Origin of the sequence: Pseudonocardia endophytica, assembly GCF_004339565.1 — a bacterium.
Classification (GTDB): domain Bacteria; phylum Actinomycetota; class Actinomycetes; order Mycobacteriales; family Pseudonocardiaceae; genus Pseudonocardia; species Pseudonocardia endophytica.
Genome location: NZ_SMFZ01000002.1, coordinates 2,404,555 through 2,635,240, shown reverse-complemented (window position 1 = coordinate 2,635,240; position 230,686 = coordinate 2,404,555). Strand labels below are relative to the sequence as shown.

The 230,686-nt window shown below is 73.2% G+C and carries 206 protein-coding genes, 2 pseudogenes and 1 riboswitch (2 of these 209 running past the window's edge); of the genes and pseudogenes, 95 read left to right on the top strand and 113 right to left on the bottom strand.

Translation table 11 applies throughout. The annotated features are described in order from the left end of the window. A protein-coding gene (locus tag EV378_RS31130; protein ID WP_132431027.1) for a type I polyketide synthase crosses the window boundary here: on the bottom strand, positions 1-4,381 show its 5' portion. 383 nt of this gene lie to the left of the window's left edge; only the first 4,381 of its 4,764 coding nucleotides appear in the window; its start codon is at positions 4,379-4,381; its stop codon lies beyond the left edge, outside the window. A 176-nt stretch (positions 4,382-4,557) separates the two neighbouring features. On the opposite strand from EV378_RS31130, the gene EV378_RS31125 reads away from it, so the two are divergent. Further along, positions 4,558-5,916: a condensation domain-containing protein gene (locus EV378_RS31125; protein WP_132431025.1), complete on the top strand. Its 1,359-nt coding sequence runs from the start codon at positions 4,558-4,560 to the stop codon at positions 5,914-5,916. Between the two features lie 40 nt (positions 5,917-5,956). Here the strand turns inward: EV378_RS31125 and EV378_RS31120 are convergent, their stop codons facing one another. After that, the gene (locus EV378_RS31120; RefSeq protein WP_132431023.1) at positions 5,957-9,112 is read right to left on the bottom strand and encodes an AfsR/SARP family transcriptional regulator; all 3,156 of its coding nucleotides are present in this window, start codon (positions 9,110-9,112) and stop codon (positions 5,957-5,959) included. A 90-nt stretch (positions 9,113-9,202) separates the two neighbouring features. Beyond that, the gene (locus EV378_RS31115) at positions 9,203-10,615 is read right to left on the bottom strand and encodes an acyl-CoA carboxylase subunit beta (RefSeq protein ID WP_243653848.1); all 1,413 of its coding nucleotides are present in this window, start codon (positions 10,613-10,615) and stop codon (positions 9,203-9,205) included. A gap of 297 nt (positions 10,616-10,912) precedes the next feature. Between EV378_RS31115 and EV378_RS31110 the strand changes: the two genes are divergently transcribed. From EV378_RS31110 to EV378_RS31075, 8 genes are all read left to right on the top strand, one after another. Continuing rightward, on the top strand, positions 10,913-11,140 hold the full coding sequence (locus EV378_RS31110) for a biotin/lipoyl-binding carrier protein (protein WP_132431019.1): 228 nt from the start codon (positions 10,913-10,915) through the stop codon (positions 11,138-11,140). Between the two features lie 46 nt (positions 11,141-11,186). After that, complete coding sequence (locus EV378_RS31105) at positions 11,187-12,014, top strand: PIG-L deacetylase family protein (RefSeq protein ID WP_132431017.1); 828 nt, start codon at positions 11,187-11,189, stop codon at positions 12,012-12,014. Positions 12,015-12,782: 768 nt separating this feature from the next. Further along, positions 12,783-13,316, top strand: coding sequence for a hypothetical protein (locus tag EV378_RS31100; RefSeq protein ID WP_132431015.1), 534 nt, complete (start codon positions 12,783-12,785; stop codon positions 13,314-13,316). Between the two features lie 43 nt (positions 13,317-13,359). Continuing rightward, entirely contained in the window at positions 13,360-13,815 is a 456-nt protein-coding gene (locus EV378_RS31095) for a hypothetical protein (protein ID WP_132431013.1), read from the top strand. Between the two features lie 3 nt (positions 13,816-13,818). Continuing rightward, on the top strand, positions 13,819-15,558 hold the full coding sequence (locus EV378_RS31090; protein WP_132431011.1) for a hypothetical protein: 1,740 nt from the start codon (positions 13,819-13,821) through the stop codon (positions 15,556-15,558). Then, the gene (locus tag EV378_RS31085) at positions 15,558-15,875 is read left to right on the top strand and encodes a hypothetical protein (RefSeq protein WP_132431009.1); all 318 of its coding nucleotides are present in this window, start codon (positions 15,558-15,560) and stop codon (positions 15,873-15,875) included. The genes EV378_RS31090 and EV378_RS31085 overlap by 1 nt, the downstream gene beginning before the upstream one ends. A gap of 1 nt (position 15,876) precedes the next feature. Next, the gene (locus tag EV378_RS31080; protein WP_132431007.1) at positions 15,877-16,395 is read left to right on the top strand and encodes a hypothetical protein; all 519 of its coding nucleotides are present in this window, start codon (positions 15,877-15,879) and stop codon (positions 16,393-16,395) included. A gap of 16 nt (positions 16,396-16,411) precedes the next feature. Then, the gene (locus EV378_RS31075; RefSeq protein WP_132431005.1) at positions 16,412-17,959 is read left to right on the top strand and encodes an AAA family ATPase; all 1,548 of its coding nucleotides are present in this window, start codon (positions 16,412-16,414) and stop codon (positions 17,957-17,959) included. A gap of 6 nt (positions 17,960-17,965) precedes the next feature. Here the strand turns inward: EV378_RS31075 and EV378_RS31070 are convergent, their stop codons facing one another. Both EV378_RS31070 and EV378_RS31065 read right to left on the bottom strand, forming a co-directional pair. Next, entirely contained in the window at positions 17,966-19,159 is a 1,194-nt protein-coding gene (locus EV378_RS31070; RefSeq protein ID WP_132431003.1) for a hypothetical protein, read from the bottom strand. 65 nt (positions 19,160-19,224) lie between these two features. Then, entirely contained in the window at positions 19,225-21,375 is a 2,151-nt protein-coding gene (locus EV378_RS31065) for a hypothetical protein (protein ID WP_132431001.1), read from the bottom strand. 130 nt (positions 21,376-21,505) lie between these two features. On the opposite strand from EV378_RS31065, the gene EV378_RS31060 reads away from it, so the two are divergent. Next, complete coding sequence (locus tag EV378_RS31060) at positions 21,506-25,216, top strand: CHAT domain-containing protein (RefSeq protein ID WP_132430999.1); 3,711 nt, start codon at positions 21,506-21,508, stop codon at positions 25,214-25,216. 25 nt (positions 25,217-25,241) lie between these two features. Here EV378_RS31060 and EV378_RS31055 read toward each other — a convergent pair whose 3' ends face one another. Next, positions 25,242-26,735 (bottom strand): CATRA conflict system CASPASE/TPR repeat-associated protein, encoded by a 1,494-nt coding sequence (locus tag EV378_RS31055; protein ID WP_132430997.1) that lies wholly within the window; start codon positions 26,733-26,735, stop codon positions 25,242-25,244. Positions 26,736-26,738: 3 nt separating this feature from the next. Then, the gene (locus EV378_RS31050) at positions 26,739-27,053 is read right to left on the bottom strand and encodes a CATRA system-associated protein (protein ID WP_132430995.1); all 315 of its coding nucleotides are present in this window, start codon (positions 27,051-27,053) and stop codon (positions 26,739-26,741) included. A gap of 125 nt (positions 27,054-27,178) precedes the next feature. On the opposite strand from EV378_RS31050, the gene EV378_RS31045 reads away from it, so the two are divergent. The 5 genes from EV378_RS31045 (at position 27,179) to EV378_RS31025 (ending at position 35,530) form a co-directional block, all read left to right on the top strand. After that, positions 27,179-28,009: a hypothetical protein gene (locus tag EV378_RS31045; RefSeq protein ID WP_132430993.1), complete on the top strand. Its 831-nt coding sequence runs from the start codon at positions 27,179-27,181 to the stop codon at positions 28,007-28,009. A gap of 90 nt (positions 28,010-28,099) precedes the next feature. Next, on the top strand, positions 28,100-31,135 hold the full coding sequence (locus EV378_RS31040; RefSeq protein ID WP_132430991.1) for a CHAT domain-containing protein: 3,036 nt from the start codon (positions 28,100-28,102) through the stop codon (positions 31,133-31,135). 54 nt (positions 31,136-31,189) lie between these two features. Continuing rightward, positions 31,190-32,752 carry an acyl-CoA synthetase gene (locus EV378_RS31035; RefSeq protein ID WP_132430989.1) on the top strand — a complete coding sequence of 521 codons (1,563 nt, stop codon included), beginning with the start codon at positions 31,190-31,192 and terminating at the stop codon, positions 32,750-32,752. Between the two features lie 16 nt (positions 32,753-32,768). Then, positions 32,769-33,941, top strand: coding sequence for an acyl-CoA dehydrogenase family protein (locus EV378_RS31030; RefSeq protein ID WP_132430987.1), 1,173 nt, complete (start codon positions 32,769-32,771; stop codon positions 33,939-33,941). Then, positions 33,938-35,530 (top strand): flavin-containing monooxygenase, encoded by a 1,593-nt coding sequence (locus EV378_RS31025; protein ID WP_132430985.1) that lies wholly within the window; start codon positions 33,938-33,940, stop codon positions 35,528-35,530. Before EV378_RS31030 ends, EV378_RS31025 begins: the two co-directional genes overlap by 4 nt. Here EV378_RS31025 and EV378_RS31020 read toward each other — a convergent pair. Continuing rightward, positions 35,503-36,228 (bottom strand): TetR/AcrR family transcriptional regulator, encoded by a 726-nt coding sequence (locus tag EV378_RS31020; protein WP_207908914.1) that lies wholly within the window; start codon positions 36,226-36,228, stop codon positions 35,503-35,505. The genes EV378_RS31025 and EV378_RS31020 overlap by 28 nt on opposite strands. Positions 36,229-36,462: 234 nt before the next feature. On the opposite strand from EV378_RS31020, the gene EV378_RS31015 reads away from it, so the two are divergent. Further along, positions 36,463-37,374: an alpha/beta hydrolase gene (locus EV378_RS31015; RefSeq protein WP_132430983.1), complete on the top strand. Its 912-nt coding sequence runs from the start codon at positions 36,463-36,465 to the stop codon at positions 37,372-37,374. 61 nt (positions 37,375-37,435) lie between these two features. Here EV378_RS31015 and EV378_RS31010 read toward each other — a convergent pair whose 3' ends face one another. From EV378_RS31010 to EV378_RS30995, 4 genes are all read right to left on the bottom strand, one after another. Beyond that, on the bottom strand, positions 37,436-39,109 hold the full coding sequence (locus tag EV378_RS31010) for a flavin-containing monooxygenase (protein ID WP_207908913.1): 1,674 nt from the start codon (positions 39,107-39,109) through the stop codon (positions 37,436-37,438). A gap of 16 nt (positions 39,110-39,125) precedes the next feature. Further along, on the bottom strand, positions 39,126-40,730 hold the full coding sequence (locus EV378_RS31005) for a class I adenylate-forming enzyme family protein (protein ID WP_207908912.1): 1,605 nt from the start codon (positions 40,728-40,730) through the stop codon (positions 39,126-39,128). Between the two features lie 218 nt (positions 40,731-40,948). After that, positions 40,949-42,952, bottom strand: coding sequence for an ATP-binding protein (locus EV378_RS31000; RefSeq protein WP_207908911.1), 2,004 nt, complete (start codon positions 42,950-42,952; stop codon positions 40,949-40,951). 9 nt (positions 42,953-42,961) lie between these two features. Then, positions 42,962-44,560, bottom strand: coding sequence for an acyl-CoA carboxylase subunit beta (locus EV378_RS30995; protein ID WP_132430981.1), 1,599 nt, complete (start codon positions 44,558-44,560; stop codon positions 42,962-42,964). 192 nt (positions 44,561-44,752) lie between these two features. Here EV378_RS30995 and EV378_RS30990 point away from each other — a divergent pair, with 192 nt between their 5' ends. After that, positions 44,753-45,370, top strand: coding sequence for an MSMEG_1061 family FMN-dependent PPOX-type flavoprotein (locus tag EV378_RS30990; RefSeq protein WP_132430979.1), 618 nt, complete (start codon positions 44,753-44,755; stop codon positions 45,368-45,370). Positions 45,371-45,646: 276 nt separating this feature from the next. Here the strand turns inward: EV378_RS30990 and EV378_RS30985 are convergent, their stop codons facing one another. Beyond that, positions 45,647-45,940 (bottom strand): hypothetical protein, encoded by a 294-nt coding sequence (locus EV378_RS30985; protein WP_132430977.1) that lies wholly within the window; start codon positions 45,938-45,940, stop codon positions 45,647-45,649. Positions 45,941-46,171: 231 nt separating this feature from the next. Next, positions 46,172-46,552 carry a DUF5997 family protein gene (locus tag EV378_RS30980; protein ID WP_132430975.1) on the bottom strand — a complete coding sequence of 127 codons (381 nt, stop codon included), beginning with the start codon at positions 46,550-46,552 and terminating at the stop codon, positions 46,172-46,174. Between the two features lie 38 nt (positions 46,553-46,590). Between EV378_RS30980 and EV378_RS30975 the strand changes: the two genes are divergently transcribed. Then, positions 46,591-47,283: a LysR substrate-binding domain-containing protein gene (locus EV378_RS30975; protein ID WP_165922568.1), complete on the top strand. Its 693-nt coding sequence runs from the start codon at positions 46,591-46,593 to the stop codon at positions 47,281-47,283. Between the two features lie 2 nt (positions 47,284-47,285). On the opposite strand, the gene EV378_RS35635 is transcribed toward EV378_RS30975, so the two are convergent. Beyond that, a complete protein-coding gene (locus EV378_RS35635; protein ID WP_165922567.1) occupies positions 47,286-48,440 on the bottom strand; it encodes an MFS transporter in 1,155 nt (384 codons plus the stop codon). A gap of 362 nt (positions 48,441-48,802) precedes the next feature. Between EV378_RS35635 and EV378_RS30970 the strand changes: the two genes are divergently transcribed. Next, positions 48,803-49,918, top strand: coding sequence for a polysaccharide deacetylase family protein (locus EV378_RS30970; RefSeq protein ID WP_132430973.1), 1,116 nt, complete (start codon positions 48,803-48,805; stop codon positions 49,916-49,918). Positions 49,919-49,936: 18 nt separating this feature from the next. On the opposite strand, the gene EV378_RS30965 is transcribed toward EV378_RS30970, so the two are convergent. Continuing rightward, a complete protein-coding gene (locus EV378_RS30965; RefSeq protein WP_132430971.1) occupies positions 49,937-50,875 on the bottom strand; it encodes a YihY/virulence factor BrkB family protein in 939 nt (312 codons plus the stop codon). 100 nt (positions 50,876-50,975) lie between these two features. Between EV378_RS30965 and EV378_RS30960 the strand changes: the two genes are divergently transcribed. Next, positions 50,976-51,695, top strand: a complete 720-nt coding sequence (locus EV378_RS30960) for a class I SAM-dependent methyltransferase (protein ID WP_132430969.1) — start codon at positions 50,976-50,978, stop codon at positions 51,693-51,695. Between the two features lie 82 nt (positions 51,696-51,777). Here the strand turns inward: EV378_RS30960 and add are convergent, their stop codons facing one another. The 17 genes from add to EV378_RS30875 form a co-directional block, all read right to left on the bottom strand. Next, positions 51,778-52,824: an adenosine deaminase gene (add, locus tag EV378_RS30955; protein ID WP_132430967.1), complete on the bottom strand. Its 1,047-nt coding sequence runs from the start codon at positions 52,822-52,824 to the stop codon at positions 51,778-51,780. Continuing rightward, a complete protein-coding gene (locus EV378_RS30950; RefSeq protein ID WP_132430965.1) occupies positions 52,821-53,663 on the bottom strand; it encodes a class III extradiol dioxygenase subunit beta in 843 nt (280 codons plus the stop codon). The genes add and EV378_RS30950 overlap by 4 nt, the downstream gene beginning before the upstream one ends. Beyond that, positions 53,656-55,389 carry an MFS transporter gene (locus tag EV378_RS30945; RefSeq protein WP_132430963.1) on the bottom strand — a complete coding sequence of 578 codons (1,734 nt, stop codon included), beginning with the start codon at positions 55,387-55,389 and terminating at the stop codon, positions 53,656-53,658. Before EV378_RS30945 ends, EV378_RS30950 begins: the two co-directional genes overlap by 8 nt. Continuing rightward, positions 55,386-56,993, bottom strand: a complete 1,608-nt coding sequence (locus EV378_RS30940; protein WP_165922566.1) for an AMP-binding protein — start codon at positions 56,991-56,993, stop codon at positions 55,386-55,388. Before EV378_RS30940 ends, EV378_RS30945 begins: the two co-directional genes overlap by 4 nt. Continuing rightward, positions 56,990-57,913 (bottom strand): amidohydrolase family protein, encoded by a 924-nt coding sequence (locus EV378_RS30935; RefSeq protein ID WP_132430959.1) that lies wholly within the window; start codon positions 57,911-57,913, stop codon positions 56,990-56,992. The genes EV378_RS30940 and EV378_RS30935 overlap by 4 nt, the downstream gene beginning before the upstream one ends. After that, a complete protein-coding gene (locus EV378_RS30930; RefSeq protein ID WP_132430957.1) occupies positions 57,910-58,803 on the bottom strand; it encodes an SDR family NAD(P)-dependent oxidoreductase in 894 nt (297 codons plus the stop codon). Before EV378_RS30930 ends, EV378_RS30935 begins: the two co-directional genes overlap by 4 nt. 14 nt (positions 58,804-58,817) lie before the next feature. Further along, the gene (locus EV378_RS30925) at positions 58,818-59,972 is read right to left on the bottom strand and encodes an acyl-CoA dehydrogenase family protein (RefSeq protein ID WP_165922656.1); all 1,155 of its coding nucleotides are present in this window, start codon (positions 59,970-59,972) and stop codon (positions 58,818-58,820) included. Then, positions 59,972-60,829 (bottom strand): MaoC/PaaZ C-terminal domain-containing protein, encoded by an 858-nt coding sequence (locus tag EV378_RS30920; RefSeq protein ID WP_132430953.1) that lies wholly within the window; start codon positions 60,827-60,829, stop codon positions 59,972-59,974. Before EV378_RS30920 ends, EV378_RS30925 begins: the two co-directional genes overlap by 1 nt. Next, positions 60,829-61,854 carry an ABC transporter ATP-binding protein gene (locus EV378_RS30915; RefSeq protein WP_243653847.1) on the bottom strand — a complete coding sequence of 342 codons (1,026 nt, stop codon included), beginning with the start codon at positions 61,852-61,854 and terminating at the stop codon, positions 60,829-60,831. Before EV378_RS30915 ends, EV378_RS30920 begins: the two co-directional genes overlap by 1 nt. Beyond that, entirely contained in the window at positions 61,851-63,479 is a 1,629-nt protein-coding gene (locus EV378_RS30910; RefSeq protein ID WP_132430951.1) for an ABC transporter substrate-binding protein, read from the bottom strand. The genes EV378_RS30915 and EV378_RS30910 overlap by 4 nt, the downstream gene beginning before the upstream one ends. Further along, a complete protein-coding gene (locus EV378_RS30905) occupies positions 63,476-64,558 on the bottom strand; it encodes an ABC transporter ATP-binding protein (RefSeq protein WP_132430949.1) in 1,083 nt (360 codons plus the stop codon). The genes EV378_RS30910 and EV378_RS30905 overlap by 4 nt, the downstream gene beginning before the upstream one ends. Continuing rightward, positions 64,555-65,475, bottom strand: a complete 921-nt coding sequence (locus EV378_RS36585; RefSeq protein ID WP_132430947.1) for an ABC transporter permease — start codon at positions 65,473-65,475, stop codon at positions 64,555-64,557. Before EV378_RS36585 ends, EV378_RS30905 begins: the two co-directional genes overlap by 4 nt. Continuing rightward, positions 65,468-66,520 (bottom strand): ABC transporter permease, encoded by a 1,053-nt coding sequence (locus EV378_RS30895; RefSeq protein WP_132430945.1) that lies wholly within the window; start codon positions 66,518-66,520, stop codon positions 65,468-65,470. The genes EV378_RS36585 and EV378_RS30895 overlap by 8 nt, the downstream gene beginning before the upstream one ends. A gap of 5 nt (positions 66,521-66,525) precedes the next feature. Continuing rightward, a complete protein-coding gene (gene fdxA, locus EV378_RS30890; protein WP_132430943.1) occupies positions 66,526-66,870 on the bottom strand; it encodes a ferredoxin in 345 nt (114 codons plus the stop codon). A gap of 24 nt (positions 66,871-66,894) precedes the next feature. Continuing rightward, on the bottom strand, positions 66,895-68,184 hold the full coding sequence (locus EV378_RS30885) for a Rieske 2Fe-2S domain-containing protein (RefSeq protein WP_243653846.1): 1,290 nt from the start codon (positions 68,182-68,184) through the stop codon (positions 66,895-66,897). Positions 68,185-68,274: 90 nt separating this feature from the next. Beyond that, the gene (locus EV378_RS30880) at positions 68,275-69,003 is read right to left on the bottom strand and encodes a 4-carboxy-4-hydroxy-2-oxoadipate aldolase/oxaloacetate decarboxylase (RefSeq protein ID WP_132430939.1); all 729 of its coding nucleotides are present in this window, start codon (positions 69,001-69,003) and stop codon (positions 68,275-68,277) included. Then, on the bottom strand, positions 69,000-69,728 hold the full coding sequence (locus EV378_RS30875) for a PIG-L deacetylase family protein (RefSeq protein ID WP_132430937.1): 729 nt from the start codon (positions 69,726-69,728) through the stop codon (positions 69,000-69,002). The genes EV378_RS30880 and EV378_RS30875 overlap by 4 nt, the downstream gene beginning before the upstream one ends. 149 nt (positions 69,729-69,877) lie before the next feature. Between EV378_RS30875 and EV378_RS30870 the strand changes: the two genes are divergently transcribed. The 4 genes from EV378_RS30870 to EV378_RS30855 are packed head-to-tail and all read left to right on the top strand — an operon-like array spanning position 69,878 to position 72,820. Continuing rightward, the gene (locus EV378_RS30870) at positions 69,878-70,573 is read left to right on the top strand and encodes a GntR family transcriptional regulator (RefSeq protein WP_132430935.1); all 696 of its coding nucleotides are present in this window, start codon (positions 69,878-69,880) and stop codon (positions 70,571-70,573) included. Between the two features lie 52 nt (positions 70,574-70,625). Beyond that, positions 70,626-71,756, top strand: coding sequence for a cobalamin-independent methionine synthase II family protein (locus tag EV378_RS30865; RefSeq protein ID WP_132430933.1), 1,131 nt, complete (start codon positions 70,626-70,628; stop codon positions 71,754-71,756). A gap of 4 nt (positions 71,757-71,760) precedes the next feature. Then, positions 71,761-72,036: a muconolactone Delta-isomerase gene (locus EV378_RS30860; protein WP_132430931.1), complete on the top strand. Its 276-nt coding sequence runs from the start codon at positions 71,761-71,763 to the stop codon at positions 72,034-72,036. Positions 72,037-72,043: 7 nt separating this feature from the next. Next, on the top strand, positions 72,044-72,820 hold the full coding sequence (locus EV378_RS30855; protein ID WP_132430929.1) for an alpha/beta fold hydrolase: 777 nt from the start codon (positions 72,044-72,046) through the stop codon (positions 72,818-72,820). Here the strand turns inward: EV378_RS30855 and EV378_RS30850 are convergent. Next, positions 72,752-73,924, bottom strand: a complete 1,173-nt coding sequence (locus tag EV378_RS30850; RefSeq protein ID WP_132430927.1) for an aromatic ring-hydroxylating oxygenase subunit alpha — start codon at positions 73,922-73,924, stop codon at positions 72,752-72,754. The two genes, EV378_RS30855 and EV378_RS30850, sit on opposite strands and share 69 nt — an antisense overlap. 854 nt (positions 73,925-74,778) lie before the next feature. On the opposite strand from EV378_RS30850, the gene EV378_RS30845 reads away from it, so the two are divergent. Continuing rightward, complete coding sequence (locus EV378_RS30845; RefSeq protein WP_132430925.1) at positions 74,779-75,537, top strand: ABC transporter permease; 759 nt, start codon at positions 74,779-74,781, stop codon at positions 75,535-75,537. Between the two features lie 64 nt (positions 75,538-75,601). Here EV378_RS30845 and EV378_RS30840 read toward each other — a convergent pair whose 3' ends face one another. Beyond that, complete coding sequence (locus EV378_RS30840; protein ID WP_132430923.1) at positions 75,602-76,555, bottom strand: alpha/beta hydrolase; 954 nt, start codon at positions 76,553-76,555, stop codon at positions 75,602-75,604. 168 nt (positions 76,556-76,723) lie between these two features. Between EV378_RS30840 and EV378_RS30835 the strand changes: the two genes are divergently transcribed. The 11 genes from EV378_RS30835 (at position 76,724) to EV378_RS30785 (ending at position 88,221) form a co-directional block, all read left to right on the top strand. Continuing rightward, positions 76,724-76,918 carry a hypothetical protein gene (locus EV378_RS30835; protein ID WP_132430921.1) on the top strand — a complete coding sequence of 65 codons (195 nt, stop codon included), beginning with the start codon at positions 76,724-76,726 and terminating at the stop codon, positions 76,916-76,918. 13 nt (positions 76,919-76,931) lie between these two features. Then, complete coding sequence (locus EV378_RS30830) at positions 76,932-78,014, top strand: winged helix DNA-binding domain-containing protein (RefSeq protein WP_132430919.1); 1,083 nt, start codon at positions 76,932-76,934, stop codon at positions 78,012-78,014. Positions 78,015-78,108: 94 nt separating this feature from the next. After that, positions 78,109-78,954 (top strand): LLM class flavin-dependent oxidoreductase, encoded by an 846-nt coding sequence (locus tag EV378_RS30825; RefSeq protein ID WP_132430917.1) that lies wholly within the window; start codon positions 78,109-78,111, stop codon positions 78,952-78,954. Beyond that, positions 78,951-80,210: a beta-ketoacyl-[acyl-carrier-protein] synthase family protein gene (locus EV378_RS30820; RefSeq protein ID WP_132430915.1), complete on the top strand. Its 1,260-nt coding sequence runs from the start codon at positions 78,951-78,953 to the stop codon at positions 80,208-80,210. The genes EV378_RS30825 and EV378_RS30820 overlap by 4 nt, the downstream gene beginning before the upstream one ends. 5 nt (positions 80,211-80,215) lie before the next feature. After that, positions 80,216-81,481 carry a ketosynthase chain-length factor gene (locus EV378_RS30815; protein WP_132430913.1) on the top strand — a complete coding sequence of 422 codons (1,266 nt, stop codon included), beginning with the start codon at positions 80,216-80,218 and terminating at the stop codon, positions 81,479-81,481. Positions 81,482-81,491: 10 nt separating this feature from the next. Continuing rightward, on the top strand, positions 81,492-82,484 hold the full coding sequence (locus EV378_RS30810; protein WP_132430911.1) for an MBL fold metallo-hydrolase: 993 nt from the start codon (positions 81,492-81,494) through the stop codon (positions 82,482-82,484). A gap of 9 nt (positions 82,485-82,493) precedes the next feature. Next, a complete protein-coding gene (locus EV378_RS30805) occupies positions 82,494-83,651 on the top strand; it encodes an acyl-CoA dehydrogenase family protein (RefSeq protein ID WP_132430909.1) in 1,158 nt (385 codons plus the stop codon). Positions 83,652-83,753: 102 nt separating this feature from the next. Next, the gene (locus EV378_RS30800) at positions 83,754-85,232 is read left to right on the top strand and encodes an MFS transporter (protein ID WP_132430907.1); all 1,479 of its coding nucleotides are present in this window, start codon (positions 83,754-83,756) and stop codon (positions 85,230-85,232) included. A gap of 121 nt (positions 85,233-85,353) precedes the next feature. Beyond that, positions 85,354-85,881 carry an SRPBCC family protein gene (locus EV378_RS30795; protein WP_132430905.1) on the top strand — a complete coding sequence of 176 codons (528 nt, stop codon included), beginning with the start codon at positions 85,354-85,356 and terminating at the stop codon, positions 85,879-85,881. Further along, complete coding sequence (locus tag EV378_RS30790; protein WP_132430903.1) at positions 85,878-87,059, top strand: cytochrome P450; 1,182 nt, start codon at positions 85,878-85,880, stop codon at positions 87,057-87,059. The genes EV378_RS30795 and EV378_RS30790 overlap by 4 nt, the downstream gene beginning before the upstream one ends. 34 nt (positions 87,060-87,093) lie before the next feature. Continuing rightward, entirely contained in the window at positions 87,094-88,221 is a 1,128-nt protein-coding gene (locus EV378_RS30785) for an acyl-CoA dehydrogenase family protein (protein WP_132430901.1), read from the top strand. 64 nt (positions 88,222-88,285) lie between these two features. Here the strand turns inward: EV378_RS30785 and EV378_RS30780 are convergent, their stop codons facing one another. Beyond that, positions 88,286-89,302, bottom strand: coding sequence for a ketoacyl-ACP synthase III family protein (locus EV378_RS30780; RefSeq protein WP_132430899.1), 1,017 nt, complete (start codon positions 89,300-89,302; stop codon positions 88,286-88,288). 199 nt (positions 89,303-89,501) lie between these two features. Between EV378_RS30780 and EV378_RS30775 the strand changes: the two genes are divergently transcribed. The 7 genes from EV378_RS30775 (at position 89,502) to EV378_RS30745 (ending at position 103,993) form a co-directional block, all read left to right on the top strand. Next, complete coding sequence (locus EV378_RS30775; RefSeq protein ID WP_132430897.1) at positions 89,502-90,500, top strand: acyltransferase domain-containing protein; 999 nt, start codon at positions 89,502-89,504, stop codon at positions 90,498-90,500. A gap of 49 nt (positions 90,501-90,549) precedes the next feature. After that, positions 90,550-99,966: a type I polyketide synthase gene (locus EV378_RS30770; RefSeq protein ID WP_132430895.1), complete on the top strand. Its 9,417-nt coding sequence runs from the start codon at positions 90,550-90,552 to the stop codon at positions 99,964-99,966. 53 nt (positions 99,967-100,019) lie between these two features. Beyond that, positions 100,020-100,799, top strand: coding sequence for an SDR family NAD(P)-dependent oxidoreductase (locus EV378_RS30765; RefSeq protein ID WP_132430893.1), 780 nt, complete (start codon positions 100,020-100,022; stop codon positions 100,797-100,799). 12 nt (positions 100,800-100,811) lie between these two features. After that, on the top strand, positions 100,812-101,756 hold the full coding sequence (locus EV378_RS30760; protein WP_132430891.1) for an aromatase/cyclase: 945 nt from the start codon (positions 100,812-100,814) through the stop codon (positions 101,754-101,756). A gap of 32 nt (positions 101,757-101,788) precedes the next feature. Beyond that, positions 101,789-102,046, top strand: a complete 258-nt coding sequence (locus EV378_RS30755; RefSeq protein ID WP_132430889.1) for an acyl carrier protein — start codon at positions 101,789-101,791, stop codon at positions 102,044-102,046. Between the two features lie 103 nt (positions 102,047-102,149). Continuing rightward, positions 102,150-103,139 carry a helix-turn-helix transcriptional regulator gene (locus EV378_RS30750; RefSeq protein WP_132430887.1) on the top strand — a complete coding sequence of 330 codons (990 nt, stop codon included), beginning with the start codon at positions 102,150-102,152 and terminating at the stop codon, positions 103,137-103,139. Further along, entirely contained in the window at positions 103,136-103,993 is an 858-nt protein-coding gene (locus EV378_RS30745) for an alpha/beta fold hydrolase (RefSeq protein ID WP_132430885.1), read from the top strand. Before EV378_RS30750 ends, EV378_RS30745 begins: the two co-directional genes overlap by 4 nt. Positions 103,994-104,007: 14 nt before the next feature. On the opposite strand, the gene EV378_RS30740 is transcribed toward EV378_RS30745, so the two are convergent. From EV378_RS30740 to EV378_RS30730, 3 genes are read right to left on the bottom strand one after another with little or no spacing between them, the layout of a single operon-like run. Then, on the bottom strand, positions 104,008-104,199 hold the full coding sequence (locus tag EV378_RS30740) for an acyl-CoA carboxylase epsilon subunit (RefSeq protein ID WP_165922564.1): 192 nt from the start codon (positions 104,197-104,199) through the stop codon (positions 104,008-104,010). Between the two features lie 10 nt (positions 104,200-104,209). After that, positions 104,210-105,820 carry an acyl-CoA carboxylase subunit beta gene (locus tag EV378_RS30735; RefSeq protein ID WP_132430881.1) on the bottom strand — a complete coding sequence of 537 codons (1,611 nt, stop codon included), beginning with the start codon at positions 105,818-105,820 and terminating at the stop codon, positions 104,210-104,212. Positions 105,821-105,836: 16 nt separating this feature from the next. Beyond that, the gene (locus EV378_RS30730) at positions 105,837-106,646 is read right to left on the bottom strand and encodes an AfsR/SARP family transcriptional regulator (RefSeq protein WP_132430879.1); all 810 of its coding nucleotides are present in this window, start codon (positions 106,644-106,646) and stop codon (positions 105,837-105,839) included. Between the two features lie 373 nt (positions 106,647-107,019). Between EV378_RS30730 and EV378_RS30725 the strand changes: the two genes are divergently transcribed. The 3 genes from EV378_RS30725 to EV378_RS30715 all read left to right on the top strand — a co-directional run bounded on the left by EV378_RS30725 (position 107,020) and on the right by EV378_RS30715 (position 111,216). Then, complete coding sequence (locus EV378_RS30725; protein WP_165922563.1) at positions 107,020-109,272, top strand: TOMM precursor leader peptide-binding protein; 2,253 nt, start codon at positions 107,020-107,022, stop codon at positions 109,270-109,272. Positions 109,273-109,320: 48 nt separating this feature from the next. Continuing rightward, the gene (locus EV378_RS30720; RefSeq protein WP_132430875.1) at positions 109,321-109,944 is read left to right on the top strand and encodes a hypothetical protein; all 624 of its coding nucleotides are present in this window, start codon (positions 109,321-109,323) and stop codon (positions 109,942-109,944) included. A 105-nt stretch (positions 109,945-110,049) separates the two neighbouring features. Next, positions 110,050-111,216 carry a sensor histidine kinase gene (locus EV378_RS30715; protein ID WP_132430873.1) on the top strand — a complete coding sequence of 389 codons (1,167 nt, stop codon included), beginning with the start codon at positions 110,050-110,052 and terminating at the stop codon, positions 111,214-111,216. Between the two features lie 55 nt (positions 111,217-111,271). Here the strand turns inward: EV378_RS30715 and EV378_RS30710 are convergent, their stop codons facing one another. Further along, positions 111,272-111,877 carry a response regulator transcription factor gene (locus tag EV378_RS30710; RefSeq protein ID WP_132432961.1) on the bottom strand — a complete coding sequence of 202 codons (606 nt, stop codon included), beginning with the start codon at positions 111,875-111,877 and terminating at the stop codon, positions 111,272-111,274. Between the two features lie 124 nt (positions 111,878-112,001). Here EV378_RS30710 and EV378_RS30705 point away from each other — a divergent pair, with 124 nt between their 5' ends. Continuing rightward, the gene (locus tag EV378_RS30705; protein WP_132430871.1) at positions 112,002-112,433 is read left to right on the top strand and encodes a nuclear transport factor 2 family protein; all 432 of its coding nucleotides are present in this window, start codon (positions 112,002-112,004) and stop codon (positions 112,431-112,433) included. 48 nt (positions 112,434-112,481) lie between these two features. On the opposite strand, the gene EV378_RS30700 is transcribed toward EV378_RS30705, so the two are convergent. Beyond that, positions 112,482-113,681, bottom strand: a complete 1,200-nt coding sequence (locus EV378_RS30700) for an acyl-CoA dehydrogenase family protein (RefSeq protein WP_132430869.1) — start codon at positions 113,679-113,681, stop codon at positions 112,482-112,484. 83 nt (positions 113,682-113,764) lie between these two features. Continuing rightward, positions 113,765-114,721: a VOC family protein gene (locus tag EV378_RS30695; protein WP_132430867.1), complete on the bottom strand. Its 957-nt coding sequence runs from the start codon at positions 114,719-114,721 to the stop codon at positions 113,765-113,767. Between the two features lie 141 nt (positions 114,722-114,862). On the opposite strand from EV378_RS30695, the gene EV378_RS30690 reads away from it, so the two are divergent. Then, positions 114,863-115,846 carry an AraC-like ligand-binding domain-containing protein gene (locus EV378_RS30690; protein WP_165922562.1) on the top strand — a complete coding sequence of 328 codons (984 nt, stop codon included), beginning with the start codon at positions 114,863-114,865 and terminating at the stop codon, positions 115,844-115,846. Between the two features lie 16 nt (positions 115,847-115,862). Here the strand turns inward: EV378_RS30690 and EV378_RS30685 are convergent, their stop codons facing one another. Beyond that, entirely contained in the window at positions 115,863-117,170 is a 1,308-nt protein-coding gene (locus tag EV378_RS30685) for an acyl-CoA dehydrogenase family protein (RefSeq protein WP_132430863.1), read from the bottom strand. Positions 117,171-117,263: 93 nt separating this feature from the next. After that, complete coding sequence (locus EV378_RS30680) at positions 117,264-117,713, bottom strand: RrF2 family transcriptional regulator (protein ID WP_132430861.1); 450 nt, start codon at positions 117,711-117,713, stop codon at positions 117,264-117,266. Between the two features lie 314 nt (positions 117,714-118,027). Here EV378_RS30680 and EV378_RS30675 point away from each other — a divergent pair, with 314 nt between their 5' ends. Next, entirely contained in the window at positions 118,028-119,338 is a 1,311-nt protein-coding gene (locus tag EV378_RS30675; RefSeq protein ID WP_132430859.1) for an acyl-CoA dehydrogenase family protein, read from the top strand. 123 nt (positions 119,339-119,461) lie between these two features. On the opposite strand, the gene EV378_RS30670 is transcribed toward EV378_RS30675, so the two are convergent. Further along, positions 119,462-120,040, bottom strand: a complete 579-nt coding sequence (locus tag EV378_RS30670; protein WP_243653845.1) for a TetR/AcrR family transcriptional regulator — start codon at positions 120,038-120,040, stop codon at positions 119,462-119,464. A 157-nt stretch (positions 120,041-120,197) separates the two neighbouring features. Here EV378_RS30670 and EV378_RS30665 point away from each other — a divergent pair, with 157 nt between their 5' ends. Together EV378_RS30665 and EV378_RS30660 are read left to right on the top strand one after the other, a co-directional pair. Next, the gene (locus EV378_RS30665) at positions 120,198-120,884 is read left to right on the top strand and encodes an O-methyltransferase (protein WP_207908910.1); all 687 of its coding nucleotides are present in this window, start codon (positions 120,198-120,200) and stop codon (positions 120,882-120,884) included. Between the two features lie 17 nt (positions 120,885-120,901). Continuing rightward, positions 120,902-121,615 (top strand): siderophore-interacting protein, encoded by a 714-nt coding sequence (locus EV378_RS30660; RefSeq protein WP_132430855.1) that lies wholly within the window; start codon positions 120,902-120,904, stop codon positions 121,613-121,615. Positions 121,616-121,706: 91 nt separating this feature from the next. On the opposite strand, the gene EV378_RS30655 is transcribed toward EV378_RS30660, so the two are convergent. The 18 genes from EV378_RS30655 to EV378_RS30570 form a co-directional block, all read right to left on the bottom strand. Next, entirely contained in the window at positions 121,707-121,922 is a 216-nt protein-coding gene (locus tag EV378_RS30655; protein ID WP_243653844.1) for a hypothetical protein, read from the bottom strand. 134 nt (positions 121,923-122,056) lie between these two features. Then, positions 122,057-122,290: a helix-turn-helix domain-containing protein gene (locus EV378_RS30650; RefSeq protein ID WP_132430851.1), complete on the bottom strand. Its 234-nt coding sequence runs from the start codon at positions 122,288-122,290 to the stop codon at positions 122,057-122,059. A 2-nt stretch (positions 122,291-122,292) separates the two neighbouring features. After that, positions 122,293-122,901, bottom strand: a complete 609-nt coding sequence (locus EV378_RS30645; protein ID WP_132430849.1) for a DUF2975 domain-containing protein — start codon at positions 122,899-122,901, stop codon at positions 122,293-122,295. 163 nt (positions 122,902-123,064) lie between these two features. Next, positions 123,065-123,871 carry an MBL fold metallo-hydrolase gene (locus tag EV378_RS30640; protein WP_132430847.1) on the bottom strand — a complete coding sequence of 269 codons (807 nt, stop codon included), beginning with the start codon at positions 123,869-123,871 and terminating at the stop codon, positions 123,065-123,067. Then, a complete protein-coding gene (locus EV378_RS30635) occupies positions 123,868-124,836 on the bottom strand; it encodes an NADPH:quinone reductase (protein WP_165922561.1) in 969 nt (322 codons plus the stop codon). Before EV378_RS30635 ends, EV378_RS30640 begins: the two co-directional genes overlap by 4 nt. Then, entirely contained in the window at positions 124,833-125,801 is a 969-nt protein-coding gene (locus EV378_RS30630) for an NAD-dependent epimerase/dehydratase family protein (RefSeq protein WP_132430845.1), read from the bottom strand. The genes EV378_RS30635 and EV378_RS30630 overlap by 4 nt, the downstream gene beginning before the upstream one ends. A gap of 4 nt (positions 125,802-125,805) precedes the next feature. Next, entirely contained in the window at positions 125,806-126,615 is an 810-nt protein-coding gene (locus tag EV378_RS30625; protein WP_132430843.1) for an SDR family NAD(P)-dependent oxidoreductase, read from the bottom strand. After that, a complete protein-coding gene (locus EV378_RS30620) occupies positions 126,612-127,931 on the bottom strand; it encodes an MFS transporter (RefSeq protein WP_132430841.1) in 1,320 nt (439 codons plus the stop codon). The genes EV378_RS30625 and EV378_RS30620 overlap by 4 nt, the downstream gene beginning before the upstream one ends. Before the next feature lie 22 nt (positions 127,932-127,953). Then, positions 127,954-129,144 carry an LLM class flavin-dependent oxidoreductase gene (locus EV378_RS30615; protein ID WP_132430839.1) on the bottom strand — a complete coding sequence of 397 codons (1,191 nt, stop codon included), beginning with the start codon at positions 129,142-129,144 and terminating at the stop codon, positions 127,954-127,956. A 20-nt stretch (positions 129,145-129,164) separates the two neighbouring features. Further along, entirely contained in the window at positions 129,165-129,965 is an 801-nt protein-coding gene (locus EV378_RS30610) for an alpha/beta fold hydrolase (protein ID WP_132430837.1), read from the bottom strand. A gap of 132 nt (positions 129,966-130,097) precedes the next feature. After that, the gene (locus EV378_RS30605; protein ID WP_132430835.1) at positions 130,098-130,892 is read right to left on the bottom strand and encodes an SDR family NAD(P)-dependent oxidoreductase; all 795 of its coding nucleotides are present in this window, start codon (positions 130,890-130,892) and stop codon (positions 130,098-130,100) included. A gap of 10 nt (positions 130,893-130,902) precedes the next feature. Next, positions 130,903-131,691, bottom strand: a complete 789-nt coding sequence (locus EV378_RS30600; protein WP_132430833.1) for an SDR family NAD(P)-dependent oxidoreductase — start codon at positions 131,689-131,691, stop codon at positions 130,903-130,905. Between the two features lie 3 nt (positions 131,692-131,694). Beyond that, positions 131,695-132,330 (bottom strand): enoyl-CoA hydratase/isomerase family protein, encoded by a 636-nt coding sequence (locus EV378_RS30595; RefSeq protein ID WP_132430832.1) that lies wholly within the window; start codon positions 132,328-132,330, stop codon positions 131,695-131,697. Continuing rightward, complete coding sequence (locus EV378_RS30590; RefSeq protein ID WP_132430830.1) at positions 132,327-133,517, bottom strand: CaiB/BaiF CoA transferase family protein; 1,191 nt, start codon at positions 133,515-133,517, stop codon at positions 132,327-132,329. The genes EV378_RS30595 and EV378_RS30590 overlap by 4 nt, the downstream gene beginning before the upstream one ends. Next, positions 133,518-134,447: an alpha/beta hydrolase gene (locus EV378_RS30585; RefSeq protein WP_243653843.1), complete on the bottom strand. Its 930-nt coding sequence runs from the start codon at positions 134,445-134,447 to the stop codon at positions 133,518-133,520. It lies immediately after the preceding gene. Then, on the bottom strand, positions 134,444-135,142 hold the full coding sequence (locus EV378_RS30580) for a Crp/Fnr family transcriptional regulator (protein ID WP_132430828.1): 699 nt from the start codon (positions 135,140-135,142) through the stop codon (positions 134,444-134,446). The genes EV378_RS30585 and EV378_RS30580 overlap by 4 nt, the downstream gene beginning before the upstream one ends. 46 nt (positions 135,143-135,188) lie before the next feature. Then, positions 135,189-136,109 carry an alpha/beta fold hydrolase gene (locus EV378_RS30575; protein ID WP_243653842.1) on the bottom strand — a complete coding sequence of 307 codons (921 nt, stop codon included), beginning with the start codon at positions 136,107-136,109 and terminating at the stop codon, positions 135,189-135,191. 71 nt (positions 136,110-136,180) lie between these two features. Next, a complete protein-coding gene (locus tag EV378_RS30570) occupies positions 136,181-137,047 on the bottom strand; it encodes an LLM class F420-dependent oxidoreductase (protein WP_132430826.1) in 867 nt (288 codons plus the stop codon). A 646-nt stretch (positions 137,048-137,693) separates the two neighbouring features. Between EV378_RS30570 and EV378_RS30565 the strand changes: the two genes are divergently transcribed. From EV378_RS30565 to EV378_RS30540, 6 genes are all read left to right on the top strand, one after another. After that, on the top strand, positions 137,694-138,944 hold the full coding sequence (locus EV378_RS30565; protein WP_132430825.1) for an ROK family transcriptional regulator: 1,251 nt from the start codon (positions 137,694-137,696) through the stop codon (positions 138,942-138,944). Positions 138,945-139,196: 252 nt separating this feature from the next. Then, positions 139,197-140,159: a TauD/TfdA dioxygenase family protein gene (locus tag EV378_RS30560; protein WP_132430824.1), complete on the top strand. Its 963-nt coding sequence runs from the start codon at positions 139,197-139,199 to the stop codon at positions 140,157-140,159. Between the two features lie 29 nt (positions 140,160-140,188). Then, positions 140,189-141,247, top strand: a complete 1,059-nt coding sequence (locus tag EV378_RS30555) for a PhnD/SsuA/transferrin family substrate-binding protein (protein ID WP_207908909.1) — start codon at positions 140,189-140,191, stop codon at positions 141,245-141,247. Beyond that, positions 141,244-142,104, top strand: a complete 861-nt coding sequence (locus EV378_RS30550) for an ABC transporter permease (protein WP_132430823.1) — start codon at positions 141,244-141,246, stop codon at positions 142,102-142,104. Before EV378_RS30555 ends, EV378_RS30550 begins: the two co-directional genes overlap by 4 nt. Further along, the gene (locus EV378_RS30545; protein WP_132430822.1) at positions 142,080-142,808 is read left to right on the top strand and encodes an ABC transporter ATP-binding protein; all 729 of its coding nucleotides are present in this window, start codon (positions 142,080-142,082) and stop codon (positions 142,806-142,808) included. Before EV378_RS30550 ends, EV378_RS30545 begins: the two co-directional genes overlap by 25 nt. Then, complete coding sequence (locus tag EV378_RS30540; RefSeq protein ID WP_132430821.1) at positions 142,805-144,154, top strand: LLM class flavin-dependent oxidoreductase; 1,350 nt, start codon at positions 142,805-142,807, stop codon at positions 144,152-144,154. Before EV378_RS30545 ends, EV378_RS30540 begins: the two co-directional genes overlap by 4 nt. Positions 144,155-144,269: 115 nt before the next feature. On the opposite strand, the gene EV378_RS30535 is transcribed toward EV378_RS30540, so the two are convergent. Together EV378_RS30535 and EV378_RS30530 are read right to left on the bottom strand one after the other, a co-directional pair. Continuing rightward, entirely contained in the window at positions 144,270-145,577 is a 1,308-nt protein-coding gene (locus tag EV378_RS30535) for an NtaA/DmoA family FMN-dependent monooxygenase (RefSeq protein WP_243653841.1), read from the bottom strand. Positions 145,578-145,704: 127 nt separating this feature from the next. Then, a complete protein-coding gene (locus tag EV378_RS30530) occupies positions 145,705-146,466 on the bottom strand; it encodes an SDR family oxidoreductase (RefSeq protein WP_132430820.1) in 762 nt (253 codons plus the stop codon). A 130-nt stretch (positions 146,467-146,596) separates the two neighbouring features. Between EV378_RS30530 and EV378_RS30525 the strand changes: the two genes are divergently transcribed. Genes EV378_RS30525 through EV378_RS30505 form a run of 5 tightly spaced genes read left to right on the top strand, consistent with a single transcriptional unit; the run spans position 146,597 to position 149,393 of the window. Beyond that, positions 146,597-146,980: a winged helix-turn-helix transcriptional regulator gene (locus EV378_RS30525; protein ID WP_132430819.1), complete on the top strand. Its 384-nt coding sequence runs from the start codon at positions 146,597-146,599 to the stop codon at positions 146,978-146,980. Beyond that, positions 146,977-147,345 carry a nuclear transport factor 2 family protein gene (locus EV378_RS30520; RefSeq protein ID WP_132430818.1) on the top strand — a complete coding sequence of 123 codons (369 nt, stop codon included), beginning with the start codon at positions 146,977-146,979 and terminating at the stop codon, positions 147,343-147,345. The genes EV378_RS30525 and EV378_RS30520 overlap by 4 nt, the downstream gene beginning before the upstream one ends. Before the next feature lie 35 nt (positions 147,346-147,380). After that, on the top strand, positions 147,381-148,424 hold the full coding sequence (locus EV378_RS36840) for an MDR family NADP-dependent oxidoreductase (protein ID WP_207908907.1): 1,044 nt from the start codon (positions 147,381-147,383) through the stop codon (positions 148,422-148,424). Continuing rightward, on the top strand, positions 148,411-148,785 hold the full coding sequence (locus EV378_RS30510) for a MerR family transcriptional regulator (RefSeq protein ID WP_132430816.1): 375 nt from the start codon (positions 148,411-148,413) through the stop codon (positions 148,783-148,785). The genes EV378_RS36840 and EV378_RS30510 overlap by 14 nt, the downstream gene beginning before the upstream one ends. Positions 148,786-148,832: 47 nt before the next feature. Beyond that, positions 148,833-149,393: an NUDIX hydrolase gene (locus EV378_RS30505; RefSeq protein ID WP_132430815.1), complete on the top strand. Its 561-nt coding sequence runs from the start codon at positions 148,833-148,835 to the stop codon at positions 149,391-149,393. Between the two features lie 338 nt (positions 149,394-149,731). On the opposite strand, the gene EV378_RS30500 is transcribed toward EV378_RS30505, so the two are convergent. The 5 genes from EV378_RS30500 to EV378_RS30480 form a co-directional block, all read right to left on the bottom strand. Further along, positions 149,732-152,011, bottom strand: coding sequence for an LLM class flavin-dependent oxidoreductase (locus EV378_RS30500; protein ID WP_132430814.1), 2,280 nt, complete (start codon positions 152,009-152,011; stop codon positions 149,732-149,734). Beyond that, complete coding sequence (locus EV378_RS30495) at positions 151,993-153,138, bottom strand: LLM class flavin-dependent oxidoreductase (protein ID WP_132430813.1); 1,146 nt, start codon at positions 153,136-153,138, stop codon at positions 151,993-151,995. Before EV378_RS30495 ends, EV378_RS30500 begins: the two co-directional genes overlap by 19 nt. Continuing rightward, positions 153,135-154,571 carry an NtaA/DmoA family FMN-dependent monooxygenase gene (locus EV378_RS30490; protein ID WP_132430812.1) on the bottom strand — a complete coding sequence of 479 codons (1,437 nt, stop codon included), beginning with the start codon at positions 154,569-154,571 and terminating at the stop codon, positions 153,135-153,137. The genes EV378_RS30495 and EV378_RS30490 overlap by 4 nt, the downstream gene beginning before the upstream one ends. After that, on the bottom strand, positions 154,568-155,665 hold the full coding sequence (locus tag EV378_RS30485) for an LLM class flavin-dependent oxidoreductase (protein WP_132430811.1): 1,098 nt from the start codon (positions 155,663-155,665) through the stop codon (positions 154,568-154,570). The genes EV378_RS30490 and EV378_RS30485 overlap by 4 nt, the downstream gene beginning before the upstream one ends. 266 nt (positions 155,666-155,931) lie before the next feature. After that, positions 155,932-156,028: riboswitch (SAM riboswitch) on the bottom strand. Positions 156,029-156,218: 190 nt separating this feature from the next. Further along, positions 156,219-157,172: a LysR family transcriptional regulator gene (locus EV378_RS30480; protein ID WP_132430810.1), complete on the bottom strand. Its 954-nt coding sequence runs from the start codon at positions 157,170-157,172 to the stop codon at positions 156,219-156,221. 98 nt (positions 157,173-157,270) lie between these two features. On the opposite strand from EV378_RS30480, the gene EV378_RS30475 reads away from it, so the two are divergent. Beyond that, positions 157,271-157,909: a nitroreductase family protein gene (locus EV378_RS30475; protein ID WP_132430809.1), complete on the top strand. Its 639-nt coding sequence runs from the start codon at positions 157,271-157,273 to the stop codon at positions 157,907-157,909. 302 nt (positions 157,910-158,211) lie between these two features. Then, entirely contained in the window at positions 158,212-158,703 is a 492-nt protein-coding gene (locus EV378_RS30470) for an OsmC family protein (RefSeq protein WP_132430808.1), read from the top strand. 27 nt (positions 158,704-158,730) lie between these two features. On the opposite strand, the gene EV378_RS30465 is transcribed toward EV378_RS30470, so the two are convergent. After that, complete coding sequence (locus tag EV378_RS30465; protein ID WP_132430807.1) at positions 158,731-159,666, bottom strand: NADP-dependent oxidoreductase; 936 nt, start codon at positions 159,664-159,666, stop codon at positions 158,731-158,733. Between the two features lie 62 nt (positions 159,667-159,728). Between EV378_RS30465 and EV378_RS30460 the strand changes: the two genes are divergently transcribed. Beyond that, positions 159,729-160,400, top strand: a complete 672-nt coding sequence (locus EV378_RS30460) for a TetR/AcrR family transcriptional regulator (RefSeq protein WP_132430806.1) — start codon at positions 159,729-159,731, stop codon at positions 160,398-160,400. Here EV378_RS30460 and EV378_RS30455 read toward each other — a convergent pair. Then, complete coding sequence (locus EV378_RS30455) at positions 160,337-161,155, bottom strand: alpha/beta fold hydrolase (protein WP_207908906.1); 819 nt, start codon at positions 161,153-161,155, stop codon at positions 160,337-160,339. The two genes, EV378_RS30460 and EV378_RS30455, sit on opposite strands and share 64 nt — an antisense overlap. 57 nt (positions 161,156-161,212) lie before the next feature. Between EV378_RS30455 and EV378_RS30450 the strand changes: the two genes are divergently transcribed. Further along, positions 161,213-161,626 carry a winged helix-turn-helix transcriptional regulator gene (locus EV378_RS30450; protein ID WP_132430804.1) on the top strand — a complete coding sequence of 138 codons (414 nt, stop codon included), beginning with the start codon at positions 161,213-161,215 and terminating at the stop codon, positions 161,624-161,626. Positions 161,627-161,696: 70 nt separating this feature from the next. Here EV378_RS30450 and EV378_RS30445 read toward each other — a convergent pair whose 3' ends face one another. Beyond that, positions 161,697-162,434, bottom strand: coding sequence for a helix-turn-helix domain-containing protein (locus EV378_RS30445; protein WP_165922560.1), 738 nt, complete (start codon positions 162,432-162,434; stop codon positions 161,697-161,699). Between the two features lie 10 nt (positions 162,435-162,444). Here EV378_RS30445 and EV378_RS30440 point away from each other — a divergent pair, with 10 nt between their 5' ends. Further along, positions 162,445-163,413 carry a TIGR03564 family F420-dependent LLM class oxidoreductase gene (locus tag EV378_RS30440; RefSeq protein WP_279389689.1) on the top strand — a complete coding sequence of 323 codons (969 nt, stop codon included), beginning with the start codon at positions 162,445-162,447 and terminating at the stop codon, positions 163,411-163,413. On the opposite strand, the gene EV378_RS36835 is transcribed toward EV378_RS30440, so the two are convergent. Both EV378_RS36835 and EV378_RS30435 read right to left on the bottom strand, forming a co-directional pair. Continuing rightward, the gene (locus EV378_RS36835) at positions 163,386-163,511 is read right to left on the bottom strand and encodes a hypothetical protein (protein ID WP_279389671.1); all 126 of its coding nucleotides are present in this window, start codon (positions 163,509-163,511) and stop codon (positions 163,386-163,388) included. The two genes, EV378_RS30440 and EV378_RS36835, sit on opposite strands and share 28 nt — an antisense overlap. Positions 163,512-163,635: 124 nt before the next feature. Further along, on the bottom strand, positions 163,636-164,580 hold the full coding sequence (locus EV378_RS30435; RefSeq protein WP_132430801.1) for a TIGR03564 family F420-dependent LLM class oxidoreductase: 945 nt from the start codon (positions 164,578-164,580) through the stop codon (positions 163,636-163,638). Positions 164,581-164,678: 98 nt separating this feature from the next. Between EV378_RS30435 and EV378_RS30430 the strand changes: the two genes are divergently transcribed. The 3 genes from EV378_RS30430 to EV378_RS30420 all read left to right on the top strand — a co-directional run bounded on the left by EV378_RS30430 (position 164,679) and on the right by EV378_RS30420 (position 166,817). Further along, a complete protein-coding gene (locus tag EV378_RS30430; protein WP_132430800.1) occupies positions 164,679-165,545 on the top strand; it encodes a LysR family transcriptional regulator in 867 nt (288 codons plus the stop codon). Positions 165,546-165,783: 238 nt separating this feature from the next. Beyond that, positions 165,784-166,350, top strand: coding sequence for a DoxX family membrane protein (locus EV378_RS30425; RefSeq protein WP_132430799.1), 567 nt, complete (start codon positions 165,784-165,786; stop codon positions 166,348-166,350). Then, positions 166,347-166,817: a CBS domain-containing protein gene (locus EV378_RS30420; protein WP_132430798.1), complete on the top strand. Its 471-nt coding sequence runs from the start codon at positions 166,347-166,349 to the stop codon at positions 166,815-166,817. The genes EV378_RS30425 and EV378_RS30420 overlap by 4 nt, the downstream gene beginning before the upstream one ends. A 65-nt stretch (positions 166,818-166,882) precedes the next feature. Here EV378_RS30420 and EV378_RS30415 read toward each other — a convergent pair whose 3' ends face one another. Then, positions 166,883-167,758, bottom strand: coding sequence for an NmrA family NAD(P)-binding protein (locus tag EV378_RS30415; RefSeq protein WP_207908905.1), 876 nt, complete (start codon positions 167,756-167,758; stop codon positions 166,883-166,885). Positions 167,759-167,814: 56 nt separating this feature from the next. Between EV378_RS30415 and EV378_RS30410 the strand changes: the two genes are divergently transcribed. After that, complete coding sequence (locus tag EV378_RS30410) at positions 167,815-168,426, top strand: TetR/AcrR family transcriptional regulator (protein ID WP_132430797.1); 612 nt, start codon at positions 167,815-167,817, stop codon at positions 168,424-168,426. Here the strand turns inward: EV378_RS30410 and EV378_RS30405 are convergent. Further along, positions 168,335-169,756: an MFS transporter gene (locus EV378_RS30405; RefSeq protein WP_132430796.1), complete on the bottom strand. Its 1,422-nt coding sequence runs from the start codon at positions 169,754-169,756 to the stop codon at positions 168,335-168,337. The two genes, EV378_RS30410 and EV378_RS30405, sit on opposite strands and share 92 nt — an antisense overlap. Positions 169,757-170,313: 557 nt before the next feature. Between EV378_RS30405 and EV378_RS30400 the strand changes: the two genes are divergently transcribed. The 3 genes from EV378_RS30400 to EV378_RS30390 are packed head-to-tail and all read left to right on the top strand — an operon-like array spanning position 170,314 to position 172,911. Beyond that, positions 170,314-171,207 carry a MetQ/NlpA family ABC transporter substrate-binding protein gene (locus EV378_RS30400; RefSeq protein WP_132430795.1) on the top strand — a complete coding sequence of 298 codons (894 nt, stop codon included), beginning with the start codon at positions 170,314-170,316 and terminating at the stop codon, positions 171,205-171,207. Between the two features lie 4 nt (positions 171,208-171,211). After that, positions 171,212-172,255, top strand: a complete 1,044-nt coding sequence (locus EV378_RS30395) for a methionine ABC transporter ATP-binding protein (RefSeq protein WP_132430794.1) — start codon at positions 171,212-171,214, stop codon at positions 172,253-172,255. Between the two features lie 56 nt (positions 172,256-172,311). Beyond that, entirely contained in the window at positions 172,312-172,911 is a 600-nt protein-coding gene (locus EV378_RS30390; RefSeq protein ID WP_132432947.1) for an ABC transporter permease subunit, read from the top strand. 37 nt (positions 172,912-172,948) lie between these two features. On the opposite strand, the gene EV378_RS30385 is transcribed toward EV378_RS30390, so the two are convergent. Beyond that, on the bottom strand, positions 172,949-173,608 hold the full coding sequence (locus EV378_RS30385) for a GntR family transcriptional regulator (RefSeq protein WP_165922559.1): 660 nt from the start codon (positions 173,606-173,608) through the stop codon (positions 172,949-172,951). A 338-nt stretch (positions 173,609-173,946) separates the two neighbouring features. On the opposite strand from EV378_RS30385, the gene EV378_RS30380 reads away from it, so the two are divergent. From EV378_RS30380 to EV378_RS30355, 7 genes are all read left to right on the top strand, one after another. After that, positions 173,947-174,408 carry an OsmC family protein gene (locus EV378_RS30380; protein ID WP_132430792.1) on the top strand — a complete coding sequence of 154 codons (462 nt, stop codon included), beginning with the start codon at positions 173,947-173,949 and terminating at the stop codon, positions 174,406-174,408. 56 nt (positions 174,409-174,464) lie between these two features. Next, complete coding sequence (locus tag EV378_RS30375) at positions 174,465-175,433, top strand: ABC transporter substrate-binding protein (protein WP_132430791.1); 969 nt, start codon at positions 174,465-174,467, stop codon at positions 175,431-175,433. 5 nt (positions 175,434-175,438) lie between these two features. Continuing rightward, a complete protein-coding gene (locus EV378_RS30370) occupies positions 175,439-176,266 on the top strand; it encodes an ABC transporter permease (RefSeq protein WP_165922558.1) in 828 nt (275 codons plus the stop codon). Beyond that, a complete protein-coding gene (locus tag EV378_RS30365) occupies positions 176,257-176,991 on the top strand; it encodes an ABC transporter ATP-binding protein (RefSeq protein WP_243653839.1) in 735 nt (244 codons plus the stop codon). Before EV378_RS30370 ends, EV378_RS30365 begins: the two co-directional genes overlap by 10 nt. Continuing rightward, on the top strand, positions 176,988-178,352 hold the full coding sequence (locus tag EV378_RS30360) for an NtaA/DmoA family FMN-dependent monooxygenase (RefSeq protein ID WP_132430789.1): 1,365 nt from the start codon (positions 176,988-176,990) through the stop codon (positions 178,350-178,352). The genes EV378_RS30365 and EV378_RS30360 overlap by 4 nt, the downstream gene beginning before the upstream one ends. 14 nt (positions 178,353-178,366) lie before the next feature. Further along, complete coding sequence (locus tag EV378_RS36960) at positions 178,367-178,459, top strand: putative leader peptide (RefSeq protein ID WP_341540456.1); 93 nt, start codon at positions 178,367-178,369, stop codon at positions 178,457-178,459. A 93-nt stretch (positions 178,460-178,552) separates the two neighbouring features. Further along, a complete protein-coding gene (locus EV378_RS30355; protein ID WP_132430788.1) occupies positions 178,553-179,908 on the top strand; it encodes an MFS transporter in 1,356 nt (451 codons plus the stop codon). Between the two features lie 98 nt (positions 179,909-180,006). On the opposite strand, the gene EV378_RS30350 is transcribed toward EV378_RS30355, so the two are convergent. Genes EV378_RS30350 through EV378_RS30340 form a run of 3 tightly spaced genes read right to left on the bottom strand, consistent with a single transcriptional unit; the run spans position 180,007 to position 183,246 of the window. After that, positions 180,007-180,813: a TauD/TfdA dioxygenase family protein gene (locus EV378_RS30350; RefSeq protein WP_132430787.1), complete on the bottom strand. Its 807-nt coding sequence runs from the start codon at positions 180,811-180,813 to the stop codon at positions 180,007-180,009. Next, positions 180,810-182,192: an NtaA/DmoA family FMN-dependent monooxygenase gene (locus EV378_RS30345; protein WP_132430786.1), complete on the bottom strand. Its 1,383-nt coding sequence runs from the start codon at positions 182,190-182,192 to the stop codon at positions 180,810-180,812. The genes EV378_RS30350 and EV378_RS30345 overlap by 4 nt, the downstream gene beginning before the upstream one ends. Before the next feature lie 13 nt (positions 182,193-182,205). Further along, positions 182,206-183,246: an LLM class flavin-dependent oxidoreductase gene (locus EV378_RS30340; protein ID WP_132430785.1), complete on the bottom strand. Its 1,041-nt coding sequence runs from the start codon at positions 183,244-183,246 to the stop codon at positions 182,206-182,208. 106 nt (positions 183,247-183,352) lie between these two features. On the opposite strand from EV378_RS30340, the gene EV378_RS30335 reads away from it, so the two are divergent. Continuing rightward, positions 183,353-184,030: a nitroreductase family protein gene (locus EV378_RS30335; protein ID WP_243653838.1), complete on the top strand. Its 678-nt coding sequence runs from the start codon at positions 183,353-183,355 to the stop codon at positions 184,028-184,030. Positions 184,031-184,035: 5 nt separating this feature from the next. Here the strand turns inward: EV378_RS30335 and EV378_RS30330 are convergent, their stop codons facing one another. From EV378_RS30330 to EV378_RS37170, 7 genes are all read right to left on the bottom strand, one after another. After that, positions 184,036-184,590 carry a GNAT family N-acetyltransferase gene (locus tag EV378_RS30330; protein ID WP_243653837.1) on the bottom strand — a complete coding sequence of 185 codons (555 nt, stop codon included), beginning with the start codon at positions 184,588-184,590 and terminating at the stop codon, positions 184,036-184,038. Positions 184,591-184,948: 358 nt separating this feature from the next. Further along, complete coding sequence (locus EV378_RS30325; protein WP_132430783.1) at positions 184,949-185,734, bottom strand: alpha/beta fold hydrolase; 786 nt, start codon at positions 185,732-185,734, stop codon at positions 184,949-184,951. A 15-nt stretch (positions 185,735-185,749) separates the two neighbouring features. Next, entirely contained in the window at positions 185,750-186,442 is a 693-nt protein-coding gene (locus tag EV378_RS30320; protein WP_132430782.1) for a GNAT family N-acetyltransferase, read from the bottom strand. A 7-nt stretch (positions 186,443-186,449) separates the two neighbouring features. After that, positions 186,450-187,451, bottom strand: coding sequence for a transporter substrate-binding domain-containing protein (locus EV378_RS30315; protein ID WP_132430781.1), 1,002 nt, complete (start codon positions 187,449-187,451; stop codon positions 186,450-186,452). A gap of 14 nt (positions 187,452-187,465) precedes the next feature. Next, positions 187,466-188,260, bottom strand: coding sequence for an amino acid ABC transporter ATP-binding protein (locus EV378_RS30310; protein WP_132430780.1), 795 nt, complete (start codon positions 188,258-188,260; stop codon positions 187,466-187,468). Beyond that, positions 188,257-189,201, bottom strand: a complete 945-nt coding sequence (locus EV378_RS30305) for an amino acid ABC transporter permease (protein WP_243653836.1) — start codon at positions 189,199-189,201, stop codon at positions 188,257-188,259. The genes EV378_RS30310 and EV378_RS30305 overlap by 4 nt, the downstream gene beginning before the upstream one ends. Before the next feature lie 131 nt (positions 189,202-189,332). Continuing rightward, positions 189,333-189,440 (bottom strand): putative leader peptide, encoded by a 108-nt coding sequence (locus tag EV378_RS37170; protein WP_424511261.1) that lies wholly within the window; start codon positions 189,438-189,440, stop codon positions 189,333-189,335. 226 nt (positions 189,441-189,666) lie between these two features. Between EV378_RS37170 and EV378_RS30300 the strand changes: the two genes are divergently transcribed. After that, entirely contained in the window at positions 189,667-190,140 is a 474-nt protein-coding gene (locus EV378_RS30300) for a pyridoxamine 5'-phosphate oxidase family protein (RefSeq protein ID WP_132430778.1), read from the top strand. A gap of 137 nt (positions 190,141-190,277) precedes the next feature. Beyond that, on the top strand, positions 190,278-191,093 hold the full coding sequence (locus EV378_RS30295; protein ID WP_132430777.1) for a class I SAM-dependent methyltransferase: 816 nt from the start codon (positions 190,278-190,280) through the stop codon (positions 191,091-191,093). Between the two features lie 120 nt (positions 191,094-191,213). Here the strand turns inward: EV378_RS30295 and EV378_RS30290 are convergent, their stop codons facing one another. Further along, positions 191,214-191,753 carry an NAD(P)-binding domain-containing protein gene (locus EV378_RS30290; protein ID WP_132430776.1) on the bottom strand — a complete coding sequence of 180 codons (540 nt, stop codon included), beginning with the start codon at positions 191,751-191,753 and terminating at the stop codon, positions 191,214-191,216. A gap of 412 nt (positions 191,754-192,165) precedes the next feature. On the opposite strand from EV378_RS30290, the gene EV378_RS30285 reads away from it, so the two are divergent. The 3 genes from EV378_RS30285 to EV378_RS30275 all read left to right on the top strand — a co-directional run bounded on the left by EV378_RS30285 (position 192,166) and on the right by EV378_RS30275 (position 196,353). After that, positions 192,166-194,106, top strand: coding sequence for a thiamine pyrophosphate-binding protein (locus tag EV378_RS30285; RefSeq protein ID WP_132430775.1), 1,941 nt, complete (start codon positions 192,166-192,168; stop codon positions 194,104-194,106). Between the two features lie 287 nt (positions 194,107-194,393). After that, on the top strand, positions 194,394-195,575 hold the full coding sequence (locus EV378_RS30280; protein WP_207908904.1) for a phenylacetate--CoA ligase family protein: 1,182 nt from the start codon (positions 194,394-194,396) through the stop codon (positions 195,573-195,575). 175 nt (positions 195,576-195,750) lie between these two features. Further along, positions 195,751-196,353 (top strand): TetR/AcrR family transcriptional regulator, encoded by a 603-nt coding sequence (locus EV378_RS30275; protein ID WP_132430774.1) that lies wholly within the window; start codon positions 195,751-195,753, stop codon positions 196,351-196,353. Between the two features lie 88 nt (positions 196,354-196,441). Here the strand turns inward: EV378_RS30275 and EV378_RS30270 are convergent. Together EV378_RS30270 and EV378_RS30265 are read right to left on the bottom strand one after the other, a co-directional pair. Continuing rightward, positions 196,442-197,119, bottom strand: a pseudogene (locus EV378_RS30270) (enoyl-CoA hydratase/isomerase family protein); the annotation flags it as partial. Positions 197,120-197,167: 48 nt separating this feature from the next. Continuing rightward, a complete protein-coding gene (locus EV378_RS30265; protein ID WP_243653835.1) occupies positions 197,168-199,321 on the bottom strand; it encodes a flavin-containing monooxygenase in 2,154 nt (717 codons plus the stop codon). Positions 199,322-199,417: 96 nt separating this feature from the next. On the opposite strand from EV378_RS30265, the gene EV378_RS30260 reads away from it, so the two are divergent. The 5 genes from EV378_RS30260 to EV378_RS30240 all read left to right on the top strand — a co-directional run bounded on the left by EV378_RS30260 (position 199,418) and on the right by EV378_RS30240 (position 204,353). Beyond that, positions 199,418-200,596 carry an aromatic ring-hydroxylating oxygenase subunit alpha gene (locus tag EV378_RS30260; protein WP_132430772.1) on the top strand — a complete coding sequence of 393 codons (1,179 nt, stop codon included), beginning with the start codon at positions 199,418-199,420 and terminating at the stop codon, positions 200,594-200,596. Then, positions 200,593-201,495, top strand: a complete 903-nt coding sequence (locus EV378_RS30255; RefSeq protein WP_132430771.1) for an SDR family NAD(P)-dependent oxidoreductase — start codon at positions 200,593-200,595, stop codon at positions 201,493-201,495. Before EV378_RS30260 ends, EV378_RS30255 begins: the two co-directional genes overlap by 4 nt. A 50-nt stretch (positions 201,496-201,545) precedes the next feature. Next, complete coding sequence (locus tag EV378_RS30250) at positions 201,546-202,163, top strand: TetR/AcrR family transcriptional regulator (protein WP_165922557.1); 618 nt, start codon at positions 201,546-201,548, stop codon at positions 202,161-202,163. 106 nt (positions 202,164-202,269) lie between these two features. Beyond that, a complete protein-coding gene (locus tag EV378_RS30245) occupies positions 202,270-202,662 on the top strand; it encodes a hypothetical protein (RefSeq protein WP_132430769.1) in 393 nt (130 codons plus the stop codon). Between the two features lie 101 nt (positions 202,663-202,763). Beyond that, positions 202,764-204,353: an AMP-binding protein gene (locus EV378_RS30240; protein WP_165922556.1), complete on the top strand. Its 1,590-nt coding sequence runs from the start codon at positions 202,764-202,766 to the stop codon at positions 204,351-204,353. Between the two features lie 88 nt (positions 204,354-204,441). On the opposite strand, the gene EV378_RS30235 is transcribed toward EV378_RS30240, so the two are convergent. Further along, positions 204,442-205,392, bottom strand: a complete 951-nt coding sequence (locus EV378_RS30235; RefSeq protein ID WP_132430767.1) for an AraC-like ligand-binding domain-containing protein — start codon at positions 205,390-205,392, stop codon at positions 204,442-204,444. A gap of 353 nt (positions 205,393-205,745) precedes the next feature. On the opposite strand from EV378_RS30235, the gene EV378_RS30230 reads away from it, so the two are divergent. Next, a complete protein-coding gene (locus EV378_RS30230; protein WP_132430766.1) occupies positions 205,746-206,588 on the top strand; it encodes a cupin domain-containing protein in 843 nt (280 codons plus the stop codon). A gap of 11 nt (positions 206,589-206,599) precedes the next feature. Here EV378_RS30230 and EV378_RS30225 read toward each other — a convergent pair whose 3' ends face one another. Together EV378_RS30225 and EV378_RS30220 are read right to left on the bottom strand one after the other, a co-directional pair. Next, complete coding sequence (locus EV378_RS30225; RefSeq protein ID WP_132430765.1) at positions 206,600-208,018, bottom strand: amidase; 1,419 nt, start codon at positions 208,016-208,018, stop codon at positions 206,600-206,602. A 132-nt stretch (positions 208,019-208,150) separates the two neighbouring features. Beyond that, positions 208,151-208,717: an antibiotic biosynthesis monooxygenase family protein gene (locus EV378_RS30220; protein WP_207908903.1), complete on the bottom strand. Its 567-nt coding sequence runs from the start codon at positions 208,715-208,717 to the stop codon at positions 208,151-208,153. 183 nt (positions 208,718-208,900) lie between these two features. On the opposite strand from EV378_RS30220, the gene pdxR reads away from it, so the two are divergent. Next, entirely contained in the window at positions 208,901-210,391 is a 1,491-nt protein-coding gene (gene pdxR, locus EV378_RS30215; RefSeq protein WP_207908902.1) for a MocR-like pyridoxine biosynthesis transcription factor PdxR, read from the top strand. Positions 210,392-210,428: 37 nt separating this feature from the next. Here pdxR and EV378_RS30210 read toward each other — a convergent pair whose 3' ends face one another. From EV378_RS30210 to EV378_RS30200, 3 genes are read right to left on the bottom strand one after another with little or no spacing between them, the layout of a single operon-like run. Next, positions 210,429-211,877, bottom strand: coding sequence for an FAD-dependent oxidoreductase (locus tag EV378_RS30210; protein WP_132430764.1), 1,449 nt, complete (start codon positions 211,875-211,877; stop codon positions 210,429-210,431). Continuing rightward, a complete protein-coding gene (locus tag EV378_RS30205; protein ID WP_132430763.1) occupies positions 211,874-212,959 on the bottom strand; it encodes an NAD(P)/FAD-dependent oxidoreductase in 1,086 nt (361 codons plus the stop codon). The genes EV378_RS30210 and EV378_RS30205 overlap by 4 nt, the downstream gene beginning before the upstream one ends. Positions 212,960-212,962: 3 nt before the next feature. Further along, the gene (locus EV378_RS30200) at positions 212,963-214,402 is read right to left on the bottom strand and encodes an MFS transporter (protein WP_132430762.1); all 1,440 of its coding nucleotides are present in this window, start codon (positions 214,400-214,402) and stop codon (positions 212,963-212,965) included. A 188-nt stretch (positions 214,403-214,590) separates the two neighbouring features. Here EV378_RS30200 and EV378_RS30195 point away from each other — a divergent pair, with 188 nt between their 5' ends. Further along, positions 214,591-215,238: a TetR/AcrR family transcriptional regulator gene (locus EV378_RS30195; RefSeq protein ID WP_165922555.1), complete on the top strand. Its 648-nt coding sequence runs from the start codon at positions 214,591-214,593 to the stop codon at positions 215,236-215,238. A 12-nt stretch (positions 215,239-215,250) separates the two neighbouring features. On the opposite strand, the gene EV378_RS30190 is transcribed toward EV378_RS30195, so the two are convergent. The 16 genes and pseudogenes from EV378_RS30190 to EV378_RS30115 form a co-directional block, all read right to left on the bottom strand. Beyond that, entirely contained in the window at positions 215,251-216,264 is a 1,014-nt protein-coding gene (locus EV378_RS30190; protein WP_132430760.1) for a methyltransferase, read from the bottom strand. Next, positions 216,261-217,772: pseudogene (locus EV378_RS30185) on the bottom strand (FAD-dependent monooxygenase); the annotation flags it as partial. The pseudogene EV378_RS30185 and the gene EV378_RS30190, both read right to left, overlap by 4 nt. After that, on the bottom strand, positions 217,763-218,719 hold the full coding sequence (locus tag EV378_RS30180) for an aromatase/cyclase (protein ID WP_132430758.1): 957 nt from the start codon (positions 218,717-218,719) through the stop codon (positions 217,763-217,765). The gene EV378_RS30180 and the pseudogene EV378_RS30185, both read right to left, overlap by 10 nt. 31 nt (positions 218,720-218,750) lie before the next feature. Further along, positions 218,751-219,527 (bottom strand): SDR family NAD(P)-dependent oxidoreductase, encoded by a 777-nt coding sequence (locus EV378_RS30175; RefSeq protein WP_132430757.1) that lies wholly within the window; start codon positions 219,525-219,527, stop codon positions 218,751-218,753. A gap of 29 nt (positions 219,528-219,556) precedes the next feature. Next, on the bottom strand, positions 219,557-220,924 hold the full coding sequence (locus tag EV378_RS30170; protein WP_132430756.1) for an acetyl-CoA carboxylase biotin carboxylase subunit: 1,368 nt from the start codon (positions 220,922-220,924) through the stop codon (positions 219,557-219,559). A gap of 4 nt (positions 220,925-220,928) precedes the next feature. Then, positions 220,929-221,444 (bottom strand): acetyl-CoA carboxylase biotin carboxyl carrier protein, encoded by a 516-nt coding sequence (locus EV378_RS30165; RefSeq protein ID WP_132430755.1) that lies wholly within the window; start codon positions 221,442-221,444, stop codon positions 220,929-220,931. Next, a complete protein-coding gene (gene accD / locus EV378_RS30160) occupies positions 221,441-223,141 on the bottom strand; it encodes an acetyl-CoA carboxylase, carboxyltransferase subunit beta (protein ID WP_132430754.1) in 1,701 nt (566 codons plus the stop codon). Before accD ends, EV378_RS30165 begins: the two co-directional genes overlap by 4 nt. Positions 223,142-223,185: 44 nt before the next feature. Then, positions 223,186-223,428 carry an acyl carrier protein gene (locus tag EV378_RS30155; protein ID WP_132430753.1) on the bottom strand — a complete coding sequence of 81 codons (243 nt, stop codon included), beginning with the start codon at positions 223,426-223,428 and terminating at the stop codon, positions 223,186-223,188. Then, positions 223,425-224,666: a ketosynthase chain-length factor gene (locus EV378_RS30150; RefSeq protein ID WP_132430752.1), complete on the bottom strand. Its 1,242-nt coding sequence runs from the start codon at positions 224,664-224,666 to the stop codon at positions 223,425-223,427. The genes EV378_RS30155 and EV378_RS30150 overlap by 4 nt, the downstream gene beginning before the upstream one ends. Then, entirely contained in the window at positions 224,663-225,928 is a 1,266-nt protein-coding gene (locus tag EV378_RS30145) for a beta-ketoacyl-[acyl-carrier-protein] synthase family protein (protein ID WP_132430751.1), read from the bottom strand. Before EV378_RS30145 ends, EV378_RS30150 begins: the two co-directional genes overlap by 4 nt. 17 nt (positions 225,929-225,945) lie before the next feature. Beyond that, complete coding sequence (locus EV378_RS30140) at positions 225,946-226,272, bottom strand: TcmI family type II polyketide cyclase (protein ID WP_132430750.1); 327 nt, start codon at positions 226,270-226,272, stop codon at positions 225,946-225,948. Then, positions 226,187-227,779, bottom strand: coding sequence for an FAD-dependent monooxygenase (locus EV378_RS30135; protein WP_132430749.1), 1,593 nt, complete (start codon positions 227,777-227,779; stop codon positions 226,187-226,189). Before EV378_RS30135 ends, EV378_RS30140 begins: the two co-directional genes overlap by 86 nt. Continuing rightward, positions 227,776-228,456, bottom strand: coding sequence for an antibiotic biosynthesis monooxygenase family protein (locus EV378_RS30130; RefSeq protein WP_132430748.1), 681 nt, complete (start codon positions 228,454-228,456; stop codon positions 227,776-227,778). The genes EV378_RS30135 and EV378_RS30130 overlap by 4 nt, the downstream gene beginning before the upstream one ends. Before the next feature lie 30 nt (positions 228,457-228,486). After that, entirely contained in the window at positions 228,487-229,218 is a 732-nt protein-coding gene (locus EV378_RS30125) for a response regulator transcription factor (protein ID WP_132430747.1), read from the bottom strand. Positions 229,219-229,375: 157 nt separating this feature from the next. Next, positions 229,376-230,173 carry an SDR family NAD(P)-dependent oxidoreductase gene (locus tag EV378_RS30120; protein ID WP_132430746.1) on the bottom strand — a complete coding sequence of 266 codons (798 nt, stop codon included), beginning with the start codon at positions 230,171-230,173 and terminating at the stop codon, positions 229,376-229,378. 193 nt (positions 230,174-230,366) lie between these two features. Beyond that, positions 230,367-230,686 carry the final stretch of a response regulator transcription factor gene (locus EV378_RS30115; RefSeq protein ID WP_132430745.1) on the bottom strand. 451 nt of this gene lie beyond the right edge of the window, so the window shows 320 of its 771 coding nt (coding positions 452-771); the start codon falls outside the window, past its right edge; it ends in the stop codon at positions 230,367-230,369.

Sequence of the window (230,686 nt, the reverse complement as noted above, 5' to 3'; positions counted from 1 at the left end):
CGGTCGCCGCGGCGTCGACCAGCGAGTCGAGGTCGAGCACGGCCGTCCACTCGCGGGCGATCTCGGCCAGCGGCTGGCGGAACGCCGCCGTGCTGCCCGCGCCGGTCCGGATCAGGTGGTCGAGGAACGCGCAGCCGCCCTCCTCGGTGAAGCCGTACCGCGCCCGGTACTCGTCGGCGCGGGTGGCCAGCTCGCTGCCCTGCTCGGCGGCCGTGCGCTGCCAGGCGTCGTGCTGCCAGTGCGCCCAGGACACGCTCAGCACCGTCGTCGACGGTGCGGTGTCGGCCAGCGCGTCGGCGTAGGCCGCCAGCGCGGTGTTCGCGGCGCAGTAGTCGCTCTCCCCGATGCCGCCGAACGCGACGATCGCCGAGGAGTAGAGCACCAGCAGCTCCGGGCGGAGCTCCGGCGGGCTGTCCGGGCCGACGAGCTCCGCCAGCGGCTCCATCGCGGCCACCTTGGGCGCCAGCACCGCGGTGCTCGACGCGGCCGTCTGCCGGGCCAGCACGCCGCTCGCGGGCGCCCCGGCCGCGTGCACGATCCCGTCGAGCGCCCCGAAGTGCTCACGGCAGGTGCGCAACGCGGCGCGCAGCACCTCCGGGTCGCCGGTGTCCGCGGTGAGCGTCAGCACCTCGGCGCCCGCGGACTCCAGGTCCGCGACGTCGGCGGCGCTCGCCGCCGCGGCGCTTCCCGGCTCGCCGTCCGCGAGCGAGGTCCGGCCGACGAGGGTCAGCTTCCGCACGCCGGCCCGGACCAGGTGCCGTGCCAGGCCCATGCCCAGCCCGCGGGTGCCGCCGGTGATCAGGTAGACCCCGTCCGCGCGCCAGGGCGACGCGACCTCGTCCGCCGAGGTGTCCGGCGCGGGCAGCTCGGTCCAGTCCTCGGTCCAGCGACGGCCGCGACGCACGCCCGCGAGGACGCCGCGCGGGTCCGTCCGGTCCCGGCGCAGCTCGTCCGCCAGTGCCGCGGCGGCGGCCGACGCGTCGGTGCCGTCCGGGTCCAGGTCGACGCCCGACCAGGTCAGGCCGGGGTACTCGTGGCGCACCGAGCGGCCGAGGCCGTGCACGGCGGCCCGGTGCGGTGCGGGCGCGTCCCCTCCGATGATCGTCGCCGCGCCCCGGCTGACCGTGAGCAGCCGGACGTCCGGCTGCTCGCCGAACGTCTGTACCGCGTGCATCAGACTGTGGTAGCCGCAGCGCAGCCGGTGGGACAGGTCACCGCTCCCCTCGTCGAGCAGGCTCCACAGGTGGACCAGGTGCACCGGCCCGTCACCGGCCGCGCCCGCCACGGCGGTGGCCACGTCGGTCATGTGCTCCGGCACGGCCGGGTCGACGACCATCCGCGCGCCGTCGTCCTCCCGCCGGTCGCCCGCGACGACCTCGACCACCCGGGTGCCGTCCGCGGCGGCCCGTGCGGCGAGCGCCGAGCCGATGCCGTCCGCGTCGGAGAACACGACGAGCGTGCCCGGCAGCGCGGTCCCGGCGGGCGGCTCGGTGACGTCCCGGTTCCAGGTGGACCGGTAGCCCACCTCCCTCGGCTCGTCGGCGACGGGCGCGGCGGGTCGCGCGGCGGCCCTCCGGCCGACCTCCGGCCAGTAGCGGGACCGCTGGAACGCGTAGGTGGGCAGGCTGACGATCCGGCCCGCGCCGTGCCGGGTGCGTGACCACTCGACGTCCACACCGGACTCCCAGAGCCGGGCGCAGCTGCCGAGCAGCTCGCCGCGGACGTCGGGCCGCTCACCGGACGTCCACAGTGGTGGAAGCGTGCCCAGGGTACGCGCGCCGGTGGACGGGGTCAGGTTCTGCCGGACCAGGCCGCCGAGCAGCTGCCCGGGGCCGAGCTCGAGGAACACCGTCACACCCTCGTCCAGGCAGGTCCGCACGCTGTCGGCGAACCGGATCGGGTTGACCATGTGCGCGGTCCAGTAGTCGCTGCCGACGGCCTGGTCGTCGCGCAGCAGCCGACCGGTGCTGTTGGAGACGATCGGGATCCGCGGCGCCGTGCGCCCGACCTCGGCGAGCAGCTCGCCGAGCTTGTCCCGCGCCGGCTCCAGCAGCGACGAGTGGAACGCGTGCTCGGTGCGCAGCAGCTGGCAGGCGACGTCGCCGTCCTGCAGCTGCGCCATGGCCGCGTGCACCTCGCCGGCCTCGCCGGACAGCACCGTCATGTAGGGGCCGTTGAACGCCGCGAGGTCCACCCCCGCGTCCGCGCCGACGTGCGCGCGCACCGTGGCCTCGTCCGCGGCGACCGCGAGCATCAGCCCCGGCGGCGCGGCCTCGATCAGCCGGGCGCGCTCCACCACCAGGTGCATCGCGTCCTCGAGCGTGAACACACCGGACAGGCACGCCGCGACGTACTCGCCGAGGCTGTACCCGACCAGGACGTCCGGCTCGATCCCCCAGTGCCGCAGCAGCTCCGCGGTCGCGTACTGCACGGTGAACAGGAACGGGTGCGCCGTCTCCGCGTGCCGCAGCGGGTCCTCGCCCGCCCCGTCCGCGCCGGGGCCGCGGCCGAGCAGCGCGGCCAGGTCACCGGCCCCTGCGGCCGGCTCGGAGAACAGCGACGGCCGCAGGTCGATCCCGCAGCGCTCGTGGGCGATCCGGACGCACTCGTCGACAGCCGCGGCGTAGACCGGCTCGGTGTCGTAGAGCGCGCGGCCCATGCCCGCGTACTGGTCGCCGGTGCCGGGCAGCAGGAACGCGACCCGTGTGGCTCCGGCCGGGGCGGTGCCCTCCGGACCGGACGCCGCGGCGGCGAGCGCGGCGGCCGCACCGGCGGCGTCCGCGGCGACGACGGCACGCCGCTCGGCGTGCCGGGCGCGGCCGTCCTGCAGCGTGCGGGCGACGTCGACGAGCGCCGGACCGCCGTCCGCCAGATGGTTCCCGAGGCGGGTGAGCTGGTCGCGCAGTGCTTCCGGGGACCGCGCGGAGACCGGCAGCACCTGCGCGGGCCCGTCGCCGGCGTCCACACCGGACTCGTGATGCTGCCCCGATGCCTCCGGCGCCGTCTCGACGACGACGTGCGCGTTCGTCCCGGACCATCCGAACGAGGAGACCCCGGCCCGCACCTCACGGTCGTCCGGGAGGGACCACTCGCCGGTGACCGGGCGGACCGTGCCGTCCGACGGGACGGCGTCCGACGGCTCGCTCTGGTGCACGTTCGGCGGCACGACCCGGTTCTCCAGCACCAGCACGGTCTTGATCAACCCGGCGACGCCCGCAGCGGACATCGTGTGCCCGAGGTTCGTCTTGACGGCGCCGACCCGCAGCGGGTGCCCGGCCCGGCCGGTCCCGCCGAACACGTCGTGCAGCGCGGACAGCTCGATGGCGTCACCGAGGCCGGTGCCGGAGCCGTGCGCCTCGATGTAGTCGACCTCGCCCGGTGCGACGCCCGCGTCGTCGAGTGCGCGGCGGATCACCTCGACCTGGGCCGTGCGGTTCGGCGCGGTGAGGCCGTTGCTGCGGCCGTCCTGGTTGACCGCGGAGCCGCGCAGCACGGCGCGGACGCGGTAGCCCTTCTCCAACGCGGTGGACAGCCGGGTCAGCACGACGAGGCCCGCGCCCTCACCGACCAGGTAGCCGTCGGCGGCCGCGTCGAACGTCTTGCACCGGCCGTCCGGCGCGAACATCGACGTGACGCAGCCCTGCACGAACATGTCCGGGTGCATGGTCAGCGCGACGCCGGCGGCCAGCGCGGTGTCGCACTCGCCGCGCCGCAGCGCCTCGATCGCGAGGTGTACCGCGACCAGCGACGACGAGCACGCCGAGTCCACGGTGAGCGTCGGTCCGCGCAGGTCGTAGTGGTAGGCGAGCCGCCCGGCCGCCACGCTGGACGAGGTGCCCTGCGCGAAGTACGGGTCGGCGCCCACGTCGGCACCGAGGCTCGACAGCTGCATGCGCCCGTACTGGGTCGAGTCCATCAGCCCGACCAGCACACCGGTGCGGCTGCCCGCGAGGCCGCCGGGGTCGAGCCCGGCGTCCTCCATGCCCTCCCAGGCCAGCTCCATCAGCAGGCGCTGCTGCGGGTCCATCCGCAGCGCCTCCTGCGGCGAGCAGCCGAAGAAGCCCGCGTCCCAGCCCGCGATGTCGTCGAGCAGCGCACCGCGCTTGCTGTAGATCGACTGCGCGGCGGGGCCCTCGGGAGGCAGGAAGTCCTCGAAGTTCCAGCGGGACTCCGGCACCTCCACGGCGGCGTCCCGGCCGTCGCGCAGCAGGCGCCACAGCTCGTCCGGGGTGTCCGCGCCACCCGGGTACCGGCAGGAAAGCCCGACGACGGCGACCGGCTCGGTCCCCGTCTGCTCCAGTTCGGCCAGGCGCCTGCGGGCCTCCGTGAGCTCCACGGTGGCCCGCTTGAGGTAGTCGCGCAGCCTGTTCTCGGTCTCCATCGCGATCCTTTCCCCCGCTGAGGAATCTCATCGTCGGCAGCGCATTCGCGGCCCGACAAGTAAGGAGCGGTGACAGCAACGGGACGCAGAAAGGTGCCGTCGCGCATTCCTTGTCGGACTGCGCGCGGAATACCGACGATGGCTTCGTCGGGAGAATCTCTTCAGGAGGAGCCACGGTGTCTGTGGAAGCGGCCCTGAGTCACGGTCAGCTCTACAGCTGGCGCGAGATCGAGACGTATCCGCCCAGCTGCATGAAAGAGGCGAACGTGCCGGCGACGCTGGATCTGCGGGGCATCCCCACGGACCGGGTCGAGCACGCGCTGTCCCGGCTCGTGGCGTGGCACGAGATCCTGCGCACGACGTACCACACCGAGTCCGGCGCCCCGGTGCAGCGGATCCACGACGACGTCGAGATCCCGGTCGAGCGGATCGACCGCCGGATCGGCCCCGCCGAGGTCGGCGAGCTGACCGAGGACTTCCTCGCCGTCGCGATCCCGATGACCGGGGGCCTGCTCTGGCGGGCGCTGCTGGTCAGCACGGACGGGGAGCCGATGCTGCTGGTGTTCTCGTTCTCGCACCTGATCAGCGACGTGTGGACCTCCCTGGAGGTCGTGCGCCAGTTCGGCAGGCTCGTCGAGGACCCGGACGCACCGGACCCCGGCACGCCGAGCCAGCGCGAGGTCGGGGCCGCCCAGCACGACCCGGCGTTCGCCCGCAGGCAGGAGGCGGCCGAGCGCTACTGGGCCGAGCACTGGGCGGGAGTGGACGGGCTGCCGGGCCTGCTGCGGCTGCCGACACTGCCGTACGACACCACCAAGGAGCGGATCCAGGCGACGTTGCGGTCCGGCCTGCTCGGGTCACTCGCGGCCGAGGCCGCACAGCGCCATCGGACGACCGTGCCCGCGGCGCTGCTGGCGATGCTCACGGCGGCGCTGGCCCGGCACACCGGAGCGCACCGGATCCCGGTCGGCGTGATGTCCTCCAACCGGTTCCCGCCGTCCTACCGGCAGGCGCTCGGCACGTTCAACCAGCTCATGCCCGTCGTCGTCGAGGTCGACGGCGCGGGCTCGCTCGGTGACCACCTCACGGCGGTGCACTGGACGGTGACGAAGGCCTACCGGCACTCCTGCTACGACATCGACCGGGTGGCCCGGCAGGCGGCCGAACGCGGCGCGCAGGGCGACCACGACTGCTGGTTCAACCACCAGTTCCCGTTCTGGTTCAACTACGTCCAGCTCGACGACGAGCCGCCCGCCGGGCACGACGAGCCCGCCGAGGTGACGTGGACGCCGGCCCCGCGCGCCTGCGGTCAGCCGATCGACGTCCGCGTGAACCTGCTGCGGGGGACGACCGAGATCCGGCTGCGCACCGATCCCGACGTCGTGGACGCCGACGGGCTGGCCGGGATCCTCCGTACCGTCGCCGCGGGCACCGCACGGGCCGCCACCGGTCTCCCGAGCCGGGTCGACGACCTGTGGGAGGCGGTGGACGACGTGCCGGACGCGCTGTTCCCGTCGCCGGTATCGGTCGTCTGACGAGCGACCGGGACCGGGCCCGACGGCAGTGGCCCGGTCGTCAGGCCGGGGTACCGGCGTCCGGGACCGCGGGGTCCGACTGCGCCGGCAGCGCCCCGTCCTCCCGGTACGCCTCGGGAAGCGACGCCCTCAGGTCGACGGCCTCCCGGGAGTCGATGTCCGACAGGAGGGCGTTCGCCCGAGCGGCGGCCTCCGCGGCCTGGTCGATCTCCCCCAGGCTGTCGCGGACCTCCGCCAGCAACGCCAGTGACCTGGCCTGCAGCAGGTGCCCCTCGAGATCCCGGAACAGTGCCGTCGCCGCGACGAGGTGCCCCTCGGCCGCCGACTCCTCGCCCCGGATCATCCCGATCTCGCCGAGCAGGTGCCGGGTCTCGCCGACCACCAGGGGATCACCGGCCTCCTCCGCCATGACCAGGGCACCGGCCGCCGTCGTCTCGGCGCTGTCCAGCCTGCCCTCCTTGTGGCGGACGGCGGCCAGTCCGTAGAGGGCCCGCGCCTCGCCGATCCGGTCCCCGACCGCCCGCACCTCCCGCAGCACCCGGTGGATCGCCGTCCGGGCAGCGGAGATCCGGCCGGTCGCCAGGTACAGCGTCACGAACCCGGTGATCACGTCGATCTCGCCGCGGAGGTGGCCCGCCTCCCGGCTGAGGCGCAACGCGTCGGTGAGCAGGGTCTCGGCGGTCTCGTGATCCCGCTCGCCGACGTGGTGCGCGGCCAGCCCGGACAGGACACGCGCCTCGCCTGCCGGGTCACCGACCTGCCGCATCCTGACGAGCGCGTCCCCGTACCGCTCGAGCATCGCCGGGACGTCGCCGCGGATCCGGTCGACCGCCGCCCACCCGGTGAGCACCAGCGCCTGTCCGTGCTCGTTCCCGTCGGCCCGGAACAGGTCGAGGGCGCCCGAGTAGTAGCGGGGGGCGTCTCCCAGCCCCTTCTGCTGCATCGCCCGCAGCGTGCCCATCGCGTAGAGCATCGCCGCGCGGCCGGTGCGGTTGTCGGTCCGCTCGCACAGCCGGTGGGTCATGTCGACCGTCTCCAGCCACTCGTCGAGCAGCCCCCGCACCGCGAACAGGTTCACGGACGTGAGCACGAGGTCCCAGCAGAGCTCGTCCATCTCCAGCGCCGCTGCCTGCCGGATCACGGCTGTGATCGTCTCCGGCTCGGTCTCGAGCCTGCCGGCCGGCATCGCGGAGAGCTCCTCGGAGACGAGGTGCGGCGGGACGGTCCAGCGGGGCGCCGTGCCGTGCAGGACCAGATGGTCACCGCCGTACTCGTGGCGGTGCGCCTGCTGGGCGATCGTCATCCACGCGCCGAGCATGCGATGCAGTGCCGCGCGGCGCTCGCCGTCGGACTCGACCTGCTCGGAGAGCTCCCTGGCGTAGAAGCGGACGAGCTCGTGGAAGCCGTACCGGATCTGGCTGCCCTCGTGCTGGCGGTACTCCACCATCCGGGCGTCGACCAACGTCTCCAGCAGGTGCTCCGCCTCGTCGACGCCGGTGTCCAGCAGCGAGGCCGCCGTCCACACCGAGAACTCCGGCACCTCGGGGACGGCCAACAGCCGGAACAGCCGCTTGGCCTGCTCCGGCAGGGTGCCGTAGGTCAGCGCCATGCTGGGACGCAGGTCCATGCCGCGGTAGCTGAACTCGTCGAGCCGCCGGGCCTCGTCGGCCAGCCTGCGGGTCAGCTCGGCGACCTTCCAGTGCGGCCGGGACGCCAGGCGGGTACCGGCGATGCGCAGCGCGAGCGGGAGCCGGCCGCAGTAGCGCACGAGATCCGCGGTGGGACCGGGTTCGTCGACGGTCCGCCCGTCGACGACGATCTCCGCGAGCATCTCGGTCGACGTGGCGTCGTCGAAGAGGTCCAGGTCGATCCAGTGCGCTCCGGGCAACCCGCACAGGCGCATCCGGCTGGTCACGATGACCGCGCAGAGCGGGTTGCCCGGGAGCAGCGGCATCACCTGGTCCTCGGTGGACGCGTTGTCGAGGACCAGCAGCTGGCGCTGTCCGGCGAGCCGGGTGCGGAACGTGGCGGCGCGCTCCTGCGGGTCCTCCGGGATGGTCGACTCGCCGTACCCGAGCGCGTGGAGGAAGCGCGCCAGCTGGGCGTGGGTGTTCTCCATCCGCGGGTCGCCGTGCAGGTCGGCGTACAGGTGGCCGTCCGGGTACCTGTCGGCGATCTCGTGCGCGACGCGCAGGGCCAGTGCGGACTTGCCGACCCCGCCCGCCCCGGAGATCGCGATCACCGGCACGGCGAACCGCGACGCATCGTCGTGCTCCGCGGCGTCCAGCACCTCGAGGATCTCGGCGACCCGGTCCTGCCTGCCGACGAAGTCGGCCGCACACATGGGCAGCTGGCGGGGGCTGCCCGGTCGCGCCGGGCCGCCGTCGGCCGGGCCGGCCTGCGGCGTGGTGGGCGGGTCGAGCTCGGCGTGCCGGTTCAGGATCGCGTGTTCCAGCTCCTGCAGCTCGGTTCCCGGTTCGACGCCCGCCTCCGTGAGCAGCGTCCGGCGCGCCTCGCGGTAGACCTCGAGCGACTCGACCTGGCGGCCGGAGCGGTAGAGGGCGAGCATCAGGAGCCCGCGCAGCCGTTCGCGCAGCGGGTTCTCCGCGCAGAGCGTCCGCAGCTCACCCACGACCGACTCGTGCCTGCCCAGCTCCAGCAGCAGCCGTACGCGCTCCTCGACGGCCGCCAGCCGGTCGTCCTGCAGCGCGACGGCCCCCTGCCGGACCAGGTCGCTGTCCACGCCGTGGAACGCCGGTCCGGTCCAGAGCGCCAGCGCCTCGTCCAGCACCGCGACGGCGCCCTCGATGTCGCCCGCCTCGGTCAGCGGTCCGACGTCGCCGACAAGACCGGCGAACCGCTCGCTGTCCAGCACCCCGTCGGCGATGTGGAGCCGGTACCCGGACGGTTGTGTCTCGATCGCCTGGCCCGTCCCGCCCAGATGTTTGCGGAGCCGGTGGACGGAGCTCTGGATCTGGGCGCGCGCGGTGGTCGGGGGTTCCTCCCCCCACACCGCGTCGACCAGCGTCTCCACCGGCACGACCCGGTTCGGACGCTGGGCGAGCGCGGCCAGCACCACGCACTCGCGACGGCCACCGATACGGACCCGTTCACCCTGGATCCGGAGCTCCAACGAGCCCAGAACGCTCAGCTGCATCCTGCCCCCCAGCAGCAGCGGCGTGATCCCCCCGGACACCCGCGGCCCAGATCATGCCTGCACGAGCCGGGGAGGTCTACCCGGTTGGTCCGGATCGGCCCGCCGAACCGATCTTCGACGGGCCGGGCGTCAGAGCGGGATGTTGGCGTGCCGGCCGCGCCGCGCCGGTGCCGTCGCGAGCGCGTGCACGATCCGCCGCCGGGTCTGCGAGGGCTCGACGACCTCGTCGACCGCACCGATCGTGCACGCCTCCTCCAGCCCGCCGGTCCGCATCCGCAGCTCCGCCGCGAGACGCCGGGTCACGGCCTCCCGGTCCGGTTCGGGGGCGGCCGCGATCTCGCGCCGGTTCAGCACGCGCACGGCCGCCACCGGGCCCATCACGGAGATCTCCGCGTCCGGCCACGCCAGCACGCTCGTCGCGCCGAGCGCGCGGGAGTTCATCGCGATGTACGCGCCGCCGTAGGACTTGCGCAGGACCACCGTCACCCGCGGCACGACCGCCTCGGCGAACGCGTGCAGCAGCTTCGCACCGCGGCGCACCACCCCCTCCCACTCCTGGGTCACGCCGGGCAGATATCCCGGCACGTCGACGAGCACGACGAGCGGTACCGCGAACGCGTCGCAGAAGCGGACGAACCGGGCGGCCTTCTCCGCAGCGGGCGAGTCGAGGCACCCGCCCAGCCGCAACGGGTTGTTCGCCACCACGCCGACCGTGTGGCCGCCGAGGCGGCCGAGCCCGGTGACGACGTTCCGCGCGTACCCGGCCTGCAGCTCCTCCCATGTCGCGCCGCCGTCGAGGACGGCCGCCACCAGCGGCCGGACGTCGTAGGCCCGCTGCGGGCGCTCCGGCAGCAGCGAGCCGGGGTCGACCGGACCGGGGCCGGTCGACAGGTCGAACAGGCCGGGCCTGGTCAGCAGCGCCGTCAGTCGACGGGCGCGGACCAGCGCGTCGTCCTCGGAGTCGGCGACGACGTGCACCACCCCCGACCGGCGGCCGTGCGCCTCGGGGCCGCCCAGCGACTCCTGGTCGATCCGCTCGCCGGTGACGCTGTGCACGACGTCCGGACCGGTGACCAGGACCCGGCCCGCCGGGGCCATCACGACCACGTCCGTCAGGGCTGGCCCGTAGGCCGCGCCGCCCGCGGCGGGCCCGAGCACCACCGAGATCTGCGGCACCCGCCCCGAGGCGCGCACCTGGGCGGCGAACAGGTGCCCGACGCCGTCGAGACCCGCCGCCCCGTCCGTCAGCCGGGCACCTCCGGAGTGCCACAGGCCGATCACCGGGCTCCCCTCGGCCACCGCGGTGTCGATCGCCGCGACGAGGTGGCGGCATCCGGCGGCCCCCAGCGCGCCGCCCATGCGGCCCGGGTCGGTGGCGTAGACGATCGTCGGGACGCCGTCGACGCGCCCGCGCGCCGTCTGGACGCCGGAGTCGTCGGGCTCGTGGAGGAGCGCCGTGCTCCCCCGGTCGAGGAGCCGGGCGATGCGAGCCGTCGGCGCTGCGGTGTCGACGGGCGGTCCGGCGTGTTCTGCGGCAGTCACAATCGATCTCCTCGGGCAGGGGTGCCGGCCGACCCGGACGGTCGGAATCGATGCGTCGATATCGTTCGGATCCGGATTCCCGGATTCCTCCGACGCGGTTGTCGTGATGTCCGACCGCAGGATGACGGTGCCCGGTCGCCGAATCCAGGGCGTCGCCGGTGACCGTTTCCGTCCGACCGGAAGTGGTCACCGCTGTCGCGGACGGACTCGTCGTGACAGGGGCCGACTCGCTGTCCGGCGGCGCTATCGTCCGATCGGGAAATACGTCCGGAAGAGAACGACCATGGGGGAACCGTCGTGAGCACCGAGATTCGCGCGGAAATGGTGGGGACAGTGCTGAGCGTGGCCGCGGCGGAGGGGAGCCGCGTCGCCGACGACGACACGATCGTCCTGCTCGAGTCGATGAAGATGGAGATCCCGGTCCTCGCCGAGGACAGCGGTGTCGTCGTCCGTGTCGCCGTCGCCGAGGGCGACGTCGTCACCAGCGGCGACCTCGTCGCGGTCGTCGCGCCGGCCGCCGCCTGACATTCCGGCCGGCGCGGCCCTGGCCCTGGACCGGAAGGACTCCGGCATGACCATCGAGCTCTCCACGCTCGTCCGCCGCGGCGGGACCGCCGCCACGGCCGACGGACGGCCGCGTGACCGCCGCACCGGTGCGGTCTCCCTCGATCGCCGTACCCGTGCGGAGGTCGCACCGCCCCGCACCCTGCTGGGTGTGTGGGCGCACCCGGACGACGAGGCGTTCCTGTCCTCCGGCCTGATCCTGGACGCGCGGGATCGCGGCGACCGCGTCGTCGTGGTCACCGCCACCCGCGGCGAGCTGGGTACCGACGATCCGGCGGCGTGGCCCCCCGACCGGCTCGGTGCGCACCGGGCGCGCGAGCTCGCGGCCTCACTCGCCGTGCTCGGGGTGACCGAGCACCGCTGGCTCGGCTACACCGACGGCGACTGCCCGAACGTGCCGGAGGGCGCGGCCGTCGACGCCGTCAGCGCCATCATCGACGAGACGCGGCCGGACACCATCGTGACGTTCGGGTCCGACGGCGTGACAGGCCACCTCGACCACCGGGCCGTCGGCGCCTGGACCCGGCGGGCCCGCCGCGACGCACGACCGGGCTCCACCCTGCTGCAGGCCGTGCTGCCACCGCGGTTCACCAGCCGGTTCGCCGAGATCAACGACTCGTTCGGGATCTTCATGAACAGCCCGGCGGCGCACGTGCGACCGGACGTCCACCTCCGCCTCCGTGGCGAGCGGCTGGACCGCAAGGTGGCCGCCCTGCGCGCACAGGACAGCCAGGCCCAGAGGCTTGTCGACGGCGTCGGGCTGCGGACGTTCCGCCGGTGGTGGGCGGACGAGGCATTCGTGGTCGAACCCGGTTCGGACGCCCTGGCCGCGTGATCGTGCGCTACGGCCGCGGCGTCTGAGACCCCGGCGCCGCGCACGACCGTCACGACGCTCTCGGTATCGCGGCCGCACCGCACGGCAGGGCTCGGCCCGATCTGCCGGTGCGGGGGATCGCGTCGTCGACGCTCGGGTCCTGCGCCTTCGCGTAGTGGCCCTTGATCCGATAACCGTGTCGCCGCCTCAGGGGCAGGTCCCGCCTGTCGAGAAGATAGACGCCGCTCCTCGTCGGCTCGTCATCATCGGCCACTGTCTCAGCGTTGTTCAAGGATGCAGTCGACATGGCAACCTCTGGACGGGGATCGCTCCTCGGAACCTCGTCACGAAGCGTGGCCCTCTCCATGAGAGAGGACATCGCCAACATTGACGAGCGGTGCGGGCACCCAGTCCCGAGTCGGTCACCGGTGTTGCCGGCGACCTCGTGGCCGCGCCTGCGCGATACCCCGTCGTCAAATCTGTGGACGGTGGTAACACCCTGCTCCCATCTGCCGACCCGGGAGGAGGAACGCGGAGGTCGAGGCGAGGGATGACATGACCGCACAGTGCTCCCGGTGTCATGCCCCTGGCTCGTCGACCGATCTCGACTGCCCGCGGTGCGGTGCGGCCCTCCCCCGTCCCGCTGCGGCACCCGTCGGCCGTGCGGTGATCCTCGGCCCAGCCGTCCCTGCATCGCCCGCGACCGTCGCGACGGCCAGCACCGCACCCGTCCGCCCGCCATCGGCACGGCGCCCACGTCGTCGGTCTCCCCGGACGGCCGGCCCCCTGGTGACCGGGACCGTCACCGGCCGGATCGAGGAGTCCCGTCACGTCGCCGTCCGGCATCGCATGGCGGCCGTGGTCATCACGGTCGCGGCGGTCCTCGGCGTGCTCGGGGTCGCCGTGGTCGGAGGGCCCGCGTCGCAGACCGTCGTCCTGCTGCTGGCTCTCGGCGGCGTGCTGGTCGTCGCCCGCGTCGCCTCGATCGCGCTCCGCGTCTCGGGTGGCGACGGCCCCGTCGGGGCGTACGCGTGGCGACGCCGCACGGTCGAGCTGACCGAGACGTCCGGGGCCCGGCACACATGCCACCTCGACGGCGAGCCGGTCGGAGACCCACCGCGGCGCGGGGACGTCGTCGAGGTGTACGGCCGAGCCGGTCACGACGGCACCGTCCGGGTCCGCGAAGCCGTCCGGCTCGAGGACGGCGCCGTGATCGGTGCCCGTCCGGCACCGACGGTCGTCGCCGCGCGGATCGCGGACGCGACCGCGGCGCTCATCGTCCTGACCTGCGTGGTCGTCCTGGTCGTCGACGGTCTGTCGTGACCGGATCCGTTCCCCCGTTCCTCCCCACCGAAGGCGAGTCCTGATGCCCCGACCGATCGTCCGTTCCGAGGGGCGGCTGGTGACACCGGACGCGCTGCGGAACACCCGACCGTCCACCCACACCGGTGGACGGGTTCTCACCACACCGCGCTCCGCCCGCTACCTGACCGCGATCGGGCGGCTGGACGTGTCGGCGACGCTCGGCCCGCTGGATCTCGCGGAGGTCGCCGACGCGATCGCCCGCGAGTTCGCCGACCAGTGGGCGTCGGTGCCACTCGGCTTCGTCGGGCACTGCTACCTCGGCCCGCCCTACGAGGCGCACACGCTGACGATCGACGGCCAGATCATCGAGCACTACGTGCGGGGCCAGGCACTCCCCGGCCGGCTGGAGTCGGCCCGCTCGCTGGCCCGCACCGAGCACTACCTCGTGATCGAGGTCTACCCCGACCGGCTGGTGTGCGTGCGCGCCGACGGTTCCGTCGTCTCGATGGAGGACTGAGACATGTCTGATCCTGGTGTCGCCCACGCCATCAACAGACTCTCCGGCAACATCAACGGCCTCAGCCGTGACCTCGACCAGCTGCAGCGGCTCCAGCTGGCCCTCCACCAGACCGTCGAGCAGGTCTCGGACAACCAGGACGTCACCCGCGCCGAGCTCAACGACCTCCGGCGCCTGTTCGACGAGTTCCTGCTCCGCGACGAGCTGGCGAACAACCTGCAGCTCGCGCAGTCGCAGGTGATCGCCGTCGTACAGGAGCTCGACGGCAAGTACGGGCACTTCGCCGAGGTCCGGCGCCTGGCCACCGGCACGTTGCAGGGCATGGACTCGGGCATCGTCACCCAGGAGACGATGCAGGGCACCGCCGAGGAACTGATGATCACCACGCCTCGGTACTGGCTGGCACCGGCGCTCGTCGCGCTCGCCGCCTGGATCCGCGACGACCAGCTGCTCGCCGAGCGCGCGCTCGGCGAGGCGCTGAGCCGGGACAACGACAAGACGGCGCTGTTCTTCGCGCTCGTGCTCCGCCGTCACCGGCGCGACGCGGCCACCGCGCGCTGGCTGCGGCAGTACATGGCCCGGCAGGACCCGGCCCTGCTGTCCCAGGAGTTCACGGTCGTGCTCGACGCGTCCGCCACCGGCGCGCTCGGAGCCGACGCGAAGCCGATGGTGATGAGCCACCTGCACGAGTGGTACGAGCGACTCGGAGCCGACCCGGCGATCGTCGCCGCCCAGGTCACGCGGTGGCGGCAGCTCGTCGACGGCCTGCGAGCACCCGCACCGACCGGGTACACGGTGCTGCCGGCGATCAGCCCGACGTGGCCGCTGCTGGCCGACCTCTACGCCGGGGCCACCGTGCACGGCCGCGCGGAAGCCCACTTCCGCGGGATCTTCGACCGGCCGCTGCACCGGGACCCGAACCTGGAGCGCCGGGTCGACGACATCCTGGACACGCTCGTCACGTCCTACGACGAGGAGGAGGCGCCGCTGCGCCGCCGACACGCCGAGCTGGACGCGATCATCGCGCACGACGGCGACAAGAAGGCCGCCGCGGCCACCGTTGCCGCAGCCGCACCGGTCCACGACGGGACGGTCGACTTCCTGACGTTGATCACCAACGCCGGCTTCTACCCGGACCAGGTCGGGGCCTCCGACGGCACCCAGCGCCTGGCCGTCGCGCTCGCCAAGGACTGGATCATCGAGGCGGACGGGCAGCTGGAGGCGGCCAACCTGCAGGCGATGCCGGCCGGGGTCGATCTGGCCACCGAGGGCTGGACCGGCCGGATCGACGAGCGAGCGTCCGAACAGGACCTGGTCGCCTCCCTGTCACGGCACATCGACGCCGAGACCGAGGCGCAGATCGCCGCGGTCCGGTTCGACGCCGGGCCGTTCGCGATCGCCGGGGCCGTGCTCGCGGCGATCCTGGCGGTGGTCACCGCCGCGAACGCCGGTGCGGGCGGCGCCGTGTTCTTCGTGATCGTCATGCTCGCCCTCGGTGTGTGGGCCGGCTACGGCTACTACCGGCTGCAGCCCCGCAAGGACCACATCCGGGTGCTCGGCGACCGGCGACGCGACCAGGCCTGCGCGCAGGTCAGGGGCGCGATCGCCGAGGTCGTGGACTGGCGGTCGGCCTGGGAGCAGGAGATCGCACGGGCCCACGGGTTCCGCACCTACATGTCCGCGCTGAGCCGGGACGCGTTCGTCACCGGCCACCACGACCACGCACGCGAGGGAGTCGCCTGATGTCGCAGCCCGTGCCGCCGCCTCCCGCGGGAGAGCCCGTTCTCCACCACCGTCCGTCACCACGCCCGGCGCCGGACCGGCCCGCCGACGACGGCTGGGGCGGCGGGTGGGCGTCACTGCCGGCCGAGCCCGCCGAGCCCGCCGAGGAGTCCTCGCCGCCGACGCTCCGGATCCCGGTGCAGGCACCGGCCGCTGCCCCACGGCACGAGACCCGCTCACCGGACGAGGACTCGTCCGGGCGGCCGCTCGGCATGCGGTTCCCGTCGTGGGACCTGCTGCCGCCCACCGAGTTCGTCCAGCGCCACCGGGGGCGGTGAGGTGCGGACCGCGCACGGCCCCTACGCGGAGTGGGTGAGCTGGCTCGACGCGTTCGCCCGCGGCGAGGATCTCCCGTCCCGTCACCTGACGGTCGTCGACGAGCAGCTCGGACCGCACATGGTCGGCAGGCTCCTGGACCGGCTCGCGGCCGCGTTCCGGGCCAGGGCCGACCGGTGGACCGACACGCTGCGACGGCACCTCGACGTCGGCCCGCTCGGCACCCCGACCGAGCTCGCCGCGATCCTCGTCGCCGCACGCGGCAGGCTCCGGCCACTGACGGCGCTCGCCGCCGATCCCCGGCTTCCCGAGGAGGTCCGCACGGCCCTGTCGACGGCGCTGCGGGACCTGACCGGTCAGGCGCAGGACAGCCTCGAACAGGCCGTGCGGCGCAGGCCAGGCGCCGACCGGCTGATCGCGACGGTGCGGGAGAACCGGCTGACGGCCGTCCCTCCGCCCGCACCACCCATGGCGTCGCCAGGCGCTCCGCCCCCACCCGTCGGACGACGGGTCATCCTGTAGACAGGAGTTCCTCGCAGTGCCCAACGGCGCCGAGACCGCACACAAGATCGAGTCCTTCCTGCTGGCCCGCATCCCGTTCGTCTCGGTGCGCACCGTCGAGCAGGCCCGTGTCCGCGACATGCTCGCCGCCGTCGCGGGGGCGAAGCAGCTGCAGGTCCTGGTGCACAGCCACAGCCAGGGCCTGTGCGACCTGCGCACCGGCGCCGAGGTGATCGACGACCGGTCGCTGTTCGGTGCACTGGAGTTCACCGGTCAGCAGTTCCAGGCCCGGCAGAACGTCACCGTGGTGTTCACCGACGTGCAGAACCTCGGCGACGACAACGACATGAGCCGTCGCTTCGCCGATCTCGCCGCCCTCGGGGAGCAGCGCGGCGGAACGATCGTCGTGCTCACCGCTGATCCGATCTGGCCCCGGCTGCAGCGGCTGGGCATGTCGATCACCCTGGACGTCCCCGACCTGGACGAGATGCGCGCCGAGATCCGGGGGTTTCTCGACGGCTACCGGAGCCAGATCCCGATCGAGTGGACCGAACAGGACTTCGGACTCGCCGCGTCGATCCTCAGTGGAATCACGAAGATCGAGGCGCTGAACATCCTGTCCACACTGGTCGTCCGCGGCGGGATCAGCCGGGGAGACCTCGCCGAGCTGAGCCGCGCCAAGGACTCGATCTTCAGTGATCTCAACGGGATCGAGCGGGTCACGCTGCGCGAGGGCGAGAACCAGGTCGGTGGGCTGGACGGCCTGCGCGAATGGCTGCGCAAGAAGCGCCCCCTGCTGACCATGGACCTGCGCGACCGGGGCATGCGCCCGCCTCGCGGAGTGCTGCTCATCGGCGTCCCGGGCTGCGGCAAGTCGTTGTCGGCCAAGGCGATCGCCGCCAACTGGCAGCTCCCCCTGTACCGGCTGGACATGGCGTCCATCTTCGGTCAGTACGTCGGCCAGTCGGAGGGCCGCCTGAAGGAGGCGCTGAGCACGGCCGACACCGTCTCCCCCTGTGTGCTGTGGATCGACGAGATCGAGAAGGGCCTGGCCGGCTCCGGCAGCGACTCCACCGGCGTGACGACGCGGCTGGTCGGCCAGTTCCTCTACTGGCTGCAGGAGTCCGAGGCGCGGGTCTTCGTCGTCGCCACCGCGAACGACGTCCGGTCACTGCCGCAGGAGCTGCTGCGCAGCGGCCGGTTCGACGACATGTTCTTCGTCGACCTGCCCGACGCCGTGGAACGACGCGACATCATCGGCATGTACCTGCGCCGCTACCTGCGCGTCCCCGTGCCACCGGACGTCGTCGAGCAGCTCGTCGAGATGAGCGAGGGCTTCGCGGGGTCGGACCTGGAGTCCGCGGTCAAGGAGATCGGCCACGAGGCGATGCGGATCGGCGACCCGCACGTCACCGACGAGTTCATGCGCGACGCGTTCCGCAACGTCGTCCCGCTGTCCGTCTCGGCGCCCGAACGGATCGCCGAGATCCGCGCGTTCGGCGACCGGGCCATCCCGGCGTCCGGTCGGCCGGTGGCCGTGCCGGAGCACGGACGCCCCCGGCCGCGACGGGTCGTGCTGGGCTGAGGGAGGTCAGCAGGCCTGCTTGGTCGTCGTGCCCTTGGGTGCGGTGCCGATCGTCCCGGCCGACGGCAGCCCGGTGATCGGCCACCGGCTCGACCAGCAGATCTTCCCGACCGAGAGGTCGGACGGCGCGTCCGCGACGTCCTGCTGGCTGGTGAACCGCAGCCCGACGGTCGCGGCGCCGCTGCCGTCGTCGGAGATCGAGGTGACGTGGACGTCGCCGTCGCGGGTGCTCCGGTAGTCCGACCGCCACCGGTCCGCCGTCTGGTCGGCGGCACGCCGTGACGACACCGTGCTGGTCCACGTCGGGTAGTCCAGCGTGTTGATCGAGGTGAAGTGCCGGTCCAGGAGGTCGGCGACCGGCTGGGCCAGCGGGTTCGAGGCGGCTGCCGCGTCGACCTGGACCAGTCCCGAGCCGGACCGCACGGTCGGGTCGGGGGCGGCCTGGGTGGATGCCGGGGCGGGCGCGACCGACGCCGGGCTGACCGGGTCCTGTCCGACGGACGCCGCGTCCGCGGCCGGTCCCGGGACGCGGTTCATCGCCCACACCACACCGGATCCGGCGACGAGGAGCGCGACCGCGCACGTGATGCCGACGGCGATCAGCCTCGTCCGGCTCCACTCACCTGCGGCAGCAGGGGTCGCCGGAGCAGGCGGGACCGTGGGCGGCGGAGTCGCGTGGGTCCGGTCCGGTCCGGTCCACTGAGGAGGGACGGTGGGCCGTTGACGGGTCTCGGTGAAGGGGGACGACAGGGGGTGGGACGGGGTCGCCGGCCCGTAGAGGTCGCCCCCGAGCGTGCCTGCGTACGGGTTGCCGGTTGCCGGTCCGCCGAACATGGCGGGACCGTCGGGTGCCCCGGGGGCGGGAGCCCATCCGGGGGCGGCCGCGGTGTCCGGGGCAGGCAGCGCCGCCACGCCGGCCGCGACCGTCCCCGGCGACGCACCCGGCACCTCCGGGCTCGACCACGGCGCGCCCTGCGCCTGCTGGCCTGACCACGGCGAGGCGGCGGGCCCCTCCGGGCCGGACCACGGCGACGCACCCGGCATGTCAGGGCCGGTCGACGGCGGCCCGGCCGGCGTCGCCGCGTCGGGCTCCGCGGTGGGCGCGTCGAGCGGACCGGGTGGAGTCACCTCGCCCGGACGCCGCACGGGCCCCCAGAGCGGCCGGTCGGGTCGTGCGGCCCGTGTGGGGTGGTCGCTCACGTCGTCGTCCTCTCCCGCCGGCTGTCGGCGGCTCTTCCGCGATCTCGGGACCCGGAACGCGCTCGTTACGACGAACGCGACACCGGGTCGCCGAACGGTGGACCGGGCGGGGCCGAGCGCCTCTCGAGCCAGGCGACACCGGACGCCGTCACCTCCCGCAGGGCCGACCGCTCGTCGAGGAAACCGCCGACCGCACCGAGACCCGGCACCTTCCCGAGCCGGCTGCGCCGGGCCGGTTCCGGGCGGTCCGTCAGCTCCGTGCGAAGGGTGAGCAGGGAGCGTCCGAGCCTCCACGCGATCTCGGTGAACGCCGTGACCCGGGCAGCGCCCGTGCCGTCGAGCCGGCGTGCGACGTCGGCGAGGGTCCCCGGATCGGGCTCCGTCGCGGAGGCGGGCGGTGTCCGTCCGAACAGGACGTCGGCCAGGAGGGCGACCAGCTCGTCACGGTCGGCCACACCGAACTCGGCGGCGACCGCGCAGAGCACGAACGCCTGCCCGGCCATCGACACGGCGGGCCGGAGGCTGGCGTGCTCCGCGACGGGGCCGCTCGAGGAGGCCGCCGCCACCGCGGCCGCCACCACCGCACCCATCCGCTCCGACCACCACGCGGCCCGGTGGTGCGGGCCGGCCGCGGCCCAGTCGGGAGTGCCCGGTCCGGACGAGCCGACGAGCTTGCCCGCACCGCGGCGGACCCGCCCGAGGGCAGCACCACCGATCGTCGCTGGACCGTCGGCGGGCGCCGGGTCCTCGACCGCCGACGAGCCGTCCGGGACCCAGGCGCGCACGGCGTCGAGGACCGGCGCGCTGCCGACGACCACACCGCCGAGCACGGCCGCCAACACGCGGTCCGGGTCCTCGGACCGCGCTTCGGCCCGGGTCGTCGGTCGCGCGGCCACGGGACGGGCCACCGGCGGCGGGAATGACCCGGAGTCCGGCGGCACGGCCTGCGCCGCCCGGGAACCGGTCGTGGGCTGCACGACGGTCGACCGTGCTGGCCTGCTCTCCGGCCACGGCGGGGCGGCCGCAGGCGCGGGGTCGACGGCGGTCGCGGCGGATGCCTGCGCTGTCCGTGGCGCCGGGACCGCGACCGGGAACGGCGCGCCGTCCAGTACCCGCGCCGCCCGCTCGTCGACGCCGGCGGCCAGAAGATCCCCCACGGCTGACCGGAGGAGCAGGGCGGAGCGACGGATCTCGGGGGCGAACCGGTGCCCGGCACCGGCAGCGCTCTCCAGGAAGTCGAGCGAACCGTCCATCAGGGTGCGGCAGTCCGCGCGTCGTCCGGAGTCGGCGGCGGCGCCTGCCGTGCGGACGCGGGCCGACCAGTACAGGAGCTCGTCCGCGGCGGAGTCGGCGAGGCCGTGGGCCAGGCATCCGTTCACGATCCCGGCCTGCAGCGACCCGGCGGTGGCCTCGGAGACCTGGCCGAGCACGTCGCGGGCCCGGAGCCGGGCGCGCTCCGCCGCGGCGGCGTCGGCTCTGCGCAACGCATCGGCGTGTTCCCAGCCGGCCAGAGCGCCGACCCACACCTCCCGGACGGCCGGGGCGGACCCGGCGACGGCAGCCCGCAGGAACGGGCCGCGAGCGTCGTGCGCCCACGGCTCGGCGAACGTCGGGTCGGTCGCGGTTCCGCACCCCGGGCACGGGTGCGGCCACCGCTGCGGGACGTCGGGGCCGCCGCGCCCGCAGTCGCGGTTCGGGCAGCCCCACCCGTCGACGACGGCGTCGGGCGGAGCGGTGTAGCCGAAGCTGGTGGTCGGGACGGTGGTCGTGGCCGGGGCGATCCGGGCGACCGGGTTCACGGGCGGAACCACCGCCGCTCCGGCCCGCGCGATCGGACTCGCCGGCGGGACCGACCCGGCCCGCGCGGTCTGGCTCGCCACCGCCGGTCGCGGGGGTGCCGGCTGGGCGGCCGCGGCGGCCGCGGTCTCCCGACGACTGCGCTCCTCCGCCTTCTCGTTGAACACCACCCGCGGCTCGGGGCGGCCCCTGGCGAGCCATACGGCCAGCGTGACGGGCCAGGCCATCGAGCAGGCCGTCGCCGTCGCGATCCACACCGGACCGAACCCGTCGGGACCGAAGACCTTCAGCCGTAGCCAGACGCCGGTCCCGGCGCGGGCCCGGATCACCGTGCCCGAGACCAGGATCCCGATGAGGTACACGCCGACCAGGACGGGGCCGAGGGCGTCCACGGGCACGACCTTTCGCGAGAGGGGCACGTCCCGGACCTCGTCGGCTCGTCGGTGATCGGCGTTACACGACGCATCGATCGTTCGGGTGGGGGTAACGCCGCGAGCTGCGACTCCGACTCACCGGCGCACGGCAGAAACGCAGGGAGGCCGCACGGGGATGGATCGGACCCTGGACCCGACCGCGGGTCCGTCCGCCGACGAGCTGGCCCGGCTGGGCTCGCGGTTGATCGAGCGGGCGATCGAGGCGTACGTCGCGCCGACGGACGCCCGCGACATGCTCGACGAGGCGGTCGACGCCCTGCGAGCCGCCGTGGCCGCGACGCTTCCCGACGATCCCGCGATCGTTCCCCGGCACCGTGATCTCGGCTGCGCGCTGGACCTGCGCGCCGAGCTGACCGGGAACACGGACGATCTCACCGAGGCGGTCGGGTGGACCCGCCGGGCATGGCGGGGCGCGCCCCATCCGGACGTCGACCGCGGCGGCCTCGCGATCGACCTCGGGATGGTGCTGCTCCGCGACGCCGAGGCGCGGGACGTGTCCCCGGTACCCGCGCTGGAGGCCGAGGCGGCGCGCGCCTCGGACCCGCGGGCGTACGCGGTCCTGTCCATGTTCGCCGGGACCGCCCGCCTCCTGGAGACCGATCCGGAGGAAACCGCCCTGTTCACCGGTCACCTGACCGAGCTGGCGAACGGGCTGACGGACGTCCCCGACATGGTTCCGCTACTCGGCGACGCACTGACGACCGTCTGCCGGGCGGCCACGATGACCGGGCACCTGGACCTGGCGGCCGACGCGCTCGACCGGCTCCGGGCGCTGCCGGATCCCGGTGTCGAACCGGCCGACATGGATCTGCTGGAGGCCGGGCTCGTCGAAGCCCGCATGTGGCGCGACGAGGACCCCGCGGCCGCGGCCCGGGTGATCGGACTGCTGCGGCGCGTCCGCGCCGAGCGGCCCGACGACCTCGACGTCTCCGACGAGCTCGCCGAATGGCTCGTGATGCAGGCCGAGCTGACCGACGATCCGTCCGGGATCGCCGAGGCCCTCGCGCTTCTCGGCGACCCGCTCGCGCGGCCCGGCGACGAACGCGTCGAGATGTGGCACAAGACGGGGAACGCGCACCTGCTCCGCTGGCGGCTGGCCGGCTCGGACGACGACCGCGACCGCGCCGACGGGTGCTTCGCCGCGATGCTGTCGGCCGGCCCGGTCGATCCCGGGACGGCGCTGGCCGGCCTCGCCTACCGGCTCGAGCTCGTCGAGGACCGGGCCCGGCGCACACGGGACTCGGCACTGCGGCCGATGGCAGCCACCCTGCTCGACGACGCGAACGCCGCCCTGGAGCGGGCCGTCGCGTCCGGCGAACCCGACGCGGCAGCCGTCGCCCTGACGGCGATGCCCGCGGTCGCGCTCGATCTCTGGTTCGCGGGTGAGGGCTCGATCCACATCGACCGCATCCGCAGGCTCATCGCGCTGGCCGCCGCACACCCCGAGCCGCCGCCGGAGTGGCACACCCGGCTCGGGATCGCCCGTGTCGCCGTCGCCGACCACGACGCCGTCGTCAGCGGCCGGCCCGCCGACGGGAACGCGGTGCTGACAGCGATCCGGGACAGCGATCATTCCGACGAGGTCGGGCCGCTGATGGCTCCGCTCTTCGCGGTGCACGCCATGACGGACGCGTTCCGGACCGCTGATCTGGCTCAGCTGAACTCGGCCATCACGGTGGTGGAGCAGCATGGTCCCGACGGGCGGGCCTTCGCCCGGCTGGCCCGGTTGTTCGCCGCCGTGATCGAGGGAACCGACCTCGAGACGTTGCGCACCGCCGTCGCCGAGGCGCAGGAGGAGATCGACGGGAGCGGCTCGGGCAACGATCCGCTCCGGGCGATGCTGGACTGGCTCGGCGAGATGCTCGCGGGCCGCGCCCCGGCCGGCCCGCCCGCGGTCGCCGGTGACAGCGACGTGCCGGGACCGTTCCAGGAGGCGATGGGGTCGATCGCCCGGATCATGGACCTGACCGCCCGCATGCGGACCGCCCCCGACCACGACGCCCGGCGCCTCCTGGCCGAGATGGCCGCCATGGTCGAGGCGGACGCGAACGGACCACTGCGGCACAACGGCCTACGTCCCGCGTGCACGACCCAGCTGAGTCTGATGTGGACCGATCGGGCGCGGGCGGTACCGACCGACCGCGAGGCCGTCGAGAATGCCGTGCTGTGGTCGGACCGGACGCTCGCCGAGCTGCCGGGCCCGGAGCACCCTCGGTGGGGCCCGAGCAGCAGTACCGCCGCGGAGGCCCGCCGACTACGTGACGCACCGGGTGACCGGGCGGCGTCGCGGCGACTCGGCGCGGACGCGCTGCGCGGACGGACGCGGCTCGTGCTCGGTCAGTCCGGGAGCGACGAGGCGGTACGCGTCGCGCGGTCGGCGGCGGCGGACGCGATGGCCCTCGCACGGCAGTGCGCCGGAGACGGTGCAGCGGATGATCTCGTCGCCGCCCTGGAGGCCGGACGTGGTCTCGTCCTGCACGCCGCACTGACCACGCGCGACGTCGCCACCCGGCTACGGGCACAGGGCCGGACGGAGCTCGCCGACGAGTGGGAGCGCAGCGGAGGCCGCGACCTGCTGGACGCCGAGGTGCCCGCTCTGGCCGGCTCGGGGCTGAGCGGGGACCTCTGGCGGCGGGTCCTGGACGCGCTCGCCGACGACCCGGCAGGCCTCCTCGACCCCCCGTCGCTCCCGGAGATCCGGTCGGCGTTGCGCGTCCAGGGGTCGGACGCACTGGTCTACCTGCTCCCCGGCGATGGGGACGAGCCCGGTCTGGCGGTCGTCGTGCCTGCCGGGGCCGAGGTCGAGGTGCTGGCACTGCCCGGGCTGCGGGACGAGCCGAACGGCGCGATCGACCGCTACGCAGAGGCCTACCAGCGCGCCCATCGAGAGGGCGGCGACCGGGCGATCTGGAGCTCCGAGCTCGGCGACCTGACCGGTTGGGCGTGGGAGACCGTTGTCGCGGCACTGCTCCCGGCCGTCCGGGCACACGCCGTCGACCCCGGACTCCCCCGGATCGTCCTCGTGCCGGTCGGCCGTGCCGCGCTCGTCCCCTGGCACGCGGCACGCCCACGCGGCGGGGATCCGGTCGAGACGCTGGCGGTGCGAGCAGTCGTGTCCCACACGCCGTCGGGCCGGCTGCTCTGCCGCTCCGTGGGTCGATCCCGTGCGGTGGACGGACGGGCCCTCGTTCTCGGCGCTCCGGCCGGCAGCGGTCTGAGCAAGGCCCTCGAGGAGGCGCACGCACTCCACCGTCGGTACTACCCGGACGGCGACTACCTCGGCCCCGGTTCACCGGGGATACACGCGGCCGGGCCGGGCGACCGTGACGACGTACTCGACCGTCTCGCCGGAGACCGATCACATTCGGTCGTCCACCTCGCGTGCCACGGGAATGCCGAACCCGACGATCCCGCCCGCTCGGCCCTCGAGCTGGCCGACGGTGCGTTGACCGTCGCCGACCTGCTGGAACGACGTCCGACCGCGCCGCTGACGCTGGACACCGTGGTGCTCGCGGCGTGCTCGACGAACGTCGGCGGCGCCGACTACGACGAGGCGTTCAGCCTCGCCACGGCGTTCCTCGCGGCCGGGGCACGATCCGCCGTCGGGTCGCTGTGGGCCGTACCGGACAGCTTCACCTCGGGCCTGATGATCCGCCTGCACCACTACCTGAGGGTCGAGGGACTCCCACCGGCCGAGGCGTTGCACCGGGCCAGGGCATGGGCGGTCGATCCGGCCGCGCGGACGACCGCACCCGAACTGGAGCTGCAGCGTTCGCCCAGGGACGACCCGCTGGCGTGGGCGGGCTTCGTCCACCTCGGCGCCTGAGTGATCGCGGAACCGTCGTGGCGGATCAGGGGCGGCGGAACAGCGTCACACACACTCCCACGACCGCACCGACCCCGGCCGCGGCCCAGGTCACGCCCACCGGGCCTTCCTGGGCCCACGACTGGACGAGCCATCCCGCCGTCGCGCCGACAAGTCCCGCTGCCACGATCAGCGCCCAGCCCACAGCCCGCGACGTGGTCGAGATCCGCACCACGATCATGGACATGAGCAGGGCGAACGCGCCGAGCAGGGCGATCATGGCCGGAACCGCCGCCGGTGGGAGCGGGGGTGTGTAGCCGAACGCCTGGATCGCGGCCAGCGCCATCAGGATCGCACCGACCAGCCCGGTGAGCGTCAGGTTGAACCGTTCCTGGCGACGCTGCTGGAGCTCGCGACGCCTCTGCAGTCGCTCCTGGGCCCGCTGCAGTCCACGCTCCACGAACCGCTCACCGAGACCGGCCACGCTCCGCAGCCGTTCGAGCGCTGTGTCCACATAGGTCAGGTCGTTGTCGAGTTGCCGCTCGAGCCACTCGGCGAGGCGGCGGTCGTCGTCGAAGGGACCGGCCACGGCCGGGCCGAGGTGGAGGACCATGTTGCGACGGGCGATCGTCACGTTCCGAGCGCCCTCCCGCAGCCGGGTGGCTCGGGTGACGAGCTCCGGCCCGGTGGACGTCAGCTCCGTCAGCGCGGTCAGGGCAGGATCGACGTCGGCGGTGATCGGACCCCGGACGAGGGCCAGTACGCGCTCACAGCGCCGGTCGGCCTCGTCGAGCGACGTCCCACCGTCGCGACGGCCTCGGAGCCGGTACTCGTGACGCAGTGTCGCCGCCTGGAGGAGGTAACGCCCGAGCGGCGTCGGGTACGGACCGCGGGTCCAGGTCCAGGCACTCAGCTGAGGATCGCGGTCGTGCGCGGCGACGACGACGAGCCGGCGGTGTGTCCGGCCGTCCGGATCGTGCGGCGGCGGGCCGGCAGGCGGCGCCTCCCACACCGCGAACGAGCCGAGCTGGGCATCCGTCCAGGCGATGCCGGTGTCGGCCCAGGCTCCGTCGATCCCGGTGGCGGCCCGAACGGCGTCGGAGAGCTCGACCGGGTCGGGCGCGACACCCGGACGGTCCGTCCGCGCCTGGAGGATCCGGACGGAACCGATCACGGCGTCGCCCCGCGGCCCGTCGAAGCGATCCCAGTCGGATTCGAGGTCGGGCCAGGTGCCCGGCTCCCCCGGCGCGACGGCGCGGACGGTCGCGAGCCAGATCATGTCGTTCTCGCGCCGGAGCAGTGCCTGGTGGACGGCCGGACCCGACGCCTTGGCCGCGGCCAGGACTCCGTCGGGGCCCGGGCGCGCGCCTTCGAGAACCTCGGTCGGATGGTGGCCGATCGCCGTCCTGCGGTCCAGCGTCCCGTCCAGGCCCGCCCACAGCCGCGTCGCACGATCCTGATCCGCCGCCGCGTCCCCGGTCGCTGCCACGAAGACGTGGGTGACCAGCTCGAAGCCCTCCAACGCGGGCGACGTCGGCACCGGCTAGCCCTCGTCCGTCTCGGCGCTCTCCACGATGCCGGACAGCCGGCCGATCTCCACCCGGACGGTCTCGGGGGCCGTGACGACCGGCTGCTCGTCGGCGCCGACCGCCCGCACCGGGCCCGCCAGTTCGAGCGCGTACACGGCCCTGCGGAACGCGTCGACGTCCCCGGCCCGCGCGGCGTCGCCCATCGTCGACAGGGCACCCGCCACGGCTCCCCACCGTGGCCCGCCGAGAGACCAGCTCGCCGCGTCCTTCAGCACGTCGATCGCGTCGGCGCGCAGGTCCTCGTCGAGCACCAGCCGATGATCGGGCATGCGCGGCACAGTAGCGGGCCGTCACCCGTTCCCGACCACGGCCCGCATTCGACGGCTCGTGCGGGGACCCTCCCCGACCTCCCGTGACATCGTCCTGTCCGACCCCGGCTCACGGAGAGGACCGCATGCCTGGATTCGATCTGCGGATGGCGGTCCTGCACGTCGACAGGACCACCGACCTCCCGCTGGAGTACACCTACGAGACCGAGGAGAACGTGTTCCGCACGGTGGGGTTCGTTCGGCTCGGTGGCCACATGGTCGCGTTCGTGGAGCACGCCGGCCGGGACACACCCGACGAGCGGGACCGGTTCCTGCTGAAGGTCCTGCGCTCCGTCCTCATCCCGGCGGACGCGGCCCGTCGGATCGTGCTCGATGCCGACCATCTCCCGGACACCGGGCCCGCGACCGCCGCGTCGCGCAGGCGCCACGAGGAGCGGGACGGAACCCACCTGGCCCCGTGGGGGCTCCTCGCCGGCCTGGTCGTCGGGCTCGCCGTCGGTGGGCTGCTCGCCGGCTGGAACGGTGCCGTGATCGGGGCGTTCGTCGGCGCGTCCACGTTCCCCGACCTCCTGGTGGCCGCCTGGCAGGTGGCGCACCGGAACAGCACGGGCTACGTCGAGGTCCACGACTCGTGGGCGATCGTCATGGTCGCGGCCGGATCCGTCGTGGGCGGCGTCGTCGGGTACCTGCTCGGGCCGCCCGGTTTCGGTCAGGCGTGTGGGGTGTTCCTCGGCATGACGGCTGCCGCGTTCGTGCTCGGCCTGATCGCGACGACGTTCAGCATGGCGCCGTTCCGGCTGCGCTCGATGATGTGGCTCGGACCGCTGATCGTCGGGGCCGCCGTCTGGCTCGCCGCCCTCGTATGGAGCCATCCGGTCTCCCTCGTGCTCGGAGTCGTCGTGGGGAGCCTGGTGGCTCGCATCCCGGCACGTCGGATCGCGGAGTCCGTACCGTGACGCGTCCGCACGTCACCCGGGGCCGGAGGGATCCGCATCGTTGACGATCTCCTGAAGCACAACCAGCGCGCGCGCCGCGCGCTCTGGCTGATGGAGCGTGCCGGGCGCCGTCGCGGCACACGCCCGCTGAGGAAGGCGATCCGGGCGTTCGACGAGGTCCTCGACGTCATGTCACCCGACCATCCCGACCGGCCGTCCTGCCTGGCGAACCTCGCAGTAGGCCACGTGCTCCTGTTCCGGCGGACCGGCGACGCCGACGTCGTCGACGACCTGGTGCGGGTCCAGGGATCACTCGTCGACGCCGTGACGGAGCAGCACCCCGAGCGAGCGCGGTACCGGGGCAACCTGCGGACGTTCCTGGTCGACCTGGCACGGAACAGCCCTGGGCCCGGGCTTCTCGCACGTGCGACCCCGCTGGCCCGCGAAGCCGTCGTCGATCCGTCGCCGGCGGCCGTCACCGCCTTCCGTGAGGTGCTCTCCCTGTGCCTGGGTGAGCTGTCCAGGAGCACGGGTGATCCGGACGTCCTGGCCGAGCTCGTCGCGCTGGATCGCCGCCGGGTGGCCGAGACGGCGGTCGACGATCCGGACCTCGGCGCTCTGCTCTCCGACCTCGGCGCGGGCCTGCGCGACCTCGCCCTGGCCACGAACCGGCCCGAGCTGCTGGACGAGGCCGTCGCGACCGGACGCCGCGCGGTCGCGGTCTGTCCGCCCGGTCACGATCACGAGGCGGCCTGCCTGCGGAGTCTCGGCAACTCGGTGCACGCACGGTACGGCGTACTGGACCGGTCGATCGCGGCACTGGAGGAGTCGGCCGCACTCGGACGCCGGGCCGTCGCCGTGGCCGACAGGTCCCAACGGTCCTCCTGCCTGACCGCTCTCGGGCTGGCCCTGCGCTCGCAGTACCAGGCGACCGCCGACCTCGAACTGCTCCGCGAGGCGGTGCACGTCTGCCGTGACGCGGTGTCGGCGTCCGGGCCGGATCCGGTCGACCGGGCGCCGTGCCTGGTGAATCTGAGCGTCGCCGAGATGGAGCTGTTCAAGCGGACCGGTCGTCCCGGGTCGATCGACGCGGCGGTCCGTGCCTGCGACGAGGCCGTCCGCCTGAGCGTCCCGGGCAGCGCCCATCACGCGGCCCGGCTGGGCAACCTCGCCAACGCGCTGCAGATCGCGTCACTGAGCGGGCCGGTGCCTGCCGACGCCGAGCAGGCTCCGCCGGACCCGGCCCCGTTCCGGGAGGCGGTCCGGGTGGCCAGGACGGCGGCGGAGGCCACCGCCCCGGGGAGCGGACCCGTCGGCGGCCGGCTGAGCAATCTCAGCCTGATCGCGCGAACCCTGTACGAGGTCACCGGCGACGAGACCGCGTTGGAGGAGGCCGTGCGGGCCGGGCGCCGGGCCGTCGCCGTCGCACCGGTCGGATCCGAGGTGCGTGAACTGGCCGTGCTGTCGCTGATCCGCGCACTCGCGCCGGTCCGCGACCCGGGCATCGTGGACGAGATCCGGGCGCACTGCACCGAGCTGGACGACGACGGCGTCGCGCCCCGGACCCGTGTCGTCGCGCACCTCTTCCTGGGCAGGGCGGCCATGGCGGCGGAGAAGCGGCGGCCGGACGTCGCACTGGCCGCGTACGAGTACGCCGTCACCCGGCTTCCCGGGATCGCGCCCCGCCGCCTCCGGCGCGCGGACCGTGAACACGGACTCGGCGAGCTCGCCGGACTCCCGGCGGAGGCGGCGTCGGTCGCGCTGGAGGCCGGCCGCCCCGAGCACGCGGTCCAGCTCCTGGAGCACTCACGCGGTGTGCTGCTCCGCGAGGCCCTCGACGGCCGACGTGAGCTCGACCTGCTCCGGGAGGCCGACCCCGCACTGGCGGAGGAGTTCGAGCTCCTGCGGGACCTGCTCGGCGCGTCCGACCTGGCCGGCCTCGATCTCTACGAGAGCGGGCAGGGTGCCGCTCCCCCGCACGACGGCAGGAGGGACCGTCACCTGGAGGTCGTCGCGCGGTGGGAGGCACTGATCGACCGGATCCGGACCCGGGCCGGGCTGGAGGAGTTCCTCCGTCCGGCGGAGATCGGCCCGTGGACGTCCTCGCCCGTCGACGAGCCGATCGTGGTCGTCACCGCCGGCCCGCACCGGTGCGACGCCCTCCTCGTGGTCGGCGACGAGCCGGTCCGGACCGTCCGGCTCGACTGCACCTACGACGAGCTCCGCATTCGCGCCGACGCCTTCCGCCTGCCGGCTGGCACGGACGTCGAACGACGCATGCTCGACGACCTGGCCTGGCTGTGGGACCACGTCACCGGTCCGGTCCTCGCGGAGCTGGACCTGAGCCCGCCGGTCCGTCCCGGACGGTCCGATCTTCCGGCGATCCGGTGGTGCCCGGTCGGGATCGCGTCCTTCCTCCCGCTCCATGCCGCCGGGCACCACCGCCGCCCGGGTACCGGACCGTCCGTCATGGATCACGTCGTCTCCTCCTACACGCCGACGATCGACGCGCTCCGGTCCGGACGAGCGGCGGGGACCGGCCACCGGGCCTCCACGGGCGAGGACGTCCTGGCGGTCGAGATGAGCACGACCCCGGGGGCGACCGCCCTCCCCGGCGCGCGCGCCGAGATCGAGCGGATCACCGACATCCTCCCGGCGGCGACCGTCCTCTCCGGACCGGACGCCACCCGCGAGGCCGTCCTCGACGCGCTGGCCACCCACCGGTTCGCGCACTTCGCCTGTCACGCGACATACGACCCGGTCACCCCCGCCCTCAGCCGGCTGGTACTCCACGACCACCGGACGGCACCGCTGACCGTCGCCGACCTCGCCGCGCTGTCCCTCCCGGACGCCGGGCTGGCGTTCCTGTCGGCGTGCTCCACCGCCACGTCGAGCGACCGCCTCGCGGACGAGGCGGTGCACATCGCGACGGCGTTCCGGATCGCCGGGTTCCACCAGGTCGTCGGGACGCTCTGGCCGGTCGCCGACACGGCGGCACGGCGGATCGCGCAGGGCTTCTACGCCGAGCTGGCGTCGACGACCGACGCCGACCCCGCCGCGCGGGCCCTCCACCGCGCCGTGCTCGCGCTGCGCTCGGACCAGCCGACCGCCCCGTCCCGGTGGGCGGCGCACGTCCTCGTCGGCTGACTTGACTGACGAGTCGACTCCTGATTCGCTCGCGGGGGTTCGAGGAGGAACAGCGTGCAGGGTGGCATCGGGGACTGGATCGTGCGCCGGGCACGGCGCAAGCCGACCGCGACGGCCCTCGTCGACGGGGACACCGGCAGGCGGATGTCCTACGACGAGCTCGAGCGCTCCTCAGCGGCCACGGCCCACGCGCTGCACGACCTCGGGATCCGGCGCGGTGACCGGGTCGTCGTCCTGATGGAGAACTCGATCGGCTTCATGCAGGTCGTGTTCGCGGTGGCGAACCTCGGTGCGGTGTCCGTCCCGGTCAACGTCCGGCTGGGCGCGTCCGAGATCGGCTACATCCTGTCCGACTCGGGCGCGACGGCGATCGCCGTCTCGGAGCGCTTCCGCACGCTCGCCGACGCCGCACTCGGCACCGGAGGCCACGGCGTGCGGCACGTCCTCGTCGACGGGCCGCCCGAGCCGACCGGGGGCGTCCCGACGACCGAGCTGACGGCCTCGGCCGCCGGTCCGTCGCTGCGGCCGCCCGACGGCGCGATCCGCGACGACGACCTCTGCATGATCATGTACACGTCCGGGACCACCGGACGCCCGAAGGGCGCGATGCTGACCCACGGGAACATGCTGTGGAACGCGATCAACTGCACGACGATCGGCACCGGCCTGTCCGGGGCGTCGGTCACCCTCGCCGTCGCCCCGATGTTCCACATCGGAGCGCTCGGCAACTCCGTCCTGCCGTTCCTCTACGCCGGGGCCACGGTCGTCACCGTGCGCGCGTTCGAGCCGCGCCGGACGCTCGAGCTGCTCGCCGAGCACCGGGTGACGTCGCAGTTCATGGTGCCCGCGATGTGGGCGGCCCTGTCCCAGGTACCGGACTTCGACTCCGTCGACGTCTCGAGCATGCAGTTCGTGCTGTGCGGCGGCGCTCCGTGCCCGCTCCCGGTGATCGACTTCTACCGGTCCCGCGGCTGGCGCTTCCTCGAGGGCTTCGGCATGACCGAGACCGCGCCGTGCGCGCTGCTGCTGGACGCGGACTTCGTCGTCTCGCACGCGGGATCCGTCGGGCGGCCGTTCATGCACGTCGACGTCCGGCTCGTCGACGACGAGGACCACGACGTGCCCGTCGGCGAGGTCGGCGAGCTCGTCCTGCGCGGCCCGAACGTGTTCGCCGGCTACTGGGGAAGGCCCGCCGACACCGCGGAGGCCATGCGCGGCGGCTGGTTCCACAGCGGGGACCTGGGCCGGTCGGACGCGGACGGGTTCGTCACGCTCGTCGACCGTAAGAAGGACATGGTCATCTCCGGCGGGGAGAACATCTATCCGATCGAGGTGGAGCAGGTCCTGTTCGGACACCCGGCCGTGCTGGACGTGGCCGTGATCGGTACACCCGACGAGCGATGGGGCGAGTCCGTCCTCGCCGTCGTCGTGCTGCGGCCGGGCACGGACGCAGCACCCGCGGACCTGATCGACCACGCCCGTGGCCGGATCGCGCACTACAAGTGCCCGCGACGCGTGGAGTTCGTCGACGAGCTCCCGCGCACCGCCACCGGCAAGGTGCTCAAGCGCGACCTGCGCGAGCGGTACGCGGGCGCCGCGGAGAGCGTGCACCGCTGAGCCGGAAGGGGCCCACATGACGTCAGCCCACGAGCTGTGGAACACCGACGAGCGGAAGGCACTGCGGGACACCGTCGCCGCGTTCACCACCCGCGAGATCGTCCCGAACCTCGCGGCCTGGGAGGACGCCGGCGAGCTGCCGCGCGACCTGCACGTGAAGGCGGCCGAGCTGGGGCTGCTGGAGCTCGGCTTCCCGGAGAAGGCGGGCGGGGCGGGCGACTTCGTGGACGTCGCGGTCGTGCACGAACAGATCGTGCTGTCCGGCGGCAGCACCGGCGTCACGTCGGCGCTGTTCACACACAGCATCGGGGTGCCGCACATCGCGGCGGCCGGCGACCCGTGGCAGATCGACGAGTTCGTCCGGCCCGTGCTCGCCGGCCGCCGGATCGCCTCCCTCGGGGTGACCGAGCCGGAGGCGGGCTCCGACGTCGGCGCGATCACCACACGGGCCGTGCGCGACGGCGACGAGTACGTCGTCGACGGGGCGAAGACGTACATCACCTCCGGCACCCGTGCCGATCTCGTCACCACCGCCGTGCGCACCGGCGGCGACGGTCACCGCGGCATCTCGCTGCTGGTGGTCGAGACCGACCGGCCGGGCTTCGCGGTCACCTCACGGCTGCGCAAGATGGGCTGGCTCTGCTCGGACACCGCAGAGCTGTCGTTCGCCGGCGTCCGGGTCCCGGCGCGCAACCTCGTCGGGTTCGAGGGGACCGGGTTCGCCCAGATCATGCAGCGGTTCGAGTCGGAACGCCTGATCATGTCGGTGCAGGCCGTCGCCACCGCGGAACGCAGCCTCGCCCTCACCCGCCGGTGGGCGCTGGACCGGCGGACGTTCGGCGCCCCGCTGGCGGACCGGCAGGTGGTCCGGCACAAGCTCGCCGAGATGGCCCGGCAGGTGGCGGTCGCGAAGACCTACGTGCGCGACGTGACCGCGCGCTGGTCGGCCGGCGAGGACGTCGGGCCGGAGATCGCGATGGCCAAGAACACGGCGGTGGCCGCCTGCGACACCGTCGTGAACGAGGCGGTGCAGATCCACGGGGGAATGGGGTACATGCGCGAGTCCGAAGTGGAACGTCACTACCGGGACTCCCGGATCCTCGGGATCGGCGGCGGCACGACCGAGATCATGAACGAGCTCGTCGCCAGGGACCTGCTCGACCGCCCGGAGCGGGGGGTGCGGTCGTGAGCGTGGTGGACGCCGTCGTCGTCGGAGCCGGGTTCTCCGGCCTCTACACGATCCACCGGCTGCGCGACGACCTCGGCCTGGACGTGCGGGCCTTCGAGGCGGGCGACGGGGTCGGCGGCACCTGGTACTGGAACCGGTACCCCGGCGCCAAGTGCGACTCGGACGCGTTCGTCTACTGCTACTCGTTCGACCCGGACCTCCTGCAGGAGTGGCGGTGGAGCGGCAAGTACCCGGAGCAGGACGAGCTGCGGCGCTACCTCGAGCACGTCGCGGACCGGTTCGACCTGCGCCGCAGCATCGACTTCGGGACGCGCGTCGTCTCGGGTGAGTACGACGAGGCGACGTCCACGTGGTCGGTGACCACCGATGCGGGCGAGACCGTGCGGACCCGGTTCCTGATCGCCGCGATCGGCCACCTGTCGATCTCGAAGTACGTGCCGTCGATCCCGGGGCTGGAGACGTTCGACGGGCAGTGGTTCCACACCGGATCCTGGCCCCACGACGGCGTCGACCTCGGCGGCAAGCGGGTCGGCGTGATCGGCACCGGGTCCTCCGGCGTGCAGTCCATCCCGGTGATCGCCGAGCAGGCCCGGCATCTCACGGTGTTCCAGCGGACGCCGCAGTACTCGATCCCGGCCCGGCACGAGACCGTCGACGACGCGTTCTGGCGCGAGGTCAAGGCGGACTACGGCGCGATCTTCGAGCGCTCCCGGACCTCGGCGGGCGGCTTCCCGTGGCAGCACAACGGGCTCAGGGCACTCGACGTCCCCGACGACGAGCGGCTGGCCACGTACGAGAAGGCGTGGGCCGAGGGCGGCTTCAAGTTCGCGCTGGGCACCTACCGCGACGTCGCCTACGACCTCGACGCCAACCGGACGATGTCCGACTTCATGCGCGCGAAGATCCGCGAGGTCGTCGAGGACCCCGAGACCCGGGAGAAGCTGATCCCGGAGCACCCGTTCCTGTCCCGGCGCCCGATCGTCGACACCGGGTACTTCGAGACCTACAACCGCGACGACGTCGACCTCGTCGACGTGCGGGCCGCCCCGATCGAGGAGATCACGCCGCGCGGGATCCGGACCACCGCGGCCGAGCACGAGCTCGACGTGATCGTGTTCGCCACCGGGTTCGACGCGATCACCGGCCCGTACTTCGGCATCGACCTGCGCGGCCGGGGCGGTGCGACCCTCACCGAGAACTGGCGGAACGGCCCCCGTGCCTACCTCGGGCTGCAGACCGTCGACTTCCCGAACATGTTCATGGTCACCGGCCCCGGCGCGACCCTGGGCAACCTCCCGCTGAGCATCGAGACCCACGTCGACTGGATCACCGACTGCATCGCGACGATGCGCCACGACGGACACACCACGATCGAGCCGACGCCCGAGGCGCAGGAGGAGTGGTCAGCGCACGTCGACTCGGTGGCGAGCGGCTCGATGATCTCCCGGGCCGACTCCTGGTACAACGGCTCGAACATCCCGGGCAAGGCACGGGCGTACGTCTTCTACTTCGGACACTTCGGCCGGTACCGGCAGCGGCTCCTGCAGGTGGCCGACGACGGCTACACGGGGTTCGCGCTGTCGAGCTGACCGGACGCGTCGAGCCGGAGACCGAGCGACTGGGCCCAGAGCCGGGTCAGCGTCTCCACGGCGACGGCCTCGTCGTACTCGACGCCGTGGAAGAACCAGAGCAGCGTGAAGTGCTCGATCATCCCGCCGAGCATCGACGCCGCCGTCCCCGCGTCGAGGTGCGGGTCGGCGAGGCCCTGCTCCTGGAGCCTGCGGATGCCGGCCTCGTTGCGCCGCAGGAACGGCTCGCGGATGCGCAGCTTCAGCTCCCGGAACTGGGGGTCCCGGTACGCGAGCTCCTCGATCATCGCGATCAGGCGTGCGTTGCGCGCCGCGACCGTCAGGTACTGCCGGTTGCTCGCCCGGATCCGGTCGACGACGGTCCCACCGGAGCCCGCCTTCGCCTGCGAGGCGTTGTACATCTCGCCCGTGACGGACGTGAACAGCTCGTCGAGCACCGACTCCTTGGAGTCGAAGTAGTGGTAGAAGACGCCGTAGGACGTGCCGGCACGCGCGGAGATGTCGGAGATGCGGGCGTCCCGGAACCCGAGCTCCTCGAACACCTCCCGGGCGGCGGTGATCAGGGCCGCGCGGGTCCGCCGCCCCCTCGTCGTGGACGGGACCGTCGCGACGCCGGACAGGATCGGCTCCTCGGCGGGCCGCACCGACGGGGGGTCGCTGCGTCGGCGACGCGGCGCGCTGCCGGTCGATCGGGCCATTGCGAGGTCCCCTTCCCGGGTACTGGAGATCCGATGATAGCCGCTCGCCCGGGCGACCACCGTTCCCACCTCTGCGAAAGAGTTGACGCACGAGTCGAAATCCGGTTCGCTGGACTTTCGCAGGCAGAGAGCACCGTAGATCGCTTCGGACCTCCGCCGCGAGCTCACGGAGTCGAGCCGGTTGTCATCCGACGACGCCCGGCAGGCTTCGCGTCGACCGTCGAGGAGGACGGCATGCCGAGCAAGGAGTCCGACGCACTGCGCGCGCAGTTCCAGAACATGAGCGACCGCTTCACGGCCGATCCGGACATGAGCCTGACGACCCTGCGGTCGATGATGGAGGAGCTCGGCGACCTCGCCTCCGAGCCCGAGAACGTCACCTACGGCGAGGTGGACACCGACGGCGTCCGGGGCATCTGGTGCAACCCGCTCGACGCGTCGCCCGACCACCTCGTGTTCTACTGCCACGGTGGCGGGTTCGTCGGGAACAGCGCGGCCAGCCACCGCAAGATGGCCGCGCATCTCGCGAAGGCCGTCGGCGCCCGCTCGTTCGTCCTGGAGTACCGGCGCGCGCCCGAGAACCCCTACCCGGCCCAGCTCGAGGACGCGCTCGCCGCGTTCGCGTGGCTGCGGGGCCAGGGCTTCGAGGCGGGCAACATCGTCACCGCGGGCGACTCGGCGGGCGGCAACCTGGCCGTCACGCTCGTGCTGGCGCTGCGCGACCGCGGGGAGCAGCTGCCCGCCGCGATCATCGGGTTCTCCCCGTGGGTGGACATGGAGCACCTGGGCAAGACCCTGGACTCGAACGCCGAGACCGACGCGTTCGTGAACCGCGGGGTCGCGGAGTCGATGGCGTCGATGTTCCTCGGCGAGAGTGGCTCCCCCACCGACCCGCTCGCCAACCCCCTGCACGCCGACCTGACCGGCCTCCCGCCGCTGATCGTCACCGCGGGGAGCGCGGAGACGCTGCAGGACAACGCCGAGCGGCTGGCCGAGCGGGCGTCCGCGGCCGGCGTCGAGGTCGACGTCACGGTCGCCCCGGACCAGCAGCACGTCTACCCGTTCATGGCCGGCCGCGCCCCGGAGGCCGACGAGGCGCTCGCTGCGGCGGCCGGATGGGCCCGCAGGCACCTCGGGCTCGCCTGAACCCGACGCACGTGAGCGCCGGCCCGCGATCGCGGGCCGGCGCTCACATCGCTCTCCGGCCCTACCCGGACACGTTCGCCGTGGCGGACTCCATCACGACCTTGCCGTAGCCGCCGTCCACCTCGGCCTCGGCGACCTCGCGGAAGGCGCCGACTCCACCGAGCCACATGACCGCGGCCGCCGGCTTGCCAGGGATGTTGGTCCCGAGGAACCAGGAGCGCTTGCCGCCCTGGCGCAGCACGGTCGCGTCGAGCACGGCCTCGACGAGCTGGCTGAACTCCTGCACCGCCTCGGTCGTCGGCTCTGCCGTGTCGGCGCCGCGCTCGTGCATGACCCTCAGCAGGCGGCTGAGCCATCCGACGCAGTACTCGGCCACGACCGGGATGTTCGCGAACGGCGTCTGCGGGCCGGCGACCATGAAGAGGTTCGGGAAGCCGTCCACCATCATGCCGAGGTGCGTCTTCGGGCCCTCGGCCCAGCGCTCGCGCAGGACCCGGCCGTCGCGGCCACGGATGTCGATCTGGTCGAGCGTCCCGGTGATGGCGTCGTACCCGGTGGCGAAGATGATCGCGTCGACCTCGTGGAACTCGTCGCCCGCCCTGATCCCCTTCGGCTCGATCCGGATCGGCGTCTCACCGATGTCGACGAGTGTGACGTTGGGCCGGTTGAACGTCTCGTAGTAGTAGTGCCCGAGCGGTGGCCGCTTCCCGCCGAGCGGGTAGTCCTTGGGGCACAGCTTCTCCGCCGTCTCCGGATCGCGCACGATCGACCGGATCTTCTTGCGGATGAACTCGGCGGCGAGATCGTTCGTGGACTGCTCGACGAGTAGGTCGTCGAACGTCTCGAACAGGTAGCGGAAGCCGCCCGCCTCCCAGCCGCGGTCCAGCACCTGCTGCTGCTGTTCGGGCGTGCAGTCGGCCGCGATCCGGCCGGCGGCGGGCGGGATGTCCATGCCGAACGGCTGCGAGAACGCGCGATCGAAGATCTCGTCGAAGTTCGTGCGGATGACGTCCACGTCGTGCTCGGACAGCTTGTCGTTGCGCGCGGGCAGGACGTAGTTCGGCGTGCGCTGGAAGACCGAGAGGTGCGCGGCGTCCTCGGCGACGATCGGGATGACCTGCACGGCCGTCGCACCGGTCCCGACGATCGCCACCCGCTTGCCACGGAAGTCCACGCCGTCGTCCGGCCAGTTCTGGGTCTGGTACCAGTCGCCCTCGAAGTCGGACAGTCCGTCGAACGACGGGTAGTAGGGCAGCGACAGCTGGCCGGTCGCGGTGATCACGGCCTTCGACGAGATCGTCTCGCCGCCGTCGGTCGTCACCGTCCAGGTGCGCGCGTCGTCGTCGAAGACCGCGGACCCGACACGGGTGTCGAGCGTGATGTCGGACCAGAGGTCGAACGTGTCGGTGACGTGCCGGATGTAGGCGTGTGTCTGGGGCTGGGTGGCGAACCGTTCCTCCCACCGCCAGTCGTTGCGCACCTCGTCCAGCGGGAAACCGTAGACCCAGGCCTGGCTGTCGGTGCGGGCTCCGGGGTACTTGTTCCAGTACCAGGTGCCGCCCACGTCGCTGCCGGCCTCGATGAGGCGGGCGGTCAGGCCGAGGCGCCGTGTCTCGATCAGCATCCGGATCCCGCTGAAGCCCGCGCCGATGATCACGACGTCCACGTCGACGTCGCCACCACCGCCCGTGCCCAGGGTGATCGTGGACGTGTCCTTGCCGGTCGTTGCTGTCACCGTGGATCCCTCTCAGTCACCGCGCGATCGCTTTCAGGGCCACTTTCTTGATCTTTCCGGAGGGGGTCAGCGGCAGGGAGTCGACGACCTCGACCTCGGCCGGGACCTTGTAGCGGGCGAGCCGGGCGCGGCAGCGCTCGAGCACGGCGTCGACGTCCACCCGCGCGCCCGCGACGGGCACCACGTACGCACGGCCGACCTCGCCGTAGATCTCGTGCGGCACACCGATCACCGCGCTCATCGCCACCGCGGGATCCCCGGCGATGACGTTCTCGACCTCGGCCGGGTAGACGTTGTATCCACCCCGCACGTACATGTCCTTGGTCCGGCCGCGGAGCACCACCCGCCCGTCGGCCCGGATCGCGGCCATGTCCCCGGTCGCGAGCCAGCCGTCCCGCCGGAACGCCGCGCGGGACTCCTCGGCCATGCCCCAGTAGCCGCCCGCCACGCACGCGCCGGCGACCTGCAGCTCGCCCTCCGCGTCCGGCGGGAGCGGCTCCCCCGACGCGTCGACCACCCGGACCCGGAAGTCGCCGATCGGCACGCCGATCGTCTCGACGAGGGTGTCCAGGTCGTCGTCGGCCGCGGAGATCACGCAGCCGCCGGAGGACTCGGACAGGCCGTAGAGGTTGGCCAGGCGGGTGCCCGGGAAGACCTGCAGGATCCGCCTGCCCATCTCGGGCTCCACGTTGGACCCGCCGATCACGCACGTGCGCACGGAGGAGGTGTCGGCGTCTCGGAACTCGGGCAGCCCCATGACCAGCGCGTACATCGTCGGCACGCCGACGAAGATCGACACCCGCCGCTCGACGACGGTCCGCAGGGCGATCTGCGGTCCGAAGCCGGCGAGCAGCGCCACGGCACCGCCGGAGACCATCGCCGCGGCGACCGTGCACGTCATGCCGCCGACGTGGTTCATCGGCATGTGCCCGATGGCGACGTCGTCGGGGCGCTGCCCGAGGTGGTCGGCCTGCGCGCGCGCCGAGGCGAGGACGCCGGCGTGGGTGAGGACGGCACCCTTCGGGAGCCCGGTGGTCCCGGACGTGTACAGGATGACGAGCGGGTCGTGCGGTGCCACCGGAGCGTCGGACGGCGGGGCGTCCGACGCCGGTCCGGCGGCCAGGAGGTCGTCCCATGTCCGGCTCCCGTCGAACCCGGTCCCGCCCAGGAACACGTACTCGCGGACGGTCGGTAGCTGCGCGCGCAGTGCGTCCAGGAACCCGACGAAGTCGAAGTCGCCGTGGCGGGCGGCGCACACCAGCGCGACCGAGCCGGACTGGTTGAGCATGTGGTCGAACTCGTGCTCGCGGTAGGCGACGTTGAGCGTGACCAGCGGGCAGCCGATCCGGGCGGCGGCGAACCAGGTGATGATCCACTCGGCCGAGTTCGGCGCGGCGATCGCGATCCGCTCGCCCGGCCGGACACCGGCGGCCAGCAGACCGTCGGCGAGCCGGGCGCTCGCGTCCTCGATCTCGGCGTAGGTCCAGTCCCTCTCGGCCGTCAGCAGGAAGGGCGCGCCGCCGCGGAGCTCGCAGGTGCGGCGCAGCGCGGACGGCAGTGTGGCCGGCGAGGTGGGCGGCGGCGTGCCGTCACCGGGTAACGCAGTGGTCGTCGTCGACACCGCACTCGCCCTTCTGCCAGGGGGACCCGGTCGTGATCGGCTGGTCGGCCCCACGCGCGCCCGGGTCGACCGGGCACCGAACGTGGTGTGAGCCACACAACCGCAAGTCGACTCGCGTGTCAACTATATGCCGTGATCTCTCCGCGCCGCGGTGGATCACGGACGCGAACGACGCCGCTGCAACCGCAAGCGGCGCCCCGGCGAAGCCGACACCTCGATCAACTCTGCGCGTCGACGTCCGGGGCGAGCTCGACGAGCACGGAGCGGGCAGGCACGTACTGCCCGACCTCCACCAGCACGGCCCGCACGACACCGGGACCCGCCGCGACGGCGGGGTGCTCCATCTTCATGGCCTCCACCACGACGAGCGGCTGACCTGGCTCGACCCGGTCCCCCGGCACGACGAGCACGGCGACGACGGTGCCCGGGAGCTCCGCAGTGGGTCCCCCGGTGGCGGCGACCGGGTCCGGTTCCGGCAGCCGCGGCGCCGGACGCCATCCGGTCTGTCCGAGCGCCGACGTCACCCAGTGCGAGCCGTCCGGGTAGCGGTGCACCGCACAGCGGTGCTCGACCCCGGAGCACTCGACCCGGACGGCGTCCGGACCGAGGTCGCGCAGGTGGACCTCGTGCCGGCCGTCCGCGATGGCGAGGACCAGGCTGGTGTCACCGCGCGCGTCGTCGAGGCGGTACTCCACCTCGTGGGTCCCGCCGGCCGGTCCCTCCCAGATGGACCGGGTGAGCGGGCTGCCGGGCAGCAGGCGGAACCCGGGAGCGGCGAACGGCGTGCGGCGGTCGTCGGCACGGCGCGCGGCGGCCGCCGTGGCGACGACCGCGCTCAGGTGGACCAGGTGCAGGTCAGGGGGAGACGGGGTGGCCAGGCCCGGGTGCGCGTCCAGGTAGTCGGTACGGGTCCCGCCGGCGAGGAAGTCCGGATCACGGAGCACCGCGGCGAGGTGGGCGCGGTTCGTGGTGGTCCCGTGCACCTCGGTCGCGTCGAGCGCGCCGGCGAGCCGGGCGGCCGCCTCGGCGCGGTCGTCGGCGACGGCGACGATCTTCGCCAGCATCGGGTCGTAGAACGGGGTGATCTCGCCGGGCGCGGCGACGCCGTCCTCGAAGCGGACGCCGGGCAGGTCGTGCGGATGCGCGTAGCGGTGCAGCGGACCGGGCGTGGGCAGGTACCCCCGTGCCGGATCCTCCGCGTAGAGGCGCACCTCGATGGCGTGACCACGGATCGTCACGTCGTCCTTGCCGATCCGCAGCGGCATGCCCTGTGCCACCTCCAGCTGGAGCCGGACCAGGTCCAGGCCGGTGACCTCCTCGGTGACCGGGTGCTCGACCTGGAGCCTGGTGTTCATCTCCAGGAAGAAGAACTCGCCCGTCGTGTCGTCGAGCAGGTACTCGACCGTGCCCGCCCCGAGGTAGCCGATCTCCCGGGCGAGGGCGACGGCGGTGTCGCCCATCGCCCGTCGCAGATCCGGGGAGACGGCGGGCGACGGCGCCTCCTCGAGCACCTTCTGGTGCCTGCGCTGGATCGAGCATTCCCGTTCGCCGAGATGCAGTGCCCGACCGTGCGCGTCGGCGAACACCTGGATCTCGACATGGCGGGCCACGCGCAGGTACCGCTCGCAGAACACGTCCGGATCACCGAACGACGCCTGCGCCTCGCGGCGGGCCGCCGCCACGGCCCCGGCCAGGTCGTCCGGGTGCCCGACGAGCCGCATGCCGCGGCCGCCGCCGCCCGCGACGGCCTTGACCAGGAGCGGGTACCCGACTTCCGCCGCGGCGGCCCGCCACCCGCCCGCGTCGTCACCGACGAGCGGCGCGTCCGGGAGCACCGGGACACCGGCCTTGCGCGCCAGCGCCTTCGCCCGGTCCTTGAGTCCCATGTCGGCGATCGACTCCGGAGCGGGCCCGACGAACACCAGCCCGGCGTCACCGCACGCGACGGCGAACCCGGCGTTCTCCGACAGGAAGCCGTAGCCGGGATGGACGGCGTCGGCGCCCGTCGCCGCGGCCGCCGCCAGTATCCCGTCGACGTCCAGATAGGACTCGGCGCTCGTCCGTCCGCCGAGGGCGACGGCGAGGTCGGCGTCGCGCACGTGGGGCGCCCCGGCGTCCGGCTCGGAGTAGACGGCGACCGTCCGGATCCCCATCGCGCGGGCCGTCCGGAACACCCGTCGGGCGATCTCGCCGCGGTTCGCGACGAGCAGCGTTCGGATCACGGCGGGCTCCTACATCCGGAACGGGGCGAACCGGCCGGTGCCGGCGACGGGGGCGGAGTGCACGGCGGACAGAGCGAGACCGAGCACGGTGCGGGTGTGGCGGGGGTCGATCACGCCGTCGTCCCAGAGCTCGCCGGTCGCCCGTAGCGCCCCGGACTGGGCGTCGATCATCGCCTCCGTCTCGGCGCGGACGGCGGCGTCCGTCGCGTCGTCGTACGGGTCGCCGTTGCGCTCGGCGGACGCCCGCCGCACCGCGGACATCACCCCGGCGAGCTGCTTGCCGCCCATGACCGCGATCCGGTGGCTCGGCCACGTGAACACGAAGCGCGGGTCGTAGGCCCGGCCGGACATGCCGTAGTTCCCGGCGCCGTAGGACGCGCCGATCATGAGTGTCAGGTGCGGGACGGCCGAGTTGGACACCGCGTTGATCAGCGCCGCACCGTCTTTGATGATCCCGCCCCGCTCCGCATCGGTCCCCACCATGAAGCCGGTGATGTTCTGGACGAACAGCAGCGGGATGTCGCGGGCGTTGGCGAGCTGGACGAAGTGCGCACCCTTGCGGGACTCGGGGGAGAAGAGGATCCCGTTGTTGGCGAGCACCCCGACCGGGAAGCCGCACAGATGACCCCAGCCGCACACCAGCTGCGGCCCGTAGAGAGGCTTGAACTCGTCGAACCGCGAGCCGTCGAGCGTCCGCGCGAGCACCTCACGGACCTCGACCGAGCGCTTCGGGTCGGCGCTCGCGCAGGCGAGCAGCCCCTCCGCCGCGTGCACCGGGGCCTCGGCCTGCCGCGACGGGCCGGGCCCTGCCCTGCGCCATCCCAGTGCGCCCACGATCTGCCTGCCGATCCGCAGCGCGTCCCGTTCGTCGACGGCGAGGTGGTCGGCGAGGCCGGACTCCCTGGCGTGCATGTCCGCGCCGCCGAGCGTCTCGTCGTCGACGTCCTCGCCGAGCGCCATCTTCACCAGCGGCGGGCCGCCGAGGTAGACGGCGGCCTGGTCCTTGACGAACACCGTGTACTCGCTCATCCCCGGCATGTACGCCCCACCGGCGGTGGAGCTGCCGAACACCAGCGCGATCGTCGGGATACCCGCGGCGGACAGCCGGCTGAGCTGGCGGAACGTCCGGCCGCCCGGCACGAACGTCTCGGCCTGGCGCGGCAGGTCCGCCCCTCCGGACTGGACCAGGCTCACCACCGGCAGCCGGTTGCGTTCGGCGACGTCCAGCGCGCGCAGCTGCCGGGCGACCGACGCCGGCCCCAGCGAGCCCCCCTTCACGGTCGGCTCGTTCGCGATCACCATGCATTCGACGCCGCTGACCTGGCCGATCCCGGTGATGATCCGGCCACCCGGGTGCCCGCCGTCCTCGTGCGCGCCGGCGAACATCGACAGCTCGAGGAACGGCACGTCCTCGTCGAGCAGCAGGTCGACCCGCTCCCGCGCCGGCAACCGGCCCCGCGCCCGGTGCCGGGAGACCGCGCGCTCCCCGCCCGCGGCGAGGACCCGCTCGGCGAGCGGGGTGAACGCGTCCAGCGCCTCCAGCATCGCCGTCCGGTCCTCGGCGTACCTCGGCGACTCCGGATCGAGCGCCGTCGCGAGCACGGTCATCGACACCTCCTGGTGCGGTGGCGGGACGCGCGGTCGCTGTCTGCCCCCGGAGCCTGAACTCGACTGATGAGTCGATTCTGTGCCGCACTCGTCGTCCGGTCAAATCGCGTCACCACGGCCCGATGCGCCGATCCTGGACCGATCGCTGGATCGACATCGAGAGCGCGCAATGGCTAAGGGTAGCCTCACATCATGGCCCGTGAGATCCGTTCCCTGTCCGAGCTGCGTGAGATCGTGAAGGAACCGCCCCGGCAGATCGCGGACAAGGCCATCGACCACATCGACGCCGAGTCCGCGCGGTTCGTCGCGGCCAGCCCGTTCTTCCTGTTCGCGACGGCGGACGCGCAGGGCAGGGTCGACGTCTCCCCGCGCGGCGATCCCCCCGGCAGCGTCCTGGTGATCGACGAGCGCACCCTCGCGTTCGGCGACCGCAAGGGCAACCGCCGCCTCGACAGCCTCACGAACATCCTCGAGCAGCCGCAGGTCGGGATGCTGTTCGTGGTCCCCGGCATCGGCGACACCCTGCGGGTCAACGGGACCGCCCGGATCGTCGCGGAGGCCCCCTATCTGGACGCCCTGGCCGTCGAGGGCTCCACCCCGTCGCTGAGCATCGAGGTGAGCGTCACCGAGCTGTACCTGCACTGCGCCAAGGCGTTCGCCCGCTCCCACCTCTGGGACACCGGGACCTGGCCGGACCGCGACGACGTGCCGACCGCAGGCCGGATGGCCCGCAGCCAGCTCGGCGTCCGGCTGCCCGCCCGTCTGATCGACGCCGCTCTGCGTCGGGACGCGCGGGTCAACCGCTACTGAGCCTCACGGCGTCTGGTCCCGACGGCGGGCGGACAGTCCCGAGCGGTACTGCTGCGGCACCCGGTGGCCGCGGACGTCCTGGTCCGGCGCGGCGTTCCACGTCCGGTACGGGTCGACGAGATGCGGACGGGCGAGCGCGCACAGGTCCGCCCGGCCGCTACCAGGCGCGCGGGGCGGTGATCCGCGGAACGCGCACCGACCCGGCGGACGCGCGTGTCCGGACGCGCGCGTCCGCCCGAGCCGCGCGCGAACGCCGGATCACCGCGCGTCCGGTGGTCAGGCGTCCTTGGTGCGCAGGATGTAGTACTCGCCGATGCAGCCGCTCGAGCCCGCTGTCGTCGGGCACCCGGCGACACCCGCCGGCACGCCGTAGGTCTTCTCGCACTCGAACTGCTTACCGCTGAACGCCCCGCCCGCGGCGCCGACCTGGGCGAAGCCCGCGTCCTGGCACTCCTGCAGCGACCGGTAGGTGGGCGGGCCGGCGCTCGCCATCGGCGCGGCCACGACCGCCGCCGCGGCGGCCGCGACCGCTCCGAGCGTGATCCGGGTGAGCATCCTCGTCGGTGTCATGGTGGGACTCCTCTCGTCGGTGTCTCTCGTCGTGCGACAGGAGGCACGCTAGGAGTCGATCTCGGGAGGGCTCCCGGGGCGACGGCCGGGATTCGGTCCCTTCGGCCCGACGCGCGCCGACCCGCGGACGCGCGCCGACCCGACGAACGCGCGTGCCCCGACGCGCGCGTTCGCCCGAGACGTTCGCGAACTCCGGATCACCGCGCGCCGGTCCGGGCTGCTCGACGGCGGCTACCGTGCGGGTCGGCCGGACTCCTTCGCCTGCACCCGGGCCTCCTCGCGCTGGGACTCGGCACGGGTGGCGCGCTCGCGGACCAGCCATTCCGGCTGTTCCTCCTTCAGCGCCGTGATCTGCGCCGTGGTCAGCGGCTCGGTGATGTCGGCCCTGGCCAGGCCGGAGATCGACACCCCGAGCCGGTCCGCGACGACCGGACGCGGGTGCGGGCCGTCGCGCCGCAGCTCGCGCAGCCACTCCGGCGGATCGGCCTGCAGGGCGTCGAGCTCGTCGCGCGAGACGACGCCGTCGCGGAACTCCTCGGGCGTCGCGTCGAGGAGCACGCCGAGCTTCTTCGCCGCCGTCGCGGCCTTCATCGTCTGGATCTGGCGCGCCATGCGCCCAGGGTATCGGGGCCGATGGATAGCCTGGACCGGTGACCGAGCCGAGCGACCCCGCGCCGTTCCGGCTCGGCTACGTGCAGGGCGTCACGCCGGGCAAGTGGGCGCGGATGTGGGCCGAGCGCCGTCCGCACAACCTGCTGGAACTGGTCCCGGCGACCACGGACGGGGCGGTCGACATGATCCGGACGGGTGCGCTGGACGCCGGGCTGGTGCGGCTGCCGATCGACCGGACCGGGCTGCACGCGATCCCGCTCTACACCGAGACCACCGTCGCCGTCGTCCCGAAGGGCCACCTGCTCACCGTGGCCGAGGAGGCCGCCGTCGAGGACCTGGCGGACGAGACGCTGCTCCACCCGCGCGACGACACGCTCGACTGGGCCGGTGATGCTCCGGGACGGCCCGCGGACCACACGCCCGCGACGACCGGTGAGGCGGTCGAGCTCGTCGCCGCGGGTGTCGGCGTGCTGGTCGTTCCCCAGTCGCTGGCCCGGCTGCACCACCGGCGGGACCTGACCTACCGGCCGCTGACCGACGCGCCGTCGTCGACCGTGGTCCTCACCTGGCCGGACGCGGAGAACACCGACCTGATGGAGGAGTTCATCGGGATCGTCCGCGGGCGCACGGTCAACAGCACCCGCACGCCCCGCCGGGAGCAGACACCGGCACGGGCGACACCCGCCGCGAACCGGCGTCGACCGGCCCGTCGCGGCAGGGGCCGCCGCTGACGTCAGGCGGTCCGCATCCGGAGCGCGGCCCCACCGGCGCCGGCCGCGACGAGCAGCACGACCAGCCCGCACAGTCCCGACGCCACCGGCGCCAGTCCCCAGATCTCGACGGCGACGCCGGCGAGCAGGCTCGACACCGCCGCCGCGAGGTAGCAGTACAGGTAGACGGCGGCGAGCGTCCCGGCGTGCGTGCCGGCCGGGCTCCGGTCGAGCAGCACCCGCATCGCACCGGCGAACGCGACGCCGAAGCCCGCGCCGGCCACGACGGCGGCGACCATGTACGCGGCGAAGCTCGCGGCGGCGATCGCCGCGACGTACCCGGCGACGCCGATCATGAGAGCGACCGCGCCGCCGGTCAGCGCTCGCGCGGCACGCAATCGGCTCGCCGCGAGGCCGGCCACCGGTCCGACGAGGTGGTAGACGGCGACCGCGAGTGCGCCGCTGAACAGGTCGTCGCGGCCCAGGACGAACGTCGTCAACGACGGCGCCAGCGCCTGGGTGAACCCGCCGAGGACGTAGGTCGCCGCCACGAGGACGCACACCGCGGGGAACACCGCGCGGGCGGTCGCGGGCACCCGGACCACCGGCCGGAGCGACCGCAGCGCGCCGGGACGCCGGCCGGCAGGCTCCGGGAGGAACGCCAGGGCGACGGCGGCCACGACCAGGAGCCCGGCCACCACCACGAACGACACGACCGGCGCGGCAGCCGGGGCCACCTGCACCGCGGCGCCCGACGCGAGGGCGCCCAGCGCGATGCCGCCGGGCGGGGCGCCGCTGGTGACCGCCCCGGCGAGTCCGGGACGCGACGACGGTTCCAGGTCGACGACGAACGCTCCGAGCGCACCGAGCGCGAGCCCCACCGCGAGACCCTGCACCGACCGTCCGACGATCAGCGGGACGGCGGAGTCCACCGTCGTCAGGATCAGGCACCCGACCGCGCCGACGACGAGCGCTGGCACGGCCACCCGTCGTCGACCCAGATGGTCGGACAGGCTGCCGCAGCACAGCAGCGCGGCGAGCAGCGGGAGGATGTAGACGGCGAACGCGGCCGTCAGCGCGACCGTCGAGATGCCGTACGCCCGCTGGTAGACGACGTAGAGGGGCGCCGGGACCCCGGCCGCGCCGCAGACCACGACGAAGGCGACGGACGCCGTCACGAACGGCAGGTATCGCCTGCGGGCTCGGAGCACCGGGCGTCACGCCGTCCCGGCAGGTCGACCGTCGAGGATCACGGATCCACACACTAGGTCGGACGGTGGACGGCCGCCGTCCGCGGAACTGTGGCGACGCCGACACCGCTGCGGCATCCGGGTGTCCCCGGCCGACACGCCGGAGCGGCTTCCGAGTCACGATCCCCGGGGGATCACATGATGTCGCGGTGGGTGCGGTGGGCCTGGAGAGTGCGCGTCCGACCAGGACGCGAGTTCAGCCGTGGACCGGGTCGGCCGTGCGGCGGCAACGACGTCGTCGACGACGGCGCATCGCCGCGGTGGCGGCGGCGGTGACGGTGGTCGTCCTCATGGGAACGTATGCGATCGCCGGTGCCGGCGGTGACACCGGCCGGGCCGGGCCGTCGTCTCCCGCGCCGGCACCCGCGGCCGCTCCGGCACCCCCGGCCGCTCCCGCACCGGCGCCGACCGACGTGCTCTGGCAGGACAACGCGGGCGTGTCCCACCTGTTCTTCCACTCGCTGATCGTCGACCCGGAGCGGGCGTTCGCCGACCGGCACTCCGCGGCCGGCTACCACGACTACATGATCACGCAGGCGCAGTTCGCCCGGATCCTCGACCAGCTCTACGCGCGGAACTACGTCCTGGTCGGCCCGCACCAGCTCGCGTCGGTGGCCGCCGACGGCACGGTCGCGACGAAGCCCCTGCGCCTGCCCGCCGGGAAGAAGCCGCTGGTGCTCTCGGTCGACGACGTCTCCTACTACGAGTACATGGCGGGCGACGGGTTCGCCGACAACCTGGTCGTCGCCGACGACGGGCGGGTGCGGAACACCTACGTCGACGCGAACGGCACCACCCACGTCGGTTCGTACGACGTGATGCCGATGGTCGACGACTTCGTCCGCGAGCACCCGGACTTCTCGCACGACGGGGCACGCGGCATCATCGGGCTGACCGGCTACAACGGCGTCCTCGGATACCGCACCTCCCCCAGCGTCTACGGTGGGAGGAACCCGCACCTGGCCGCCGACGTGGACACGGCGACGCGGGTCGCGGACGCCCTGAAGGGCGAGGGCTGGGAGTTCGCGTCGCACTCGTGGGGCCACATCAACTTCACGACGTCCGGCCTCGGCGACATCGAACGGGACACCCGGCTGTGGAAGGCCGAGGTGCAACCGATCGTCGGGCCGACCGACCTGCTGATCTACCCGTTCGGCGCCGACATCTCCGGTCTCCCCGCCTACAGTGGACCGAAGTACGACTACCTGAGGGCACAGGGGTTCGCGTACTACTTCACCATCGACGCGTCCCGCACGGCGTGGGGGCAGGTCGGCCGCGACTACCTCCGCGAGGCCAGGATCAACATCGACGGCATCAGCCTCGCCGCCGCGATGCGGGGCCGTCCGGTACTGCGCACGTTCTTCGACCCGGCGAGCGTCGCGGAGGGGGCCGGCCCGACCCCGTGAGCACGCGGCGTTCCGGGCTCACCCGATGAGGTCGGCGACGAGTTCGATGCCGGCGCGACCGGCCTCGCTGCGGTCCGACACCGAGTCCGGCGCGTCGGTGTCGGTCCACACGGTGACCAGGAACAGCCAGCGGACCACGACGTAGACGATCAGCAGCAGACCGATCAGCGCGCCGCCCAGCGTCGTCAGCGCGGGTGAGCCGCCCAGCAGCCGGAGGTACAGGCCACCGAGCTGCTGCAGGACGGCGAGGCCGACCGCGGCCACCGCGGCGGCCCGCAGCAGCGGACGCACGGGTCGCGCCGGGCGCGGCAGGTGAGCCAGCCCCCACGCGACGACGAGCCAGTTGGCCACGAGGCCGATCACGATCGACCCGACCGCCAGCACCGCGCGGGGACCGACGGTGGCGGTCACACCGAGCAGGTCGAGCAGCCGCGACCCCACGATCCCGGTCAGCGTCGCCAGCCCGAACGACACCGCCAGGGCGAGCCCGATGCCCAGCAGCGCCACGACGTCCGAGTGGGCGTGGCGCAGCCTGCGCTCCGGGCACGGCCGTCCCAGCAACGCGGTCACGGCGTCGCGCAGGTGGCTGATCCAGCTCCACCCCGATACGGCCGCGGCCGCCAGCCCGATCACGCCGAGTGTTCCGCGCTCGGCGACCACCACGTGGACGACGTCGACGACCTGCGTGCTCACCGGCTGGGGCAGCGCCGCCCCGATGGTCTGCTCGATCCGTGCGAACACGGTCTGGCTCGACGACAGCACGAACCCGACCGCGGACACCGCGAGCATCAGCAACGGCACCAGCGCGAGCACGGTGAAGAACGTGACCGCGGCGGCGAGATGGTCACCGTGACGGGCGCGGTAGAGCCGCCGGCTCTCACGCAGGCGCCGCCACCACGACGGGCCATGGCGGTCCGTCAGCGGGAGAACCCGTCGTCGCAACACCGGCGGTGCCATGCGACCACCTCCACCGTCAGGCAACCACGCGCCCGTCCGGCCCCGACATCGGGGGCTCACCGGAACGGATCGAGAGCCGTCCGGCGGGCAGACTGGACCGATGGCCGCGCCGCAGAACCACTGGACCGCAGAGCTCGATCCGACGCCGAACCGGCTCCAGAACCAGGAGGAGTTCCTGCTGCACCGGCCCGACGACGGCGGAACCGAGCGGATCGTGCTGCACGACTACGCCTCGGTCTACGCGGTGCCCGGCCTCTACGAGGACGTCGTGCAGCGGCAGCTCGAGTGCACGTCGCCGGCCACCGTCGCCGCGGCACTGGCCGACGCGGCCGGAGAGCGTGTCACCGGGCTCCGCGCGTTCGACCTCGGCGCGGGCAACGGCGTCGTCGGCGAGGAGCTCACCGCCCGCGGCGTGACCGTCGTCGTCGGCGCCGACGGCATCCCCGAGGCACGCGACGCCGCGCACCGCGACCGCCCGGGGCTCTACCGCCACTACCTGGTCGGGGAACGGATCGACTCCGACGAGGTGCGGCGGCTAGTGGCCGACGAGGCCCTGAACGCCCTGGTCGCCGCCGGTGCCGTCGGTCAGGGCCACGTCCCGGTCGACACCCTCGGGGAGCTCTGGGACGCGTTCGGATCCGGGTCCTTCCTCGCCCTGACCGTGTCCGATGTCGACGGTCGCAGCGACGTCGCCGACGTCGAGGGGATGCTGGCGCGGCGGGCGACCACCCGGACGGTGCTCCAGCGGCGCTTCCGCCACCGCGTGAGCATGGCGGGCACCGAGCTGTTCTACGCGGTGCTGGTGGCCGTCAAGGAATGACGCACGGCACGGCGTCGCCGGTCGAGCCCCCTTGGCACGTCGGGATCGGCGGGGCCGGCCGGCCGCGGATCACTGGTCGTCGTCATCGTCGGCGCTCCTCCGAGGTGTCGGGACCGGTCGTTCCCACCGCGCGGTGGATCGTGTCGATGTCGGCGAGGGTGCGGGCCACGTCGGCCGGGTCGGCGAAGGACGCGGTCACGCTCCGGCGGGCCAGCGCGACGACCTCGTCCGCGTCCATGTCCAGGGCCCGGACGAGGGCGCGGTAGTTGTCGTTGACCCCGCCACCGAAGTAGGGCGGGTCGTCGGAGTTGACCGTGACCGCGACGCCCTCGTCGGTCAGGCGTCGCACGGCGTAGGACCGCAGGTCGTCGACGACCCGCAGCCGCAGGTTCGACAGCGGGCACAGGGTCAGCGCGACGCCGTCGTCCGCCAGGCGCGCGACCAGATCCGGGTCCCGGGTGGCGGCGTAACCGTGGTCGACGCGCTCCACCCGGCACACGTCGAGCGCCTCCCGGACGTACGCGGGCGGCCCCTCCTCCCCCGCGTGCGCCGTGCGCCGGTAGCCCGCGCGGTGAGCCGCGTCGAAGAACCGCGCGAACTTGGCGGGCGGGTTGCCGACCTCCGGGCCGCCGAGCCCGACGCCGAGGATCGACCCGCGGTGCGGCGCCAGCATCTCCAGTAGCTCCAGCGCCTCCGACTCGTCACGGTGGCGCTGCGCGACGACGATCACCGCCGCGTCGATCCCCAGGTCGACCCGCGCCTCGGCGATCGCGGTGTCGAGCGCCGCGACCTGGTCGGCGATGTCGATGCGGTCCAGGAAGTTCTGCGGGGAGAAGAACATCTCCGCCCGCCGTACGTTCTGGGCGGCGGCGCGCCGCAGGTAGGTGCGGGTGAGGTCGTAGACGTCGCGGCGGGTACGGACGACCGTGCACCCGAGGTAGAACAGGGCGAGGAAGTCCTCGAGGCCGGTGAAGGAGTAGGCCGCGCGCAGCCGCCCCCCGTCGGCCCACGGGAGCTCGACGCCGTTCCGCGCGGCCAGCGCGCGCAGATCGTCCGGTTCGAGGGTCCCTTCCAGGTGCACGTGCAGCTCGGCCTTCGGCAGCGCGTCCACCAGCTCCGGGACGGTCATGCGTTCTCGAGCAGCGCGAGACCGGCCGCGGTGTTCGAGGCCGGCACGAAGTAGGTGGAGTGCACGGTGCGCACCCGCTCGTTCATCGCCCCTCGCATGATCAGCCACATGACGAGCTCGATCCCCTCGGACCCGGCCTGCCGGATGTAGTCCTGCCTGCTCAGCGCCGCCAGCGCGGCCGGGTCCCGTTCGATCGCGTCCAGGAACATGTGGTCGAACTCGGAGTTGATGAACCCGGCGCGGCTCCCGGCCAGCTGGTGGGACATGCCGCCGGTACCGAGGATGCCGACCGTCCGGACACCGTCGTAGACGGCCAGTGCGCGCCCGAGTGCCTGCCCGAGCGCGTAGCAGCGCGCGGCCGTCGGCTGCGGGTACTGGATCACGTTGACCAGCAGCGGCACGACCGGGCACGGCCACGCCCCGCCGGGCTCCGGCGTCCACACCGACAGCGGGACGGTCAGGCCGTGGTCGACGTCGAGCTCCTGGAACACGGTCAGGTCGAACCCCGCGTCCACCAGCTGCTCCACCAGGTGCAGCGACAGCTCCGGCGCGCCGACGACGTCGGGCACCGGTCGCGGGCCGTACCCCTCGTCGGCGACGGCGTAGCGCTCCGCCGTGCCGATCCCGAACGTCGGGACGACGTCGAGGTCCAGGCCGTTCGCGTGGTCGTTGTAGATCACGATCGCGACGTCGGGGATGCGTCCGGCGAGCCACTCGCGGGCCGGCGCGTAGCCGTCGAACAGCGGTTTCCAGCGCGGGTCGGTCGTGAGTCCGCGGTCCATCGCCGCACCGATGGACGGCACGTGCGAGGTGCCGAGCCCCCAGATCACCTCAGCCATCGCGGCGGCCTCCCGCCCGCATCGCCGCGGTGAACGACTCCTCGTCGGTGCCGGTGAACACCCCGCCGAGGTACTGCATCGAGTGCCCGTCCATCATGGCGAGCTTGTAGACGTAGAAGATGCTGCCGCCGAGCTCGAGCATCGCGGTCCAGTCGCGCTCCAGGACGGCGCGTCGCTGGTCCGGCGTCAGGCCGAAGCGGTCGCAGTAGCCGGCCTCGTCGGCACCGAACGTCGCGCGGGACGCCGTGTCGCGCAGGGACATGAACATCTTGTTCATGCGGTACCCGCGTCGGCTCGTGGCCCCGTCGAAGACGTAGGTTCCCGGTCGCTGGAGAGCCGGATCGCCGGCGTCGTTGCACATGGTGATCCCTTTCCTGACGTTTCGGGCGTTCCGGTCGTCCGGCACGGTAGCTCCCGCGTCGCGCCGTCGGGCAGCCTCCGATGCGGCACCCCGCGGCCTGCGCTCTGGCACGAGGGCGGGGCGGCGCAGCAGCAGGAACGCCACCAGGCCGACCGCGGACACCGCGGCGAGCGCCTGCATCGCGGCCGGGTAGCCGCCCGGCCCGGCCTCGAGCGCGGTCACCAGTAACGGGCCGGTGACCAGCCCGAGCGACACGAAGCCCATCGACCAGCCCATGATCGTGCCGAACGACGACAGTCCGAAGTAGTCGGTCCGCATCGCGGTCATGATCGGTCCGCGTAACCCCCACGCGAGCCCGTGCACGACCGCGGCCGCCACCAGCGCCCTGGCGTCCGACACCGAGGCCATCACGAGCAGCACGGCCGTCTGCACGGCCATGCATCCCGCGGCGAGCCGCCGCTTGTCCACCCGGTCCCCGATCAGGCCGGTCACCACCTGGCCGAGCAGCTGGGCGATCGACATGGCCGCCACGGCGGCTCCGGCGACCGCCAGCGGCAGGGCGTGGTGGTGGGCCAGCAGCGGCACCAGATGCAGGTTCATGGCACTCACCGCGACCAGCGCCGTCCCGTGCCCGGCGACCAGCAGCCAGAACGTGCCCGAGCGCAGGGCGGTGCCCAGTGCTGTGTCCGCTCCCGTGTCCGCCCCGATGTCCGCTCCGGCCGGACCTGCGCGTCCGGGGCACGACGGCGGCTCGTCCGGGATGGCCGCGGGCGGTCGGGCCGGGACGGGGGCAGGCGCACGGGTTGGCAGCACCGAGCCGGCGACCAGCCCGACGCCCGCGATCACCACCGCCACCCCGACGAACGTCGCGCGCCATCCGAAGGACTCCAGCGCGAGCGCCACCAGCGGCACCGCCAGCCCGCCGAGCGCGATCCCGCTGGGCAGCAGGCCCAGCGCGAGCGTGCGCCGCTGCGGCAACGCCTGCACGGCGGCCACGGTGAGCGGCATGATCCCGCTCGCCGAGCACCCGAGCGCGATCACCGCGACGGCACCGAGGAACTGCGTCTCGTCGGCGCTCAGCGCGGCCAGGGCGAACCCGGTCGCGCCGAGCAGCGAGCCGCACGCGGCCACCAGCCGGGTCCCGACCCGGTCGCAGGCCCAGCCGGTCAGCGGTGCGATGAAGCCGTTCCCGAGCTGCACGACGGCGTAGCCGAGCGCGACGACGCCCGCCGCCCACCCGGTGTCGGCGGTCACGGCCACGAGATAGGCGCCGAACGCGGCCATGATCAGGCCGTTCTGGACCGTGAGCAGCACGGAGCCGCCGACGACGACCCACCATCCGCTGCGTGCCGGGCCGCGCCTCATCGGGCCGGATGCGCCGCGGGCGCCAGCGTGCGGGCCGCCCAGCGCAGGTCCGACTTGCCGGTGACGAGCCGGTGCACCTCGTCCACCAGCACGATCCGGCGTGGCTTCTTGTAGCCGGCGAGCCGGTCGCCGACGAACGCCGCCAGCTCGTCGGGGGTGGCCGTCCCGCCCGCGTCCAGGGCGACGACGGCGCCCACCACGGAGCCCCAGCGCTCGTCCGGGACGCCCAGCACGGTCACGTCGCGCACCTGCGGATGCTCGCGCAGGACGAGCTCCACCTCGTCGGCGTAGACCTTCTCGCCACCGGTGTTGATCACCTGGCTCCCCCGGCCCAGCAGGGTCAGCCGCCCGTCGGGGCCGATCCGGGCCATGTCCCCCGGCACCGACCAGCGGCCCCCGTCGAGGTCGCGGAACGCGGTGGAGCCCGCGTCGCCCTCGTACCCGGCCCGCGGCCCGACCGGCGCGGCGAGCACGCCGACCGCGTCCGATCCCGGTGGCACGTCGCGGGCGCCTGCGTGGTCGGGGTCCAGCAGCCGCGCGCCGGGCGCGAGCACGAACGTGCCGATCTCCCGGTCAGAGCTCGCCCTGGTCAGGACGGAGTGCGCGTACACGCCGCCCTCCGATGCCGCCACCGTGTCCAGCAGCGTCACGTCGGCGTGGGCGAGCAGCCGCCGCTTGACCGGAGGGCTCCAGACCGCGCCGATGCTGCGGATCCGTCGCAGACCGCCGATGCCCGGGTCGCGCCCGCGGGCCGCGGCGTCGTCCAGGGCGTCGAGCAGGCGCAGCGCGACCGCGTCGCCGACGAGGGTCAGGTCGGTCACGCCGTGCCGGGCGATCGCGGCCACCAGCCCCTCCCCGGTGATCGACCGCTCCGGCAGCAGCGCCAGCGGCGCGGCGACGGTCAACGCGCCCAGCGCCGCGTACAACCCCGTGCCGTGCATGAGCGGGGCGGCGGGCAGATGAACCATGCCGTCCGGCCCGTACGGGTCGCGCGCGACGGCCGCCCGCAGCGCGGCCTCCGGATCGGCCGCGTCGAGGCCGAGCGTGGCGAACCCGCCCCTGGCCGCACGCAGCCGTTCGGACTGGCGTCCCAGCACGGCCTTCGGCGCCCCGGTCGTCCCGCCCGTGTAGAGCACCCACTCGGTGTCCCCGCGGGAACGGCGGGGCAGGGCCTCCGCGGCGTCGACGCACGCGCCGAACCCGCTCGCCGACGACGGGTCGACGGTCACGACGACCCCTGCCCCGGCCTCGGCGACCGTCGCGGCCAGGTCGGCCTCGGCGACCGCGCCGCGCGCGCCGGAGGTCGCCAGGACGTGCGCCATCTCGGCGGCCTGGTAGCGGTGGTTCACGTTCACCGGGGTCGCGCCGAGCTTGAGCAGCGCGACGAGCGCGACCGGGTACTCGGGGCCGTTGCGCGCGGCCAGCCCGAACCGGTCCCCCGCAGCGACGCCGCGGGCGTCCAGGTACCCGGCGAGCCGGTCCGCGCGGGCGTCCAGCTCGGCCCAGGTCAGCGTCCGGTCACCGCAGAGCACGGCGGGCCGGTCCGGGGCGAGGTCGGCGATCCGCTCGAACCAGGTGGCGAAGTCGTGGACGTCGGCGCTCACGCAGGCTCGATCCCGAACAGCCGCAGCGCGTTGTCCAGCATGATCCCCGGCTTCACCGAGTCCCGGACCTCGGTCTTCTCCAGGTCGGCCCGCCAGCGCTCCGGGGTGAACAGCGGGAAGTCCGTCCCGAACAGCACCTTGTGCCTGAGCAGCGTGTTCGCGTACTGCACGAGTTGGGCCGGCCAGTACTTCGGCGACCACCCGGACAGGTCGATGTACACCTGCGCCTTGTGCGTGGCGATCGCCAGCGCCACGTCCTGCCACGGGAACGACGGGTGCGCCATGACGATCGGCATGTCCGGGAAGTCCGCCGCGACGTCGTCGAGGTACAGCGGGTCGGAGTACTTCAGGCGCACCCCGCCGCCGCCCTTCGTCCCGGCTCCGACGCCGTTCTGTCCGGTGTGGAACAGCGCGGGCAGCCCGTACTCGGCGAGCACCTCGTAGATCGGGTAGGCGGTCCGGTCGTTCGGGTAGAACTCCTGCACGCTCGGATGGAACTTGAACCCGCGCATCCCGTAGGTCTCGATCAGACGGCGCGCGATGGCGGCGCCGCCCCTGCCGCGCAACGGGTGCACGCTGCCGAACGGGACGATCGCGTCGCGGTGCTCCGCGGCCAGCTCGCCGATCTCCTCGTTCGTCGGGGCGTGCTCGGCCGTCTCGCCGAGCGAGTCGATCGTGAACGCGACGGCGGCCATCCGCCGTTCCCGGTAGAACGCGGCGAGCCCTGGCAGGTCCATGCCGGCGACGTCGGAGCGGAAGTGCTCCTGCATCTGCCGGATCCGTTCCCGCCCGGCGTCGGACTGCGCGCCGCGCACGGAGAAGTGCACGTGCGTGTGCACGTCGATCGCCGTGAGCCCGGCCCCGGCGAGTGCGGCGTTCCCCGCGGCGGCGAGCGCGGCGTGCCCGGTCGGGCCGCTCATCGCGCGGCCACCGGCGGCACGTAGGGCTGCAGCCGACCGGCGAGCTCGGCGCCGAACGCCTCGGCCACGCCCTCGGCGGTCCATCCTCCCGGCCGGGAGGCCTCGGCAGCCACCGACGGGTGCGTCCACACCGTGATCCGGTCACCGCCTGCGCCGAGCGCCTGCCCGGTGACCTCGGCGGCGTCGTCGGAGAGCAGGTAGACCAGCAGCGGCGTGACGTCCTCGGCCGTCCCGACGCCGTTCGCGCGCAGCTCGTCGGGTGCGGGCTCGCCGCGCTCGACGGCGGCCACCGCGTCCGCGAACGCGGGGATCGTGGCGACCATCCGCGTCAACGCGACCGGGACCAGCGCGTTCACCGTGATGCCGTGCTTGGCCGTCTCGGCGGCGAGCGTGCGCGCCATCCCCACGATGCCGGCCTTCACCGCCGAGTAGTTCGCCTGGCCGAAGCTCGCCCGCTGCCCGGCCGGGGAGCCGACGAGCACCAGCCGGCCTCCGCCGCCCTGCTCGCGGAACCGGGCGATCGCGGCGCGCGCGCAGGTGAACGTGCCTCGCAGGTGGGTCTCGACGACGACGTCGAAGTCCTCGTCGGTCATCTTCACCACCGAGCGGTCCCGCAGCACGCCCGCGTTGGTGACCATGGCGTCGAGCCGCCCGAACTCCGCCACCGCCGTGGCGACCAGCTCGTCGGCCGTGGCGGTCGGCCCGACCGGCCCGGCGTGCGCGACGGCCGATCCCCCGTCCGCGCCGATCTCGTCGGCCACCGCCGCCGCGGCGCCCCCGTCCACGTCGTTCACCACGACCGCGGCACCGGCCTCCGCGACGGCGCGGGCGTAGGCCCGTCCCAGCCCGCGACCGGCCCCGGTCACCACGATCACCTTGCCTGCCAGCACGTGTCGGTCTCCCCTCATTGTTCGCCGACGGCGCCGAGGGCCACGTGGCCCCGGATCAGGTTGCGCGCGATGGTGCGCCGCTGGATCTCGTCGGTCCCCTCGTAGATGCGCAGCACCCGCAGCTCCCGGTACCAGCGCTCGACCGGCAGCTCCCGCGTGTAGCCCATGCCGCCGTGGATCTGCAGCACCCGGTCGACGACGCGGTTCGCGGTCTCGGCGCCGTGCAGCTTCGCGATCGACGTGGCGTGCCGGGCGTCCATCCCCTGCTGGGCCCGCCACGCCGCGTGCAGCGTCAGCCACTTGGTGGCCTCCAGCTCCACCTGGCTGTCCGCGATCTGCCACTGGATCGCCTGGTACTCGGCGATCGGGTGTCCCATCGACTCACGGGTGCGGGCGTGCTCGACGGCCATCGCGAGCAGGCGCTCGCCCGCCCCGACGGCACGGGCCGGGATCACGTACCGGCCCTGGCCGATCCAGGACATGGCCAGGTCCAGCCCGCCGCCCACCCGGCCGAGCACGGCCGACGCGGGCACCCGCACGCCGTCCAGGTGCAGCGCGGCGCAGCTCCACTCGCCCATCGTCTCGATCGGCGCCGACGTCCAGCCCGCCGCACGGTCGACGAGGAACGCGGTCACGCCCTCGTCGGCCCGCGCGAACACGATCGCGAAGTCGGCCGCGTCGCCTCCGGTGACGAACGTCTTCTCGCCGTCGACGACCCAGTCCGTTCCGTCGCGGCGGGCGCGCGTGCGCAGGTTGCGCGCGTCCGACCCCGCGCCCGGCTCGGTCAGCGCGAAGCACGAGCGGCGCCTGCCTTCGATCGTCGGCACCAGGTAGGCGTCACGCTGCTCCGCGGTCGCGGCGAACAGGATGTTGTCCGCCGAGCCGCCGAAACGGAACGGCACGAACGTGCGGGCCAGCTCCATCTCCAGCACGGCGTGCAGCACCGGCCCCAGTGCCATCCCGCCGTAGCTCTCGGGCGTGGTGACACCCCAGAACCCGGCCACCCGCGCCTTGTCCTGCAGCTCGCGCAGCACGCCGGGACCCAGCGCCGGACGGTGCTCGCGCTCGTTGCGCAGCACCTCGGCCTCCAACGGGCGCACCTCGCGGGTGACGAACGCGCGCACGGTGTCCCGCACGTCGCGCTCCTCGTCCGAGAGGGAGAAGTCGATCATGTTGTGAGCGTGGCCCGGCCACGGTCGAGCACGACCGTGCCGTCCCCGTCGCGGGTGCGGAACAGCAGCCCGCCGCCGTCGCGCCAGATCTCGGTGGTCAGCGACTGCCCGGGGCGCACGGTCGCGCTGAACCGGCCGGACACCGCCGTCAGCCGGTCCGGGTCGCCGCCGGCCGCCGCCAGCAGTGCCCTGCCGGCCACGCCGAACGTGCAGAGGCCGTGCAGGATCGGCGCGTCGAACCCGGCGCGACGGGCGAAGACCGGGTCGGAGTGCAACGGGTTGCGGTCCCCGGACAGTCGGTAGAGCAGCGCCTGCTCCGGTCGCGTCGCGAACGTCACGACCTCGTCCGGCGCCCGGTCCGGCAGCGCCCAGTCCTCGCGCGGGCCGCGGTCGCCCCCGAACCCGCCCGCGCCGCGGACGAAGATCGCGCTGCGGTTCGTGGCCAGCGGCGACCCGTCGGCCAGGACGGCCTCGGAGCGGAGCACGACGAGCGCCCCGCTTCCCTTGTCGTACACGCCGTCGACGCGGGCCGTCGCCGTCGCCGTGCCGGACGTCGGCACCGGGCGGTGCAGCGTGACGGCCTGCTCGGCGTGCACCACCCGGGACGGGTCGACGTCACCCCACGGCGGCGGCGGGGCCTGCGAGAGCAGCACCGCGAACGTCGGCAGCACCCGCTGCTCGACGCCGTCGCTGTTCTCCGTGGTGAACGCCAGCTCGGACGCCGGCTCGCCCAGGCCCGCGCCCACGCCGAGCGCGTAGAGCTGCGCGTCGGTCGCGGTCCAGGAGCGCGTGCGTGGCTCTCCGGTCCGCCCGACGACGTCGGTGTCGATCACGGTGTGGACCCCCGTGCCCATCAGGCGACCTCCCTCGTCCCCGGACCGGCGGCGGCCGGCTCGACGAGCGGGTGGTGGCACGCCACCCGGCGTCCCGGCGCCACCTCGCGCAGCGCGGGCACCTCGGCCGCGCACCGCTCGGACGCCAACGGGCACCGGGTACGGAAGCGGCAGCCGCTGGGCGGGTCCACCGGCGACGGCATCTCGCCAGCGGCCCGGTCGGCGGGCGCGGCCACGTGGGCGGCGTCGATCGACGGGATCGACGACACCAGCAGCCGGGTGTAGGGGTGCGCCGGGGTGTCGAACAGGGCCCGCGTCTCGCCGACCTCGCAGATCCGGCCGAGGTACATCACCGCAACCCGGTCGGAGATGTTGCGCACCACGCCGAGGTCGTGCGCGATGAACACCAGCGTCAGCCCGTAGCGGGCCTTCATGTCCTCGAGCAGGTTGAGGATCTGCGCCTGCACCGACACGTCGAGCGCGGAGACCGGCTCGTCGCAGATCAGCACGTCCGGTTCGAGGACGAGCGCGCGGGCGATCGAGACCCGCTGGCACTGGCCTCCGGAGAACTGGTGCGGGCGCCGGTCCCCGACCTGGGCCGGGTCCAGCCCGACCGCCTCCAGCACCTCCGGCACGACGCGCTCGCGCTCGTCCCCCCGTCCCCAGACGGCCAGCGGGTCGCCGACGATGTCGGTGATCCGCCGCCGGGGGTTCAGCGACGAGATCGGGTCCTGGAAGATCATCTGAAGCTTCGGGCGCAGCTCGCGGACCTGCGCCGGTGAGAGCGACGCCAGGTCGCGCCCGGCGAACCGCACCGCGCCGCCGGTGGGCCGGGGCAGCTGCATGATCGCCCGCCCGGTGGTGGACTTGCCGCATCCGGACTCGCCGACCAGCCCGAGCGTCTCGCCGCGCCGGACCTGAAGGTCGATGCCGGACACGGCGTGCACGGTGCGCCCGCCGGCCGCCGGGAACTCCACCACCAGGCCCTCCAGCTCGAGGACCACGTCGTCCTCCGGCGCAGGCGCCTCCTCCACCACCCCGCTCACGGCTGCTGCTTCCAGGTAGTCGCGAAGAACATGTCGCGGGTGAGGTACCGGACCATGCCCTTGACCTCCGGCTTGGTGATCGTGGACAGGTAGCCGCGGCTGTAGTAGCCGACGGCGATGTCCTGGTTGGTCAGCAGTGAGATCCGCTGGTAGGCGCGGGCCCGCTCGGCCTCGTCGGTCGTCGCCGCCGCGGTCTGGACCAGCGCGTCGACCTCGGGGTTGGCGTAGTTGCCGTAGTTCGTGTTGCCCTTGCTGGCGAACAGGTTGCCGAGCAGCGGGAACGGGGCGTCGTACGGCCCGCCGACCCAGCCGGCCACCTGGAAGTCGCGGGCCTGCACGACGCTCGACGAGTACTGCGCGAGGTCGAAGAACTGCGGCTGCAGCGTGATGCCGATCGCCGCCATCTGGGCCTGCAGGAACTCGGCGAACGCGACCCGGTTCGGCGCGTTGGTCGTCTTGTAGCTGATCGTGGCGTTGCCGCCGGCGGCCACGTACTCGCGGACCAGCTGGCGGGCCCGCTCCTGGTCGAACGCCGGCCACGCGGCCGCCGCCTCCTGGCTCCTGTACGGCGACGAGGCGCCGAACCACTCGTCGGCACGCTCCATCTGACCGCGGAACTGCGTGGCGGCCAGCGCGTTCAGGTCGAGGCCGCGCACCACCGCCTCGCGCATGCGGCGGTCGTCGAACGGCGCGATCTTGTGGTTGAAGTACAGGTACTCGGCGCCGTTGCCCGGTCCGTAGTAGACGGTCCGGTTCGGGTTGCCCAGCCCGCGCAGGAGCTCGGTGTGGTAGCCGCCGAAGATCAGGTCGACGTCGCCGTTCTCGATCGAGGCGTAGCGGCTCTCGGTGTCCGGCAGCGGGCGGAACTCCAGACCGTCCAGGTAGGGCTTGCCCTCCTGCCAGTAGTTCGGGTTGCGGGTCAGGACCATCTTCGAGTCGCGGGTCCACTCCGTGAGCACGAACGGGCCCGCGCCGACCGGCCGGTTGGCGATCTGCGCGCCCTCCTTGCGCACGGCCGCCGGGGAGAGCATCGACCCCAGGTTGCCGGTGGTGAACGACTGCGCGAACACGATCGGGAACGCGCCGAACGGCGCCTTGAGCGTGAACTCGACGGTCGTGGGGTCGACCGCCCGCATGGACGCGATCTGGGTGGCGAAGCGGTTACCTGGCGAGGACGGGGTGTCGATGTGGCGCTGCACGTTGAAGATGACGGCCTCGGCGTCGAGCGGGGTGCCGTCGGAGAACCGCACGCCGGGGCGCAGGCCCATCGTCCAGGTGCGGCCCGCGTCCGGGGTGTCCATCGAGCGCGCCAGGTAGGGCTCGGCCGTCCCGTCCGGTCGGAGCTTCATCAGCGAGTCGAACACGGCGAGCGCGGCCATGTTCGTGTTCTGCTTCGTCGGGTCGAACCCGATCGCCTCGCGGTCGGTGCCCATCACCAGCACCCCGCCGCGTCGCGGCTCACCCTCGGCCGCGAGGTCGCCGCCGTACGGGTTGACCTCGCGGATGCCCTCCCCGCCGCCTCCCCCGTTGATCCCGGGAGCGGCACCGCAAGCGCCCAGCAGCACGGCGGCGAGCCCCGCCACCAGCAGGGCGAGCAGGCGTGACCCTCGTCGTCGAGTGATCATGACAGCACCATCTCCTCGGTCACCGGCGTACCGGCGGCGCTCGCGCCGCGTTCGGCGTTGCGGGCCCGGGCCTCGGCCCAGGCGGGGGAGCCGACCGGGAACCAGCAGCGGTACCGGTGCTTCTCGGAGCCGGCGTCGCGCAGCGGGGGGTCCTCGGTGAGGCAGCGGTCCTGCGCGTACGGGCAGCGCGGACTGAACCGGCATCCGGCCGGCGGGTCGAGCAGGTTCGGCGGCCGGCCGGGGATGACCTGCAGCCGTACGTGATTCGGCCCCGCCACCGGCGGCACCGCGCTCATCAGCGCCTCGGTGTAGGGCATCATCGGGCTCGCGAACAGCTCCGCCGTCGGGGCGGTCTCGACGACCTTCCCGGCGTACATGACCGCGATCCGGTCGGAGCGGCTGCGCACCACCCGCAGGTCGTGCGTCACCAGCAGCATCGCCATCCGTCGCTCGCGCTGGAGCTCGGCCAGCAGGTCCAGGATCTGCGCCTGCACCGTGACGTCGAGCGCGGTGGTCGGCTCGTCGGCGAGCAGCAGCCGCGGGCCGGCCGACAGTGCGATCGCGATCGTGACGCGCTGGCGCATCCCGCCGGAGAGCTCGTGCGGGTACTGGCGCAACCTGCGCTCCGGCTCGGACAGCCCCACCCGTCGGAGCAGGTCCGCGGCGCGGGAGGTGGCATCGGCCTTGCTCACCTTCTCGTGCAGCAGGATCGACTCGGTGAGCTGGGCCCCGATCCGCTTGACCGGGTTCAGCGACGTCATCGGGTCCTGCAGGACCAGCGCGATCTCCGCGCCCCAGAACGCGCTCAGCTCGCGACCGGACAGCTCGGAGATCCGGCTCCCGTCGAAGTCCACGGTGCCGGACACCTCGGTGCCGCGGCTGCCCGCGACGAGACCCATCACCCGGCGGGTCAGCACGGTCTTGCCCGACCCGCTCTCCCCCACCACCGCGAGCACCTCACCGGCGCCGACCTGCAGCGAGACCCCGTCGACGGCGTGCACCACCCCCTGCGGGGTGTGGAAGCGGACGTGCACGTCCTCGACCGCCAGCAGCGGGCGGTCCGTCGGCGCGGCGTTCACAGGTTGCTCTCCTTGACCTCGAACCGCTTCCGCGTGCGCTCGCCGACGTAGTTGATCGACAGCACGGTCAGGAACATGACGGCGGCGGGGAACAGCGAGATGTGCGGGAACGTCAGCAGCTCGGTCCGGCCGGCGGCGATCATGCCGCCCCAGCTCGGTGTGGGCGGCGGGATGCCGAGGCCGAGGAAGCTCAGCGAGCCCTCCACCACGATGAAGACGCCGACCATGATGAATCCGTAGGCGGCGACCGGGAGCACCACGTTCGGCGCGATCTCCCGGACGATGATCCGCAGCGGGCTGCACCCGTAGGCGCGGGCGGCCGTCACGAACTCGCGCTGCGCCACGACGAGCGTCGCGGCGCGGGAGAGCCGGATGAACGTCGGCACCGACAGCACGGCCAGGCCGATCACCAGGTTGGTCAGGCTGGCCCCGAGGATCGCGACCAGCGCGATGATCAGCACAAGCCCGGGGAACGCCAGTACGACGTCGGTCAGCCAGGCGAGCACGCGTTCGGTACGCCCGCCGAAGTAGCCGGCCAGCATCCCGAGCGTTCCGCCGACGACGGCGCCGAGCACCACGGCGCACAGCCCGACCAGCAGCGATGCCCTGGCCCCGAACACGACACGGGCGAACGTGTCCCGGCCGAGCGTGTCGCCACCCAGCCAGTGCTGCGGCGTGATGCCGCCGAACACGTTCGCGTAGTCCGGGACGTCCGGGTCCCAGAGCGGCAGCAGCGGCGCGAACACGGCGGCCAGCACCACGGCACCGAGCCACGTCCATGCCAGGTACCAGCCCCACGGTGCACGGTCGGGACGCGACCGCCGCCGCGGCGACGGGCCGGGCGGCGCGGCGGCGTCCGGTGCCGGTCCGGCGGGCGCCGGACGGGTGGCCGGCGTGTTCTGCGTGGTCTCAGGCATCGCGACGCACCCGCGGGTCGAGGAACAGGTACAGCAGGTCGATCAGCATGTTGATCACCACGTAGGCCACGGCGACGAACAGCAGCGCACCCTGGAGCAGCATGTAGTCGCGGTTGAACACCGCCTGCACGATCAGCTGGCCCAGCCCCGGGATCGCGAACAGCGTCTCCACGATCACCGTCCCGCCCAGCAGCCGGCCGATGTTCAGGCCGGACAGCGTGATCAGCGAGAACGACGACGGCCGCAGCGCGTGGCGCAGCAGGATCGAGCGCGGTGAGAGGCCCTTCGAGCGGGCCATCAGGATGAAGTCCTCCTGCAGCGTCGAGATCATGTCCGAGCGCAGCAGCTGCCGGTAGACGGCCGCCTCGGCCACCATCAGGGTCAGGCAGGGCAGGACGATCGAGCGCAGGTTCGCGCCGGGATCGTCGAGGAACGGGGTGAACCCGGTCGCCGGAAGGATGCTGGAGAACCCGCCCGCGAACAGCACGATCAGCACCATGCCGAGCACGAACTGCGGCATCGCGGCTCCGCCGAAGCCGGCCGTCATCGACGCCCGGTCCAGCAGCCGCCCCGGCCGGTATGCGGAGTAGATCGCCAGCGGCACCGCGACGAGCAGTGCCAGCACCTGCGCGATGATCGTCAGCTCCAGCGAGACCGGGATCCGCTCGGCGAGCGCCTCGGCCACCGGCTGCCCGGTGCGGAACGACTGTCCCAGGTCGCCGGTGACCACGCCGCCGAGCCAGTCGACGTAGCGGACCACCAGTGGCCGGTCCAGTTGCAGCTGCTCGCGCACCTGCTGGACCTGTTCCGGCGTGGCGTTGTCCCCGGCCACCACGACGGCGGCGTCGCCGGGCAGCAGGTCCACCACGACGAACGACAGGAACGTCACCGCGACGAGCACCAGGAGCAGGTGCGTCAGCCGGGACCCGATGCGCCGCAGCGGGAACGAACGCCTGCCCGAGGGGCGGGGCTGGCCGGCGGCAGGTGTCCCCCGGTCGGTGGCAGGACCGGCGGGCGTGGTGGGAGGAGCGGTCGTCTCGGACACCGGACTCAGGTCTCCCTGGCCGGCAGCGCGGCGACCAGCGGCGTGTCCGCCGCGATCGCCCCGACGGCGGACGCACCGCCCGGGTCGCCGAGCGGGGCGTCCCGGCCGGGCAGCACCGTGTGGAAGAAGGCCGCGTTGTCCTCGACGTGCGGGACCTCCTCCGGCCCCGCGAAGGTCTCGAGCACGATGGCCTCGACCGGGCACTCCGGTTCGCACGCCCCGCACTCGATGCACTCGGCCGGGTTGATGTAGAGCTTGCGGTCGCCGACGTAGATGCAGTCGACCGGGCACACCTCGACGCAGCTGCGGTCCATCAGGTCCACGCACCCGCCGGCGATGACGTAGGTCATCTCCCGTCCCCTCGGCGCGGGCGCTCAGGCGCCCGCGACGGGTGTGCGCACCGAGGTCGTGTCGTACCGGTGCACCATCGGGTCGCGGTCGGTGCCGAGCTCGCGCCAGTCCTCGTCCGGCTCCAGGATCTTCTCCCCGGACCGGATCGAGAGGTAGTCGAGCTCGCCCGCCACGGCCGGTGCCGGCTCGCCAGCGGCCACCTTCTTGGCGGCGGCCATCAGCAGCCGCCGCATCCGGATGATCGCCTTGTCCGACGTGCCGAGCCGCTCCTGGGTGCGGTCGTAGATCGGCCCCATCGACTCGGTGACCATGAAGTCCTGGCTGACGAACTCGCGCACCCCGGAGAACGTGAGGTGGCGCTGCTCCTCGCGGTTGATGCCGTAGTCGTTCTCGGCCGTGTAGCGACGCGGGATGATGCCGTTGCGGTCCACCTCGGACGGTCCGAACTCGAACGGGGACAGCGCGAACAGGTTCTCGCCGCCGACCTCGGCGATGGACCCGAGGTCGCGGGTGGCCATCTGGTAGCGGACCGTGTTGTGGTCGTCGGCCGGCACGAACATCCCGTGCCCGGTTCCGAACGGGACCGTCGCGATCACCGTGTGGTACGGGTAGCAGTACGCGCTCATCCGCACGTGGGTGTTGCCGGCCGGGGTCTCACGGATCCCGACGTACTTGAAGCCGTACCAGGTGTCCTCGATCTCCAGGCGCGGCGCGCGGTCGTGACGCCAGAACTTCCAGGACATCGCGTTCGTCGGGTAGCCCGGCTTGTCGCTGCCGTCGTCCGGGATCTGGTCGACACCGTCCCACTGGTGCAGCCACGAGATGTGTGACGTGTCGAGGTTGCCCTCCATGGCCTGCACCCAGTTGCAGGGCGTGTGCACCTTCGTCGCGGAGACGAGCCCCTCGTCCAGGCTCTCGGTGCCGAAGTCGCGGAACGGCGGGCGGTGCTCCTCGGGGCCCATGTAGGTCCAGACGATCCCGCCGGACTCGTGGGTCGGGTAGGCCTTCAGGCGCACCTTGTCCTTGAACACGCTGGTCGGCGGCTCGCTGGGCATGTCGACGCACGCGCCGTCGGCGTCGAACTTCCAGCCGTGGTACGGGCAGCGCAGCCCGCACTCCTCGTTGCGTCCGAAGTAGAGCGACGCGCCGCGGTGCGGGCAGTTCTCGCCGACCAGGCCGACCCGGCCGGTGGTGTCCCGGAACGCGACGAGGTCCTCGCCGAGCAGCCGGACCCGCGCGGGGTCGCTGTCCGGCGCGGGCACCTCGCTGACGAGCAGCGCCGGCGTCCAGTAGCGACGGAGCAGGTCCCCCATCGGGGTTCCGGGACCCACGCGGCAGAGGAGTTCGTTGTCCTGTGCTGAGAGCATGTCGGCCTCTCTGGTGAGTGGTGGTGTGACGGCAGGTCAGCCGGGCAACGGCGCGCCGGCTGCGGGACCGGGCACCGGGCCGGGTTCGGGGTCGCGGTGGACGACGCCGAGGCGAGCCAGAAGGGGGCGCAGGTCGTAGAGGTCCAGGCCGAGCTCGCCCGCCGCGAAGCGGGCCCGCTTGGCCTCCTCGGACGCGAGGCGCTCCCGGCCGGCGGCGGCGACGGCGGGGGCGTCCGCGAGCGGTACGACGACGACCCCGTCGTCGTCGGCGACGACGACGTCCCCGGGATGCACCTGCGCACCGGCCACGACGATCGGGACGTTGACCGACCCGGCGGTGGCCTTGACCGTGCCCTGCGCGTGCACGGCGCGCGACCAGACCGGGAAACCCATGGCGCGCAACGCTGCGAGGTCCCGCACGCCGGCGCCCGTGACGAGCCCGCGCACGCCGTGGGCGCGCAGTGACCCGGCCAGGAGGTCGCCCACCATGCCGTCGGTCGACGGGCTGGTGGTGGCGACGACGAGCACGTCACCGTCACGGCACTGCTCGACGGCCGCGTGCACCATCAGGTTGTCCCCCGGGTGGGACAGCACGGTGACCGCGCGGCCGGCCACCGCTGCGCCGTCCTGGCGCGCCATGATCTCCGGGCCCAGCAGTCCCCGCCTGCCCTGCGCCTCGTGCACCGTGGCGACGCCCTGCGTCACCAGCTCGGCGACCATGTCCGGATCCGGGACCGGGCCGCTGCGCACCACGAGCCCGCTCACCACAGCCGCTCCCCGACCGTCGGGAAGACCTGCTGGAACGCCTCGGCGTGGGTGACCGACGACGGCGCCCCGTTGCGACGGGCCTGCACGCCGCGACGGACGGCCAGCTCCGCGTAGTAGTCCACGAGGTGACCCTGTGCGGAGTCCATCGCCTTCATCGCGGCACGCTTGCGCTCCATCACCGGCGTGATGTCGAGCAGGTTGTCCGGCACGAACCCGCACTGCTCGGGCTGGTGCGGTTCGAACGCCATCACCTGCGTGGCACCGAGCGGCGCGGTCGTGCGGTCCGGCAGCCCCTCGGCCTGGGCGACCATCCGGGCGCGCAGCACGAGCTCGTGGGTCAGGGCGTGGTCGAGGTTGTACGGGTCGGACGCGGAGTGCGTGAGCAGCAGCGTCGGCGCCAGCGCGCGGAACCGCGCGACGAGCCGGTCGAGCAGCTCGTCGGTGGCGCGCAGCGGGTAGTCCCCCGCGTCGAGGAACTCGATCGCCGCGCCCAGCTCGTCCGCCGCCGTCGTGGCGCCATCGGCCCGTGCGGCCTTGACCGACTCCAGCGTCGCGCCCTCGGCCCGCCACAGCGCCGCGGACTCGCCGCGCTCGCCGTAGCTCAGGCACACGACGGTGACCTCACCGCCGTCGTCCGCACACCGGGCGATCGCCCCGCCCGCCCGCCACACGAAGTCGGCGGCGTGGGCACTGACCACCACGAGCCGTGCCGTGCGTCCCATTCGTCATCCTCCGACCTCGTTGTCGCGCAAACCGACCGTAGCTACTGCTCACCATTCTGGCAACGATATTGTTAACAATCTTGGTTACAGCTACGCTCCCCTGGCGGGACGACCCGCGAGCACGGAACGAGAGGACGTCGAGGACACCGATGACCACCGGTACCCCGACCACCGGGTCGGCCCCCGATGACGGGTCCGCACGGGCCGTGACCGAGGTGGTGACGGCCGTCCGGGAGGGGATCATGCGCGGGAGCTACGCCCCCGGACAGCGGCTCCCGGAGAACGACCTCGTGACGCGCTACCGCGCCTCACGGGGCGCGGTACGTACGGCACTGGCCCAGCTGGAGAACGAGGGCATCGTGCAGCGCGAACGCAACCGGGGGGCCCGGGTGCGTCCGATCTCGCTGGACGAGGCCGTGGAGATCACCGAGACCCGCGCGGTGCTGGAAGGGCTGTGCGCGGCGAAGGCCGCACAGCGGGCCACCTCCGGGGACCGGGAGCGCCTCCGGGCGCTCGGCGCGGAGCTGCAGGACGCCGTCGAGCGGTCCGACGTGCTCGCCTACACCCGCATCAACCAGGACGTGCACCACGCCGTGCGGGAGGTGGCCGCGCACCACACCGCGGGCGTGATGCTCGACCGGCTGCGCACGCAGAGCGTGCGCTTCCACTACAGCGTCGCGCTCCTGCCCGGCCGCCCCGTGGTCGGGCTGGCGGAGCACCTCGAGGTCATCCGCACGGTCTGCTCGGGCGATCCCGATCTGGCCGAGCGCACCATGCGCGACCACCTGCTCAGCGTCGTCACCGCGCTCGAGCAGCTCGACGCGAACCTCTCCGACCAGTGGTGACCGGTGACGACGCAGTGGTGACACCCAGCCCGACCACGCCAGGAGGCAGGCCATGACCATCCTTACCACCCACGTCGGCAGCCTGCCCCGGCCGGCGGACCTGCTGGATCTGATCAACGCTCACGACCGGGGCGAGGAGGTCGACACCGGCGAGCTCGCCCGCGTCGTCGAGCGCTCCGTGCACGACGCCGTCGCGCTGCAGGCCGAGATCGGCATCGACGTCCCCAGCGACGGCGAGATGAGCAAGATCGGGTACGCGACGTACCTGCGGCACCGGATGAGCGGCTTCGAGCTCGGTGACGCCCCCCGCGCGACCCCGGCTGACCTGGACGCCTACCCGGACTACAAGGAGCGCCTGCACCGCTCCGGCGCGACGGTCACCTACCAGCGGCCGATCTGCCGCGGCCCGATCGCCTACACCGACACCCGTCCACTGGAGACGGACCTCGCGACACTCCGTGCCGCCGTCGAGGCGACCGGCGGGTCGCGCGCGTTCATGAACGCGCCCTCCCCCGGCATCGTCGCGCTGTTCCAGCCGAACGAGTACTACGGCGACGAGGACGCCTACCTCGACGCCGTCGCCGCCGCCCTCAAGACCGAGTACGACGCGATCGTCGCGGCCGGGTTCGACCTCCAGATCGACGCGCCCGACCTCGGCATGGGACGGCACAACAAGTACAAGGAGCTGACCGACGAGCAGTTCCTCGCCCGCGCGGAGGTGCTGGTCGAGGTGCTCAACCACGCGCTGCGCGACGTGCCGCGGGAGCGGGCGCGGATCCATCTGTGCTGGGGCAACTACGAGGGACCGCACACCTACGACATCGCCGTCGAGAAGGTCGCGGGCGTGGTGCTGCGCGCGAAGCCCGGCACGATCCTGTGCGAGGCGGCCAACCCGCGCCACGGACACGACTGGGCGGGATGGGCGGCCGAGAAGATCCCCGACGACACGGTGTTCTGCCCTGGCGTCATCGACACGACCACGAACTTCGTCGAACACCCCGGCCTGGTCGCCGAGCGGATCTCCCGGTTCACCGACATCGTGGGCCACGACCGCGTGATGGCGGGGACCGACTGCGGGTTCGGCACGTTCGCCGGCTGGGGCGGGGTCGTCCCCGAGCTCGCCGTGGAGAAGCTCCGCTCGCTGGTGGAGGGCGCGGCACTCGCGTCCACGAACGGCCGGTGACGGCGTGGAGTTCCTGGTCCGGGCGGAGAACCGGCTCCCCGCGGACACCGCAGACGACGTCCGCGCCCGCCTCAAGACCGGGGAACGCGCCCGCGCCGACGAGCTGCGTGCCGCGGGCGTCCTGAAGCGTCTGTGGCGGGTGCCCGGCCGCAACGCGACGATCGGCCTCTACGAGACGACCGACGCCACCACCCTGCACGACGCGCTGGCCTCGCTGCCGATGTTCCCGTGGATGGACATCACCGTGGAGGCCGTGGCCACCCACCCCCAGGAGCGGTGAGACGGCGATGGGGACGTTCGTGCTGCTGCACGGGGCCTGGCACGGAGGGTGGGTGTGGGGCCGCGTCGCGGCCCGGCTGCGCGCCGCGGGCCACCACGTGCTCGCCCCGACCCTGACCGGGGTCAGCGACCGCGCGCACCTCGTGCACCCGGGCGTCGGGCTCGGCACGCACGTCCACGACGTGCTCGCCCTGCTCGACGCCGAGGACCTGCACGACGTCGTCCTCGTCGGGCACAGCTACGCCGGCCAGGTCGTGACCGCCGTGGCCGACCAGCGCCCGCACCGCATCGCACGACGGGTGTACCTCGACGCGTTCGCCGGGCGGCACGGGGAGGCCGCGATCGACCTGCTCCCGGCCACGGTCGCCGAGCACTACCGGTCGTCGGTCGCGGGCCCGGGGCACGGATGGCTCATCCCGGTCCGCTCGCTGGAGGTGCTCGGCGTGACCGACCACGACGACCTGGCCTGGCTCGGCCCGCGACTGACACCGCACCCGTGGCTCACCTACACCGAGCCGCTGGATCTCACCGGCGCGCACGTCGACGTACCGGCCGAGTTCGTGGAGTGCACCGGCTGGATGCGTGCCTTCCGCCCGCACGCCGACCGGGCCCGCGCGGCCGGCTGGCCCGTGCACGAGATGCCGACGGGTCACGAGGCCATGGTCACCGCGCCGGGTGCGCTGGCCGAGCTACTGGCACGGACGGCCACACCCGGGTCACACCCGGTCGAACGTCGCCGCGTACCAGCACAGGAACGCCTCGACAGAGCCCTCGACCATCGGTGACAGCGGCCCGGGCCGGTAGCCGCGCGAGGCGATGCCGGCCCAGTTGTTCTCGCACAGCGCCCAGTCCTGCGCCGACGTCGCGCGCCAGACGGCCGTGAGCGCGTCGGTGTCGACGTCGCCGGCGTCGGCGCGGACCAGGTAGCAGACCTCGACGTCGGTGGTTCCGGCGTCCACCGGGGTCAGGCGGGTGGTCGTCGCGTAGTCGCAGTCCGCGTGCGCCCACAGGTTCGGCAGGCTCGTCATCCGCAGGCTGCCGGTGTCCGGGTCGGTGAGCGTGCCCATCAGCGGCGCCACCGGGCCGCCGTCGAGCGTCTCGGTCAGGTAGCCCTCCCGCAGCGGCATCCGGCTGACCCGGTACCAGGCGCCGCCCGGGAAGCTCACCTCCTCGCACGGCAGGCCCCGCCGCCGCCACCGCTCGCGGGCCGCCGCGACCGCCTGCTCGAAGCGGGGGTTCGCGCGCACCTCGCCGTGCGTGCCGGCGTCGAAGTTGGACAGCGTGAACTCCGGGTGGCTGCCGCGGCAGTGGTAGCACTCGCGGTTGTTCTCCACGATCGTCTTCCAGTTCGCGCGCACCCGGTAGCGGTCCCGCACGGCGATCCGGGCGCCGGCCAGCCCGTGCGGCTCCAGCGGGGGCCCGACGGCCGCGGCGAACCCGTCGAAGTCCGGCGGGGTGCCGGCCAGGCACACGAACACCAGCCCGGCCAGCTCGCGCACCGCGACCGGGGCGAGCCGGTAGGACGCGGACGGAAAGCCGTCCCCCATCAGCCGGGCCGACCGCAGCCGACCGTCCAGGCCGTAGACCCACTGGTGGTACGGGCACACGAACGCCCGGGAGCACCCCCGGTCGTCGGTGGTGAGCCGCGACCCGCGGTGCGCGCACACGTCGTGGTGGGCGTGCAGTGCACCGTCGTCACCGCGCACGACCAGCACCCGGTCCCGCCCGATGTCCACGGCGATCCAGCGGCCCGGCTCGTCGAGCTCGCAGGTGTGCCCGGCGAACAGCCAGCCGGTGGCGAACACCCGCTCGAGGTCGGCGTCGTACACGTCCGGGTCGGTGTAGGCGGCCTGTGGCAGGGACATCCCGGCCGTGCGGGCGGTGGTCACGGGCGCCCCGGACAGTGGGCGGGGCGGATGCTGCTGCGGTCCCGGCTCGCTCCGTGGGCGTGGCCGAGCTCGTGGCGCTCCGGGCCCAGGACGGCCCCGGGAGCCTTGCGGGACAACCGGTACAGGGCTGCGGAGCCGACGCCCCCGCAGCCGACGACGACATGTCGATGATCGCGATTCACGGTGGACCCTTCCGATCGGGACGGCTCCACCCTGGAGGCCGCGCACACCGTGCGGAACGGATCGGCGTTCCGGCCCTGCGATGCTCCGATAAGTCGATCCTGATGCTTCGGCGAGCTCCCACCACTCCCCGACCCGTCCGCGCGGGACGCGCACGGATCCGGCGAACGCCCGCGTCCGGGCGAGCGCGTCCACCGGCGACGTGCGCGTCCTCCCGCAACGATCGCGGCCGCCGACGTCGCGGGGCGTCGCCGGGCCCGCCCGAACGGCCCATCGCGACCACCGCACGCGATGTCACACCACACGATCGAGTGGGTCTGACGTCGCCTGGAGGTGGGCACTCCCCTGTCGTACGTCGTGGGCGGCGTCCGGGGCTTGCAGCACAGTTGCCCGGCAGGCTCACCCGATCCGGGTCATCCGCAGTACGGGTGGCCCGGATCCGTCATTGCGGGGTGGACGACGAGCTGGCCTCGGCCGCGCCGTGCGGGTCGGTGCCGCCGGGCCGCCTGCACGCCTGTTCCGAGGATCCGGCTGACCACCCGAGGGCCGGGGCGACGTCCCGGCGCCGCGGACCGGCTCACCCCCGGTGTCGCGGCGGGCCCGGCCGTCGTCGTGATAATCGTCGGGAGGGGCCTGCCGGTACGTCCGACGACGGGTGAAAGGGAGGTCCGGTCGTGGGCGGTTCGACGGTGGTCGTCGGCTGGGGGCTCGCGGCCGCGCTCCTGGCGCTGGTCGTCGTGGCCGCCGTGGCCGGGTTCGCGGGCCGGATCGGGACCGGCCGCGCCTCGGTCGTCGCGGCCCTGCGGGCGACGGTGCAGCTGGCAGTCGTGTCCTCGGTGATCCTGGCCGTCGTCCGGTACCTCTGGGCGACGGCGCTGTTCGTGCTGCTGATGTTCGCGATCGCGGCCTGGACGTCCGCGCGACGGATCACCAAGGACCGCAGCGGATCGACCGCGGCGCTCCCGATCGCCGCAGGCGTCGCACCGGTACTCGCCGTCGTGCTCGCGTCGGGATCCGTACCACTGACCGGGATCGCCCTGGTCCCGATAGCCGGCATCGTGATCGGAGGCGCGATGACGGCGACCTCACAAGCAGGCCGACGCGCCCTGGACCAGCTACACGGACGATGGGGCGAATACGAGGCGGCACTGTCACTCGGGATCACCGTGCGCGACTCGGCGATGCTGGTGATCCGCCCGTCCGCCGCCGACGCGCTCGTACCGCCACTGGACCAGACACGCACGGTCGGCCTGGTCACGCTACCGGGCGCGTTCGTCGGCGTGCTGATCGGCAGCGGCGACCCGGTGCAGGCCGGCGCCGCCCAGCTCCTCGTGCTGATCGGGCTGCTCGCGGCGGAATCCGTCGCCGTCCTGACCACGGTCGAGCTCGTCGCACGCGGCCGTCTACGCCGGGAGATCACACCCCGGACATGACCGGACCACAGGGGCCACCGCAGCCGGGACGGGTCGTCGGGTCATGGCGGGCGGACCGCAGTCCTCAGCGGCGCAGGACCCCGTCGAGCCAGGCGATCGTCGGTGCGAGCAACTCGCGGTCGAAGCGCGGGTCACCGTGCGTCGCGCCGTCGCGGACGTGCACGTCCGGGCGGTTCCCGGCCGCCCGCAGGGCGTCGACGAGCAGCGTCGACTGCGCGAGCGGGACGAGGCAGTCGGCCGTGCCGTGCGCGATCGAGAACGCCGGGAGCGACGCCGCCGTGCGCAGGTAGGTGATCGGGTTCGACTCCGCGGCCCGTCGCGGCACCGTGTCCACGTCGGCACCGAGGTATCCGGTCATGTGGCGGTCCGCCCGGGCGATCTGCGGTGTCCTGCAGTCGGATCCGCCGGCGCGGGACTGCCGCTCCCGTTGCGCGAAGTCGACCGGCCCGTACCAGTCGACGACCGCCTGCACGGCGTCCGACACGGCGCCGTTGCCGAGGGCCGGGTCGTCGAGGACGGTCGGCTGGTCGCCGGTCGTCCCGACGAGCGCGGCCAGGTTCGCCCCGGCCGACTCGCCCCACACGGCGAACCGGCCCGGGTCGAGCCCGTAGGTGGCCGCACCGGCCCGCAGATGACGGACCGCCGCCTTCGCGTCCTGCGCCGCGGCCGGGAACGTCGCCTCGCCGGACAGGCGGTAGTTCACGCTCGCGACCGCGAGTCCCGCGCGCAGCAGGGGCGCGACCTTCGGGCCGACGGCGCTCTTGTCGCCACCGGAGAACCCACCGCCGTGCAGGAAGATCACCAGCGGGTACGGCCGCCGGTCGTCTCCGGGCAGCCACAGATCCAGGACCTCCGACGGCGACGCCCGCGCGTAGGCGATGTCCGCGTGCGTGGGCGAGGTGACGGACACCGCGGCCGGCCCGGGCACCGGGTCCGTCGGGCCGGTCGAACACGACGCCAGCACCGTGATCAGCACGCTCACGACGAGCGCGACGGCGTGCGGCGGCGTCCCGGTCACGCCGATCGGGCGGTCTGCACGCCGATCTCCACCCCGCCATCGTAGGGAGGCGCGACGGTGCCCGGCCTGCCGTCCGGGAAGTGGAGACGCCCGGCCCTCGAGGTGGATTCCAGCGCGACCGTCGAGAGTTCGTGCCCTTCGCACATCCGACCTCGTCTGGAGGGCATCGTGAACGACCACGAGAGCAGCGGAGCAGCGACCACCGACTGGATACCCCGGCTGACCCGTCTCGCCGACGACGTCGACGTCGGGCTGCCACCGCGGGCGACATCGGACGCGATCCGCGCCATCGTCACCGACCTGGTCCAGGCACAGCACCGGGCCGCCGTACTGGCCAACGTGTGCGGCGGTACCCGGTTCTGACACGGTTCGCGCCGTGAGCGCACGCATCGACCTCCCTGAGCTCGCCCGGCACCGGCTGACCTCGACCGGGCTGCACGGCCCTGCCGGAACGGCGCAGTCGGTCGTCGGAGCCCTGACGGCCGTGCAGTGCCAGGACTTCGGTCCGGCGAAGTGGTCCGTCGGCCAGCGGGCAGGGGCAGGCGACGCGGAGGTCCAGTCCACATTCGACGCCGGCGGGCTGATCCGCACGCACGTGCTGCGGCCGACCTGGCATCTCGTCCTCCCGGACGATCTGCGATGGCTGCTCGAACTCACCGGGCCGCGGGTCGAGGTCAAGAACGCCTACTACGCCCGGCGCGAGGGGATCGACGACGAGCTCCGCCTCCGCACCCTGCGCGCCGTGTCCGCGGCACTGTCGGACGGCACGGCCCTGACCCGGGCCGAGCTGGCCGGGCAGCTCGCCGCCGACGGGATCGAGCTGGGCGGCGTCGCCGGTTCGCTGCTGCTGATGCACGCCGAGCAGCAGGCGCTCGTGTGCAGCGGGCCGATGCGCGGCAAGCAGCACACGTACATGCTCGTCGACGCCAGGGTCCCGCCCGCCGCCCCGCGGCAGCGCGACGAGATGCTCGCCGAGCTCGTGCACCGCTACCTGGCCGGCCACGGTCCGGCCACCGTGCACGACGTCGTCTGGTGGTCGAGCCTGACCGTCGCCGACGTACGCCGCGGGCTCGACGCGCTGGGCGATGTGGTCACGGCCGTCGACGCGGACGGGCTCCTCGCGGCGGCGGACGCACCTCCGCCCCGCCCGGGCCCGCGGGTCGTGCTCGTCCAGGCCTACGACGAGTACGTCGTCGGCTACGCCGACCCCCGGTACCGGGAGCACCCGGACAGCCCGGCCACCGCGAAGCACCAGGGCTCGCGCCACGTCGTCCTGCTCGACGGCCGTGCCGTCGGCCGCTGGCGACGCACCACCTCGGCACGCTCGGTCCGGATCGAGGTCACGCTCGACGTCGGGCTGCACCGCGACGAGGTCGACGAGCTGCACTCCGCAGCCGGGGACTACGCCCGGCACCTGGGACTCGACGCCGACGTCGCGGTCGCCCACGGCACGTCCTGACGTCTCCAGGCGGGCTCCACCGGATGTCGACGGCCCCCCTCCACCGTCGGTTGCGACAGGCAACGGACGCCGATGGCCAAGGGAGCCGAACACCGTGAAGACAGGCGTCGGACTACCGAACATGATCCCCGGGACCCCTGCGGGTGACCTGCTGACCTGGGCCCGCACGGCCGAGCGGCGGAACTTCTCCACGCTCTCGGTCGTCGACCGGCTGGTCTACGGCGGGCACGAGCCGGTCGTGGCGCTGACGGCCGCGGCCGCCGTCACCACCGGGATCCATCTCTCCACCCAGGTGTTGATCGCGCCGTACCGCAGCGCGACGGCGCCGCTGGCCGCGCAGCTCGCGTCGCTGCAGCAGCTCAGCGGGAACCGGCTCTCGGTCGGGGTCTCCTCCGGCGTGCGTCCGGACGACTACGAGGCAGCGGGTGCGAGCTACCACGACCGCGGCCGCCGCCTCGACAAGATGATCGAGGAGATGACCGGCATGTGGTCGGAGGGCCGCGTCTGCGCGCGCCCGGACGTGCTCCCCGAGCTCCTCGTCGGCGGTCGCAGCGAGGCCGCGCTGCGCCGGACCGCCCGGTACGCCGACGGCGTCGTCGTGACGAACCCGCCCGCCTCCTACCCGGAGCGCGCCGCGCAGGCCCAGGAGCTCTGGAGCGAGGCGGGCCGCCCCGGGGGTCCGCGGATGGTCGCCCAGCTCTACTACGCGCTCGGACCGGACGCCGACGAGGTCGCCTCCGGCTACCTGCACGACTACTTCGCGTTCGCGGGCCCGGCCGCGGAGTTCCTGGCCAAGGGCGCGCTGACCTCGCCGGACGCGATCCGGGAGGCACGTGACGCGTACGCGGCAGCGGGGTGCGACGAGCTCGTGCTGCTGCCCTGCTCGTCGGATCCCGACCAGCTCGAGCTGCTGGGCGACGTGCTGGAGCTCGGCCGATGAGCCGCCGCGCCGTGATCACCGGCATCGGGGTGCAGGCGCCCGGCGGCCCCGGCCGGGACGCGTTCTGGGAGCGCGTCCGGGACGGCCGCACCGCGACCCGCCGGATCCGCCAGTTCGACGCCACCGGGCACCGCTGCCAGGTCGCCGCGGAGTGCGACTTCGACCCGGTCGCGGCCGGGCTCGACCCCCAGGAGGCCCGCCGCAGCGACCGGGTCAGCCAGCTGGCCAAGGTCGCCGCCGCCGAGGCCGTCGTGGACAGCGGTCTGGAGATCGACGGCGAGCTCGCCGAGCGGACCGGCGTCTCGATGGGCAGCGCCGTCGGCGGCACCACGACGATGGAGCAGGAGTACGTGGTGCTGTCCAACGCGGGCAGGGACTGGGTCGTCGACCCGTCGTTCGCCGGCAGGCATCTCTACGACTACTTCCTGCCCAGCTCGATCGGCGCGGAGGTGGCGCTGACGACCGGCGCGCTCGGCCCGGTCGGCGTCGTGTCCACCGGCTGCACCTCCGGGATCGACTCGGTCGGCCACGCCGCCGACCTGATCCGCGACGGAGAGGCCGACGTCATGGTCACCGGCGGCAGCGACGCGCCCATCTCACCGATCACGGTGACGTGCTTCGACATCATCAAGGCGACGTCGGTACGCAACGACGACCCGGCCACCGCCTGCCGGCCGTTCGACGTGAGCCGCACCGGCCTGATCCTCGGTGAGGGCTCCGCGGTGCTCGTGCTCGAGGAGTACGAGCACGCCCGCGCCCGGGGCGCGCACGTCTACGCCGAGGTCGGCGGGCACGGCTCGCGCTGCAACGCGTTCCACATGACCGGGCTCAAGGCCGACGGGCGGGAGATGTCCGAGGCGATCGACGTGGCGCTGGGCGAGGCCCGGATCGCGCCGGACTCGGTCGACTACGTGAACGCGCACGGTTCCGGCACCAAGCAGAACGACAAGCACGAGACCGCCGCGGTCAAGCGGAGCCTCGGCGCCCACGCGACGACGACGCCGATGAGCGGCATCAAGGCCGTGGTGGGGCACTCGCTCGGCGCGATCGGCTCGATCGAGATCGCGGCCTGCGCGCTGGCGATGGAGCACGGCGTCGTCCCGCCGACAGCGAACCTGCACGACCCCGACCCCGACTGCGACCTGGACTACGTGCCCCTGGTCCCCCGGGAACGCCGGCTCGACGCCGTGCTCACCGTCGGGAGCGGGTTCGGCGGCTTCCAGAGCGCGATGGTCCTGACGAACCCGGAGAGGTGAGCGGCATGACGGTTCTCGAGAGCAGGCCGCAGGCCCACGCGGACGGGCAGTCGGCCACGACGACGCCGGTGACGGTCACCGGGATCGGCGTCGCCGCCCCGACCGGCGTCGGCACCGAGCGGTTCTGGCGGGCGACACTGGACGGGACGTCCGCGATCGGTCCGATCACGACGTTCGACACCGACGGGTACCCGGTGCGCCTGGCCGGCGAGATCGGCGACGTCGAGCACGCCGACCGGGTCGCCAAGCGGCTGATGCCGCAGACCGACCGGATCACCCGGATCGCGCTGATCGCCGCGGACCTGGCACTGGACGACGCGGGCGTCGACCCGGACGCGCTGTCCGACTACGCGATGGGCGTCGCGACCACGAGCGCCACCGGCGGTCTGGAGTTCGGGCAGCGCGAGCTGGAGAAGCTCTGGGGCAGCGGCTGGCAGAGCGTGAGCGCCTACATGTCGTTCGCCTGGTACTACGCCGTGCACACCGGCCAGATCTCGATCAAGAACGGGATGCGCGGCCCGGGCGGGGTGGTCGTCTCCGAGCAGGCGGGCGGGCTGGACATGCTCTCGTTCGCCCGTCGCCGGGTGCGCCGCGGCACGCCCGTCATGACGACCGGCGGGCTGGACAGCATGCTCTGCCCGTACGGCGTCGCGATCCAGGGCACCGACCCGGACGTCAGCGTCCGGACCGACCCGGCGCGGGCCTACCTGCCGTTCGAGGCCGACGCGTCCGGGTACGTGCCCGGCGAGGGCGGCGCGATCCTCGTCGTCGAGGACACCGGCGCGGCGCGAGCGCGCGGCGCGGGAGCCGGCTACGGGACGGTCGCCGGGTACGGCGCGGCGTTCGACCCGGCCCCGTCGACGTCCGGGGGCGCCGGCCTGGCCCGCGCCGCGCGGACCGCGTTGCGCGACGCCGGGATCGCCGCCGCGGACGTCGACGTCGTGTACGCCGACGCCGCGGGCAGCCCGGCCCTGGACGACGCCGAGGCCACGGCCCTGACGGCCCTGTTCGGCGAGCGGGGCGTCCCGGTGGCCGCACCGAAGGCGGCCTACGGGCGCCTGCTGTCCGGCGGGGCTCCGGTCGACGTCGTGTCCGCGCTGCTGACGCTGCGCGACGGCGTCGTCCCGCCGACGGTGAACGTGCGGCCGGACGCCGTCGACCCGCGGGTGGACCTGGTGACGGGCGGTCCCCGCCCGGTACCGGCGGCCACCGCGATGGTCCTGGCCCGCGGGCGCGGCGGGTTCGCCTCCGCCGTCGTCCTGACCCGGTGAGGAGGACGACATGAGCAGCGTGACCGACACGGCGACGGCGGGCACCACGACAGGGGCGACCGCACGGCGGCCGTTCGGGCCGGAGACCGGGACCCTCCAGGACGTCGCCGACGGCGTGCTCGCCTACGTCCAGCCGGACGGCGGGTGGTGCCTGAACAACGCGGGCGTCGTGCTCGACCCCTCCGGCGCCGGGCCGGTCCTGATCGACACGGCCGCGACGCAGGCCCGCGCCCGGCGCCTGCGGGCCGAGGTCGAGCGAGTGGCCGGGGCCCCACCGGCCGTCGTCGCGAACACGCACTTCCACGGCGACCACCACTTCGGGAACGCCGAGTTCCTGCCGGGGGCGACGATCGTGGGGCACGACCGGACGCGCGAGGAGATCCTGGCCGCCGGGCTCGACATGACAGGGCTCTGGCCGGACGTCGAGTGGGGCGAGATCACCCTCGCGCCGCCGACCGTCACGTTCTCCGAGCGGATGACGCTGCTGGCGCCGCGATCGTCGGAGCCGGGGCGGCCGGTCGAGCTGATCCACGTCGGCGCCGCGCACACGGCCAACGACGTCGTCGCCTGGCTGCCGGAGCAGCGTGTGCTGTTCGCGGGCGACGTCGTCCTGTCCGGGTGCACGCCGTTCTGCCTGATGGGCTCCGTCACCCGGTCGATCGCGACGCTGCGGCGGCTGCGGCGACTGGACCCGCACACGATCGTGCCCGGTCACGGTCCGGTCGGCGGACCCGAGCTGCTCGACGAGGCGGAGGCGTACCTGCGCTGGGTGATCCGGCTCGCGCTGCACGCCATGGCTGACGGCGTCCCTCCGCTGGAGGCCGCGCGGCGGGCCGACCTCGGCCCGTTTGCCGCCCTGCGCGACTCCGAACGGCTGGTCGCGAACCTGCACCGCGCGCTCGTCGACCTCGACGGCGCCGAGCCGGGCGCTCTGATCGACATCCGCGAGCCCTACACGGAGATGGTCGCGTTCCACGGCGGCCCTCCGGTGTGCCACGCCTGAGGAGGAACGATGACCGACGACCTGCTCGAACGGACGCGGAAGTTCGTCGACACCGAGGTGTTGCCGGAGACGGCGTGGCTCGACGCCCGCCCCGACGTGCCGACGCCGCTGACGTCGAGGTGGCACGAGGCCGGACTGTCCAACTGGTGGCTGCCGGAGCGCTACGGCGGGCCGGGGGCGTCGCTGTCCACCAGCGTGGACGTCGTCTCCGAGCTCTCCTACGGCGACGCCGGTTTCGCGTTCGGCTCGTTCCTGTCGATCCTCGGCACGACGCTGCTGCACCTCTACGGCGACCACGACCTGGCCGACGGGTACCTGACGCGGATGGCCGGCGGCGGAGGCTGCTGCGCCATCCTGATCAGCGAGCAGGAGGCGGGCAGCGAGCTCCACCGGACCGCGACGACGATCACCGCGGACGGCGACGCGCTCGTCCTGGACGGGGAGAAGTACTTCTCCACCAACACCGACGCCGCCGACTTCCTGATCGTCGCCGGACGCGCGGCGGACGACCCGTCCGGGTACTCGCTCGTGCTGGTGCCCCGCGACGCACCCGGCGTCGAGGTCACGAAACGCTGGGACATGATCGGGCTGCGCGGCTCCGGTACGTACGCCGCCACCTTGCGCGGCGTCCGGGTACCGGCCGTGAACCGGTTGTCCGGCAACGGTCTGCGGGACCTGGAGGCCGGGCTGAACGCCAGCCGGATCCTCATCGCCGCGACCGCGATCGGCACCGCGCGCCGGGTCCGGGACGTCTGCATGGCCTACGCCGCGACGAAGAAGGTCAAGGGGGCCCTGCTCGTCGACAACGACGTGTTCGCGGCGAAGCTCGGCCAGATGGAGGCGCAGATCGACGTGATGCGCAACCAGTGCCTGGCCGCGGCGGCCCAGTTCGACGGGCTGATGGCCGCGCCGAATGCCTCCGGCGCCCTCTACCGCGCGGGCGCCCTTCGCTCGGCGCTGGCCGCGAAGATGCACTGCGGCCAGGCCGGATGGCAGGTCGCCACCACGGGGTCGGAGATGTTCGGCGGCCTCGGGTTCACCCACGAGCACGTCATCGGCAAGCTCGTCCGTGACCTGCGTTACGTCGGGCTCGTCGAGGGCGGCGACGACGTGGTCCGCGACCTGCTGTTCGGCCGGTACGTCCTGCCCGCCGCGAAGCGGCTCTGAATCCCCGCCGGATTCCGGACCCAATGGGACCGGAGCTGTCCGCATGGGTTCCTACGGTTCCCGCAACCCGCAAGCGAACGACACCGAATCCTGGAGGACTCGATGAGTACCGACAGCGCCGAGACCCGGGGCACGAACGCCCCGTCGAGGCTCGGCCTCGTCCTGGCGGTCTGCTGTGCCGGCCAGTTCCTGGTCGTGCTGGACGCGTCCGTCGTGAACGTCGCCCTGCCGTCCATCAAGGAGGCGCTCGGTCTCGAGCCCTCCTCGCTGCAGTGGGTGATCAACGCCTACACGATCGTCTTCGCCGGGTTCCTGTTGCTCGGCGGGCGCTTGGCCGACCTGTTCGGACGCCGGCGCGTCCTGCTCGGCGGCATCGCCCTGTTCTCGGTGGCGAGCCTCGCCGGGGGCCTGGCCTTCGGGCCGACGTCGCTGCTGCTGGCCCGCGGGTTCCAGGGGCTCGGCGCCGCCGTGATGGCGCCCGCCACCCTGACCGTCATCTTCACGTCGTTCACCGACGCGAAGGAGCGCGCCCGCGCGTTCGGCATGTGGAGCGCCGTCGCCGCCGCGGGCGGAGCCGTCGGTGTCCTGATCGGCGGGGCGATCACCCAGTGGCTGTCGTGGCGCTGGATCCTGCTGGTGAACGTCCCGGTCGGCGCGCTCCTGTTCGGGCTCGCCCTGTACGCCGTGCGCGAGTCCCGTCGTGAGGACGCCAACCGCCGCATCGACACGCTGGGGTCGGTCGCGATCACCGGTGGCCTGATGGCCCTCGTCTACGGCGCCGTCCAGGCGTTGGAGAAGGGCTGGGGCTCCCCGGAGGTGCTCACCGTGCTCGGTGTCGGCGTCGTCCTGCTGGCGTTCTTCGTGGTGAACGAGGCGAAGCTCGCGTCCAACCCGCTCGTGCCGCTGTCCATCTTCCGGAACCGCTCGGTGACGGCGGGCAACATCGTCGCGTTCTCCTCGAGCGCCGCGCTCTGGGGCACGTTCTACCTGTTCACGCTGCTGCTCCAGCTGGTGCTGCGGTACGGGCCGATGGAGACCGGTCTGGCCTACCTGCCGCTGTCGCTCGGCATCTTCTTCGCCGCCCGCCAGATCGCGAAGCACGTGCCGTCGATCGGTGCGCGGCCGGTGCTGGTCACCGGGCTCGCGCTGTCCGCGGCCGGCCTGCTGTGGCTGGGCTTCACCGGGGCGGGTGCCTCGTTCTGGGCCGACCTGTTCGTCCCGACGCTGATCCTCGGGATCGGCCAGGGCCTGGTGTCGGCGTCGGTCACGGTCGCCTCGACGACCGGTGTCTCCTACGCCGAGGCCGGGCTGGTGTCCGGGCTGCTGAACACGAGCCGCCAGGTCGGCGGCGCCGTCGGGCTCGCCGTGCTGGCCGTGATCGCCCAGTCGCAGGCGGGCGGCTCGACCGACCCGGGCGTGCTGGCCGACGGGTACGGCCTCGCGTTCCTGGTGTCCGCCGCGTTCCCGGTCCTGGGGATCGTCGCAGCGCTGATGGTGCCCGCACCGGAGCGTCCGGCGGAGACGGCGGGTGCCTCGAAGGAGACGCCGCAGGCGGGGACGAAGCAGGAGGTCGACGCCTGACCGCTGCCCCCACCACCTGCAGGGCCGCCCGCGATCCCCTCTCGCGGGCGGCCCTGCTGCCGTTCGAACGGGTCGAGCCCGTCTCCATCGGCATTCCACCGGCGGACCGCACGCTCTGCCCATGTCCTCAGCGAACGACGTGCCACCGGTCTGGAAGTCGGCGGAGGTGGCCTGCGGACGCGCCGACGCGTTCGCGTTCCTCACCGGACACCCGACCGTGTGGTGGCCGGAGAACCACCGGCTGGGTCAGGGCAGGGAGGCCGTCGTCTTCGAGCCGTGTGTCGGCGGGCGCTGGTACGAGCGCTACCGCGACGGTTCCGAGCGCGACTGGGGCCGGGTCCTCGAGTGGGTGCCCGGCCACCGCCTCACGCTCTCCTGGCTGATCGACGGCCGCTTCGCACCCATCGACGACGACCGGCTCGCGAGCCGGATCCGGATCGTCCTGTCCGCTCTCGGTCCCGGACGGTCGCTGGCCAGCATCGGCCACGTCGACCTGGACCGCCACGGCGCCGACGCCATGGCCATCCGCTCGCACCTGGAGGGCCCCAGCCCCGGCGACACGCTCGCCGGGTTCGCCCGCGCCGTCGACGACGCCCGTACCTCCGACATCTCCGACATCTCCGACCTCTCGGGGAGGCACCCGACATGACCCGGTCCGAGTTCCCTTTCACCAGGACGTGCCCGTTCGCGCCGCCCGCCGAGTACGGCGAGCTGCGGGACGCACCGCGGCCGCAGCGGGTCCCGCTGCGCACCGGCGGGCAGGCGTGGCTGCTCACCCGCCACGACCAGGTCCGTGAGGCGCTCAAGGACGGCCGCCTGAGCAACGACCGCGGCGCGCCCGGCTTCCCGTCCCCGATCCCGATCCCGGACGAGTTCAAGGTCGGCGGGTCGCTGCTCGGGATGGACCCGCCGGAGCACGGCCCGGCCCGGCGCCTCGTCGCGGGCGAGTTCACGCACAAGCGGGTCCAGGCGATGCGCCCGACGGTCGAGCGCAACGTCGCCCGCGCGATCACCGACATGCTCGACGGCCCGGACCCGGCCGACCTGCACCAGGCGCTCGGCGTCCGGATCACGATGGACACGATCACCGAGCTGCTCGGCCTGGAGGACCTCGACCGCGGCTTCATGCACGCGCGGACGAAGGTGATGTTCGGCGGGCAGAGCACCGCCGAGGAGCGCAGGCGCGCCGTCACGGAGCTGAACGGCCACTTCGTCGACATCGCGAAGGCCAAGGCCGCCCACCCGGCCGACGACGTGATCAGCCGGCTCGTCGCGCGCTGGCCGGACCCGAAGGACTGGGACGAGATCGGCAACATGGTCCGGCTGCTGCTCAACGGCGGCCACGACAGCACGGCGAGCATGATCTCGCTGGGCACGCTGACGTTCCTGCAGCATCCCGACCAGCTCAAGCTCCTGGTCGACGACCCGTCGCTGGCGGTGTCCGCGGTCGAGGAGATGCTGCGGTTCCTCGGGGTCACGGACCTGACCACGGCCCGCGTCGCGACCGAGGACATGGAGATCGACGGCGCCACGATCCGTGCCGGCGAGGGCGTCTACCCGACGACGGCGTCGGCCAACCGGGACACCGCCGCCTTCGACCGGCCCGACGAGCTCGACATCACCCGCGGCACCCGCAACCACCTCGCGTTCGGCAACGGACGCCACCTGTGCCTCGGGATGGACCTGGCGCGGCTCGAGCTGCAGGTCACCTACACCGAGCTGTTCCGCAGGGTCCCGGAGCTGCAGCTCGCGGTGCCGTTCGAGGACCTCCGCTACCGGCAGGGCGGTCTCGTGTTCGGCGTCGAGTCGCTGCCGGTGACCTGGTGACCCCACCGAAACCCGAACCGGAAGGAGACCGGACGTGACCTCCACCATCCCGACCGCCGACCCGGACACGATCGCCGTCGGAGAGCTCGTCGACCTCGCCGCCTCCGGGGCGCGCGACGCCGACGAGGACGGTGACCTGCCCGCCGGCGCCGCCGAGGCGATCGCCGCCGCCGGCTTCGCCCGGCACTACGTCCCGGCCCGCTTCGGCGGGCACGAGGGCACCGTCGCGGAGATGACCCGCGCCGTCGCCGAGGTCGGTGAGGCGTGCACCTCGACGGCGTGGTGCGCGGCGATGTTCGGCTACGCGGCGCGGTTCGCGACGCACCTGCCCGAGCGGGCCCAGGCCGAGGCGTGGGCCGACGGCCCGGACGCGCTGTGGGTGTCCGGCCTGGTGCCGGCGGGCGCGGCCTCCGCCGTCGACGGCGGCTACCGGGTCGAGGGCCGGTGGACGTGGGTGAGCGGCGCGGAGCACGCGGACTGGGCGATCCTCGCCGGTCCGGTGCCCGGCCCGGACGCACCGGCACCGATGTTCATGGCCGTCCCGCGCAGCGACTTCCGGGTCGAGCGCACATGGGACGCGGTCGGGATGCGGGCCACCGGCAGCCACGCGCTCGTCGTCGACGGTGCGGTCGTGCCGGAGCACCGCACGGTGCCGCTGCCGTCCGTGCTCGGAGGGCGCAACGACGTCTCCGACGTCGCCCAGCACAACCTGCCGCTGCCCGCCGTGGGTGGGGTGACCTGCGCCCCGGCCGCACTCGGGGCCGCGCGCGCCGCGCTGACGGCCGCCGCTGCGATCGTGCGCGGCAAGCCGGGGGCGGCGGGCACCGGTGCCGGGACCGCGTCCGCGGACATGGCGATCGCCCGCGCCGCCGTCCGCGTGGACACCGCGCAGATGCTCGTCGAGCGGGCGGCGGACGTGCTCGACGCCGGCGAGGGCCGCTCGTCGCTGGGCGTGCGCAACGCCCGCGACTGCGCGCACGCGGCGGACCTGCTCACCGAGGCCGTCGGCGATCTGATGTCCTCGGCGGGCACCTCCGCGCAGCACCGCGGCAGCGCGCTGCAGCGCGCCTGGCGCGACGTGACGGTGGCGGCGTCGCACGCGGCGCTGCGGTTCGAGAAGCCGGCCGCCGCCTGGACGGCCGGCCTGATCGGGCGGGACTGATCGACCGTCCGCCACCCGCGACGAAGGCCCCGCCGGATTCGGCGGGGCCTTCGTCGTGGGTGTGTTACAGCATCTCGAGCACGGCGGTCGTCCAGGTGAAGCCACCGCCCGCGCCGACCAGCACGCAGTGGTCGCCGGAGGCGAGCAGGCCCTCCTCGCGCAGGTGCGCGAGACCGGCGATCTGGTCGCCGGCGCCCAGGTGGCCGAGGCCGAGGCCCCAGTCCTGCGTGGTGCGGGCCGGGTCGATGCCCAGCGGCTCCAGGAACTGGGCGGCCACCTTCGGCGCCCCCAGGTTCGGCAGCACGAACCGGCGGACGTCGTCGGCGTCGATCTTGGCGTCGTCGAGCGCGGTCCGGAACGACTCCTGCTGGCCGGCGACCATGCGCTCCAGCATCTCGGTCATCCCGATGCTGCGCAGCAGGTGCGGCCGGTGCACCCCGACGTCGATCGTCGGGCGGGCCTGCAACGGGGCGTCCGAGAACGGGTCCTCCCCGCGACCCATCACCTCCAGGCCGGGGTCGGACACGGTCACGAGCGCCACCAGCCGCGCGAAACCGTCCACGGTGGACAACACGAGCGCCGTGCCCGCGTCGCCGCAGATCGTGCCGGGGTCGGTGGCGAACCGGTCGAAGCCGGGTGGCGCGAAGCGGTCGCCGGTCGTGACCAGTGCGCTGTGCCGCCGTGCCGGCGCGGCCGTCAGGTACCCGGCGGCCAGCTCGACGGCGGCGAGCCCGCCGTTGGACAGCTGGCGAACCTCCATCGAGGGGCACGCGTTGCCGAGCGACTCGCGCTGCACGTACGACGCCGCGGACCAGAGGTCGTGCCCCTGGTGGTAGGTCGACGCGTGCAGGACCAGGTCCACGTCGGACGGGCCGGCACCGGCGCCGCCCAGTGCCCGGCGGGCGGCGCGCGCCGCCAGCTCGGGGCCGGACAGCTCGGCGGAGACGCAGACCGACCGCACGCCGGTCCGCCAGACCGTCGCCCTGCGGCACAGCCCGGCCTCCAGTGCGGCCTCCAGCGTCGTCGTCTCGGCCAGCTCGATGCCGGTACCGGACACGTACAGGGGCTCGTCGAACCTCATGGGACCTCCCGGGGTCGGCGGTCGGATCGTCGGCCGCCGGCACGGGATCCGTGCGTGGGCGGTCGGCCGGAGCCTCGCCGTCGCCGATCGCGTCCCGCTGGAGCGGCGGACGAGCCGGTGTCCTCCAGCGGGCCTCCGGTGCCGCTCCACACCCGGCCCGTGCACTGGGCCCCGACGAACGGCGAGGTGAGGAGTACGGATGTCGACGACCGAGACCACGCTGCCGGTGGTCCTCGCGTTCCCCGGCCAGGGCGCCCAGCACCCGCGCATGGCCGCAGGCCTCTACGGCCACGACGAGGTGTTCACCGGGGCCATGGACGCGGCGTTCGACGGGCTCGGGCCCGACGTCGGCCCCCGGGTCCGCGACGAGTGGCTGGCCGCGACGCCGTCGGCGGACTTCGCCGACGTGACGGTCGCCCAGCCGCTGCTCTACGCCGTGAACCACGCGCTCGGCCGGATGGTCCTGTCCTGGGGCGTCCGGCCGGTCGCCCTGTTCGGGCACAGCGTCGGCGAGATGGTCGCGGCGACGCTGGCCGGCGTCATCCCGGTCGAGGACGGCGTCGAGCTGATGCGCACCCGTCAGCACCAGTTCGCCAGTACCCCGGCGGGCGGCATGCTCGCGGTCGCCGCGTCCGTCGCCGACGTCGAGGACGTGCTCGAGGGCGACGTGCACCTGGCCGCGGTGAACGCGCCGCGCCAGCTCCTGCTCGCCGGCGAGAGCGGCCCGCTGGACCGCGCCGCCCGCACGCTGCGGGAGCGGGGCGTCACGTGCGTGCCCGCCGAGGCGCGGCAGGCGTTCCACAGCCCGGTCGTCGCGGGCGCGGTCGAACAGTCCCGCCCGGACTGGCGCCGCGCGAGCCTGCGGGCCCCGCAGACGCCCGTCTACTCGGCCTACACGGGCAGCCCGATCGGGCTCGACGAGGCGCTCGACCCGGACTTCTGGGCACGCCAGCCCGGCGAGACCGTCATGTTCGCCTCGATCCTCGACCAGGTGCTCGCCGACCACGACTGCCTGGTGGTCGAGGCGGGCCCCGGCCGCAGCCTGGCGACGCTCGCGATGCGGCACCCGGCCGTGCGCGCCGGCCGCAGCGAGGTGCTCGCCGTCCTGCCGGAGCGCCACCGCGGCGACGACGCGGACCGCTCCTGCGTCGAGGACGCCCGCCGCCGCCTGACCGGCCCGTCGACCCGCGCGGCCTGATCCGGCCGACACCCGCCACCCGCACCGACTCGACACCGAGGGGACACCGGTGACCACCGACAGCTCCGCCAGCACCACGCCGATCGACGAGCCGCTCGCCGTCGTCGGACTGTCCTGCCGCCTGCCCGGCGCCGCCGACCCGCACGCCTACTGGGAGCTGCTGGCCACCGGGCGGGACGCCGTCGGCCCCGCCCCGGACTGGCGCGGCGAGCGCGGCCGGGGCGGCTACCTCGACGGCATCGAGCTGTTCGACGCCGCGTTCTTCGACGTCCCGGCCCAGGAGGCCGACGTCATGGACCCGCAGCAGCGTCTCGTGCTGGAGCTGGTGTGGGAGGCGCTGGAGGACGCCCGGATCGTGCCCGCGACGCTGCGCGACAGCGACACCGCGGTCGTGGTCGGCGCGATGTCCGACGACTACGCGCACGTCGTGCGCGCCGCGGCGGAACCGGCGGGCCCGTTCACCATGACCGGGACCGGCCGCGCGTTCCTGGCCAACCGCACGTCGTACGCGCTCGGGCTGCGCGGGCCGAGCATGACCGTCGACACCGGACAGTCGTCGTCGCTGGTCGCCGTGCACCAGGCCGCGGCGGCACTGCGGCGGGGAGAGTGCGGCACGGCCGTCGTGGGCGGCGTCCAGCTGAACCTGTCACCGGAGACCGAGTCCGCGATGGACGCCCTCGGCGTGCTGTCGCCGTCCGGGCGCTGCTGGACGTTCGACGAGCGGGCCGACGGCATCGCGCGCGGGGAGGGCGGCGGGTTCGTCGTGCTCAAGCCGCTGTCGCGGGCGCGCGCGGACGGCGACCGCGTCTACTGCACGCTGCTCGGCAGCGCCGTCAACAGCGGCGGGCACGGCGCCGGGCTGACGGCGCCGAACGAGTCCGCACAGTTCGACGTCGTCACGGCCGCCTGGGCGCACGCCGGCGTGCGGGGCGCGGACCTGCGCTACGTCGAGCTGCACGGCACCGGGACCCGGCTCGGCGACCCGATCGAGGCCGCCGCGCTCGGCCGGGCACTGGACGGCGCGCCGTCCGGCCGGCCACTGGACGTGGGCTCGGTGAAGACGAGCATCGGGCACCTGGAGGGCGCGGCCGGCATCGCGGGACTGATCAAGGTCGCGCTGTCGCTGCATCACAGGACGCTCCCCGCGACACCGCACCACGAGCGTCCGAACCCGGACATCGACTGGGCCGCGGGCACCCTGCGGATGCGGACCGCCGACGGGCGGTGGCCCGGTCCGGACGGTGACCTGGTGGCCGGCGTGTCCTCGTTCGGGCTCGGTGGCACGAACTGCCACGCCGTGCTCGGCGAGGGCCTGCCGGCCCACGCGGCCGACCCGTCGGGGGCGATGCCCGCTGGCGTCCCCCGCCCCCTCGTGCTCTCCGGCGCGACCCCGGCCGCGCTGTCGGCGCAGGCGGGGCGACTCGCCGACCACCTCGGGGCCGACGGGCCCGGCGGGGCCGATCCGGACGCGCTCGGCCTGTCGCTGGCCACAACGCGCACGGCGTTCGCGCACCGTGCCGCCGTGCTGGCGCGCCCCGGCGAGCCGCTCGGCGACCGCCTGCGCGCGCTGGCCGCCGGGGACACGGCGGGCGACGACGGCGTCGTGACCGGGACCGCCCGCCAGGGCGTGCTCGCCCACCTCATCCCGGGGCAGGGTGGGCAGCGGGCCGGCATGGGCCGCGAGCTGCACGCCGCGTTCCCCGCGTTCGCCACCGCGTTCGACGACGCGTGCGCGGCCGTGGACGGCCCGCTCGGCGAGAGCCTGCGCGACGTCGTCTGGGGATCCTCCGACGAGTGGGTCGACCGCCTGGAGTACGGCCAGCCGGCGCTGTTCGCGGTCGAGGTCGCGCTGTACCGGCTGTTCGAGTCCTGGGGCGTGATGCCGGACCTGCTGATCGGGCACTCCCAGGGCGAGATCACCGCGGCGCACCTGACCGGCGTGCTGTCCCTGGAGGACGCGGCCGCGTTCGTCGTGGAACGCGGGCGGCTGATCGGCAGCCTGCCGCCGGGCGGGTCGATGGTCGCCGTGCAGGCGACCGAGGACGAGCTGCTGCCGGTGCTCGCCGAGCACCCCGGCGCCGAGCTCGCCGCGATCAACAGCGAGCGGTCCGTCGTGGTGTCCGGTGTGTCCGAGGCGGTCGGCGCCGTCGCGGACCGGTTCCGCGCCATGGACCGCAGGGTGCGCGCGCTGCGGATCAGCCGGGCAGGGCACTGCGCGCTGATGGAGCCTATCCGCGAGCCGCTGCACGCGGCCGCCCGGCGCCTCACCTGGAACGCCCCGACCGGGCCGACGATCGTCTCTGCGGTCACCGGCGTCCCGGCCACGGTCGAGCAGCTGACCTCTCCGCGGCGGTGGGCCGAGCACCTCGTGGAGACCGTGCGCTTCGGGGACGCCGTCGCCACCGCGCGCTCCCTCGGCGCGACGACGTTCCTCGAGCTGGGGCCGGGGCACGGCCTCACCACGATGGCGGCCGAGACCGCCCCGGGCGGCACGCTGGCCGCGCCGCTCGGAGACACCGACGAGCCAGCCTCCGCGACGACGGCGCTCGCCACCCTGCACGTCACCGGCACCGGCGTGGACTGGCCGGCCGTGTTCGGCGGCGCCGGCCGGGTCGACCTGCCGACCTACGCGTTCCGCCGCCGCCGGTACTGGGCGGGCGACCGTCTCGCGCCGCCTGCGGAGCCGTCGCGCCCGGACACGCCGGCCGCGCGGCCGCCGGCCGACGAGGGCTCGGCACGGGATCTGGTGCGCGCCACCGTCGACGAGCTGCTCGGCCGCGAGGACACCCGCTCCGGAGGGGACACGCCGTTCCGGGAGCTGGGGCTGGACTCCCGGGGTGCCGTCGCGCTCGTCGGGCGCCTGGCCGAGCGGACCGGCCTGACGCTGCCCGTGTCGCTCGTGTTCGACCACCCGACGCCGGACCTGCTGGCCGCGCACGTCGCCGCGCTCGTCGGGCCGTCGGCGGACCCGCCCGTCGCGCCCGCCCCCGTCGCGCCCGCCCCCGTCGCGCCCGCCCCGGAGGCGGCCGTCGCCGAGCAGCGGGCCGACACCGACACCGAGCTCGGCGCCGACACCGCAGGACCCGACGACATCGCCGTCGTCGCGATGGCCTGCCGCTACCCGGGAGGGGTCGACTCCCCCGCCGCACTGTGGCGGCTGGTCGACTCCGGAACGGACGCGACCGGCCCGTTCCCGACCGACCGGGGCTGGGACCTCGACGGTATCGACACGGCCGCACGCCGCGGCGGCTTCCTGGACGAGGCCACCGCGTTCGACGCCCGGTTCTTCGGGATCTCCCCGCGCGAGGCGGCCGGCATGGACCCGCAGCAGCGCGTCCTGCTCGAGGTGGCCTCCGAGGCGTTCGAGCGGGCCGGGCTGGACCGGGACACGCTGCGCGGCAGCGACACCGGTGTCTACGTCGGAGCGATGGCGCAGGACTACGGCCCGCGGCTGGACGAGCCGAGCGAGGCGGGCGGGCACCGGATCACCGGCAGCACCACGAGCGTCGCCTCCGGGCGGATCTCCTACGTGCTGGGGCTCGTCGGGCCCGCCGTCACGGTGGACACGGCGTGCTCGTCCTCGCTGGTGGGCGTGCACCTGGCCGCGCAGGCGCTGCGCGCGGGCGAGTGCTCGACGGCGCTCGCCGGCGGCGTCGCCGTGATGAGCACCCCCGGCCTGTTCGTGGACTTCAGCCGCTCCGGCGGGCTGTCCCCGGACGGTCGCTGCAAGGCGTTCTCGGACGACGCCGACGGCACGGCGTGGGCCGAGGGCGCCGGGGTGCTCGTCCTGCAACGACTCGCCGACGCCAGGGCGGCCGGACGCACCGTGCACGCGGTGATCCGGGGGACGGCGACGAACCAGGACGGGGCCAGCAACGGGCTGACCGCCCCCAGCGGCGCCGCGCAGCGGGCCGTGATCCGGGCCGCGCTGGACCGGGCCGGTCTGCGGCCGGGCGACGTGGACGCCGTCGAGGCGCACGGCACCGGCACACCGCTGGGCGACCCGATCGAGGCGCAGGCGCTCGCCGACGTCTACGGCGCCGACCGCCCGGCCGGCCCGCTGGCGCTGGGCTCCCTGAAGTCGAACATCGGGCACGCTCAGGCCGCGGCCGGCGTCGGCGGCGTGATCAAGATGATCGAGTCGATGCGCGCGGGCCGGCTGCCCGCGACGCTGCACGCGGAGCGGCCGAGCGGACACGTCGACTGGCCGACGTCCGGTCTGGAGCTGCTGACCGGCGCGCGGGACTGGGACACCGGCCGGGTCCGCCGCGCCGCCGTCTCCTCGTTCGGCATCAGCGGCACGAACGCGCACGTGATCGTCGAGGAGCCGCCCGCCCGGACGGCCGGTCCGGAGCCCGCGGACGAGGGCCCGGTCGTCTGGCGGGTCTCGGCGCCGACCGTGGACGGCCTGCGGCGCACCGCGGCCCGGCTGGCGGAGCACCTCTCCCGCGACGACGCCCGCCCCGCCGACGTCGCCCGCACGCTCGCCGAGCGCACCGCGTTCGCGCGCCGCGCGGCCGTCGTCGGAGCGAGCGGTGACGACCTGCGCGCCGGGCTGGAGACGCTGGCCGCAGGCACGCCGGTGCCGCCGTCGGCCGGCCGCTACCACGCGCCGACGGTGCTGCGCGGCTCCGCCGCCGCCACGCACGACCCGGTGTTCGTGTTCCCCGGCCAGGGATCGCAGTGGTCGGGCATGGGGCGCGAGCTGCTGGAGACCTCTCCGGTGTTCGCCGGTTCCGTGGACGCGTGCGCACGGGCCCTCGCGCCACACGTCGACTGGGACCTGCACGACGCGCTGCGCGGCGACGCCCCGGACCGGGTCGACGTCCTGCAGCCCGCCCTGTTCGCGGTGATGGTCTCGCTGGCCGCGCTCTGGCGCGCCGAGGGCGTCCGGCCCGGTGCCGTCGTCGGGCACTCGCAGGGCGAGATCGCCGCGGCGCACGTCGCAGGCGCGCTGTCCCTCGAGGATGCCGCGGCCGTGGTCGCGCTGCGCAGCAAGGCGATCCGTGAGATCGCCGGCGACGGCGGCATGGTGGCGCTGCGGGTGGGCGACGAGCGCGCCCGCGAGCTGCTGGCGCCGTTCGCCCCGCGGATCGAGCTCGCCGTGGTCAACGGCCCGGGGTCCACGTCGGTCGCCGGGGAGGCTGCGGCGCTGACGGAGTTCCTCGCCGCCTGCGAGGCCGCGGGCGTCGACGCCCGCCGGATCGACGTCGACTACGCGTCACACACGCAGGCCGTCGAGCGGATCCGGGACTCCGTGACGGCGAGCCTCGCCACGGTCGCACCCCGCACGACCGACGTCCCGCTCTACTCGACGCTCACCGGCGGACGCATCGACACGTCCACGATGGACGCCGGGTACTGGTATGCGAACCTGCGCAACACCGTCGAGTTCTCCACGGCCGTCCGGGCGATGGCCGCCGACGGGCACAGGACGTTCGTCGAGTCCAGCCCGCACCCGGTGCTGGTGCACGGCATCGCCGAGCTCGCCGGGGACGACGGCTGCACGGTCGTCGGCTCGATCCGCCGCGACGCGGGCGGGCTCGGCCAGCTGCGGACGGCGCTCGCGGCGCTGCACGTCGCGGGCGCGCGGGTGGAGGCCCCCGCGGCGGGCCGCCGGATCGACCTGCCCGGCTACGCGTTCGACCGCGCCCGCCACTGGCTGACCGCCACACCGCAGGCGGCGGCCCGGCGGGGACCGCACCCGTTCGTGGACGGCGTCCTGGAGACCCGGGACGCGACGATCGCCCACGGGACCGTGGACCCGCAGGCCCACCCGTGGCTGCTCGACCACGGGGTCCGGGACACGGCCCTCCTGCCCGGCACCGCGTTCGTCGACGTCCTCGTGGCCGTCGGGCGCGAGCTGGACCTGCCGCGGGTGGCCGAGATGGTCCTGACCGAGCCGCTGGAGACCGACGGCGGTCCGGCCGGCCTGCGCGTCACGGCGGCCCGCGCGGACGAGGCCGGTCACCGCGCGGTAACCGTCGAGTCGACCCGCCCCGGCGCGGGCTGGGTGCGGCACGCCACCGCGACGCTCGCCCCGGCCGACGCCGCCCTGCCGGGCACCGTCCCGGCCGTCGGCGCGGCCGAGCGACCGGACCGCGACGGGACCGTCGACCTGACCGGCGCGTACGAGCGGCTGGCCGGCGCCGGGTACCGGTACGGGCCGGCGTTCCGCGGCCTGCGCGCGCTGTGGCGCGACCCGGACGACGACCGGACGCTGGTCGCCGACGTCGAGCTCCCGGTCCCCGACGGCGCCGGTGCGGGATGGACGATCCATCCGGCCCTGCTCGACGCCGCGCTGCACCCGGCGCTGGTCGCGGGCGACGGACGCCTCGCCGTTCCGTTCGGCTGGACCGACGTCGCCGTGCACGACGCGGCGGCCGGCGCGACGGCCGTCCGGGTACGGGTGCGGGTCGACGGGGACACCGTGTCGGCGCTCGTGACCGACCCCGGGGGCCGTCCGGTCGCGCGGGTCGGCGGGCTGCGGATGCAGGCCGTCGCGCCGGCCGGGCGTCCGGAGCTGCTCGTCCACTCGACTCGCCAGGTGGACGCACCGGCCGCACCCGTCGACTGGGCCTGGTTCGACGAGGTTGGCGACGGCCCGGCACCCGCGGTCGTCGCGCTCGCGGTGCGCGACGGCGACGGCGACGGCGACGGCGATACAGCGGGCACCGGCGGCGTCCCCGCCGCTGTGACCGGCCGGACCGCGGAGGCGCTGCGGCTGCTGCAGGAGGCGCTGGGCGACCCGCGCCTCGCCCGCAGCACGATCGCCGTCGTCACCCGGGGTGCCGCCGCCCCGGCCGGCCGCGAGACGCTGGCCGGGCTGTCCGAGGCCGCCGTCGCCGGGCTGGCCAGGTCGGCCGCGACCGAGAACCCGGGACGGGTCAGGCTCGTCGACCTCGACGACACCCCGGCCTCGGCCGCCGCGCTGGACTCGGCACTGGCCTGCGGCGAGCCCGAGCTGCTGGTCCGCGACGGGTTGCTGCGGGTACCGCACCTGAGGCCCGCCGACGACGACCTGCTCGCCGTCCCGCAGGACGCGCCCGCCTGGCGCCTGGACGTCACGCGGAAGGGGTCCCTCGACGACGCCGCGCTCGTCCCGCACCCCGAGGCGGTGGCCCCGCTGGGCGACCACGAGGTGCGCATCGCGGTGCGGGCGGCCGGCCTGAACTTCCGCGACGTCGCGGTCGGGACCGGCCTGGTGCGCTCCGAGCTGACGATGGGCAGCGAGGGCGCGGGCGTCGTGACCGGGACCGGGGCCGGCGTCGAGGGCCTGGCCGTCGGCGACCGCGTGTTCGGCGTGTTCGAGCGCTCGCTCGGCCCGGTCGCCGTCGCCGACGCGCGCACGGTACGTCCGATCCCGCCCGGGTGGTCGTTCAGCCGTGCGGCCGCCGTCCCGATCGTCTACGTCACCGCCTACCAGTGCATCGTCGAGATCGCCCGGCTGTCCCGCGGCGAGAGCATGCTGATCCACACCGCGACCGGAGGCGTCGGTGTCGCGGCGATCCAGATCGCCCGTCACCTCGGCGCCGAGGTGTTCGCCACGGCCAGTCCGGCCAAGCAGGACATGTTGCGTGCCATGGGGATCGACGACGACCACATCGCGTCGTCGCGGACGCTGGAGTTCGAGGAGCACTTCCGGTCCACGACCGGGGGCCGCGGGATCGACGTCGTGCTGAACTCGCTGGCCGGCGAGTCGATCGACGCCTCGCTGCGCCTGCTGGCCCCCGGCGGCCGGTTCGCCGAGATGGGCAAGACCGACATCCGCGACCGCGCCGACGTCGTCGCGCAGCATCCCGGCGTGCACTACGCGGCCTACAACATCCTCGGCGAGGAGCCGGAGCGGATCGGCGAGGTGCTCGACGAGCTGATCGCCCTGTTCGGCGCAGGCGACCTGCACGAGCTGCCGCTCACCGTCTCCGACGTGCGGCGCGGGCACACCGCGCTCCGGACGCTCCGCCGCGCCACGCACCGGGGCAAGCTCGTCGCGACGATGCCGCGCACCTACGACCCGTCCGGCACGACCCTGATCACCGGCGGGACCGGCGAGCTCGGCGGGCTCGTCGCGCGGCACCTGGTGACCCGCCACGGCGCACGGAACCTGCTGCTCGTCGGCCGCCGCGGCCCGGACGCGCCGGGCGCCGCGGAGCTGGTCGCCGAGCTGGAGGCGCTGGGCGCCACGGTCACGGTCACCGCGTGCGACGCCGCCGACCGGGACGCGCTCGCGCCGCTGGTGGCCGAGCACCGGCCGACCGCGGTCGTGCACGCCGCCGGGGTGCTGGCCGACGGCCTGGTCGAGCGGATGAGCGCCGACCAGCTGGCGGAGGCGTTGCGCCCCAAGGTCGACGCGGCCTGGAACCTGCACGAGCTGACGTCCGGGACGGACCTGTCCGCGTTCGTCCTGTTCTCGTCGGCGGCCGGCGTCCTCGGCGACGCTGGCCAGGGCAACTACGCCGCGGCCAACACGTTCCTGGACGCCCTGGCCCGGCACCGCCGCTCGGCCGGCCTGGCCGCCACGAGCGTCGCGTGGGGCCTCTGGGAGCAGCGCAGCGGCATGACCGCGCACCTCACCGACGGCGACGTCGAACGGCTGCGCCGCGCCGGCATCGCCCCGCTGCCGACGACGGACGCGCTCGCGCTGCTCGACGCCGCACTGGCCGGTGACGACGCCGTCTACGTGCCGATGATGGTCGACGCCGACGGGTTGGCGCGGAACCCGCGCCGCTCGCACCTGCTGTCCGAGCTCGCCGGCGAGGCGCCGGAGACAGAGCCGGCGACAGAGCCGGAGACAGAGCCGGCGACAGAGCCGGAGACAGAGCCGGCGACAGAGCCGGAGACAGAGCCGGCGACAGAGCCGGAGACAGAGCCGGCGACAGAGCCGGAGACAGAGCCGGAGCGGTCACGGCGAGAACCGGCGGCCCCACCGGCCTCCGCCGACCCCGCCGTCGACGGCCTGGAGCTCGTGCTCCGGCACGCCGCGGAGGTGCTGGGCGTCGACGACGCGGACGGGATCGGCCCGGACGACGCGTTCCGCGACCTCGGGTTCGACTCGCTGCTCGGGCTCGACCTGCGCAACCGGCTCAACGCCGAGGTCGGCGGGCTCGATCTGCCCGCGGAGGCCGTCATGACCCACCCGACACCCCGGGAGCTGGCGGCGCTGATCGCACCGGTGCCCGCCGCACCGGCCGCACCCGCCCACGAACCGGACGGCGCGGACACCGGACGGTGGCTCGACGTGGTCCGGGAGACGACCGCCGACGTCCTCGGTCTCGGCGACGCCGCGGAGATCGGCCCGGACGAGCCGTTCCGGGACCTCGGCGTCGACTCGCTGCTCGGGCTCGACCTGCGCAACCGGCTCAACGCCGCCGTCGACGACCTGTCCCTGCCCGCCGAGGCGGTGATCGAGCACCGCACACCCGAGGCGCTGGCCACGTTCATGCACGACCGGCTGGCCGCCGTCTGATCCGTACGAGACCACCGGCAGACCCGGTACCCCACCCGAGGAGGAGAGCAAGCATGGCACTGCGAGAGGGAGACACCGCGCTCGTCACCGGCGGCACCAGCGGGATCGGCCTCGCCGTCGCGGAGAACCTCGCCGCGGCCGGCAACAAGGTCTTCCTGGTCGCCCGCGACGGCGACCGGGTCGCCGACACCGTCGAGCGCCTCGCCAAGGAGGACCACGCGGTCGCCGGCACCACCTGCGACGTCCGCGACGCCGACGACATCCGCCGCGCGGTCGCCGAGGCGAACGAGTTCGGCGACGTCGACGTGCTGGTCAACAACGCGGGCCGCAGCGGCGGCGGGATCACCGCGCAGCTGTCCGACGAGCTGTGGGACGACGTCGTCGCCACGAACCTGACCAGCGTGTTCCGCATGACCCGCGAGGTGCTGACCAGCGGGATGAGCGATCGCGGATGGGGCAGGGTGATCAGCATCGCCTCCACGGCGGGGAAGCAGGGCGTCGTCTACGGCGCGCCCTACTCCGCGTCGAAGCACGGGGTCGTCGGCTTCACCAAGGCGCTCGGCAACGAGCTGGCCGCCACCGGGATCACGGTGAACGCCGTCTGTCCCGGCTACGTGGAGACCCCGATGGCCGAGGGCATCCGGGCCGGCCACGCCGCGCACTTCGGGGTCACGACCGACGACGTGCGCCGCAAGTTCGAGTCGAAGATCCCGATGGGGCGCTACAGCACACCGGAGGAGGTCGCCGGCCTGGTCGGCTACCTGACCACCCCGAGCGCGAACTCGATCACCAGCCAGGCCCTGAACGTCTGCGGCGGCCTGGGCAACTTCTGAGAGGAGGCGAACATGGAACTCACCCACTCCGAGCACGCGATCGACGTCGCGGCGCCCGCCGCGACCGTCGCGGCCATCGTCGGCGCCGTCTCGTCGTGGCCGACGTTCTTCCCGCCGACGGTGCACGCCAGGCGGGAGGCGGGCGACGACCACGAGGAGACGATCCGGATCTGGGCCACGGCCAACGGCGAGCTGCGGACCTGGACGTCGCGGCGCACGCTGTCCGCCGACGGCAGGCGGGTCGACTTCGAGCAGCAGCAGCCCCGGCACCCGGTCGCGGCGATGGGCGGCTCCTGGCGGATCACTCCCGACGGCGACGGCTGCCGCGTGGTGCTCCTGCACCACTACGCGGCCGTCGACGACGACCCGGGCGTGCTGGAGCAGATGAACCGGGCCGTCGACACGAACAGCACCGCCGAGCTGGCCGCACTCAAGAACTCGGCCGAGCGGGCGGCGGCCGACCTCGTCTACTCGTTCGCCGACACCGAGGTGATCGAGGGGCCGGTCGGCGAGGCCTACGCGTTCGTGAACGACTGCGCCCGCTGGCCGGAGCGGCTGCCGCACGTGGCACGCCTTGACGTCGACGAGACGACCCCCGGCCTGCAGATGATGGAGATGGACACCCGCTCGGCCGACGGCTCGGTGCACACCACCGTCTCCGGGCGCGTCTGCTTCAACGGGGAGCGGATCGTCTACAAGCAGACCACCCCGCCGCGCGGCCTGGCCGGGCACCGCGGGGAGTGGACGTTCGAGCGCCAGGACGCCGGACGCGTCGCCGTCACCTCGCGACACACTGTGGTGCTCGACCCGGACGCGTTCGCCTCGCTGCCGAACCCGCCCGCCGACCTCGACGAGGCCCGCGCGCTGGTGCGGCACGCGCTCGGCTCGAACAGCCGGGCCACGCTCGCCCACGCGAAGGCCCACGTCGAGGGCGTCACCGCGACGACATCGGCCTGAACCGACCGTACGAGAGGACAAGGAGCACGAGCATGGACACGTTCACCCTCGAGGACCTGAAGACCTACCTGCGCGAGGCCGTCGGCGACGACGACTCGGTCGACCTGGACGGCGACATCGTCGACGTCCCGTTCGCCGAGCTGGGCTTCGACTCGCTGGCCGTGATCGACACCACCAGCAAGATCGAGCGGCGGTACGGCGTCGCGCTTCCGGAGGACGCCGCGGCCGCCGCCGAGACGCCGGGCGAGCTGCTCGAGCTGGTCACGTCCCAGATCGCCGCAGCTGCCTGACCGCAGCGGCACCATCGCGTCGGCCCGGCCCGGGACTCCCCGGCCGGGCCGACGCGTACCGAATGGGACCGATCCGGTCCGCATCGGTCTCTACGCTGCGGACATGCTCGACACCCCGGCCCGGCTCCTGCGCCTGCTGTCGCTGCTGCAGGCACGCCCGGAGTGGAGCAGCACGGAGCTGGCCGACGAGCTCGAGGTCACGCGGCGCACGGTCCGCCGCGACGTCGACCGGCTGCGCGAGATCGGCTACCCGATCAACTCGAGCCGTGGCTCGTCCGGCGGCTACCGGCTCGGCAGCGGAGGCGGGCTGCCCCCGCTGCTGCTCGACGAGGACGAGGCCGTCGCGATCGCGCTGGGGCTGCAGCGGTCGGCGTCGACCCGGGTCACCGGCCTGGAGGAGGCGGGGGCGTCGGCGCAGACGAAGCTGCGCGAGCTGCTCCCGCCGCGGGTGCGCGGCCGGCTGGACTCGATGCAGCTGGCCACCGAGCACAGCAGGCACGCGCCGCCCGAGGTCCCGGCCGCGCTGCTGACGTCGCTCGCCGAGACCTGCCACCGTCATGAACGGCTGCGCTTCGACTACCGGTCGCACGACGGCGCCGCGTCCCGCCGGGAGATCGAGCCGCACCGGCTCGTGTTCCTGGACGGCCGCTGGTACCTGCTCGGCCGCGACCTCGACCGGGACGACTGGCGCAGCTTCCGCGTCGACCGGCTCGAGCCGAGGACCCCGACCGGCCCGCGGTTCACGCCGACGCCGCTGTCCGACTCCGACGCCCGCGAGCTGGTCACCCGCGGCGTGACCGAGGCGCTGAGCACGATCCGGGCGAGGGTGCGCTTCGCGCTGCCCGCCGACCGGGTCGCGGCGCGCGCGAACGCCTACCGTCAACGCGTCGACGCCGACGGGCCCGACGCGTGCGTGCTGCACTGCGGCGGCGACTCGGTGGAGACGCTCGCCTGGTGGCTCGGCTCCTTCGACGCCGACTTCACCGTGCTGGACCCGCCGGAGCTCCGGGAGCAGTGCCGCGTCCTGGAGCGACGCTACCGGTCGGCCGGCACCGATCCCTGCTCCCCGGACGAAGAGGAAGATCACGCATGAGCGAGAACGTCCGCCACCGGCACGTCACGGTGGGTGGCTCGCACCTGCACGTCGCCGAGGCAGGCGACCCCGACGGGCGGCCCGTGCTGCTGCTGCACGGCTGGCCCCAGACCTGGCGCGCCTGGACGGAGGTGATGGGCCTGGCCGCCGGGCAGGGGATCCGCCCGATCGCGGTCGACCTTCCCGGCGTCGGCGGTTCGACCGGCGACGCGACCGACGGGTCCAAGCAGGCCGTCGCCGACGTCGTGCACGGGCTCGTCGAGGCCATGGGTCTGCGGGACACGGTGCTGGTCGGGCACGACATCGGCGCGATGGTCGTGCACTCCTACGTCCGCACCCACGACGACATGTCCGGCGCCGTGCTCGTCGACGCCGCGGTGCCCGGCATCCCGCCGTGGGACGAGGTGCTGGCCAACCCGTACATCTGGCACTTCGCGTTCCACGCGCTCCCGGACCTGCCCGAACAGCTCGTCCGGGGACGGGAGCGGGTGTACCTCGACTTCTTCTTCGACGCCGTGTCCGCGGACGGGTCCCGGATCACGCAGGAGGCCAGGGCGGACTACGCGGAGGCGTACTCGCGCCCGGAGGCCCTGACCGCGGGCTTCGACTGGTACCGCACGTTCGCCGCGGACGCCGAGCACAACCGCACCGAGGCCGTCCAGCGGCCGGTCAAGACGCCGCTGTTGTACCTGCACAGCGGCTACCAGGGCGGGGACGCGGCCGTCTACGCCGAGGCGCTGGCCGACGCCGGCTGCGCCTCCGTCGGCCACGACACGCTCAGCGGCTACGGGCACTTCCTGCCCGAGGAGGCGCCGGCCGAGCTGTGGGCACGGATCGCGGCGTTCCTACCCTGACGCCGGGACCGGACTCACGCGGCCGGGTCCGATGTCCAGTCCGCGGCGGGCACGAGCACGGCGGGCCGCAGCCACGTCACCGACGCGGCGGCAGGCCCGTCGTGCGTGCCCGCGGACCGGACGGCGCCGAGGGCGGCGACCAGCGCGGCGACCTCGACGTCGTCCGGGTCGCCGCGCTCGATCCTGATGTCGGGTGTGCCGGGCACGGTTCGCTCCTCACTGCGGTGGGTTGCCGTGCTTGCGCACCGGCGTCTCCGCATGCTTGGAGCGCAGCGCGTCCAGCGCCCCGACCAGCACGCGGCGGGTGTCCGCGGGATCGATCACGTCGTCGACGAGCCCCCGCTCGGCCGCGTAGTACGGATGCAGGAGCTCGTCACGGTAGTCCTCGATGCGGGCGGCCCTTGTTCCCTCCGGGTCGGGCGACCCGGCGATCTCGCGTCGGAAGATGATCCCGGCCGCTCCCTCCGCCCCCATCACGGCGACCTCGTTGGACGGCCACGCGAACGACAGGTCCGCCCCGATCGACCGGCTGTCCAGCACGATGTACGCGCCGCCGTAGGCCTTGCGCAGGATGACCTGCACCCGCGGCACGGTGGCCGCGCAGTAGGCGTACAGGAGCTTCGCGCCGTGCCGGATGATCCCCCGATGTTCCTGCTCGGAGCCGGGCAGGAACCCCGGCACGTCGAGCATCGTCACGATCGGGATGCTGAACGCGTCGCAGGTCTGCACGAAGCGAGCGGCCTTGTCCGAGGCGTCGATGTCCATCGTGCCGGCCAGCACCGACGGCTGGTTGGCCACGATGCCGACCACGTGCCCGTCGAGCCTGGCGAACGCGCACACGATGTTCGGAGCCCACCCCTCGTGGATCTCCAGCATCGACGCGTCGTCGGTCACCTCGGTGATGACGTCACGTACGTCGTAGGCCTGCGCCGGGTCGGTCGAGACGATGTCGTAGAGCGCCTCGCAGCGGCGCTCCGGCGGGTCGCCGACACGTTCGACCGGCGGGCCCGACCGGTTGTTGGCGGGCAGCATCGACAGCAGCAGGCGGACGTCGTCGAAACAGGAGGCCTCGTCCTCGTGCACGAACGACGCCACGCCGGAGCGGCTGCCGTGCACCCCCGCGCCGCCGAGCTCGTCGATCGGGACCCGTTCGCCGGTCACCGTGGCGACCACGTCCGGCCCGGTGACGAACATCTGCGCGGTGCCGCGGACCATGAACACGACGTCGGTGAGCGCCGGAGAGTAGGCCGCGCCACCCGCGCACGGCCCGAGCACGACGCTGATCTGCGGGATCACGCCGGACGCCGCGGTGTTGCGACGGAAGATCCCCCCGTAGCCGGCCAGCGCGGTGACACCCTCCTGGATCCGGGCGCCCGCCCCGTCGGAGATGCCGACGAGCGGGCTGCCCGTCGAGATCGCGAGGTCCATCGTCTTGTGGATCTTCTCGGCGTGCGACTCGCCGAGCGCGCCGCCGAAGATCCGGAAGTCGTGACCGTAGGCGTAGACGGTGCGGCCCTCGACCTTGCCCCACCCGGCCACCACGCCGTCGGTGTACGGACGGTTCGCGTCCATCCCGAACGCGGACGCCCGGTGCCGCCGCAGCGGCTCGATCTCGACGAACGTGCCAGGGTCGAACAGCAGTTCCAGGCGTTCGCGGACGGTCAGCTTCCCGCGGTCGTGCTGGCGGTCGGTGGCCGCCGGGTCGGGCCCGTCCTGGACGGACAGATCGAGCTCGCGGCGCGCCCGTGCCCGGGAGCGCAGGTCGTCGCCGGGGTCGGGTGCGTCGGGGTCTCCCGTGTCGTGGGGGCGTGGTGCGACAGCGGTCATCGGCGTCCTCCCGCGCTCAGGCCGCGACGGCCGCGTCGGGCAGGTCGAGCGCCGGGTCGCCGTCCAGGATGCCGCTGTGCAGCCGCTGGACCGGGGCCGACGGCTCGATCGCGAGCTCGTCCACCAGGTGGCGGCGCAGCGTCGCGAACACCCGCATCGCCTCCGACGAGCGGCCGCTGCGGTGCAGTGCCAGCATCAGCCGTGCGGCCAGGCCCTCGTGCATCGGGTGCCTGCCGCAGAGCGTGGTGAGCTCGGCGAGCAGCCCGGTGTGGCGCCCGAGCCGGATCTCGGCGTCGATGCAGGTCTCGAGCACGGTCAGGCGGTGCTCGTCCATCCGGGTCGTCTCCAGGCGGAGCACCGGGCCGGTGTTCACGTCGATCAGCACCGGGCCGCGCCACAGGTCCAGCGCGTCCCGCAGGATCTCCGCCGCGCCGGCGTCGTCGCCCAGGTCGGCGGCCCTGCGGCCGGACTCGGCCCGCTCCAGGAAACGCGTGAGGTCGACCACGGTGGGTTCGACGGCCAGGCGGTATCCGGTGTGGCAGGTCTGCAGGACGTCCTTCGCCCGCGCCGACCGCTCGGCCCGGGAGCCCGTCGTCGTACCCGCGATCAGCCGGCGAAGCTGCATGACGTAGGTCTGGATGGTGGTCGCGGCGCTGCGCACGGGCTGCTCGCCCCACAGCTCCTCGACCAGCGTGTCGACCGTGACGACCTGGCCGGGCGACGCGGCCAGCGTCGCGAGGACCTGTCGCGGCTTCCCCGCCGACGGCGTGATGTCCGAACCGTCCTCCGCGCGGACGGTCAGCGTCCCGAGCATGTCGACGAACACGGTGGCCTCCCTCTGTGTCTCACCGGTGCCGGCCGGGACGACGTCCCGACCGGCCGTTCGACGTCCAGTCGACCCCATGACCTGCGAAGATCGGCACGACGACCGTCATCCGTCCGGGATGAGTCGTGCCCGGGGCACCCGTGACGGATTCACGGGTGGGCCGTGTCCGACGCACTGGGGCGGCCGGGCGCGCGAGGACGACGCTGGTCGGGCGGGTCGCACACACGGCGGCCCGACACCGACGCGGAGGAGATCCCGTGCACGAGCGCACCGAGCTGACCGTGGAGCACCTCGACGGATGGACCGACGAGACGCCGTCGGCCGTCGAACCCACCACCATCTGCTGGTTCGACGTCCCGGCGGACGCGATCGCATGACGTCCGCACCTCCCCGGGTCCGGCCGGACCTCGTCGTGGTCGGCACGGCCGCCGGCCGGGCGTGGCTGGCGGGCGAGCGGGGGATCACCGCGGTCGGCGAGCGGGCCGGTGGTGTGGACGTCGGGGAGCTGCTCGCCCTGCTGGACGGCTCGCTGGACCTCGCGGCCCTCGCCGGGCGGCTCGGTGTCGGGCGCGAGCGGCTCCGGCCGGTGCTCGACGACCTCGTCTCGGCCGGTCTCGTCGCCCCCGCCCCCGTCCCCGGCACCCGGATGGCCGAGGCGGCGTGGTGGGCGGGCGCCGGGCTCGCCCCCGCCGACAACGCGACGACGCTCCGGTCGAGCGCCGTGGCGGTCGTCGACCTGCGCGACGGTCCCGCCGACGGCCCGGACGGCCCGGACGACCTGGACGGCGCACTCGACCTGGCCGGCCTGCGGGCCGCAGCGCCGGGCGTGGACGCCGAGATGAGCGTCGTGCTCTGCTCGGACTACCTCGACCCGCGCCTGGCCGCGGTGGACGCGGACCACCGACTGGCGGGGCGGCCATGGCTGCTCGGCACGGTGACCGGACGGCACGCCTGGATCGGGCCCGTGTTCTCCCGTCGCAGCGGCTGCTGGCACTGCCTGGCGCATCGCCTCGGCGGGCAACGGGCTGCCGAACGGGCCCTGCAGGCCGGCCGCGGGCACGACGAGCCGCTGCCCCGGCCACGCGTCGGGCTGCCGGTGCACACTCGTGCGGCGCTGCACGTGATGGCCGGCGAGGCCGCGAAGTGGGTCGCCGGCGTGTCACCGGAGGACGGCCGCCGCGTGACCACCTGGGACACGCTGGAGCTGACGACGGAGCACCATCGGTTCACCGCCCGCCCACAGTGCCCCGCCTGCGGCGACCCGGGCCTGGTCGCCCGGGCCGCCGAACGCCCCGTCGCGCTGCGGCGACGGCCGGTGGCCGACCGTTCCGGGGGGCTGCGCGCCGAGGGACCCGACCAGGTGTGGGAGCGCTACCGGCACCTCGTCGGCCCGGTCACCGGGGTGGTCCGCGAGATCGTGCGCGACGACCGCGTCCCCGGCTCGCTGCACGCATGGCGCTCCGGGCCGAACCTCGCCGCGGGCGGCGGTCTCGGAGCCGTGCTGGGGACGGTCCGGTCGCACAGCGGCGGGAAGGGCGTCACGGCGGTCCAGGCCCGCACCGGCGCGCTGTGCGAGGCACTGGAGCGCTGGAGCGGCGCGTACCAGGGGGACGAGCCGCGGATCCGCGCGGCACGCGCCGATCTGGGCGATGCCGCGGTCGACCCGGCGGACTGCCTGCTGGTCGACGACCGCCAGCTCGACGGACGGGACGTCTGGAACGCGGCCCACGGCACGTTCCAGCACGTCCCGGTGCCACCCGGAGCAGACGACGAGCTGGACTGGACGCCACTGTGGTCGCTCACCACGGATCGCAGGCGGCTGCTCCCGACCCGGATGTGCTATTTCGGCGCACCGCCCGGACCAGCGGGCTCCGGGCTGCGGGCCGACTCCAACGGCTGCGCCGCCGGGGCGAGCCTCGAGGACGCCGTGCTGCAGGGTCTGCTGGAGCTCGTCGAGCGCGACGCGGTGGCGACGTGGTGGTACACCCGCGCGAGCCACCCGGAGTGCGAGCTCCCGCCGGGCGACCCGGTGGCCGATGCCGCGCAGTGCGACCACGCCGCGCTCGGGCGGACGCTGTGGGCCCTCGACCTCACGTCGGACCTGGGCGTGCCGGTCGTGGCCGCGGTGTCCCGCGGTCCGGGCGGGCCGGACGGTCCCGGCGAGGGCATCGCGTTCGGCTTCGGGGCGCACCCCGACCCGGCCGTGGCGCTGCACCGGGCGCTGTGCGAGCTCGGCCAGCTCCTGCCCGCCGCGCTGGCCCCGCGGACCTGCTCGGACCCGGACGCCCGCGCGTGGTGGACCGGCGCGACGCTGGCCGGGGAGCCGTGGCTCGCGCCGGACCCGGACGCGCACGTGCTGACGCGCATCGCCCCGCACGGCGACGACGTCCGGGACGTGCTGGACACGGTCCGCGACCGCGTGGAGGCCGCCGGGCACGAGGTGCTGGTGCTCGACCAGACGCGGCCGGACGTCGGGCTGCCCGTGGTGCGCGTGGTCGCCCCCGGCCTGCGGCATTTCTGGGCACGGTTCGCGCCCGGCCGGCTGTTCGACGTCCCGGTCCGGACCGGCCGGATACCGGCCGCGCTGGGCTACGACGAGCTCAACCCGGTCCCGATGTTCCTGTGACACACGCTCCGCCGACCGGCCCCGGCGGACGGAGGAGAGGTGACGACGATGACGTCGGATGCCGACCGACGATGCGCCGAATGGACGCGCTGGTCCCTGCGGCCGGACTGCGGGGTCGCGGACCTTCCGGACGGGACGCTCCGGGTCGAGTGCCGTGACGCCCGGGTCTGCGTCCGCGACCCGTCCGACGCCGCACGCCAGCTGGTCACGCGCATGGCGCTCGGACCGGTCGCCATCGCCAACGTCGGGTTCGAGACGGCACCGGCGCGCGTGCTCGAGTCGCTGGGACCGGTCGCCGTGCGGTCGCTGGTCGCGTCGGACAGCGGGGTGGAGATCCTCTCGATCGAGTCGACCGGGCCCGGGCCGCCGCCGTTGACGGTGTCCGTCCCGGCGCCGGACGTCGCGCTGCGCTGGACGGGTGACGTCGCGCTCGAACCGCCACCGTCCGGACGCCCGGACCGGCTCGTCGTCGACGTCCCGCGGCCGGCCGCACCGGACGGCGGTGCCGGCCACCGTGTGGTCGTCACGGGACCCGCCCTGCGAGCCGTCCGCCCGTTCCGGCACACCGCCACCGTGGCGAGCGCGGCCCGCTCGTCGGGTCTCGACGAGGACCTGGTGGGCGCGACGGCGGGCCACCTGCGCGCGGTCGGCGCGCTGCGCGACGCCCCCTGACCCGCTCACCCGATCGGCCCTGATGTGGTCCGTCCGGTGTGGATAGCCTTCGGACGATCACGGACGGGACGACGGGCAGGGGGCACGTCGGTCGTGTCGGCTGAGGTGGTTCGACCGACCGCGCGTTCAGGCGTCGGCGGCGCGCTCGCCACGGCGATGGAACGTGCCGGGCTCGCGCCCCGGCTGGCGCGCGGCATCCTGGTCGCGGTCATGACCTGCATCGGGATCGTCGCCGTGATCAAGGTCGTCGAGACACGGCTCTCGGTCCTGCAGACGGTGTTGTGCCTCGTCTACCTGGCGGCCGTCGTCGCCCTCCAGCTGCGCTACTTCGCCTGGCAGGACGAGGGTGCCGGGCCGAGCAGACGGGCGACGCTGATCGCCCTCGCTGTGCAGGGCCTCCTCGCGTATCTCCCGCTGCTCCAGTTCGGGCGCGCCTGGGTGGGCATGCCGGGGCTGTTCGCGGGGAGCGTCCTGCTCGCCCTCCCTGCGGTGCCCGCGTGGTCGCTGTTCGCGGTGGTCGTCGTCAGCATCGCGGTCGTCCAGTTCGACATGAGCGGCTCGTGGGACGACGTGCTGTACACCGGCATCTCCACCGTCCTCACCGGTCTGGTCGTGTACGGGCTGTGCAAGCTGGCGACGCTCGTCGGCATGCTGTCCCGGGCACGCGCGGAGTTCGCCAGGCTCGCGATCGAGGCGGAACGGGACCGGGTCGCGCGCGACCTGCACGACATCCTCGGCTACCAGCTCTCCGCGATCGCGCTCAAGACCGAGCTGGCCCAGCGCCTGATCGATGCCCGGCCGGAGCGGGCCCGCACCGAGCTCGACGAGTCGCTCGGGATATCGCGCGACGCGCTCTCCGAGGTGCGCGGCCTGGCGCGGGGCATCACCGCCCTGTCCCTGTCCAACGAGATCCGCTCCACGCACTCGACGCTCGCCGCCGCCGGGATCGACCTCGAGGTGACCCAGGACGGCGACCTGGGTTCGGTGCCGGACGACGTCCGGACCGCGCTGGCCGTGGTGTTGCGGGAGGCGGTCACGAACCTGCTGCGGCACAGCGCCGCGTCGTCCTGCTCGCTGCGCCTGACCTACGGGCCCGGCCCGGTCGAGCTCGTCATGGACAACGACCGCACCGACGCTCGCGGCCCGGACGGCGAGCCGGGACGCGTCGGCGGACTCGGGAACCTGCGCCAGCGGATGGCCGACGTCGGCGGCTCGTTCGAGGCCGGGCCCCGCGACGACGGCACGTTCCGCCTCAGGGCGTCGGTGCCCTAGTGCCGTGTCGCGCAACGTTGGTGCCGGAATCGGCGGATCCAGGCGTTCGCAGGCACTAGATCCAGCCGGACGACTCGGCGATCCGTACCGCGTCGACCCGGCTGCGGGCGTTCAGCTTCGTCCGAACCGAGGTCAGGTGGTTACGCACGGTACCGACGGCGAGGTACAGCTCGGTTCCGATCTCCTCGACCTCGGCACCCGTCGAGTACATCCGCAGCACGTCGCGTTCGCGATCGGTGAGCGGACAGTCCTCGGCGTCCCACGCGCCGAGCGCCAGCTCCGGCGAGATCGCCCGCTGCCCGATCGCGACCCGCCGGATCGCTTCGGCCAGCTCCCCCGCCGGCGCGTCCTTGAGCAGGAAGCCGCTGACCCGTTGGCTCAGCGCACGCTTGACGGTCGCCGGCCGGTCGATGCTGGTCAGGATCAGTGTGCGGCAGGCGGGCAGGTACTCGTGCAGGTGCCCGGCCGCGGTCAGCCCGTCCGTGCCGGGCAGGTCGATGTCGATCACGGCGACCTCGGCCGACGACTCCGTCGCAGCTCCGAGGATCTCGTCTCCCCCGGTCACCTGCGCGACGACGGTGATGTCGACCTCGAGATCGAGAAGGGCGACGAGGGCACCACGCACCATGTGCATGTCCTCGGCGACCAGAACGCGAATCATAGTCACCCCCCGGTGAGCAATCGCTCGCACAGGTCTACCACCCGTTCGTGTCACCGCGGTGAACGAACCGCGGAGCCTGCGCCGTTCGAGCGTGGCTCCACCGCCGTCGACGACGGTCGTGACCATGAGCATCGACACCGACACGACGACACGGCTGACGGCGTCCGTCCAGGCGTTCTACGCAGCGCAGATGCAGCTCCTGGACGCGGGCAGGGTGGAGGCGTGGGCCGGCACGTTCACCGAGGACGGGGTCTTCGCCGCGGGCGGTATCCCGGAGCCGGCCCGCGGGCGGTCGACGATCGAGGCGGGCGCCCGCGGCGTCGCCGAGCAGTTCGACCGGGCCGGCATCACCCGGCGTCACTGGCTGGGGATGGTCGACGCGCAGCCGCAGGACGACGGGACGGTCCGCGCCCGGTCCTACGCGCTCGTCTACGAGATCCCCGAGGGCGGCGACCCGATCCTGCGCCGGAGCACGACCTGCGACGACGTCCTCGTCCAGGACTCCGGGTCCTGGCTGGTCCGGCACCGCACGGTGGTGCGCGACGGCCTGGACTGACCGTATCGCCGCCCGCGGTGCGGCGCGTCGGAGGTCACGCGGCGCGCATCAGGCGGGATCGACGAGGGCGAGGAAGACCCAGGAGGCGTCCGGGGCGAGCCCGGCCAGCTTGCGACCACACCCGTGGCGTACACCGGGACCGGACGTCACGTGCTGGGTGCCGCCGTGCAGGTCGCGGAACACCCGGTTGAGGTCACCGCCGCGCAGGGCCGAGGTACCGGCCCACCGGTAGACGATCTGCCCGACCTCGCGCGCGACGGACGTGACGTGGCTCAGGGCGAGACGGGCGAGGGTCTCCTGCTCGGTCGAGGGTGACCCGCCGGCCGACAGCGTGCTCTCGATGTCCGCCCACACCTCCATGTTCCACGCGCGGGCCGCGCGCAGGGTGGCCTCGGCGTGGGCGTAGTCGGCGTGGAACTCCGCGCTGTCCACGCCCGCGCCGCCCGGCGTTCCGGTCTTGCTCGCGGCGACGCGCTGCATCTCCTCGAGCAGGCGCCGGCCCACACCGAGAGCCCAGCCGACGTGCTGGATGCCCGCGAAGTTGGCCAGGCCCAGCCGGAACACCGCCCCGCCGAGCAGCGGCTCGGTGGTCGTGGCGAGGTAGGTGTGCTCGGTGGGGACGAAGACCTCGTCGCAGTGGTAGTCGACGCTGCCGGTGGCGCGCAGCCCCATCACGTCCCAGTCGTCGACGATCGTGGCCTTCTGCTTGGGCAGCGTGAACACCCGCACCTCGCCGCTGCCCTCGACCAGCGCCGCGGTGTGCAGGTGGGTCGCGTGCAGCAGCCCGGACGCGAACTGCCAGGAGCCGGACAGCAGGAAGCCGCCCTCCACCGGGACCGCCCGTCCCGGCCGGGTGCCCTGACCCGCGGCGAGCGCGCGCCCACCGGCCTCGGCGACGATCTCGGCGAACGGTTCCCGTCCGAGATAGGCGGCCGTGGTGCCGATGGCCATCTGGAGCGTCATCGCCACCCAGCCGGTGGACGCGTCGGCCCGGGACAGCGCCTCGACGACCTCGATCACCTGGCGCGGGCTGAACTCGAGACCGCCGAGGTCCCGGGGCATGCTGATCGAGTACACGCCGCTGGCGTGCAACGCCTCCTCGACGCGCGGGGTCAGGCGCCGACCGGCCTCGTTGGCGTCGGCCTCGGCCCGAAGCAGCGGGTCGATCTCGCCGATGCGGGCCATCACCTCCTCGAACCGGTCACTGACGTGCAGGCCTGTTCCCCGGCGGTCGAGCTGGTCGGTCATGGGATTCACCTCGTGATGCGGCGCCCGCGCGGCGATCCGGTCCCGGACCACCGCGAGCGCCTCGTCGGAGTGGGGGTCGTCGATCAGGGCGCCTCGATCGGCTCCAGCGTGGAGAAGATCTCCTCGCGCCGGTGCTCGAACTGCTCAGGGAGCTGGAACCGGGTGCCGAGTTCCTGCGGCGACTCGTCGCAGGTCCAGCCACCCTCGGTGTGCGTGACGGCCAGCTCGAACAACGCGCCGGACGGCGTGCGCACGTACACCGACTTGAAGTACTTCCGGTCCTTGAGCTCGGAGATGTCGGTGTAGCCGTTGCCCTCGATCTCGAACTTGAGGTCGTCCTGGTTCTCCAGCGTCTCCAGGTTCCACGCGCAGTGGTGGAACGTGCCGGCCCCGTAGCGCCACGTGCCCTGGTCGTCGCCCCGGTCCGCGACCAGCTCGACGTGGTTGCCGTGCGGGTCCTGCCCGACCTGGAACGCGGCCCGGTCCCCGTCCTCGACGATCTTGCCCTGGGAGTGGAACACCTCCTCGGCGAACTCGACCATGCGCTCCGGCGTGGCGACGTGGACGCCGACGCCGTGGAACCCGTGGATCGCGTGCTCCGGCGGCACGCCGTTACCGGGGTGCCCGACGCGGGGGTCGTCGTCGTTGCCGACCATCACGTACTCGATGCCCGACGGGTGGCGGAACTCCAGGCGTCGCCGGTCAAACACCTCGATGTCCGCGACCTCGACGCCGTGCTCGGACAGCCGTCCGTGCCAGTAGTCGAGCGAGCCGGTCGGCACCGACAGCAGGACCTCGCGGGCCTGGTTGGTGCCGCGCCGCCCGACCAGTCCGGCCTGGCGCCATGGGAACGTGGTCAGCACCGACGAGGGTTCGCCCGACGCGTTCGAGTAGTACAGGTGGTAGATCGGCAGCGTGCCGTCGAACAGGACGGTGCGCTTGATGAAGCGCATCCCCAGCGTGCCGACGTGGAAGCCCACGTCCTCCTGGGCACCGCCGACGGACAACGTCAGGTGATGCGAGCCGCGGATGTGGGACAACGTCGTCTCCTCTGTTCGAGCCTGTCCCCGACGCTAGGCGTGGCCGCCGTCACGTGTCTGTCGTTACAGTGCACGGACATCTCGCTCGGCTGCACGACCGCGCGGTCCGGGGCCGGGATGCTGTGCGGCGGTGGGAACGCGATGCGCAACGAGGCGGGCCGAGGCACCGGCAACGGCATCGGCGCCGAGGTGCGCGACGTCGACACCTGGCGCAACGCCGTCTCCGGCGCGCTGCTGCGCTTCGAGGTCGAGTGCGCCCGTCCCGACCACTTCCACGGCCGCGTCGAACGCGTCGACCTGGGCGAGACGTCGCTCGTCGCGATGACATCGCGCCCGCACCGGGCCGTGCGCGACGCGGAGCACATCGGCGACGAGACGTCCGCCGACTACCTGCTCTCGCTGCAGCTCGACGGCGAGGCGCAGTTCCGCCAGGACCGGCGGAGCGCGACGGTACGGCCCGGCGACATGGTGTTCTACGACTCCACCCGCCCGGTCGAGATCACCAGCGGCGAGGGCTACCGGAGCCTGTGCTTCCGCTTCCCGCGCGACGCCGCGGGCGTGGACCGCCGAGCGGGCGAGCTGACCGCCACGACCCTGCACGCCGCGCACGGACTGACCCCGGCGCTGGCCGGTCTGCTGACCGGGCTGCACACGAGCCTCGACCGCCGCGCCGGTGCGAGCCCGGCAGGCGCCGCGTCACTGCGGGCGACCGTCCGCCACGCCACCGAGCTCGCCCGCATCCTGTTCGACGACGAGCTCGCCCGCCGCGGCCTGCTCGACCCGGTCGACCCGCACGACCGGATGCGCCGACGCATCGACCACCACATCGACGAGCACCTCGCCGACCCCGACCTGTCCCCGCGATCGATCGCCGCGGCGCTGTTCGTGTCCACCCGGCACCTGCACGCCCTGCTCGCCGACGACGGACGCACCGTCGCCACGACGGTCCGCCGCCGACGCCTCGAGCGCTCTCTCGCCGACCTCGCCGACCCGGACATGGCCACGAGTCCGGTCTCGGCGATCGGCGCGCGATGGGGATTCCCCAACCCCACCCGATTCGGACAGGTCGTCAAGAGCGAGACCGGGCTGACCCCCACGGCCTACCGGCGCGCGGCGCAGCCCTGAGCCGGCGAGCGGGTTCTCAGGGCGGTGAGGCGTCGGACGTCGTGCCGAACCCCTCCATGCTCCGGGTGAACGGGAGGGGCTCACCGTCGACGAACAGGTCGGGAGAGAAGCCGATGTCGGCGATCACGCCCCAGGCTCGGCGACGTTGCATGGCGAGGTTGCCGGCGTCGTAGAGGGGGAAGACCATGGATTCGCGGTAGAGCTTCTCCATGGGGAACTTCCGGTCGAGCGCGTTCACCCCGACGATGCGCATGCAGTCGAACACGACGCTCTGCATGGTGTCTCCGCAGAAGGTCTTGTTCATGGCGCCGAGGGCGTGGCCCTCGCCGGGGTGCCGGTCCATGTAGTGGGCGGCTTTCCAGCACAGGTAGCGGCCGGCTTCGATCCGCGCGGCGACGTCGGTGAGCAGGTGCCCGACGGCCTGGTGCTGGATGATCGGTCCGGAGCCGCCGCCCGTGTAGGACTTCGCCCACTTGAGCGCGAAGTCGTAGGCGCTTCGTGCGACGGCGACGGCGGCGATGGCGGCGATCGGCGCCGACCAGGTGAAGTTGCGGTTGATGAGCAGGTCACCGTCCCCGCGGGCCAGCAGGTTCTCCGCGGGGACGCGCACGTCGCGGAAGGTCATGGTGACGTTCTGGCAGGTGCGGTGGGCCATCTTGTCGATGGCCTCGTAGGTGATCCCCGGGGTACCGCGCTCGACGAGGACGGCGCTGAGGCCGCCCTTGCCGCCCGTGGTGCGGTCGGTGCGCACGACACAGAGGTTGACGTCGGCACCGTGCAGGTCCCAGCCGCCTGCGTTGCAGGGCCAGTGCTTCTCACCGTTGAGGACGTACTCGCCCCCTCGACGACGGTCGGCGACGAGCTGGATGCCGGCCTGGGGGCTGGGGTGGTCGAAGTTGGCTGTGCCGCCGCGTTCGCTGACCACCCATCCGGCGAGGAACTCTCCCGAGGTGTCGCCTGTCGCACGGTGCAGCCACGTGGTGCGTTGCTCGTCGGTGCCGTGCAGGAGCAGCGGCATCAGCGCGAGCCCGTTGACGAGCAGGATCGTCGGGAAGCCGGGGTCGACGGCGCACAGCTCCTCGATCGCGAGCAGGAAGTCGACGTTGGTGCTCCCGCCGCCACCGTACTGCCGGGGAACGAACATCGTGGTGAACCCCAGTGCCGCCGCCTGGGCGTAGACCGGTTTCATCGCGCGGAAGGCGTCCTGCGGGTCGGTCGTCGCGTCGGCGCGCTCGGACGCGGGCCGCAGGACCTCCTGCGCGAACTCGCGCGCGGTGTACTTCAGCTTCTTCTGCTCAGAGGTCAGGTCGAAGTCGATGGGCACGATGATTCCTTCGCGACACCGGTCGTGCGTGGCGGGAACGTCGACGTCGGACCTCGTCGGCCGAGCGTGATCCGGGCTGGTCCCGAGGGGTGGTCACGATCCAGCGCGGTGCTGGGTCAGGCGTAGCGCGCCGCGCAAGCCCTGGTCGTTCGCAGCGAGGTCGTCGAGGGTGGCGTCGTCGAGGACCGCGAAATAGGCATCCAGCGCGCGGGAGAACACGTCCCGGCCGCCGCACACGCCCGCGACCCGGCAGAACCGCGCGGCTCCGAGACACTCCACGAGGGCGAAGTCGTTCTCCATCGTGCGCATCACCTCGCCCACGGTGATCGCCGACGGGTCGCGCTCGAGCCGCACCCCGCCGCCGCGTCCACGCATCGTCGTGACGATGCCCGCGCTCGCCAGCCGCTGGACGACCTTGACCAGATGGTGGCGAGACACCGCGTGTGCGTCGGCGATCTCGGCGACCGAGCCCTGCCGCCCGGGTGCCACACGCAGGTAGAGCAGCACGCGCAGGGCGTAGTCGGCGTGCGCGGTGTGCCTCATGGTCGGCTCGTCTCGATCGGGATCGGACCAAACCGTACCCGTCACCACGCGCGACGGGGACGGACAGGCGGGCCACGTCACCTCCGGTGTGCCGACATCGATCAAACATGGTGCCGACATGCTAGTTCGACGGACCCGGCGACCACCCAAAGCTGCATGTGACATGTCTGTTAAGAGCGTCTGCCTGCAGTTCCGGTCGCCGCTGGCGTGCGGCACGCTGCGAACTCGGCACACCCTCGGCTCATAACAGGTATGCCGGATACCAGTATCCCGCCCATGGATGTGGCGGGTAGGCCCGACGACGGAAGGTCGCCATGACCGTCAACTTCTCGATGTCCGACGAGCAGAAGAAGCTGCAGTACGACGTACGGGCGTTCTCGGAGAACGTCCTCAAGCCGGTCGTCACCGAGGCGGACGCGCTGTCCGACCCGCTGGCCGGCTTCCAGGCCACCAAGCCGGCCTACATCGAGTCCTACAAGGCGGGCATCGCCATGTGCATGCTGCCCAAGGAGTACGGCGGCGGCGGGGTCTCCTGCGTCGACCTGGTCATCGCCGCCGAGGAGATCTGCACGGTCGACCCCGGCTTCGCCTGCACCGTGCTGTGCAACGGCCTCGGTCTCATGCCGGTGGCCTGGTACGGCACGGACGAGCAGAAGGAGCGCTTCCTGAGCGCGGCCACCTCCGACCCGAGCGGGGAGTACCTCGGCGGCTGGACGGCCAGCGAACCCCCGGGCAACCCGGCCGGCACCGCCAACTTCGACATCCCGCTGCCCCGCCCGGCCGGGGTCGGGCTGACCGCCACCCGGGACGGCGACGACTTCGTCGTCAACGGCCGCAAGTACTGGCCGTCCTCGGGTGGCTGGGACGAGCGCGGCGTCAACGCCGGCACGCTGATCGTGCGCACCGACTCGGACAAGGGCGGCACCGAGGGCCTGTCGGCGCTGGTGCTGGAACGCGACACACCGGGAGTCACCTACCGCCACCTGGACAAGGTCGGGCACCGCCTCGCGTCGAACTCCGAGGTGATCTTCGACAACGCGCGCATCCCCGCGGCGAACCTGCTGCCTGGCGCCGAGGGCAACGGTGACCTGGTCATCAACCGCAACTTCGCCTGGTCCGGACCGGTCGCCGCGATCGCCGCCGTCGGCATGGCCCGCGCCGCCTTCGAGATGGCCCTGGAGTTCGCCCACGGCAACACCGCGGGCGCGATCAAGCCGATCATCGGGTTCCAGAACGTCGGCTACGTCCTCGGCGACGTCGCCGCGAAGATCGAGATGGGCCGGTACTTCTCCTGGCGGGCCGCCGACTACCTCGACAAGCACGACCAGCACGCCGAGCTCGTCGGCGCCATGAACAAGATCCAGGTCACCGAGCTGATGTTCGACTGCGTCTACAAGTGCATGCAGATCGTCGGCGTGAACAGCCTGGAGACCAAGAACGGCTTCGGCAAGCTCCTCCGTGAGGCCGCCGTCCTGCCGATCTACGACGGCGGCAACATGGGCATGCAGCGCCGCCGCGTCCACGGCATCCTCGCCGACCCCATGTTCAACCCGCGAGCGATCATGGAGGACGACTACGTCAAGTTCGAGAAGCACCACGAGGCCATCGACACCATCGTGAGCTGAGACCACACACCGGCCCCGGCCTCCCGCTGCTGCGGGGGGCCGGGGCCGGCGGCCGGGATCGTCGTGCACGGAAACGCGGCGACGGTCGACGCCGGCCGGCACCGGAAGGAACGAGCTCCGGGTTCAGTACTCCGGCGCGCAGAGGTACCGGGTGATCATCGCGGTGAGCTCGGACTCGAGGCGGTGCTCGTCGACGCGGTCCGAGGTGGCCGACAGCCCGTGCACGACGATCTCGACCATCATGGTGATGATGCGGGCGGCGGTCTCGGTGTCCTCGACCCGGACCTCCCGGTGGCGGGTGAGGAAGCCCTGCAGGGCATCGACCCGCCGACGCTGGTGCTCCTCGATGCGCCGCAGCACGTCGCCGCCCATGGGCGCCTCCTCGATCAGGAGCCGGAGCAGCCGCGGATCGTCGCGGTGGTTGGCGATCGCCGTCCGCACCATCACACGCACGACCTCGTCGAGCGTGGTCTGCTCGCTGCCCTCGCCGAGCGGGGCGCGGGCGGCGACCCCGGCGTCGAGGTGGCGGGTGAGCAGCTCCCCCAGGATCGCGTCCTTGTTCGGGAAGTACTGGTACAGCGAGCCGATCGAGCACCGCGCCCGCTCGGCGATCCGGTTCGTGGTGCCACCAGCGTAGCCGTACTCGGCGAAAACGTGAGCCGCCGCGTCGAGGATCCGTTCCCGGGTGAGCTCGGCACGCACCTGACGGGGCTGCCGACGTGCCTGAAGGCGGCGCGATCGGCCGGTCACGGCGCACCCGGCCGCACGCAGCGAAAGCGAGTAGTCGAGAAAGTGAGCATTTACTTAGAATAGGGCTCCCACCAGCACCGATGCCACCGACAGCGAAGGATGGGCCGTCGTGACCGCCCCTACCCCCGACGTCTTCTCGATGCTCGACCCCCGCAGCACCGCCGTGCTGGAGCGTCTCTACGCCGAGGCCCGGGACCAGGCCCCGCCCGACGTACCCGGCGCCGAGGACGCCGCAGACCGCGCCGGCGCCGAGGCGCTCATCGAGGCCCAGATCCGGGCGTTCGACGACCAGTTCCTGTCCCTCGACCGGGACCAGGCGGCGTACTGCTACCTCCAGGCACGCGCGACCGGGGCGCGTACGGTCGTCGAGTTCGGGACCTCGCTCGGGCTCTCGACGATCTGGCTGGCCGCCGCGGTGCGGGACAACGGCGGCGGAACGGTGATCGGAACCGAGCGCGTGCGGGCCAAGGCCGAACGGGCGCGCACCCACCTGCAGGAAGCCGGTCTCGACCAGTACGTCGACATCCGCCTCGGCGACGCCCGGGAGACGCTGCGCGGGCTCGACGGACCCGTTGACCTGCTGCTCAACGACGGCTTCCCGGACGCCGCGCTCGACGTCCACCGGCTGGTGGCGCCGGCCATGCGGGCGGGCGCCGTGGTGATCACCGACAACGTCGGGCTGATGCCCGAGCAGTACGCCGCCTACCTCGCCTGGCTGCGCGATCCCGCGAACGGGTTCGTGTCCGTCCAGGTGCCCTTCCACGGTGGGACCGAGATCTCGGTCCGCACCACCTGAGCCTGCGGAGGAACCCGATGGCCATGCTCACCGAACTGCTGGCGGACCTGGCGACCAGCACCTTCCTCGAGACCGCGCGGGTCACGACCACGGACCGGCTCTCCGAGCACTTCGTCACCGTGGAGCTGCAGTGCCCCGCGTTCCGGTCCGCCACCTGGACACCCGGCGCGAAGCTCCAGCTACGTCCCCGACGCGGCACGCTCGGCCTGCGGACCTACACACCGTTCGACTGGGACGACGAGCGGGGCACCACCCGGGTGCTCGCCTTCACCCACGGCGCGGGACCCGCCTCCGACTGGTTCACCGACGTCCGGCCAGGCGACGACTGCGAGCTGTTCGGACCGCGCAGGTCGATCGACCTGCGCACCGAGCACGAGCGGGTCCTGTTCGTCGGCGACGAGTCCAGCCTCGGTCTGGCCTGCGCGCTGCGCTCGATCGACGCCACCGCGACCCACGTCGTCGAGTCCGTGGACCCCCACGAGCTCTCCGCCGTCCTCGACGGCCTGGACCTGAGCTCCGCGGTCGTCGTTCCCCGAGCCGACGACCACGCCCCGCTGCGCGACGCCGCACGCCGGGCAGCCCACGACGTCGGCGCACCCTTCGACCTCGTGCTGACCGGCGACGCCGCAGCGGTCCACACCGTCCGCCGCGACACCCGCGGATGGACCCCCGGGCCCGACCGCATCAAGGGCAAGGCCTACTGGGCCGCCGGACGAACCGGGCTCGACTGACCGTCGCCACGACCGGTGAGCGCGCTGCCGATGGCCCTCCCGTCGTCGGGCTCGAGCCGGTCCGTGGGTGACGGCCCGCGGGACGGGGGCGTCACGCGCGCCCGTCGTTCTGGGCTTCGTGGCGCTGTTCGGCGCCGGTCGTCTCGGCGAACCCCTCGTCCTGGCCTGCCGTGCGGCCGACGAACTCGCCCGACTCGCCGACCCCCGTCGTCGACGGGCTGTCGGCGTGCCGGGCGTCCCGGCCGCCGGTCTTCCTGCTGTTCGCAAGCTTCGGATCCGGTTCGACGTCCTCGGGGGACGGGTGCATACCGACGAGGCGACGCAGTCGTTCCATCATGCCTCGGGCTACCCGGTGGGCGATCGCGCAATCCCGGGCGTCGGCGCCCGGTGGCGTCACCCTGGTCCCGCTGCGGCGGCACCCCCACGAGTCATCGAGCCCCTCTACCTCGGCGAAGCGACCTGGTGGGTCATGAGGTCCCCGGGCTGGCACTCGAGGACGTCGCATATCGCGGACAGTGTCGAGAACCGGATCGCCCTGGCGTGGCCGTTCTTGAGCACCGACAGGTTGGCGTGCGTGACCCCGACCCGACGGGCGAGCTCGGTCAACGTCATCCCGCGGTCGGTGAGGAGCGCGTCGAGGTGGATCGCGATCGCCGACGGCGACTCCGGAGGCACCGCTACACCGTGCCGTCGAGGTCGCGGCGCAACCCGATGCCCTCGATGATGATCGAGCGCAGCACCAGGACACCGACTCCGGCGCCCACTGCCGGCCACGCCAGGGAGCCGGTGAACGCCGAGTTCACCTCGTCCCCGAAGGTGGAACCGGCGAGCACCTGGACGCGCAGGTAGGCGATGCACAGGGCGACGAAGAGGGCCCACGCCGGCTGGGCGATCAGCGCCCAGCCCAGCCACGCCAGCCGACGCGGCAGACCATCGCTGAACGTGCCCTCGTCGCGAGCCCTGTCCAGCGCCCGCAGCGCCAGGCCGATGATCACCGCCGGATACACGGCAGGAAGGATCTGCTGCAGCTCCGCCAGCACCGACCCGAGTCGTGGCGAGTCGTGGCCGACCACCAGCGGCGAGTCCTCGATCATCCGGGCGGAGCCCGCCAGCGGCGGGTGGTCCCAGCCCAGCGTGAACACGTACGACGACGGATCGCCGAACAGGGCGACACCGATCTTCTCGATCACGAGCAACCCGAAGATCCCCAGGAAGATCGCGAGGAACCAGAAGTAGAACTTGGCGACCAGCCGGGTCGCGCCCACCACCCACGAATGCACCGTCATGACGTCCCCCTTACGTATATCGATGAACGATACACCGATAAACGATAGAGATCAGCCACGGGCGGGTGACCTTCGAGCACCGGCCGGCGGTCGTCCTCGAGCCGTCCGCCCGCTCGCTGCAGGCGCGGGGTGCCCGCGATCCGTGACGTCGGGTGCTGCCGGCTCAGGCCGATTCCGTCGCCGCGCGGAACGTTCTCAGTCCGTCGGCGGTGACGAGCCGGCCGAACGCGAGGCCGGGCAGGTGCGCGGGCGCGAACAGGTCGCCGCTGTCGGTGAGGTCGTCGGCGATTGCGGCGCGGACGGCGTTGGCGGCCTCGCGGTCCACGTCGAACATCCCTTCCCATTCGGGGTCGGTGAGCTCGTTGACCGTGTGCACGACGTCGCCGAGGAGCAGCGCCCTCTCCCCCGCGTCGTTCACGACGAAGACGGTCGATCCGGGGGTGTGGCCGGGTGCCGGCCGGGCGCGCAGCCCCGGGAGCAGCTCGACCTCCTCGTCGAACGTCTCGAGCCGGGTCTCCACCGGTGCGAGGAACTCGGACATCGACTCCTCCGCACCGGCTCCCTCCATGAAGTAGTCCCAGTCCGCCGCATGAACCCGGTACGTCGCCCGCGGGAAGGTCAGCCGGCCCTGCGTGGTGGCCCAACCGACGTGGTCCACGTGCATGTGGGTGAGCACGACGTCGGTGACGTCGTCCGGCTCGACGCCCGCGCCGATCAGGTTGGCGGGCAGGTCACCGGTGGTGAACGCCTCGTGGATGAAGCCGTTCCCGGCGCCGAGGTCGACCAGGACGGTGCGGTCCCGCGCGCGGACGAGGAAGGCGCCGATGCCCATCAGGAGCCGCCCGTCGTCGTCGAGCGACTGGTGCGGGCAGTCCCAGGCCGAGCCCCTCGTGTTCCGCACGGCCATCTCCAGCGGGAGCCGGGCGACACCGTCCAGCACGGGCAGGACCTCGACGGATCCGATCCTCATAGCCGCACCACGACCTTTCCGACCGTTCCTCGTTCCACGGCGTCCTGTGCCTGCGCCACCCGCTCCAGCGGGTAGGTCGTGACGGGGAGGGCGGTGAGCGCGCCCGCCGCGAGAGCCTGCGAGGTCCACCGGACCGCGGCGTCGGTCTGCTCCGGGGTCAGCGTGTAGAGCAGCGCGAACACCAGGGTCGCGTTCGCGCTCATCAGCGGCCCGCCGGGCAGCGTGAGCGTCTCGTCCGCCGCGTAGGTCGCGATCGTGCCGCCGGGGGCGAGCACGCGGAGGTCGAGGTCGAGGTTCGCCATCGGGGCGACCTCGACCACCCGGTCCACCGGCCCCGCGAGCTCGAGGATCCGGTCCGCCGCGTCCCCGTCGGTGTAGCGCACCACATGGGCGGCGCCCGCCTTCTCGGCGAGAGCCTGCTTCTCCGCGGAGCTCACCGTGGCCGCCACCCGCGCGCCGGCCCGCGCGGCCAGCTGGATCGCGTAGTGCCCCACCGCCCCGGCTCCCCCGGCGACGAGGACGGTCCGCCCCTCCAGCGCCCCGGGCACCCCGCCGAGGCAGTGGGCTGCGGTCAGCGCGGGCACGCCGAGGCAGGCACCGAGGTCGTCGGAAGCACTGTCCGGCAACGGAACCACCCGCGCCGCGGGAACGACGGCGTACTCCGCCGCGGTCCCGTACCGGTTGCGGTAGGCCGCCAGGTACACCCACACCCGCTGCCCGACGGCGAGCCCGGCCACCGTAGGGCCGAGCGCGTCGACCACCCCGGCCCCGTCGTGGTGCGGGACCTGGAACCCGTCCGGGCGGCGGCTCGTCAGCCCGGCGCGGCCCTTCCAGTCCGTCGGGTTGACCCCGGACGTGACCATGCGCACCCGCACCTGTCCGGCGCCCGGTTCCGGGGCCGGCACGTCGACGACCTCGAGCACCTCGGCGGCCGGTCCGGGACGCCGGAAGACGGCGGCCCTCACCGGCTCGCCCGTACGTGGTCGACGTGGTGGCGGACGGCGCGCTCCGGGTCGAAGCGCGGGGACCAGCCCAGATCGCGTCGGATCCGGGTGTTGTCGAGGACCATGTAGGCGCTCTCCTTCGCGTCCATCGGGTTGAGCCCACCACCGATGTCGAGCACCGCGTCCGGGAGCACCGTCCGGATGACGTCGGCGAACCCGGCCACCGGAAGCGCCCGGCCGCTGGACACGTTGTAGACGTTGTGCGGCAATGACTCCGGGGCCTCGACGACCGTCGCGATCGCCTCTGCGGCGTCGACGACGTAGACGAGGTCGTCGCGCTCCTCGCCACCGTGCTCCAGCGCGAACGGCTCGCCCGCGGCGGGCAGCTCGACCATCGAGCTGTAGACCGAGACCAGCCCGATGCCGACGTGTCCGCCGTGCCGGTGGAGCTTGCCCGGCCCGTAGATCGTGGAGAACCGGAGGCTGACGCACTCGAGGTCGGTCGTGCGGCCGTACCAGCCCACGACGTCCTCGGCGGCGGTCTTCGTGATGTCGTACATCCCGCGCGGTCGGCGCTCACCGTCCTCGGTGATCGGGTCGTAGGCCGGGAAGCCGCGCGTGCCCGTCGTCGGGCCGTACACGGCCTTGGAGCTGGTGTGGACCAGCCTGCGCACGCCCGCGGCGGCCGCCGCCGCGCAGACCTGTGCGGTGCCCCCGACGTTCACCGCGATCGCCGTGTGCGGGTCCTGCTCCGCGGCCACGAACGCCGCCAGATGGACGACGACGTCGGCCCGGTCCAGCGCGGCGCCGAGCTGCCCGGGATCGCGGACGTCGCCGACGACCAGCTCGATGCGGTCCGCCACGTCCCGCACCAGCGTCAGGTCCTCGCGGTTCTCGAACACGACGACCTCGTGCCCGCGGGCCAGGAGAGCCCGGACCACCCAGGCCCCGTTCACCCCGAGACCGCCCGTCACCGTCACCCGCACGTGCTCACCCCTCCCCGGCCAGCCGCCGGAACGACGGCACCATCGGCGCGTAGGCCGACATCCCGCCGTCGACGACGAGCACGTGGCCGTTCACGAACGACGCCTCCGGGGAGGCGAGGAACAGCGCCGCCAGCGCGACGTCGTCCGGGCGGCCGAGGCGCGGGGCCGCCATGTGCTCGGCGAGCACCCGGGTCTGCTCCGCGGTGTACATGCCCTCCGTGCCGGGCGAGACGATCGGGCCCGGGGCCACGACGTTGCACCGGATCCCCTGCCTGCCGTACTCGACGGCGATCGACTTCGACAGGCCGATCACCCCTGCCTTCGCCGTCGCGTAGGCGGGTCGTGCGTCCAGCGCGAGCCACCCGACCAGGGAGGACGCGTTGGTGATGCTCCCACCGCCCCGTCGCAGCATGTGCGGCAGCGCGTGCTTCGCGGTGAGGACGCAGCCCATCAGATCCACGTTCAGCTGCCGGACCCACGCCGCGGCGTCGGCCTGGGCGACCGGCACGTCCTCGGGCACGACGCCCCGGTTCGAGGCGTAGTTCTGCAGGATGTCGAGCCCCCCGAACGTCTCGACGGCGAACGCGATCAGCGCCTCGACCTCGCCCTCGTCGGAGACGTCGGCGGCGTGGGGCTCCGCGGTCCCGCCCTCGTCGCGGATCCGCTCGGCCGTCGCCGCCGCGGCGGCCCGGTCGAGGTCCGCCACGACGACCCGGGCCCCCTCGCGGGCGAAGACCTCCGCCGTGGTCGCGCCGATTCCCGACCCCGCTCCGGTGACCACCGCGGACCTGCCGGTCAGCCGGCCCCGGCTCACGAGACCGAGCTCCGGCGGACCGACGCCGAGGCGAGCACGACGGCCAGCGTCACCGCGCCGGCCGCGGTCATGTACCAGGCGGGCGAGACCGTGTCTCCGGTCAGCTCGATCAGCAGGGTGGCGACGAACGGCGCGGTGCCCGCGAAGATCGCCGACCCGAAGCCGTACCCGATGCCGAAGCCCGACGCCCGCACCCTGGCCGGGAAGAGCTCGGCGAACAGCGACGGGATCGCGCCGCCGAACGCGGCCACCGGCACCCAGAGGATCAGCTGCCCGACCAGGGCCGGGCCGAAACCACCCAGCCCCATGACCAGCAGGCTCGGGTACGGCAGGAGCACCGTCAGCACGGCGGCGAACACGAGGACCGCCCGGCGCCCGTACCGGTCCGAGAGCTGTCCGAACAGGAGCACCAGCGCGACCCCGACGCTCGTCGCGAGCACCACCGTCGTCAGCGCCGGAACCGCGGGCAGACCGACGACGGTCCGGATGTAGGTGAGCACGAACGCCTGCACGGTGGAGGAGGCGACGCTGAACCCGATGCAGACGCCGAGCAGTGTCAGGAACGCCCGCCGGTGCTCCCGGAACAGCGTGCTCACCGGGCTCGTCGCCCGCGCGTTCCCGGCCCGGACCGCCTCGAACTCCGGGGACTCGGCGATGCGGTACCGCAGGTACAGCCCGACCGCCAGCAGCGGGAACCCGAGCAGGAACGGGACCCGCCAGCCCCAGTCGTTCAGCACGGCCGGGGGCATCCCGACGGTGAGGACCAGGACGACCAGGGCGCCGAGCACGCTGCCCGCGGTCGAGGAGAAGAACGCGAAGGACCCGTAGAGGCCGCGGCGGTGCCGCGGCGCGTGCTCGACCAGGAAGCTCGCCGACGTGCCGAACTCGCCGCCGATCGACAGGCCCTGCAGCAGCCGTGCGACGCAGAGCAGCAACGGCGCGAGGATCCCGGCCCGGTCGTAGGTCGGCATGACACCGATCAGCACGGTGGTGACGCCCATGATCAGGATGGAGACGGCGAGCGGGATCCGGCGACCGTGCCGGTCCGCGAGACGGCCGAACACGACGGCGCCCACCGGGCGCATGACGAACCCGACCGCGAACAGCGCCAAGGTGGACAGGATCGCCGCCAGCGGGTCACCGGACGGGAAGAACAGCTGGGAGATGACCGGGGTGAGCGAGGCGAAGATCGCGAAGTCGTAGAACTCGAGGGCGTTGCCGGTGCCTGCGGCGACGACCGACCGGCGCGAGAACCCGGTCGACGTCGGCGCGGCGGGCACCTGGCTCACCGCGTCCGGCGGGGATGGCTGGGACATCGTCGTCCTCCGATGGTCGGTGTCAGACCGTGACCGCGCCGGTCACGCGGTCGAGCCGGGGAACGACGTCCTCGGCGAACGTCCGCAGGCCGCGGACGGTCTCGTCGTGGGTCATGTGCCCGGCCTGCCCCATGAGCAGCAGGTTCCCGAAGCCGCCGACGTGGTCGTGGAAGCGCTCGAGCTGCCCGGCCACGGTGCCCGGGCTGCCCGCGAAGACGATCCCCTGGTCGATGAGCTCCTCGAGCGACATCGAGGCGAGGTCCTTCGGGCCGGGTACGCCCTTGCCGGGCAGGAGCGCCGGGTCGCCGATCGCGCTGCGTGCCCGCAGGCCGGCCGCCCTGGCCTGATAGGGGATGTAGCCGGGCGGGTAGAGGAACTCGGTGGCGACCTTGTTGGAGTGGATGTACCAGAGGAGCTTGCGGGCACCGTCGAGCCCCTCGGAGTCCGTCCGTCCGGTGTAGACGAGAGCGGCGTAGGCGAACCGGTCGTCCGGCGCGGTCGGCCTGCCGGTCGCGGCGAGGCGGTCCCGGTACTCGGAGAACACGCGGCGGGTGCCGTCGAGCCCGGTCAGGAACGTCCCGATGGTGAAGTCGTTGTCCGCGATCCGGGCCGCGCTGCCGGGGCTGACCGCCGTGACCCACACCGGAGGCGTGGGCTGCTGGTAGGGCCGCGGCCAGATGTTGACCTGGCGGTGATGGAAGAACTCGCCCTCCCAGCTGAACGGGCCGTCGTGGGTGGACCACGCCCGCGTGATCAGCTCGATGGCCTCCCACATGCGCTCGGTCATCCGGACGGGCTTCGTGTTCGTCGCGGCGATCTCGTAGGGCACGCCGCGCACGAAGCCGACCTCCAGGCGGCCGTGGCTGAGGACGTCGACGAGCGCCATCTCCTCGGCAATGCGGACCGGGTCCCTGCGGTTCGCGACCGGGTTGCCCAGCAGCAGGATGCGGGCCCTCGACGTGACCCGGGCCAGGACACCGGCGACGACGGGCGCGACCGAGTTCATGCAGGTCGCGGTCGAGTGGTGCTCGTTGACCATGACGTTCAGGCCGCACTCGTCGGCGACCTGCCACTCGCGGATGTAGCGGTCCCACAGCCGGGCGGCGCGCTCGGGGTCGATGACGCCGTTGGGCAGGGTGACGCGGATCGAGGAGTAGTCGGCGGGGTCGGGGAGATCCGGGTAGGCCGTCTCGCTGAAGTGCCAGTACTGCACGGTGGTCCCTCCTTCGCTGATCAGACGGCGGACTTGGCGACGAGCCGCGCGACGTCCTCGGGTCGCTCGACCTGCGGGCGGTGACCGGCGTCCTCGACGAGCTCGAAGCGGGCGCCGGGGATCAGCTCGGCCAGGCCGCGCCCGTGCGCCGGTGTGACGATGCCGTCCCGGCCGCCCCAGACGACCGTGGTCGGCCTGCTGATCCGCCACGTCCAGTCGGGCAGGCGCGGGTTGTGCAGGAATGGCTCCCACCCGTAGGTCACGAGCGCCTCCTCGTTGCGTGCCAGCTCGAGCACCGCCTCGACGGGCGCCGCGCCGAGGTCACCGAGGGCGTGGCGCTGGTCGGCGTAGAGGAGCCGGTCCAGCTCGGTGTGCGGCGTCGCGAACAGGTCGACGACGTCGCGGTCGCGCGGGCCGCCGAGCTTGATACCCAGCGGGTCGACCAGCACGAGCCGGCCGATGCGTGCGCAGCTGCGCACCGCCATCTCCAGCGCGACCCACCCGCCGAACTGCAGCCCCACGACCGTGACGTCGGTCAGCGCGGACCGGTCGAGCCACTCCAGGTACAGGTAGGCGAGGTCGTCGACCGAGGTGCACCAGTCCGGTCGCGGCGACCGCCCGAACCCGGGGTGTGTCGGGGCGACGACGGTGAACTCCTCGGCCAGCGCGTCCAGGAACGCCGTGTCCTCGACGGCGCGCTCGGCGCCGGGCAGCACCAGGGCCACCCGCTCGCCGGCACCGCCGCGGTGGGTGTCGAGGTGGACACCGTGTCGTCCGAACTCGACGCCGCTGCCGGCGTCGACCAGGTCGAGGGTCTGCACAATGCCTCCAACCCCGGGCCGGCGGCCCGGTGCGTCTCCGATCCGGGGTCGGGTCCGCCTCTGCGGTCCCGTCGCGTCCGGTAGGCAGAAGTCTGGTCGGCGACGACGGCCGTGACTGTGACCTGGGTTCGGTCAGTTCCTGGTCGGGGTGGCAGAGCCGGTCGCGCTGCGGCCGCCGTCGACGACGTACTGGGCGCCCGTGGTGTTGGAGGCCAGGTCCGAGCAGAGGAACAGGATCACGTTGGCGACCTCCTCCGGCGTGCTGTAGCGGCCGGTGGGCTGCGCGGCCCGGTTGCGTGCCGTCAGCCCGTCGGGGTCGTCCGGCGCGATCTGCTCCTCGAGGCGGCGCATGGCGCCGGTGTCGACCGGGCCGGGGCAGACGGCGTTGACCCGGATACCCTGTCGCGCAACCTCGCCCGCCGCGGTCTTGGTCAGCCCGATGACGGCGTGTTTCGACGCGACGTACGCGGACGCCCCGGGGGTGGCGACCAGGCCGGCCACCGACGCGGTGTTCACCACCGCGCCGCCGCCCCGGGCGATCATCCGGGGCAGGACGTGGCGCAGCCCGAGGAACGCGCCGGTGACGTTGACGGCGAGCACGGCCGCGAAGTCGGCCTCGTCGTACTCGGCGACCGGCGCCACGGTGCCGCCGATCCCGGCGTTGTTGACGAAACAGTCGATCCGGCCGAACTCGTCGACCGTCCTGCGCACGTAGCCCTGCACGTCGGCCGAGCTGGTGACGTCGGCGCGCAGTGCGAGCGCCGTCGCGTCCGCTTTCCGGACGAGCTCGGCGGTCTCCTCGGCCGCCGACACCTCCCGGTCGACGACGGCCACGGCGGCCCCGTGGTGGGCGAACGCCACGCAGGCCGCCCGCCCGATTCCGCTGCCGCCGCCGGTGACCAGCGCGACCTGACCGGTGAAGTCCATGGGTGCTCCTTCAGTAGTGGACCGAACCGCGGTTCCCGGCCGCGACGGTCACGGCGTCGCCGGTCACCCCGGCCGCCCGCGGGGAGCAGAGGAACGCGACGACGGCCGCGACCTCCTCGGCCGTGACGAGCCGGTGCAGGCTCGTGCCGGCGGCGAGGCGGGCCAGCACGTCGTCCTCGGTCTCCCCGGTGGCCGCCGCGCGGGCGGTGACGAGTGCGCGCACGCGGTCGGTCCCGACCAGGCCGGGGTGCACGACGGTGACCCCGACGCCCGCAGGGCCGAGCTCGTCGGCCAGGTTCGCGGTCAGGGCGGCGACGGCGACGTTGCGGACCGTGCCGGCGATCGAGCCGGTGCGACGGGTGTTGAGCCCGGACACGTTGACGATCCGCCCGCGGCCCTGCGCGGTCATGTGGGGTGCCACCGCCCGCGCGCAGCGCAGGTAGCCCATCAGCTTGGTGTCGAGCTCGCGGTGGATCTCGCGGTCGGTCAGGTCGGCCAGCGCCGGCGGCGTGGCGGGAGACGGTTCGGCCGCCGCGTTGACGAGGACGTCGACACCGCCCCACGCCGCGACGACCTCGCCGACCATGGCCCGGACCGAGGCGTCGTCGGTGGTGTCGGTGGGGACGGTGAGCACGCGGTCGCTTCCGAGGTGGTCGGCCGCGGTGCGAAGGCGGTCGGGATCGCGTGCCGCGAGGAGGACCCGCGCTCCCTCTCCGAGGAGCTCGCGCGCCACGGCCAAGCCGAGACCGCCCGAGCCGCCGGTCACGACGGCGCGGGCGCCGGTCAGCTGCAGGTCCACGACCTACCCGCCGGCCCGTAGCGTCGCGGCCGTCGCCAGGACGGCGTGGCGGGGCGCGGTGCGCAGCCCGGCCAGGATCGGCTCGACGGCGGCCTGCAGGTCGTCGGTGCACCGGTCGACCAGCCCGTGGCGGGCGGCCGCGTCCCCGTCCCACGTCTCGCCGCCGTAGAGCAGCAGGGCGGCCGAGCCGGGCCGCACGACCTGCAGGAGCCGCTGGACGTGGACCGGCTCGTAGACGATCCCGTGGCGCAGCGACGGGATGGCGAACCGCGAGCGTGGCGTGCAGATCCGCAGGTCGCAGGCCAGGGCGAGGCTGGCGCCGGCCCCGAGGCACGGGCCGTCGACCACGGCGAGCGTGGGCGGGGCGAGATCGCGCAGCCGCAGCACCGTGGACTCGGCGAGCTCCTGGATCCCGCCGACGTGCTCGGGGTCCGGGATTCGGAGCTCGTCGAGGTCGGCGCCTGCCGAGAAGCTCCCGCCGGCTCCGCCCAGCACGACCGCGACGACGTCCCGGTCCTCGAGCGCGTCGAGATGGCGCCGCAGCGTCGTCCACATCCGGCCGGTCACGGCGTTGCGCTTGGCGGGCCGGTCGAGCGTGATGCGGGCGACCCGGTCGGTGACGTCGAGCGTGACGGTCATTCCCGCCCCACCACGTGGTCGCGGACCAGCGTCCTGGCGACCTCCCCCTCGATCCCGATCTCGGCGAGCAGCGCGAGCGTGTCCTCACCGACCGCAGGGGCCCTCCGGTGGGCACGGGGGGCGCCGTCGGCGACGAGCGGGGTGTTCACGATCCGCCGCTGCCCGAACCGTTCCGCGTCGCCGGGTCCCTCGCCCGGGAACATCCGGCGCGCGGCGTACTGCGGGTCGGCGAGCATCCCCGGGACGTCGTTGACCGGTCCACAGGGGACTCCCGCTTCCCGGAGCCGCTCGATCCAGTGGTCCCGCGGTGCCGTGCCGAACCGCTGCTGCAGCAGGTCGGCGAGCTCCGCGCGACGGGTGAAGCGGGCGTACTCGCCGTCGAAGCGCGGGTCGGCGGACAGATCGACCGCCAGCACGGCGCACAGGTCCTTCCACGACCGCTCGGTCGCGCCGATCACCAGGGTCTCGCCGTCGGAGCACGTGAAGGCCTCGTACGGCGCGGTGAGACGGTGCGCGGTCCCCAGCGGACCGGGCGCGGTACCGGTGCCGACGAAGTCGGCGACCTCCCAGACCGACCAGCCAGCGATGGTGTCCGCGAGCGAGACGTCGATGTAGGCACCGCCGTGTCCCGCCCTGGCCCGCAGCAGCGCCGCGAGCACCCCGATCGCCCCCCACATCCCGGTGCCGAGGTCCCCGATGGGATAGCCCGCCTTCGCGAGGTCGCCACCCGTGCTGCCGGTGACGCTCAGCAGCCCCCCGTAGGCCTGCGCGACGAGGTCGATGCCCTTCGCGTCGCGCATCGGCCCGAACTGCCCGAACCCGGAGATCGAGCAGTACACGAGGTCGGGGCAGTCGCCCTTGAGGTCGTCGTAGGACAGGCCCCGGCGCGCCATGGCACCGACCCGGAAGTTCTCCACCAGCACGTCCGAGCGTGCGGCCAGCGCCTTCACGACGTCCCGCCCGCGTTCGGACCGGATGTCGACGGCCAGGCTGCGCTTGTTGCGGTGGATCATGTCGAACGGCAGCGGGGTCTGCTCGTCGCCCACGAGCCTGCGGCGCAGTGCGTCCCCCTCGACCGGCTCGACCTTGATCACCTCCGCGCCGAGGTCGGACAGGATCGTCGTGCAGTACGGACCGGCCAGGGCGCCGGTGACGTCCAGGACCCGGACACCCGCGAGGAAGTGCACCTACCGATCTCCTTCCGGGCCGAGCATCGTGCGCAGCACGACGCCCTCCTCCGCTGTCTGGCGCTCGCTCACCGCGGCGCCCCGGACCAGGACCGAGCCGTGGTAGGTGCCCGGGAACAGGTGCAGCTCGACGGGGACGCCGGCGCCCAGCAGCGACTGCGCGAACGCGACCGCCTCGTCGCGCAGCGGGTCGAGCTCCGCCGCCGCGACGTACGTGCGCGGGAGTCCCCGGAGGTCGAGGGCCCGTGCCGGTGCGGCGTACGCCGGCACCTCGGCACTGCCCGGCGCGAGGGCCCCGAGGTAGGCCGACCAGCAGATCTGCAGGTCACGTCGCGTCAGGGCCGGGGTGTCGGTGAACCGCAGGCTGCTGGCGGTCGCGAGCCGGTCGTCCAGCATCGGCGAGACGAGGACCAGGCCGCGGACCGGTGGTGTGCCCCGGTCGCGGGCCATCAGCGCCGCCGCGGCGGCGAGCCCGCCGCCCGCGCTGACACCGTGCAGGACGACCCGCGCGGGATCGATGTCCAGGTCGGGCAGACCGGTCAGTCCGGTGTAGACGTCGTCGACCGGGGCCGGGAACGGCCACTCGGGTGCCAGCCGGTACCCGACCGACACGACGGCGGCGCCGGTCTCCCGCGCGATCTCGACGGTGCGGAGGTGGTCCGAACCCAGGCCGCCGAGCACGAAGCCGCCACCGTGCACGTGGTAGACGGCCCCGTCGCCGGTGGCGCGGTCCGGCCGGTACATCCGCAGCCGGACGTCGTGCCCGTCGGCGGCGCGGACGGTGTGGTCGGAGACGGTGACGTCGTCGGGAGGCGCGGGCGGAGAGGGACTCGCCGTGATCCGCCGGGCCCGCGCCACGTCGGTCCGGTCGATCCGGGGCAGGGCAGCCGCGGCCGCGCGCAGCTCGGCGTCCAGTGCGTAGGTGCTCACGACGGGTCCGAGTCCCGGGTCCAGCCGCCCAGCGGGCTCGACGCCAGCGAGCGCAGCCGGGCCGGGTCCTCGATCCAGATCTGCCGTCGCGAGCGGCGGATCGCGCCGGTGTCGGTCAGCTTCTTCAACGCCCGCGCGACGACCTCCCGTACCGAGCCGATCGCGTTGGCCAGCTCCGTCTGGTCGGTCTGCACGAGCAGGCCACGGGCGGTCGGCGTCGCCATCTCGAGCAGGTGCCTGCTCACCCGCTGCTGCACGGATCCGAACAGGTTGTCCTCGTAGTAGGCGACCGTCTCGTAGGTGGACTCGGCCAGGTAGACGGCCACCCGGTAGCTCAGCTCGGGATGCCGGAGCATGAGACGCCGGAACGTGTCGGGGTTCAGGACCGACACCTCGCAGGCGGTGACCGCATGCAGCGAGGCGGGCGCCCCGTGCGTCAGCATCGCGGGGACGGCGGTGATCTGCCCGACGGTCATGTAGCGCGTGGTGACCTCGCGGCCGTCCCACGACGTGATCGCTGCCCGTACCCGTCCACTGTGGATGAGGGCGACACGGTAGTCGTCGTTCGCCCGGCAGATGACCGCCCCGGCCGGGTAGGTCGCGACCCGGCTGTCCCCGAGCAGCGTGTCCCGGATCTGCGGGTCCTGGTCGGACAGGAAGCTCCTCGACCACGCCTGCAGTGCACGGGGGTTCATCTCGCACCTCGCCTCGTCGCCGGGGTTCCCCTGCACGAGGACGCCGTTACCGGACAACAGACTCGGGCCGATCCATGTCGAACTGCAAGGTCGCCCGGGACCGGGGGTCCCGTCGGGGCCACGACCCCGACCGCACACGGGCCAGGAACCAGCGCAGCAGGGCGGTGAAGCGGTGCGGGTCCTCCAGGTTCGGCACGTGCCCGCCGTTCGGCAGCACGGCCAGTCCGCAGGCGGGGACGGTCCGCTTGAGCAGCAGGCCGGTCGACAGGCAGGCCTCGTCCTCGTCCCCGGCGACGGCGAGCAGGGGCGCCGCGAGCCCGGCGAGGTCGTCGACCAGGTCGTGCAGGGCGGGCCTGCGGCCCTGGACCTCGACGATCGTGTGCGCCAGTCCCTCGACGGAGAACCCGGCGAACTGCGCGACCATCGCGTCCCACGCCGCCCGGTCGGCCGCCTTGAGCTGGATCCGGCTGGGCCCGTCCGCCATCCGCCGGCCCACGTGCCCGGCCCCGCGCGAGCGCAGCGCGGCGGCGACCGCGCCGGTCTCCGCGAGGTACGCCGCACGCGTCGTCGGGTCGGAGCCCGACCCGACGCTCGCGGCCAGGATCGAACGGACCCGGTCGGGATGGCGCAGGCCCAGCTGCAGGGCCGTGTACCCGCCCATCGACAGACCGACGACGTGGGCGGACCCGACGCCGAGCGCGTCGAGCACCGCGACGGCGTCGTCCACGGCGCGCCGCCACGAGTACGCCGCGGGATCGGACGGGACGTCGGACGGCAGGTAACCACGCGCGGCGAACGTGATGCACCGGTGGTCGGCGGCGAGGTCCGCGACCTGCGCGGCCCAGCTGCGCTGGTCCCCCGCGTACTCGTGCAGGAGCAGGATCGGAGTGCCGCTCCCGGTCTCGGTCACCGCCAGCCGTACGTCGTCCGACGTCGGGACCGTCCATCGCCGCCCTGTCGCGTCCACGTCGTCGCCTCCTTCCGCGTCCGCGGCCATGGTCGCCGTGCCGCGTGGCCGGGTCTGTGACCCAGGTCCGCTCACAGCGCCGCGGCCGCCGGGATGATCCGCTCCCCGAACAGATCCAGTGGGGCGATCGCGGCCGCCCCCGGGACCCGGCCGTGGGCGTGGGTGAACCCCATCCGGGCCAGCCGGTCCAGCTCGTCGACGATCGCCCCCACGTGCTCGCCGCGCGGGCCGGGATCCAGGGGGAGCACGACGGTCTTCTCGATGTCGTCGTAGTCGCGTCCGACGGCCGCGCAGTGCTCGCGCAGGACGTCCAGCTTCCGTTCGAGCTCCGGTGAGGCGAACAGGTTGCACGCGTCCGCGTACCGGGCGACGAGACGCAGCGTGCGCCGCTCACCCCCACCCGCCACCAGGATCGGTGGACGGCGCAGCGGCTGCGGCGCGTTGAGCGTCCGCTCCAGCGTGTAGTGCCTGCCCGCGTACGGCTTGTCCTCGTCGGACCACATCTGCAGGCAGATCTGGAGCGTCTCCTCCAGCCGGTCGAAGCGCTCCGCCGTGGGCGGGAACGGCAGCCCGAGCCCGCGGGCCTCGTCCGCGTACCAGCCCGCGCCGACGCCCAGCCACGCCCGGCCGCCGCTGAGGACGTCCAGCGTGGTCACGCACTTGGTCAGCAGCGCCGGTTCGCGGAACGTCACCGCGCTCACCCAGGTCAGCAGCTCGACCCGCGACGTACAGGCCGCAAGGAAGCCCAGCGTCGTGTAGGCCTCGAGCATCTCGCTCTCGGCCGACCCGTTCGCCGGGATCTGCCACAGGTGGTCCGCGACCGCCAGTCGCGCGAAACCCGCGTCCTCCGCGACGGTCGCGACCCGCCGCAGCGTCGTCGCGAGCGCAGGCGGACCGCCGGGGACGGTGAAGTCCGAGAGCTGCAGGCCGATCTTCATGGGCGACACCGCCTCCGCGTCCGGCGACTGACCGGACGGATCCTGCCTGCTTGACACCCGGGGGGATGTGACTTGGGTCGGCCGACCCGTGGCGCCATTGGCACCGTGGTGGCGAACGACACGACCGGCCCGTCATCCCGACGGCACCGCGTACCGCACCGCCCTCGCTGCCCTCGGCGGACGGATCGAGGACCTGGAGGCCGCACACTCGTCGAGCTCGCCTACGAGTGGCTACTCCCCGACCAGTCGTTCCACGACCACTTCGCGCTGGTCCGCGAGATCCGGACGGCACCGGACCGCTTCCCCGGCGCGCCTCGACGACACTGCACAGTCCACTAGGGACGACGCCGGGTAGGCTCAGGTCCGCGGCCTCGAGCAGCGCGGCGAAGCACCCGGCCGTCGGGCTTCACGATGTCGTGAACGACGCGCGCCGCACTGTTACTGTCGCCCGGTGATCGGTCTCCGGTGCGTCAGTGTCATCGCGCAGGCGTCCGACCTCCGTTCCCGTCGGCACGTCGATCTGCGACGTCAGGCCAGCGCCATCTGTTCCGCGGTCGCCCCCCGCTGAAGCCGTCCGCGTCCGAGGGTCCGCCCCGGGCGCCCTCGACGCTTCGGTGCCCCGTCCGCCGAGCAGATCCGGACAGCCATGACCCTCGCGCGAGCCGACGTCCCCACCACCCGTCCCGAACCGCCCGGTGACCGACGCACGAGCACGGCGTCGGTGGTCCTGCGCGCAGTTCTCGACCACGGCCCGTTGCCCCGCAGCACGATCGCCCGTCTCACGGGGTTGAGCGGCGCCGCGGTGAGCAGGCAGTGCGCCGAGCTGAGCGAGCTCGGCCTGCTGCGCGAACGCCCGGTGCGGCCTGCGCGTGCCGTCGTCGGTCGGCCGCACGTTCCGGTGGACGTCGACGTCCGGCGCCACGTGGTCGTCGGCGTCCACATCGCCTTGCTGCACTGGACGTTCGTCCTGACCGACCTCCGCGGCCGCGTGCTGGCCGAGCGGCGGACGCCGCACCGGGACCCGTCCCCGTTGGCCGTGCTGGCCGACATCGGATCACGTACGCCCACCCTGCTCGACGAGCACGCCGAGGGCCGCGCACCGCTCGGCGTCGGCGTCGCCACCGGTGGCTGGGTGGACCCCGAGAGCGGCGTCGTGGTCCGGCACGCACAGCTGGGCTGGACCGACGTCGAGGTCGGCCGGGTGCTGGAGGACACCCTCGGGATCCCGGTGCGGGTGGAGAGCCATTCGCGTGCGCTCGCCAAGGCCGAGCAGCTGATCGGCGACCACCGGACGCGCGCCCGCAGCAGCCAGGTACACCTGTTCGTGGGCAACGTCGTGGACGCGGCCATCGCGACCGGGGACACGGTGCTGCACGGCCCCCGCTCGGCCGCCGGCGACGTCAGCCACCTGCACACCGGCGCGGGAACGATCCTGCCGGCGGCCAGCTGCCCGTGCGGGCGAAGCGGCTGCGTACAGGCGACGGTCGCCGACCGACAGCTGACCGCACACGTCCGCAGGCGGAACCTGCTGCCGGACGCGACGTTCGCCGATGTCCTGACGTCGCTGGAGGCGAACGAGCCGTGGGCCGTCGACCTGTTCCGCGACCGGATCGGGCTCGTGGCCCGGGTCGTCGCGCTGTTGATCGACGTGATCAACCCGGAGATCCTCGTGGTGAGCGAGGCGGGCCTGGCCCGTCGCCCCGAGCTGCTCGACGTGCTGCACGCGGAGGTCGGGCGGCTCTCGCACGCACGCCCGGATCCGGCGGACGCCGTGGTCGCCAGCTCGTTCGGGCCGGGCGCGCTCGGCGTCGCCGCGAGCGCGGTCGTGCTCGACGAGACCTACAGCCGTCCTCTGTGGATTCAGCCGGTATCGGTGCCGCGACCAGCACGGACTTAATTACCGGCGTCGCAAAATTGACTTCGTTCCAGCGGCCCGCCCACGATGGATCCATGACCGCCGCGCACCTGACCAGGGCCGCTCGCCCGGGGTGCGCGTGTCGCTGTATCCGCGGGTGACCGCGCGCCGTCCTCAGCGCTGAGCAGCCCTGCGCCCCGGTCCCCCGCACTTCACCGAGCCCGTCCCGCCCGCACCCGTGTCCGGGTGCGAGCGGGTGATCACCCCTGCTCGAACCCGCCGAGAGGACCCACCATGACCGTCGCACCCGAACGCACCGGCGTGGACGTCGCGCCCGTCGCCGGCCACATCGGAGCCGAGATCACCGGCGTCGACCTGACCCGCCCGCTCACCGACGAGGCCGGCGCCCGCATCACCGAGGCCCTGCACCGCCACAAGGTGATCTTCTTCCGTGACCAGGAGCTCGACCACGCCGCGCAGATCGCGTTCGGACGGCACTTCGGCGAGCTCACCTACGCCCACCCGCACGACGACGCACCACCGGAGGGCCACCCGGAGATCTTCACGATCGACCCGGAGCGCTACGCCCGCCGCTACGGCAACGACCCGGCCGCGACGAACCGCCGCAAGTACAGCTACGTCGCCGGCTGGCACACCGACGTCACGGCCGCGGTGAACCCACCCGCGGTGTCGGTCCTGCGGGCCGAGGTCGTGCCCGAGATCGGCGGCGACACCACCTGGACGAACCTCGTCGCCGCCTACCAGGGCCTGTCCGCGCCGGTACGGGCGTTCGTCGACGGACTGCGCGCCGAGCACCGCTACGGCGGCGATCGGAAGCCCACCGGGGACAACGGCTACGCCAAGCGCGTCAACGACAACCTCCTCGTCGCCCACCACCCCGTGGTGCGGGTGCACCCGGTCACCGGCGAGCGGGCGCTGTTCGTGAACCCGGGCTTCACCAGCCACGTCCTCGACGTCGAGCCGCGGGAGAGCCGGGCGATCCTGGACCTTCTCTACGCCGAGATCACCCGCCCCGAGTACACGGTCCGCTTCCGGTGGCGGCCCGGCAGTCTGGCCGTCTGGGACAACCGGGCGACCGCGCACCTCGCGCCGGCCGACCTGGACCATCTCGACGTCCGCAGGACGCTGCACCGCGTCACCGTGATCGGTGACCGTCCGGTCGGACCGGACGGTCGGGAGTCCGAGCTCGTGTCGGGGCGTCCGTTCACCGCCGACCACGCCGTCGTCGTCGACTGACGGCTCAGCTGCCTCCCGGAGACGACACCGTGACCGTTCGACGTTCCCGATCCACCCTGGCCGGGGCCGCGGTGCTCGCCGGGGCGCTGCTGTTGTCCGCGTGCGGCGGGGGCGGCGGCGCCGAGCTGGCCGCCGATGCCCCGCTGCCGACGCAGGTGCCGCCCGGCACCGAACTCGTCATCGCCGACCAGGCCGAGGCGCAGCAGGTCGCGCTGAAGGCCTCCGGCGAGCTCGGCCGGCTGCCGTTCACACCCAGGTTCGCCAACTTCACCGGCGGCCCGGCGATCCTCGAGGCGTTCCGGGCCGGCGCGGCGGACATCGCCAGCGTCGGTGACACGCCGCCGATCCAGGCCCTCGTCGCCGGCGACGACGTGCCGATCGTCCTGGCCAAGCAGAACGACCCGTCGAGCACCCAGCTGGCGGTCGCCCCTGGCAGGCCGATCCGCAAGCTCGCCGACCTGCGCGGGGCGAAGATCGCCTACGCCGAGGGCACCGCCCAGCAGGTGATCGTGCTGCGGGCGTTGGCGAAGGCCGGGCTGACGACCGCCGACGTCCAGCTCGTGCGGCTGCAGCTCGGCGACTTCAACGACGCCGTCCGGACCGGCCAGGTCGACGTCGCTGTCCTCAACGAGCCCCGTCTGACCCGCTTCCTCACCGAGGCCGGCCCGCGGGGCGGCGGTGTGATCGACCCCGCCGAGACGGCGGACACGTCGTCCGGGCTGAACTACCTCTACGCGCGGCGCGCCGCGCTGCAGGACCCGGCGAAGGCCGCCGCCATCCGGGCCTACGTCCAGCACTACATCGCCGCCCAGCAGTGGGTGAACACGCACAACGCCGAGTGGGTGCAGCAGTACTACGTGGACAACCAGGGCATCCCGGCAGCGGACGGGAAGCGGATCATCGACTCGCTGGGACCCAGCTCGTTCCCACGGCTCGACACCGCGCTCGTGGCCCGCCAGCAGAACACGATCGACGTCATGGCCCGGGCCGGGGAACTGCCGAGACCGGCGACCGCCGCCGACGGCTTCGACCTGCGCTTCGACCAGGTCGTCGCCGAGGCGGGCACGAGGACGGGGGCACCACGATGACCGAGCTCTCCCTGTCCCGGCCCGCCGGCCGTCGCGCTCAGCCGGCCGACGGCGACCGGCTCCTGCCCCGCCCGGTGCGGCGCGGCCGGCTCGGGCCCGGACGGGCCGTCCCCGGCGGCCTCGCACTCGGCCCGCTGCTACTGCTCGCCGCCTGGGCGATCGCGTCCGGGACCGGTCTCCTCGGCTCGAGCACGCTCTCTCCACCGTGGACGGTGGTGACGACGGCCGTCGAGCTCACCGTCGACGGCCGGCTGCCCAGCAACCTGCTCACCTCGGTCGTGCGCGCGGCGATCGCGCTGGTGATCGGTGTGGCAGCGGGCGTCGTGCTCGCGCTGGCGTCCGGGCTGAGCCGGGTCGGCGAAGCCGTCATCGACGGCCCGGTGCAGATCAAGCGGGCGATCCCGACGCTGGCGCTGATCCCGCTGGCGATCATCTGGTTCGGGATCGGCGAGGAGATGAAGATCATCGTGATCGCGGCGAGCGTGTTCGTCCCGGTCTACATCAACACCCACGCCGCGCTGCGCGGCGTCGACGCGCGCTACGTCGAGCTGGCGGAGACCGTGCGGCTGAGCCGGTCGGTGTTCATCCGCAGGGTGGCGCTCCCGGGAGCCCTACCGGGCTTCTTCACCGGTCTGCGGCTGGCCGTGACGATCTCCTGGCTGGCACTCGTCGTCGTCGAGCAGGTGAACGCGACGAGCGGGATCGGCTACCTGATGACGCAGGCCCGCAACTACGCCCAGACCGACATCATCGTCGTCGGACTCGTGGTCTACGCATTGTTCGGCCTGGTCAGCGACACGGTGGTGCGCCGGATCGAGAGGAGGGCGCTGTCGTGGCGACGGACGCTGGGGAGCTGACCACCACGGCGGTGCGTGCACGCGGCCTGACCCGAGGGTTCGACGGGCACGCCGTGCTCGACGACGTGGACCTCGACATCGCGCCCGGCGAGTTCGTCGTGCTCCTGGGGCGCAGCGGCTCGGGCAAGAGCACGCTGCTGCGCGCACTGGCCGAGCTCGACGACGGTGTGGACGGCTCCGGGGATCTGTGGGTGCCCGATTCCCGGGCGGTGATCTTCCAGGATTCCCGGTTGTTGCCGTGGGCGCGAGCACTCGACAACGTCGTGATCGGCCTCGATCCGGGGCCGGCGTCGCTGGAGCGCGGCCGGACCGCGCTCTCCGAGGTCGAACTCGGCGGCCGCGAGAGGGCCTGGCCGAACGAGCTGTCCGGCGGCGAGGCGCAACGTGTCGCGCTCGCGCGGGCACTGGTCCGGGAACCCGCGCTGCTGCTGGCCGACGAGCCGTTCGGCGCCCTCGACGCGCTCACCCGGATCCGGATGCACGTGCTGCTGCGCGAGCTCTACGACCGGCACCGACCCGCCGTCCTGCTCGTCACCCACGACGTCGACGAAGCCGTAGCGCTCGCCGACCGCGTGCTCGTGCTCGAGGCCGGGCGGGTCGTGACCGACCGCCGGATCGACGTCGACCGGCCGCGCGACGACCGCGACCCGGACGTGCTCGCCCATCGCGACATCCTCCTCGAAGCCCTGGGGGTGGCCCGATGAACCGGCAGCTGAGTCTCAACGCGTTCGTCTACCCGGCCGGGCACCACGAAGCGGCCTGGCGGCACCCGACGAGTGCACCGCACCGGATCTACGACGTCGACTACTACCGGGAGATCGCCCGCACCGCGGAGGCCGCGACGCTCGACGCCGTCTTCTTCGCCGACGGCCCCGCGCTGCAGGGCGACGTCACCTACAACGCCGTCGGCCGCCTCGAGCCGATCACCGTGCTGACCGCGATGGCGACGGCGACCGAGCGGCTCGGGCTGATCGCCACCGCGTCGACGACCTACTACGAGCCCTACAACCTGGCCCGCCTGTTCGGGTCACTCGACCACCTCTCCCGTGGGCGTGCCGGCTGGAACATCGTCACGACCGGCAACGACGCGGCGGCGGCGAACTTCGGCCTCGACGCCCACCCCGACCACGCCACCCGCTACGAGCGCGCGCAGGAGTTCGTCGACGCCGTGGTCGGGCTGTGGAACAGCTGGGAGGACGACGCGATCCTGCTGGACACGGCCGCTGGTCTGTACGCCGACCCGTCGAAGATCCACGAGATCGACCACCGCGGCGTCCACCTGCGGGTCCGCGGACCGCTGAACCAGCCACGCCCGCCACAGGGGCATCCCGTGCTGGTGCAGGCCGGCGCGTCCAACGACGGTCGCGCGTTCGCCGGCCGCAACGCCGAGGCGATCTTCACCGCGCACCAGCGGCTGGCCGACGCGCAGGCCTTCCACGACGACGTGCGGTCGCGGGCGCGCTCGTTCGGCCGCAACCCCGACGACGTCAAGGTGCTCCCCGGGATCAGCCCGTTCATCGCCGGCACCGAGGAGGCGGCGAAGGCTCTGGAGCGCGAGTTCGACGAGCTGACCGTCCCGGCGTACGGCCTGCGCCAGCTCGAGAAGATCACCGACCGCACGCTGGCCCACCTGGACCTCGACGCCCCGGTGCCGCCCGGACTGTTCGGGGACTCAGGCGACGTCACCGACAACCAGCGCAGCAGGCTGCAGGTCGTCGCCGGCATCGTCGAACGCGAGCACCCGACCCTGCGACGGCTGCTGCACCGGCTGGCCGGCGCCCGCGGCCACCGTGTCGTGGCCGGCACACCCGAGCAGATCGCCGACACCATGCAGGAGTGGTTCACCCGGGGCGCAGCCGACGGCTTCAACGTGATGCCGCCGTCCTACCCCGGCGGCCTCGAGGTGTTCGTCGAAACCGTGGTGCCCATCCTGCGCGAGCGCGGACTCTTCCGACGGGAGTACACCGGTCGCACGCTGCGCGAGCACCTGGGACTAGGACACCCGGCGAACCCCTGGTCCCGGAGCCGGACCAGGCCCGTCGGCGCATGACCCGGCCTGGACCGACGTACGGACCGAAGCCGGCGTTCTCACCGTCCGCCGTCACCGCCACGCAGCGGGTGCGCGCCGTCACCGTCGACATCGAGTGCGACGATCAGACCGCCGGTCATGCCGTCCTTCCCGACCGGGGCGGCAGATCCAGCCCGAGGTTGTCCCGCAGGGTGGTCCCGGTGTAGTCGTCGGCGACGATCCCGCGCTTGCGCAGCTCGTGCAGCAGGCCGTTCACGACGAAGTCGTGCTGGACCGGGTTCGCGAGGCCCTGCAGGGAGATCACGTCGAGCACGCCGGCCCGGAACCGTTCCTCGACCGCGTCGGCCAGCTGCTCCGGGGTGCCCGCGACCGCCCAGTGCCCGGTGTCCTGGGCGGCGACCACGAGTTCGCGCAGCGTGTAGCCCTGCCGGACGTAGCCGGAGAAGATGCCGACCCGGCCCCGGCGGCGGTTCACCGACGCGACGTCGGGCAGCAGGCTCTCCGGTAGCGGCGCGTCGAGCGGGAGCTCGGACAGGTCGAGGCCGCCGCCGAGCATGTCGGCCACCTGGACCCGGCCGCGGTCGAAGTCGAGCGCCTCGCGCCGCTCGGCGACGATGCGCTGCGCCTCCTGTTCGGTCGCGCCGTAGGTGGCGTGGAACGAGCTGAAGATCAGTGGTAGTCCGCCCGGCCGTCCGTGCCGCTCGGCCTGGTTCCGGATGTTCCGGGTGAACTCCCGCGCGATGTCCAGTGTGGGCAGCGAGGTGAACACGATCTCGGCGTAGCGGGCGCCCAGCGCGGTCCCCGCCTCGGACTGGCCGGCCTGGATCTGCACCGGCCGGCCCTGGGGCAGCGGCGGGATGTTCAGCGGTCCGGCCACGGAGAAGAAGCGTCCCGAGTGGTCGATCGGGTGCACGCGGTCGCGGTCGAGCACCGCGCGGCCGTCCGGTCCCGCGGTCAGCGCGCCGGGCCGCCAGCTGTCCCACAGCGCGTTGACGACATCGAGGGTCTCCGCCGCACGGGCGTAGCGGTCCTCCGGGCTGGGCAGGGCGCCCGGACCGAAGTTCTCCTCTCCGATCGAGGAGGTGACCAGGTTCCAGGCGGCGCGGCCGTTGCTGACGTGGTCCAGCGTGCCGAACAGCCTGGCCAGGTTGTACGGGTGGTGGAACGTCGTCGAGACCGTGGCGATCAGCCCGATCCGGGACGTCACCTGGCTCAACGCCGAGACGAACACGAGCGGCTCCTGCGAGCCGATCGCGCCCTGCGCATCGAAGCTCAGCAGGTCCGCGGTGAACAGCGCGTCGATCCGCGCGGCCTCGGCGAGCCCGGCCACCCGGACGGCCTGGTCCAATGTAGACCGATTCGGGTCGACGGCGAGGTCGTAGGTCTCCGAGGTGCCGCCAGCTCCGGTCACGGTCTTCAGCGTCCTGCGCGGCGTGGCGATCACGACGACTCTCCATCGGTCCGGGCGGGAGGCCGCACGTCGGGGTCCGATCGCGACCGTACGTCGGCAGTCGGACGCGGTGTCAAGGCGACGCGGACCACTCCGGCACTCTCGATCCGGACATGCGGCGTCAGACCGCGCTCGGCCCGCCGACGAGCACCGACCAACCGGCGTCGAGGCGCACCGTCGAGCCGGTCGCGATACGCAGCTCGGGGCCGAGCAGCACGGCGACGGCCGCGGCGACGTCGCGCGGCTCGACCATGCGGCCCAGGACCGACGCGTCGTCGAGCTCCGCATGGCGGTCCGCCGGGAGCGCTTCCGTGGCCGGGCCGCGCACCGCTCCCGGCGCGACGGTCAGCACCGTAATTCCGTCCCGGGCACTCTCGGCCGCGACGTGCCGGGCGAACGTGGCCAGCGCCGCCTTCGCCGTCCCGTGTGCGAGGCGCCCGCCGCCCACGTAGTCCGCGGCGGTGCTGCCCACGTAGACGATCCGCCCCTGCCCCCGGGCCCGCATCAGCGGCAGGACCTGCTGCGTCACGTGGAACGCGCCTGCGAGCTCGCCGGTGATCTTGGAGGCGAACGCGTCCCAGCCGAGCGACGTGAGTGGCGCGAACGGCGGCGGCGCGGTGTTCGCGTTGACAACGAGCGCGTCGACGCCGCCCCGGCGCTGCACGACGAGCGCCAGCATCTCCGCGACCTCGTCCGGATCGGTGACGTCGGCACGCACCGCCTCCGCGCCACCACCCGCGCGCCGCACCTCGTCGACGACGGCGTCGGCGGCGGGGCCGTCGCGCCGGTAGTTGACGATCACGTGGTGCCCGCGGGCACCGAGGTCCCGGACGACCGCCGCGCCGATGCCGCGACCGCCACCCGTCACCAGAACCGTGCCCATCACACCCTCCCCGACCCTGCGACCTGGTCGCTAACCTACGGAGAGCGCGACGGTTCCGGAACGCGCTCACCGCCGGGTGAGCGGCTCACCGGACGGTGAGCCCGCCGGAAGGAGGGAGGCGACGGTCCACGTGAGTGACGCACGTCATGCCGACTGCCCCGCCCGGGAGGTTCTCGACCACCTCACCGGCCGCTGGGCGGTGCTCGTGCTCGGCGTCCTGCGGAGCCGCGCGCACCGCTACCACGAGCTGCGGGCCGAGGTGGACGGCATCAGCGACAAGATGCTGTCCCACACCCTGCGGGTTCTGACCGGCGACGGCCTGCTCGACCGCGTCGTGACGGCGGCGAGCCCGCCGGAGGTGACCTACTCGCTGACCGACCTCGGCCGTGGCGCATCGGCGGCCCTGCAGCCGATGCTGGACTGGATCCGCGACCACGCCGAGGAGATCACGTCGGCGGGCCGGAAGAAACCCGATGGCGTGACCCGCGGTGCCCGGCCGACGATCGGCCGATGACCGACGACCCCGACCTGCACGACGTCGTCGACCGCGAGCTGCGCCTGCAGGACCCGGCCGTGCGGCGCTCCAGGGCGGCCGCATCGCAGCTCCTGGATCCGGACTTCCACGAGTTCGGCGCGTCCGGACGGACGTGGGACCACGAGTCCGTCCTGGACATGATGGCCGTCGAGGAGGCGCCGCCGCCGGAGACCGACCGGATCGTCGCGACCCGCCTCGCCGACGACGTCGTGCTGCTCACCTACCGCACCCGGCGTCCCGGCCGGACCGCGCTGCGCAGCTCGGTGTGGCGTCGCCGCGACGGTGGGCCGTGGCGCGTGGTCTTCCACCAGGGAACCGTCGTACCCGAGCCCGGGCAGACTTGACCTTGACGTGCACGTCAAGGCCTAGCGTCCCGGCCGTGACCACCCACACCGCGTCCCACCCCGTCTCGCACCAGGTCCGGCTGACCCGCCGCCCTTCGGTCGACCCGTCCCGCGACGACTTCACCGTGGCTCGGGTGCCGGTCCCGCCGCTCGCCGACGGGCAGGTGTTGGTCCGCAACACCCACCTGGCACTGGGGGCGGTGATGCGCGGCCTGATCCTTGGAAGCGCCGCTCCGCTACCCGCCTATCCGGTCGGTGACGCGCTGTTCGGACCGGCGGTCGGGCGGGTCGTGGACTCGACGGTCCCGGACCTGCGCGCGGGGCAGTGGGTCCGGCACCGGTCCGGATGGCGGGACCTGGCGTGGGGACCCGCGGCCGGCTTCGCGCCGCTCGACACCGCGACACTGCCGGACCCGGTGGCGCACCTGCTGCCCGGGCCGGTCGCCGATGTCGGCATGCGCGCCGCCGCCGGGGTACGGGCCGGTGACACTGTGCTGGTGACCGGCGCGGCCGGATCGGTGGGCAGCCTGGCCGGGCAGGTAGCGCGCCTGCTGGGTGCCTCCCGGGTGATCGGCACCGCGGGCGGCGCCGACAAGGCCGCGTGGGCCGAGACCGTCCTCGGGTACGACCGGGTGCTGGACCACCGCGTCTCCGACCTGGGTGTCTCGCTGGCCGCGGAGGTTCCGGACGGACTCGACGCGGTCTTCGACACCGTCGGTGGTACCCAGCTGGAGACGGCGGTCGCGCTGACGCGCCCCCGGGCGCGGATCGCCCTGTGCGGGTCCCTGGCCTCCCAGTTCGGCGACGGCGACCGCGGGCTGCATCTCGACCCGTCCGTCGTGATCGGCAGCCGGCTGACACTGGCCGGGTTCGTCCCTGCCGACCACCCGGAGCTGGTCGCGGCCTGGCCGGACCGGCTCGCGACCTGGCTCGCAGAGGGGCGTTTCCACCTACCCGTGCACCGTGCCGAGGCCGTCGGCGACGAGCCGTTGCAGGCCGCCGTCGACGGCATCCTGGACCTGTTCGCCGGCCGTACCCGCGGCACGGTGGTGGTCTACTTGGACGATGCGCATCGCTGAGGCCGCCCGCGCGACCGGCACCACCCCGCGGGCGCTGCGCTGGTACGAAGAGCACGGCCTGCTCGACCCGTCGCGCACCGCCGCCGGATACCGGGACTACGGCGAGCCGGAGCTGCGCCGCATCACGACCATCACGATTCTGCAGGCCACCGGGTTCACGCTGGGCGACCTGGCCGCCTTCACCGAGCTCCTCGACCGGCCCGTCCCCGAGACGCTCACCGACCGGCCTGTCACCCCGCGCTGCGCCACCGCGATCGCCGTCACCCGCGCCCGGCTCGCGACTCTCGACCGGCACCTGGCCGACGTGGCCGCGCTGCGCGACCGGCTCGCGGGCCTCCTCGACGGCGCCGGCACGGTGTGAGGACCACGCCCGACGGGATCGTCGGTGGGTCGTGAGACGTTCTGCCCGTGCGCCCCACCGTCGCCGTCGTCCACGAGCTGGTCCGTAGCATCGACCCCGCCGACGAGCTCGAGGCCGAGCACCGGCGGGACACACTGCGCTGGCTGGAGGGCACCGAGGACGTGTTCCGGCGCGTGAAGCCGGCGACCCCGTCGCGTCATCTCGTCTCGTACATCGCTGTGGTTGACCACGCCGACCACAGCAGCCTGCTCGTCGACCACGTCAAGTCCGGTCTCTGGCTCCCGCCGGGCGGCCACGTCGAACCGGACGAGCATCCCGCCGCCACCGCCGACCGCGAGGCCCGCGAGGAGCTCGGCATCGACGCCGGGTTCGTCCACGACCCGCCGCGGCCGTCCTTCCTGACGGTCACCCGGACCGTCGGCACCGGCGACCGACACACCGACGTCAGCCTCTGGTTCGTCACCGCGGGCACCCGCGGTATGCCCGTCACGATCGACCGGACCGAGTTCACCGAAGCCCGCTGGTGGGCGCACCGGGATGCCCTCGAATGCGGGCCCGGCCGGCTCGACCCGCATTATCAGCGGTTCGTCACCAAGATCGCCGCCTGACGCCGGATCCGATGGGTGAACGACCCGCGCGAGGCTGTCACTGTCGTCGCGTGATCGGATCCCCGTTCGCGTGTGCCGCCGCGCAAACGTCCGATCTCCGCTCCGGCCGCCACCTCGATCTGCGACGTCACGCCAGCGCCATCCGTTTCCGCGGCCGCCCTCCGCTGACGCCGTCCGCGTCCGGTCCGCCCCATGATCGGTGTCGCTCGCCTACCGCAGTGACGACGAGGTCCCGCCCGCACTACGACGAGGGCGACACCGGGCACCAGCTCCTCGTCGCCCGGTCACCCCGCCACTCCTGATTCACCACCGACGAGCCAGCAGGCCCATCCTCCCAGTCAGTCCAGCTCTGCCAGGGACCGGACCGTCCGGACGCTCCCGAGGATCCGTGCATGATCGGCAACGGCACGCCGTGTGACCGGGTCGTCGGGGCCGGCGACGAGGAACACCAGATGCGCTGGCAGCCGCCCCAAGACGTCCACCAGCGCCGGGACCTGCGCGGACTCGACGAACGCGAGGTCGAGCGCCTCGGGTGCGTCGACGAGGTCGGCCGGGTCCTGCACCACCTGGGCGATCAGCGGCCGGCCGTGGAACGAGGAGGCGACGGCGCCAGGGCCGGCGATGCGGTAGGCGCCTGCGTGGTCGATCGGCGCGATCCCCTCCCCCGTCGCGTAGACCCGGCGCTCGCGGTCGACGACCAGTGCGGAGTTCGGGTACGAGTCCCCCAGGGCACGGACGATCTCGGCTGCCTCCGAGGTCGTCGCCACGCCGGCCGGAACGGGATCGGCGAACGGGCCGGGATCCCACGCCCCGGCACCGGCGCGGCCCGCGGCGCCGAACCGGTCGTGGGTGCTCAGCACGACTCCGGTCCGGCCGCGCAGCCAGTGCTCCAGGCTGGACACGGTCCGCGCCAGGTTCCACGGATGCTCCCGCTCGATCCCGACGACCGGGAGGAACGTCGTCCCGGGGATCCGCAGACCCAGCACGGCCGCGGCCGTCGTCGGGTCGAGCGCGACCTCGTGGCCCGGCGCCGGAACGGCCGCGCGGTCGAGCCCGAGCAGGTATCCGTCCGGCGTGGTGGGCAGCCGGTCCGGGTCGGCGACCGCCTCCCGCAGTGCGGGCTCGGACAATGCGACGAACGACAGCGGCCGCTGCTCGGCCCGCTCCCGGAGCGAGTCCGCCGTCAGCGGTGCGGCGGCGCCCACGGGAGCCGCCGCGGACGGGGTCTCCGACCGCGGGTCGGCCCGGTCGGCGACGACGCTCGCCCGGACCCGTGCCCGTCGTGCGGCATCGGTGTCGAAACGCAGCTCGCCCGCCGCGGGGAACGGCGGGAGCCGCAGATGCCCGGCGAAGGTGTCCGACGTGTACTCGCGCTTGTAGATGCCCTTGCGCTGCAGGGCGGGCACGAGCTCGTCGACGAGGACCTCGAGCGTGTCGAGCGTCAGGTCCGGCGCGAACACGAACCCGTCCGCCGCACCGGCGCGGTAGCGGTCTTCGAGCCGTTCGGCCAGCTGCTCGGGTGTGCCGACGAACGTCGCGTGCCCCGCTCCGACGAACCGGCTCCGCACCAACAGCTGATCCAGCGGCAGGTCCGCGTTCTCCCGCAGGAAGCCGAGCACCGACGCGCGGAACCCGAGGCTCCCCGTCGCGGGCGCGGGCAGTTCGGCGAGACGCGTCTCGGCCAGGAGCTCGGGCGGCAGGGGCCGGTGCGGGTCTAGGGTGGAGACGTCGAAGTCGATCAGCTTCCCGAGCCAGGCCACCTGGTCGGCGGTCCGGCCGGGCGAGCCGTAGATGTCGCCGACCTTGGCCTCCGCCTCGGCCTGGGTGCTGCCGAGCACGAGCCGCAGCCCGGACAGGTAGCTCAGGTCCTCCTCCGGCCGCCCGAACCGGCGGGCGTCGGAGCGCATCGCGGCCCGGTTGGCGATCGCCCCGGAGCGGGTCAGGTCGGCGGCGAACACCCCGTTGGCGTACTCGCCGGCCAGGTCCCGCCCCGCCTCGGACGTGCTCGCCCGGATGATCGGCGGACGTCCCTGCCGCGACGGGGGCACCGACAGCCTGCCGTGCACGACGAACTGCTTGCTGTCGTGGTCGACCGGTGGGCCGCCCGCGGCACTCGCCCACAGCGCCGTGACGATGTCGACGAACTCCCCGGCCCTGGCGTAGCGGGTGTCGCGCTCCGGATGCGCGGGGAGGCCGAAGTTGGCCGCCGCCTCTCCGGAGTGCGACGTCACCAGGTTCCACGCGAGTCGCCCGCCGGTGAGCACGTCCAGCGAGAGCAGCCGCTCGGCGAGCCTGAACGGGTCGTTGTAGGTGGTCGACGCGGTGAGGATGAAGCCGAGATGCTCGGTCGCCTCGATTGCTGCGGTCCAGGCGGTGAACCGGTCCAGACCGTCGGCGACAGCCGTGGTCGGGTCGGTGATCTGCGAGCCGTCGCCGGTGAACACGGCGTCGAACAGGCCCTTCTCCGCGAGCTGCGCGAACTCCGCCCAGTAGGCGGGGTCGAACAGCGAGAACCTGTGCAGCCGCGGCGAGAGCCAGGCTTCGGGCAGGTTGCCGTAGGTCCGCAGGTTGTAGGCCAGGAAGATCCCGTCCCGCGCCATCAGCTCTGTGCTCCCCATTCCTTGGCCAGCAGCTCGTAGCTGCGGACACGATCGGCGTGCTCGGTGCAGATCGTGGTGACCAGCAGCTCGTCGGCGCCCGTGACACGGGCCAGCGTCGCGAGCTTCTCCACCACGGTCACCGGGCCACCGACGATCTGCGTCTCCACCCGGTCCGCGACGGCGACCCGCTCCTCGGCCGTCCACTCCCGTGCCCGCGCCTCGGCGGGCGTCACGTAGGGGTGGGCCTCGCGACCGGAGCGGATGTCGAGCACCCACTGCCCGTACGGCGCCGCGAGCTCGGCGGCGCGCTCGTCGTCCTCGGCCACCACCACGTCCGCGGACACGATGACGTACGGCCGCTCGCGTCGCCCCGGCCGGAACGCCGCCCGGTACGCCGCGACGGTGTCCAGCACCGAGTGCGGCGCGGTGTGGTAGCTCGCCGCGAACGGCAGACCCATCTCCGCCGCCACCTGTGCGCTCGTGCCGGGCGTGGAACCGAGGACGAACACCTCGACGTCGGCACCCGCAGCAGGGCTGACCTCCAGGGGCCGCCCGTCCGGGCGCCGCGACGAGCCGTCGAAGTAGGACAGCACCTCGAGGACCTGGGCGCGGTAGTCCGGCGGCGTGTCCTCGGGGCTGAACCCGAGGAGCCTCGCGAACGTGCCGAACAACGACAGGTCACCGGTGAACCGGCCGGGCGACGGGATCAGCAGCCCGTCCACCACGCGTGACTCCGGTGCCGGTGCGTCGGGCCCGGACGCCGCGCCCGGCAGCACCCCGCCGTTCTCGACCAGTCGCAGCAACCGGTGCAGGTCGAAGCGCCCGAGGCCGACGTCGACCCGGCCGGGGTGGACCGCACCGACCGTCCCGAACTGCTCGGCGACCGACAACGGTGGCGTGTTCGGCATCTGCACCGCGCCCGAACCGACCCGGATCCGCTCGGTCGCCGCGGCGATCAGCGCGACCAGCACCGGCGTCGACGACGACGCGACGCCGGGGTTGAGGTGGTGCTCGGCGACCCAGTAACGCGCGTACCCGGCCCGTTCGGCGACCTGGGCGAGGTCGATCGAGTCGCGCAGCCCGTCTCCCGTCGTGCCGCCGGCGGGCACCGGGGAGAGGTCGAGCACCGACAGCGGCGGGGTCATCGCGCGGCCGCCGGGACGTCGTGGATGTCGACGCCGTCGGCCCGCCCTGGCGCCCGGCCGGCGGGTCCGGTCGCCGCCGCTGCGATCAGTGGTGGGAGCGCCAGGTGCTCCCGCAGGGTCGTCCCGTCGTAGCCGGTGCGGTACACGCCGCGATCCTGCAGCTCCGGCACCAGGCGCTCGACCACCTCGTGCAGCGAGGTCGGGATCAGGTGCGGGAGCAGGTTGAACCCGTCGACGGCGCGGGTGCGCACGTATCGCGCCCACTCGTCGGCGACCTGCGAGGGCGTCCCGACGAACGGCTTGCGCTCCGGAGAGACCTCGCGAGCCAGCTCGAGGATCGACAGGTTCTCCGCCTCGGCGCGGGCCCGCCACGCCGCGATGGTGGCGAGCTTGCCGGTGCGCCGGTCGATCGCCAGCGTGCCGCGGGAGGGGTCCAGCTCCTCGGCGGACGGCTCGATGTCCGGCAGCGGCCCGTTCGGGTCGTAGGCCGACAGGTCGGCCCCCCAGTACTGCTCGAAGAACGCGATCGCGCGCGGACCGGACATCTGCTCGCCGCGCACCCACCGCGCCTTCTCCTGCGCCTCGGCCGGGGTGTCGCCCAGGACGACTCCTGCCCCGGGCAGGATGCGCAGCGAGTCCGGGGACCGGCCGTGCCGGGCCAGCCGGGCGCGCAGGTCGTCGGCGTAGGCGACCGCCTTGTCGTACTCGGTGTTGGCCGAGAACACGACGTCGGCGTGGCGGGCGGCGAGCTCGCGACCTCCGTCGGAGTCCCCGGCCTGGAACAGGACCGGACGGCCCTGCCTGCTGCCCGGCACCGTGGCCGTCGCGCGAAGGTCGACGAGATCGGTGTGCCGCTCGACGACGTCGACGGCTCCGGGCCGGGCCCAGCTCGTCGCCTCCGGCGACCCGCTGACCGCGTCGGGCGCCCACGAGGACCAGAGCGCCGTCGCCGCCTCGACGAACTGGCCGGCGCGCTCGTAGCGCCGCTCGTGGTCGAGCCAGCCACCGTGCCGGAAGTTCTCCCCCGTCCAGGCGTTGTCGGTGGTGACGACGTTCCAGCCGGCCCGGCCATCGGAGAGCAGGTCCAGGCTCGCCAGCCGGCGGGCCAGGTCGGCCGGGAAGTTGTAGGTCGTGTTCTGGGTCGCGACGAGACCGATCCGCTCGGTCACCGCGGCGAGCGCCGACAGCTGCGTGATCGCGTCCGGTCGCCCGGCGACGTCGAGGTCGTAGGGCCGTCCGCGGTTCTCCCGCACCCGCAGACCCTCGCCGAGGAAGAACGCGTCGAACAGTCCGCGCTCGAGCAGCTGCGCGACCTCGACGAACGTCTCGATGGCGGTGTGCGGGGCGGACGCCGGGTCGGACCAGATCAGCTGAGGTCCGACGCCGGTGAGGAAGACACCCAGGTGTACCTGCGGTGCGGGATCGGGACTCATCGTGTCTCCCTCGCCGCCGTCGTGGCGAACCGGTTGGCGGGCCGGGGCAGGCCCAGCGTCGTGCGCAGGGTGTCGCCGGCACGGGGTGTCAGGAGCAGCCCGGCCGACGCGAGCTCCGGCAGGACCCGTTCGGCGAGGACCGGGAGGTCCGACGCGAGCACGGCCGGATGCAGCCGGACGCCGTCGACGACGCCTGCCAGCTCGCGCAGCAGCGCGACCAGCTCGGCGGGCGGGCCGACGTGGCGGATCCGCCCGGTGTGCGGCCACGGGGTCGCGGCGTCCAGATCGGCGAGACGCGTAGACGCCGGGATGTCCGCGTCCAGAACGACGTCGACGTCGGCGACCACCAGGTCAGCACCGGCACGCCGCACCCGTGCCGCCTCGGTCCCTACCGACGCGACGTCGGTACCCGTGACCAGCACGACGTCGGCCCGATCCGTGACACCGGTGTCGTCGTGCGCGATCACGACCACCTGTCCCTGCGGCGGCCGCGGCGTGATCAACGGGCCCTTCACGGTGAACGCCGCCCCGGTGAAGTCGACGTGGTGCACCTTCGCCGGATCGAGGTAGCGACCGGTGGCGACGTCCTTGACCACGGCGTCGTCCTCCCACGAGTCCCACAGCGACCGCGCCACGTCGATCACGTCGGTGATCTCGCGCCGCAACACGTCGGCGGGCAGCGGGTCGGCCCCGATCGTCTGCCGTTCCACCGCGCCGTTCGCCGCGCCGACGACCCACGCCGCCCGGCCGTGGGAGGCGTGGTCCAGGCTCGCGAGCTGGGTCGCGAGGTGGAACGGCTCGGTCGTCGTGACGTGCAGCGTCGGCGCGAGCCCGATCCGATCGGTGATCGTCGAGGCGAACGCCGCCCTGGTGCCCGCCTCGATCCGGCCCGCCGCGTCCGGCCCGCAGCTCGGCGGCACCGGCGAGTCTGCGAAGGTCACCAGGGCGAAGCCGGCGTTCTCGGCGTCCGCCGTCACCGCCCGCAGGGCAGCTCCGCCGAGCACCGAGCCCGGAGGCCGGCCCGCGTGCCGCCAGGCCGCCGGATGGGCGCCGTCCCCGTCGACGTCGAGTGCGAGGAACAAGGCGCCGGTCATGACATCGTCCGTGCTGCGCACCGTCCGGTCAGGGTCTCGATGGTGATGGAGCGCATGACGCTCACGAGTCGTCCGTCCTCACCGGCCGCCGGTGACGTCGTCACCCGCGCCGGTGGCGTCGAGGTTCTTCGGTGGGACCTGTCGGAGGACGGTTCAGCGACTCAGCGCGGCCTGCGTGCGGCACAGGTCAACGTGCCGACGCTTCGTTCGGTCCGGCCGCATGGCGGCCGACAGTGCGTCCTGAGCGCAAGCTGCCCGCACCGTGACTCCCATCGGTCCTGGCTGTAGCACCGCGCACCGGTGGACGACGCACGACTGCTGCGGCTTCGACGAGCCAGGTCTCTCGGCCGCTCTTGATGGTTCACGGAGACCGTACGTCGCACGTGAGCTGCGATGTCAATACCCGGCGGCACCGGCGAGGCCGGTCCCACGGACGCCACCTCGATATTCCCCGCCCGTGCTATGCCGTGGTTCACACGATCCGCAAGTCGGCCCGGCGGCCTCCGGGAACCGACGAAGGAACGTGTTCGACGAGCCGGGTCCAGTCCCTTCGTCAAGCACGAACCGGGGCCGCCACCGACGGGTCCACGACGCCGAGGGCAGCGAGCTGCGCCCCGGTGCCGGGGCAGTGCTCCGCGGTGACGTCCAGGAACGCCCGCAGCACCGGCGAGCGATCGTCGCGCCGGAACACGAAGCAGAGATCCGGCAGCTCGAGCGGCGGGTCGACGTCCAGGATGCGGACGTCGGGCCGTCGCAGCACCCGCACGCACGACGGCAACAGCCCGACGCCGACGCCGCACGCCGCGAGGCCGAGGATCGTGTGCACGTCGCGGGCGCGGGTGACCGGCGTGACTCTGTCCGGGGCGTCGAGCAGCTCATGCAGCCTGTCCGTGGTCGCGGGTTCCTCGCTGCTCGACGCCGCGATCAGCGGGTAGCCGCGGAGCCGGTCGACGGTGATCCGGGTCTGCCCGTCCAGCGGGTGTCCGGGGCGGCAGGCCACGACGAGGCGGTCGGTGGCCACCGGCACCGACACCAGGTGGTCGGCGCCCCGGCCGCGCGGCGCTCCCCGCACGACCGCGACGTCGAGCTCCCCGGCGTGCAGCGCCGCCGTGGCCCGTGCGCTGGAGAGCTCGGTCATCTCGAGCTCGACGGCAGGGTGCACCCGTCGGTGCCGGGCCAGCAACGACGGCAGCAGCGCGACCAGCGCCGCGCCGATGAACCCGATCCGCAGCCGTCCGGACTCGCCGCGCGCTGCCCGCCGTGTGTCCTCCACCCCGGCGCCCAGCCTCTCGATCATCTGCCGGGCGTGGTCGACGAACACGGCTCCGGCCGCCGTCGGAACCGCGCCCCGGGCCCCGCGCTCGAACAACCGGACGTCGAGCTCGGACTCCAGCGCGGCGATCTGGCGCGACAGCGGCGGCTGCGCGATCCCGAGTGCCGCGGCGGCCCGTCCGAAATGGCCGTGCTCCGCAACCGCTACCGCGTACCGCAACTGCCGGATCTCCATGCCGGGAACGGTAGACAGCGATACCGCCGGAGTAAGGACGCCACCACGCGGCACCCGGACGGGGATGCTGACCGGGACGGCCGCGACGGAGGAGACGGATGCCCGAGACGCTCACCCCGGAGGAACTGCTCACGACGACCAGGTCGGTGCGATGGCGCCTCGACCTGGACCGCCCGGTCGAACCGGGCCTGCTGCGCCGTTGCGTCGAGATCGCACTGCAGGCACCGACCGGGCGCAACAGCCAGGGCTGGTCGTTCGTCGTGGTCACCGACCGGGAACGCCGAGCGGCGCTCGCCGACCTGTGGCGAAGGGGGATCGGGCAGGGCGACAGCCCGATGTCGGCCGAGGACCTGCGTCGCGCGGGAACGGCGTCGATGGAGCGGGTGTGGAGCGGGCTGGACCACCTGCGCGAGAACCTGCACCGCGTGCCTGCGCTGGTCGTCCCGTGCATCGAGGGCCGCACCGACGGGCTCGGTGCCGACCGCCAGGCCGGGAAGTGGGGCTCGATCCTGCCTGCGGTCTGGAGCTTCGCCCTTGCCGCGCGGCTGCACGGGCTGGGCACGGTGTGGACGACCGGCACCATGCCGGTCGAGCGCGATGTCGCCGCGCTCCTCGGGATCCCCTACGAGTCGGTCATGCAGGCGGCTCTCATCCCGGTCGCCCACACCGTCGGCACGACGTTCCGACCGGCGCCCCGGGTACCTGTCGACGAGGTGCTGCGGTGGGAGACGTGGTGAGCCTCGGCCGCGCGGCACCCGCCGGACAACGCCCTGCCCGTCGGCACGCAGCATGGATGCGACGAGCATCCACGGCGGCGCGGCTGTCCGGTCAACGGGTGGAGTTGTTCCAGCAGGTGAGAGGCTTGCGACCGCACCACACCCCATTGACAGCCGGTCACCACCCGGCAAGGCTCGACCCATGCCCCGCAGCCGAATGCTGACGCGTCGTCGTCACGTCGACCTGCGGAGGGTGACGGCCCAGAGCTGTCGGTGAGGCGCGCCCTCCCGCCCTTGCCCGACCTCTCCCCCGGAGCTCACCCATGGCACTGTCCCCCAAGCCCAGCGTCGTCCCCTTCGCCGTCCACGGCGAGGGCACCGGCGTTGCCCAGACGCTCACCGCAGAAGGCGACGCCGGACACGTCTTCCACGCCGACGCCTACCCCGCGTTCGGAGGCGCCGACTCCGCACCGAGCCCGCTGTTCTACGCCCTCGGCTCGCTGACCTCGTGCAACCAGGTGACCGCGAGCCTCGTCGCGAAGGACCTCGGCATCACGCTCGGCGCCTGGACGTTCGACGTCCGCGGTGACCTGGACACCGACGTCCTCGTCGGCGGCGCCGACGGCAACGCGAACTTCGATCGGGTCGAGGTCCGCGCGACCGTCGAGACGGACGCCGCCCCCGAGGCGTTCGCGCGGCTCGTCTCCGAGACCGAGCGCCGCTGCCCGGTGACGCAGCTGTTCAAGCGCAGCGGACTCGAGTTCGTCAACGACTGGACGCCGGCCCCGCTGCCGGCCGCCGCCGCCCGCGGGTAGGTGACGCCGCGGGCGAACCGGGTCCGGTCAGTGCACGAACACGATCTTGCCGGTGGCGTGGCGGGTCTCGCTCAGCTCGTGCGCGGCAGCAGCCCGTTCCAGCTCGAACGCCGCCGCGACCGGGACCCGCAGCCGACCGTCGTCGGCGAGACCGACCGCGTTGTCCAGGCCGTGCAGTGCCGGTGGGTCGGCCGTCCCGACCGTGACGCCAGGGGCGCTGAGCGAGAAGTGCACGCCGTGGGCGGCGGCGTCGAAGTCGGCGATGGTGACCACCCGCGACGGGTCGCCAGCGAGGGCGATCAGGTCCGGGAGGGCTCCGCGCGCGCAGTCGAACACCGCATCCACCCCGGACGACGCCAGCGCGCGGACCCGCTCGACCAGGCCCGGGCCGTACGTCGTCGGCTCGGCGCCGAGCGAGCGCAGCAGGTCGTGGTTGTGTGGGCTCGCGGTGCCGATGACCGTGGCTCCGCGGGCGGCCGCGAGCTGGACGGCGACCGTGCCCACACCACCGGCCGCGCCCTGGACCACCAGGGTCTGCCCGGCACCGATGCCGAGCCGGTCGAGGACGCGGGTCGAGGTCTCGACGGAGCCCGCCGCGCCGCCCGCCTCCGCCCAGCTCCAGGCGGTCGGCTTCGGGGCCCATGCGACCAGCACGGCGCGGTCGGCGTTGGCGCCGCGCGTGGCCGCCGCGACGACGCCGAAGACCTCGTCGCCGACACCCGTACCGGTCACGCCGTCGCCGACCTCGTCGACCACGCCGGCGGCGTCGAACCCGGTGCGGAACGGAAACGTCACCGGGACCGTCTCGCGCACGGCTCCGGCCCGGATCAGGGTCTCCCCCGCCGCCACCCCGGACGCCCGCACGGCGACCCGGACCTCGCCCGGTCCCGCGTGCGGCTCGGCGACGTCCGCGACGTGCAGGACGTCCGGTGGCCCGTACTCCTCGAACTGGACGGCTCTCATGCCCACCGACGCTAGGTCGACGCGGGGCGGCCACGCCCGAAACGAGAAGGGGGACGGTCCAAGTGGGACACCCGCAGCGTTCGGACGCCCGTGACAACCGGAACCGGATCCTCGCGGTCACCAGGGTCGCCGTCGCCACCGGGGACACCGCCGTCACGGTCCGCGAGATCGCCCGGCGCGCGGAGGTCGGCACCGCGACTGTCTACCGGCACTTCTCGGGCCGGGACGCGCTGTTCGCCGCGGCCGGGCGAATGCCGGTCTGCTCGAGGATCGTCGCGGACGGGCTGGCCACCGACGACGCGTGGGAGGGCTTCGCCCTGGTGGTGGAGAGGCTGATGGAGGCGCGCGCCCTCGACCGGTCGGCAGGCCCCGCCGCGTCGACGCCCCCGCCCGCGGTGGTGGTCGACCACGCCGCAGGCGACCGGGAACGGGCGTTCCGCCTGCTGCTGCGGCTCGTCGGACGGGCGAAGGAGGCTGGTGACCTGCGCGCGGACCTCGTCGTCTCCGACGTCGTGCTGGCGCTGATGGCGAACGAGGGCGTGCGCGTCGCCCCGCCCACGACGAGGGTCGCCGCGTCCCGCAGGCTCGCCGCGCTGATGATCCAGTCCTTCCGGGCGCGACCGGACCCCGAGCCGCTACCGCCTGCCGTGCGGCTCCCGCCCGTCGCCGGTCACCGTCCCGCGGACCGGATGAGCCCGACGAGCTCGCCCGGCCGGTCGAGCGGCACGATGTGACCGCAGTCCTCGATGAGGTGCCCGTCGAGGTGGTCGGCGACGCCGCGCAGTTGCTCCTCCAGCGCGCGGCCGACCGGCGCGGCGCCGACCGCCGTCGTGGGCACCGACAGCCGGGCGCCGGCCGCCGCCCGGGCGATCTGACGTCCGCTCTCCGGCAACGCCCGGTAGACGCCGAGCGCACACCGCAGGGCGTCCGGGTGCGCGAAGGCCTGCGCCATCGCGGCACGCAGGTCCGGTCGCACGCCTCGCCCGCGCGTGCCCTGGTCGAGGAACCAGGCGACGTACTCCTCCTCGTGCCCGCGCAGCACCCGCTCGGCGAGGCCGGGCACCTGGTGGAAGCCGAACCACCACGGCGGCCCGTTCGCACCGAACGCCTCGGCGCCGGGCAGCGGCCCCAGCGTCGACTCGATCAGCACGAGCCGCGCGACGAGGTCCGGGCGACGCATCCCGAGCAGGAACGCGGGCGGCACACCCGCGTCGATCGCCACGACGACGACCGGCGCGGCGTCCAGGGTCTCGATCAGCTCCTCCAGGTCGCGGGACAGCGTGCCGGCGTCCAGCCCCTCGGCCGTGCGCGTGCTCGATCCGAACCCCCGCAGGTCGGGCACGACGACGCGGTGGTCCTCGCGGAGACGGTCCCGCACGTCTGTCCACACCAGACCGGTGTGCGGGAAGCCGTGCACGAGCACCACCGTCGAGCCCCGTCCCGCCGTGTCGACCGCGAGCTCGACGCCGTTCACCGCGACGCTCCGCATGGACGCACCCCTCTGCTCGGTCACTTCTGGTGACCACATCACCTAAACTCATCGCCCATGGACGCGGAAGACGGCACGTCGACGACAGGTGGTGACCCCGGGGTGACCGGCTCCAGGAGGGGGGACCTGTTCTCCCCGGCCTGTCCGACCCGCCGCCTGCTCGACCGGCTCGGCACGAAGTGGACGTCGATGGCGGTGAAGTCGCTCTCCGACGGCGGCGAGCTGCGGTTCACGGAGCTGCGGCGCCGGATGCCGGGCGTCTCGCAGAAGATGCTGTCCACGACGTTGCAGACCCTGGTCGCCGACGGTCTGGTCGCCCGCCGCGTCGAGGACACCGTCCCGCCACGCGTGCACTACCGGCTCACCGAACTCGGTGCCTCCCTGGAGGTTCCGCTCTCGGCGTTGCGGGAGTGGGCCGAGCAGCACATGGCCCGGATCGACGACCACCGCCGGCGGGCAGGGCTCGGATGACCGGCCGAGCGGGGCGCGGGCAGGGCCCGTGGCGTCACGCCACGCACTGCGACGTGCGGTCGGCGCGCGCTCAGGCCGGGAGCAGGACCAGGACCGCGGGGGCGGCGGGCGCGGGTGTCCCGGTGTCCCCGAGGAGGTAGGCGCGGCGGCGCGTCCCGGCCACGTCGGCCTCCGGTCCTCCGAACGCGCCGACGCCGCGACAGTCCCAGAGCGGCCCGAGGCCCGGCGCGACGCGCCGGAGGCCTTCCCGCACACGGGTCAGCCGCTCGTCACCGGGCAGGTGGTCGCCGACCATCCGGAAGCGGCGCGCGAGGGCGTGCACGAGGGGCAGCACGTCGTCGAGCGGCCGGACCGAGACCACGGTCGCCATGACGTGCTCGGCCGGCGGGCCGAACGCGTCGGTCCACGCCGCGTTCGCCGCCACCACGTCCATCCGCGCGTCGAGCAGCACGGCCGGATCCGACGGCCAGCTGCCCAGCAACGGGCGCAACGACTCCGGACCGGACGCGAACGGGTCGAGGCCCGCCGGTCGGGACAGCGCCCGCAGGTGCTCCCGGCCGGCACCGTCGATCCCGAGCACCCGTCCGACCGCGTCGACGACGTGGCCGGACGCCATCACCCGGCCCTGCTCGAGCCACGTGTACCAGGTGACCCCGACGCCGGCGAGCATCGCGACCTCCTCGCGCCGCAGCCCCGGCGCGCGACGCCGCCCGGTCGCCGGCAGACCGACCTCGGCGGGCCGGACCAGGTCACGATAGGCGCGCAGACAGCGCCCGAGCTCGCGGCGCCGGGCGTCGGATCCTGTCACCGTCGGGCTCCTGGTTCCGGCCGAGCACTCCGCCCAGCCTGGTCGCATGATCGGTATCGGAGTGAACGTCGCGGCCGAGTTGCCGGACCCGGTGGGCAACGTGGTCGACGAGCTGGCGAACCGCGCCCGCGCCGCCGAGGCGTCCGGTGTGGACACCGTGTGGCTCCCGCAGGGGTACGGGTTCGACACGCTGACCGTCATCGCGGCGCTGGCCCGCGAGACGGGGCGTGTCGAGCTGGGCGCGTCGGTCGTCGTCGTCCAGCCCCGCCACCCGCGGGTGCTGGCCGCGCAGGCGCTGACCGCCCACGCCGCGTCGCACGGGCGACTCGCGCTCGGACTCGGTGTGAGCCACCCCGGCCTGCTCGAGGTCTACGGGATCCCGTTCGAGCGGCCGGTCGCGGCACTGCGCGAGCACCTCGACGTGCTGCTCCCGATCCTCGACTGCCGCGCGGTTCCCGGGTCGAGCGGTACCGGCTCGGACGCCGCGTCGACGGCGGTGCCCGGCGCCGGACCGCGCGTGCCGGTGCTGTTCGGGGCTCTCGGACCGGTGATGCTCCGGCTGGCGGGCGAGCGCGGCGACGGGACGATCACGTTCCTGTCCGGTCCGCGCACGATCGGCGAGCACGTCGTGCCGCACCTGACCCGGGCCGCCGACGCCGCCGGGCGGCCGCGGCCGCGCGTCGTCGTCGGGCTGCCGGTGGCCGTCACCGACGACCCGCGGCGGGTGCGCCACGCCGTCGCCACCAGCCACGCGCCGTACGCACGGCTCCCGTCGTACGCGGCCACCCTGGAACGCGACGGGTTCGCCACGCCCGGCGACATCGTCGTCGCAGGCGACGAGGACGCCGTCGCCGACGGGCTCCGCCGCTACGCCGAGGCCGGCGCCACCGACGTCAACGTCAGCCTCGTCGGCACCACGGCCGAGCGGGAGCGCACGCTCGTGCACCTCGGTCACCTTGCGTCGGCGAGCAGGCGGTAGGACCCGACCCGGTCGGCGTGGTCGTGGGTGACCGTCGTGACCGGGATCAGGGCCAGGTCGAGATGGCGACGACCCACCAGCCGGATTCCGCCCCTCACCCCTCGATCCTGTGCCCGGCACGTCCCGGCGCGCAAGCGCGTGTCCCGCACCGCACCCGTTGACACCCGCCCGGACGGGTCGACGCTCCCGCTCGTGCAGCGCGAGGTCACGACGACCGCGAGGTCACGACGACACGGTGGGGCCCGCAGGACGGCGGACGTGCGGCCGGGTAGCCGGCACGAGGCCGCCGAACAGGGCGACCGTGCGCTCCCGTTCGGCGGGCGAGCCGGTCGGGAACAGGATGAGATCGGTGACACCGGCGTCGGCATGGCGCCGCACCTGGGCCACGACCGTCTCCTCGTCCCCGGCGACGATCATGTCCTCGATGCCGCCCGCGCCCTGGCGGTCGAGCGTGCCGCGGTAGCTCGGCATCGTCGAGCCGAGCGCGAAGTGCTCCGCGGCGTCGGCCAGCAACGTGTCCGGGTCGGCCGTGACGGCAGCGTTGAGCCCGACGACGATCCGCGCGGGCGGGCTCCCGACCGCGCGGCCCGCGTCGACGCCCGGCACCACGAAGTCCGCGACGTACTCCGGGCGCGCCCACAGCGTGATCACGCCGGCGGTCCGCTCACCGGCCAGCGCGAGCATCCGCGGGCCATGAGCGGCCAGCAGCACCGGTGGAGGCTCCACGCCGGGGGCGTCCACACCGCCCCGTGCTCCCACGGTCGTCCCTGCGACGTCGACGTCCTCCCCGCGCAGGGCGGGCGTCAGCACGTCGAGGAACTCCCGCACGCGGTCGGCCGGGCGGTCCCACCGCAGCCCGTAGCGGCTCTCGACCACCCACGGGTGGCTGGTCCCGAGCCCGAGCGTCAGCCGCCCGCCGGTGGCGGCCTGCGTCGTCAGCACCTGCGCGGCCAGGGCGAGCGGGTGGCGCGGGAACGTCGCGACGACGGCCGTCCCCAGCTCGACGTCCGGTGCGCGGCCGCCGAGCGCGGACAGCACGGTCAGCGGGTCCCAGCTGCCGGTCTCGTTCGGCCACACGTGCGCGTACCCGGCGGCGCCCGCGTCCTCGATCGCGGTCAGGACGTCCGGCAGCGGTCTGCCGCCTGCGATGCTCAGCCCGATTCTCATGTCCCCCAGCGCAGCGCGGACCGCCCGCGCCGGCAACGGCCGACCGCGCTGCGCGCGATCATCGTTCGTGATCGTGCCCGGTCACACGAGGAGGTGCGATGGAGCTGCGCCAGCTGCGCGCGTTCGTGACGGTCGCCGAGGAGCTGCACTTCGGGCGCGCCGCGGCCCGGCTCGGCACGGTCCAACCAGCGGTGAGCCAGCAGCTCGGGCGCCTCGAGCGCGAGCTCGGCGTGCGGCTGCTCGACCGGTCCCCGCACCGGGTCGTGCTGACCGCGGCCGGGCGGCGGTTGCTGGGCGAGGCGCGGGCCGCGCTGGCCGGCGTCGACCGGGTGCGCGATGTGGCCGACGCCCTCCTGAAGGGACGGGAGGGCGCCGTGCGGATCGGCACGACTCCCGGCCTGGCCGAGCGGCTGGGCCGCGGCCTGACCGCCGTGCGCGCGCTGTCCCCGGACGTGGAGGTGGTGCTCGTCGAGGGCAGCGCCCGCGCGCACGCGGCGGCCGTCGCGACCGGGGCGCTCGACACCGCGCTCGTCCGCGAGGACACGTCCGTGGACGGGACGACGGCCGTCGGTGTCGGCGACGACGAGGTCGTGGCGCTGCTGCCCCACGCGCACCCCGCCGCCTCGACGTCCGTCGTGGACGTCCACGCTCTGGCCGATCTGCGGCTTCGGCTCCCGCCCCGCCGGTCGGACCCGACGCTGCACGACGCGGTCCTGGCGCGGTGCGCCGAGGTCGGTCTCGTGCCGCGGCGCGGGCGGGACGTCGTCTCGGTGGAGGACGCAGCGCTGGAGATCAGCGCGGGCGGGGCGGACTGGACCGTCGTGCACCCGTCCGGTGTGGACCGGACGTCGTGCGGCACGGTGGCCCGGCCGTTCGCCCCGTCGCTGACCGTCCCGGTCCGCCTGCTCCTGCCCGCCGGCGCCGTCGGCGGCTGCCGCGACGCGCTCGTCGACGCGTTCCGCTGAACGCCGGTCGACAGGCGATCACCGGCCCGGCGAGGCTGCCGGTGCCCCGCCTCCGCCTCCTGACGCACCACCGTCACGTGGACCTGCGCCGGGTCACGTCGGCGGCACCGACGGCAACACGAACGTCGACCGCGGTCGGAGGCGACCCGGGCCGATGGTCCCGCCCCTCCGGGGCGTTCGCCCCCTGACCGCACCATGGCGCCGACGCGAGTCTGGAATCCCCCACCGAGGAGAGGCCATGACAACCGAATCGGCCACCCGCACCCCCGACCTCGATCCGGCGATCCGCCCCGTGGCGGGCCGGTCCCTCGCGCTGCTGCGCGTCGCGACCGGCTTCGTGTTCCTGTGGGCGTTCGCGGACAAGCTGTTCGGACTCGGGTTCACCACACCGGCGGCACGCGCCTGGATCCACGGCGGCTCGCCGACGCGAGGGTTCCTGAGCAACGTCGACATCGGACCGTTGGCGCCGGTGTTCCGCGCGATCGCGGGCGCCTGGTGGGCGGACGTCCTGTTCATGGCCGGACTCGCGGCGATCGGGGTCGCGGTGATCCTCGGCGCGGGTCTGCGGGTCGCGGCGATCAGCGGAGCACTCATGATGGCGCTGATGTACCTCGCCGAGCTGCCGTTCTACGCGGTCACGAACGCCGGCGAGCCGACCGGGTCGACGAACCCGATCGTCGACTACCACCTGGTCTACGCGCTCGTGCTGATCGTCGTCGCACTCACTCGCGCCGGCGACACGTGGGGGCTCGGACGCTGGTGGGCGACGACGCGGCTCGTCCGGCGCACCCCGTGGCTGACGTGAGCGGGGACGCGACCGTGCCCGCCGCCCGCCTCGACGCCCCTCCGGAGACGCTCGACGACGACCCGTCGCTGGGCACGATCATGACGTCGCACCTCGTCGGGATCACACCGGACGCGCCCGTGCGGACCGCGCTGCAGGCGATGGCCGCCCGCGAGGTCCGCCACCTCCCGGTCATCGACGACGGCCGGTGCGTCGGGCTCGTCACGGAACCGGACCTGTTGCGCGGCATGGTTGCCGAGCACGGCCCGCTCGGCGCGACGACCGTGCGCGTCCACGAGGTCGCGGGCCGGGCGGTCGTGCTGGGCGAGCGGACCCGGCTCTCCGCCGCGGCCGCACGGATGGCCGAGCGACACGTCGACGCCGTCCTGGTCGGCTCCGTGGACAGGCTCGTCGGCATCGTCACGACGACCGACGTGGTCCGCGTCTGGTCACGGCACTCGGGCCCGGCCGGAGCGACGCACGACTGAGCCGGCGGTCGGTCCCGCGCCGGGACGGGAGCCGGAACCGGTGGTATCCGGTTCCGGCTCTCGCGTCACGGCCGGGCGAGCAGCGCCCGCAGCTCGGCGGCGTGCGCGGCCAGGAACGTCTCGGCCGACCGCGGCGGGCGGCCGGTCAGGCGTTCGACCTCCGGTGTCACGACGGCCAGCTCGCCGAGGGCGACACCCGTCGCGAGCGCGGCGACGTCGCGGGCGAACGATGGCGGCAGGCCCTGCGCGACCAGCGTGGGCTCCAGCTCGTCGAGCGCCGGCGAGCTGACCCCGACCGGCCTGCCGAGAACGGTCGACAGCGCTGCGGCCAGGTCGGCGTGCGTCAGCGCCACCGGCCCGGTGAGCTCGTGGGTGCCGCCGCCAGGGGCGGCGCCGGTCAGGACGGCGTGCGCGCACGCGGCGATGTCCTCGGCGTCGATGTAGCCCACCGCGCCGCCCGCGTACGGGTCGAGGAGGGCCCCGTCGGCGGTGAACCCGGCGACCCCGGTGATCAGGTTCTGCAGGAAGCCGCTGGGGCGCAGCACGGTCGCCGCGAGCCCGGACGCGGCCAGATGGCGCTCGATCCGCGCATGCGCCCCGACGGCGAGCGGCCCGCCGTCGGCGACGCCGAGGACCGAGATCTTCACGACGTGCTCCACCCCGGTGTCGACGGCGGCGTCGATCGCGGCCTCCTGCTGGGCGATCATCGGCTGGGGTCCGTCGACCGGGACCGCGCCGCCGGCGTTGAGGAACAGCCGGGTGGCGCCGTCGAACGCCGCGGGCAACGACGACCGGTCGTCCAGATCGGCGACGACGGTCTCGGCGCCGGGCACGCTCACGTCCGGGCGACGCACCAGGGCGCGGAACGGCACCCCGTCCGCCGCAAGGCGCCGGGCCAGCGCGCCGCCGATCGCACCCGTCGCCCCGATCACCACGATCACGTCGCGCTCCTTAAGATGAGTATCACTCGACTTATCTAACATGAGGAGCCCTCACCTTGTCCACGACCGCACGCAGGCCTCGTTCGGACGGCCTGCGCAACCGCGCCGCGCTGCTCGTCGCGGCGGACGCCGTGTTCGCCGCCGACGGCACCGGCGCGTCGCTGTCCGCGGTCGCCGCCCGCGCGGGCGTCGCGATCGGCACGCTCTACAAGCACTTCCCGACCCGCCGGAACGTGGTCGGGGCGCTGCTCGCCGACCGTCACGACGCCCTGTTCGCGACCCGGCCGGACGGCCTTGCGGACTGGGTGCGCACGGTCGCCTCGCACGCCGCCACCTACCGCGGCCTGGCCGAGTTCCTGGCGTCCGATCTCGCGGCGGGCGGCGGGCCGGACGCGGCGGGCGACCGCCTGGCCGCCGACTGCGCGCGCATGGCCGAGCGCACGGACCGGCTCGTCGCCGAGGCCCGCGCCGCCGGTTCGCTGGCCGAGGACGTCCCGGTCGAGGACGTCGTGACGCTGATGAACGCCGCGGCCTGGGTCCGGGAGCAGGAGGGTTCCGTGCGGGCCGACCGCCTGATCACGGCCGGGCTGGCCGGCATGCGACCCGGTGCTCGGGAGTGGAACTCGGGTGACGGTCGGACGCCGACGCGACGAGAGCCACGACGGTGAGCACGAGCGCGATGCCCAGCGCGGTCGCGAGCCCCGTGCGGTAACCGTCCGGTCCGGCGGACGCGACGAACACGCCGGTGCAAGCGGCGATGCAGACCGTCGACGAGACGCGCTGGGAGACCTGGAAGAAACCGGCCGCGAGCCCGTGTGCCCCGGGTGGGGCCAGCGCCAGCGTCAGACCCTGGTTCGGCGAGGCGATCAGCCCTCCGGCCGCCCCGGTGAGGAACTGCGAGACCACGAGGACTGACACGAGCGCCGCGGGTGGCAGGACCGCCACCGCGACGACAGTGCAGGCGAGCACGCCGGCGAGCACGCCCAGCGCCGTCGTCACCGACGCCCGGCCCCACCGCCCGACGACCCGCCACCCGATCGTCGAGGTCACCCCCATCGCCAGCGCCGACGGCACCAGGCAGAGCCCGGCGAGCAGCGGGGACAGTCCGAGCCCCTCCTGCAGGGCCAGCGTCACCACCACGCCGGTCCCGAGGCTCGACCCGAACCAGCACATCGCGACGACCGTGCCCAGCACGAACCCCGGTGACCGGACGAGCGCGGGATGCAGCACCGGCGCGCCGCCGCGGCGGGCCAGCCGCCGTTCCCACCACGCGAGCACGGGGACCGCGACCACCCCGGCCGCGATCCAGGGCGCCGCGGCGGCACCGCCCACCACGGGCAGCAGGACCGCCAGAGTGATCACTGACAGCAGCCCGATCCCGACCGGGTCCAGCTCCGCGCGCGCACCCCGCGCGACCCTCCCGAGGCGCAGCCTGCGGGCCGCGACGACGCACGTCACGATCCCGAACGGCAGGTTCACGGCCATCACCAGGCGCCAGCCGACGTCCGGCCCCGATACGGCGAGCAGCAGTCCGCCGACGACCGGAGCCACCATGCCGGACAGCGAGGCCACAGCCGCGTAGGCACCGAGCGCCCGAGCCCGGGCCGGGCCCGTGAAATGGTCCTGCATGAGGCCGATGACCTGCGGGTTGGCCGTGCCGGCACCGATCCCCTGCACCAGCCGGGCGACGATCAGCACCCACGGGGCCGTGGCGGCGGCGCCGAGCACGCTCGCCGCGCTGAACAACGTGAGCCCGCCGACGAGCAGGCGGCCGCGCCCCCACGCGTCGCCGAGCCGTCCCGCAGGGACCAGCACCAGGCCGAACGTGAGCGAGTAGATCGCGAGGATCCACTGGACGTCGCTTCCGGACGCCGCGAGGTCGGTCCGCAACGCGGGCACGGCGACGGTGAGGATGGACTGGTCGACCAGCGTCGTGAAGCCGGTGGCGAGACAGATCGCGAGGATCGTGCGCGGACGCGCGGGGGTGGACGCGGACATGGGTGGGCACCTCGGGACGCCGTATGGACGGGACGCCGGGAACGGTCGCGGGCAGCGACCGGGTCAGCGACAGAGGTCGCCCTGCCACCGTCCGAAGTCGACGTGCCGACGCCTGCTCCAGCGCGTGCGGAGCACCCCCGCGCGCTGCGTCATGCGTCCCCCCGGTCGCCGCTCGGCCTCCGACGCCTTGCGCGACACGACCGATCGGCCCCACCCAAGCCCGCGCCGCGACCGGGTGTCAAGCGCCCACGACGCGCCGCGGACCCCGTGGCTGAGAGTGCCGCCACAGCGGGGCCACGCCGCTTGACCGCGGGAACGAACAGCGCGCACGATCACGGACGTCGTCGGGCCGTCGTGGCCCGCAGGGGGTGGGACGTGCACGGGCGGGTTCTCGTCGGTCGTCGTCACGTCGACCTGCTGCGCGTGACCAGCGCGTCCTGTCGGGTCGTCTGAGACCCCACCCCGTCCACTCCGGACCGTCCGGTCCATCCCTTCCCGGCCCCTCGCCGCGCGCCCCGGCGCCGCCGCGCGGGCCGTCTCCCGCGAGAGGTACTGCCATGTCGCGCTGGTCGCGCGCTCTGCTGCTGCTGGCCCCCGCCGCCGTGCTCGCCGCCGCGTGCGCCGCACCCGGCTCCGCCCCGTCCGGTGGAGACGGTGCGGGGCAGAAGGTCTCGATCGGCGTGTCGGACGCCGCCGAGAACTACTGGAACGTCTACAAGGCCAAGGCCGCGGCGGCCGGGATCACCGTCGACCTGGTCAACTTCACCGACTACAACCAGCCCAACCCTGCCCTGTCCCAGGGCCAGCTACAGCTGAACCAGTTCCAGCACCTGCAGTACCTGGCGAACTACAACGTCAAGAACGACGACACCCTGGTCCCGATCGGCGCCACCGCCGTCTACCCCCTGCCGCTGTACTCGACGAAGCACACCGAGCTCGCCCAGATCCCGCAGGGCGGCAAGGTCGCGATCCCGAACGACCCGACCAACCAGGCCCGCGCCCTGCTCGTGCTGCAGGCCGCGAAGCTGGTGACGCTGCGGGGTGGCGGCAGCACCCTGTCCACACCGGACGAGATCGACCCGGCCGCGTCGAAGGTGACGGTGCTGCCGGTGGACGCGGCGCAGACCGCCGCCAACATCAACTCCGTGGACGGCGCGATCGTGAACAACAACTACGCGACCGCCGCGAAGCTCGGCCAGGACAAGGTCCTCTACGCCGAGGACCCGAACTCCGACGCGGCCAAGCCGTACATCAACACGTTCGTCGCCCGCGCCGCGGACAAGGACAACCCGACCTACGTGAAGCTGGCCGAGATCTACCACGACCCCGAGGTGATCGCGGCGGTCCGCCAGGACCTCGGCACGGGCGGCGTGATCAAGGACAACACCGCGTCCGACCTGCAGGCCACCACGGTGCAGATCCAGGACACGATCCGGAAGGCCGGCGGCTGACCCGATGGGCACGGCCACACCGGTGATCTCGTTCCGCGGGGCGGGCAGGACGTTCGCCGGCACCCGCGGCGGCGCCGAGATCCGCGCCGTCGACGCCGTCGATCTCGACGTCGCCGCCGGCGAGATCACCGGCGTGATCGGCTACTCAGGGGCGGGCAAGAGCACCCTCGTCCGGATGATCAACGCGTTGGAGCTGCCCACGTCGGGAACGGTGACCGTCGCGGGCCGTGACACGTCCACGCTGGGCGAGCGCGGCCTGCGGGAGCTGCGCGCCGACGTCGGGATGATCTTCCAGCAGTTCAACCTGCTCTCCTCGCGCACGGTGGCGGGCAACGTCGGCTATCCGCTGCGGATCGCCGGATGGTCCGCCGAGCGCCGCCGGGCGCGGGTGGCCGAGCTGCTGGAGTTCGTCGGGATCGCGGACAAGGCCCGGCAGTTCCCGGCCCAGCTCTCCGGCGGGCAGAAACAGCGGGTCGGCATCGCCCGCGCACTGGCCACCTCGCCCGGCATCCTGCTCGCCGACGAGGCCACCAGCGCGCTCGACCCGGAGACCACCCAGGACGTGCTGGGCCTGTTGCGGCGGATCAACGCCGAGCTCGGCACGACGATCGTGGTGATCACTCACGAGATGGAGGTGGTGAGCTCGATCTGCCACAGCGTCGTCGTGATGGAGCAGGGCCGGGTGATCGAGCAGGGCCCGGTGTACGACGTGTTCGCCGACCCGCAGGAGACCGCGACCCGCCGGTTCGTGCACAGCGTGCTGCGCGACCGCCCGTCCGACGAGACGCTCGCCCGGCTCCGTCAGCACTTCTCCGGCCGGATCGTGACGGTCTGGGTCCGTGCGGACACCGACGCCCGCTCGGCGCTGGCCGACGTCCTGGCGGCCCGCGACGTGCGCAGCACCATCGTCTACGGCGGGATCCGCGAGCTCGCCGAGAAGCCGTTCGGCAGCATCACGTTCGAGCTCGCCGGCCGGGACTCCGACGTGGACGCGCTGATCGCGGAGCTGCGCGGGCACACCCGTGTCGAGGAGGTCGACGACCTGTGAGCGACTGGGCGAGCCTCTCGCCGGTGCTGTGGCTCTCGCTGGCACAGACGGCGTACATGGTGTTCTGGACGATGCTGATCGCCGGCGTGCTCGGCCTGGCGCTCGGCGTCGCGCTCCACTCCACCCGGCGCGGCGGTCTGCTGCAGAACGGGCCCGTGTTCACGGTGCTCAACGTGCTGGTCAACATCGTCCGCCCGATCCCGTTCATCATCTTCATCACCGCGGTCGGCCCGCTGACGCTGCTCGTGATGGGCACGACGATCGGCACGCGGTCGGTGCTGTTCCCGATGTCGGCGATGGCGACGTTCGTGATCGGCCGGATCGTGGAGCAGAACCTCGTGGCCGTCGACGACGGCGTGATCGAGGCGGCCAGGGCGATGGGCGCGAGCCGCTGGCGGATCATCTGGAGCGTCCTGATCCCGGAGGCGCTGGCACCGCTGATCCTCGGCTACACGTTCATCTTCGTCGCCGTCGTGGACATGTCGGCGATGGCCGGCTACGTCGGCGGCGGCGGGCTCGGCGACTTCGCGATCAGCTACGGCTACCAGCAGTTCAACTGGCCGGTCACACTCCTCACCGTCGTGATCATCATTGCGATCGTCCAGCTGGCCCAGCTGCTCGGGAACCGCCTCGCCCGGATCGCGCTGCGCCGCTGACCGGGGCGGTCGCCGGTCTCGCCGGACCGGCCGCCGGTCAGGACGGACCGTCGACCCGGCGGGCCAGCGTGGCGATCCGCAGGTCCCGCGCCCGCGTCTGGTGGGCGGTCATGGTCGATCCGGCCCGCTCGCCGTCGCCGTCCCGGATCGCGGCGAGGATCGCGCGGTGCTCGTCGAGGATGATCGCGAGGTTCTCCGGCTCGGCCGTCGACGTCGAGTCGTACGCCGCCAGCTGTGTCTCCAGGCCGTCGAGCAGCCTGCTGATCGTGGCGTTCCGCCCGGCGGTGCGGACGGCGTGGTGGAACTGGCGGTCGATCTCCAGCCGCGCCGGGACGTCGGCGCCGTCGGCCTGTTCGAGCAGGTGATCGAGCCGGGCGAGGTCCAGTTCGGACGCCTGCCGGGCCGCCTTCGTGGCGGCCGCGCTGTCCAGCGCGATACGCGCGTCGCAGATCTCGAGGATCTCCTCGGCGCTGCGGACCCGGACCAGGAAGCCGCCGGGGGCCTTCTCGACGAGGCCCTCGTACTCCAGGCGGTTCAGGGCGTCGCGGATCGGTGACCGGCTGGTGCCCTGCTCCGCAGCGATCCCGCTGGAGGTCAGGACGTTGCCGGCGGACCAGTGGCCGGACAGGATCCGCCGCCGGATGAGGTCGTACGGCCCGGTGTCGTCGGCGACGCCCGCCCCCGCGCTCACGGTCATGCCGCTCATTGTGCGCCCACGGACGTCCGCGGTCATCACCCGGCGCCGGGTGTCGACAGCCGTCGACATGTGTCGCCGATCGCATTGCATTTCGCGATGTGGTCGGCGAGAGTCCGGTACGTGAACCACGCGGGCCTGACCCGGCGGCGCCACATCGACCTGATGCGGACGCCCGGTCACGGCTGTCGGTAGACGGCCGACCACGGGTCGCCGGCTCCGCCGCGCCCGCCGCTGATCCCGCCCCGACCGGACCCCCGGTCACCGCGCTCCACGCCGACGTCCCCGCCCCGAGCGGCGGTCACGGCGGCGCCCTCGAGACGACGGAGCGGAGCTCCCGCATGTCCCACCCCTCCGCCATGCCCGCCGATCGGTTCGCCGGCACGGCGTCCGGGACGTCCGCAGAGGTGCGGGCGACGCTCACCGCGACCCCCGGCCGTTACGTCGTCGCCACCCGCGGCCGCCACCTCGTGACGGACGCGATCCAGGGTCCCGGCGAGGCCCCGTCGGCGACCGAGCTGCTGCTCTCGTCGCTGGCGGGCTGCGGCATCGGGAACGTCGAACGCCACGGCGCCGACCTGGGCGCCGACCTGACGGACGCCTCGGTCGCGGTCACCGCCGAACGCGACCCCGACGACGTCACCCGGTTCCTCGACATCGCGATCGTCGTCGCGCTCCCGCACACCGCGGAGGCGACGGCCCGCGCGGTCACCGACCGCTTCACCGCCACCTGCCCGCTCTACAACACCGTGCGCCGCGGCGGCCCCGTCCGGGTCCTCGTCGAGCACGCCCCCGGCCACTGAGCCCCTTTCCTCCCCAGGAGATCCTCGTGCTTTCCACCGGCAGATCACTCCGACGGATGGCCGCGGCCGCCGCGGCCGCCGTCGCCCTGCTCGCCGCGTCCGCCTGCGGCTCCGGCGGCGCGGGCGCCTCGTCGACCGCGCTGTCCGTCGGCATCGCCAGCAACTTCTTCTCGACCGCGTGGGACCAGCGCGTCGACCCCGGCGCCACGGCCGGCGTCTCGTTCCGCCAGTTCGACGGCGCCGGTCCGGTCTACGAGGCACTGCGCGCCGGTGCGGTCGACATCGGGTTCGGCTCGGACATCTCGACGATCGCCTCGCAGGCGGGCGGCGCCGACGTCACGATCCTCGGCGTCGCCCGGCCCGACCCGAAGTGGTTGCGGCTGATCGTGCCGCAGGGCTCGCCCGTGCGGTCGCTCACCGACCTGCGCGGCAGGTCCATCGCCGTCGTGAAGGGCTCCGCGGCCCACCGGTTCATCACCGCCGAGATCGCCCGCGCGAAGCTGTCCGTGCACGACTTCGACCTGCGGTTCCTCGCCACCGCCGACGCCCAGACGGCGTTCCGCACCGGCGGCGTCGACGCGTGGGCGGCCTGGGAGCCGAACGCCGCGCAGCTGGAGCAGCAGAACGGCGCGCGCCTCGTGCAGACGGCCGTGCCGGAGACCGCGGGCGCGATCTACCTCGCCTCGAAGGGCGACATCGTCGCTCCCGGCTCCCCCAAGCGGGACGCGGCCCTGGCGTTCACCGACGCGTTCGTGCGCACGCTCGACCGGTTGAAGGCGGATCCGCAGGGCTGGTCGCAGACCCTGGCCGCGGACCTGAAGCTCGACCCGCAGGTGGCGCTGCAGTTCGCCCGCAACTACACGTTCACGTTCGTGCCGGTCGACGACCGTGCGCGCCAGGACTACCGCACGACGGCGGCCGAGCTGCAGACGCTCGGGATCATCACGCAGCAGCCGGACCCGGCCACCGCGTTCACCGACCAGGCCAACGAGGTCGTCACCCGCGCGACCGCGGCGACCGGATGACAGCCGTGCCGACCACCTCGACGACGCCGCCCGCGGATCCCGCGGCCGGCGCCGCGCCGCGCGGGCCCGGTGGCGGGTCGCGGCGGCGGCGCATCGGCGGCGCCGGTCTCGGACTGGTCCTCCCGGTGCTGCTGCTCGCCGGCTGGCAGCTGTCCTCGGCCACCGGCGTGCTCGGTGCCGAGGTCCTCCCGTCGCCCGCCGCGGCCTGGAGCACGCTCGTCGACCTCGCCGCCGGCGGCGATCTCGGCGAAGCGCTCGCGATCTCGCTGTCCCGGGCCGCGGCCGGGCTGGTGATCGGGGTGGCGGTCGGGACCGTCCTCGGCGTCCTGTGTGGAGCGTCGCCGACGGCGGCGGCCGCGCTGAACCCGACGCTGCAGGCCCTGCGCGCCCTCCCGGTGCTGGCGCTGGTGCCGCTGTTCATCATCTGGTTCGGGATCGGCGAGACCTCGAAGGTGCTGATGATCGCCCTCGCGACCACGTTCCCGATCTACGTCAACGTCCTGGCCGCCGTCGCGGGCGTCGACCGGCGGCACCTGGAGTTGGCCCGCGTCCTGCGGCTCGGGCGGGCGGCGCTGGTCCGGCGGGTGTACCTGCCCGCCGCGCTGCCGTCCTGGTTCGTCGGGCTGCGGTACGCGAGCGGGCTGGCACTGGTCATCCTCGTGATCTCCGAGCAGGTCGACGCGGACGCGGGACTCGGCTACCTGATGGCCGACGCCCGCACGTACTACCGCGTCGACGTGATCCTCGCGGTGATCGGTGTGTACGGCGTGCTCGGCGTGCTCACCGACCGGCTCGTGGTCCTCGGCGAGCGCTGGAGCCTGCGGTGGGCCTGACCACATCGGACCCGGCGGAGGCGGTGGTGTCCGCGCGCGGGCTCACCCGGCGTTTCGGCGACCTCACGGTGCTCGACGACCTGGACGTCGCCGTCGCGTCCGGCGAGTTCGTCTCCGTCCTCGGTCGCAGCGGGACCGGGAAGAGCACGCTGCTGCGGCTGCTGGCCGGCATCGACGACGCACCGGACGCCGGCACGGTGCGGCGCAGCGCCGATCCCGGCGTGATGTTCCAGGACGCGCGGCTGCTGCCGTGGCTGCGGGCCGGCGACAACGTCGCGCTCGCCGGTGGCGTCGACGACGTGGGAGCGCTGTTCGAGCGGGTCGGCCTCGACCGGCGGCTGCTGCGGGCCTGGCCGCGCACGCTGTCCGGCGGGCAGGCCCAACGCGTCGCGCTGGCCAGGGCGCTGGCGTCCCGGTCGCCGCTGCTCGTCCTCGACGAGCCGTTCGGGGCGCTCGACTCGCTCACCCGCCTGACCATGCAGGAGCTGCTCGTCGCCGTGCGGGCCGAGCACCGCCCCGCCGTCGTCCTGGTCACCCACGACGTCGAGGAGGCGCTCGTGCTCTCCGACCGGGTCCTGCTGCTCGACGGCGGCCGCGTCGCGCTGGACACGCGGCTCGACGAGCCACACCCGCGCGACCGGACGTCCCCCGCGCTCGTCGCACGACGGGCCCGGATCCTGGCCGCCCTGCGCGGCCCCGCCCCCGCGACCGAGGAGATCGCATGACACCACGACGCCTGTTGCTCAACGCCTTCGTGTGCCCGTCGCCCGGGCACGTCAAGCCGGGTCTGTGGCCCTACGACCTGCCCGGCAACGAGCTCGCCGACTTCGACGACCTCGACCTCTGGGTCCGGCTGGCGGCCACCCTCGAACGCGGGCGCTTCGACGGGCTGTTCATCGGCGACGTGCTCGGCCTCTACGCCCCCTACCGCGGCAGCTGGGACATCTACGTCTCCGACGGCAACCGCTTCCCGATGCTGGACTCGCTGACGCTCGCCTCGGCGCTGGCGACGACGACCACCGACCTCGGGCTGATCTTCACGGCCTCGGTCATCCAGGACCACCCGTACACACTGGCCCGCCGGATCGCCACGCTCGACCACTTCACCGGCGGCCGCGTCGGCTGGAACATCGTCACGAGCTCCACCGAGAACGCGCACCGCAACTACGGCGCCGACGGCATCACCCCGCACGACGAGCGTTACGTGTGGGCCCGCGAGCACGTCCAGGTCGTGCTCAAGCTCCTCGAGGGCTCGTGGGACCCGGGCGCGGTGCGGCGCGACCGGGCCGGGCGTGTGTTCGCCGACCCCGAGCGGGTGCACACGGTCGACCACGTCGGGGAGCGCTACGCGGTCCAGGGCCCTCTGATCGTGCACCCGTCGCCGCAGCGCGCGCCCGTGCTGTTCCAGGCCGGCTCGTCGCCAGCCGGGACCGACTTCGCCGCCGAGTTCGCCGAGGGCGCGCTCGTGCTGAACAGCCTGGACGCGGCCGCCGGGACCGTCGGCGTGCTGCGCGAGAAGGCGCTGTCCGCCGGCCGCAAGGCCTCCGACGTCGCCGTGTTCGCCGCACTCACACCCGTCCTGGCCAGCACGTCCGACGAGGCGAGGGCCAAGCGCGAGCGGTTCGACGAGCTGCTCAACTCCGAGGCCCTCGCCGCCGAGGTCGGCGGCAACGTCGGCATCGACCTGTCCGCGCTCGAACCGGACGACCCGATCGACTACTCGAACGCGCAGGGCGGGATCGGCAAGATCCTCGCCGAGGCGGCCAAGCACCCGGACGGCGTCGTGACCAAGCGCCAGTACCTGCGCGCGATCACCGGGGACACGACGCTCGTCGGCACTCCGGAGGAGGTCGCCGACGTCCTCGCGCGCTGGCAGGAGGCGGGCGGCGACGGGGTGAACTTCATGAACTACCTCATCCCCGGCACCTACGACGACGTCGTCGACCACCTGGTCCCGGTCCTGCAGGAACGCGGGATCGTCCAGCGGGAGTACGCACCGGGGACCCTGCGGGACAAGCTGTTCGGCGAGGGCCCGCACCTCGCCGAGCGCCATCCAGGGAGCCGCTACCGCAACGCTCCGCGTTGAGGTCGTCGGTCCGGGTGTCTAGCGTGGACGCGATGACCGGGACATGGCTGACGGTGCGGGAGCACATCGACCTCCTGCGCGTCGCCTCGGCGCTCTGTCGGATCTGAGCCGGCACGCGGTACTCCCCGACCGCGTCGCGCCGGCCCCTCGGAGAGCCCCCGTTCCGCCGCTCCCGCGGCGCCCGTCTCCCTGGAGCTGCCATGACCGACACCTCCGCGCGCCCCGGTCCGACCACGCACACGCCACGCCGGGTCGCACTGGCCAGCGCCGTCGGCACGACGATCGAGTGGTACGACTTCTACCTCTACGCCACGGCCACCGCGCTCGTGTTCACCAAGCTGTTCTTCCCGTCGATCAGCCCGACGGCGGGCACGCTCGCCGCGTTCGCCACCTACGCCGCAGGCTTCGGGGCGCGGCCGATCGGAGCGGTGGTCGCCGGCCACATCGGCGACCGGGTGGGGCGCAAGGCCGTGCTGGTGGCGGCGCTCGTGCTGATGGGCGCCGCGACGACGTTGATCGGCGCGCTGCCCACCTACGGGCAGGTCGGCATCGCCGCACCGGTCCTGCTCGTCGTTCTGCGGCTGCTGCAGGGTCTCGCCGTCGGTGGCGAGTGGGGCGGGGCCGCGGTGCTGTCGGTCGAGCACGCGCCGGCGACCCGTCGCGGCCTGTTCGGCAGCTTCACCCAGATCGGCTCCCCGGCCGGGATGCTGCTCGCGACCGGCTCGTTCTTCCTGGTCCGGTCCCTGACCGACGACGAGACGTTCCTGGCGTGGGGCTGGCGGCTGCCGTTCCTGGCGAGCGTCGTGCTGATCGCGGTCGGGCTGGCCGTGCGGCTGCGGGTCGAGGACGCGCCGGAGTTCCGGGCGCTGCGCGACCGCGGCGACGTCGCCCGGCTGCCGGTGGTCGAGGTGCTCCGGACCGCGCCCCGGCCGGTCCTGCTGACCACCGGGCTGCGCCTGTCGCAGATCGCGCTCTACACGCTGCTCACGACGTACGGGCTCACCTACGTCGCGGAGAAGCTCGGCCCGGACTCCGGCGCCGGTCTCACCGCCGTGCTGGTGGCCTCGGCGATCGGGATCGCGACGACGCCGGTGTGGGCGCTGGTGTCCGACCGCGTCGGGCGCCGGGTCCCGTACCTGTTCGGTGCGCTCGGCGGGCTCGTCGCGCTGGTGCTGTTCTTCCTCGCCGTGGACACCGGGTCGACGCTCCTCGTGGTTGCCGCGATGGTGCTGGGCGTCAACGTCATGCACGACGCGATGTACGGGCCGCAGGCGGCGTGGTTCGCCGAGCTGTTCGACCTGCGGCTGCGCTACAGCGGGGCCTCGCTGGGCTACCAGATCGGTTCGGTGCTCTCCGGCGGTTTCGCGCCGCTGATCGCGGCGGCGCTGCTGATCGCCGGGGACGGCAGGCCGTGGTGGATCCTGCTGTACTTCGCCGGGCTGACGGTGCTGACGGTCCTGGCGGCCCTCTCGGCCCGCGAGACCGCCCACGACCCGATCGACGTGGCCGGGACCGACCTCCGCCGGCCGGCCGCCCCCGGAGCGGCCGGATCGTGAGGTGACGGATCCCGTCGCCGCCGGACGGTCGGACGTCGAGGATCCGGCCGCACGGCGCTCCGAGATCGGCCGGCCGGTGTTCACCACCGCCGCCGGGGTCAGCCCTCCGGGTGCGCCGCGATGACCTTGCGGTAGGCGCGGGGACCGTCGCCGTAGTCGTCGATCGCGTAGTGCCATGTGGCGAGGTTGTCCCACAGCACGAGGTCGCCGGGCGTCCAGCCGAACCGGATCGTGTACTGCGGCGACGCCGCGTGCCGCAGCAGGAACGGCAGCAGCGCCTCGCTCTCGGCCTCGGCGATCCCGACGAGCCTGCGCACCCCGGTGCTGAGGAACAGCCCCCGCCTGCCGGTGTCCGGGTGGCGCAGCACGACCGGGTGCTCGACGGTGCGGCGCACGTCGCCCTTCTCCGCGCCCTGCGCGTAGTGCGCGGCGTCGGCGTCGTACTCACCCGATACCGATTCGAGGAGCTGCTTGAGCGGCTCGGACAGGTCGTCGTAGGCGGCCTGCAGGTCGGCCCAGAGCGTGTGGCCGCCGAGCTCGGCGACCTCGTCGTAGACCAGCGACTCGATCTGGAACGGCGGTGTGCGCCAGAGCCCGCCGATGTGCCAGGTGCTGGCCTTGCCGGTCTGCTCGACGCGGTACGGGTAGACGAGCGGGTTGTCGGGATGACGCGTCGCCGTCGGGTGGTCGAACGGCTCCCCGAAGATCCGCACCGCCTCGACGTGCCGGTCAGGGGACAGGTGCTGCCCGCGGAAGACGAGGACCTTGTGGTCGCGGAACGCCTGCCGCAGCTGCTCGGCGACGGACGGCTCGACGTCGGTGTTCAGGTCGACGCCGCCGATCTCGGCCCCGATCCGGGGGCCTGCCCGACGGATCTCGATGGTCTGGTCGGTGGTGACGGTCATGCCGATTCCTCTCTCGTGGTGACGGTGTGGCCCGCGTGTCTGCGGGCCACGGCGGGACGCAGGCCGAGGTTGTGGCGCAGCGTCGTGCCCTCGTACGCGGTGCGGTAGACGCCGCGGTCCTGCAGCGCGGGGACCAGCCGGTCCACCACGTCGTCGAAGCCGTCGGGCACGGAGTTCGGCTGCAGGTTCAGCCCGTCGATCGCGCCGGCCCGCACGTAGCGGGCGAGCTCGTCGGCCACCGACGACGGCGTCCCGACGAACTCGACGGTGTCGTTCAGGTGCAGCACGAGCTCGCGCATCGTGAACCCGCGCGCCTCGGCGAGCTCCCGCCACGCCGCCGCCGTCCGCAGTGGACGGTCGCTGGTGTTGACGACGCCGTGCGTGATCGTCTGGGTCGCGACGACCGGGTCGGTCGCCGGCAGCGGGCCGTCGACCGGGTGGTCGGTCAGGTCGTGTCCCCAGACCGCCTCGACGACGGCGCGGACCCGCCGGTCGCTCCACGTCGCGTCCCGGAACCAGCGGGCCCGCTCCCCGGCGTCGGACTCGGTGTCGCCGAGAACGATCCGGGTCGCGGGGAAGATCCGCAGGTCGTCGTCCGGGCGCCCGGCCGCGACCAGCCGACGCCGCAGGTCGGCGGCGAACTCGAGCGCCGCGTCGAACTGCAGGTAGCGGGAGAAGATCCCCTCGGCGTGCCGCGCGGCGAAGTCCCGGCCCTCCGGCGACTCGCCCGCCTGGAACAGCACCGGCTGCCCCTGTGGGCTCGGCGGCAACGACGGCCACGCGCGGCGCACGCCGCGCACGACCCGTTCCAGCGCACCGGGGACCGACCACGTGTCGTCGCCGGGGACGGCGCCGTCCGGCCACGCGGCCCACAGCGCCTCGACGGTCGCCAGGTGCTCTGCGGCGTGCCGGTAGCGGTCCGCGTGCCCGACGTCGCCACCGCGCCGGAAGTTCTCGCCCGTCCAGTCGTTGTCCGTGGTGACGACGTTCCAGCCGGCCCGGCCTCCGCTGAGGACGTCGACCGTCGCGAGCCGGCGGGCGAGATCGGCGGGGTCGGTGAACGTCGTGTTCAGCGTCGCGACCAGGCCGATCCGCTCGGTGACGGCAGCGAGGTGGGCGAACAGCACGAGCTGGTCGGGGCGCCCGGTCACCGAGTGGTCCGTGATCCGGCCCAGGTGCTCGCGCAGGCGCTGGCTGTCGCCGAGGAACAGCGTGCTGAACAGGCCGCGCTCTGCGGTCTGCGCGAGACGGCGCCACGCGGCGAAGTCGTAGTAGACATCGTTGCTCGGGGCCCGCGACCAGACGTAAGCCGGGCCGAAGCCGAAGAAACCGGCCAGGTGCAGCCGGGCGTGCGGGCGGGCGTACTCCTGCGCGGCCATCCCGAACTCCTCTCTACGACGCGTAGCGGCCTGCCGGGCGCGGCAGGCCCAGCAGGTCGCGCAGGGTGGCCCCGGGATCGGGACGGCGAAGGTCGAGTGCCGGCAGGACGTCGGACGCGAGTACCGGCAGGTCGCGGTCGAGCACGGCGGGCAGCAGCCGGACGCCGTCCACGTGCGGGGCGACGTGCCTCAGCAGGGCGACCAGCTCGTCGGGCGGGGCCACAAGGCGCAGGCGCTCCCCCGGTCGCCACTCCCCGAGTGATGCGAGCAGCTCGGCGTCGAAGCCGACCTCGATCTCGGCCAGTACCCGTGGCGCGCGGGCCGCCTCCGCGGCGCCGACCAGACCGTCCACGGTGGACGAGGTGACGGTCTCGACGTCGACGAGCCCGCGCGGCAACGCCCCGGCGGGCGCGAGCACGACCACCTGCCCCTGCGGCGGCCGCGGCACGAGCGCGGGCCCGCGGACGCCGAACGTGCGTCCGCGGAAGTCGACGTGGTGCACCCGGTCCGCGTCCAGGAACCGGCCGGTGGCCTCCTCCGCGACGACCGCGTCGTCCTGCCAGGAGTCCCAGAGCCACCGCGCGGCGTCGACGACGTCGGCGGCCTCCGCGGCCAGCACCTCCGGGTCGCTCTCGTGCCGCACGGCGTACGCGGCCGAGCGGGCGGCGGTCGACCCCGTGTCCAGCAGCCAACCGGCCCGGCCGCGCGAGCCGTGATCGAGGCTGGACAGCTGGTTCGACACGTGGAACGGCTCGGCGTGCGCCGTCGCCACGACGGGCACGAGTCCGACGGCGTCGGTGTGCGCGGACAGGAACGCCGCGGCGGTCACCGGGTCGAACCGGCCCGCGACGCCGTCGCCCGGCGGGCCTGCGGCCGCGTCGGCGAGCGTCAGGAACCCGAACCCGGCCGCCTCGGCGGCCCGTCCGACCTCGGCGAGGCGTCCGGGTGTCAGCAGGTCCTCCGGCCGGTGCCGGGCCGCGCGCCACGACGCGGGATGGGCGCCGTCGCCGTCGATCTCGACGCCGACGACGAGATGCTCGGTCGATCTGTCCATACAGGATCTCCTCCGTGCCCACATGCCGGGAGAACGGGCCGTCGCCACCGCGGGACGCCTACGGTGGCGACGTCCCCCGCGATCGACCACGACACCTGGAGGCGCCGTGCCCGAGACGTCCGAGTCCGCGCCGCCCGACCGGGTCGGCCTGCTCGAGGGCCTGCACAGCACGCCGGCCCGGCGCTACCTCGCCGACACCCCGATCCCCGACGACGTGCTCTGGGAGATCCTCGACGCCGCCGTGCGCGGGCCGTCCGGCGGGAACCGGCAGCCGTGGGGCTGGGTCGTGGTCACCGACGCGGACGTGAAGCGCCGCATCGCGGCGTTCTACAAGGAGGGATGGGACGCGACCTACGGCGTGCGCCGCGACGAGCTCCTCGACCCGGCCCGCGACCCGCAGGTCGACACCGGGTTGAGCGCGTCGTCCTACCGGGCCACCGAGCACCTCGCCGACCATCTGGCGGAGGCGCCGGTGTTCGTCGTGCCGGTGCTGCTCGGCGCAGCGGGATCGCAGGACAAGCGCCTCGGCGCGTCCGTCTACGGCGCGGTCCAGCAGCTGCTGCTGGCAGCCCGCGCGTACGGCGTCGGCGGCGTGCTGACGTCCTTCCACCTGGCGCACGAGGCCGAGGTGGACGAGCTGCTCGGCCTGCCGGACGACGCCGCGACGATGGGGCTGGTCCCACTCGGCTACCCGGCTCGCGGACGCTGGGCGCAGCCGCGGCGCAGGCCCGTCGACGAGGTCGTCCACTGGGGACGGTGGGGTGACACGCGGTCCCGCGGCTGACGGCGTCACGACGCCCGCCCGGTCGTCGCGGGCAGCGTCTTCTCGAACGGGTGCTTGCCCACGCGTTCCGGTGGCAGCGCCCGGTCGAACAGCGGCGTGTACCCGGCCGCCAGGTAGAGGTTCTGCGCCTCCGGCTGGAGCGGGCCGGTGGTGAGGTGGATCCGCCGGTAGCCGCGCGCGGCGATCTCCCGTTCGAGCTCGACGAGCACCCGGCGGGCCAGGCCGAGGCGCCGGTACCCGAGGTCGGTCCAGATCCGCTTGAGCTCGGCGGTCACCGCGTCCCACCGCCGGAACGCGCCGCCGGAGACCGGACGCCCGCTGTCGTCGAGCAGCAGGACCAGACCGCCGTCGGGCGGGGCGAACCGCTCGCGCTCGCGCCGGGTCTCCTCGTCGAGGTCACCGAGCGTGTGGCCGTAGCGGGCGCCGTACTCGTGGTCGAGCTCGACGAGCATCGGCCGGACGAGCGGATCGGTGTAGTCCACCCAGCGGGCGACGACCTCGGGCGGGACGGACCCGGACGGCGGGTCGAGCGACGGGTGGGCACAGGAGGACACGGACACGCGGATCCCTCGCAACGCGGCAGGCGGGCGACACCGTGCCGGGCACGGGTCGCGACGACGACGGACGACGGCGCCGGTCAGCGACAGAGGTCGCTGCGCAGATGACCGAAGTCGACGTGCCTGCGCCGGGTCCAGCGCCACCGCAGACGGCCGTCGGACGGGTGGGCCGGCAACCGCCGGAGCACTCCCCCGCCTCGCGACATCCGTTCCCCCATCGATCCCCGGCGGGAGCACCCTGCGCCCGCGACGAACGGGGCTGCGGGTTGCTGCGGCGTCGACGAACCGGGACTCTCGGCCGCTCCGGATGGACCTCGTCCACTCAAACCCGCCACCCGATCGGGTGTCAAGCACGGACCGGTCATGAGTGTCCGGCGTCGTGCAGCGCGGCGACGAACCCGTCCAGGTCGTCCCACATCATGACGTGACCGGCGTCCGGAACGACGTGCACGGTGCAGCCGGCCGCACGCAGCGGTTCCAGGTCCTCGCCCGACCGTCCGCCGCCGACGTAGTGGCGCGGCACGTCGAGGGCCGCGAGCTGGTCACGGAAGCTCACGGGCCGCTCGGCGATCAGGGACACCGCGGTGCGGTGCAGCCCGCGCGGCGACCAGCGACGCAGGGTCCGCGCGAACTGGGCGGCGACGACGTCCCCGCGCGCCGCGGCGTCGAGCCCGTCGCGGACCGCACGCGGATGCACGGTCGCGGCGAACTCGTCCTCGTCGTGGGCGGCGATCCGTACCGAGAACGTTCCGACACCCGGGTCGAGGTTCGGCTCGGCGACCACCAGCCGTCCGACCCGGTCCGGCCGCTGCGCGGCGAGGCTGATCGCGACCGAGCCACCCAGCGAGTGCCCGACGAGGACGACGTCGCGCAGTCCGAGCCGGTCGAGCAGCGTCACCACGGTGGCGGCGTGACGGTCGATCGTGTGGTCGAACGCGTCGTCGTGGTCGCTCCACCCGCTGCCGATCAGGTCGACCAGCACGTGCCGGCCGGTCCCGGCGAGCAGGGGGTGCCCGGCGACCGGGGCGAACCCGACCGTGCCGGCCGAGCCGAGACCGCCCAGGTACACCCGGGCCGGCCCCTCCCGTGCGCCGAGATCGAGGTACGCGAGCGACGCGCCGCCGTCTGTGACGCACTCGTAGTACATGCAGGCCCTCCCCGGTCACGCCGCGGACGGAGGAGCCGGTGCCCGGAGCGCGACGAACCGGGTCCGGCGGCGCAGCCGGAACCCGAGCTCCTCGTACAGCCGGATCGCCGTGACGTTCGTGGCGGCGGCGTGCAGCAGCGGGGTCTCCCCACGCTCCCGGATCCCCGCCGCCACGGCGCGGACCAGCCGTGACGCGAGGCCGCGGCCGCGGAACCGCGGATCGGTGCAGACCGCGCTGATCTCCGTCCAGCCCGGTGGATGCAGCCGCTCACCCGCCATCGCGACGAGCTCGCCGTCGTGGCGCAGACCCAGGTAGGTGCCGAGCTCGACGGTCCGGGGCCCGAACGGCCCCGGACGCGTGCGGGCCACCAGCTCCAGGATCTCCGGCACGTCGTCCGGCCCGAGCACGACCGCCTCCGGGTCGGGCTCCGGCCTCATGCCGCCGTCCACCATCTGGACACCCTCTCCGTCGGTGACGACGACCCAGCCCTCCGGCGGGGTCACGTCGCCCCCGGAGATCTGGGCCAGTGCGCCGGGCCCGACGAGCGCGACGACGTCGGCCCACGCCCCGGAGTCCGGCTCGTCCGGCATCGCGACGAACGGCGCGACGTCGGGCGGGTAGCGCAGGACGGATCCCTGCCGGACCGCGAAGCGGGCGTGTGGTCCGAGCAGCGACGCCCGCGCCGGATTGTCGAGTACGTGCCACATCGTGGGATCAGGAGTTCGTGATCGGCAGTCCGGGCGGGTTGACCTGCGAGGTCTTCACCGCCTCGTTGGAGAGGTTCCACGCCCTCAGCCACTGTTCGTACTGACCGTTCTGGATCAGGTGGTTCGTCGCGTCGGCGATCGGCTTCGCCAGGCCGCTGTCCTTCTTGGACGTGGCGGCGATCAGCCCCTGCAGGGACGACCCCGCGCCGGAGTACGTGCCGGCGACGGCCTTGGGGTTCGGGGTCCCGGCGCTCTGGGTGACGTGGTAGGCGGCCGACGGGTTCGGCTCGAACGCGGCGTCGATCTTCCCGGACTCCAGGGCGAGCGTGACGGCGCTCGAGTCGGGAAAGTACACGACGTCGAAGTTCTTGCCCTGGCCCCGCAGCTGGGACTGCCACTGCAGCAGGATGCGCTCCTGGTTGGTGCCGGCGCCGACGTAGATCTTCTTGCCCGCGAGCACCTGCGGGTCGCCGGTGAAGGCGAACGTCTTCGACGCCAGCGTCTCGAACGCGAGATTGTCCAGCCGGTAGGTCGCGAAGTCGTACTTCTTCTTGCGCTCCTCGGTGACGGTGATGTTGGAGAACCCGACGTCCGTGCGGCCGCTGTCGATGCCCACGAACAGGTTCTGCCAGGTCGCGTTGTTCAGCTCCACCTTCAGCCCGAGCACCGCGCCGACGAGGCGGGCGTAGTCGGGTTCGGCCCCGGTCAGCGTCTTGTCGTCGGTGCCGGTGTACCCGAGCGGCGGCGAACCGGCGGGCAGCAGCCCGAGCCCGACGTTGAGCACACCGGCGTCGCGGACCTGCGCGGGCAGCTCCGCGCGGATCGACTCGACGGTGGCGACATCGAGCGTCGTCTCCTTCGCGGCCCCGTTGGACAGGGCCCCGACCTGGACGGCGGTGGTGCCGCCGGCGTCCCCTCCCTCGCCTCCACCGCCGCCGCAGGCCGCGGCGAGCGAGAGCAGGGCGGCCGCCGCGGCGGTGGCGAGCGTTCGGCGTCGGGTGAGCAGCATCTCGGGGTCTCCTCCTACAGGACCTTGCCCAGGAACTCGCGGGTGCGAGCGTGGGCGGGGTGGTCCAGAAGCTGGGTGGGCGGTCCCTGCTCGACGACGACACCGCCGTCGAGGAACACGACCTGGTCGGCGACCTCGCGGGCGAAGCCGATCTCGTGCGTGACGACGACGAGCGTGGTGCCGGTGGCGGCGAGGTCCTTGATCACCGACAGGACCTCGCCGACGAGCTCGGGGTCGAGCGCGGACGTCGGCTCGTCGCAGAGGATCAGCCCCGGTCGCAGGGCCAGCGCCCGCGCGATCGCGACCCGCTGCTGCTGGCCGCCGGACAGCTGCCGTGGGTAGGCGGCGACCTTGTCGGCGAGCCCGACGCGTTCCAGCAGCTCTTCTGCCAGCGCTACGGCGTCGGGCCGGGAGAGATCGCCGGTGGCAGCGGGCGCGGCCGCGACGTTCTCGAGCGCGGTCAGATGCGGGAACAGGTTGAAGTTCTGGAACACGAACCCGATCCGCCTGCGTTGGACGAGGATCGCGCGCTCCGGCAGCTCCTTGAGCCGGTCCCCGGCCCGGCGCACGCCGATCGGCTCACCGCCGACGCTGACGTAGCCGCGGTCGAGCTTCTCGAGGTGGTTGATCACGCGCAGCAGCGTCGACTTGCCGGACCCGGACGGGCCCAGCACCACGGTGACCGAGCCGGGGGCGGCGGTCAGGTCGACACCGGCCAGGACGTGGTTCGTGCCGTAGGACTTGTGCGCCCCGTGCACCTCGACCCCGGCGGCGCGGACCGGCGCGAGCCCGGCGTCCAGGGCGGTCATCGTGCGGCCCCGATCGCGCGACGCAGCCGTTGCAGCGGCGTCGGCGGCAGGCTCCGCACGGCGCCGCGGGCGTAACGACGCTCCACGTAGTACTGGACGACGGAGATCACGCTGGTGAGCACGACGTACCAGGCGGTGGCCACGAGCAGCAGCGGGACGATGTCGCCGGAGTAGGTCGACCCGAGGCTCTGCACGGACCCGAACAGGTCGAGCAGCGACACGTAGAACACCAGTGAAGAGGCCTTGACCAGGTTGATGAGCAGGTTCACGTACGACGGGACGATGGTGCGCAGCGCCTGCGGCAGGACGATCCGCCGGAACTGGTAGCCGCGCGGGAGGCCGAGCGCGGCGGCGGCCTCGTGCTGGCCCTGGTCGACCGACAGCAGACCGGAGCGGACCACCTCCGCCGCGTACGCGGACTCGTTGAGGGTCAGTCCGGCCACGGCGATGACCAGGGTCGTGGCCAGCGACGTCACCCCGAACGTGAGGAACGTCGGGCCGAACGGGACTCCGATCCCCAGCGCCTTGTAGAGGGCGCTGAAGTTGTAGAGGAACAGCAGCACGACGATCAGCGGCACCGACCGGAACAGCCAGATGTAGCCCCAGCTGACGGCCTGCAGCACCGGGCTGGCCGACTGCCGCATCAACGCGAGGACGATCCCGCCGATCAGCGAGAGCACGGCGGACAGCGCCGTCACCTCGATCGTGACCACCAGTCCCTCGAGCACGGCGGGTCGGGTGAACCAGTAGGCGAACCGGTCCCACTGGTAGAACGGGTTGGTCACCATGCCGTGCACGACCTGGGCGAGCACCACCAGCACGACGACGGTGGCGATCCACCGGCCGGGGTGGCGCAGCGGGATCACCCGTTGCGCGGTCAGGTCCGGTCCGGCCGGTCGCGCCGTGAGCGCTTCTCCGGTCGTCGACAGGGGTGGGGACACGGCGGACTCCAGACGGGGATGCGGACAGGCCGACGCCTGCGTCGGGGCCGCAGCTGGTGCCGGGCGACGCGGCGACGCTCAGGCGTGCGCGACCCGGCGCCCGTCGTCAGGTGCCGGGAGGCGGACCGAGGTCAGCGACAGAGGGCGCTGCTGACGCGCAGCAGATCGACATGCCGGCGGACGCAGGATGTCGCGCGACCGTGGCGACGCCACACGTCGGTCCGCGATGCCGTGTCCATGATCGTCCCCGGGAGCCGTGCTCGGAGAACCCACGCCGACCGGCGGGGTCCGAGCGGGACGGTAGGCAGCCGTCTGTCCGCTTGTCAACGGTCGCGGTCGATGCGGCGAGCGTGGTCGACCGCGGAGCTGTCCGGTCAGCCCGGATCGGCGTTTCAGCAGGTGAGAGACTCGCCAGTCGGACCGGTTCGAGGGAATGGCGGCGGTTCGGCCCCGGTTGACCGGGTCATGTCGACCGATCAGGACGCGAGCGGCTCCGCGGCAGGCCCCGGCCGGCTCGGCGACCGGGAGCGGGAGCTGTTCCTCGCCGAGCCGCACGTCGCGATCGTGAGCGTCGCCGACGACGGCGGCCGGCCCCCGGCGACCGTCCCCACCTGGTACGCCTACGAGCCGGGCGGGACCATCACGCTCGTCACACGCCAGGGCAAGCGGAAGTCCCGCCTGATCCGCGGCGCCGGCGCGTTGTCGCTCTCGGTCCAGCGCGCGCAGGTCCCGTACCGGTACGCCACGGTCGAGGGGACGGTCGTCCGGCAGCAGCCCGCCGAACGCGACGACCTGGTGGTCGTGCTGCGGCGCTACCTCCCCCACGATGCGGTCGACTCCTGGGTGGAGTGGGAGCTGCGTGGCGGGAACGGGAACGGGCCGCCGGAGGTCGTCGAGATCCGACCGGACCGCTGGCTCACCGGGGACTTCGGCGGCTGACGCCGGACCGGCCTTCCGGGCATCCGGCTCCGGCGAGCGCCGCCTACGCCGTTCTCCGCGCCGCTCCCCCTGCCGGGCTTGCCCCTCTGCGCGACTTCGACTTAGGTGACCCTAACGCCTGACGGTGGGGAGGGGTCGTGGTCAAGGAGCCGGTCGAGCTCGGCACGGTGCAGGAGACACTGCTCATTCCGCTGTACGGACGGGCCCGCGACGCCCGGTCCCGGAACCCGGTGCTGGGCGATCAGAAGGCGGTGGAGCTCGTCGAGCGGATCGACTACGACTTCTCGACGTTCACCGGCCCATCGCTGGCGGGCTCCGTGCTGCGGACCGCGATCTTCGACGGCTGGGTGAGCCGGTTCCTCCGGGAGCACCCGGCCGGGACGGTGGTGGAGCTGGGGTCCGGGCTCAACACCCGCTCTGACCGCCTGGACAACGGCCGGGCCCGCTGGTTCGACCTCGACCTCCCGGACTCGATCGCCCTGCGCCGCAAGTTCTTCGACGACACCGACCGCGCCACCATGATCGCCGGCTCGGTGCTGGACGTCGACTGGTTCGACCAGGTCGCGGACGCGCCCGGTCCGTACTTGTTCGTCAGCGAGGCGGTACTGCTCTACCTCCCCGAGCACGAGGTGCGCACCGCTGTCCGCCAACTCGGCGAGCGGTTTCCCGGAAGCTGGTTGAGCTTCGACACCGGCGGCCGCGCGATGATGGGCAACCAGGACCGCAACCCGGTGTTCAAGACGCTGTCCGCGCGGATGCGGTGGGTCTGCGACGACCCCGCGTCCATCGAAGCCTGGGGACTGCGCCTGCTCGACAGCCGAACCTTCGCGACACCACAGCCCGAGGTCGCCCGCGGCTGGCCCCACCGGTTCCGGTACGGGATGCCGCTGCTGGCGCGGCTCGCCCCACCGCTGGTGAACACATACGCGATGAACCTCTACACGCTGCGATGACCTCGGACGGCCGCCGACTGCATGCGATGGCCCCTGCCAGGACCCGAGCCGCCGGCGGCGACCGCTCGCCGGTGCGCTGGAGGACCGGGCCTTCCGCGCACCGGCGGTTCGGGCGACGGTTCAGCGGGACGGCGCGAAGCGGTAGAAGTACGGCCCGAGCTCGCCGGCGACCGCGATCACCAGCGGCGCCATGTCCTCCATCATGCGGGCGAACCGCAGGTCCCCGACGTACACCGGTTCGTAGCCGGCGTCGCGGTTGAGCCGCTCGGCGGCGTCGCGCGCGCCCTCGTCCGCGGCGACCAGGTTTCCCGGCGGGATCTCCTGCTCGGAGATGCGCGGGTACTCGGAGGCGAAGTTGACGTTGAACGACTTGGCCACCGGGCTGCCGGTGATCGACTTGATCTGCTCCGCGTTCGAGGCGAAGCGCTCGTCGCGGGCGCCGTACACGTTCGTCGCGTCGATCACGGGCTGCCCGGCGATCCCGGACACCCCGGCCAGCGCCCCGGCGATGGCCGCTCCGGGTACCGCGACGACCACGACGTCGGAGCCCTCGGCGCTACCGCCGTCCTTCCCGAGTCCGGTGACCTCGTGTCCGGCGGCCGCCCAGAGACGGGCGAGCCCTCCCCCGACGCTGCCGCGGCCGATGACCGTGATCCTCACGCTGCTCCCCTCGCCGTAGGTGCCTGGTAGAGGCACAAATCGATATCTGCCCACGATCGCCATCTTTGATTGAAAGCGCAAGCACAGCTGGCGAGCCCGTGGACGCCCCCCGTCGCGAGCCCGTTGCACCGCAGCTGCCGACCTTCTAACAAGCGAACGATCGCTCGCATCCTATTGCATGTACGTCGCTGAGCGGCTATTTTTCCACAGTCAGGTCATCAAGTGATGCGACTGAACGCTCAGGCTGACAACGGCGGCCGACCATCACGACACGCAGGAGACCGCCTTGGCACAGCGGGCTCCTTGCCGACGCCACAGGCCGCGGGCGGCGGGAACGAGTTCGTGAGCGTGGAGTCGACGTTCCACAGGCGCAGCCGCTCATGAGAGCCGGCGAGCGCAGATCGGGGAGAGAATGTCCGCAGTAGACCCGTCGTTCACCGGGCTTGCTCCCGCGTTCGGCCGCCACGAGCACCGCACGGGCGCGCGCGAAGCGGCACAGGCACTGGTCGACAACGGCGTGACCGACCTGTTCGGGATTCACGGCTACATCAACCCGGTCATCGAGGAGGCCGTCCGGCTCGGTGCCCGTATGTGGCACTTCCGCCACGAGCAGGCTGCCGGGTTCGCCGCTGAGGCCTACGGGCGGATGACGCGCAAGCCGGGCGTGTTCTTCGTGTCTGCGTCGGCCGGTATGGCGAACGCCCTGTCGTCGCTCTCACAGGGCATCGGCACGCGCAGCCCGATCCTGCTGCTCGTCGGACAGCACGGCACCGCGGGTGACCACCTCGGCATCCTGCAGGAGGGTTACGCCGCGGAGGCGTTCACGACCGTCGCGAAGTGGACCCACCGCATGACCGACTGGGAGCTCAACTCCTACTGGGTACACAAAGCGATCACCGACTCGGTCAGCTACCCGGCGGGCCCGGTGGTGCTCGAGTTCCCGTTGAACAACCAGTTCGCCCACGGTGAAGCGGTGCAGCGCAAGTACATCCCGGGCAACGGGTTCACGCCGGTCGTCCCGCAGACCCAGGCCGACCCGGCCCGAGTGGCCGACGCGGTCGAGATCCTGGCCGCTGCCGAGCGCCCGATCCTGCTGGCCGGTGACGGTGTGTACTGGTCGGACGGGTCCGGCGAGCTCGTCGAGCTGGCCGAGTACCTCAACGCTCCGACCGGTTCCCGGCGCACCGCGCGCGGCGCGATCAGCGAGAAGCATCCCCTGGCCGTCGCCGCTGGCTATCGCGGACAGCTGCTGCGCGCCGCGGACACGGTGCTCGTCGTCGGCCTGCGGGCTGGTGAGCTCGAGTCGTGGTTCGAGCCGCCGGACTGGCCGACCCCCGACACCGCGACGTACATCCAGATCCAGGAGACCGCCGAGGACCTGTGGTGGGGCCTCGACTCCCGGGCCGACCTGGTCGGCTCGAGCAAGCTCGTGCTGCGTCAGATCCTGGAGGGCCTCAAGGCCGAGCGGGCCACCGACGAGCCGGTCTCCAGGCCGGACTGGCTGGCCCGTGTGGAGTCGGCACGGTCGGCGTTCACCGAGAACCGGGCCGCCCACCTGAATGTCGTGCGCGACCGCGAGCCGATCCACACCTATGAGCTGGCCCAGGCGATCGCCGACGAGGCCGACCAGGACGCGACGATCATCTACGACTCCTACCAGGGATCGCTCTACCTGACCGACGCGGTCAGCGCTGTGCGGCCGGCACAGATCCTCGACGCCGGCCCGCGGGTGGCGCTCGGTCAGGGTGTCGGGATGGCCTTCGGGGCCGGAGTCGCCCGCCCCGGCAGTCAGATCATCAGCCTCATCGGTGACGGCGGGATCGGCCTGGCCGGCATGGACATCGAGACGCTGATCCGCTACGACGTGCCCGCTGTGCTGGTCGTGCTGAACAACAGCTCGTGGGGCGGCAACTCGCTGATGCGCGAGGACATCCAACCCGACATCGGTTCCTGGGACATGACTCCCGGGCTGCGCTACGACCGGGTCTTCGAGCCGTTCGGCTGCCACGTCGAGCACGTCGAACACGCCGCCGACCTACGGCCGGCGCTGCGGCGGGCGCTCGACTCGGGCAAGGTCGCCGTGCTCAACGTCGTCGCGGATTCCGAGAGCATCGAGTCCTCGGTGCCATGGCTGCGCCTCAAGATCGGCGAGTTCTACTCGCGCGGGATCGACGACCTCTCGGACAACCTGATCGCCCACTTCCGCGCCCTGTCCAAGGTCGAGGCGCTGCGGTTGCACAAGTCGGCCCTGGACAACGGCACCCGGATCCCCCTGTCCTTCATCGCCGAGCTGTGTGGGCACCCCGAGAGCGATCTCGAAGAACTCGCGGTGACCTCCGGCTACCGGTACTAGACGCCCCAGCAGCTCAGAGGAACGCTCGCGCTCCGTCCGATCCGTTCAGACGGGACGGGGCGAGCGTTCGAGGTGAATCAACGGAGATCAGCACCATGACGATGCAGACACGAGCTCCCGGCAGTGATGCCACGGAGGAGTTCTGGAACTCGGCCCGGGAGACGATGCCACCGGCCGAGCGCGAGAAGGTCGTTCTCGAACGAGTCCAGCACCAGCTCCACTACGCGTACTCGACGATTCCGTTCTACCGGAAGCACTACGACGAGCACGGGTTCCACCCCGCTCACGTGCGGTCGCTGGAGGACTTCACCAGGCTCGTGCCGATCGTCACGAAGAAGATGCTCGTCGCCGACCAGCTCGCGAGCCCCCCGTTCGGCACCTATCTGGGTGTCGACCGCGCCGACATCGCGCGCGTGCACGGCTCGTCCGGCACGTCCGGGGTCCCGACGCTGTACGGCATCTCCGGCAACGACTGGCTGCGCACCGAGGAGGTGTGCAGGATGGCGCTGTGGTCGGCCGGGGTCCGGCCCGACGACCTCGTGCAGATCTCGTTCCCCTTCGGTCTGTTCCTCGGCGGATGGGGCCTGCTGCAGGCCTGCGAGTTCCTCGGAGCCGGCGCTTTCCCGGTCGGCAGTCTCATGCCGACCGACCAGCAGCTCCAGCAGATGCTCAATCTGAAGATCGACGCACTGGTCGCGACGCCGTCCTATGCCCTGCACCTGGGCCGGCGCGCTGTGGAGCTCGGTCTCGACATGAACACGGCCTCGCTGCGGGCCGTCATCGTCGCCGGCGAGCCCGGCGGCAGCTCGCCCGAGATCCGTCACGCCATCTCCAGCACCCTCGGCGGGCCGGTCGTCATCGATCTCGGTGCCGGCGCCTCCTCCGAGATGCATCCCTTCTATGCCAACGTCGGATGCCGCCACGCCGATGGTGGGGTCCACCTGATCCAGGACGAGAACTACACCGAGGTCGTGGACCGCGACGATCCGAACGTCGCGGTGCCGGCCGGTACCAGCGGCGCCGTCGTCGCGACGCACCTCTGGCGTGACTCCCAACCGATGATCCGGTTCTGGCTCGGGGACGAGGGGGTCCTGTCCGAGGAACCGTGCCCGTGCGGGCGTACCTACCCGCGTCTGCCCAGGGGCGTGTACGGCCGGCTCGACGACATGCTGCTCATCCGCGGCGCGAACGTCTATCCCAGCGCGATCGACGCCGTCCTACGCGACCACCCGGCCGGCGGGGGCGAATACCGTGTCATCGTCGAACGCGTCGGAGACCTCGACGAACTCCGGGTCGAACTGGAGTCGCCGCTGGACCCCGACGGTCCGGACGCCGCCCGCTCCGTCGCCGAGCTCGAAGCGGGCCTCAAGGACCGTCTGATGGTTCGCACAGCCGTGCGCCTGGTCGACGAAGGCACCTTCGAGGCCCAGGTCTTCAAGGCGCGCCGGGTCATCGACCGGCGCGGCTGACAAGCTTCCAGGCCGTCGACCACACCAGATCGGGACGACTCCATGGCGCCCGGAGGCCGGTTCTCTCCGCTGGCGCCCGGACGCGAGCGGACCGTCGCTCGATCGACCCGAGCACTTGCTAGGTTTGACCTGGGACGACGGCCCGACGGGCGAACGACGACGAGCGAGGGTTCAGATGAGCGGGCAGCGTGGGCCGACCAAACGCTCCACGGAACGGCTCGACCTCATCACCCAGGCGGCCTCCGTCGAGATCATCCGGCACGGGTTCGACAACCTCTCGGTCAGCGACATCGCCGAGGCAGCCGGACTCAGCGTCGGCGGGATGTACCGCTACATCACGACGAAGACCGACCTGCTGGTGATGGTCTGTCGCGGGATCTACGACGGCGTGCGCGAGCAGCTCGGGGAGATCGCCGCCGGCGACGAGTCCCACGAGGCCAAACTCCGGTCCGCGATCGACCTCTATCTACGCGAGTGCGAGAACCAGCGCGCCCAGATCGCGATGGTCTACCGCGAGTACCGTCGACTGCCCGACGACGCCCAACGCTTCTTCATGCAGCGCGAGAAGGCCATCGCCGACGTCTTCGCCGACCTCATCCGCGGTGGCTGCGGTCGAGGTGTCTTCCAGCCCGTCGACGCGACCGTCCTCGCGATGGACATCGTGTTCCTCGGCCATATGCCGTCCTTCAAGAAGTGGGCCCTGCTCGGCGAGGTGAGCGCCGAACAACTGCGCGGTGAGCAGGTCGAACTGGTGCTGGGGCGACTGTTGCCGCGTTGAGGTCCGAGCCAGCACCGTCTCGACGGCGCCGGCCGCACGACGGCCTCGACGAGCCGTACGACCACGCCGGCCGGATCCGTACCCGCCGCTAGCGGCCTCCGCCGGGGTCGTCCGTCAGGATCCGGCGGAGGACGGCGAGTTCCTCGCGGTAGCCGTCCAGGGCGGCGCGGTCGTCGTGGCGTCGCAGGATCGCGCGCGCCGGGCCCGCGGCGGCCGGGTCGAGCTCGGCGATCGTGTCGGCGTAGTCATGTGCGACGGCGCGAAGCTGATCGATGGTGTCGACGACGGCGGCCAGCGTCCCCAGCTCGAGAAGTCGGCCGGCATCGGGTTGCTCGCCGAGCAGGAGCATCCGGAGCGCGACCGGCCGGGGAACGAGTCGTCCGATGTGACTGCCTGCGCCGGGGAACCCGAGACGGAGTTCCGGGATTCCGAGCCGGGCGCCACGAACGGCGACCAGGACGTCACACTCGGCGGCGATCATGGCGCCGCCGCCGACGGCGGGCCCGTTGAGGGCGCCGACGAGTGGTGTCTCCAGGACGGAGAGGGTCTCGAAGAACGCCAGTCCGGCCTCGCAGGTCCGATCGACCGATCCCGGATCGGCGAGTGCGCGGGTGTCGGTTCCCGCGCTGAATGCCTTCGTACCGGCGCCGGTGAGGATGATGGCACGAATGTGCGGGTCGGAGTCGAGGGCGCCGAGCGTGCGGGTGAGGCTGCGGTAGCCGTCGGCGTCGAGCGCGTTGACCGGTGCTCGGTTCAGGGTGAGGGTCGCGACCGCCCCGTCGCGTACGGCGTCGTACGGCGGTGCCGGTCGGGTTCAGTGGACAATCGGGACCACCGTGCCCGGGATGTTGCGCGAGCGGGATGCCTGGCTGCGTGGCGTGGCCGTGTAGTCGTCGAGGTCGACGGTGCGGGTCATGTGCCAGTAGTCGACGACCCGCCACGGCATGTTGGTGACGACTCGGCCGCGGGAGTTGCGGTAGTAGGTGTCCATGCCGGGGTGGGTCCAGATCATCGTGCTGTGGGCCTCGTCGACGCGGACGTTGTAGTCGTCGAAGGGTTCGCGGCGACAATCGATGGCCGCGAGTCCGCGGTCGAGCATGAGCTGCAGGGCCTGGACGATGTAGTGGACCTGACACTCGAGGATGAAGATCGTGCTGCCGCCGCCGGGATTGGTGTTCGGGCCGTAGGTCATGAACAGGTTCGGGAATCCGGGTGTGGTGATCCCGAGGTAGGCGCGGGCGTCGTCGTCCTCCCAGACCGATCGGAGGTCGGCGCCGGCTCGGCCGGTGATCTGCATCGGGTACAGGAAGCGTTGCTGCTCGAACCCGGTGGAGAGCACGATGACGTCGGCGGGGTGGTCGTCGCCGCCGGCGGTACGGACGCCGGTGGCCGTGATCCCAGCGACCGGCTCGGTGACGAGGGTGACGTCGTCGCGCCGCAGCGCGGCGTACCAGCCGTTGTCGAGCAGGATGCGTTTCCCGAACGGCGGGTAGTCCGGAAGGCACTTCTCGATGAGATCGTCACGCCCGGCGAGCTGATCGCGCAGGTAGTCGGCGAAGAACCTGCGGTGGCCGTCGTTGATCCGATTCAGGGACCGCTCCGGGTGGGGCCAGTCCGGGTCCTTCTGAAAGGCCGCATGGTTCCTGTCGTTGAACGTCCAGGCCAGTCGGAAGCGGTACCACTGGTAGTAGAACGGGACGTGGTTCATCAGCCAGTGCACGTCGGGGCTGAATGCGGTGAAGTAGTTCTCTGCCGGGGCGACCCATTGCGGTGAGCGCTGGAACACGGTCAGGTGCCCGACCTGATCGGCGACGGCCGGGACGACCTGCATGGCGCTCGCGCCGGTGCCGACCACGGCGACCCGGCGGCCGCCGAGGTCGAGGTCGGCGGGCCAGCGTGCGGTATGGAACAGCGGTCCCGAGAAGGAGTCCAGGCCGGGCAGGTTCGGCACCTTGGGTCGGTTGTGCAGGCCGACAGCGGTGATCACCGCGTTGGCGGTGAGCGTCGTCGTGGTCCCGTCGGTGCGGGTGTAGCGCACCGTCCAGTGCTGGGTGCGGTCGTCGAAAGCGGCCGAGGTGACCTCGCAGCCGAAGCTGATCGAGTCGCGGAGTCGATAGTGATCGGCCATGTCGCGGACGTACCGGAAGACCTCGTCGCGTTTGCCGTAATGGCTCGTCCAGGCGCGTTGGTAGAACGAGAACGAGTAGATGTAGCTGGGCGTGTCGACGCCGGCGCCCGGGTAGCGGTTCTCCAGCCAGGTTCCGCCGACGTCGTCGTTCTTCTCCAGCACGACGAACGGGATGCCCGCTTCCCGCAGCCGAACAGCGGCGATCAGCCCCGCGACACCGGCTCCGATGATCGCCACCGTGAACTCGTCGTGGGATGCGGGGGCCGGGTCGTCCGGGCCGCCCCGCACCGCGGCCGTGCCCGCTCCGGTCCGTGGCGTGGTCTGGTCGGGCGGGCGCAGGAACCCCATCTCGACCATCATCATGCTGGCGTACTCCGGCGGTACCGGTTCGCCCATGCAGGTGCTCATCATGACCTGTAGTTGCGCCTCGCCGGGCTCGGGGAGGCCGGCCGGGCGTCCCGCGTGCCAGGCGGTGATGGCATCGGCCGCCGCGGCACGGACCTCGGCCTGCGCCTCCGCCGTCAGGCCGCCGTCGTCGTGCTCCCCGAGCCCGCGGGTGCGGGTCGGCCTGTACGGATCGTCGAGCCAGCGGTCGTCTCCGGTCAGGTGCGCCAGCACCATGAGCAAGGTCGGGATGTTCCCGGCCTCGACCGCGGCCGCGAGGCGGTCGCGGTCCAGGGCGGGGTCCGGTGCGGGCTGGTCGGGCAAGGAGATCTCCCAGCAGGTCTGATCGGTCCTGAGCGTGAACTGGTACCGGCGGCGCGGCGGTCCCAGTGCCACAGGCGGCCCGGTCGCACCCTGCCATACCGACCGGTACGTACAACAGAGGCTTGTTCGCACCGCCTCTAGCTGCTACTACTTCTCACTACCGTGCGGATCCTGTGATTTAGCAGACCGCTCGGTATGGCAGCAGTGGTGCTCGATGAGGAGGTCGCCGTGGATCGCACGACCGAGTTGGCCCTGATCGACGAGATCGGCGGCCTGCTCGCCGATGGCACGACGTCGATGGCGGCGCAGGTCGCGCGGGTGCACCCGGACGAGCTGCTGGGTTCGGCCCAGGCGGCCACCGAGCGGGACGTGCTGTTCTCCGAGCGACCGTTGGTGCTCGCACCCAGCTCGGCGGTGTCGAAGGTGGGTGATTTCGTCACCGAGGAGATCGCAGGGCTTCCGCTGCTGGCCGTGCGCGGCCGCGACGGCGTGGTGCGGGTGTTCCTCAACGTGTGCCGCCACCGTGGAAACCGGCTGTGCTTCGAGAAGGCGGGCAACCGGAAGGCCGCCTTCTCGTGTTCGTATCACGCGTGGACCTACGGGTTGGACGGACGGTGCCGGGGGTTCGTGGACCGGGCCGGGTTCGACACCCTGAGCACGGCCGACTTCGGGCTGCGCGAGTTCCCCAGCCAGGAGCGGCACGGGCTGATCTGGTTCTCACCGCGGCAGGGCGGCGACGTCGACGTGGCGAGCTGTCTTGGTGCCGAGCTCGACACCGAGCTGGCCGGGTTCGCCTCACACACCGGCCACCTGTTCGAGAGCGACCGCCAGAGGTTTCCGTTCAACTGGAAGCTCGGGGTGAACACCTTCCAGGAACTGTTCCACCTGGCGTTCCTGCACAAGGAGAGCCTCGGTCGGGCCTTCATCAGCAACGTGTCGGCGTTCCGTTCCTACCCGCCACATCAGCGGCTGACCGTCGTGCGCAGCACCTTTCCGGAGATGCTGACCGAGCCGGTGGAGAAGCGGAGCCTGTTCCCCCACTGCACCCTGGTGTACGTGCTGTTCCCGAACACGGTGTTCGTGTGGCAGCTCGACCACCTGGAACTGTGGCGGTTCACGCCCCGTCCGGACGACCTCGGGGCCTGCGACGTGCGGCTGTGGCTGCTCACCGAGGAGGAGCCGACCACCGACGGTGCCCGGGGCCACTGGCAGCGCAACTGGGACAAGACCCTGGAGACGGTCTACGGCGAGGACTTCGAGACCATGGCCCAGATCCAGCGCAACCTGACCGGCGGCGCGCTCGACGAGATCGTCTACGGGCGCAACGAGATCGGCCTGCAGGACTACTACCGCCAGGTGCGAGCCGCCACCGAGCGTTCGGCGGCCATGGTGGGAGGACGGGCATGAGCGGCGGGCGCCGGGTCGCCGTCGTCACCGGCGGCGCAAGCGGCATCGGGCGGGCCACCGTCGAACGGCTCGTCGGCGACGGCTGGAACGTCGTGGTCGCCGATCTCAACCAGGCCAACGGTGACGCACTGGTACGGGACCTCACCGGCACCGGGGGGACCGAGGGGGCTGACCGCGGGCAGGTCGACTTCGTGCGGACCGACGTCTCCGACGAGGGGTCGGTCGAGGCCGCGGTCGCACGCGCGCAGGAACGTTTCGGCCGAATCGATGCCATGGTCAACAACGCCGGCGTCGGGGGCGCGTTCGGGCCGATCACCGAGCTCGAGCTCGAGGACTGGGAGTACACGTTCTCCATCGTCAGCCGCGGGGTGTTCCTCGGAACCAAGTACGCCGCCCGCGCGATGACGGCCTCCGGTCGCGGAGGCAGCATCGTCAACACGGGCTCCCTGGCAGGGATCAGCGGCGGAGCCGGGCCCCAGGCGTACTCGGCGGCCAAGGCGGGCGTCATCAACTTCACGCGTTCCGTGGCGGTCGAGCTCGCTGCGCACCGGGTCCGGGTCAACAGTGTCTCCCCCGGTTTCATCCGCACCCCCATCCTGGGCACGGGCGTGAAGAAGATCGAGCGCCTGCTCGGCGACGTACAGCCGTGGCCGGAGGTCGGCGAGCCCACGCACGTGGCCTCGGTCATCGCGTTCCTGGTCGGTCCCGACTCCGCGTTCGTCACCGGCGAGTCGATCAATGTGGACGGCGGCGTGACCGCCGCAGGGCCGCGGGTGGGCGACACGATCGGCGGGGACCCCGCTGCCCGCGGCCTGGTCGGGGTCGCCCGTGGCTCGACCGGACACGAGTCGACGGTGCGTCGGCGCACCGGCCCGGGCACCGCGCAGGCGTCGGGCTGAGTCAGTCTGCACGTCGGACATCCCGCGGACCCCGGAAGATGGAGACCCAGATGACGATGCCCCAGGGCGGCTCCGGCCGCGCTGTCGGCCGGCGGACCGGCGCCCGAGACAAGATCGTCGCGGCGTCGGTCGAGCTGTTCGACAAGCACGGCTACGAGGCCACGTCGGTCCAGCAGGTCGTCGAGGGTGCCGGGGTCACGAAAGGCTCGTTCTACCACCACTTCGGCAGCAAGGAGGACGTCCTGCTGGTCGTCCACGACACCTTCATCGATCACCAGCTGGACGTGCTCGACTCGATCACCACCGGCGACCGGCCGGTGCGCGACGCGCTCGCCGAGCTGATCGAGGAGATCGTGGTCGGGGTCGAGACCTACCAGGCCCACCAACGGATCTTCTACGAGCAGCACCGCTTCCTGACCGACGAACGATTCGAGGCGGTCAAGTCCAAGCGCGACGAGTTCGAGCGCCGCGTCGTGCGACTGATCGAACGGGGCGTGGATCGCGGCGAGTTCCGCGCCGTGAGCTCCCCCAAGATCCTCGCGTTCGGGCTGGTCGGGATGAGCGCGTGGACGTATCACTGGTACCACGAGGGATCGATGACCGCGCGGGAGATCGGCCGGTTCTACGCCCGCGTCGTGCTGGACGGGATCAGCAATGACCAGCCCTGATGCCCACCACCGAGATCCCACGGACTGGACCGCGATCATCGGATTCTGGTGTCGAGAGCTCGACCACCGCGCCGACGACCCGGCCGCGGTACGTGCCGCCGCGGGCGTGCTGACCGACGCTGGAACCGGCTCGGGCCGAGGCGGACACGACGTCGGGGGGAACCGCCTGGCCGGGCTCGATCCGTTGCGTGAACGCCCGCTGCTCGACGACGATCCGGACGGAGCCGTGCTCGTCGACATTCTGCTCGTGCCGCTGTCGGCCGCGGTCACCGAGTACACGAGCGCCGCCCTCCGGGTGCGCCGACGCGATCCCTTCTGGCGCCGTGCCAGCCCGCTCGGCGCGATCGAAGGGTTGCTGCGGCGGGGCTCGATCTACGCCACACCCGAGTGCCGGGTGCGGCTCGAAGGACGTGCGCGCTACAACCTCGCCTTCGACGCCGCCGCCCTTCGCGCCGCACACCCGGCCACGGGCGGGCGCACCGCAGCGAACACGCCCTAGCCAGGACCGGCGGCGCACGGGCGCGGCCGATGCACAGGTCCGGCAGCACCGACCACACCTACCGGCACCTGTCCCGACCGAGACGACATGGAGGTCTCCCGATGATCGACGGACTGACGATGGCCGCGGCGGTACGCCGGGCCGCGGCCACCCATCCGCAGCGAACGGCGATCATCTACGAAGGCCGCCGATGGACGTACGCCGCCTACGACAGGCGGGTCAACCAGGCGGCCAACCTGATGCGGGACCTTCGCGTCGGATTCGGTGAGCACGTCGCGATCCTGGGACGGAACTCGATCGAGTACCTGGAGATCTGCCACGGCGCCGGCCGGATCGGCGCAGTGTTCGGGACGATCAACTGGCGGCTCGCGCCGAAGGAGATCTCGTTCATCGTCACCGACGGCGACGCGAAGGTGCTCTTCGTCGAGGCCGGTTTCCAGGATCTTGTCGGATCCGTCCGCGACGAACTGACCGGGATCACGATCGTCGTCTACGACGGGGAGGTGACCCTGCCCGACGCACTCGCCTACGACGAGCTGCGTGCGGCCGCCGCCGACACCGACCCGGGAGTCGAGGTCAACAGCGACGACGAGGCGCTGATCATGTACACCTCGGGGACCACCGGTCTCCCCAAGGGTGCGGTCCTCACCCACGGCAACATCTGCTGGGACACGATCTCCTACCTCACCTACGCCGCACCCCAGCACGGCGACTGCACCCTGCTGTCCATGCCGACCAATCACGTCAGCGGCCTACACATGATCGTCAACGCCTACTTCGTCCGCGCGCTGCCGATCGTGGTCATGCGGCAGTGGGAGCCCGGCGAAGCCTGCCGACTGATCGCCGAACACCGCGTGACCCAGGCCTGCATCCTGGTCGCACCCATGCAGCAGCTACTCGGCTACCCCGGCCTCGCCGACGCCGACCTGAGCTCGCTGCGCTCGGTGCTCACCGCTGCCGCGAAATATGATCGCGAGTTCCCTGCCACGATCATGAACAAGTTGTCGCTGCAGCACCTGTGGTTCGCCTACGGCCTCACCGAAGCTGCTCCCATGGTCAGCGTCACCGAGTACGTCGGCGAGATGGCCGACCGCGAGAACACGCTCGGACGTCCCGCCTGGTACCTCGACGTGCGCATCCTCGACGAGAACGACAACGCTCTACCGGCCGGCCAGATCGGCGAGATCGCGATCAAGGGCCCCAACGTCTTCCGCGGCTACTACAAGCGCGACGACGTCAACGCCGACGTCCTGCGCGGCGGCTGGCTGCACACCGGCGACCTCGCCTACCGCGACGAGGACGGCTACCTGTTCTTCGTCGACCGCAAGAAGGACATGATCAAATCCGGGGGCGAGAACGTGTACTCCCTCGAGATCGAGATGGCCTTGCTCGCCGCCAACCCCGAGCTCGCCGAGGTCGCCGTGCTCGGAGTGCCCGACCCGAAATGGGGCGAGGCGGTGACCGCGTTCGTGACCTTCCACGACGGTCACACCGTCGACGTCGCGGACATCCTCACCCGCACCCGCCGTCACCTCGCCGGATACAAGCTGCCCAAGTCGATCCACGCCCGCGAGGAACTCCCGAAGAACGTCTCCGGCAAGGTGCTCAAGCGGCTCCTCCGCGACGGACTGGCGGGCGACCAACCGCAGAGGGACGGCGCCGTCGCCGGCGCGGCGCAGACCGGCACCTGAGGAGAACGTCCGGCCCGACGTCGCGGTGTGGCCGGTGCACGAGGCCGTTCAGGCGACCGTCACGTCCCGGCATCGGTCGGGGCGGGATTCAGATCGCCCCCTGCCGGTAGCGGCGGGGGGACGTCCCGAATCGGGCGGTGAACTCCCGGCTGAAGAACGACGCGTTGGTGAACCCGTGGCGGGCCGCGATCTGACCGATCGGAACGTGCTCCCATCGGTGTGAGCAGAGCGCCCGCCGGCAGGCGTCGAGGCGCAGTTCCTTGATCCAGTTCGCGAGGGTGAGATCGCGACGGGCGAACATCCGGTGCAGGGTCCGGGTGGAGACGAAGAGCTCGCGCGCGATGCTCTCGGCACCGAGCAGTGGGTCGTTGAGGTTGTCCCGCACGAACTCCTGGATCCTCGCGAAGAGGTCGTCGTCGGGGTGGACGGCGCGGCCGGGCGGAACGTGCTCGGAGGCCGCGATGACCGCGAGCTCGGCGACCTCTCCGGACAATCGTGCGGCGCCGACGGGCGAGAGGTCCGGCGCGTCGACGTCGGAGAGCTGGTGCAGCATCGGCGTCACGAGCGCGCCGATGGCGGAGTCCCGCGTGACGGTTCGCGCGGTCAGCCGTTCGATCTCCTCGTCCAGGAACGGCAGCGAGGTCCGGGGCCACGTGTACACCCGCATGTCCCACGTCCCGTCCAGGCTCCAGCTGAACGGACGGCTCGTGTCGTAGAGCGCGAACTCCCCGCCGGAGACGACACACGACCGGCCGTCCTGTTCCAGGCAGCCGGTACCGTCCGCGATCACCCCGATCGCGAGCAGATCGTCGTCGGCCACCGCGGCCTGCGAGCGCGTGCGGCGAAACGTCTGCGGGGCGGACCGCACGGCGGCCACCTGGAGCCGACCCAGGTGCCGGTAGCGGACGGCGCCGCGCAGGTCGGGCGCACCGTGCGGGGTGATGTCGAGGGGCACGAAACGTTCCCTGATCAGGTCCGACCACCCCGACAGCGAGCGTGCTGTCTCGACCATCGCCCGGTCGGGTCCGGCGGTCGCCACCGCCGGAGGATACGAGGCAGGAGTGTGGTGAGTCACGCCGAGACGCCCGCCGACCGCTCCGTGCGCGGCCGTGGCGCGCAACGACAAGTGCGGTGTCGCCCGGAGAACACACCCACGTCCGGACACCTTCTAGCGTGCTCTGCGTCACGCCACGGCCGCTCGACGTACTCGTAGGAGAAGGGCGCCCGCGGTCGGCGACGGGCTCCGTCCGCCGGACGGAGCCAGACCGTCGGGCCGGAACGGCGGAGCGGGTGAGCGGCACGTCGCCACCCGGCGCAGCCGTACCGGGCCGAGGGCCCCCGGGCAGGTTTGCCAGGTCCGTGTCCGGACCGGGCATCAGGAAGGAGCAGGCAATGACCTCGGTAGTCGAGCACAAGGTCCACGGCGGCACCCCGCACCCCGCACCCGAGGAGTGGGTCCCGTTCGAGTGGGAGGAGCCCCGCCTCGGAAAGCAGGTCGCCGGCGAGGTCGCGATCTTCCGGCCGCACGGCACGAGTGGATCGCTGCAGGCCGGTTTCTGGCGGACCGGTCCGACCTCGCCCGGCGCGAGCCAGGACGGCTCGCACACGATCGTCTACTCGTCCCCGTTGGGTGACGAGACCGCGGTCGTGATCGAGGGTTCGGCGACGGTGACCGTGAACGCGACCGGTGAGAAGCACGAGCTCACGCCGGGTTCGGTCCTGAGCCACCCGAAGGGCGTCGAGCTCACCTGGGAGGTGCACGCGCCGTACTTCAAGAAGTACTGGGTGATCTGGGACGGCACCGACGCGAACCCGAACGCGCCGCGGGACATCGCAGTCGTCAACCACAACGACAACCCGCAGGAGTGGGCCGAGTACCACTTCACCGAACCGGCGGAGGGTCCGCAGGTCGCCGGTGAGCTGTTCTTCATCCGCGAGGGTGGATCGACCGGCACGCACCTGAGCGGCGTCTGGCGCTCCGGCAAGGGCATCGCCGGCACCGAGGTCGACCCGGACGGGACCCTGCGAACCCCCTACACCGGCACCCTCGGTGACGAGACGATCCTGCTGCTGGAGGGCGAGGTCGAGGTCCGCGAGACGGACTCCGGACGGGTGACCAACTACCGGGCCGGTGACCTGATCGGCCTCAACTCGGGCCAGCACATCACGTGGACCTCGAAGGGCCCGTTCACCAAGAAGCTCTGGGTGATCACGAAGGACCAGCTGCCGGAGTGAGCCCCCTGGGTCTACGGGCGGTGCGGTGCCCACGGACGGGCTCGCTCGAAGTGGGCCGCAGCGCACAGGACCGCGGAGTCGGCGTGCATCCGGCCGGTGATCTGCAGTCCGACCGGCCGCCCGTCGGAGGTGAAGCCAGCGGGCACCGAGATGGCGGGGGTGGTCATCATGTTGAACGGGAACGTGAGCACCCACTCGAGTGCCTGCCTGCGTAGCGGCGTACCGAGCAGCCGATCGGGCGCGAACTGGGTGAGCGGGAACGCGGGGTCGGCCAACGTCGGCGTGACGAGCAGTTCGTAGTCGTTCATGAACGCGGAGAACGTGTCCCACATCGCGCCGCGGAACACGTCCGCGCGCCCCACGTCGACGCCGGACAGCCGCTCGTTCTCGTGCATCAGTTCGATCAGGTTGTCGTCCACGTGGCCACGCTGGGCCTCCCAGTCGACCAGGTCGTAGGCGCTGCCGATGCCGGGCACCCAGATGCCGTCCCACATGGCGTCGACCGGGTTGCCCCAGTGCGGGGTCGCCTCGGTGACGTGTGCGCCGAGCTCCTCGAACGCGGACACCGCCGTCCGGCAGATGCCGGCGACCTCGGAGTCGACGTGGGCGTAGTCGAGGTCGGGTGAGTACGCGATCCGCCAGCCCGTGATGTCGTTGTCGAGTTCGGTCACGTAGTCGAGGTGCTCGGTGGGCAGGCTGGTGGGGTCTGACGGATCAGGTCCCGCCAGCACGTTCAGCATGAGTGCGTTGTCGGTGACCGTGCGCGTGATCGGGCCGTGGTGGACCCAGCTGTTGTACCGGCCGGGGAGGATGGACTGCGGAATGCGGCCGCCCGTGGGTTTCATCCCGACCACCCCGCACAGCGAGGCGGGAGAGCGAACCGATCCGGCGCCGTCGCTGCCCTCGTGCAGCTGTCCCAGACCGGCGGCGGCCGCGGCGGCCGCGCCGCCACTGGAGCCGCCGGCGATCAGGTCGTGCCGCCACGGGTTGTGCGTCGCACCGAACAAGTGGTTGTCGGTGCTTCCACAGTGGTAGCCACTCTCGATCGTGTTCGTGATGCCGAGGAACAACCCGCCTGCCGCGCGCAGCCGGGTGACGACCGCCGCATCGCGGGAGGCGATGTTGTCCTTGAGCGGTTCGAGACCGAATGTCAGCGGCAGCCCGGCGACGGCGGTCAGGTCCTTGATCGAGTACGGGACCCCGTGCAACGGGCCGAGCTCGCCGCCGCGGTGTTGGTGTTCGGTCAGCCGCCGGGCGTCGTGCAGCACCTGCTCGCGGTCGAAGTTGATGAACGCGTTCAGCTCGGGGTTGACCGCGTCGATCCGCGCGACGACCTGTTCCGCCACGTCGGTGGGGGTCACGTCGCCGGCACGGATCCGCTTCGCCAGTTCGGCGGCCGGAATCCAACACAGTTCGTCGGACGTCGTCATGACTGCCACAGCTCCTTTGCTGCAAGGACTATCGGGACGGCCGGCGGTCCTCCGCCACCAGCTCAGAAGTGGATCGTTCGGACCGGAGTCGGGCCCGGTACGGGCCCGACCCGCCGGGCGCTCCGGGGTCGGTCACACCTGGACGGGGTGATGACCTTCGATCGCCTCCTCGATCTCGGTCTCGCCGTCGACGTTGACCCCGCTGTCCTCACCGGCCGAGCTCTCGTCCAGTTGGCTCAGCGGTACGTCCTTGAAGACGGCGAAGCTCGACGGCTGTTCGCCGAGCACGGGGAAATGGAACCCGCACTTCGGACACTGCTCGGCCAGAACGGCCTGCTCCTGGGCGAGCTCGTAGGCCTTGTCCTGCAGCTCGCCGCAACACGGACAGATCCGCAACAGCCGGGTCCCGACCAGCTCGAAGTTGCAGATGATGTCTTCCATGATCGCGCCGTTGGCGGCCCACGCCTTGGCGTGCTTGTGGTACGTGTCGGTGTGCCAGTCGTAGAGGGCTTCCTTGCTGGTCCAGAAGCTGCACTCGTTGAACCAGCCTCGGTCGTCGGGGTGCTCCCACCAGGTCAGGTGCAGGAACCCGGGCAGCTGCATCAGGTGATGGCGGGTGTCACCGAAGACGACCTTGAACTTCTCGTAGGCGTCCGGGCTGGAGAACCGCACGCGCTGCATGCTGAGGTAGATCGGCACGAGAACCTCCTGAGTGGTGGGTGGGCAGCCGTTCGGTCGGGCGCGGTCATGGTCGTCCGCGCTCGCGATCCGGCCGGCACTTCGCGCGAACGGCTGGCCGTCAAGGTGGTTTGTTGGTTCCCTCACGCTAGCCAGATCGCCTAGGTTCACCAGAGCCAATCCGAGACCGGGTGGGGGAACCACGTGATATCTGCCCGCAACACGAGCGGCGGCGACGACCTCCCCGGCCCGTCGGGCGTGCCCGCCTACAAGGCGCTGTACGAGCAGCTCCGGACGAGCATCCTGACCGGTCAGCTCGCGGCGGGCGCCCGGCTTCCTCCGACCCGGCACCTGGCCACCGAGACCGGCCTGTCCCGCAACACGGTGCTCGCCGCGTTCGAGCAGCTACGGGCCGAGGGCTACATCGCCGGCCGGCAGGGCTCCGGCACCTACGTCGCCCACGTGCTCCCCGAGCAGCTGCTGACGACCGGTCCCGGCACGCCGGCCACCACGGCATCCTCGGCGAGCCCGGCCGCCAGGCTCTCCGCGCGCGGAGAGCGCCTGATCCGGGCCCGTCGGTTGCCGCTCCCCTCCGTGCTCGGGCGGGCGCCGCACGGCACCGCGTTCCTGGTTGGCCTTCCCGCCCTCGACGCGTTTCCGTTCGAGACGTGGACGAAGCTCTACACGACCCGGATCCGCAGGTCGGGACCGCAGCTGATGCGCTACGACGACGCGGCCGGCTACCGCCCGCTGCGCGAGGCGATCGCGACCTACATCAGCACCGCGCGCGGCATCCGCTGCACGGCCGACCAGGTCATCGTGACCACCGGCTCCCAGCAGGCCCTGGAGTTCTGCGCCCGCATCCTGCTCGACCCCGGCGACCCCGCCTGGCTGGAGGACCCCGGCTACCTCGGCACCCGCGCCGCGCTCACCTCGGCGGGTGCCCGCATCGTCCCGGTACCGGTCGACGAGAACGGACTGGACGTCACCGCCGGCATCCACCTCGAACCAGACGCACGCCTCGCCGCGATCACTCCCTCCCACCAGTTCCCGCTCGGCCACACGATGTCCCTGGAACGCCGGCTCGCTCTCATCGACTGGGCCAGCAGCAAGGACGCCTGGATCGTCGAGGACGACTACGACGCCGAGTTCCGCTACGTGAGCAAGCCGCACGCGGCACTGGCGGCCATCGACAACCGCCAGCGGGTCATCTACGTGGGCACGTTCAGCAAGGTCCTGTTCCCGAGCCTGAGGCTCGGCTACGTCGTCGCACCGCCGGACCTCGTCGACGGATTCGTCGCCGCGCACCTGAGCACCGACATGCACGCCCATCTCATCGACCAGGCCGTCGTCGCCGACTTCATCGACCACGGACATCTCGCGCGCCACCTGCGCCGGATGCGTGTCCTGCATCACGAACGCCAGCACGAGCTGGTCGGGCTCACCGAGCCGATCGCCGGGAGCCTCGACATGACGCCCTCCGACGGGGGCCTCCACCTCGTCGGCCGGCTCGCCGACGATCGCGACGACCGCGCCGTCGCCAGGAACGCCGTCCGTCGTGGGGTGCACGTCTGGCCCCTGTCGACCCACTACCTCGGACCCGACCCCCGTTCGGCGCTGCTACTCGGGTACGCCGGAACCACCAGCGACGACATGCGCCGTGGCATCGACGTGCTCGCCGACATCCTGCGCTGAGGCCGCGGCGGACGCCCACCCTGCTGCCGAGCACCCGTCATTCCGTTCCGCCCGGCGCCCGCTCCGGAACCCATCGAGCCATGGCGGACAGCCCCGCCTCCCACGTCCCGTCCTCGGCGGCCCAGGCGACGTGCCCGTCCGGACGGAGGAGAACCGTCGTGCGACGCTCGTCGAGCCAGTTCCTGACCTCCACCCGATCGTCCCGACAGCCTGCGGTGACGTCCTTCGGTGCGACGAGCACGAATCGGCCCGACCGCAGTGCCTCGTAGAGCCGCCCCGGAACCAGCTCGAGATCGCCCCATCTCCTGCCCACCAGCCGGTGCGACCCCCGTGGACGTGGATAGCGGTGACCGACCCCGCTCACCTCCCCCACGACCGCGCGACGCAGCGGAGGGACCCGCTCGACGGCGTAGGAGAACAACGCACGGCGGGCCCGCGCCACCGAGCTGCGCGCCATGGTCAGCCGCAGGTTCTGGCCGCTGCTCCGGATCGCGTTGCGCCCGACCGGATGGCGCTCGGCCTGATAAGTGTCTAAAATGGATTCAGGGGCACCGTGGCGCAGGACAGCGGCCAGCTTCCAGCTCAGGTTCGCGGCGTCCTGGAGCCCGGTGTTCATCCCCTGGCCCCCGGCCGGCGAGTGCACGTGGGCGGCGTCGCCGGCCAGCAGCACCCGCCCCACCCGGTACCGGGGGACCTGGCGTTCCTCGCTGTGGAAGCGGGACAGCCAGGTCGGGTCGTGCATCCCGAAGTCGGTGCCGAACGTCAGCCGGAACGTCTCCCGGAGCTCGTCGAGCTCGACCGGTTCCGACTCCGGCCGGTCGTCGTGGCTGCGGGACCATCCGCCCACACGCCAGGTGGTCGCGTCGAGCGGGCTGAGGAAGCCGAACGCATCCGGAGCGCCCTTCACGGTCACGGTGCGAGGCGGTTCGTCGGTCAGCCGGACGTCGGCGAGCACGACCGACTTCACGACCGCCCGGCCGGGAAACGGGAGGGCCAGGGCCGCACGCGTCGCGCTGTAGGCGCCGTCCGCGCCCACGACCCAGCTCGCACGCACGGTGTCCGGACCGGCCGGGCCCCGGACGGAGACGGCGACGCCGGACCCGTCCTGTGCCAGCCCGACGACCTGGCTCTCGTGGCGGATCTCGACACCGTGCTCGACGGCACGCCGCAGCAACAGCCGCTCCACCTCGTACTGCGGCGTGCTGATCATGTACGGGTAGCGGGCGTCGGTGCCGGAGATGTCGATCCGGACCGTGCCGAACAACCGCAGCTCGGACACCCGCTGCCCGATCTCGGCCAGTTCGTCGCCCAGGCCCCTGGCGTCGAGGTACTCCAGCGTGCGGACGTGCACCCCGAACGCCCGGCTCAGGTTGCTGATCCCGGCCGGGCGGCGCTCCAGCACGGTGACCGCCAGACCCGCCGCAGCGAGGTCACCGGCCAGCAACAGGCCGGTGGGCCCCGCTCCGACGACGACGACGGGTGTCATCGCAGGCCGAGTCGTTCCCGGTAGTCGTCCAGTCGCAGGTGGGTGCCCTTGAGTCCTGAGGTCTGCTCGGCGCCCAGCACGCCCACGGCCTCGTTGTAGGACGCGCCGCCCTTCGGGCCCAGCGGGAGCGAGATCCCCGGCGAGGGCACCGCGTACCGCGACGGCTCGCCGCCCTCGCCGCTGAGCCGGCGACGGATCGTGTCCGCGACCGTCCCGGCGTGGATCTCGGCCGCCTTCGCCATCTTGGCCTCGGGCAGGTCGGTGAGGTCGCCGACCGCGAAGACGTCCACCTGGCCCTCCACGGTCAGCTCCGGGGTGACCCGTACGTGGCCGTCGGCGCGACGGGCACCGGCCAGGTCACCCGCCAGGTAGCCGGACGTGGGCACCACCCCGTAGCAGCGGAACCAGATGTCGGCCCGCAGGGTGCGCCCGCCGCCGGTGGTGACCTCGACCGGACCGAACGTTCCCGGCTCGGTCGACGGCGGCTCGCGCAGCGCCGTGCCCAACAACAGCTCCACCCCGAGGTCGGCGAGCTGGCCGCGGAGCTCGTCGCGCAGCTCGTCCGGGAAGCCGCCACCGAGCAGGTCCGGCCCCGGATCCACGATCGTCACCGCCGTCGCCGGCAGCGCCGAGCGGATCTCGCCGGCCAACTCCAGACCGGCCGGGCCCGCGCCGAGCACCAGCACCGACGACGCGTCGACCAGCGCCCGGTGAGCGGCGCGGATGCGCTCCTTGCCCAGCTCGGCGTGATCGACGTCGACCTTGGCCGGGAACGGGTAGGTCGATCCGGTCGCCAGGATTGTGATGTCCGGCTCGATCACCTCCCCCGAGCCGAGCACGACCCGATGCGAGGTCACCTCGACGGCCCGATCCCGGACCACGCGCCCCCGCCGGAGCAGCGAGCCGTAGGGCAGGAAGATCTCGTCCACCCAGGATGGGTCGACCAGCGCCCGCAACGCGGCGACGTTGTGCACGAACGCGTCCCGCGGTTCGACGAGGACGACGTCGGCGACGGCGTCGAGCTCCCGGGCGGCCAGCACCCCGCCGTAACCGCCGCCGATGATCGCAACTGTGGCTGTCATGGGTCACCTCTCGATCGGTATGGGTGAGTCGGAACGGACACCGCGGCGCGCGCCGGCGAACGCCACGAGCGCGGCGATCCCGAGTGCCGCGGCCGAGACGACGAACGCGGTGGTGTAGCCGGACAGCTCGGGTGTGCGGCCGCCGGCCGGGGTGTGTGCGGCGACGATCGTGGCCGCGAGCTGGGCGCCGACGGCGCCGCCGACCGTCCGCATGATCGTGTTGATGCCCGTCGCCTCGCCGGTCCGGCTCGGTTCGACGGCCGAGATCACGAGGTTGGCGAGCGAGGCGAAGCCGAACCCGACGCCCACCCCCAGGACGGCCGAGCCGACGTAGACCGGCCACGCGGACGTCGCGGCGGCGGCGAAGAACACGAAGCCCGCGGCACCGATCACGCACGCCAGCACCAGGACGGGGACGAACCCGATCCGGGAGCCGAGCCGGCCGGCCACCGGGCTCGCGACGAGCATCGTCGCGGCCATCGGGATGATGAACCAGCCGGCCTCGCCGATGGTCGCGCCGAATCCGTAGCCGGCCTGCGGCGACGTCTCCACGAGCTGCGGGACCAGCGTGAACGCGCCGTACATGCCGATCCCGATCAGCAGGGCGGTGACGTTCGCGGTCAGCACCGCCCGCCGCCCCAGCAGCCCGATGTCGAGCAGCGGATGCGGCAGGCGCGACTGCAGGACGCCGAACACCACGAGCAGGACCGCCCCCAGCACGAACAGCCCGACCGTGGCCGGCGAGGCCCAGCCCCACGAGCGGCCCTCGCTCGTCGCGAGCAGCACGGCGACCAGACCGCCCGCCAGCAGCACCCCGCCGCCCCAGTCCACCGACGCCGACGCCCGTATCGCGGACTCCGGCAGCGCCACCGCGACCGCCACGACCCCGAGCAGCGTGACCGCCAGCATCAGCCAGAAGATCCACGGCCACCCTAGGGAGTCCACGATCGGTCCGGGGATCACCAGACCGACCCCGAACCCCACCCCGAAGATCGAGCTGATCCAGCCGATCGCGACCGGCACCTGGGCCGGGGCGAACACCTCCCGCGCCAGGCCGAACGCGAGCGGGAACGTGGCCGCCCCCACCCCCTGGATCGCCCGGGCGACGATCAGGACCTCGATCGACCCCGCGAGGGCGGCGAGCAACGTGCCTGCGGCGGCCACACCCAGACAGGCGAGCAGGACCTTGCGCTTGCCGACGATGTCGCCGACGCGTCCGAGCAGCACCGTCGCGACCGACGCGGTCAGCAGGAACGCACTGAGCAGCCACGCGACGGTGGCCGGACCGGCGTCGAACTCCCGCTGCAGGTCGGGAAGGGCGGGCACCGGCATCGTCTGGAGCAACGAGAACGACAGGACGGCGAGCAGCAGGGCCCCGAACGGGGCCACCACCGGTCGTCTGGTGGTACCGGGCGTGGCGTCGGAGTTCACGTCGGAGGTCATGGATCCTCCCCGGGTCGGGCCGACCGACGGTGGCCGGGGGATGTGCCCGCGGCCGGCCGATGCGGCGACGGTCGGCGCGGGCACCGGCTGGCAGACTTCGACCGCCGTCCGGGCGAGCGCCGCGGGTGGGCACAACAGTACAATACAATCTGCATTTCACTCCACTGCCCGACGTGATGGGAGCCACCGTGGCCACGACCCGGTCGACCGACCGCCCGTCCCGCAGGCTCGCCGCGAAGCGCAGCGCGATCGTGACCGCCGCCCGGCGGGCCTTCGGGAAGACCGGCTACCTCGGCACGAGCATCGAGATGATCGCGGGCGAGGCGCAGGTGTCGACCCGGACCGTCTACAACCACTTCCTGAACAAGGAGGACCTGTTCGCCAGCGTCACCGTCGAGAGCTCCGGCGAGGTCGCCCTCGCCCGCGAACGCCTGATCGAACGCTGCCTCGGCGGACGGATCGACGACCTGGAGACCGCACTCGTCGACCTCGCCTACGAGTGGCTACTCCCCGACGAGTCGTTCCACGACCACTTCGCGCTGGTCCGCGAGATCCGGACGGCACCGGACCGCTTCCCCGAAGAGCTCCAGAGGTCCTGGCGCGAGGCGGGCCCGCACCGCGCCCGCCGCGCGCTCGCCACCCAGATGGAACGTCTGACCAGCGAGGGCCTGCTGCAGGTCGCCGATCCGGTGATGGCCGCGCAGCACTTCACCGCCCTGATCACATCGGCCGACATGCTGCCGTCGGAATTCAGCCTGTCGGCCGGACCGGACGAGGTCCGCGCGACCGCCGTGGCCGGGGTGCGCGCGTTCCTGTACGGCCACCTGCCCCGCTGACGCCGACCCCGGTCAGACCGGGCGCGCCTCGACGACACTGCACAGTCCACTGGGGACGACGCGGACCAGCTCCAGGCCCACGGCCTCGAACAGCGCGGCGAACTGGGCCTCGGTGCGCTGCCTGCCGTCGCACAGCAGCAACATGTCCAGGTCCATCAGGTTCACCGTCGGCGCCGGTCCGGGACCGTCCGGCATCACGGCCTCGACCAGCAACACCCGGCCGTCGGGCTTCATGACGTCGCGGCAGTTGCGCAGGATGTGCTGCGACCGTTCGTCGTCCCAGTCGTGGATGATGTTCGACAGGACGTACGCGTCCCCACCGGACGGCACCGAGTCGAAGAAGCTGCCGGCCACGGTCTCGCTCCGGTGCGCCACACCCGCCTCCTGCAGCCGGTCCGGGGAGACCACCCCGGGCTGGTCGTAGAGAACGCCGCGGGCGTCGGGGTTGGCGGCCAGGATGGCGGCCAGCAGCGCGCCACGCCCGCCCCCGACGTCGACGATCCGCTCGAACCCGCCGAAGTCGTACGCCGCGACCACCGGCGCGATCACCTGGTTCGACGTGCTCGTCATCGCGGCGTCGAAGATCTCCGCCGCGTCCGGGTGGTCGCGGAACCAGTCCCAGATCGGTGCCCCGTGGACGCTCTCGAAGGCCGAACGTCCGGTACGGACCGACTCGGTCAGGGCCGACCAGGTCCAACGGTCCGCGGGCGACCCCGTCCAGATCGCGAAGTCGCGCATGGACCCAGGGCCGTCGCTGCGCAGGGCGTGGCCGGCGTCGGTGAGCGCGAACCGGCGGCCCTCGCCCTCGCGGAACAGCCCGGCGTCGGAACAGGTGCGCAGCAGCCGGTACAGGGCGTCCGGGTGAACATCGAGGGCCGTGGCCAGCTCGTCGACCGGCCGCGGACCCCCGGCGAGCTCGTCGGCGACCCCGAGGCTCGCGGCCGCGCTGACGGCGGCCGAGAGCCAGCTCGCCGTGGCGAGCTGCAGGATCCGGGCGTAGGGCGGGGGATCGTGCACGGTGCTCATCGCTGTGTCCTCCGTGTCCTCTGTGTTCTCGAAGTGGCGGCGGCGCGCTTCGTCGCCGGGCCCCGGCGCGACGGCGAGCCGAACCATCGGGTCAGTGCCTTGAGCAGGCCGGTCGCGTTCGTGCCCGACCAGGCGAGGTGGCCGTCCGGGCGCACCACGGTCGCGACACCGTCCGGAGGACGGGCCACCACGATCCGCGGCTCCCAGACCGAGACGAGCTCTGGCCGGTCGGTGAGGACGATCCCTCGTCCGGAGCCCAGCACCTCGCCGCTGGGCACGATGCCCTCGGCGGTGTGCAGCAGCGTCGGGTGGAACCGTCGTCCACCGCCCGCATGTCCGTGGTGCCGGTAGTCGACGTCCAGTCCGCCGAGCGCGTCGGCCAGGTAGCGCTGCGCCGCGGGCCCACGCACGGCCTCGGCGAGCAGCGCCCGTACCGGGTCGACCTCCGGCCCGCCGAGCAGGAGCGACTCCTGGGCCATGACCCACTCCAGGGTCCGGGCGGCGACCGGGCGGCGCTCGTCGTGGTAGCTGTCGAGGACGCGGTGCGGGTCGCCCCGCAGCACACCGGCGAGCTTCCACCCCAGGTTCACCGCGTCCTGGAGCCCGACGTTGATGGCCTGCCCTCCGATCGGGAGATGCCAGTGCGCGGCGTCCCCGGCCAGCAGCACGCGACCGCGCCGGTAGTGGGTCACCAGCCGGTGCTCGTTGCCGAACGCGTCGGTCCACGACGCCCGGCCGCCGGTGAGGTCCTCACCGGTCACCTCGCGCCACGTCTCGACGATCTCGGCGAAATCCGGCGGGGCGGCCCGGGCCAGGGGCTGCTGCCCGAACCGGTGCACCATCACCCGGGTCACCCCGGCCGCGGTGTGCGCGACGGCGAACCCGTGCGGGGTGCGCTCGAAGCGCCGGTCCGGGATCCGGACGCCGGTCACGTCCGCCCGGAGCAGCTCCCGGGTGGCGGGCGCCTCGACCGACTCGAAACCGGCCAGCTCGCGGACCGGACCCGATCCACCGTCGCACCCGACGACGTAGCGGGCGCGGACCCGATGCGTGCCCGACGTCGAACCGACCTGCAACGACACCGTGTCCGGCCCGTCGTCGAGGTCGACCAGTCGCCTGCCCCGCAGGATCCGCGCTCCCGCCGACCGCGCACGATCGGCGAGGGCCAACTCGGTGCGGCGTTGCGGGACCTTCCACACGCCGGCGTGGGCACTGTCCGAACCGGACAGGTCCACCGGGATGCCGGCGAGATGGGTCCCCGACTCGGCGCGGGCCTCGCCCAGCAGCGTGTGCAGCCCGCGTTCGGCCAGCAGCTCGGCCGTGCGGGCGCTGAGCTGCCCGGCGCGGGACTCCCCCGTCGGCTCGGACAGCCGCTCCAGGACGACGACGTCGACGCCGGCCGAGCCGAGCTCCCCGGCCAGCATGAGCCCGACCGGCCCGGCGCCGACGACGACCACGTCCGCCGTGTCGACCGTGTCGATGCCGCCGTCCGCGGCGCTCACCGCGACTCCGCGTAGCGCTGCGCGAGCTCCAGGGTGGCCAGGCTGTTCCCGCCCAGCGCCCGGCGCAGATAGTCGCGCGCGTCACCGACGCCCGCCTGCGCACCCAGGACGTCGGCGATCTTCTCCTCGTTGATCCGGACGGTGTGGCGCGACGTGACCGACACCCGGCCACCCGGCCGGTCGGCGATCTGCCACTCGCCGGTGTGCAGCGTCATCAGCGGGGGGACGCGGGTCTGCTTGTAGACGATCCGCGAGTGCGGCCGGCACACCCGCACCGACTCGGTCGTGTGCGTCGAGCCGTCCTTGGTCCGGGTGTCCATCGCGAGCAGCTGCAGGCCCGGGGTGTCCTCCTCCAGCGACACCTTGGCCACGTGCGGCAGCCGTTCGTCCCAGAGCTGGGCCTCGTTGATGAAGTCGTAGACGTCGCGTCCGGCCCCGCCCACCTCGACCGAGTCCTCGAACGTGAACAGCAGCTCGGGCGCGGACGTCGCGCGCTCGAGATGCGACCGCAGGGCCTCCAGCTCCACGCGGCTGTTCCGGTCGACGGCCTGGTCGATCCACTGCAGGTCCGCTGGGTCGTCGCCGGCGGCGTGGTAGTCGTGCAGCAGCCGCACGCGCGAGCGCCCGCCGCCGGCGTCCTCGACGATCCAGGCGCCGCCCATCCCCCCGACCGGGGGCTGGGACACCTCCTGGCGGAACGTGATGCGGCGGGCGTCGGGGTCCAGCGTGCGGCGCGACGTCCAGGTCTTGGCCGTGCCGTTCGCGGTGGCCCAGATCCGGATCCGCTCGGAGCGTGCGGAGCCGTCCGGGCCGGTCTCGCGCTCGACGACCTCGACGTGCACGGTCGGGTGGAAGATCTCCGGCCAGCGCTCGACGTCGACGACGATCCGGTAGACGTCGACCGGCGGAGCGTCCACGAGCACCTCGTGCTCGGTCTCCCGGGTGGTCGGCATGATGATGGTCCCTCCTGGGTGGGTGGGGTGGTCAGAAGTTGCCGAGGCCGCCGCAGACGTTGATGGCCTGCGCGGCCACCGATCCGGCGGTGTCGGTGACGAGGTAGCCGACGAGACCGGCCACCTCGTCCGGGGTGGAGTACCGGCCGAGCGGGATCTTGGCCTCGAAGCGCTCGAGGATCTGCTCCTCGGTCGTGCCCCACGCGGCCGCGTAGCCCTCGCGCACGCGCTGGGCCATGGGCGTCTCGACGTAGCCGGGGCAGACGGCGTTGACCGTGATGCCGGTCTTGGCCAGCTCGTTGCCCAGCGCCTTGGTGAACCCGACGACCCCGTGCTTCGACGCCGAGTACGGAGCGCCCAGCACCACCCCCTGCTTACCGGCGGTGGAGGCGATGTTGACGATCCGGCCCCATCCGAGCTCGCGCATCCCACCCCGGGACAGGACGTCGCGGGTGACGAGGAAGACGCTGTGCAGGTTCGTGGCGATCACGTCGAACCACAGGTCGTCGGCGATGTCGGCGGTGACGCCGCCACCGCTGCGGCCGGCGTTGTTGACGAGCACCTCGACCGGGCCGTAGCGCTCCACGGCGGCGTCGACGAGCTCGCGGACGTCGTCGGGCGACCGGACGTCGCAGGCCCGGCCGTCGACGTCGTAGCCCTTCTCGCGCAGTCGCTCCACGGTCTGCGCGACGCGGTCGGCGTCTCGGGCGCACAGGTAGACCCGGTGGCCCTGGTCGGCGAGGTGCTCGGTCACGGCGAGCCCGATCCCGCTGGTGGCGCCCGTGACGACGGCGGTCCGTGCGGACATGGTCCCTCCTGGGGTGTGGACGGTCTGGTTCATGTGCCGGGATCCGGCGGGGACGCGAGCAGCCGCTCGACGATCCCGGTGTCGTGCTCGCCTGCCCGGAACTGCGGGTCGGACAGGACGCGGCGCAGGAAGCCGGACGTGGTGCGCACGCCGGGGCCGTCGACGCGGAACTCCGCGAGCGCGCGGTCCATCCGGGACAGCGCCTGCCCGCGGGTCGGCGCCCAGGTCAGCAGCTTGGCCAGCAGGGAGTCGTAGGTCGCCGGGACGCGGTAGCCGGGGTACCCGTGGGTGTCCACCCGCACGAACGGCCCGGCCGCGGGGACGAACTCGGTCACCACCCCCGGGGCGGGCGCGAACGACCGGTCCGGGTCCTCGACGTTGATCCGGCACTCGACGGCCGCGCCGCGGCGGGTCACGTCCTGCTGCCCGAACGCCAGCGGTTCCCCGGAGGCGATCCGGATCTGCTCCTGGACCAGGTCGATCCCAGTGATCATCTCGGTCACCGGGTGCTCCACCTGGATCCGGCAGTTGACCTCCATGAAGTAGAAGCGCCCGTCCGGGTCGAGCAGGAACTCGAACGTCCCGGCGCCGCGGTAGCCCACGGCCTGCGCGCCGGCCAGGGCCAGCCTGCCCATCTCCTCGATCCGCTCGGCGGGCACGCCCGGCGACGGGCTCTCCTCCAGCAGCTTCTGGTGCCTGCGCTGGACCGAGCAGTCCCGCTCCCCGAGGTGCACCGCGCCGCCGTGGCCGTCGCAGAGGACCTGGATCTCGACGTGGCGGGCGGACGGCAGGTAGCGCTCGACGAACACCCGCGGGTCGCCGAACAGCTGGCGTGCGTTCGCCGTCGTGGTCCGGTACGCGCGGGCGAAGTCGGCCGGGTCGTCGACGACGGCCATGCCCCGGCCCCCGCCCCCCGCCGCCGCCTTGACGATCACCGGGTAGCCGATCTCGGCGGCCAGCGCCTCCGCCTCGGCAGCCGACCGCAGCGGCTCGCGGCTGCCCGGCAGCAGCGGCACGCCGGCGGCGGCCATCGACGCCCGCGCCGCGACCTTGTCGCCCAGACTCGCGATGACCTTCGCCGGCGGCCCGACGAACGTCAGATCGTTGTCCTCGCACACCTCGGCGAAGTCCGCGTCCTCGGAGAGGAAGCCGTACCCGGGATGCACCGCGTCCGCCGCGGTCCGCCTGGCCGCCTCGATGATCGCCGGCACGTTCAGGTAGCTCTGCCGGGACGGTCCAGGTCCGATGTGGACGGCTTCGTCGGCGAACCGGACGACGGCCGAGTCACGGTCCTCGGTGGAGTACACGGCCACCGACCGGACACCCAGCTCGCGGCAGGCGCGGGCCACCCGCAGCGCGATCTCGCCGCGGTTGGCGATCAGGATCGTCTCGAGCACGTCCTCAGACCTCCCCCGGGTCGAGCACGAGCAGCGGCTCGGCGAACTCGACGGAGTCGCCGTCGGCGCGCAGGAACTCGACGACCCGGCCGGCCACATCGGACTCGACCGGCATCATCAGTTTCATCACCTCGACGATCCCGATCTGCTGGCCGGCCCGGACCAGGTCGCCCTCGGAGACGAACGGCGGCGCGCCGGGTTCGGGCGCCCGGTAGAACACGCCGACGGTGGGCGCCGTGACCGTCGCCCGGCCCGGGTCCGGCGGGGCGGCGTCGCGGGGCTCCGAGGACGCCGGCGGCGGGCCCACCGCGACCGGCTCGTGCACCCGCCCCCACTCGGCCTCCACCACGACGTCGCCGACCTGCACACGCAGCGATCGGGGCGGCGCACCACCCGCCGTCAACAGCGCCACCGCACTGCGCTGGACCTGCTCCAGCACGTCGGCCCGCCCCGGGTCGGCGTCCGGTGCGGTGGGCACGGCGGGGGCCGCGACGCCGTTCTGCCCGGTCCCGGCGCTCATGCGGTGGCCCGCCGTGGATTCGGGAAGTCCGGGCCGGGGCGCCCGAACGCCCGGAAACGGGCCCGGCGGCGGCGGACCAGCCGATCCGGGTCCTGGGCCGCGAGGCGGCGTAGATGTGCGGCGAGGACCGGGGCGACCCGCCCGACCCGCTCCGCGGTCGACGTCCCGGACGGCGCCTCGCGCACGACGCCGTCGACGACCCCGAGCTCGAGCAGGCTGCGCGCGTCCAGCTTCAGCGCGCCGGCCGCCGTGGGCGCCATCGAGGGGTCGTCCCACAGGATCGCGGCACAGCCCTCCGGGCTGATCACCGAGTACACGGCCCGCTCGGAGATCAGGACCTCGTCGGCGACGGCCAGCGCCAGCGCGCCGCCGCTACCGCCCTCTCCGATCACCATGCTCAGCACCGGCACCCGCAGCGCGGACATCAGCCGGATGTTCTCGGCGATCGCGACGGCCTGACCGCGCTCCTCGGCGTCCGGACCGGGGAACGCCCCCGGCGTGTCCACCAACGTCAGGACCGGCAGTCCCCACTTGGCGGCCAGCCGCATCAGCCTTGCGCTCTTGCGGTACCCGGACGGGTTGCCCATCCCGAAGTTGCGCGCGGTGAGCTCGGCGAGCGAGTGGCCCTTCTGGTGTCCGATGACCATCACCGGCTGGCCACCCAGCCGGGCCGGGCCGGCGACGATCGCCGAGCAGTCCCCACCGACCCGGTCGCCGCGCAGCTCCTCGAAGTCCTCGAACGCGCCGGCCAGGTAGTCCAGCGTCGTCGGCCGGTCCAGGTCGCGTGCCTGCTGCACGGCGTGCCACGCGTCGACCGCCGGCAGCGCGGACGGGTCGCGGACCACATCGGGCGCAGCCGTCGGGTGATCGTCGGAAACCGGTGGCGGGTCTCCCGCGGCGAGCAGCCGCCCGAGCGTCGCGCGCAGCTCCGAGCGCGGCCGGATCGCGTCGATCATGCCCTGCTCCAGCAGCATCTCCGCGCTCTGGAAGCCGTCCGGCAGCTCCTGGCGGATCGTCTGCTCGATCACCCGCCGCCCGGCGAACCCCAGCCGGGCGCCCGGCTCGGCCACGATGACGTCGCAGAGCGTGGCGAACGACGCGGCCACACCGCCATAGGTCGGGTCCGTGACCAGCGCGATCGTGGGCACGCCCGCCTCGTCGAGCCGACCGAGCGCGGCACTGGTCTTCGCCATCTGCATGAGCGCGATCGCGCCCTCCTGCATCCGCGCACCACCGGACGCGGACACCAGCAGCAGGGGCACCGACCGGCGCAGGGCGGCCTCGGCCGCGAGCGTGACGGCCTCGCCCACGGCGGCGCCGAGCGAGCCGCCGAGGAAGCGGAAGTCCATCGCCGCGACGATCAGTGGCCGATCACAGATCCGGCCGGACGCCACGAGTACTCCCTCGTCGAGCCCGGTGTGCAGCCGCGCCCGCTCGAGACGCTCCGGGTAGGGCGCGGTGTCGGTGAACTCCAGGACGTCACGGCTGGACGCGCTGACGTCCAGCATCTCCGCCGACCCCGGGTCGAGCAGCTGGTCGAGGCGCTGGCGGGCGGTCAGGCGGTGGTGGTGACCGCAGTCCGGGCAGACGAGCAGGTCCCGGGCCAGCCGTCGGCCGTAGAGCACTCCGCCGCAGGACGGGCACAGCGACCAGTCCGCGTGGCCGTGCTCGGATCGGGTGTCGAGTGCGATCGACATCGGTTCTCCCCCTGACGGCGCCACGGCACCGTCCGTCGTGACCGTCACCGGTTGGCCAGCGCGAGCAGGGCGCGCGGCGTCCTGCTCTCGGCCAGGGCGTCGTCGTCGAGATGGATGCCGTACTCGCGGCTGATCCGCGCCGCGGTCTCCAGGACCGCGATCGAGTCGTAGCCCAGGGAGTCGAACTCGACGTCGAGGATGTTCGCGTCGAGGTCCACCCCCTCGTCGGTTCCGGCGCCCTCGCGCAGGATCCGGGTGAGGTCGGTCAGCGTCAGTCGCTCGGTCATCGGTGTTCTCCCAGGTGATCGGGCCGGTGGGTGTGGTCGGTCCGGACGACGACGGCCGAGTTGAAGCCGCCCTCGCCGCGGGCCAGCACGACGGCGGTGTCCAGGCGGGTCCGTCGCGCCGCGGTGACCAGGTCGATCGGGTGGTGGCTCGCGAGCTGCGGGCCCGGGGTGGGCGGGACGACCCCGTCGCGCAGCGCCAGCAGCGCCGTCGCGACGTCCAGGGACCCGGCCCCGGCGCCCAGCCGACCGGTCAGGACCTTCGGGGCGGTGACCGGGACCGCCCGGTCACCGAACACGTCGGCGATCGCACGGGACTCGACGCGGTCGAGCCGGTCGTCCGCGGCCGCATCGGCGAACACGATGTCCACGTCGGACGGTCGGACGCCCGCGTCGTCCAGTGCGCCCCGGATCGCCCGGCGCAGCGCAGGCTCCCGGTCGCTGCCGGGCGGCGGGTCGAACGTGGCGCAGTAGCCTGCGATCTCGCCGTACACGGGTGCGTTGCGGGCCAGTGCCGCATCACGCTCCTCCAGCACCAGCAGGGCCCCGCCCTCGCCGGGCAGGTGCCCGGCCGCCGCGCCGTCGAACGGCAGGTACGCGGTCGCAGGGTCGGTCCCGGTGCTCAGCCGGCCGCCGGCCAGCTGGGCGACCCAGCCCCACGAGCACAGCGACCCGTCCACCCCGCCGGTGACGACCAGGGCGTCGCCCCGCCGGATCCGACGTCGGGCCTGGCCGATCGCGTCGAGGCCGCCCGCCTGGTCGGACACCAGCACGCCGCTCGGCCCCTTCAGCCCGTTGCGGATCGAGATCTGGCCGGTGTTCACCGCATAGAACCAGGCGAAGGCCTGGTAGGCGCTGACGTACTCGCCGCCGCGGCTCCACAGCGCCTCCAGCTCCCGGTGCCCGAACTCGAACCCGCCGGCTGAGCTGGCCGTGACGACCCCGGACCGCAGCGCGGGCAACTCATCCGGCGTGACGCCCGAGTCCGCCAGCGCCCGGTCCGCGGCGACCAGCGCGAGCCGGGTCATGTGGTCGGTCTGCGGCAGCAGACGTCCCGGCAAGTGGTCCTCGGCCCGGAACCGGCGCACCTCACCGGCCAGCCGGGACGGGTAGCCCCGTGCGTCGAAGCGGGTGATCTCGCCGATGCCGCTGCGGCCCGCCAGTGTCTCGGCCCAGTGCTCCTCGGCGCCGAGACCGGTGGGGGCGACCACGCCGAGCCCGGTCACCACGGTGGTGGTCATCGGTCGGTCCCCTCGGCCTGCAGGACCATCGCGCTCTGGAAGCCGCCGAACCCGCTGCCGACCGACAGGACGGCGTCGGTGCGCCAGTCCCGCGCCGTCAGCGGCACGTAGTCCAGGTCGCACTCCGGGTCGGGCTCGTGCAGGTTCGCGGTCGGCGGGACGACGTCGTGGCGGATCGCGAGCACCGACGCGGCGATCTCGATCGAGCCGATGGCGCCCAGCGAGTGCCCGACCATCGACTTCACCGAGCTGACCGGCGTCCGGTAGGCGTGGTCGCCGAGGCTGGTCTTGAACGCCGACGTCTCGTGCCGGTCGTTCTGCTTCGTTCCCGATCCGTGTGCGTTGACGTAGTCGATCCGCTCGGGCGGGATCCGCGCCTCGTCCAGCGCGGCCCCGATCGCCGCCGCCATCTCGGCACCGTCCGCGCGCAGCCCGGTCATGTGGAACGCGTTGCAGCGCGACGCGTAGCCGGTGACCTCGGCGTACACCTGCGCGCCGCGGCGTCGGGCGTGGTCGAGCTCCTCCAGGACGAACACCGCGGCGCCCTCGCCGAGCACGAACCCGTTGCGGGTCGCGTCGAACGGCCGCGACGCCCGTTCCGGCTCGTCCGTGCGCGGCGTGGTCGCCTTGATCGCGTCGAAGCACGCCAGGGTGATCGGGGAGATCGGCGCGTCGGTGGCGCCGGTCAGCATCACCTCCGCCGTGCCCTCGCGGATCAGCTCGACGGCGTGCCCGACCGCGTCCAGGCCGGACGTGCAGCCGGTGGAGACGACCGTGACCGGCCCCTCGGCTCCGCCGGTCCAGGCGACCTCGGACGCGAACGAGCTCGGGACGAGGTAGTTGTAGAGGTGCGGGACGGCGTAGCGGTGGTCGACCAGCGACAGCCGGCCGTCGTCGCTCACGACCCGGTACTCGTCCTCCAGCCCGGTCGTCGCCCCGACCGCGGTGCCGATCGTGACCCCGAGCCTGGTCGGATCCAGGTCGCCGAGCTCGATTCCGCTGTCCTGCACGGCCTCTCGGGTCGCGACGACGGCGAGTTGCGCCCCGCGGTCCATCCGACGGATCTCCTGCGGGGACAGTCCGTGCAGTGCCGGATCGAAGTCGATCTCCGCGGCGACCTGCGAGCGGAACGGCGACGGGTCGAAGAACGTGATCCGGCGGGTCGCCGTCCGCCCCTCGCCGAGCAGGCTCCAGAACTCCTTCGCGCCGATCGCACCGGGGGCCAGCACCCCGAGGCCCGTGATGGCGACACGTCGTGTCATGTCCTCCACTCCCCCGTTCAGCCCGCGGACCAGTGGTAGAAGCGGGTCGCCATCGCGTCCCGCGGCGAGCGCCAGGTGTCCGGGTCGTAGGCGCCGATGAACGGCTTGAGGTCCGCGCTGATCTGCACGAACTCGGGCCGGGTGCGCGCCTCCTGGATCGCGTCGCCCCCGCCGTCGCCGTCGAAGTCCTGGAGGTGGAAGTAGAGGCCGCGGTAGTGGAACAGCTCGCGCCGCCTGGTCCCCATCAGGTGCGGCGTCTCAGTCCTGTCGAACTCGGTGAACAGCCTGCCCACCGACTCGTGCGCCTCCGGGTCCATCCGGGCGACGATCAGCGTGCTGTACATGGGTGAGCTCCTCCTGCGGAGTCGTGGTGTCCGGTGTGGACGGATCAGGGGCGCCGAACCACCGGCGCAATGCCGTGGGCAGGCCCGCGGCGGAGTCGCCGGCCCACGCGACGTAGCCGTCCGGCCGGACGAGCACCGCCGTGCGGCTCGGCCAGTCCTGGCCGGGCGCACCGACGACCGGGTCCACCCGGCCGGCCCACGGCGAGGTCGACCGGACCAGCACCCCGGTGGGGTCGAACAGCACTCCGTGCCCGGCGTGCAGCCGCTCGGCTGCGGGCGAACCGCCGAAGCGGAGCGGGCGCAGCCGGGCACCGAGCCATGGGTGGTCGCCGGGCCCGACGTCGTAGCGGACGTCGAAGCCGCTGACCATGCCGATCAGTACGCGGGCGACCTCGGGCAGCGCGAGCAGCTCGGCCGTCACCGCGCGGAGCGGCTCGACCTCGGAGCCGCTGAGGTAGAGGTGCCCCTGGGCCAGCGTGTTGCGCAGCACCCGGGCGCCGACCGGGCGGCGCTCCGTGTCGTAGGTGTCGAGCAGGTCCGGCGGCGCGTCGCCACGCACGGTCGCGGCCAGTTTCCACCCGAGGTTGACCGCGTCCTGCACCCCGAGGCTCAGCCCCTGACCGCCGGCAGGGAGATGCACGTGCGCGGCGTCCCCGGCCAGCAGCACGCGCCCTCGCCGGTAGCCGTCCACCTGTCGTGTGGCGTCGGTGAACACGCTGACCCACCGGGTCTCGGCACCGTGCAGGCTCTCCCCGGTCAGGCTCTCCCAGGCATCGGCCACCTCGTCGAACGACGGCGCCCGGTCCCGCGTGCGGTGCGGCGCCTCGCGCGGGCACACGATGATCCGGTCGACGCCGGGCTCCAGCGGGGCGGACATCACCATCCCGCCGGGGACGCGCTCGCCGATGAACCGCGGCCGGATCCCGGCACCGACGACGTCGGCCAGGTACATCTCGCGGGTCGCGTCGGTGCCCGGGAACGCGAACCCGGCCAGGCCGCGGACCGTGCTGCGGCCACCGTCACAGCCGACGAGGTACCGGGCGGTCAGCGCGAACGGCCCGGACGGCCCGGTCACGTCCGCGACGACCCGGTCCGGGAGGTACTCCAGACCGGTCAGCTCGGTTCCCCGCAGGATCGTCGCGCCCAGCTCTGCAGCCCACCGCTCCAGCACCGCCTCGACCCGGTGCTGGGGCACGCCCCGCGCACCGAAGTGCGCCCCGTCGAGCAGGCCGAAGTCGAGCGGGATGCCCCCGAAGTGTCCCTGCCGGGACACCTCGACGTCGCCGCACCGGTGCAGCAGCCCGCGCTGGTCGAGGATCTCGGCGGCACGGGCGGTGAAGCCGAGGCCGCGGGACTCCTCGCTGGGGCGGTCGCGCCGTTCGACCACGACGACGTCGACGCCGCCGAGCCGGAGCTCACCGGCCAGCATCAGCCCGACCGGGCCTGCACCGACGACGAGCACCGAGGCGTCGACCCGGCCGACGTGCGGGGGCGGCGTGGTCGTCACGGCGCCGACCTCGTGTGCACGACCCGGTAGGTGTTCGACCACCGGTCGGTGACCAGGCCGCCCGCGATCTCACGGCCGCGGCGGACGTCGACCGGGCGCTCGTTCTCCGGCAGGTGGTGGAAGGCGTCGTAGGTCTCCTTGCTCTCCCACTGGGCGTAGTTGACCAGGAACGTCCCGTCCAGGCCGCGCAGGTAGCTGTGCGAGCGGTAGCCCGGCACCGTCGTGAGCCATCCGTCCGGCTTGGCCAGGGTGTCGACGAGCTCGGTCTGGTCCGTCGGATCCACGGTCAGCAGGACGATCACCGTGTGGTCGCCGCGGTCCGGCGTGAGCTCGACCGGCTCGAGCGTTGTCGTGGGGTTCTGCTGGGAGAACACGACCTCGGTCTGCAGCAGCCGGATGAACGTGGACAGCTCGCGGAACTCCGGGACGGTCTCGTGCCGGAACGTCGCTCCGGCGTAGCGCTCCTCGAGGTCCTCCCGGCTGCGCCACTGGATGTAGTTGGCCGTCCCGCGCTCGTCCTGGCCGGCGTGCAACGTCGAGGAGACCCACCCGGGGTAGTCCGCGGTGTCGATGATTCCGGTCATCACCTCGATCAGGCGGTCCTGGCCCGCGGTCGTCTGCGCACCGAACAGGTTGAGAACCGTGAGATGACCGTCCTCGACGGACAGGTGTGCCATGTCGTCCTTCTTTCTGCTTTTCGGCGTGACTCAGCGAGTCTGGAGATCTACTGTCGAGAATTGGTCCCCGACGGGCTCCGCAGGATTGGAGGAGTCGTCGTCCCACCATCCGATCCGGAATCCGACCCCGCGAATGTTGAGAATTGCGCGCTGATAACCGAGCTTCTGTCGCAGGCTGCTCACGTGGGTGTCGATGGTCCGGTTCGCCAGCCCGTAGTCGTCGGCCCAGACCTCGGCCATGATCTCCCGGCGGGACACGACCCGGGACGGATCGTCGGCGAGCAGGCGCAGCAGGTCGAACTCCTTGCGCGTCAACGTCAGCGACCGTCCGTGCAGGAACACCTCACGGGACTCCGGCGTGAGCACCAGCGGCCCGCAGACGATCGAGCCGGCGTCTCCGGCCACCGGCGGGAACCGCCGTAGCGAGACCTCCGCCCTGGCCAGCAGCTCACCGATGCAGTACCCGGCCGGGAGGTAGGCGTCCATGCCCGCCTCCAGCGCGGCGCGCCGGTCGAGCGAGGTGTGCCGCACCACGACGCCGATGATCGGCACCGCGCACCGTCGGCGAATCAGGGCGCACACCTCGCGGCTGGACAGGTCGACCGGCTCGACGCCGAGCACGACGAGGTCCACACGGGCGGCCTCGCGCACAGCCTCCGTCCCGGTCACGACCCGGCTCGCGTCGAACCCGCGCCGCCGGAACGAGTCGGTCAGCGCGATCGCCTCCACCGACTCCACCTCGGCCACCAACACCCGTGCCATCTCGTCGCCCCCCGACGTCCTCGCAGGTCACCCGGCCGTCGTGGCGCCCTCGACGTCGAGGGACCCACCGGTGGCCGATCCGGACAGGTCCCCCTCGACCTCGATCTGTCGTGCTCCGCGCGCGTACGACGACATCGGCGCGCGGGTTCCTCCCGTGTCAGCCGGCGGCACCGCCGGAGGCCGCGACGCGCTGGCCCGTGGTCCACCGGCTGCGCTCGGACACCAGGAACTCGACGAGGTCGGCGACGTCGTCGGTCGTCCCGCAGCGCCCGAACGGCGAGAGGCCGGCGAGCCGGTCGCGCAGGACCGGGTCGGACAACGCGGGGTCACCGACGTCGACGATGCCGGGCGCGACCGTGTTGACCGTGATCCCACGAGCGGCCAGCGGACGGGCCAGGTGCAGCGTCAGCATCTCGAGCGCGGCCTTCGACATCGCGTGCGCCAGCTCCTGCTGCGGGTCGACCGGCTCGGCGATGCGGGTCAGCCCGCTGGAGACGTTCACGACGCGCGCGCCACGCGCCAGCAGCTCCGTCACGCGCTGGAGCAGCAGGAACGGGGCGCGGGCGTTGACCGCGAAGAGCCGGTCGACGTGCGCGCCGGTCACCTGCCCGAACGGGGTGCGCGAGGTGATCCCCGCGTTGTTCACCACGATGTCCAGACGGGGTTCGACGCCGTGCGACCGCAGGCCCGCCACCACCGCCTCGGTGAGGCGGTCCCCGTCGTCGTGGTCGCCGAAGTCGAGGTCGACGGCGAACGCGGTGCGACCGGCGGCGGTCAGCGACTCGACGAGCTCCTTCACCGCGTCGGGCTCTCCGGCCGACTCGTCGGCCACGGAACTGTGGTGGACGGCGACCAGCGCGCCGGCTGCGGCGATCCGGTCCACGATCGCGCGACCGATTCCCCGGCTTCCGCCCGTAACGAGAGCGACTTTGCCGGCGAGTGACGAATCAGCCACCGTCGCCCTCCCTCGTTCCGATCTCGAATCGCATGAATTCGATGGTGACCGGAGCGAACGCGGCGGGCAAGGCCGAGATGTTCAGGAAAATGCAACAGCGTTGTCGCCGGCACGGCTCCTGTCACAACCACCTGAATGTGAGCCCGGACACGATTTCATTGATTCGCATTCTTCGTTGTACCCCGGTGGTGAATCAGACCGTCCGCAGCGATCCGCCCATCCGGAACCCGACGCCGTGCACCGTGACGATCCACGCCTTCTCCCCGAGCTTGCGTCGCAGCCGCGCGATGGTCGTGTCGATGGCGCGACCCGCGACGTCCGGGGTTCCCCACACGGCCTCGCTGATCTGCGACCGGGTGAACACCGCGTCCGGGTTCGACGCGAACAGGGCCAGCAGCTCGTGCTCGGTCGGGGTGAGCAGGATCGGCACCCCGTTCACCTGCACGCCAGGTGGCCTGCGGCGCAACCGCATCGGCCCGACGTCGACGGTGTCCCCGTCCACGGACACGTCCC

What these genes read in the sequence shown, in the direction of transcription:
- EV378_RS31105 (WP_132431017.1), top strand. Translation starts at nt 11,187, where the DNA reads ATGACCATCGAGCTCTCCACGCTCGTCCGCCGCGGCGGGACCGCCGCC.
- EV378_RS31095 (WP_132431013.1), top strand. Translation starts at nt 13,360, where the DNA reads ATGCCCCGACCGATCGTCCGTTCCGAGGGGCGGCTGGTGACACCGGAC.
- EV378_RS31090 (WP_132431011.1), top strand. Translation starts at nt 13,819, where the DNA reads ATGTCTGATCCTGGTGTCGCCCACGCCATCAACAGACTCTCCGGCAAC.
- EV378_RS31085 (WP_132431009.1), top strand. Translation starts at nt 15,558, where the DNA reads ATGTCGCAGCCCGTGCCGCCGCCTCCCGCGGGAGAGCCCGTTCTCCAC.
- EV378_RS31060 (WP_132430999.1), top strand. Translation starts at nt 21,506, where the DNA reads ATGGATCGGACCCTGGACCCGACCGCGGGTCCGTCCGCCGACGAGCTG.
- EV378_RS31050 (WP_132430995.1), bottom strand. Translation starts at nt 27,053, where the DNA reads ATGCCCGATCATCGGCTGGTGCTCGACGAGGACCTGCGCGCCGACGCG.
- EV378_RS31045 (WP_132430993.1), top strand. Translation starts at nt 27,179, where the DNA reads ATGCCTGGATTCGATCTGCGGATGGCGGTCCTGCACGTCGACAGGACC.
- EV378_RS31040 (WP_132430991.1), top strand. Translation starts at nt 28,100, where the DNA reads ATGGAGCGTGCCGGGCGCCGTCGCGGCACACGCCCGCTGAGGAAGGCG.
- EV378_RS31030 (WP_132430987.1), top strand. Translation starts at nt 32,769, where the DNA reads ATGACGTCAGCCCACGAGCTGTGGAACACCGACGAGCGGAAGGCACTG.
- EV378_RS31020 (WP_207908914.1), bottom strand. Translation starts at nt 36,228, where the DNA reads ATGGCCCGATCGACCGGCAGCGCGCCGCGTCGCCGACGCAGCGACCCC.
- EV378_RS31015 (WP_132430983.1), top strand. Translation starts at nt 36,463, where the DNA reads ATGCCGAGCAAGGAGTCCGACGCACTGCGCGCGCAGTTCCAGAACATG.
- EV378_RS30995 (WP_132430981.1), bottom strand. Translation starts at nt 44,560, where the DNA reads ATGACCGTGCTCGCGACGGCGCTCGATCCGGAGTCGCCGAGGTACGCC.
- EV378_RS30990 (WP_132430979.1), top strand. Translation starts at nt 44,753, where the DNA reads ATGGCCCGTGAGATCCGTTCCCTGTCCGAGCTGCGTGAGATCGTGAAG.
- EV378_RS30985 (WP_132430977.1), bottom strand. Translation starts at nt 45,940, where the DNA reads ATGACACCGACGAGGATGCTCACCCGGATCACGCTCGGAGCGGTCGCG.
- EV378_RS30980 (WP_132430975.1), bottom strand. Translation starts at nt 46,552, where the DNA reads ATGGCGCGCCAGATCCAGACGATGAAGGCCGCGACGGCGGCGAAGAAG.
- EV378_RS30970 (WP_132430973.1), top strand. Translation starts at nt 48,803, where the DNA reads ATGGGAACGTATGCGATCGCCGGTGCCGGCGGTGACACCGGCCGGGCC.
- EV378_RS30965 (WP_132430971.1), bottom strand. Translation starts at nt 50,875, where the DNA reads ATGGCACCGCCGGTGTTGCGACGACGGGTTCTCCCGCTGACGGACCGC.
- EV378_RS30960 (WP_132430969.1), top strand. Translation starts at nt 50,976, where the DNA reads ATGGCCGCGCCGCAGAACCACTGGACCGCAGAGCTCGATCCGACGCCG.
- add (WP_132430967.1), bottom strand. Translation starts at nt 52,824, where the DNA reads ATGACCGTCCCGGAGCTGGTGGACGCGCTGCCGAAGGCCGAGCTGCAC.
- EV378_RS30950 (WP_132430965.1), bottom strand. Translation starts at nt 53,663, where the DNA reads ATGGCTGAGGTGATCTGGGGGCTCGGCACCTCGCACGTGCCGTCCATC.
- EV378_RS30945 (WP_132430963.1), bottom strand. Translation starts at nt 55,389, where the DNA reads ATGAGGCGCGGCCCGGCACGCAGCGGATGGTGGGTCGTCGTCGGCGGC.
- EV378_RS30935 (WP_132430959.1), bottom strand. Translation starts at nt 57,913, where the DNA reads ATGAGCGGCCCGACCGGGCACGCCGCGCTCGCCGCCGCGGGGAACGCC.
- EV378_RS30920 (WP_132430953.1), bottom strand. Translation starts at nt 60,829, where the DNA reads ATGGGCACGGGGGTCCACACCGTGATCGACACCGACGTCGTCGGGCGG.
- EV378_RS30910 (WP_132430951.1), bottom strand. Translation starts at nt 63,479, where the DNA reads ATGATCACTCGACGACGAGGGTCACGCCTGCTCGCCCTGCTGGTGGCG.
- EV378_RS36585 (WP_132430947.1), bottom strand. Translation starts at nt 65,475, where the DNA reads ATGCCTGAGACCACGCAGAACACGCCGGCCACCCGTCCGGCGCCCGCC.
- fdxA (WP_132430943.1), bottom strand. Translation starts at nt 66,870, where the DNA reads ATGACCTACGTCATCGCCGGCGGGTGCGTGGACCTGATGGACCGCAGC.
- EV378_RS30885 (WP_243653846.1), bottom strand. Translation starts at nt 68,184, where the DNA reads ATGGGGGACCTGCTCCGTCGCTACTGGACGCCGGCGCTGCTCGTCAGC.
- EV378_RS30875 (WP_132430937.1), bottom strand. Translation starts at nt 69,728, where the DNA reads ATGGGACGCACGGCACGGCTCGTGGTGGTCAGTGCCCACGCCGCCGAC.
- EV378_RS30870 (WP_132430935.1), top strand. Translation starts at nt 69,878, where the DNA reads ATGACCACCGGTACCCCGACCACCGGGTCGGCCCCCGATGACGGGTCC.
- EV378_RS30865 (WP_132430933.1), top strand. Translation starts at nt 70,626, where the DNA reads ATGACCATCCTTACCACCCACGTCGGCAGCCTGCCCCGGCCGGCGGAC.
- EV378_RS30855 (WP_132430929.1), top strand. Translation starts at nt 72,044, where the DNA reads ATGGGGACGTTCGTGCTGCTGCACGGGGCCTGGCACGGAGGGTGGGTG.
- EV378_RS30820 (WP_132430915.1), top strand. Translation starts at nt 78,951, where the DNA reads ATGAGCCGCCGCGCCGTGATCACCGGCATCGGGGTGCAGGCGCCCGGC.
- EV378_RS30815 (WP_132430913.1), top strand. Translation starts at nt 80,216, where the DNA reads ATGACGGTTCTCGAGAGCAGGCCGCAGGCCCACGCGGACGGGCAGTCG.
- EV378_RS30810 (WP_132430911.1), top strand. Translation starts at nt 81,492, where the DNA reads ATGAGCAGCGTGACCGACACGGCGACGGCGGGCACCACGACAGGGGCG.
- EV378_RS30805 (WP_132430909.1), top strand. Translation starts at nt 82,494, where the DNA reads ATGACCGACGACCTGCTCGAACGGACGCGGAAGTTCGTCGACACCGAG.
- EV378_RS30800 (WP_132430907.1), top strand. Translation starts at nt 83,754, where the DNA reads ATGAGTACCGACAGCGCCGAGACCCGGGGCACGAACGCCCCGTCGAGG.
- EV378_RS30795 (WP_132430905.1), top strand. Translation starts at nt 85,354, where the DNA reads ATGTCCTCAGCGAACGACGTGCCACCGGTCTGGAAGTCGGCGGAGGTG.
- EV378_RS30790 (WP_132430903.1), top strand. Translation starts at nt 85,878, where the DNA reads ATGACCCGGTCCGAGTTCCCTTTCACCAGGACGTGCCCGTTCGCGCCG.
- EV378_RS30780 (WP_132430899.1), bottom strand. Translation starts at nt 89,302, where the DNA reads ATGAGGTTCGACGAGCCCCTGTACGTGTCCGGTACCGGCATCGAGCTG.
- EV378_RS30775 (WP_132430897.1), top strand. Translation starts at nt 89,502, where the DNA reads ATGTCGACGACCGAGACCACGCTGCCGGTGGTCCTCGCGTTCCCCGGC.
- EV378_RS30765 (WP_132430893.1), top strand. Translation starts at nt 100,020, where the DNA reads ATGGCACTGCGAGAGGGAGACACCGCGCTCGTCACCGGCGGCACCAGC.
- EV378_RS30760 (WP_132430891.1), top strand. Translation starts at nt 100,812, where the DNA reads ATGGAACTCACCCACTCCGAGCACGCGATCGACGTCGCGGCGCCCGCC.
- EV378_RS30755 (WP_132430889.1), top strand. Translation starts at nt 101,789, where the DNA reads ATGGACACGTTCACCCTCGAGGACCTGAAGACCTACCTGCGCGAGGCC.
- EV378_RS30750 (WP_132430887.1), top strand. Translation starts at nt 102,150, where the DNA reads ATGCTCGACACCCCGGCCCGGCTCCTGCGCCTGCTGTCGCTGCTGCAG.
- EV378_RS30745 (WP_132430885.1), top strand. Translation starts at nt 103,136, where the DNA reads ATGAGCGAGAACGTCCGCCACCGGCACGTCACGGTGGGTGGCTCGCAC.
- EV378_RS30735 (WP_132430881.1), bottom strand. Translation starts at nt 105,820, where the DNA reads ATGACCGCTGTCGCACCACGCCCCCACGACACGGGAGACCCCGACGCA.
- EV378_RS30725 (WP_165922563.1), top strand. Translation starts at nt 107,020, where the DNA reads ATGACGTCCGCACCTCCCCGGGTCCGGCCGGACCTCGTCGTGGTCGGC.
- EV378_RS30720 (WP_132430875.1), top strand. Translation starts at nt 109,321, where the DNA reads ATGACGTCGGATGCCGACCGACGATGCGCCGAATGGACGCGCTGGTCC.
- EV378_RS30710 (WP_132432961.1), bottom strand. Translation starts at nt 111,877, where the DNA reads ATGATTCGCGTTCTGGTCGCCGAGGACATGCACATGGTGCGTGGTGCC.
- EV378_RS30705 (WP_132430871.1), top strand. Translation starts at nt 112,002, where the DNA reads ATGAGCATCGACACCGACACGACGACACGGCTGACGGCGTCCGTCCAG.
- EV378_RS30700 (WP_132430869.1), bottom strand. Translation starts at nt 113,681, where the DNA reads ATGACCGACCAGCTCGACCGCCGGGGAACAGGCCTGCACGTCAGTGAC.
- EV378_RS30690 (WP_165922562.1), top strand. Translation starts at nt 114,863, where the DNA reads ATGCGCAACGAGGCGGGCCGAGGCACCGGCAACGGCATCGGCGCCGAG.
- EV378_RS30680 (WP_132430861.1), bottom strand. Translation starts at nt 117,713, where the DNA reads ATGAGGCACACCGCGCACGCCGACTACGCCCTGCGCGTGCTGCTCTAC.
- EV378_RS30675 (WP_132430859.1), top strand. Translation starts at nt 118,028, where the DNA reads ATGACCGTCAACTTCTCGATGTCCGACGAGCAGAAGAAGCTGCAGTAC.
- EV378_RS30660 (WP_132430855.1), top strand. Translation starts at nt 120,902, where the DNA reads ATGGCCATGCTCACCGAACTGCTGGCGGACCTGGCGACCAGCACCTTC.
- EV378_RS30655 (WP_243653844.1), bottom strand. Translation starts at nt 121,922, where the DNA reads ATGCACCCGTCCCCCGAGGACGTCGAACCGGATCCGAAGCTTGCGAAC.
- EV378_RS30645 (WP_132430849.1), bottom strand. Translation starts at nt 122,901, where the DNA reads ATGACGGTGCATTCGTGGGTGGTGGGCGCGACCCGGCTGGTCGCCAAG.
- EV378_RS30640 (WP_132430847.1), bottom strand. Translation starts at nt 123,871, where the DNA reads ATGAGGATCGGATCCGTCGAGGTCCTGCCCGTGCTGGACGGTGTCGCC.
- EV378_RS30620 (WP_132430841.1), bottom strand. Translation starts at nt 127,931, where the DNA reads ATGTCCCAGCCATCCCCGCCGGACGCGGTGAGCCAGGTGCCCGCCGCG.
- EV378_RS30605 (WP_132430835.1), bottom strand. Translation starts at nt 130,892, where the DNA reads ATGGACTTCACCGGTCAGGTCGCGCTGGTCACCGGCGGCGGCAGCGGA.
- EV378_RS30595 (WP_132430832.1), bottom strand. Translation starts at nt 132,330, where the DNA reads ATGACCGTCACGCTCGACGTCACCGACCGGGTCGCCCGCATCACGCTC.
- EV378_RS30580 (WP_132430828.1), bottom strand. Translation starts at nt 135,142, where the DNA reads ATGAACCCCCGTGCACTGCAGGCGTGGTCGAGGAGCTTCCTGTCCGAC.
- EV378_RS30570 (WP_132430826.1), bottom strand. Translation starts at nt 137,047, where the DNA reads ATGAAGATCGGCCTGCAGCTCTCGGACTTCACCGTCCCCGGCGGTCCG.
- EV378_RS30565 (WP_132430825.1), top strand. Translation starts at nt 137,694, where the DNA reads ATGACCCTCGCGCGAGCCGACGTCCCCACCACCCGTCCCGAACCGCCC.
- EV378_RS30560 (WP_132430824.1), top strand. Translation starts at nt 139,197, where the DNA reads ATGACCGTCGCACCCGAACGCACCGGCGTGGACGTCGCGCCCGTCGCC.
- EV378_RS30550 (WP_132430823.1), top strand. Translation starts at nt 141,244, where the DNA reads ATGACCGAGCTCTCCCTGTCCCGGCCCGCCGGCCGTCGCGCTCAGCCG.
- EV378_RS30540 (WP_132430821.1), top strand. Translation starts at nt 142,805, where the DNA reads ATGAACCGGCAGCTGAGTCTCAACGCGTTCGTCTACCCGGCCGGGCAC.
- EV378_RS30530 (WP_132430820.1), bottom strand. Translation starts at nt 146,466, where the DNA reads ATGGGCACGGTTCTGGTGACGGGTGGCGGTCGCGGCATCGGCGCGGCG.
- EV378_RS30520 (WP_132430818.1), top strand. Translation starts at nt 146,977, where the DNA reads ATGACCGACGACCCCGACCTGCACGACGTCGTCGACCGCGAGCTGCGC.
- EV378_RS30510 (WP_132430816.1), top strand. Translation starts at nt 148,411, where the DNA reads ATGCGCATCGCTGAGGCCGCCCGCGCGACCGGCACCACCCCGCGGGCG.
- EV378_RS30500 (WP_132430814.1), bottom strand. Translation starts at nt 152,011, where the DNA reads ATGGGGAGCACAGAGCTGATGGCGCGGGACGGGATCTTCCTGGCCTAC.
- EV378_RS30495 (WP_132430813.1), bottom strand. Translation starts at nt 153,138, where the DNA reads ATGACCCCGCCGCTGTCGGTGCTCGACCTCTCCCCGGTGCCCGCCGGC.
- EV378_RS30490 (WP_132430812.1), bottom strand. Translation starts at nt 154,571, where the DNA reads ATGAGTCCCGATCCCGCACCGCAGGTACACCTGGGTGTCTTCCTCACC.
- EV378_RS30485 (WP_132430811.1), bottom strand. Translation starts at nt 155,665, where the DNA reads ATGACCGGCGCCTTGTTCCTCGCACTCGACGTCGACGGGGACGGCGCC.
- EV378_RS30480 (WP_132430810.1), bottom strand. Translation starts at nt 157,172, where the DNA reads ATGGAGATCCGGCAGTTGCGGTACGCGGTAGCGGTTGCGGAGCACGGC.
- EV378_RS30475 (WP_132430809.1), top strand. Translation starts at nt 157,271, where the DNA reads ATGCCCGAGACGCTCACCCCGGAGGAACTGCTCACGACGACCAGGTCG.
- EV378_RS30470 (WP_132430808.1), top strand. Translation starts at nt 158,212, where the DNA reads ATGGCACTGTCCCCCAAGCCCAGCGTCGTCCCCTTCGCCGTCCACGGC.
- EV378_RS30465 (WP_132430807.1), bottom strand. Translation starts at nt 159,666, where the DNA reads ATGAGAGCCGTCCAGTTCGAGGAGTACGGGCCACCGGACGTCCTGCAC.
- EV378_RS30455 (WP_207908906.1), bottom strand. Translation starts at nt 161,155, where the DNA reads ATGCGGAGCGTCGCGGTGAACGGCGTCGAGCTCGCGGTCGACACGGCG.
- EV378_RS30450 (WP_132430804.1), top strand. Translation starts at nt 161,213, where the DNA reads ATGGACGCGGAAGACGGCACGTCGACGACAGGTGGTGACCCCGGGGTG.
- EV378_RS30435 (WP_132430801.1), bottom strand. Translation starts at nt 164,580, where the DNA reads ATGAGAATCGGGCTGAGCATCGCAGGCGGCAGACCGCTGCCGGACGTC.
- EV378_RS30430 (WP_132430800.1), top strand. Translation starts at nt 164,679, where the DNA reads ATGGAGCTGCGCCAGCTGCGCGCGTTCGTGACGGTCGCCGAGGAGCTG.
- EV378_RS30425 (WP_132430799.1), top strand. Translation starts at nt 165,784, where the DNA reads ATGACAACCGAATCGGCCACCCGCACCCCCGACCTCGATCCGGCGATC.
- EV378_RS30405 (WP_132430796.1), bottom strand. Translation starts at nt 169,756, where the DNA reads ATGTCCGCGTCCACCCCCGCGCGTCCGCGCACGATCCTCGCGATCTGT.
- EV378_RS30400 (WP_132430795.1), top strand. Translation starts at nt 170,314, where the DNA reads ATGTCGCGCTGGTCGCGCGCTCTGCTGCTGCTGGCCCCCGCCGCCGTG.
- EV378_RS30395 (WP_132430794.1), top strand. Translation starts at nt 171,212, where the DNA reads ATGGGCACGGCCACACCGGTGATCTCGTTCCGCGGGGCGGGCAGGACG.
- EV378_RS30390 (WP_132432947.1), top strand. Translation starts at nt 172,312, where the DNA reads ATGGTGTTCTGGACGATGCTGATCGCCGGCGTGCTCGGCCTGGCGCTC.
- EV378_RS30385 (WP_165922559.1), bottom strand. Translation starts at nt 173,608, where the DNA reads ATGACCGTGAGCGCGGGGGCGGGCGTCGCCGACGACACCGGGCCGTAC.
- EV378_RS30380 (WP_132430792.1), top strand. Translation starts at nt 173,947, where the DNA reads ATGTCCCACCCCTCCGCCATGCCCGCCGATCGGTTCGCCGGCACGGCG.
- EV378_RS30375 (WP_132430791.1), top strand. Translation starts at nt 174,465, where the DNA reads ATGGCCGCGGCCGCCGCGGCCGCCGTCGCCCTGCTCGCCGCGTCCGCC.
- EV378_RS30360 (WP_132430789.1), top strand. Translation starts at nt 176,988, where the DNA reads ATGACACCACGACGCCTGTTGCTCAACGCCTTCGTGTGCCCGTCGCCC.
- EV378_RS30355 (WP_132430788.1), top strand. Translation starts at nt 178,553, where the DNA reads ATGACCGACACCTCCGCGCGCCCCGGTCCGACCACGCACACGCCACGC.
- EV378_RS30350 (WP_132430787.1), bottom strand. Translation starts at nt 180,813, where the DNA reads ATGACCGTCACCACCGACCAGACCATCGAGATCCGTCGGGCAGGCCCC.
- EV378_RS30345 (WP_132430786.1), bottom strand. Translation starts at nt 182,192, where the DNA reads ATGGCCGCGCAGGAGTACGCCCGCCCGCACGCCCGGCTGCACCTGGCC.
- EV378_RS30340 (WP_132430785.1), bottom strand. Translation starts at nt 183,246, where the DNA reads ATGGACAGATCGACCGAGCATCTCGTCGTCGGCGTCGAGATCGACGGC.
- EV378_RS30325 (WP_132430783.1), bottom strand. Translation starts at nt 185,734, where the DNA reads ATGTACTACGAGTGCGTCACAGACGGCGGCGCGTCGCTCGCGTACCTC.
- EV378_RS30320 (WP_132430782.1), bottom strand. Translation starts at nt 186,442, where the DNA reads ATGTGGCACGTACTCGACAATCCGGCGCGGGCGTCGCTGCTCGGACCA.
- EV378_RS30315 (WP_132430781.1), bottom strand. Translation starts at nt 187,451, where the DNA reads ATGCTGCTCACCCGACGCCGAACGCTCGCCACCGCCGCGGCGGCCGCC.
- EV378_RS30310 (WP_132430780.1), bottom strand. Translation starts at nt 188,260, where the DNA reads ATGACCGCCCTGGACGCCGGGCTCGCGCCGGTCCGCGCCGCCGGGGTC.
- EV378_RS37170 (WP_424511261.1), bottom strand. Translation starts at nt 189,440, where the DNA reads ATGGACACGGCATCGCGGACCGACGTGTGGCGTCGCCACGGTCGCGCG.
- EV378_RS30300 (WP_132430778.1), top strand. Translation starts at nt 189,667, where the DNA reads ATGTCGACCGATCAGGACGCGAGCGGCTCCGCGGCAGGCCCCGGCCGG.
- EV378_RS30285 (WP_132430775.1), top strand. Translation starts at nt 192,166, where the DNA reads ATGTCCGCAGTAGACCCGTCGTTCACCGGGCTTGCTCCCGCGTTCGGC.
- EV378_RS30275 (WP_132430774.1), top strand. Translation starts at nt 195,751, where the DNA reads ATGAGCGGGCAGCGTGGGCCGACCAAACGCTCCACGGAACGGCTCGAC.
- EV378_RS30255 (WP_132430771.1), top strand. Translation starts at nt 200,593, where the DNA reads ATGAGCGGCGGGCGCCGGGTCGCCGTCGTCACCGGCGGCGCAAGCGGC.
- EV378_RS30250 (WP_165922557.1), top strand. Translation starts at nt 201,546, where the DNA reads ATGACGATGCCCCAGGGCGGCTCCGGCCGCGCTGTCGGCCGGCGGACC.
- EV378_RS30240 (WP_165922556.1), top strand. Translation starts at nt 202,764, where the DNA reads ATGATCGACGGACTGACGATGGCCGCGGCGGTACGCCGGGCCGCGGCC.
- EV378_RS30230 (WP_132430766.1), top strand. Translation starts at nt 205,746, where the DNA reads ATGACCTCGGTAGTCGAGCACAAGGTCCACGGCGGCACCCCGCACCCC.
- EV378_RS30225 (WP_132430765.1), bottom strand. Translation starts at nt 208,018, where the DNA reads ATGACGACGTCCGACGAACTGTGTTGGATTCCGGCCGCCGAACTGGCG.
- EV378_RS30210 (WP_132430764.1), bottom strand. Translation starts at nt 211,877, where the DNA reads ATGACACCCGTCGTCGTCGTCGGAGCGGGGCCCACCGGCCTGTTGCTG.
- EV378_RS30205 (WP_132430763.1), bottom strand. Translation starts at nt 212,959, where the DNA reads ATGACAGCCACAGTTGCGATCATCGGCGGCGGTTACGGCGGGGTGCTG.
- EV378_RS30200 (WP_132430762.1), bottom strand. Translation starts at nt 214,402, where the DNA reads ATGACCTCCGACGTGAACTCCGACGCCACGCCCGGTACCACCAGACGA.
- EV378_RS30190 (WP_132430760.1), bottom strand. Translation starts at nt 216,264, where the DNA reads ATGAGCACCGTGCACGATCCCCCGCCCTACGCCCGGATCCTGCAGCTC.
- EV378_RS30180 (WP_132430758.1), bottom strand. Translation starts at nt 218,719, where the DNA reads ATGCCGACCACCCGGGAGACCGAGCACGAGGTGCTCGTGGACGCTCCG.
- EV378_RS30175 (WP_132430757.1), bottom strand. Translation starts at nt 219,527, where the DNA reads ATGTCCGCACGGACCGCCGTCGTCACGGGCGCCACCAGCGGGATCGGG.
- EV378_RS30165 (WP_132430755.1), bottom strand. Translation starts at nt 221,444, where the DNA reads ATGAGCGCCGGGACCGGGCAGAACGGCGTCGCGGCCCCCGCCGTGCCC.
- accD (WP_132430754.1), bottom strand. Translation starts at nt 223,141, where the DNA reads ATGTCGATCGCACTCGACACCCGATCCGAGCACGGCCACGCGGACTGG.
- EV378_RS30155 (WP_132430753.1), bottom strand. Translation starts at nt 223,428, where the DNA reads ATGACCGAGCGACTGACGCTGACCGACCTCACCCGGATCCTGCGCGAG.
- EV378_RS30150 (WP_132430752.1), bottom strand. Translation starts at nt 224,666, where the DNA reads ATGACCACCACCGTGGTGACCGGGCTCGGCGTGGTCGCCCCCACCGGT.
- EV378_RS30145 (WP_132430751.1), bottom strand. Translation starts at nt 225,928, where the DNA reads ATGACACGACGTGTCGCCATCACGGGCCTCGGGGTGCTGGCCCCCGGT.
- EV378_RS30140 (WP_132430750.1), bottom strand. Translation starts at nt 226,272, where the DNA reads ATGTACAGCACGCTGATCGTCGCCCGGATGGACCCGGAGGCGCACGAG.
- EV378_RS30130 (WP_132430748.1), bottom strand. Translation starts at nt 228,456, where the DNA reads ATGGCACACCTGTCCGTCGAGGACGGTCATCTCACGGTTCTCAACCTG.
- EV378_RS30125 (WP_132430747.1), bottom strand. Translation starts at nt 229,218, where the DNA reads ATGGCACGGGTGTTGGTGGCCGAGGTGGAGTCGGTGGAGGCGATCGCG.